Below are 228,800 nucleotides of genomic sequence, written 5' to 3'. Positions count from 1 at the left end.
GGCCCCGTTCGAGGGCCTCGGCGACCGTGTCGCCGTAGGTGACGCGGGCCAGGCCCTCCTCGATGATCTTGTTGGTCGCGGTCATCCGCGGACCCCACACCCAGCCCTCGGGCACCGTGGCGGCCTCGCGGCGGAACAGCGCGTAGATGTCCTGCCCGCCGAAGTAGGAGCGGTCGAACCCCTCGTCGGCCACGCCGATGAGATCCGGGGCGGCCGGGAACATGCTGCTGGTGCCGCTGGACAGGCGTGCCTCGAACGCCTCGGGGTCGGTCACCATCCAGCGCAGGAACTCCATGGCCTCGTCCGGGTGCTCGCTGTCGACGGTGATCCCGAAGACGGAGCCGCCCGTCACGCCGACCGCGGGCCGCGCGGGGTCCCACTGCGGCAGCGGCGCCACCGCCCACTTCCCGGCGCCGCCCGGGTTCGACCGCATCAGCGCCGCCGCGGCCCACGCCCCGTTGACGTAGGTGGCGATCGTCCCGTTGTTGATCCCCGCCTGCCATTGCTGGCTGTTGATCGGGGCCACGTTCACGAGGTCCTCGTCGACCAGTCGCTGCCAGTACTCGGCCACGCGCATCGTGCCGGGGTCGGTGAAGTCGAGGCTCCAGTGGCCGCCGGCTGTGGAGAACCACTGGCCGCCCACCTGCATGGAGAGACCGGCGAGGTGCGCGGCGCTGCTGGTGAAGAACGTCGAGAGCCGCGTGTCGGGAGCCGCGGCCTTGAGGTCGCGCGCGGCCTGCTCGAACTCCGCCCACGTGCGCGGCACCGCGATCCCGTGCTGCTCGAACAGGTCGCGCCGGTAGAACAGGACCTGCGGCTCGATGTCGATCGGCACGGCGTAGACGTGCCCGTCGAACGTGACCTGGTCCCACGCCTGCGGCAGCAGCTTCGCGCGGAACCCGTCGTCGACGCGGTCGGTCAGGTCGAGGAACGCCCCGTCGATCGCGAAGGCGGGGAGCGAGACGTAGTCCGCGGTGGCGACGTCGGGGGCGTTGCCCGCCCGCGTCGCGTTGGTGAGCTTGGCGTTGGTCCCCGCGGCGCCCGACGGCGTCATGTCGAGGTCCACCTGGATGTCGGTGTGGGTGGCGTTGAAGGCGTCGACGACCGCCTGCGTGCCCCGCAGCGACGACCAGAACGTGATCACGGTGGGGCCGCCGCCCGGGTCGTCGGGCGCGGGGCCTGCACACGCGGCGAGCACGGTCGCTGCGGCGACGGCGCAACCGAGCGCTCGGAATCGGTGGGACACGGACGTACTCCTCGTCGTCGAGAGAGCGCTTTCCCGGGCCACCGTGAAGCACGGTTCGATCCTTGTCAAGACCATACGATCTAAATGATCGAACGATCAGTCCCGGGGACAGGTCGATCCTCGGTCCACCAGACCGGGCAGCAGCTCGACGTGCCGCACCGGCCCGCCGCGTTCGACGCGGTCGAGCAGCAGCGCGACCGCCTCGCGGCCGATCTCCCGCTTCGGCGGGGCCACGGTCGTCAGCTCGAGCCCGCCGAGGCCCGCGACCACGTCGTCGTAGGCGACGACGGACACGTCGTCCGGGACGTCCAGGCCGGCCCCGTGCAGCTGCTGCACCAGGTTCAGCGCGTCGACGTCGCTGTGCGCGAGCAGGGCGGTTGCGCCGGTCTCCCGTACCACCGCCGGCACGTGCGGCACCGGAGTGCCCGGGTCCGGATCCGCGCCCGCTGCACTGAGGAGCGGCTCGGTGAGCAGCGGTAGGCCGAGCCCGGGGAGCTGCGCCACGAACGCGGCCCTGATCGTTCGAGCGGTCGGGCTGTCGTTGCGCGCGACGAGCAGGATGCGGGTGTGCCCGCGCTCGCGCAGGTGGCGGAGCGCGAGCAACACGCCGTGCGAGTGATCGGTGCGCACCGCGTCCAGCTCGGCGAGCGCGCTGCCCGCCGGCGCGAACCGCTCCACGAGCACGGCCGGCGAGCCCGGGGCCGGTTCGTCCCCCTCGGCCTCGACCGCGGCGACGGTGCGCCAGCGCGGGAAGACCAACGTGCCGAGCGCGCCGCTCACGGCCGCGCCGCGCCGCACGGCGGAACCGACCATCTCCCGATCGCCGATGTCCTCCACCCGCCAGCGCAGCCCCAGCTCCTCCACGGCCTGCTGCGCACCCTTGACGATCTGGGCCAGGTACGCGCTGCGCGGCGGGGCCATCACCACGACGACGCCGGTCGAACGGTCGGTCCGACGGCTCGACGGCAACCGGACGACGCCGTGCCCCCGCACGACGTGCTCCCTGCGGGCGAGCTCCTCGACGTCGCGGCGCAGCGTGATCGGGGAGACGTCGAACTCGCGGGCCAGCTCGGCCACCCGGGCCGGCCCGCGGGACCGCAGGATCGCGAGGATCCGCTCCTGCCGGGCGGACGGCTTGCTCACGAGCGGGGACGCTACCGCCGCCGCCGGCGGAGGGGGATCAGCCCACGAGCTCCAGGCGGCCGGCCGTGGTGATCACCGCCGGCAGGCGCTCGCCGACGGCGCCCTCGGCGGCGGGGGCGATCAGCCCCGCCCGCACGAGCCGGTGCACGGCGCTCTGGTCGCAGCAGAAGCGACCGTCGATGTAGAGATCGGGCTCCGAGCCCCATACGAGCTCGGCCGGTCCGCGCGCCACCGCGCGCAGAATGGCCCGGTCACGCAGGCTCAGCTCGACCTCGACGACGAGCTCCATCGCGATCCCCCAATTCAGCAGGTGAAACCAGGGTGGGGGCATCGTGGAACGCGCTGCCACAGAATTGAGGAACATCTGAGGTTGACGCTCCGGCGAGTCTCCGGACTTCACCCTCTCGGGTGCGGTGGGGCGAGCAGGAGCGGGACGAGCTGCTCGTCGGGGGTGAGCGAGCCGTGCTGCCCCGGCATCCGCGAGATGAACCGCTCCGCCCGCGACCGGATCACGGCCGTGCCCCCGCGCGCTGCGACCACGACGTCGCCGATGCGGTCGCGGGCGTGCGGTGCAACCGGCAGGCCGAACCAGCCGTCGGCCACCGCCTGCTCGCCGGGCACGACCCACGCCCCGTCGCCCAGCACGTCCGTCCAGGCGGCGAGCACGTCGTCGAGTGCGCCCGGCACGACGTGCACGTGCCGCGCCCGCGGGTCACCGGACACCTGCGCCACGCCGCCGGACAGCACGCGGTCGGTGTCCACGTCGTAGCGGCGGTCGACCGCGACCATGCCGTGGTCGCCGGTGACCGCGAGCACCGCGTCGGGCGGCAGCCGGTCGGCCACGAGCTCGACGAGCCGGTCGACCTGGGCGAGCTGCAGCCGCCACGGCAGCGACCCGGGGCCGTACAGGTGGCCCAGCGCGTCGAGGTCGCGGTGGTAGCCGTAGCAGAGCTGCCGGCCGGGGCTCGTGCTCGCGGCGAGGACGCCCGCCGCCAGGTCGCCCAGCGCGTACGTGCCCTGGAAGCGGCCCCCGCGCAAGGTCGCCCTGGTGAGCCCGGAACCCTCGAACTCGCTCAGCGACACCACGGTGACCGCGACGCCGGCGGCCGCGGCTCTCTCCAGCGCCGTGGGCACCGGCTGGACCTCCTCCGGCACCAGCCGGTCACGCAGGTCGAGGCGGCTGCCCTGGGCCGTCCAGCGCAGGGTGTCGAGGAGCTCGCCTCCGGTGCGCAGCGCGAGCCCGAGCAGGCCGTGCGCACCCGGCGGCACCCCGGTGCCGATCGACGCCAGGCTGATCGACGTGCTGGACGGGAAGCCCGCGGTGAGGGGCCCCAGGTCGGGCAGGTTCGCCAGGAACGGCGCGTCGTCGGCGTACCGGCGCAGCAGCTCGCTGCCCAGGCCGTCCACGAGCAGCAGCACCGCCGCGCGCACCGGCGGAACGGCCAGCGCCGGTGCCGGCCCGGGCACGCCGAGCGCCGCCAGCAGCGCCGGCATGACCTCGGCGAGCGAGCGGCGTCCGTACTCGGGCAGCAGAGGCGCGGTCACCCCACGAGCTTCCCAGCGCGACTCGCGTACACCCAGACCGCGACTCGCGGGGAGGGGCGCCCACCGGGTGATCGCCGCCTACGCTCGGAGCGTGGAGGACGCGCTGCCCGACGGGATGCGGATCGAGCTCGACCGGCACGCGATCGTGGTCGACGACGGCACGGTCCTGTTCGGCGGCGCCCCACCGCGGATGCTCCGCCTCTCGGAGTCCGCGGCGGCCCGGCTGCGCGACGGCGCGCTCGAGGTCTGCGACCCGACGTCGGCGAAGCTCGCACGCACGCTGCTCGACGCCGGCATCGCGCACCCGGTCGCCGAGCCTCCTGCCGCGGTCCCGCCCGCATCGGACGTCACGGTCGTCGTGCCGGTGAAGGACCGGGTCGAAGGGCTGGCCCGGCTGCTCGCGGCACTGCCCGCCGATCTGGGCGCGACGATCGTCGTCGACGACGGTTCCGAGGACCCCGCGAGCATCCGGGGCGTCGCCGAACGGGCGGGCGCGGTGCTCCTGCGTCACCCGGAGGCGAGGGGCCCGGCCGCGGCCCGCAACGCCGGCCTCGCGGCTGCGCCCACCCCGCTCGTCGCGTTCCTCGACTCCGACGTCGTGCCCCGGCCGGGCTGGCTGGACCCGCTGCTCGCCCGCTTCGCCGACCCGGCGGTTGCACTTGCCGCACCGCGCATCGTCGCGCTGGCCGGGCACGGCTGGCTGGGCGGCTACGAGTCGGTGCGCTCGTCGCTCGACCTCGGCGCCGAGCCTGCGCTCGTGGTGCCGAAGAGCCGCGTGGCCTACGTGCCGAGCGCCGCGATGGTGGTGCGCCGGGAGGCCGTCGGCGCCGGTTTCGACGAGCGGATGCACGTGGCGGAGGACGTCGACCTCGTGCTGCGGCTCCACGAGGCGGGCTGGCGCCTGCGCTACGAGCCGGCGTCCCGGGTGGCGCACGACCACCGGACGAGCCTGGGCGCCTGGTGGCTGCGCAAGGCGTACTACGGCACGGGTGCGGCACCGCTGTCGCTGCGCCATCCCGGGTCGGTACCGCCGATGGTGCTCAACACGTGGTCCGCCGCGGTGATGGTGCTGCTGCTGCGAGGACGGCCGTGGTCGGTGCTCGCTGCTCTCGCCGTGGCGGCCGGGGCCGCCGAGCAGCTCGCGCGCAAGCTGCCGGTGCGGCAGCCGCGGCGCGTCGCGGCCGAGCTGATCGGGCTCGGCGCCGTCGGCACGGTCCAGCAGACGGCCGACGCCGTCACCCGTCACTACTGGCCGCTGTCGCTGGTCGCGGCACTGGTGTCCCGCCAGGCCCGCCGCACCGTCGTCGTGGTGGCGGTGGCCGAAGGGGTTCTCGACTGGTGGCGCAAGCGCCACGACCCGGCCCGCCCCGGCCTGCCCGGCTACCTCCTCGCCCGCAGGCTCGACGACCTCGCCTACGGCGGTGGCCTGTGGTGGGGCGCCATCCGCAACCGCACGACCGCCCCCCTCCGCCCGGTCGGAACCGCGGTTGACGGTGGGCGGGAGGGGGAAATCCCGGGTCCCGACCGAGGAGCGTCGACGATGACGGACGAGAAGCGGCAGGACGACGTGGTCAACCCCGCCGGTATGCCGGAGATGCACCCGCCGGAGGGCAGCCCGAACGCCGACCCCGACGCACCGGACCCCGAGGACCTCGTGCCCAACCGCCCGGGCACGCCGCAGGAGACCGTGCAGGTCGACCCGGAGTCCCCCAGCGAGTGATCTTCACCGCCCCGTCGGGATTGGTCCGGACAGGTGATCCTGATCCAGATGGTGTCCCGCGGATGCGGTCCTCCGTCGCGTTCTGGCCCGCTTTTGCGGAGTAGTCGCTGCGCCGTTGTGGTCCGAGCGGGGTCACGCCGCCGAGCGCGGATCGTCACCCTTGCATGCCCGAATGATCGGCGGTCTGATTGTGGGCGCCGCCACAACGTCGTGTGCGGCACCCGGGCGTGGCTCGGCTGCGCCCGGTGCGTCCAGTGCGGCCCGATGGGCGGCACCGCGCTCGTGGTGAGGAGAGGTCTCATGGCACAGGTTCGGGTCACCGTCGACGGCGTGGAGTACGTCGACGACGTCGAACCCCGCATGCTGTTGGTGTATTACCTGAGGGAGCGCCTGGGGAAGACCGGCACGGTCGTCGGCTGCGACACCAGCAACTGCGGTGCCTGCACGGTGCACCTGAACGGGCAGAGCGTGAAGTCGTGTTCGGTGCTCGCGGTGCAGGCCGACGGGGCGGAGATCACGACGATCGAAGGGCTCGCCCGCGACGGCGAGCTGCACCCCGTTCAGAAGGCGTTCAACGAGTGTCACGCGCTGCAGTGCGGGTACTGCACCCCCGGGATGATCATGCAGGCGGTCGACCTGCTCGGCGACAACCCCGACCCGGACGAGCACGCGATCCGCGAGGGCCTCGAGGGCAACCTCTGCCGCTGCACCGGATACCAGAACATCGTCCGGGCCGTGCAGAGCGCCGCGCAGGCTATGAAGCCCAGCGCCACCGCGCCCGTCGACACGCCCACCCCCGTCGGGGGAGGGCAGTGAGATGACGACGACCGCCGAACCCACCACGAACGAGCTGGGCCGCCCCCGCGTCCGCAAGGAGGACGCGCGGCTGATCACCGGGCGCACCCGCTGGACCGACAACATCACCCTCAACGGGATGCTGCACGTCGCGATGGTGCGCAGCCCCGTCGCGCACGGCCGCATCGCGAGCATCGAAACCGAGGCCGCCCGCCGGATGCCCGGCGTCGTGGCCGTCTACACCGGGGCCGACCTGGACGCCGAGCAGTCGGGCATCCCGTGCGCATGGCCGATCAACGCCGATGCCACGCCCCCGCGGCACGTCTCGATCGCCGTCGACACGGTGCGGTTCGCCGGTGAGATCGTCGCCGTCGTCGTGGCGCGCGACGCCGCCTCCGCCCAGGACGCCGTCGACGCCGTCGAGGTCGACATCGACCCGATCGACCCGGTCCTCGACATGGAGACCGCGCTCACCGACGCCGCCCCCGTGATCCACCCGGACCTGGGTGGCAACAAGTGGGTCACCTTCCCCTTCGACTCGGTCGCGGCGGGCACCACCAGCGGTCAGTCCGCCGACGACGCGATCGCCGCCGCCGAGTCAGACCCCGACTCCGTGGTCGTGAAGCGCCGCTGGCGCCAGCAGCGGCTCATCCCGGCCTTCATGGAGCCGCGGTCCGTGGTCGTCGACCCGACCGGTGAGCAGCTCACCATCTGGTCCTCCACCCAGATCCCGCACATCGTGCGCACGATGCTCGGCGTGACGCTGGGGCTGCCCGAGCACAAGATCCGCGTCGTCGCTCCGGACGTCGGCGGTGGGTTCGGCGGCAAGCTGCAGCTGATCCCCGAGGAGATCCTCTCCGTGCTCGTGTCCCGCCGGCTGGCGAAGCCGGTGAAGTGGACCGAGACCCGCTCGGAGTCACTGGTGTCGGGCCACCACGGCCGCGACCAGATCCAGGACGTCACGGTCGCCGCGAAGAAGGACGGCACGCTGACCGCCCTGAAGCTCGAGATCATGGCCGACATGGGCGCCTACTTCGGCCTGTTCACCCCGGCCATCCCGGTGTTCGGCGCGTTCATCGGCCCGGCGGTCTACAAGGTGCCCTCGTACATGTTCGTGGCGACCGACGTCTTCACGAACAAGACCCCGACCGACGCCTACCGCGGCGCGGGACGGCCGGAGGTCACTTTCGCCGTCGAGCGGATCATGGACGAGCTGGCCGTCGAGCTCGGGCGCGACCCCATGGAGCTGCGCGAGCAGAACTGGATCAAGCACGACGAGTTCCCGTACACCAACGCGGGCGGCCTGACCTACGACTCCGGCAACTACGAGGCCGCCACGCAGAAGGCGATGGAGCTGTTCGACTACGCCGGCATGCGCCAGGAGCAGGAGGAGCGGCAGCGCTCGGGCGACCCGGTGCAGCTCGGCATCGGCATCTCGACGTTCACCGAGATGTGCGGGCTCGCGCCGTCGCGGCTGCTCGGCGCGCTCGGCGCGGGCGCGGGCGGCTGGGAGCACGCGGCGATCCGGATGCTCGCCACCGGGAAGGTCGAGGTGGTCACCGGCTCGTCGGCGCACGGCCAGGGGCACGAGACGGCGTGGAGCCAGATCGTCGCCGACCGCCTCGGCGTGCCGTTCGAGGACATCGAGGTGCTGCACGGCGACACCCAGGTCTCGCCCAAGGGCCTGGACACCTACGGCTCCCGGTCCCTCCCGGTGGGCGGCACGGCCGTCGTCAAGTGCGCCGACAGGGTGATCGAGAAGGCCAAGAAGGTGGCGGCGCACCTGCTGGAGGCCGACGAGAGCGACCTCGAGTTCAACCGCGGCCGGTTCGGGGTGCGTGGCACCGAGAAGGGCGTCACGATCCAGGACGTCGCATATGCGACGTTCACCTCGCACAACTTCCCGGAGGGCATAGAGCCGTCGCTCGACTCGGAGTACACGTTCGACCCCGAGAACTTCTCGTTCCCGCACGGCACGCACCTCGCCGCCGTGGAGGTCGACACCGAGACCGGCAGGGTCTCGATCCGCAAGTACGTCTGCGTCGACGACATCGGCGCCGTGGTGAACCCATTGATCGTCGAGGGCCAGGTGCACGGCGGGCTCGCGCAGGGCATCGCCCAGGCCCTGTTCGAGGAGGCCACCTACGACGAGCAGGGCACGCTCGTGAACGGCACCTTCGTGGACTACACGCTGCCGTCCGCCGCCGACCTGCCCAGCTTCATCACCGACCGCACCGAGACCCCGGCCACGAGCAACCCGCTCGGCGTCAAGGGCGTGGGTGAGGCCGGCACGATCGCCTCCACCCCGGCGATCGTGAACGGCGTGATCGACGCGGTGCGCCACCTCGGCGTCACGCAGGTCGAGATGCCGTGCACGGCGCAGCGCGTGTGGCGGGCCATCCAGGAGGCGCAGGGTCGTTCCACGCAGGAGACCCCGGTCGACACCCACTCGCCGGGCGCCGGCCTCGGCTCGATCGACCCGAACAACCCACAGGGAGAGGTCCAGTGATCCCCGCCCAGTTCGACTACGTCAAGCCGTCGTCGGTCGACGAGGCAATCCAGGCGCTGCAGGAGGCAGGCGACGACGCGAAGATCCTCGCGGGCGGGCAGAGCCTGCTCCCGGTGCTGCGGCTGCGGCTCGCCGCACCGACCCTCCTCGTGGACCTCGCCGGCATCTCCGAGCTGCGCGGGATCCGCGACGAGGGCGACCGGGTGGCGATCGGTGCCATGACGTCGTACTACGACGTCATCCGCGACGAGTCGGTGCAGCAGCACGTCGCGCTGCTCGCGCAGGCCACCGAGACCGTGGCCGACAGCCAGGTGCGCCACCGCGGCACGCTCGGCGGCTCGCTCGCCCACGCCGACCCGGCGGGCGACCTCGGTGGCGTCGCGCTCGCGCTCGAGGCCGAGATGACGATCGCCGGACAGTCCGGGCGCCGCACGGTGGCGGCGAGCGATTTCTTCGTCGACTACTTCACCACAGCGCTCGGCGAGGGCGAGATCCTCACCGAGATCCGGTTCCCGAAGTACACCGGGTGGGGCAGCCACTACGAGAAGTTCAACCGCACCGCGCAGGCCTGGTCGATGGTCGCGATCGCGGCCGCCGTCCGCGTTGAGGGCGGTTCGATCGCGGAGGCGAGGGTCGGGCTCACCAACATGGGCAGCACGCCGATCCGCGCAACCGGTGTCGAAGAGGCCCTCGTTGGGCAACCTGCCAATGCCGAGGCGGTGCGCGCGGCAGCCGAACGGGTCACCGAGGGCACCGCCGCACCGAGTGACGCGGATGCCGCTGCCGACTACCGTGAACATCTGGCCAAGGTGCTCACGGGCCGCGCGGTCCTGGCGGCTGCAGGCTGACGCTCGTTCCGCAGGACGCCTGCTCTGGTCATCCGGGGCAGGCGTCCTGCGGCTTTGTGGAGGAGACTGACTCATGCAGTTGGAGAACAAGTTCACGATCGAAGCGCCGATCGACAAGGCGTGGGAGGCGCTGAACACGCCGGAGACCGTGGCTCCCTGCTTCCCGGGCGCAACCCTGCAGGAGTACGAGGGCGACTCGTTCACCGGCACGGTCAAGGTGAAGCTCGGACCGATCTCGCTCACCTACAAGGGCAAGGGCACCTACGTCACGCGCGACGACGCCAACCACAAGGTCGTCATCGAGGCGAGCGGGCGTGACTCCCGCGGCAACGGCACCGCGAACGCCACCGTCACCGGCACGATGGTGGCCGACGGACCGAACCGCACCGCCGTCACGATGGTCACCGACATGACCATCACCGGCCGGCCCGCCCAGTTCGGCCGCGGCGTCATCTCCGACGTCGCCGACAAGATCATCGGCCAGTTCTCGGCCTGCGTGGCCAGCAAGCTCGCGCCGGAGGCCGAGGAGGCAGGCTCCGAGGAGGTGGCACCGCCCGCCCCGGCCTCGCCGTCGCCCACGCCCGTGACGCCGAGCGCCGCGGGCGTGTCGGCACCGGCGCCGACCCCGGGGTCGGTCGCCGCGCCCGCCGCGAGCGGCAACACGAACGGCCACGGCTCGCCCGACGCCGCGGCCGCCGCGAAGGGCCAGTCGCTCTCGTCCGCGCCGAAGGCGGCCGGCCCGCTGCGCAGCGAGGTCGACGCGATCGACCTGCTCGACACCGCGGGCGCCCCGGTGCTCAAGCGCCTCGCCCCGGTGGCGGCGGGCGGACTGCTCCTGCTGGTCATCTTCCTGATCCGCCGCGCGCGCCGCGGCTGACGCTCGCCAGGAGTGTCAGCAAGGCCACCTTCATGTCATCACGTGGCATGAAGGTGGCCTTGCTGTCATTTCGGGGCCCGAGACCCGCAGTGGTCACCTCCGTGTCGTCCTGGTCCGGGCGCGAATCCCCGTTGACCTACGGAAGTGGCGCGGGCGGCGAGATGACGTACGAGAACTTCCGGAATGCGATCGCGACCGGGTTCTGCAACGAGGTCTGCGCGTGCGCTCGAGCTCTCGCCCCTCACACCATTTCGCTGTCCATGTGCGGTCGCCCGTGACCTGTCCGGGCGGCACACCGATTGTTCACCTATCGGTCGCCTGCTCGACGACTGGTTGATCAGCCGCTGTACGTCGCGGCCTCCAACATCATCCGTGCACACCCCAGGTGTCGCCGGTCGCTGACGTTGTCGCGACGGGTGGGCCCGAGCGGGTGGTGCGAACGGGTGCGGCGCAGGGCCGGGCCCCGCGGGTCGCTTGCCTCGAGCGCGACGCGCTGTGGGAGCCCTGTGTCACCGCCCGACGTGATGGTTCGCGGTGGCCGCGAACCGGTTCGGTTCTTCCTTCCTCTGGTCCGCGTGCAGCGGCGAGCCTTCTGGAGCTTCGGTCATGGGTCAGGTGTCAGCATGTGCAGGTGAGGCCGTCGGCCTCGCCCCGCGTGCTGACGTCGTCGTGTTGAAGCTCTCGCTGGCCGACCGCATGTGGCGGGTGGCGCGGTGGGCGATCACGCTCGCAGGCGCGATCGTGGTGCTGTGGTTCGGAGGGGCGTTCCTCGCGGCCGCCCCGGCCGCCGCGGCGGTGACGATTCCCGTGGTTCGGGTCGCGGCCGTCCAGGGTCTGGCGAAGGGAGGTGGCATCAGGCCCGCCGAAGGGGGCGACGGAGACTCCGACTCCGGGGGCTCGAAATCTTCCGGTGGCGGGAAGGAAGAGAAGTCGGACGACAAGAAGGAAGAGAAGTCCGACAAGAAGTCCGAGAAGAAGTCGGGCGAGAAGTCCGAGAAGAAGTCGGGCGGGAAGTCCGAGAAGAAGACGGGCGAGAAGTCCGAGAAGAAGACGGACGAGAAGTCCGAGAAGAAGACGGACGAGAAGTCCGAGAAGAAGACGGACGGGAAGTCCGAGAAGAAGACGGACGAGAAGTCCGAGAAGAAGACGGAGAAGAAGGAGTCCCGGGAACGGGCGAGGGACGAACTCCGTTCCGACGAGCGGGACGAGGACGCCTCCTCGGGCGAGGGACGGTCCGAGCGCCGGCGCGATGAGGAGGACCGCGGTCGGGGCGAGCGATCCCGCGACGACCGCGAGCGGCGGGATCGGGTGAGCGAGGAGGACTCCGGGAACGGCGAAGACCGCGGGCGCGGGTCGGAGCGTGCCCGCGAGAACCGCGACGCGGGCGATGGGCCCGAGGAGCAGGAGCGCAGCCGCTCACGTGATCGCGAGCAGGCGCGGGACTCCGGCTCCGACTACACCGACCGGGACGGCGATGCCGGTGCGGCCGCCCGTCGGGCGGGCGCCGAGGACGGCGATTCGGGTGACCGGTCCGAGGGGCAGGAGCGCGGCCGCAAGGGCGACCGCCGGCAGGCGCGGGACCCCGGCCCCGCCGACGGCGAGGGGACCGGCGGCGCCGGCGAGGAGACCGAGCGCGGCGCCGGACCCGACGAGTTGGAGCGCGGCCGCTCGCGTGAGCGGGAGCAGGCGCCGGACCTCCGTCGCGGGGATCCCGGGCGCGGCAGCCGCGCCGATTCAGCAGACGGGACCGCGGACGCCGAGGACGGCGACGAGCGGGCGCGCACTGCGACCCGTGAGAAGGACGAGCGTCGGACGGAGATCGCTCGGGGGGGCCGCGATCGGGATCGCGGCGCCGACCGCGACTCGGTGGAGGACAGGGCCGAGCGCACGCTGCCGCGTGAGGTGACCGACGGCGAGGAGCGTCACCGAGCCCGGGATCGCCGTGACGACACGAGCGACGCGATGACCAGCGACCCGCGCGGCACCGGGCGGGACGAGGTGCGGCGGTTCGTGAAGCGTGCCGGCGATGTGGCGCGCAAGGTCGCCGACGGGGACGAGGACGTCGCCCGCGCGGTGGACGACCTGGTCGACGAGGCTCTCGACCGCGCCGAGCACGCCGTGGAACGGGCGGGCGAGTCGGCGGAGGACGGCAAGCGCGTCGTCGAGGCGGCCCGGAAGGTCGCACGAGTGTCCGCTGACGACGATCGAGCGGCGGATGAGGCATCGCATCGCGCGCGGCCGGCTTCGGCGCAGGAAGGCGATCCGGTCACGGGTGCCGGCACGTCCGGGAAGGTGCGCTCCGGGCAGCGCTCGACGGCCGATCCGCGCGGCCCGCCGTCGGAACAGGTCACGACGATGGCGCTGCGGGAGTCGCGGAACGACGAGGAGAGCGACGAGGACTGCGCCGACGGGGACTGCGCCGGCGAGGACCGGGACGACGAGGACTCCGAACGGGAGTACGACGACTCGGAGGAACGGACCGAGCGGGTGCTCGAGGGCCGGATCGACGTCGACGAGAGCGAGAAGAAGCTCGAGAAGACCAAGAAGGACGTCGCGTCGGGCAAGGCGACGAAGGCCGAGTACGACAAGCAGGCCGCCGAGCACGAGAAGCTGGAGCAGGAGTACGAGGCGGACCGGTCGGAGCTGTCGCAGGAGCGGGCCGAGCTGGTCGACGAGGTCGTCGACGGCCACCAGGAGCTGTCCGACCGGGAGAAGGAGCTCGAGGCCGAGGAGAAGAAGGTCTCGGACGGCACCGTCAGCAAGAAGGCGCACCAGCGCAACGTCGCGGCGTACGAGGAGCAGCGCGACGAGGTCTACGACGCCACCGACGAGCTGATGGAGGCCACCGGCCGGGACCCGGACGCGGTGTCCGAGGACGACCTGGACGGTGAGGGCGCTGCCGCGGGCTGCGGGTCGGACGGCGCGTTCACGGAATGCGGATCGGTGAGCGAGTCCGCCGACGGGAAGCGGGACTCCGATCGAGAGGTCTGCCTGTCCGGGTTGTCGTCCGGGTGCGGGGCGTCGAGCAGATCGGGCGACAACGAGGCGTCGGCGTCCTGCACGATGAGCGGCGCGGACCGGGGCTGCGGCAGCAGCGCGTCCAGCAGGGGCGACGGCGGGGAGACCACCCGGGCGTCGGCCCGCTGCACGGGCGAGTGCGAGCAGCGCAGCCGGGCGACCCCGCAGGAAGCGTCCGCGGAATGCGAGAGCCGTGGTGGCTCCTGTGAGAGCAACAGCTCCGGGAGCGAGCGTGACGAACCGACGAGCACGACCAGACTGGCCGGCACGACCGACCGCGACGAGCTCGGGACGAGCCGCGGGGCGGGGAGCGGGTCCTCGCGTTGCCAGGGCGGCGACTGCGCGACCTCCAGCTCGGTGGAGCTGGACGAGGCGGGCGAGGTCCGCGCGGAGGCCGAGGTCGACTGCGGAACCGGATGCACCGGCTCGGCGCGCAGCGAGTCCGACGCCGGTCACGATGCCGGTACCGCGGGCACCGTGACGGCCGCGACGAAGGCGCCGGGATCGGCCACGAAGGCGAGTGCGGACTGCGCGGTCGCGGGTGGCGGCTGCCGGGCCGTCGCCGAGTCGGACGCCGACGGCTCGTCCGACGAGATCGAGACGGACAGCGCGGCCACCGTCGAGGTGGACTGCGACGGCGCCCGTTGCTCGGGCAGCGGGAGGACCACGACCAGCGGATCCGCGACCGGGACGGCTACCGGGGCGAGCCGGGACAGCACCGGCACGGCGTCCTGCGAGGTTCGGGGCGGCGGGTGCGAGGCGGGGAGCGGCACCGGGACCGACACCTCGATCGAGGAGTCCGAGACCGGGGCCGGACCGGTCCGGTTCGCGGCTCTGTCGGACGGCGACGCCTCGGCGTCCAGCTCGGCCGGTGCGAGCGTCGACTGCGGTGACGCCGCGGGCTGCACGGGCTCGGCGACCAGCGACACCACCGGGAAGGTGACCGGCACCGCGACGGCGGGCGCGGCAGCCCCGGTACGCACGACGAGCGCGTCCACGCGCTGCACGACAGCGTCGGGCGAGTGCGCCAGCGATGCGACGTCCGAGGTGAGCGACCGCGTGGCCGAGCTCGGGGACACCGCCGCCGCGGCGGTCGGGCCGGCGCGTCGCGAGCTGTCCGCGGCGAGCACCGCCGACGCCGCGGCCGACTGCGGTGTCGTCGGGTGCACCGGGTCCACCTCGGTCCGGACGGCGGGCGGGGCGTCCGGGGACGTCACGGGCGTCCGGGACAGCACCGGCAGCGCGAGCTGCACCGTCCACGGCGACGGCGGCGGCTGCGCGAGCTCGTCGGGAACGGCGGTGTCCGACCGCGACCCGGCCACCGGCGACGCGGTCCCCGGCGTGGCAGCGGTTTCCGGCCCGGTGAGCGTGTCGACCGCCTCGTCGTCGGTGGAATGCTCCGGCGGCACCGGGACCTGTGGCGGCTCCGCCGCGTCGGCGACGAGCGCCCGCGACACCGCGGTGTCACCGCACGCCCGTGGCACGAAGGCGACCGCCGAGTGCACCGTCACCGCGGGTGGCTGCTCTGGCGAGACCAGCTCCTCCGCGTCGTCGGCGCCCGACTTCGTCGCCGTCGACCCGGTGACCGGCAGGCCGCTTCCCGGGCAGCCCACCAGCGGCCCGTCCTCGGTGGCGTCGTCGTCGGGGAGCGTCGCATGTGCCACGGCGGCCTGCTCCGGTTCGGTGCGCACCTCCACCTCCGCGTGGGACGGCGCCGTGGCCGGCGGGACACCGCGCACGTCCACCGGGGAGGCGAGCTGCGCCGGGGGCACCGCCGGGTGCCAGGCCGCATCGACGTCGTACGCCTCCACCGGCTCCGGGGCCGCACTGGCCCTCTCCGGCGGGCAGCCGGTGAACGAGGCGCGGCTGACCGCGGGCCCGTCGGCGGCCTCCGCAGCCGGCGCCGTTGTGGCCTGCTCCGGTGAGGATGTCTGCAACGGGCGGGCGTCGAGCGCGGCGACCGCGACCGACCCGACGGTGTCGGAGGCCCCGCGGGGGTCGCGCAGCACCGGCTCCTGTGAGGGCGTCACCGGTGGCGACTGCCAGGCGGTGACGAACTCCGGCGCCTCGTCCGGCCCCGACGCGAACGTCATCCTGCCGCTGATGCAGGCCGGCTCGACGGCGAACGCCACCGTCTCCGACGAGGAGGTCGGTGCGGCGGGCGACGAGCAGCGGTCGGACGGCTCGGACACCCAGCAGCAGGGCATGCCGCCGGGCTCGACCGCACCCGGTTCGAGTGCGAACTCCGGTGGACCGACCGTGTCCGGCGCGTCCAGCTGGACGATGGCGTCGGCCGTCCTCGACTGCGGCGGCGGCACGGGGTGCGCGGGTACCGCACGGACCTCGGCCACGGGCAACGAAGGTCCGACGGCCCTGACCGGCGCGGGCGAGGCGCGCGGCCCACCGGCCGCGACCGGAACGACCAGCTCCAGCGGCAGCTGCACCACCACGGAGAGCGGCTGCCTCGCACAGACCGACTCTTCCGCGGGTTCCGGCCAGGTCGTGGCCGACATGGTCGCGGAGGACCGCAAGGCCGCTGCCGAGCAGGCGCGCCAGCAGGCCGTCGAGGCCCAGGCCGCAGCTCGTGCCGCAGCGGAGGTCGCCGCCCGGCCGGGCGCGACCGCAGCACAGCGCAAGGCCGCCGCCGACGCCGCGAAGACCGTGGCCGAGGCCCGCAACGCCCACACCGAAGCCGCGAAGCTGGCCGCACGGCCGCTGACCGACGCTCCCGCGACGATGTCACGGTCGAGCGCGGCCGCCCAGTGCGAGGGCCCGGCCTGCCGGGCCGCGACCACCGGCGCCACGAGCGGCACCCCGGGCCGCGCCGAGACCGGCGCCCACTGCCTAGCCGCCGCGAACGGTTGCGCCGTCACCAGCGACGCCATCGCGACCGCCGAGACCGACTCCGGCCTGACCAACGGCGAGGGCGAGAAGGCCGAGCCGATCCCGGGCTCCACCGGCGCCGCCGAGGCCGCCTCGCAGCTGGTGTGCGCAGAGGCCGGATGCACCGGCAGCGCCGGCGGGAAGTCCTCGGCCGTCGCCGGGCCCGCGGGGCAGCGCAGCACCAGCACGGCGACCGGTTCCACCAATTGCGCCGGCACCACGGCGTGCCTGGCGCAGATCACCGCGACCGCGTCGCGCACCACGGTCGACGCCGACGAGCAGCTCGCCCTCACCTCCGCCTCGGTCGAGGCGGTCTGCGACAACGGCACCGCGACCGGCTGCGCGACGCAGACGTCGAGCCGCACCACGGCGGACGGCGCGAAGGGCGTGGGCGGCGCCTCGACCGCGACGTGCGGCGCGTCCGGCGCCTGCTACGCGGCCACCGGCGGGTTCGCCGGCAAGGGGGTCGTCGAGACGACGGCCGAGTGCGCGGGCACCGGCTGCCGGACCCACACCGACGGTGCGGCGAGCGCCGCCCTGCCGGGCGGGACGACCAGGGCGGCGTCGAGCACCGACTGCACCGCCGGGACGTCCGGCGCGTGCGCCGGTACCAGCCGGGTCGGCGCAACGGAAGGTGGTTCCCAGGCGTCTGCGGCCTGCCAGGGCAGCGAGGGGTCGGTCTGCCGGCACAGCTACTCGTCGACCAGCTCCGCGCACAGCCGCACCGGGGGGAACGTCGCCGACGGGCACGCGCGCTGCGGGACGACCGGTGGCGCGGGTAGCGGGTGGTGCGCGACCGGCGCCGGGGCGACGACGACCGGCGACGCCGCGGTCGCGATGGCCGCGTGCCAGGGCAGCAAGGGCTCGGGATGCTCCCACTCCTACCGCGCCCGCAGCTCGGCGGCGGACGCGTCGGGCGGCGCGAGTGCGAGTGCGAACGCGGCCGGCTCGGGGTCGGGGACGTTCGGTGGTGGCTTCGTCGCGACCACCGCGGTGGCCTCGGCCGGGAACGGGGGCGCGCAGGCCGCGGCTTCCTGCACCGGCAGCGACGGCGTGCACTGCAGCCACTCCTACCGGGCGAACGCCTCCGCGTCGGCCGCGTACGGCGGGAACCGGGCGAGCGCCCACGCGGCGGGTTCCGGCGGTGGCGGCATCGGCGGCGGTGGCGTCGCCGTGTCCGCGCAGGCGTCGGCAGGCCCGGGCTTCGCCTCGGCCGGTGCGTCGTGCGGCGGCTCCGCGGGCGTGCGGTGCAGCCACTCCTACAGCGCCAACGCCTCGGCGTCGGCGTCGTACGGCGGCAACTGGGCGCGGGCGTACGCGTCCGGCTCCGGTGGCGGCGGCACCGGCGGCGGTGGCGTCTCCGTGTCGGCGACCGCGTCGGCGGGCCCCGGTTACGCCAACGCGAGCGCGTCCTGCTCCGGCGCGGCCAACTGCCGCTGGGGGTACTCGGGTGAGGCATCGAGCTCGGCGTCCTACGACGACGGCACGCACCGCAGCTGGGCGCACGCCCACGCGTCCGGCTCGGGCGGGGGATCGGGCCCCGGGGGCGGCGGGCTCTCGGTGTTCGCGCAGGCGTCGGCCGGGAAGGGCTGGGCCAACGCGGTCGCAGGGTGCTCGGGCGCGTCGAACTGCACGGCGAGCTACTCCAGCGGTGCCGAGGCGTCCGCGACCGTCGGCGGCCAGCACGCGGAGGCGTGGTCGCGCTGCTCGGGCGGCGGCACCGGCGGGTCCTGCGGCTCCTTCGCCACCGTCAAGGTGGACGCGGAGACCGCGCTGGCACAGGCCGGGTGCTCGGGCACGGGGTCGTGCGACTCGTACTACGCGACGAGCTCGCGGTCGGCGGGCTCGGGTGCGGGCCTGAACGGCGACTCGGGAGCGGACTGCTCGGGCGGCGGCGCGGCAGGCGGGTACTGCGCGACCGGGTCGAAGGTCGCCTACGACCCGAAGACCGGCGAGCTGAAGGCCACCTCGTACTGCGCCACCGAGGGTGGCAACTGCTCGAAGTACGCGAACATCACGATCGACGCCTCGTTCCAGGGCGGGCAGCTGACCGGCGACGGCAACGTGCACTGCGGCGGCGCGGGCCCGGGCGGTTGCTCGGCGGTCGGCGTGGTCAAGTTCCACGAGGCGAGCCTCGACTCCGAGGGCAACCCGATCCCGCCGACGCTGGTCGTCGGCACCGGGTGCGCCGTCGAGGGCGGGACCTGCTCGCAGAGCTCCCGGGCCAACGCCAACATCACCGGCGCGGACGGCAAGATCGGCGCGACCGCCGTCTCGCAGTGCGCGGGCACCACCGGGTGGTGCTCCACGATCGTCGGGGGCGAGTTCAAGCCCGGCACCGGCGAGATCACCGCCTACGCGAACTGCGACAACGGCGGCGCGACCGCCTGCACGAAGTCCGAGGCCCACCTGCACGGCGAGGTGTCCGGGCCCGGCCAGGCGAAGCCGAACGGCGCGACCGAGGGCACGCTGCACGGCAACGGCAACGCGCACTGCGTGAAGACGTCGGGCACGTGCGCGGTGGCCGGACGGTTCGACTACGTGCCGGCCGCCACGGGGGAGGACATCGACGGCGACGGCCGGCCCGACGTCGTCCCGGCACACGTGATCGCGCAGACCAGCTGCTTCCCGGAGGGCCCGCACTGCACCCAGGAGTCGCACTCGTGGGGCACCCTGGACCGGGAGACCGAGCACACGAAGCACGAGGGCACCGCCTACTCCGACTGCTCGGGTTCGTGGGGCTCGTGCTCGACGATCGCGTCCGTCGCCTACGACGAGGCGACCGGCAAGGTCGACGCGTTCGCCCAGTGCACCACCGGGGACACCGGCGGCACGAACTGCACCCGGTCGGCCACCCACACGTTCGCATGGGCCGAGTCGCCGAACGGCGAGGACCTGCACGGCGACGGCGTGTCGAACTGCAACCAGACCGGCGGGTTCTGCTCCTCCTCGTCGCTCGCCAAGTACTTCGCCGACGGCGAGCGCAAGGTCACCGGCGAGAACGGCGAGGAGGTCCCGCTCCCGGCGCACGTGCAGAGCGGCGCGGGCTGCGGCACCGACGGGCCGGAGGAGAACTGCAGCTACCGCTACTCCGCGCACGGCCTCGAGGAGCTCACCGAGGACGGCGGGCTGCTGGCGGGCAACGCGAGGGGTGACTGCGCCGACTCCGGGACGACCGGGTCGGGCTGGTGCTCGGTGGCGGCCGACGTCCGGATCGACCTCGACAAGCGCACCGTCGAAGCGGTGGCCTGGTGCCAGAGCAGCAACGCTCGCGCCTGCTCGTACTCCGCGCACGTCGAGGCCCACCAGGACGCGGACAAGAACAACGCCGACTCGGTGAAGAGCTGCGGCAAGGACGTCGCCGGCAACTGCTCGCTCGCCGCGGCCGCGATCGCGGCGGGCGGGGACCGGGAGAAGCAGGGGCAGGCGTTCGCGTTCGGGTACTGCGCCGACTCCAACGGCAGCTGCACCGGCGAGTTCAGCACCCACGTCGACTCCAACCGCGACACCCTCTCCGACTGCCGGTCCAGCGGCGCCGCCAACGGGACGTGCGTCGGTCTGGCCGTGCCCGAGCACGCGCTGTCGGGCGGCCAGCTCATCGATCCCGAGGGCGACGACACGATCACCCTGAACTCCCAGGCGCCCGGGCGCGACGACGCCGAGAAGGTCTGCTCGGCCACCTCGCGGTGCGACACGCAGCGGATCGACGAGGAGGCCTTCGGGCAGCTCGACGGCGAGTTCTTCGTGCTCGACCTCCACGAGGACAAGTCGCCGGGGCAGTTCGGCAAGAACCTCGTCCGCGACCTCGGCGACGTCGTCGTCTACGCGATCCCGGGCCTGCTGGAGTCGATCGGGACCGAGCTGTGGAACGGCGTCAAGTACGACGTCCTCGGCTCCGACGGGCTGGTCGGTGACCTGACCGGCGGCCACGTCGGCTTCGACAAGCCCGCGCAGCGCGAGGGCGAGTCCGACCTGGAGTACTACGCCCGGCTGTACCCGTTCACCGGCGGGGTCGCCCAGGGCGCTGTGAACTTCTACGACCGGTGGCTGAAGGACGGCGGCAGCTGGGACAAGATCGGCAACGACTACTACTACGCGCCGGTCTCCACGCTGCTGGAGGACGTCGGAACGATCGCGTTGGTCGCGGTGGGCGCCGGGGCGATCATCAAGGGCATCTCCCTGGGTGCGAAGGGCGCCGGTGCCGCGTCGGCCGGCCTGACCACGTCGATGATGTCCGGGCTGGGTACCGGATGGGCCGCGGCGCGGGCAGCGTGGTCGGTGACGCGCGTACCCGGTCTGGACGCGGCCTTCGGCGCGACCATGCGGTTCGCCGGGTGGACCGGGGAACTGGCGCTCGCCCCGCTGAAGGTGAACTTCGCGGCCGGGCGCTTCGCCGCGGGAGCGCTGTCACGCGGGCTGGTCGCACCGGTGGCCGGCCGGGTGCTCGGCGCGGCCGAGGTCGCGGCGGGCCGGGCGGGCGCCGCGTTCGAGCTCGGCCGCTACACCGAGGGGATGGCCTTCCAGGCACAGGCCGCCCGGCTGAACCGGCTCGGGACGTTCCTGGACCGCAGCGCCTACGCCGGGCGGATCATCGGCACGGACGGGCTCTTCGGGCGCCAGACCAGGTACGGCCGGACCCCCGGCCTGGTCGGCACCATGCTCGCCTACAACCGGCTCGGGCTGCGTTTCGGCGTGGCCGCGACCGCCGCCGAGATCGGGGCCGGCCACTCCCGTGCGACGTTCGGGTTGTACGCCGACGCCCACCTGGGCTCGGTCGGCCGGCGCGGGCTGTCCGGCTACCTCACCGACGCGCTGCACGCCTTCCGCCAGCAACGCGTCGATCGCGCGAACGCGGTCGCCATGTACGACCAGGTGATGTTCGGTGGCACCCTCCGCAACCAGAACCGGCTGACCAACCGAGCGCTGGAGGGCAACCCCTTCGTGCGCGCGAGGGACTGGGTGCGCGATCGGGTGCGGGCGACGGATCGGGCCATGGTCCTGTCCCAGATCGCCGAGGGCCGGTTGAGCCCGCGCGAGTACACCGACCTGACGCGCGGCGGGCTCGACCGGCTCGCGGAGACCGTGACGGCGGCCGAGAACGGCGCCGGCCGCGCCGGTGCCCACGGTGACCAGGCGCCGCAGCAGACCGGACACCAGCCGCAGGCCGGTGGGCAGGGCGGCGCGCCGAAGGGCGACCAGCCCGCCCCGGCCCCGAGCCGGCCGCGCCCGGCCGACCCGGTCGACCAGACCCCGACGCCCGCGCCGCGCAGCGGTGACCGGCTCGGCGGCGGGCAGCGGCCGACCAGCGGCGGCGACGGGCCGGACCCGCTGGCCGGCGAGAACCCCGGCGGCGGTGGGCCGCGCCCCCGGCCGGAGGAACCGACACCTGCGAAGCCCGGCGAGGGCTACCAGACGAAGGTCAACGAGCTCGAGAACGACCTGCCCCCGCCGTCGGAGAACGGGAACGCCTCCGGCACCCGCCAGAACGGGGAGCGGCGGGTCAGCAGGTTCGAGGACTTCGAGGCCGAGGTCACGCAGGTCAAGACCTTCTGGGAGGAGTTGAAGACCTTCACCCGCGGGCAGCTGCGGGATCGGTTCGCCGCGATCGCCGATGACGTCCGCAGCGGGCGGAGGACGATCGAAGAGGTCACGGTCGAGTGCACCGCGCTCGCCTGCGAGGCCTCCCGGCGCAACGGCAGGGCGCCCTACGACGAGCAGATCGCGGGAGCGATCGGGCTCGTGCGCGGGGACATCGTCAAGATGCTCACCGGCGAGGGCAAGACGCTCGCCGGGTCGCTCGCCATGACGGTGCGCGCGCTCGACGCCCGGGACGCGGTCGGACGACCGGTCGCGGGCAAGGGCGCGCAGTGGATGGCGCTGAACCCGACGGACCTGCTGTCCGCGGTCCGGACGGTCCGGCCGATCGCCGACCTGCTCGGGGCCCGCGTCGGGGTGGTGCGCCCGGCAACGTCGGTGTGGGGTGCGCTGTCGAAGCGGCGCGCGTACCGGGCCGACATCGCCCTCGGCACGGTCAGCGAGTTCGTGTTCGACGCCCTGCGGGCTCGCAACAGCCGCGGCCACCCGGTGCACGGGGACCGCGGTGGGTTCCGCCTGATCGACGAGGTCGACCAGGTGCTGCTGGACGAGGCGCTGACCCCGCACGTGCTGGCGGCGCCGATCCGGGGCCGCAAGGCGCCGCTGGGTGACCTGGCGTGGTCGGCGGAGCTCGCGACGAAGCTCCGGCCGCGCACCAAGGCCGACCCGGCGGGTCATTACGAGATCGGCCCCCACCGGGTCACGTTGACCGATGACGGCGTCCGCTTCATCGAGGAGCAGACCGGCCGGGATCTGTCCACGGCGAGCTACGCGCCGTTGAAGCGGCACGTCGAGAACGCCCTCACCGCAAAGTGGGTCATCGAGAAGGACTTCCACTACTTCGTCGAGGACGGCCGGGTCGTCCTGGTCGACAAGAGGACCGGGCACCGGCTGGACGAGCGTCGCTACAACGACGGGCTGGCCGAGGCGATCGAGTACGCCGAGCTGGTCGAGGTGCTGGGCCCCACCCGCGTGCTGGACGCGATGACGGTGGTCGACTTCCTCGCCAACCGCGACTTCGCCGGGATGACCGGCACCATCGGCGGCGAGGCGGGTGTAGCCGCGTTCCGCGAGTACTACAACAAGGGCGTCGTCGACATCCGGCCGCACCGCCCGCTCGCGCGGGAGGACTACACGACCACCTACCGGACCGCGGCGGAGAAGTGGGACGGCGTCTTCCAGGACGTCGTCACCACGAGGCAGACCGGCCGGCCGGTGCTGGTGGTGGCCGGGTCGATCCGGGAGGCGGCGCAGTTCTCGCAGCGGCTGCGCGATGCCGGCATCGAGCACAACGTCCTGACCGCCCGGACCAGCCCGGCGGACGAGGCCCGGATCCTCGCCGAGGCCGGCGGGTGGCACCAGGTCACCGTGGCCACCAACAAGGCGGGCCGCGGCATCGATGTCAAGCTGGGCGGGGACTCCACGCCGCTGGCCCGCTCGATCATGGAGCGCGACCACCCCGGCATCAGCCCGAAGGACCCGCGCTACGAGGGCCTGGTGAACGCCGCGCGGGTCGAGGCCGAGGGCCTGCGGCACGACGCGATCAACGAGGCCGGCGGCCTGCACGTGGTGCTGACCGAGTTCCCCGAGTCGCTGCGCGTCGAGTACCAGGCCCGCGGCCGGGCCGGCCGCCAGGGCGAGAACGGCAGCTCGACCCTGCACCGGTCGCTGGAGGACCGGGTCCTGCAGCCGGTCGGCAAGGGCGAGTTCAGCGCGGTCCGTGCCGTGGACGACAGCCCGCTGCCGGTGGACGCCATGGCGGTGGACGCGCTGTTCAGGCTGGCCCGGCGGGAGGCCGACCTGGCCGCCCGCGCCGAGCGCGGTGCGCAGCAGCAGGCCCGGGTGGCCGTCGAGGGCCGGAACTGGAACCCGTTCGGTCGCAATGGCATGCCGGCCCGTGGCGTGCTCGACTCGAAGGGGGTCCCGCAGCCGACGGAGCGCTCGGCGGTCCCGACGAACCCGGCCGGCATCGACCTGCCGCAGCTGGCCGCACTGCGGGCCGGGCAGGACGTCCCCGGGCTGTCGCCGGAGCTGAACCAGCAGCTGCGCGACCTCGCCGAGCGGTTCGAGGTCGAGAACGCCGGCACCGATCCGGAGCTCGCGGCCGCGGCCACGATCGGGCAGCACCTCCCGCAGCGATCGTTCCAGCCCTACCGGTACACCGAGGCGGACCTGGCCGTGGTGACCGACCGGCTGGCGGAGCTGACCCGGCAGGTGAACGCCGTGGGGCGGGCTCTCGAGCTGCAGGACCACCTGGGCATGGACGCCGGCGAGCTCGCCGCGACGGCGGTGGTGGCGGCACAGCTGCTCGCCGAGCGGGAGGAGGCGGAGCGGCTGGGCCGGCCGGTGCCGGCGAACCTGAACAACCCCGCCGAGCGGCTGCGGCTGGCCTCGCTGAGCAACCGGGAGCTGCAGGCGCTGCTGGATTACGTCCGCGGTGTCCCGGAGGGGGTGATCGCCGAGCGGCTCGGAATCGCGGTCGGCGAGCTCGGCTGGTTCCTCCCGGTCCGCGACCCCGAGAACTCCCAGCGGTGGACGAATCCGGGCACAGTGATCGACAAGCTCACGCGGGCAACGCGGAACAACGCGCTGCTCGGCACCCGGGAGCCTGCGGGCCGTCAGGTGCGCACCGAGACGGCGACCCGGGATGCCATCCTGGCCCGCGTCCTCGCGGAGCTGGGCGTCGCCGAGCTGGCCGCGGCCGGGACGGACGGGCTGTGGGAGCGGGTGCGCGACGAGCTGCGCGCGGTGGAGCTCTACGGGCTGCACCCCGTCGAGGCGGCGGCGTTGTGGCAGCGCGCGGACCGGCTCGAGGAGTTCATCGACCGGCTCCCGGCGCGGCACCGCGACCTCGTCTACGCCACCCTCGTGAACGCGGGCGTCACCTCCCTGTCGCAGCTGGCCGGGATGTCGCTCGACGAGCTGGCCGACCTCGGGATGCCGGGCGTCGCGACTCGGGCGGTCCGCAGCGCACTGGCCGAGACCACGGTCCCCGGGCGGCTCGACACGCTCGACCGGCATCGGGCCGCCGACCTCGCGGCGCGCACCAATTGGACGTATGACGACCTGCTGGAGGCACTGCACATCGCCGCGGGGCGGCCGTACGACCCGAGCGTGCCGGTGACCTACGGGCGGCTCACCGAGCTGCGTGCGGAGACCGGGATCGACACGCTCGCCCTGCTCGCGGACCTGCCCCGCTCGGCGCCGCTCGGCGCGGCCGAGTGGGCCGCCTGGCCGGTCGAGGCACTCGAACTGCTGACCCGGGCCCGGGCCGGGATGCTCACCGACGACGAGCTGGCCCAGCTGGTGGCGGCCGGGTCGGGTGCACTGCGGTCGCGGACGCCGGGTATCGGGCTCGGCCAGCAGGTGGCGCTGCTGGTGCTGGAGGCCCAAGTCGGGGCCCGCACCATCCTCCCGGCGAGCGATCCCTCCCCGCCGACGGACCGCCGTCGGTTCCCGGCCCGCGTGGTCGCGGGCGCGGCGACCGTGGTGGGCGCGGCCGGCGGTGGAGCGGCCGCCCTGGCCGGCGCGGCCGGACTCTCGATCGCCGGGTACACCGTGCTCGGCGCCGTGCTCGCCGCCGCCGTCGTGACCGCGATCCACCTGGTGCGCAACCGCGGCCCGCCGGCCACGGCGATACCGACCACTTCACCTACCGCCGCACACGGCATGGCCGCGCGGCGGTGGACGGACCGGCTGGTCATCGGCGCGCCGGTGATGAGCGACCCCATGACGCGTCGCCGGGTGGACCTCGCGCTGCTGGGCGCGAGCGTGCTCGGGGTGGCGCTGATGCCCATCGGTGTTCCGGGGGCGGACGTGCTCGCCATCGCTGCGACGGCCGCGGCGGTCGCGGTGGTCATGGCTCCGCACGTGCGGGCCGGGCTGCAGCGACTGACGGTGCCGATGCCGCGCAGGCTCGGCAGGGTCGTCGCCACGGTGGCCCTGCTCAGCGTCGTGGGCCTGTTCGCCGCGGGCGGCTCCGCGTCCCAGGCGGCGGCACAGGAGCACCGGCCGAGCACGGTCGTCGCGGTGCAGACGGTCCACGCGCAGCACGGTCCGGTTCCGGCCGCGCCGCGCGAGGCGGTCGTGCAGCCGGGCGACACGCTGAGCGGGCTGGCCCTCGCCTTCGGCGTCTCCGAGCAGGCGTGGGTCGATGCCAACCCCGGTCGGTTCCCGACGCCTGCGAGCCGGGACCTGATCGGCATCGGCGAGCGGCTCACCATCCCCGCGAACTGGAACGGTGGGTACCACGTCCGGCCGGGCGACACCTTCGACGAGATCGCCGCGCGCCTCGGCGTCGACCCGGACCGGCTGGCCCGGGCGCAGGGCGACCGGTTCCCGACCGTCGAGAGCCGGGACCACATCCACGTGGACGAGCGGTTCGCCGTTCCCGGGACGCCGGCCGAGAACGGTCAGCCGGGCAACGACGACAAGCCGGACGACAAGCCGGAGGAGAACACCCCACCGACCCCGACTCCCACCCCCACTCCGACACCCACCCCGACCCCGGCACCCACCCCGACGTCCGCCGCGAGCCCGACCCCGGTGCAGCCGCCGGTGGCCGCGCCCGACGGCGGTGTGCCGTGGACGACGGTCGGCATCGGTGCCCTGATCGCCGCGGGCCTGGCCGGTGCCGCCCTCGGCGTGCGCGCCGTGGTGAAGCACTGGAGCACCGTCCGCGGCCGGCCGGCCGGGCTGCGGGACCGGTGGCGGGCGAGCGGTGCCCGCGCCTGGCTGCGGGACGTGCCGGCGAAGCTGGGCGACCTGCGCACGCGCAGCGGTGCACACCTCCGTGGAACGCTGACGCAGGTCCGCGAGCGCGTCCACGGGCAGTGGACGGCCATCGCCGCCGACCGGCGCCGCAGGGCCGCGGACCGCGAGCTGCGATCGGTGCTGGCCGGGCTGGACGAGCCCGTGCTGGCCGGCCTGGCCGACCTGGACGCGGCGCGGACCCGACTGGCTGCGACGGACAGCGAGCTGGCCGGCTGGCAGCGCCGCGCGGTGCGCTGGCTGTACGGCGGCCCGGACGCGTGGTCCGCCGACCCGGGTGTCGACGCGGTGCGCGAAGCCGCGGTCGCCAAGGCGCTGGGTCTGGACCGGGCCGAGGTCCGGCTGTACGCCGCGGACCGCGACGTCCCGGTGAACGCGGCGGGGCTGGGCGAACCGGCCGGGTCGTTCGACGAGCGGCTGGCGCAGGTGACGGCCGAGCTGCCCGCGGTCGAGACGCGGCTGCGGCGCGCGGCCGAGGGCGTCGACGAGTCGAACGGCGCGCTGGTGGCGCGGCAGGCGCGGCGCACCGCGACGCTGGAGGAAGCGATCCGCGCAGCGGCCGCGGGCGGGGTTCCGGTGGCCAGGATCGCCGAGCTCACGAAGCTGCCGGCAGAGCGGGTTCGCGCGATCGTCGGCGAGGCGCCGGGCGGCGGCTCCGGGCCGTCGGCGAGCGGCGGTGGGCCGGTGACCGGCGGTGGCGGGTCCACGCCGAGCGGAACCGGGCCGGAGGGTCCGTCCGCCCCGCCTGCCGGTGCGGGCGCAGGCGCCGAGATGCGGGCGGCCGGACCTCGTACGGGCGGCCCCGAGCCGCGGTCGCGCAGCCCGACCTGGTGGAAGCGCTTCTTCGCGATGCGCTCGGCCATGTCGGTCGTGCTGTTCGCGGGCGGTCTCGTCGCCGCCATCGTCGCGGTCCGGTACGGGGTCGCCGAGCCCGACGCGCTGGCCGCGGCCGGCGTCTGGTGGTGGCCGGGACAGCGCCAGGCCGCGCGGAGGCTGCGCGAGCAGGTCGCGGAGGCACGTGCCCCGCTGCCCGGCTTCGAGGACGCCGAGGCCGGCGCATCGCGCGCCGTGGGCGAGTCGGAGCACGAGCTGCAGGTCCGGCTCGGCTGGGTGCCGGAGCTGGCCGCGCGGCTGCGCGGGACGGGCTACTCCGACGAGCAGATCGTCGCCGGGCTCGCCGATGCCCTCGCGGTGCACCCGGAGCGGGTTCGCGCCCGGCTGGCGGATCCGGAGCTGGCCGGAGCGGCGACGCTGCCCGAGCCGCTGGCCGCTCACGGGCTGGGAGCCGAGCAGCTGCTGGCGATCGCCTGGGCGCTGGTGACGGTCCGCTCGGCAGGACTGGATTCCGCCCTGACGGTGCGGGACGAGGCGAAGCAGGAGCTCGTCGACGCCCGGATCGAGGCGCAGAAGAACGTTCTGCAGGCGGCGGTGGCCGCCCGTGACGCCGGGGTCCGGGTGGGCACGGTGCGTCGGGCGACCGGGCTGTCCCGGGCCGACATCACGAAGCTGCCGGCAACGCCGCCGACCGTCCGGGACGCGGCGCACGAGGTCCGAGCGCGGATCGCGGCCGGGTGGCAGACCGTGTCCGGTCCCGTGCGCCAGTGGGTGGCCGGGCGCTGGCAGGCGATCCGAGCGGGCCTCGGCACGACGCGGCAGTGGGCCGGTGCCCGGATCCGGGCGACCGTCGACGGGTTCCGTCACCGGTGGCAGCGGTTCGTCGACGGCGTCCGGGCCGGCCCCGCGCTGCGGGCGCAGGTACGCACGGTGGCCTGGCTGCGGGCCACGGTCGGCGCGACGGCACGGCTGCTGCACCGCGAGCAGCGGGCGACGGCGCGGGCGGTCACCGTCGAGCAGCTCGGCTGGATCGCCTGGCTGTCGGTGGTCAACTCGGCCCAGCCGCCCGGCGCGCGACTGACCGGGGAGCAGCTCGCCGCACGAATCGCACGGGCGTTGCAGTTGCCGGAGAGCGCGGCGCGCCGGCTGCTCGATCGGGCAGGCCGGCTGGATGCTGCGCAGGTCCGGCCGCCGTCGGGGGTCGCGGACACGGGCGTGGCGTTCGACCAGGCGGTCGCCGTGGTGGCGGCCCGGTTCGCCGAGGCGTTCCCCGCGCTGACCAACGCCGCGGACGCGCGCAAGGCCGCTGGGCGGGCGCTGGCCGCCGGTCGGGTCCGTGCGGTGCAGATCGCGACCGATGCCGGGGTGACGCCGGAGCGGGCCACCCGGCGGATGGACCGGGCCGCCCGCGGCCACGGCCCGGCCGGGATGCGGACGCGGTTCTGGACGAGCCTGGCGCTGGACGTCCCGGTCGCGGACCGGTTGCGGTCACGGCGGGTGCGGATCGCCGCCTTCGGCGTCGGGGTGGGCGTCGGGCTGGCGGCGGGTGGGCTGCTGGGGATCGTCGGGATGGGGGCCGCGGCCGTGCCGGCCGGCGCGATCGTCGCGGGGGCGGGGCTGCTGGCGGCGGCGCGGGCGGTGTGGACGCCGGGGAACCCGCGCGCTCCTCCGCTGCGGGCGATGGCGCGCGGCCTGCGTGCCCAGGCGAAGCGCGTCGGGCTGTGGGTGGCAGGCGGCGTCGGTGCCGCCCTCGCCGCCGAGCCGGTCGTGACCCTGGTCGAGCGCCTGTGGCCGGTGTTCGTGAACCAGCCGGGTCTGTTCGGGGTCAAGGCGCTGCTGGTGCCGGCGATCACCGCCGGGCTGGTGTTCCGGTACGTGCTGCGGCGCCAGTACGCCAACCGCGCCTCCGGCATGCAGACCAGGCCGCGGGCCGCGGCCTGGGCATCGGCCGGTGCCGCCTACGTGGTGACGGCAGCGCTCGGGCTCGCCAGGGCGTTCGGCCTCGTCACCGGTTACGTGGGGCTGTGGCCGATCGGTGTGGCGGTCCTGGCCGGCGTCGCCGGCTCGGTACTGCAGCAGAAGGACATCGCCCGCACGAGGCTGATCAAGGCGGCCGTGTCCGGCACGCTGTCGGCCGCGGTGGCGATCGCGGTCAGCACCCTTGGCAAGGGGTTGGCGCCGGGTGCGTGGAGCGACCTGGTCAACGCGGTGCTGATCGCCACCGTGGTGTACGCGTCACCGACGGTGATCGCCGAGTACGCCAACGTGCTCGTCGGCCGGATCATGGCGCCGTTCGTGAAGCGGAAGGCGCAGGAGGCGCAGCGCAACGCGGCCGAGGCGAAGGGCAGCAGGGAGCGGATCCGACGCCTGCGGGCCGCATGGCTGGACTACAAGAACTTCTCCCCGGTCGACACCCGGCTGCTGTGGCGCAAGGCCCTCGACCCGCTGCTGGCCGGGCTGTCCGCGATCGTGATCAACCTGGCCTGGGTGCAACGGGCCTGGGTGGAGGCGAACGACAACTCGCCGGCCACCGTGCTGATGCGCTTCGCGGTGGTGGCGACGTCGGTGTGGCTGATCGGGAAGCTGTGGCGCGACCCCGACGAGGTCCGCAACGGCTTCTACGGCTTCCGCAGCAGTCGTGCGCTGCGCTCGCCGGAGCGGCCGGCGCGGTGGCGGGTGTGGCGTGGGGACCGGCTGCACCAGCGGATCACCGGCTACCGGCAGGATCTGGATGCGTTGCTGGCGGCGTTCGGGTGGACCGGCGCGACTCCGGCTCGGCTGGACCGCAGCCTGGCCGAGGGGCTGGCGAGGCGGTTGTGGCGGCGGATGTCCGCCGAGATCCACCGCCCGCTCGACGAGTGGGACCCGCTACCCGCGGACCAGAAGATCATCGCGGCGCTGTTGAACGAGCAGGGAGCCGCGCACGAGCGGCGCGCCCACCACGCCGGGACGATCAAGCTGATCGTGCCGATCCTGGCCGCCGACCCGGCTGCCCTGAAGCTGGTCGCCGACCGGTTGCGTCGGGACGGCAGGGTCGACGACGCCGCGGTAGTCGACTTCCAGCGGATGCTCGGCCAGGAACTGTGGGCCAAGTTCGAATCCGCCGCCGCCGCGGCCGGTCCGGTGGCGGCACCCGCGAGCCGGACGTGGCGCGAGGAGCTGGCGAGGCAGGCCAAGAAGCGCAACGAGCTGCGCTCGGCGTACCTGGCCGGTCCGCGCAAGGTGCTGCTCGAACTGATCAAGCATCACTACCTGGACTCCGACCAGGGCGAGCACCCGAACCTGGAGCGGGCGCGGGCCGCGCTGGCCTCGCTGGAGTTCGAGCTGGAGGGCATGAGCAAGCCGCGCCGCGACCCGCTGGAGCTGGTGGCGCAGCTGGCCGACCAGCGGGCGCGCAGCGTCACCGAGGCCGCAGAGACGGAGGAGCGCGGGATCGCCGCGCGCGACCCGGCCGCCGATGGCCGGCGGCTGATCGAGATGCGCCAGCTCGCTGCCGGGATGCGGCTGCTGCACTCGGCCGCGCTGCTGAGCGTCGAGGTCGAGCTGACCTCGACCCAGCGGGAAGAGATCCGGAGGCGGTGGAACGCCGCGATCGCCACCGCCGCCGGCACCCAGCCGAACCCGGCGCCGTCCACCCTGCTGGAGCGGTTGCTGCTGCTCGCCGGTCGCCGTGGCCCGGCCACCCCCGCACAGCTGGAAGCGCGGTACGGCGGCACCGGCTGGGCGCAGGCCCTCGCCGCGCTCGCCGAGATGGGAGCGCTGGAGGGCGACGCCGCGGGTGGCTACCGCGCCACCGGCGAGCTGGTCTCGCTGTGGCGAGCCGCCGGGCCCCGGCTGCGGCACGCCGTGCGGGCCGATGCCCGGCACGCCGGATCGGTCGGTTCGTCGCGGCTGCCCGGCGGTGAGGAGCTGGTCGCGCTCGCCGTCCCGCAGCTCGGAACGGCGGGCGTCACCGATGGCGAGCGGAACGCCGTCGCCGCGCTCCGCGAGGTGCTGCGGAACGGTGACCTGGCGTTCCGCCACTGGCGCGACGGCTGGATCGACGACGCCGGCATCACCCTGCGCCGGCTGACCGGGCTGGGGTACCGGATGCGGCACTCGGCAGGCGCGCACAACTGGCCGCTGCCGCCCGACCACCCCGCCGCTCCCATCCGGTTCGCCCGCGCCGCCCGCGACGTGTTCGTGGCGCGCTGGCGGCATCGGGTGGTGCCCGGCCAGCAGCGCCGCCTCCTGGGGTCGCTGCTGCACCGGACCGACGCCTCGGACCGGCTCCACTACCGGGCACTGCGTGCCGGCGAGCTCCTCGCCGCCCAGCGACCCGACCGATCGTTGCCGCCCGAGGCGGCGGACCTGCTGCACGCGGCCCGCGCCCTCGAGGTGCAGGAGTACGGGCGAGTGGCCGAGGCCCGCCGCCACGCCGCCGCCCGCCTGGAGTCGGTGGGGTCCTACCCGCACCAGGTCGACCGCACGCTGGGCGCCACCGACGCGGCCCTCCGGCACGCCCCCGGCGTGGACCCGTTCCCGCCCACCGCCGAGTACTGGCTGCGGGAGATCAAGAGGGAGCTCGACGCCGCCCGCAAGCAGCTCGACGGCCTGCACCCCGGCCCCGAGCGGGAGGTGGCACTGGCCGAGGCCCGCCTGTCGCTGGAGCGCTACGCCATCGACCGCGACTACGGGTGGGCGTCGCAGCTGCACCGCACCATCGGCGGGGCGAGGGTGATGGAGAAGGCCCGGGCCGCGGCGAAGGAGCTGCGCGCCGCGCATCCGGACCTGTTCCACAAGCCGGCGGCTGCGGCACCAGGGCTGTCGCCGGAGATCCCGCACCCCGACCGGGCCGAGCACCCCTACGGTGACGAGAACCTGACCGGCGTCGGCATGGCGGCCGCGACCCGCCGCGGCCTGGGCAACCGCACCAACCAGGACGCGGCCACCCTCCTGGCGCTCCCGAACGGCGACCGGGTCGCCCTGGTCGTCGACGGCGTGTTCAGCTACCCGGGCTCGCGGCTGGCGGCGATCGAGTTCGCCGCCGCGTTCCGTGCCGAGCTCGCCCGCGCGGACCGGGCCGCCCGCACCCCCGCGCAAGCCCTGCGCGACGCGCACCAAGCCGGCCTGGACGCGCTCACCAGGCGCTACTCCGCCGAGACCGGGCACGGGGCGGTGGCCTACCTGGCCGCCTACCACGGCACCGACGGCACCGTCACGACCATCCACGTCGGCACTGCCCGCGCCTTCTTCCTCCCGCTGTTCCTCGGCGAGTACGGGCTGCAGCTGACCGTCGACGACTCGCGGGGCGGCGACATCACCGACGGCGGGATCATGACCCGCTGGGCCGGCAGCGACTACCACCCCGAGCCGACCGTCACCACGTTCGGCCCGAACCTGCCGGGCCTGGTGGTGCTGGCCACCGACGGGTTGTGGCGCTACCTGCCGGCCGTGAAGGCACTGGCCGGGAAGCTCTCCGCAGGCGCCTACCTCGAGCCCGCAGAGGCCGCCCGGCAGCTCGCCGACGCCGCCCGCGCCGCGGGCGGCCGGGACGACCTCACGGTCGCGGTGATCCGAGCAGGCGTCCCCGCCCTCGGCCGCGCCGCGCCGCGCCCGCTCGGTGGCGGGAGCGGCGGCGGGCCGGTCGCCCTCGATGCGCTGTCCGAGGCCGACCGGCAGGCCGTCCTCGAAGCGCTGCCCGGGCTGGAGTCCCGGATGAGGCCGCTGGAGGCGATGCCGCACCGGATGCCGCGCGGACCGCCGGGCGTCCGGGTGCTGGTAGTGGACGGCGAGCTGCCGGTGCCGGGCGTCATCGCGTTCGGGTGGGCCGAGCGGGGCGTGGTCGTGATCACCCTGCGGATGCTGGACGAGATCGCCGATCACCTGGCAGGCGGCCGGCTGGACGCCGACTGGTGGTACGGCCTGCTCGAGCACGAGCGGGACTTCCACCTACCCGGCGGCGGGCGCCGTCCGGAGCACACCGGTCCGCGGCACGATGCGCACGCCGCCCCGTTCGCCGACGCGCTGCGCGGCGCCCGGGACGTCATGGCGCATCGCCGCACCCGGGTCGGGGAGTGGGATCCGGCGTTCCTCCGGAAGCTGACCGCTGGTACGCCGCAGGATGCGCTGCCCGCGGTGTTGGACGCACAGGGCATGAGCGGCACGCCGACCCCGGTGGACGGCGCGGACTGGCCGGAGTTGCTCGCGGCCGGGCACCGGCCGATGTACCGCGGTGTTCACGGGGAACGCGCCGCGGAGTGGGCCGAGCAGTTCCGTACCGGGGCGCGGCCCTTCGTGGGATTCGCCACGAGCCTGGGGGGTAGCGGGAGCAACTTCATCACCGACCCCGCCACGGCGGGCACATTCGCCCGGAGCGTGTCGCTGCCCAACCCGTTCCGGCCGATGCAACGGGAGCTGCCCGCCCAGGTCGTGCTCACCGGCTACCTGCGGGCCGGCGCGGTGGTGCTGGATGCGCGGCAGGCGTTCGACCGGCGCGCCTCGGACGTGGCCGCCGCCCGCCGGGACGGCCACGACGAGGTGGCGCGCCTGCTCGACGACATCGGCGTGTGGGCGGCCCTGAGCGGCATCGACGCGATCCACCAGGAGTGGGGCACGCTCGACCGGCACTACCTCGTGCTCAACCGTGGCGCGATGCTCATCGAGACCACCGGGCCCGGGGACGATCGGGGCACCTGGTCGGGGGACGGGTGGACCCACTGCGCTTGCGGTGAACAGCACTGGGGGACCTACGGCGCCGCCGGTCTGCTGGTGGTGCACCGCGCCACGGACGGGACGACGTGGCTGCTGATGCAGCACCGGTCGGACGCGAACCAGCACGGCGGGACGTGGGGCCTCTTCGGCGGGGCCCGAGCACGGCGCGAGACCGCGATTCGAGCCGCGATGCGCGAGGCCTGGGAGGAAGGTGGGCTCGACAGGTCGATGTACGTCGTGCGTGGCAGCTACGTCGACGACCACGGCGACTGGTCCTACACCACCGTTCTTGCCGAGGCCGACACCCGGTTCCCCACCTCCCGGCCCAGCAGCGAGACCGCCGGGGTCGCGTGGGTGCGCCTCGCGGATCTGGACACCATTCCGCTGCACCCCGGATTCGCGGCCAGCTGGCCGGCCGTGTCCGCCGCGCTGCTCGGCACCACCCACACCGTGGGCAGCGCTCCCTCCTCCTCGGATCCGCAGGCGCCGACGGATCCGCCTGCGCCGGTGGGCGGCGTCCGCGGGACCGTAGCGGCGATGCGCAGCGCTGCGACCACGCTGCTGCGGCACGTGATCAGGCGGCGTGGCCCGCCGCCCTCGACCTCGGCCGGCGTCGCATCGGTGTTGCCGCTGCCGCTGCTCGGCCAGGACGGCGGCTGGGCGATCGACGCCGTGCAGACCGTCGTGCAGGTCGGGCTGGTCGCCACGGTGGCGTTCCTCGGGACGCGTTGGCTGCTCCGCGCGCTTACAGGTGGTCGCACCACTCGTGCTCCCTCGAGGAACTGGCTGAGGCGGGTCGCGGCGGCCGCGGTCCTCGGCGGGATGCTCGTGCTCGCCGGCGGTGCGGCTACGACCGCGGCAGCGCCGAACCCGACGGCGATCGCTACCAGCGCCCGCGACCTGCCGGCCGTTCCCGCCTCCGCCGCGCAGGCCCCCGACGACGAGCGGGATCGGCTCGAGCGCCGGGCTCGCGAGCTCCTCGCCGCGCTGAACACGCTGGACCGGCGCATCGACTCGCTCGACGACGTGACCCTGGCATCGCGCGCCCGGTCCCTGCAGTGGCGGGTCGAGGACTTCTCGACCGACGCCGAATCCGAACGGATCGTGGCAGCGGCCGAGCGGATCGGGGTCGAGCTCGCAGGGGCGATCCCCGAGCGCCTCTTCCCGTACTACCTGCGCCAGGACGCCGACGCCCTGATCCGCGACGCCGCGGATCCCACTGTCGACCTCGCGTCGCTGCGGCTGGGGGTCACGGATCTGGCATCGGACGTCGGCGAGCTCGACCGGGTACTGAGCTCCCTCGACGCGAAGATCCCCCGCCTGCGCGCGGAGCTGACCGAGCTGGAGCGGCGCCAGGACGATCGGGAGACCATCCGGCTGATCCGCAACTGGTCGATCGCAGGCGGCCTGGTCGTCGCGGTGGGTGGCTTCTGGTGGCTGAGGCACGGGAGCCGGCGACGTGCGGCCGTCCTCGACGCCCTGTGGAGGCCGGGCGACGCCGTGCTCAGGGATCCGGCTCACCCCGGCAACGCGACGGAGCTCGCCAAGGCGTGGTCCCGGTACGACCGGGTGGTCCGCGGCCTCGATCGGCACGCGAAGCTGCGCAAGCTCCTGCCGCGGGACCGGCGGACCGCGAAGCGCGTCGCGAGCGTCGGGCAGCACCTGGCCCTGGCCGAGGCCACCTACCTGCTCCACGGTGCCGAGCAGGTGAGTGCCGACACGGTCGACTGGGCCCGGTTGTGGCAAGTCCTCCCCTCGACGGTCGGGGACGAGGATCAGGTGGACCGGCGGACCAGGATCGCCGCGGCGATCCTGCGGGTCGGGCCACCGTCCGCGGCGGTCGCACCGCGCTTCCTGGACGAACCCGGCCCGCTCGTCGAGCTGCTCGGCGGCCACGGTCCGCCGCCCGCTCGGCTGGAGGGCTGGCCGCGCGCGGGGCGTGCCGAGCGGCTGGCGCTGGTCGCGTTGGCCCTGGCACCCGGTTGGGCCGCACAGCTCGCCCACTTCGACGACCGGGTCGGGGCGCATCTGCTCGACGGCGTCGAGGAGACGCTCGCCATGGCGGTGGACCGGGTGGCGCAGCAGTGGCGTGTGAGCCGGTCGCTCGTCACCGCGCAGCTCGATCTGGCGGAGGCGGGGCTGGACCTGCTGAGCGGTTCCCACGGGATGTGGCCGCAGCAGGTGCTCGATCCGGCGCAGGCCGAGCGCCGGGACCAGGCGCGCGCCACGCTCGCCACGCTGCGTCGCGCGGCTCCGCTGCTGTACGGCCGGCGTACGGACGAGCCGCTGACGGCCGAGGACTGGCGGCAGGTCGGCCCGACCTTCGCGGAGATCTCCCGCACGCCGTGGGCAGAACGCTCGGCGGTGCACCACCCGGTCGTGAAGCGCGTCATGCACATCCTGCTCGACAGCGATCGCGCGACCCCGACCCCTGGCGGGCAGTTGGGCATGATCGTCGCCGGTGCGCTCGAGTGGATCGCGGCCGGCGCCGAGCAGGACGGCCCGCGGTGGGCGGCCGAATACTGGGCCACGGCCACCGAGCGCGATCGCGCGGCGCTGGCTATGGCGGTTCTGGCCGGGGGCGGTCGCGGGGTCCTCGCGGGGCTTCCCGCGAGCCACCGCCGCGCCGACGTCCTGTGGGCGCTGGCCGACTGGTACACCGACGCCGAGCTGGCCCCACTGGTCGACCCGATCGAGGCGCTGCTCGAGCTCGGGCCGGAGGGGGCGGCGCGCCCCGAGTACCTGGGCCACTGGACCGACCTCGTCACCGTGCTGGTGGCGGACGCGCTGGTGCTCACGCACGGCAGTGCCCCCGATGCCCGGTCCGCCGCCATGGCGGACCGCCTGGCCGTCGCGCTTCGGGCTGCGGCGCCGGAACGTCGCGTCCCGATGCTGGCGGCGACCACCGGCGCGTTGCGCCGCGCCGTCGAGGTTCGGCTGGACCCCCCGGCCGGCCGTTACCCGGACGGCGACGCGGCGTGGCAGGCCCGGCTCGACCCGGGTGCGCGCCGCACGAGCGTGGCGCAGTGGGGCCGGGCCCACCTGGCAAGGCTTGCCGCCATGCCCGTCGCGGACGCGTTGCGAGAGGTGTGGGCCGTCCAGGGGATGGACGGCCCACCGGTCGTGGTGGGTGAGGCGGACTGGCGGGCGATCGTGGCCGCCGGGCACATCCCGATGTACCGGGGCATCGCGGGTGCCTACGCCGTCCGCAGGGCGGAACAGTTCCGCACCGGCACGTCCTTCATCGGGTGGGCCGCGAACATGCGGGGCAGCGGAACCAACTTCGCCACCGACCACGAGGTGGCCGGCGAGTACAGCGCCGTCAGCGCGAGCCGGGGCTTCACGGAGCGGCGGCGGTCGGCCCGGTCGTCGACGCTGCTGGGCTACCTGCACCAGGACGCCATCGTGCTGCACGTCGACGAGGCGCGACGCCGGCGCGACGAGGACGCGGCCGCCGCCCGGCGGCGCGGCGGCAAGGCGATCGCCGCGGCGCTCGAACAGGACATCGGGCTGTGGGCGGCGCTGAGCGGGGTCGACGCCATCTGGATCCGACGTGGCCGCTACGACTTCGATCGCCAGTACCTGGTGGGCAACCGAGCGGCGATGCTCGTCGACCAGCCGGCTCCGACCGGCGCCGGAGTCCCCGACTGGTCAGGGGACGGCTGGGTGGACTGCGACTGCGGGCAGCGGCACTGGGGGCGCCACGGCGCGGCGGGTCTGCTGCTGACCCATCGCTCGGCGAACGGCACGCGGTGGGTATTGATGCAGCACCGCTCGGCGGCCAACCAGCATGCCGGGACCTGGGGCTTGCTCGGCGGGGCGCGGGACTACCGGGAGTCCGACGAGCGGGCGGCCATGCGGGAGGGCTGGGAGGAAGCTCGGATCGGCCCCGGTCAGTACCGGGTGACCGGCAAGTACGTCGACGACCACGGCAGCTGGACCTACGCCTGGGTGCTGGCCGAGGCCGACACGCTGCTGACCCCGACCGCGGACCACGAGAGCACCGAGGTGCGGTGGGTCCGGCTCGACGAGCTGCACACCCTGCCACTGCACCCGGGATTCGTCGCCGGCTGGCCCACCGCGCGGGCCGCGCTGCTCGACTGATCGTCATCCGGCCGCTCGGAGCAATGGCCGCATGGACGGCAGAATCGGATCGAGCGGGGTGAGGAGTCGAACCGATGACCGAACCGGGGGTGCGGGTGCCGCGGCACGGGGAGGCCGTCCGAGAGGCCCGCCGCCATGGCTGACCCGCCGGGCGCGGTGCGTCGCTACCTCCACTCGCGGAAGAACATCGCAGGGATGGCGGGCGCGCTGGCCGGCGTCGGGCTGCACCTCGCCGGGGTGGTCGGTGACGTCTGGCCGGTCGTCGCGATCGGGCTCTACGCGGTGGGTGCGCTGGTCGCGCCGCCCGATCCCGTCGAGGAGCCGATTGCGGAGCCGAGCCTGGTCGACGTCCTGCGTACCGAGGTCGAAGCGCAGCTCACGCGGGTCGAACTGCAGCGCGACGAGCTGCCGGTCGGCGCGGAGCCCGCCGTGCGCCGGATCGCGCGGACGGTCCGGCTGGTGCTGGACCGGCTCGACCAGGTGGCCGACCGGGAGACCGACCGGCTCGTGGCGCCCGAGCGGCTGGCCGACGTCGCCGAGATCGTGCGGGTCGACCTGTCGGAGTGCCTCGACGCCTACTTCGGGCGGGCGCCGTCGATGCCGCCGGACACCGCGGCGCGGGAGCTCGCCGCGCAGCTGGAGATGATCGGCGCCCGGGTCGACCGGCTCGAGGCGCAGGTCCCCGACGTCCACGCGCGGCGAGCCGAGGACCTGACTCGCGACATGCGCCGCCGGTACGGCAGCACTCGGCGACCACCGGGCAACGGCAGTTGTGGCGGCAGCCGATGACCAACTCGGCTGACGGCGTTGCTTCGATCAGCCGAGGCCGGAGACGCGGAGTGTGATGTTGAGGCGGCCGTCGACCAGGCCCGTATCGGGTATGTCGAGGGCGGGGAGCAGCTTCGGCACGCCGTGGTAGGCGAGTCGGCTCTCGTCGCCGAAGACGACCAGGTCGCCGGAGTGCAGCTCGACGTCGGTCCACGGCCGGCCGCGGTTCTCCGTGTTGCCCAGCCGGAACACGCACGGCGCCCCGATGCTGAACGACACCACCGGGTCGGGCGAGTGTTCGTCGTTGTCGCGGTGCAGGCCCATCCGGGCTTCGGCCGTGTAGTGGTTGATCAAGGCGATGTCCGGGCGGTACGCGCGGGCCCGGTCGGCGTCGCCGTACGCCTCGGCGAGCGCCTCGCGGCCCAGGTCGCCGAGCCATTCCGGGAACGGGGCCACCGGCGACCCGTCCTGGTCGTCCCGCGTGCGGGAGTACCGGTAGGGGTACCAGTGCCAGCCGAGGCACACGCTGCGCACGGACATCTGCCCACCGTTCGGCAGCACCGCGGCGCGGATCCCCGGGCCCTCGCTCGCCCACTCCCGGCAGGCCAGCACGAGCATGCGCTGCCGGTCGAGGTCCAGCCAGTCCGGCACGTGCACCGCGCCGGGCGCGAGCACGCGCCGTTCGCGCGGGACGAGCCCGAGCGACATGTTCCCTCCTCCGCACTCGCGGAGCCGATCCGTGCTCTGTTACTCCGCCCAGAGCTGACCCTCGGAGATGAAGATCCGCCTCCGCGGGTGCTCCTCCTTGGACATGCTCTCGTACAGGTGCACGAGCATGAGTTTGATACCCGCCTCTGGCTCCGGATCGTCCGGCCAGACCGAGCGAGCGTTGCGCCCTGTGGCTCGGACGGCGTCGTCGAAGTCCTTCTCGGTGAAATCGAGGAGGAGGGGCGGGTCGAACTGGTCGTCGTGGTACTGCACGAGGTGGCGACGACTGCGATCGTCGGGCCCGGTGAACACTGCGTGGTCGCTCACCTCGACTGCTTTCAAGAAGCGGTCCAGATAGGAGTCGCTCATCGTGAGTCCTTGTCGACGTTACAGGGCTGCGACGTGCAGACTCCGCGAGTCTACGCTTTCACGCTGCACATCGTCTCCGGGACCGCTCGTGTCACCCTCGACACTGGGCCCCGGCGGGGAAGGCGGTGATGATGACGCCGTCCTGCCCGCGCAGGACCACGTTGGGGTAGGTGACGTTGACGATCGCGCCGGTCACCTTGTTGACCAGATAGATCTCCCGGGAGTAGCAAAATGTGTTGTTGACTGCCCGAAAGGCGACTGTCTGCGGGTTCTTGAGTGCCTCGGCGATTGCGTAGTCGGCAACCTCTCGCCAGTTCTCGGAGGTCTTGATGCTCTTCTCGTTCCATTCCACGTAGTGTCTGTTGACGATGTGGTAGTAGCCATATGCGTCGTTCCCGCAGACCAGCTGGCTGGTGCCGCCCGGCATGGTTGCCGCGGGAGCTACTCCTGGGCCGCGCTGAAATGTTCTGACGACGCGATGCTCGGCCGCCTCGCGGCCGTTGTTGGGACATGGAACCCACAGCGTGGGCTCCGGCTTCTGTCCTTGGCCGGCGCTGACCAGGATCGGTGCGTACTCGATGACGGCAGGTCCCGCTCCTCCGGCGCTGAGCAGAGCTGCCGCGATCACGATGATCCAGAAAGTGCGGGTTCGGCGGATCTCCTCGTCGCGAGAGGCGCAGGGCATGGCAAGACCTCGTTCGGGCGCGGTTGAGCGGCTCGGCACAGGCCGGGCGAGACCACGTAGATCGGGTCTACGTTGCGCTCAAGCTAGCTCGAACGATCTCGTCGCCGTGGCGGTTTCGAGGAACTCGTCAGCCACGATCATCGCGCGTTGTGGAAGATGATCCCCAGCACGTGCCGGCTCCCGCTGTGCACGGCGCTCACCCCGTGCCGCATCTGCACCCGGTGGAACCCGCGGGATCCGTGCCGCGGCCGGTGGTGCACGGGGAACACCACGGCCTCGCCCTGTCGCGGCCGCAGCACGATCGGCCGGGACTGCTGGCGGGGCCGCTGCTCGACGAACACGCTCTCGCCGCCGGTGAAGTCCTCGTCGGGGCGGCTCAGCATCACGAGGAACTGCAGCGGGAACGTCAGGTCGCCGTAGACGTCCTGGTGCAGGCAGTTGTAGCCGCCGGGTCCGTACCTCAGCACGAGCGGCGTGGGCCGGTGCTGCCCGGCAGCGGCGCACTCGGCCAGCAGCGCGTCCAGCTCGGTCGGGAACGTCCGCTCGCCCAGCCGTTCCGCCCAGGTGTTGGCGATCTCGGCCAGCGGCGGGTAGAGCTGCTCGCGCAGCTCCTGGACCAGCGGCGGGAGCGGGTCGGCGAAGTAGCGGTAGCTGCCCTCCCCGAACGCGTGCCGGGCCATCACCACGGTGCTGCGGAACCGCTCGTCCTCGTCGAACATCGCGATCACGTCCGCGCACTGCTCCGGGGTGAGCAGCGCCTGAGTGCTCGCGACGCCGTCGGTGTCGAGGCGCTCCTGCAGGGCGGGGACGTCCAGTCGGTCCAGCACAGCGGTCATGACTCCACCCTCGCCGAGGTTCCGCGTGTCCGCTGGCGGGAATCGGCCAGAGGGATGATGACCGGATGCGCCCCGGACCGCACAACGCCCTGACCGACGTCCCCGGCCTGCGCGTCGGTCACGCCTCGCTCGACGGGCCCGGTGCGCTGACCGGTACGACGGTCGTGCTGGCGCCCGATGGTGGGGCGGTGGCCGGCGCGGACGTGCGTGGCGCGGCGCCCGGCACCCGCGAGACCGACCTGCTGCACCCGGGCGCCACCGTGCAGCGGGTGCACGCGGTGGTGCTCTCCGGCGGCAGCGCGTACGGGCTGGCCGCCGCGGGCGGGGTGATGGCTCGGCTGGAGGCGGCGGGCATCGGGTTCCCCGTGCCGGGCGGTGTGGTGCCGATCGTGCCCGGCGCCGTCGTGTTCGACCTCGGCCGCGGCGGCGACTTCACCGCCCGTCCCGACGCGGCCACCGGCGCCGCGGCCTACGACGCGGCGAGCGCCGGACCCGTGCTGCAGGGTGTGGTCGGGGCCGGTGCGGGCGCGCTCGCTGGTGGGCTCAAGGGTGGGATCGGCACGGCCAGCGCGGTGCTCGACGGGGGAGCGGTCGTGGCCGCGCTCGTGGTTGCGAACGCGGCGGGCTCGCCCGTCGACCCGAGCACCGGCGAGCTGCTCGGGGCGCGAGCCGGCCTGCCCGGGGAGTTCCCGCGGTTCGAGGTCGGGGCCGCCGCGGCGGCTGAGATGCGCGACGCGCGGCTGGCACCCACCCTCGGCACGGCCACCACGCTCGCCGTCGTGGCCACGGACGTCACGCTCGACAAGGCCGGGTGCGGGCGGCTGGCGACGATGGGCCACGACGGGCTCGCCCGCGCCGTGGCGCCCGCCCACACCGCGACCGACGGGGACGCGGTCTTCGGGCTGTCCACCGCTACCCGCCCCGCTCCGGACCTGCCCGGCCTCGTCGCGCTGCACACCGCGGCCGCCGACGTCGTCAGCCGGGCGATCGCGCACGCGATGCTGGCAGCGGAGACGGCGACGACCCCGGCCGGCACCTGGCGCAGCTACCGCCACATCGTCGAGTCCTGACGGACGGATCGGTCATCAGGTCGAGGTGATCGCGAGCACATCCTCGCGCCGGAGCGCGGATGTCGAAAGCGCCGGCCCGGGTTCGACGTCCCGGTCGAGAACACCCTCCGACCGGAAGAAGGCAGTCGTGAACATCCTCGCCGTCGTCGTGTCCGCCGCCGTCACACTCCTGGTGAGCGGCGCCTACTACGCCGCGCTCGGATCGCGGCTCGCGCAGCTCTCACCCGCCTACGCCGGGCCACGCCGACCCGCACCCGTCACCGCGGTGGTCGAGCTGGTGCGGGGCGGGATCGTGGCGGCCGCGATCGCGTTCCTCGTCGCGGGCCTCGGGATCGGCGGGCTCGGACAGGCGGTGGGGCTCGCGCTCGTGCTCTGGTTCGCGTTCCCGGCCGTCCTGCTGGCCGGGTCGGTGTTCCACGAGCGGGTGCCCGTGGCCCTCGCCACGATCCACGCCGGTGACTGGCTGCTGAAGCTCGTCCTGATCACCGGCATCGTCACGATCTGGTCCTGAGGGTTCAGCCTCCGGCGAAGGGCGGCAGGACGTCGAGCGTGGCGCCCGCCGGCACCACGGCGGAGCGGTCGCGGACGGCGACCTCGTCGAGCAGGAAGCTGCAGCGGTCGAGCACCCGGCCCAGCTCGGCGCCGTGGCGTTCACGGATGGCGCGGATCGCGTCGTCCACCGTGCCGGACACGTCGATCGGCTCGGTCTCCACGCCCGCGGCCGCGCGGGCCGCCGCGAAGTAGCGGACCGTGATGGTGACGGTCGTGGCGGTCGTCATGTCAGCCCCCGATCGCGCTCATCGGGCGGTCGGGCTGCAGGAACCCGGGGTCGTCGATCCCGTGTCCGGCGAGCTTGCCCCACATCGCGTGCCGCCAGGTCTCGGCGATCTCGGCGTCGGACGCGCCGCCCCGCACCATCCCGCGGAGGTCGGTCTCGGTGCGCGCGAACAGGCACGAGCGGACCTGGCCGTCCGCGGTGAGCCGGGTGCGGTCGCAGGCGCCGCAGAACGGGCGCGTGACCGAGGCGATCACGCCGACGGCGGCAGGCCCGCCGTCCACGAGCCAGCGTTCGGCAGGTGCGGCCCCGCGCTCGCCGGTGTCCGGGGTGAGCGTGAAGCTCTCCCGCAGCCGCTCCATCACCTCGCCCGCGGTGATCATCTCTGAGCGCTCCCAGCCGTGCTGGGCGTCGAGCGGCATCTGCTCGATGAAACGCAGCTCGTAGCCGTGCTCGAGCGCGAACCGCAGGAGCGGGACGGCCTCGTCGTCGTTCACGTTGCGCAGGAGCACGCTGTTGATCTTCACGGGACCGAGGCCTGCGGCGCGGGCGGCGGCGAGGCCCTCCAGGACGTCCGAGAGGCGGTCGCGGCGCGTGATCGTGGCGAACCGGTCCGGCCGGAGGGTGTCCATCGAGACGTTGAGCCGGTTGACGCCGGCCGCGGCGAGCGCTTCCGCCCGGCGGGCGAGGCCGATCCCGTTGGTGGTGAGCGAGATGTCCGGCCGCGGCTCCAGCGCGGCCGACGCTGCGATGAGCTGCTCCAGCCCGCGGCGCAGGAGTGGCTCGCCGCCGGTGAACCGCAGCTCGTGCACGCCGAGGTCGCGCACCGCGATCGTGATCAGCCGGATCAGCTCGTCGTCGGTGAGCTGCTCGTCGCGGGGCATCCAGTCGAGCCCCTCGGCCGGCATGCAGTACGAGCACCGCAGGTTGCAGCGGTCGGTGAGGGAGATCCGCAAGTCGGTGGCGACTCTGCCGAACGAGTCGACGAGCCGCGGGTCGGCGGGACGCGCCGGATCGCGGGGGGCCGCCCCCCGCACCGCAGGAAGTCCGAGCTCGGTTGCCGTCACACCACGAGCGTAATAGCCCCAAAACCGTCCCGGAGGCCCTCTCGATCACAGCATCCGCGGCGTTCCGCACCTGCGTCCGATACGGCGGAAAGATCCCGCAGATGCCACTTCACGAGCTGCCCGAAAGATGGGTTGCCCGCCCCTCGGCACCACTCAGCTCGCAACTCGCCTGCACTCAGACCGCGACTCGCGCGCACGGGGACCGCGACTCGCGGGGGGTTCAGTCGTGGCGGCCCAGCTCCTGGCGGGCGACCGTGCGCAGGTGGACCTCGTCGGGCCCGTCGGCGAAGCGCAGGGCGCGGGCCCAGACGTAGAAGGAGGCCAGCGGCACGTCGTCGCTCATGCCCGCGCCGCCGTGCACCTGCATGGCGCGGTCGATCACCCCGCACGCCATGCGGGGGCAGAGGGCCTTGATCGCGGCGATCTCGGTGGCCGCGCCCTTCGAGCCGTACCGGTCGATGAGCCACGCCGTCTTGAGGACGAGCAGCCGGGCCTGCTCGACCTCGATCCGCGAGTGGGCGATCTGCTCGCGCACCACGCCCTGGTCGGCGAGCGGCCTGCCGAACGCCGTGCGGGAGCGGGCGCGGCGCACCATGAGGTCGATCGCGCGCTCGGCCATGCCGATCAGGCGCATGCAGTGGTGGATGCGGCCGGGGCCGAGCCGGGCCTGGGCGATCGCGAAGCCGCCGCCCTCCTCGCCGAGCAGGTTGGATGCCGGCACGCGCACGTCGTGGAACTCCAGCTCGGAGTGCCCGTGCTGGTCCTGGTAGCCGAACGTCGGGAGGTGCCGCTTGATCTCGAGACCGGGGGTGTCGCGCGGCACGAGCACCATCGACTGCTGCCGGTGCTTGGCCGCCTCGGGGTCGGTCTTGCCCATGACGATGAAGATCTTGCAGCGCGGGTCGGCGGAGCCGGAGATCCACCACTTGCGTCCGGTGATCACGTACTCGTCGCCGTCGCGGCGGATGCGGGTCTGGATGTTCGTCGCGTCCGAGGACGCGACGTCGGGCTCCGTCATCGCGAACGCCGAACGGATCTCGCCCTCCAGCAGCGGCTCGAGCCACTGTTCCTTCTGCTCGGGCGTGCCGAACAGGTGCAGCGTCTCCATGTTCCCGGTGTCGGGGGCCTGGCAGTTGATGGCCTCCGGCGCGATCGTCGGGGACCAGCCCGATACCTCCGCGACCGGGGCGTAGTCGAGGTTGGACAGCCCCGAGATGCTCGGCAGGAAGAGGTTCCACAGCCCGCGGCCGCGCGCCTCGGTCTTCAGCTCCTCGACGACGGGCGGCAGGTCCCACTCCTGCGGGGTGCCCCGGCGCTCGGCCCGGAAGGACTCGTACCCGGCCTCGGCCGGCAGGACCTTCTCGTCGAGGAACGCGCGCATCCGCTTCGTGTGGTCGGCAGCGGCGGTGCTGGGTTCGAAGTCCACGACCGCACCCAACCACAGGATGGCCCCGCACTGGCCGTAGTCGCATCTGCGGAACTACTGTTCTGATCGTGCCGCAGTTCAGGATTGCCGACGCCGCCCGGTTGCTCGGAGTCAGCGATGACACCGTGCGACGCTGGGTCGACGCGGGCACCTTGCCCGTGCAGGCCGACGCGTCGAACCGCAAGGTCATCGACGGCGCCGCGCTCGCCGCGTTCGCCCGGGAGCACGCGACCGCGCCGCCGGACCCGTCCGACGTGCAGAGCTCGGCGCGCAACCGGCTGGTCGGCCTCGTCACCTCGGTGGTGACCGACCGGGTGATGGCGCAGGTGGAGATGCAGTGCGGCCCGCACCGGATCGTCTCGCTCATGTCCAGCGAGGCGGTGCGCGAGATGGGCCTCGAGCCCGGCGCGCTCGCCGTGGCCGTGATCAAGTCGACGACGGTGGTCGTCGAGACCCCGGGAGCGACCTCGTGAAGCTCCGGACGGCGGCAGCGGTCGCACTGGCGGTGCTGCTCGCAGGCTGCGCGGGCGGGACGGGCGGCGAGGGGGCGTCCGCGCCGCCCGGACCGGAGCAGCGCGAGCTCACCGTGTTCGCGGCCGCGTCGCTCACCGAGGTGTTCAGCCAACTGGAGCCGCGGTTCGAGCAGGCCCACCCCGGTGTCGACGTGGTGTACAACTTCGGCGCGTCCTCGGACCTGGCGCAGCAGATCGTCAACGGCGGCCCGGCCGACCTGTTCGCCGCGGCCAACACGTCCACGATGAAGACCGTGTCCGACGCCGGGCTCGTCGACGGTGGGTCCACCGTGTTCGCCACCAACGTGCTGGAGATCGTCACGCCGCCCGGCAACCCGGCCGGCATCAGGTCGTTCGCCGACCTCGCCCGGCCCGATCTGAAGGTCGTCGTCTGCGCCCCGCAGGTGCCGTGCGGCTCCGCCACCGAGAAGATCGAGCAGGCCACCGGCGTGACGCTCAGCCCCGTCAGCGAGGAGCCGGACGTCAAGTCGACGCTCGGCAAGGTGACCACCGGGAACGCCGACGCGGGCCTGGTCTACGCCACCGACGTCCGCGCCGCGGGCGACGACGTGCAGGGCATCGAGTTCCCGGAGTCGGCGCAGGCCGTCAACTCCTACCCGATGGCGGTGGTCGCGGAGGCCCCCAACGCGGACCTCGCGCGCGCGTTCGAGGAGCTCGTGACCGGGCCCGACGGGCGGGCGGCGCTGGAGTCGGCCGGATTCGGCGGCCCGTGACGCGGCCGGCGATCCGCCGGTCCGACGATCACGACACGGGCGTCGGACTGCCCCGGCTGCTCTGGGTGCCGGCCGCGCTGGCGTTCGCGCTGATCGCGCTGCCGGTCGCGGGGCTCGCGCTGCGTGCGGACTGGCCGCGGCTCCCCGAGCTGCTCCTCAGCGAGTCGGCCCTCGACGCGCTGCGCCTCTCGTTGCTGACGGCCGCGGTCTCCACCGCCCTGTGCGTCGTGCTCGGCGGCCCGCTCGCCGTGGTGCTGGCCAGGGGTCGCGTGCGCGGCCTGCGGGTGCTGCGGTCGGCGGTGCTGCTGCCGCTGGTGCTACCGCCCGTGGTCGGTGGGCTCGCACTGCTCTTCCTGCTCGGACGCACCGGCCTGGTGGGTCGCGGGCTCGACCTCGCGTTCGGGATCACGGTGCCGTTCACGACGGCGTCGGTGGTGCTGGCGCAGACGTTCGTGGCCCTGCCGTTCCTGGTGGTGAGCCTGGAGGGGGCGCTACGGACCGCGGGCCGCCGCTACGAGGCGGTGGCGGCCACGCTCGGTGCCGCGCCATGGCTCGCGTTCCGGCGGGTCACGGTGCCGCTGGTGCTGCCGGGCCTGGCGTCCGGTGCCGTACTGGCGTTCGCCCGGTGCCTCGGCGAGTTCGGCGCGACGATCGCGTTCGCCGGCAGCCTGCAGGGCACCACGCGCACGCTCCCGCTGCTGGTCTACCTGGAGCGGGAGAGCGACGTGGACGCGGCGGTCGCGCTCTCGCTCCTGCTGGTCGTGGTGGCGGTCGCCGTGATCACGATCGCCCGTCCCAGGACCGTCGAGGGGCTCAGGTGAGCGCCCTCGACGCGCACGTCGTCGTCCGGCGTTCCACGTTCACCCTGGACGTGACGCTGCAGGCCGCCTCCGGCGAGGTCCTCGCGGTGCTCGGCCCGAACGGCGCGGGCAAGTCAACGCTGCTCGGCGTGCTGGCCGGGCTGCTGCGTCCGGACGAGGGGCACGTCCGGCTTGGGGAGACCACCGTGGCCGACCCGGCCGCCGGCGTGCACGTGCCGCCGCACCGGCGGGGGGTCGGCCTGCTCGCGCAGGAAGCGCTGCTGTTCCCGCACCTCACCGCGCTCGGCAACGTCGCGTTCGGGCCGCGGGCCCAGGGCGTCCCGCGCCGAGAGGCCGAGCAGCGGGCGCGGGAGCTGCTCACCGCGGTGGACGCGGGGGAGCTCGCCGACCGCCGTCCCGCACGGATGTCGGGCGGGCAGCAGCAACGGGTGGCGCTGGCCCGCGCGCTCGCACCCCGCCCGGACCTGCTCCTGCTCGACGAGCCCCTCGCCGCCCTGGACGTCGACGCGACACCGGCGATGCGCGCGCTGCTGCGGCGGGTGGTGCGCGCGGCCGGGCAGACGGCCGTGCTGGTCACGCACTCGGCCCTCGACGCGCTCGTGCTGTCCGACCGGGTCGTCGTGCTCACCGGCGGCCGGGTCGTGGAGCACGGTCCCACCCGCGAGGTGCTGGCCCGGCCCCGCAGCCCGTTCACCGCGCGCATCGCCGGTCTCGACCTCGTGCCCGGCCTCGCCTGCCCGGACGGCCTGCGGACGCCCGACGGCACCGTCGTCGCAGGCCGGGACGGCGGCCTCGTCGACGGGGAGCCCGCGGTCGCGGTGTTCCCGCCGTCGGCCGTCGCGGTGTTCGCCGAGCGGCCGCACGGCAGCCCGCGCAACGTGCTGCTCGTGCGGGTGGCGGCGATCGAACCGCACGGCGACGTCGTCCGGCTGCGGGCCGCCGCCGCGCCAGGGGGACCGGCGTGGGTGGACGGCCTCGCGGCCGACGTCACCCCGGCCGCAGTAGCCGAGCTCGGCGCGGAGCCGGGGGCTCTGCTGTGGTTCGCGGTGAAGGCCACGGAGGTGGCGATCCACGCCGCAGGCGCGACCGTCGGGACATGACCGTCGACCGCCCGCAGGCGCTCGCTTTCCGAGTCGTCCGACGCTGTACCCCGCAACGACGTGGCCGGAACGCTGTGTCACCCCATTGACCACATCTGTCACACCAGCACCGATCGTGTCTCTGTTCCCACAAGTGCAAGATCCGTACCGTCGCCGACCGTGACGCGGTTCCTCGTGCGCATCGCCCCCGTGGTGATCGTGCTGCAGCTGGTCGTCGCGATCACCTGGCCCGGGATCGCGGAAGCCCGGGACGACCTCGGTGACGCGATGGCGTACGTCGTGCACGCCCGTACCACCGCCGACGCGACGGCTGCGGCCGCCGACCTCGGCGTGCAGCCCACCGTGACGTTCGGCCAGGCGGTCGCCGGGTTCGCGGCCCGGTTGACCCGCACCCAGGTCGACCGGTTGCGAGCGCGAGCCGGGGTGCTGGGGGTGGAGCAGGACCGCCGGATCGTCCCGCTCGACCCCAACCGCAGGCAGGACCTGAGCGAGGAGGCGCAGCCCGACCCGCCGAACTGGGGCCTCGACCGCATCGACCAGCGCGACCTGCCGCTCGACCACCGCTACACGGCGAAGGCGACCGGCGAGGGCGTCAACGTCTACGTGATGGACACCGGCGTGGACGTCACCCACCCCCAGTTCGAGGGGCGGGCCGAGTGGCTGCTGAACACGGTGGACAGGGACGACCGCGACTGCGACGGGCACGGCACCGTCGTCGCCGGCATCGCCGCCTCCCGGGACTACGGCGTGGCGAAGAAGGCGCGGCTCCGGGCGGTGAAGGTGCTCGACTGCACCGGGGCGGGCACCCTCTCGTCGCTCCTCGCGGGCATCGACTACGTCGCGACCAACGCCCAGGCGCCGGCGGTGGCGGTCATGTCGTGGAGCTACGGCCCGTCGGAGGTGCTGCTCTCGGCGGTGGCGGGGCTCGTCGGCAGAGGGGTGTTCGTGGCCTCGTCGGCCGGCAACTCGGGGGCCGACGACTGCACGGTGGCGCCGCGCGCGTTCCCCGGCGTGCTCGTCGTCGCCAACTCCACGGTCGACGACCAGCGCGCGACCAGCTCGTCCACCGGGCCGTGCGTCGACCTCTACGCGCCCGGCACGAGCATCCGCGCGCCGGTGCCGGGCGGCGGCATCGCGTCCTACACGGGCACGTCGATGGCCGCGCCGCACGCCGTGGGGGTCGCCGCGCTGTACAAGCAGACCTACGGCGACGCCCCCAGCAACGTGATCGAAAAGTGGATCATCGACCACGCGACGCCCGGTGTGGTGCGCGGTGGCGAGACCGGTGGCACGCCGAACCGGCTGCTCAACACCGGCGGGTTGTGACGACCTGATGGCGCGAACCGTGGGGTTCGTGTCGTTGACGCCATAGGCCGCACTGGCCAGCCTGAATGACGTGCGCCGCATCGTCTTCGTGATCTTCGAGGGGTTCCAGCCGCTCGACCTCGTGGGCCCGCACGAGGTGTTCACCCACGCGAGCGAGCTCACCGGCGGCGGCTACGAGTGCCGGGTCGTGGCGCCCACGTCCGGCCCCGTGCGGGCGCACAGCGGGCTGCCCGTCCACGCCGAGCACGCCGCGACGGACCTCGCGCCCGGCGGCATCGACACGCTGGTCGTCGCGGGCGGGTTCGGGGTCGACCAGGCCTGTGACGACCGGGTGCTGGTCGACTGGGTCGCCGCCGCTGCAGCCGGCGCGCGGCGCGTGACATCGGTGTGCAGCGGGGCGTTCCTGCTGGCCGCGGCGGGGGCGCTCGGGGGGCGGCGGGTCACGACCCACTGGAAGCGTGAGGAGCAGCTGCGCCGCCAGCACCCCGAGGTGACCGTCGACTGCGACCCGATCTTCATCCAGGACGGCCGCATCTGGACCTCCGCGGGCGTCACCGCGGGCATGGACCTCGCTCTCGCGCTGGTGGAGGGCGATCACGGGCGCGGCGTGGCGCACGCGGTGGCCCAGGAGCTGGTGATGTTCCTTCGCCGTCCGGGCAGCCAGTCGCAGTTCAGCGTGCCGCTGTGGGCGGCGCGTCCCGCCACCGACCCCATCCGGTCGGCAGTGGCCGCGGTCAACGCCGATCCCGGGGCCCGGCACGGCATCTCCGACCTGGCCGCTCGCGCCGGGCTCAGCCCCCGCCACCTGCAGCGCAGGTTCACCGCCGAGCTGGGCATGCCGCCCGCCACGTACGTGGAACGGGTGCGCATCGAGGCCGCGCGCCGCGTGCTGGCCGAGGCCGACGAGCCGGTCGACGCGATCGCACGGCGCCTCGGGTTCGGCACGGCCGAGACCCTGCGACGGGCGTTCCACCGCCACGTCGGCGTCGCACCGTCCGACTACCGCGAACGATTCCGAGCGATGAGGGAGTACGCATGACCATCTACGGACTGCTGATCTTCGACCGCGCCGAGGAGCTGGACTTCGTCGGCCCGTGGGAGATCTTCACCGCGTCGTCGATGCTGCGCGATGGCGCCGACACCGCCGTGCTGATCGCCGAGACCACCGACCCGGTCCGCTGCAACAAGGGCATGCGGGTGCTGCCCGACCACAGGCTCGACGACCACCCGCCGCTGGACGTGCTGCTGGTGCCCGGGGGCAACGGCGCACGGGAGGTCCAGGTGCACAACCCGGTCGTGAAGGACTGGATCGCCAAGGTCGCCGCCGAGGCCGCCTGGGCCACGAGCGTCTGCACCGGCGCCGCGCTCCTGCACGCGTCGGGCGTCGCCCGCGGGCGCCGGGTGGCCACGCACTTCTCCTACGAGGACCGGCTCGAAGCCGCCGGCGACGTCACGGTCGTCCGCGACGCCCGCTACGTGGTGGACGGGAACGTCGTCACGAGCCAGGGCGTGTCCGCCGGCATCGACATGGCGTTGTGGCTGGTCGGCCGGCTCCACGGCCGGGACCACGCGCGCCAGGTGCGCCGGTACGTCCAGTACGAACCCGCCCCGCCCTACCTGGCCGACGAGCCGGTGGCCTGAACCGAGGCCGGGCTAGCGCGAGATCGCGACTCGCGCGCACTGAGACCGCGACTCGCGCGCACTGAGACCGCGACTCGCGCGCACTGAGACCGCGACTCGCGGGGAAGGGCGTGCCCTGACCTCCGCGAGTCGCGGGCTGGGTGTGGGCGAGTCGCGGTGCGGGCCGGCGGTCAGGCCGGTTCGAGCACCTCGAAGCCCGCGTACGGGACCAGGGCCTCCGGCAGGCGGACCGAGCCGTCGGCCTGCTGGCCCTGCTCCAGCACGGCGACGAGGGTGCGGCCGATCGGCAGCCCCGAGCCGTTGAGGGTGGCGGCGAAGCCGCGCCTGCCGTCCTTGGCCTTCGTGCGGATGCCGGCACGGCGGGCCTGGAACGTGCCGAAGTCCGACACCGAGCTGATCTCGCGGTAGGCGTCCTGCCCGGGCAGCCACACCTCGATGTCGTAGGTGAACTCGGCCGAGAACCCGATGTCGCCCGCAGCGAGCTTCACCACGCGGTAGGCCAGCCCGAGGCCCTGCATCGCGGCCTCGGCGTGCCCGAGCAGCACCTCCAGCTCGTCGCGCGAGCGCTCGGCGTCGACGATGCGCACGAGCTCGACCTTCGAGAACTCGTGCAGCCGGATGAGGCCCCGCGTGTCCTTGCCGTACGAGCCCGCTTCCGAGCGGAAGCAGGGCGTGTGGGCGGTGTAGGCGAGCGGGAGCTGCTCGAGTTCCAGGGTCTCCTTGGCGTGCAGGTTGGTGAGCGGCACCTCGGCGGTCGGGATGAGGTACAGCTCGCGGTCGCCCACGCCCGTCTTGAACAGGTCCTGCTCGAACTTCGGCAGCTGGCCCGTTCCCGTCATAGTGACGCGGTTGACGAGCGTGGGTACCGAGAACTCGGTGTAGCCGTGCCGCTGCGTGTGCAGGTCGAGCAGGTAGCGCGCGATCGCCCGCTCCAGGGCCGCCCCCTTGCCGCGCAGCACGGCGAACCTCGGCCCGGCGAGCTTGGTGGCCCGGGGCAGGTCGAGGATGCCCAGCTTCTCGCCGAGGTCGACGTGGTCGAGCGGGGTGAAGTCGAGCTCCGGCCGCTCGCCCCACGTGCGCACCAGCTCGGCGTCCTCGTCGCTCGCGCCGTCGGGCAGCTCGTCGGCCGGCAGGTTCGGGATGCCGAGCAGGAGGTCCTGCAGCTCCGCCTCGGCGGCGCGGTGCTCCTCCTCGGCCGCCGAGACGACGCCCTTGAGGTCGCGGGCGCGGGTGACCAGCGCCGCGCGCTCCTCGGGAGCGGCGCCCTTGACGGCGGTGGCGACCCGCTTCGACTCGGCACGCGCCTCGTCGCCGCGCTGGATCGCGGAGTTGCGGGTGGCCAGCAGCTTCTCCAGGGACGCGACGTCCAGCGAGAAGCCCCGCCGGGCCAGCTTGCGGACGGCGTCGGTGGCTGGGTCGAGAAGCACCCGCGGATCGTGCATCTTCCGAGGGTATCGGCCGGGCGCGAGCGGGTTTCCTCCCCATCCGGAGGTGGCGACGGGGGATCAGCCGTCGCAGGATGAGCGGCACCCACCGTCGATGACGTCGAAAGGACCCATCGCCGTGTCCGCTGTCGCACCCGCCGTTCCGTCGTACGCCTCCGGGACGTCCGACGTCCCGCTGCTCGGCGACACCATCGGGGACAACTTCGACCGCACCGCCGCCGCCCGGCCCGACGCCGACGCCCTCGTGGACGTGCCGAGCGGCCGCCGCTGGACCTACGGGCAGCTGCGCGAGGACGTCGACGCGCTCGCGCTCGGCCTGCACGCGGCCGGGGTGGTGAAGGGCGACCGGGTCGGCATCTGGGCGCCGAACCTCCCGGAGTGGACGCTGGTGCAGTTCGCGACGGCGAAGCTCGGGGCGATCCTCGTCAACATCAACCCGGCCTACCGGACGCACGAGCTGGAGTACGTGCTCAACCAGGCCGGGATCTCGCTGCTGGTGGCCGCGCCGAGCTTCAAGACGTCCGACTACGAGGCGATGATCAAGGATGTGCGGCCGAACTGCCCCGCGCTGCGGCAGGTGATCCTGATCGGCAGGCCCAACTGGGACGAGCTGATGGCCGACGGCCGCGGCGGCGACCGCGCCGAGCTCGCCCGGCTGCAGGCGGCGCTGAGCCCCGACGACCCGATCAACATCCAGTACACGTCCGGGACGACGGGCTTCCCCAAGGGCGCCACGCTGTCCCACCACAACATCCTGAACAACGGCTACTTCGTGGGACGGCTGTGCGGCTACACGCCGGACGACCGGGTGTGCATCCCCGTGCCCTTCTACCACTGCTTCGGCATGGTGATGGGCAACCTCGGCTGCACGACCAACGGCGCGACGATGGTGATCCCCGGCCCGGGCTTCGACCCGAAGGCCACGCTGAAGGCCGTCGCCCAGGAGCGCTGCACGTCGCTGTACGGCGTGCCCACGATGTTCATCGCGGAGCTGAACGACCCCGACTTCGACTCCTACGACCTGTCGTCGCTGCGCACCGGGATCATGGCCGGCTCGCCGTGCCCGGTGGAGGTGATGAAGCAGGTCGTGGACCGGATGGGCATGACGGAGGTGACGATCTGCTACGGCATGACCGAGACGTCACCGGTCTCCACGCAGACCCGCGCCGACGACTCCCTGGAGCTGCGGGTGTCGACGGTCGGGCGGGTGCACCCGCACGTCGAGGTCAAGATCGTCGACCCCGAGACGGGCCTGACCCTGCCCCGCGGCGAGCCCGGCGAGCTGTGCACCCGCGGCTACTCGGTGATGCTCGGGTACTGGGAGGAGCCGGAGAAGACCGCCGAGGCGATCGACCGGGCCCGCTGGATGCACACCGGTGACCTCGGCGTGATGGACGGCGACGGGTACGTCAACATCACCGGCCGGATCAAGGACATGGTGATCCGGGGTGGGGAGAACATCTACCCGCGGGAGATCGAGGAGTTCCTCTACACGCACCCGGACATCGTCGACGCGCAGGTCGTCGGCGTGCCGGACGAGCGATACGGCGAGGAGCTGTGCGCCTGGGTGACCCTGCGCGAAGGGGCCCCGCAGCTCACGGCCGAGGCCCTGCGCGAGTTCGCAGCCGGCAAGCTCGCGCACTACAAGATCCCCCGGTACGTGCTGGCGGTCGACTCGTTCCCGATGACGGTCACGGGCAAGGTCCGGAAGGTGGAGATGCGGGCGAAGAGCGTGGAGATGCTGGACCTCGGGGAGGCGGCGAAGGTCCGCAACGCCTGAGAACCGTCGGAGGAGCGAAATGGCCATTCGCGCCTGAGGGCCTCGCGATTGTGCCGTTCGCTCCACGGTGTACCCGCTCCCGGCGCAGCGGAAGGGCTGCTCGCACGGCCCGTTGGGCGTCTGTGCGTTCGGCCGGATGCCCCGCCGCCGGGTCGCCGGGAATTGAACGGGTGCGCGCCGCGGGTCGGGCGGACTAGGGTGGTGCCCACGCGTCCCGGTGTCGCTCGATGGGCCGACCAAGTGGCGGCTCGGCATCCAGGGGCGCGTTCGTCATGCGGTCCGCCGTGGCACCGCGTGACGTCGGGTTCGATCGAGGAACGGGTGAGCAGGGTGCCGACCGGCAGGGTCAAGTGGTACGACGCCGACAAGGGCTTCGGGTTCCTCGCTCAGGACGGCGGCGAGGACGTCTACGTCCGCAAGGCTGCGCTGCCGGCCGGGGTGCAGGCGCTCAAGGCCGGTCAGCGCGTCGAGTTCGGGATGGCGGAGGGAAGGCGCGGGCCGCAGGCGCTGTCGGTGCGCCTCGTCGACGCGCCGCCGTCGGTGGTCGAGGCCGCTCGCCGGCCCGCGGAGGACCTGCACAGCCTGATCGAGGACATGATCCGGTTGCTCGAGACGAAGGTGCAGCCCGACCTGCGGCGGGGCCGCTACCCGGACCGCCGTACCTGCAAGCTCGCGTCGGAGGTCGTGCGCGCGGTGGCCCGCGACCTCGACGGGAGCTAGTTCTCCTGACCCGCGTTCAGCACCCAGCTCGCGCGGATCGGGAACTCCATCTCCCCTGTCTGCGGGTTCGGCTGCGGCGGTGGGCCGTACTGCTGCACCTCGGCGGTGAGCAGGCGGTCCTCCGGCGCGCTCAGCTGCAACGTCCAGTCGCTCCGCGCGCCGGGCGCGAACACCGGGCTGCGCTCGTCGGCCTGGGTGCCGGCCGCGTCGGCGTAGCTGAACACGACCTGCCACGGGGTCTGCGCGATCTCCGGCGGCACCGTGACCTGGATCGGGGTGCCCGGCGGCACGGCGAGCTCCACGGGCGCGGCGACGTCGGTGAGGCACTGGGTCAGCTCGACGTCGCAGTACTGCGCGGGGCGGGCGACGATGCTGGCGGCGCCGGCCGTGAACGTCACCTGCGGTGGCGGCGGCGGGTCCGTTGCCCCGCAGCCGGCGAGCACGAGCGCGGCGACGGGGACGGCGAGCAGGCGGCGCGGCACGCGCACCACCGTACGTAGGCGCGGTTCAGGTGCGGCCCTGAACCCGGTGGCCGAGGAACGGCAGCAGGCTGCGGCCACGCGCGACGAGCGCCGACTGGATGCCGGCGAGCGCGATGACCCCGCTGATCACGGCGAAGCCGATCCAGAACGTGTGGTGCGGCAGCAGCACACCGATCGCCCCGCCGAACACCCAGGCGAGCGCGAGCACCGTCTCCGAGCGCCCGAACGCGGACGCCCTCGACTCCTCGGGGAGATCGCGCTGGATGACCGCGTCGAGGCAGACCTTCGCCAGCGCGCTGGCCGCGGCGCCGATCAGTCCGACGAGCGCGGCGGTCGGGATCCCCGGCAGCACCGCGGCCACCGCGCTGACGAGTACGGCGGCCGTGACGCAGGACATGATCACCGCGTCGGAACGGAGGAACTGCCTCCGCGAGCCGGTGGCGTTGCCCGCGAACGAGCCGATGCCGGCCGCGCCACCGATGATGCCGATGAGGAGGAGCTGCCGGCTCGGGTCGGCCTCCGACTGCTCGCGCACCACGAACGCGACGAACAGCGTGAGGAACCCCGTGAGCACCCGGACCGCGCCGTTGCCCCACAGCGCGACCGTGACGTGGCGGCCCATCGGTGTGCGCTTGCCCCGCGCGGTGCTGCGCAGGGTGGCCGCCACCTCGCCGATCGTGGACTCGACCCAGCGCGGGATCCGCAGGCACACGACCGTGCCGGCCACGCCGAGCAGGGCGGTGAAGATCAGCGCGCCCGGTGAGCCCCACAGCGCGGCGATCCCCGCCGCCACCGCACCGCCGACCCCGCCCGCGACGAGCCCCCACGTGGTGAGCCGCGAGTTCGTGGTGACCAGCGTGATGGCGCGCGGCAGCACCCGCGGCGTGACGGCCGCCTTGAGCACGGCGAACGACTTGCTCAGCACCATCGCGCCGAGCGCGGCGGGGTAGAGCAGCCAGTTCTCGTAGTTGAACGCCATCACGACGGCGAGCACCGCCCGTCCGGCGAACGAGACGGCGAGGGCGGCCCGGCGACCGCGTTGCAGCTTGTCGAGCAGCGGCCCGATCACGGGCGCAACCACCGCGAACGGGGCGACGGTGATGACCAGGTAGAGGGCGACGTTCGTCTTGCTCTCCGCCGTGGCGGCGGCGAAGAACAGCGTGTTGGCCAGTGCCACGGCCACGGCGGCGTCGACCGCGTAGCCCACCATCGTGGCGTAGGTGAGCGCGGTGAGACCCGAGCGATCGGCCCCGTCGGCCGTGGTGGCGCGGCGGAACGCGCGGATGCCGCCCTGGGTGAGCTCGCGGCTGCGCAGGGCCGCCACCCTGGTGACGGTGAGCTTGCGCGGCATGCGCCGGGTCGGCGGCGGCTCGGCGGGTGGCGCCTCGGCCGGCTCCTCGGCGGGCTCCTCGCCCTCGTCCTGCGGTGGTGGCGGTGTCCACGGGCGCGGCGGGGGAGTGCGCCGGTGGGCGGCCGGGTCGTAGTCGGGGTCGTCGTGCCACGGGTAGCGCCTGCGCGGCACGTAGCGTTCGGGCTCGTCAGCGCCCGGCGTGCGGCCGTCGTCCACGGTGACCCACGTGCGGCGACCGCGACGGGGCTTGGACGGGTCGGGGCGGGCCACATCCCCATTCTGACCCATCGGCGCGGCGCTGTGGCCCTTCGCGATCACTCAGGCGGGGGTGAAGCGCACCCGGAACGACGCCGGCCAGAGCTTGCCCGTCAGCAGGTACTCGTCGCCGCCCAGCGCGGCGATCCCGTTGAGCACGTCGGCGTCCGCCCGGCGCTCGTCGTCGAGCAGCCCGGCAGCGTCCACGACCGCCGTGACGTGGCCGTCGGCCGGGTCGATCCGCACGATCCGGTCGGTCTGCCAGATGTTCGCCCACACCTGCCCGTCGACGCACTCCAGCTCGTTGATCTCGGTGACCGGCTCGCCGTCGAGCGTGACGGCCACCGACCCGGTCTCGGCGAACGAGCCCGGGTCGTGGAAGCGGAGGCGGTCGGTGCCGTCGCTGCGCACGAGGCGGTCGCCTGCGCGGCACAGGCCCCAGCCCTCGCCGGCGACCGGCACCTGGCGCAGCAGAGTCAGGCTCATCCGATCCCACTCGAGCGCGACGCCGTCCTGCCAGGTGAGCTGCCAGATGCGGTCGCCGACCACCGTGATGCCTTCGCCGAACAGCTCGCCGGGCAGCGGCACCTCCCGCCGGACCGCGCCCGTGGCCGGGTCCAGCTCCCGCAGCCGCGAGTGACCTGCCAGGCCGGTGCCCTCGTACAGCCTGCCGTCCGGAGCGAGCTCGAGTCCCTGGGTGAACGCACCGGTGTCGTGCGGCAGCTCGGCGAGCACCGTGGGACGCAGCCGCTCGACGGCGGGAGCCGGGGCCGGCGCAGCCGCGGCACACCCGGCGATCACCAGTGCGAGCGCCCCGAGCAGTGCACGCCCGAAGGTCATGGCGGAGAGGGTGGCACAATCCCTCCGGTGAACGCCGTACCGACCCTCGACCCGCCCACCCGGCTCGTGGACGCGGTGGAGCAGGCTCGGGCCGCGGCGGTCGAGGAGGCCGCGGCGGACCTGGGCCCGCAGGCAGCCGATGGTGCCGTCGGCGAACACCTCGAGGCCGTCCCGGAGGGCCCCGCCGCCGTCAGCCACCACTTCGCCGCCACGCAGGGCGGCTACCAGGGCTGGCGCTGGTCGGTCACGTTGGCCACCGCGGGCGACGACGCGCCCGTCACGGTCAGCGAGGTCGTCCTCATCCCCGGCCCCGACGCCCTGGTGGCTCCCGACTGGGTGCCGTGGGAGGAGCGCGTGCGACCGGGCGACCTCGGTGTCGGCGATCTGCTGCCCGCCCCGCAGGACGACCCGCGACTCGTGCCCGGCTACATCGCCTCCGACGATCCGGCCGTCGAGGAGGTCGCCCGCGAGGTGGGCCTCGGCCGCCGGCTCGTGCTGTCCCGCTACGGGCGCGAGGAGGCCGCCCGGCGCTGGCACGAGGGCCCGCGCGGCCCGGCCACCGACATGGCCCGCGCCGCCCCAGCACCGTGCGGCACCTGCGGCTTCTTCTTCCCGATCGCCGGTTCGCTGCGCGGCGCGTTCGGGGTGTGCGGCAACGAGTACTCGCCTGCCGACGGCTCGGTGGTCGACGTCGGCTTCGGCTGCGGCGCCCACTCCGACGTGCAACCCGACACGACGTCGCCCGTGACCGTCGCCGAGCTGGTCTACGACGACGGCGTGGACCTGGAGCCGATCCGGTAGTGCCCGACCCCTTCCGGACGGCGGAACTGCGGGCCGCCGTCCTTTCCGCGTGGGCGGGCTCGCCCACCCGTTTCCGCGAGGACGCGAACGCCGAGGAGGACCTCCGGCTCGGCGGGTACGCCGACGCGTGGTTCGTCGAGCTGGCCCAGAACGCCGCCGACGCAGCGCGGGCCGCCGGCGTGCCGGGACGCATCCGGGTGGAGCTGCGCGACGGGGAGCTGGCGGTCGCCAACACCGGTGCGCCCCTCGACGAGGCCGGTGTCGCCGCGCTCGCCTCGTTGCGGGCGTCCGCGAAGCGGGACGACCCGGGCTCGGTCGGCCGCTTCGGCGTCGGATTCGCCGCGGTCCTGCCGGTGTCGGACGCCCCGCGGGTGCTGAGCACGACCGGCGGGGTGGAGTTCTCGGCGAAGCGCACGACCGACGAGGTCGGCGCGATCCCCGCGGCAGCCGCCGAGCTGGCCCGCCGGGACGGCCCGCCGGTGCTCAGGCTCGTCTGGCCGACCGACGAGCGCCCGCCGGCCGGCTACGACACCGAGGTCCGCCTGCCGTTGCGGCCGGGTGCCGACCCGGACGCCCTCCTCGCCGAGGCCCGGGACGGCGCCGCCGACCTGCTGCTCGCGTTGCCCGACCTCGTCGAGATCGCCGTCGGCGGAGAGGTCGTGACCCGGACCGGCGGGCCCGGCCCCGGCGAGGTGACGATCGCCGGGCGGCGCTGGCTCCTCGCGCGCGGCGCCGGTCGCCTCGACGACGTCGCGGCGCAGGCGGAGGCCGCCGAGCAGCGGGGGCGGCGGGACTGGTCCGTGTGCTGGGCGCTGCCGCTCTCGGCCGACGGCGCCCCGGACCCCCTCGGCGCCGACGTGCTGCACGCCCCGACGGCCACCGAGGAACGGCTCTCGCTCCCCGCGCGGGTGATCGCCACCCTGCCGCTCGAGCCGGACCGCCGCCGCGTGCGGCCGGGCCCGGCCGCCGAGGTGGTGCTGGCAGGGGCCGCGGCGGCCTACGTCGACCTCGTCCGCGGGGTCGCGCCCGAGGCCCGCCTCGTGCTCGCGCCCGAACCGGGCTTTCCCCGATCCGAGCTCGACGGGCGGCTGCGCGAGCTGCTCTCCGGCGCCCTCCGCGGTGCGGCGTGGCTGCCGGCCGTCACCGGCGCGGAGCTCGCCCCCGGCCGGGCCGAGTGGCTCGACGTCCCGCCGCTCGACGGACCCGCCGCCGCGCTGCCCGGGCTGCTCGCCGAGGCCGGGTTCGACCGGCTGCTGACCCCGGCTCCGACCGGCACCAACCCCGCGGTGCTGACCGAGCTGGGCGTGCACCGGATGCCGCTCTCCGAGCTGGTGCAGCGGCTGTTCGGGGTGGAGCAACCGCCGTCGTGGTGGCGATCGCTGTACGACGCGCTGGAGCCGCTCGCCGAGACGATGCCGGGAGCGGTGGACGAGCTGCGCGCCCTCCCCGTGCCGCTCGCCGACGGCCGCGCGGCGGCAGGCCCCGCGACCGTGCTGCTGCCTCCCGCGTCCCACGAGGGCGTGGAGCGGGTCGCCGCGCTCGGGTTGCCGGGGCTGCACATCGCACACGCCGGGGCCGTGCACCCGTTGCTTGAGCGGCTCGGGGCGGGCCTCGCGGACGCGGCCGCGTTGCTGGACCACCCCGCTCTCGCCGACGCCGTCGAGCGCTCCGTGGACGACGCCGAGGCCGGGCTGGACGTCCGCCCCCTCGCCGAGGCGGTGCTGGCGCTCGTCGCCGAGACCGGGAGCGCGCCGGAGTCGCTCGCCGCGCTGGCCCTGCCGGACGCCGAGGGCCATCCGGCGCGGGCCGACGAGCTCATGCTCCCGGACGCCGCCGTCCGCCCGCTGCTGGCCCCGGACGTCCCGCTCGACCCGCTCGACCCCGACTTCGCCGCCCGCGTGCCGCGTGCCGCGCTGCTTGCCGTCGGCGTGGTGGACGGATTCACGGTGCTGGTGGACGAGGAGCCGGTGGCGCCCGACCACGACCTCGACGACGAGGAGCAGTGGTGGGACTCCCTCGAAGCCCCACCGGCCCGCCTCGTGGCGGTCCGCGACCTGGACCTCGTGGCCGACGACGCGTGGCCCGCCGCGCTCGCGCTGCTCGCCGGTGAACGGGACACCCGCGCCGCGCTCACCACCCCCGGCTCGTACACGGCGTGGTGGCTCGGCCGGCACGCCCGGCTCGGTGGCCGGCGCCCCGCGCACTGGCGGCTCCCGACCGCCACCGACCTGGCCCCGCTCTACGACCCGCCGCCCGGCGACGGCCTCCCCGACGAGGGGGTGCTCGCCGCGATCGGCGTGCGGGCCGACCTGCGCGTCCCCGACACCTCGACGGCTGCCGACCTGCTGGCGCGGCTCGCCGACCCGGCCCGCACCCCGGACGTCTCGCTCGCCGCCGAGGCCTACGCCGAGCTCGCCGACGCCGTGGCCGACGGGCGGGTCGACCCGGTCGACCTGGAGCTCCCCGAACGGGTCAGGGCGCTCGACGGAACCGTCGCGGACGTCGACGTCGCGATGGTGCTCGACCGCCCGTGGCTCGCCGCGGTCCTGCCGGCGGGCGAGCTGGCCACCGGGGGCGACCCGGCGGCGCTGGCCGACCTGCTCGACCTCCCGCTCGCGTCGGACGTCGTCCGCGCTGCCGTGGACGGCGACGGGAGCACCGTGCGGTGGGCCGAGCTCGCCGACGTCGTCGTGGCGTGCCACACCCTCGAGATGCCGGTTCCCGAGGGCGAGCTCACCGTGCACGACGAGCTGTGGGTGCAGGTGCACCGCCCGGGATCCGGCCGCTTCCGGGTCCCTGCCTGGCGGGATGCCGTGGGACGGTGGCACGCGAGCGACCCCGTGCACGCGCTGCTCGGCCTGCTCGCCGACGGTGCGGGCGGACCGAACTCGTCAGGTTGAGCCGGCCCGCCGCGTGCTACACAGGGTCGTGACCACCGCCCGCACCGGCGAACCGCGGCGACCCGACCGGGTGTGCCTGCTGTCCGTCCACACATCGCCGCTGGAGCAGCCCGGCACGGGCGATGCAGGCGGCATGAACGTCTACATCGTGGAGACCGCCACCCGGATGGCCCGCCACGGCGTCGCAGTCGAGGTCTTCACCCGCGCGACCTCGTCGGACCTGCCGCCGGTCGTCGAGCTGGCCCCCGGTGTGCTGGTGCGGCACGTCGTCGCCGGGCCGTTCGAGGGCCTCGGCAAGCACGACCTGCCGAGCCAGCTCTGCGCCTTCACCGCGGGGGTGCTGCGCACCGAGGCGCGCCACGAGCCCGGCTACTACGACGTCGTGCACTCCCACTACTGGCTTTCCGGTCAGGTCGGCTGGCTGGCCAGGGACCGGTGGGGCGTGCCGCTCGTGCACACCGCCCACACCCTCGCCAAGGTCAAGAACGCGGCGCTCGCCGCGGGCGACGCGCCGGAGCCGGTGGTGCGGGTCATCGGCGAGGAGCAGGTCGTGGCCGAGGCCGACCGGCTGATCAGCAACACCGCGGAGGAGACCCGCCAGCTCGTCGAGCTGTACGGCGCCGACCCGCACCGCACCGTCGCCATCCCGCCCGGCGTCGATCTCGCCCGCTTCACCCCCGGCGACCGTGCCGCCGCGCGCCGCGCGCTCGACGTGCCACCGGACGCCGTCGTGCTGGCGTTCGCCGGACGCATCCAGCCGCTCAAGGCACCGCACGTGTTGCTGCGCGCCGCTGCCGAGCTGCTGCGCCGCGACCCGGCCCTGCGGTCCCGGCTGGTCGTGCTCGTCGCGGGCGGGCCGTCGGGCAGCGGCCTCGCCGAGCCCACCGCCCTGCAGGGGCTCGGTGCCGCCCTCGGCATCACCGACGTGCTGCGCTTCCTCCCGCCCCAGACGCGCGACGGCCTGGTGGACGTCTACCGGGCCGCCGACGTGGTGGCCGTGCCGAGCTACAACGAGTCGTTCGGCCTGGTGGCGCTGGAGGCGCAGGCGTGCGGCACGCCCGTCGTCGCGGCGCGGGTGGGCGGGCTGCCCGTCGCGGTGGCCGACGGGGTGTCCGGCCTGCTCGTCGACGGTCACGGCGACGAGCAGTGGGCCGACGCGCTCGGCTCCGTCGCGCTCGTCCCCGGCCGCCGCGCCGAGCTGGCGGCCCGCACCGTGGAGCACGCGCACCGGTTCTCCTGGGACCGCACCGCCGACGCCCTCCTCGACACCTACGCAGGCGCCGCCGCCGAGTTCGCGGAGCGCCAGCGGCAGGCCATGCGCGCCGGGCTGGCGGCCGGGATGATCGAGGGGTGACCGCAGCAGACGTCGACGCCACGGTCGGGGCTGCACTGGCCGAGCTCGGCGTCGACCACCACCGTCGCGAGCCGGGCCAGTTCCTCGTGACCCTGCCCGGCACCAACCGGCTCCAGACCCATTGCTGGCTCCTCGTGCGCGAGCACGCCCTGTTCGTGCAGGCGTTCGTCTGCCGGCAGCCCGACGAGGCCCACGACGCCGTCTACCGGTTCCTGCTGCAGCGCAACGCCCGGCTCTACGGCGTGCACTACGCGCTCGACCGCGTCGGCGACATCCACCTGATCGGCCGGGTCGGCCTGCACGCCGTCACGGCCGAGGAGCTCGACCGCGTGCTCGGCCAGGTCCTCGAGGCGGCCGACGGCGACTTCAACACCCTGCTCGAGCTGGGCTTCGTCACCTCGATCCGTCGCGAGCACGCCTGGCGCCAGGACCGCGGCGAGAGTCTGGCCAACCTCCGCGCCTTCGAGCACCTGTTCACCTGACGCCGCGAGTCGCGCTCTGGGTGCGGGTGAGTTGTGGCGCCGTGACGGGATCGTGACCGTCGGCGGCCAACCTGCTGCCCCCTGCCTCCCGTCCTCACCACAGGAACAGGGCGAGGAGGGGGTGGGGTCGTGCAGGTCGGGTCGAGGCGCCGGGCGGTGCTGGTCGGGGCGGGTGTGGTGCTCGCGGTGTTGGTGGCCGCGTTCGCGGTCGTGCAGGTCGGAGGTGGGGCCGGAAGCGGCGCGGGCGATGCCATGTCCGTGGCGCCGGCCCGTCCGCTCCCGGCGATCAGCAGGGGATCCGCGGCCCAGGAGAAGGGGTCGGCGGCCCCGGACGTGGACGGGAGCGACGCACAGGCCCCCGGCGTCCCGCTCGGGGGTGTGCAGCGGGAGCTCGTGCGCACGGCACAGCTCACGGTGGAGGTGGGCGACCCCGTGGCGGCGGTTCGCCAGGTCCGCACCGCCGCGGCGGGTGCGGGCGGGTTCGTCACGGAGGAACAGACGGGGGGCACCGGCAGCTGGATGGTGCTGCGGGTGCCGGCCGACGCGCTCGATCGGCTCCTGGACGAGGTCGCCGGGTACGGCCGCGTGACGACCCGCAGCAGCCAGGTGCTCGACGCGACCGAGCAGGTCGTGGACCTCGATGCGCGGGTGGCCACGCAGACCGCGAGCGTGGCGCGCGTGCGCGGCCTGCTCGCCGAGGCGAAGTCCATCGGCGACGTGGTGGCCGTCGAGTCGGAGCTCGCCCGCCGGGAGGCCGAGCTGGACTCGCTCACCCGCAGGCTCGCGGCGCTGCGCGACCAGGTCGCGCTGTCGACGCTCACCGTCGACCTGCGTGGCCCGGGCGCTGTGCCGCCGCCGGACACCGGGCCGGCACCCGGCTTCCTGGACGGCCTCGCCGCCGGCTGGGAGGGGCTGCGCGCCATCGGCTCGGCCACGGCCGCCGTGGTGGGCTTCGTGCTGCCGTTCGTGCCGGTGCTCGCGGTGCTCGTCGGGTTCGGGCTGCTCGCCCGCCGCGTCGTGCGGGCCCGGCGCACGCCGGCACCGGCAGGCGGATCGGGACCCGACGGCGAGTCGTGAGGCCGCCGCAGATCTCCTGAACGGAGAGAATGGGCGGAGCGGCCCGGGATCTGAGGGGGAGTCATGAACTCGGGCCACTCCGCTGGAACCGCCACATCGGCCGCGCGATCGGGGGCACCGCGCGCCGGTGGCATCCGGGTCGGCGAGGGGACGCCGCTCCGGTCCGGCCGGGCGAGTGGGGCTCGCCAGGGCCAGCGCGCTCACCCTGGCAGGCAGTGCGGATCAAGACAACCCTTCTGAGTTAACCCATTCAGGTGAAAGCCGCCGGTCGGGGGCCATATCGGGTCTGTACCACTGCTCCCTACCCGTGGGTAGAGTCCCGCTACTGCCACCCGCAAAGGAGCGCCGCATGCCCGTCCGCAGCCCGTACCCGGACGTCGAGATTCCGGACGTGTCGCTCTTCGACTTCCTCTTCACCGGTTTCGGTGAGCGGGCAGGAGATCCGGCGCTGATCGACGGTTCATCGGGCGCGACGATCACGTTCGGCGAGCTGGAGGGCATGGTCGGCAAGATCGCGGCGGCGCTGGCGGAACGGGGGATCGGCGCGGGCGACGTCGTGGCGTTGTTCGCGCCCAACACGCCGCACTACGTGGCCGTCTTCCACGGCATCCTCCGCGCGAACGCCGTCGTCACGAGCGTGAACTCGCTCTACACGCCAGGCGAGCTTGCCCACCAGCTCGCCGACTCGGGCGCGCAGCTCGTGTTCACCGTGTCGCCGTTCCTCGACCGGGCCATGGCCGCGGCCGCGGAGGTCGGCCTGCCGCCCCAGGCGATCGTCGTCCTCGACGGGGCCGAGGGCCACACCGGCCTGCGCGACCTGCTCGCCACCACCGCGGAACCGCCGGCCCAGACCGTGACGGGGGCCGACACGGCCGTGCTGCCCTACTCGTCGGGCACCACCGGGCGGGCCAAGGGCGTGGTGCTCACCCACCGCAACCTGGTGGCCAACCTCCAGCAGATCTCGGTGATGGGCAAAGTCGCCGGCGACACCAAGATCCTCGCGGTGCTGCCGTTCTTCCACATCTACGGCATGACCGTGATGATGAACCAGGGCCTGCACAAGCGCTCCACGGTCGTCACGATGCCGCGTTTCGACCTGCAGGAGTTCCTCCGGGTGATCTCCGAGTACCGGGTGGGGCGGGTGTACATCGCGCCCCCGGTCGCGGTCGCGCTCGCGAAGCACCCGATCGTCGACCAGTACGACCTCTCCTGCATCGACGTGATCTTCTCCGGCGCCGCACCGCTCGACGCCGAGCTCGGGCACGCCGTCGCCAAGCGCCTCGGCTGCACCGTGCTGCAGGGATACGGGATGACCGAGCTGTCCCCGGTGAGCCACTGCATGCCCGACGACCGCCCCGACCTGGACCTGAACAGCTGCGGGTTCGCCATCCCGAACGTCGTCTCCAAGCTGGTGGACCCGGAGACCGGCGAGGAGGTCGGCCCCGGCGGGCGCGGCGAGCTGTGGGTGAAGGGCCCGAACGTGATGTCGGGCTACCTCAACAACCCGGAGGCCACCGCGATCACGCTCGACGACGAGGGCTACCTGCACACCGGTGACGTCGCCACCGTCACCGAGGAGGGCGTGTTCACGATCGTCGACCGGGTCAAGGAGCTGATCAAGTACAAGGGTTACCAGGTGCCGCCCGCCGAGCTGGAGGCGCTGCTCCTGACCCACGACAAGATCGCCGACGCCGCGGTGATCGGGGTGCACGACGCCGATGGCGAGGAGGTGCCGAAGGCGTTCGTCGTGCGCCAGCAGGACACCGACCTCACCGCCGACGAGGTGATGACGTTCGTCGCCGAGCGGATCGCCCCGCACAAGAAGGTGCGGGTGGTCGAGTTCATCGACCAGATCCCGAAGTCGGCGTCCGGCAAGATCCTGCGCAAGGACCTGCGGGCGCGGGAGAGGGCGTCGAACTGAATCCTCGGGACCGGCCGGGACGGCGTCGTGGCTCGCGGATTCGTGGGGACGGCGCCGTCCGGTCGTCTGTGAGCGTGCGGGGCGGTACCGGGTCGTGCGGCGGTGCCACGGGACAGGTACGGATCGGGCCGGCTACGCCGGCCGTCGCACACACCATCACGGCATCTGCTTCCGACAGCACCACACGTCGCCCGTGAACTCGGCCATGACCGATGACCCCGGAAGCCTGCTCCCGATCTCGTCCATGAGCCATCGCCTCAGCTCCTCGTGGCTCACACGGCCTGCGCCGATCGCACTGGTCGCGTTGCTCTGGCTCATCAGGTACTCCGTCAACCCGGCCGCAGTCATTGGCACGTCGTGCCCCAGCCTCTCGTGCCCGACGAACCCGAGACCTGCTGCCTCGGCGGCCCGCTGATCGAAGTGGCTCCGCCTTGCAGGAGCGGGGAACCGCCCCCGGTAGGTCTCGGCGAGCCACTCCGTGCACGCGGCCGCTCTCCGCAGGTTCCCGCTGAAGAAGTCGGTATAGGTCACGAACGCGCCCCCGGGTTGAAGGACACGCGCGACCTCGGCTAGCACGGCAGCCTGATCGAACCAGTGGAACGCGGCGGCGACCACGACGAGCCCAACAACGTTCCCGCGCACCGGCACCCGCTCGGCCTGTGCCTGGATGTAAGCCACACCTGGCGACGGATCAGCCTGCTCCAGCATCGGACGCGACGCGTCTACCGCGACAACCTGTGCGGCGATCGACTTCACCGCGCGGGTCGACATGCCGGTCCCGCAGCCCAGGTCGAGCGCGAGCCCGACGGGTGCCGACAGACGAAGGAGACGGACCATGGCCGCGACGGCGTCGGGGTGGTAGTCGGGTCGCGCACGGGCGTATGCCTCAGCCGTGCGCGTCCCGAGAAATGGGTTCCAAACCGACACCGCAAGGCCCCCTCAGTAGTCAGACGCCAGGCTGCCTGCGCCTGCTGGCCCCCTCGGCCGAGAATGATCCATGCCTCCACGGTGGCCGCAAGGGCGCCCGCGGCGTCGCTCCGCGATGGCGCAAGCGCCACCCTTGCCCCCACCGCTGCGACGAGCAATGCGGCCAGGACGAGGGGGACAGGGGGAAGTGCGGGTCCGAGCGCGAGACTGCCCAGCCACGGGACCGGTGCGGAACGGCTCTCACGGGCTCTCTCCGTCTCGCTGCTGTTCGCCCTGGTCACGGGCAGATTCGCGCTCGGACGTGGGGATCCTGCGCAAGGACCTGCGTGCCAGGGAAGCGGCGACGAGCTGAGCCGTCGGACCGGCCCTGATGTCCAGCTGACGACGGGACCGGTACGGAACCGGCGGGTGCCGCGAACCAGCGCCCCGAGTTCCGACCGGCCCGTTCAGCGTTAGTGCATGAACTTCAGACCCACGACCCCGGCCACGATCGCAACCAGGCACAGCAGTCGCGCCACGCTCGCAGGCTCGCCGAGCGCGACAATGCCGTATGTGGCCGTGCCGACCGCGCCGATCCCCACCCAGATCGCGTACCCCGTCCCGACCGGGATCGTCCGCAGGGCGATCGCCAGCCCGACCATGCTGAGCACCAGCGCCACCCCGAACACGACCGACGGGACGAGGCGGGTGAAGCCCCGGGACTGGGACAGGGCCGCAGCCCACACCGTCTCCAGAACACCCGACACGATCAGCGCGATCCACGCCATGACGCACCTCCACCGGAGGCGTCGTCTTTGCGAGCCGGGTACGACGCACTCGTCCGGGGAGGCCGCCGTCTTGCGGCTCCGGTATGAACGGTAGCCACCCGAGTGCGGCTTCACGACCTTTGGTGACCGATCTGGCCACTACGCTCCGCGCAATGGAAGCGAGGAGCCGAGCAGGCGGACCGGCCCGTTCCGCGGATTGCTCCGTCGATGCCGATGAGTTCTTGACGTGCGCGGGGTCGTTAGCGGCATGAGCGATGCGGGTACCGGCCCGGGCAAGGTCGTGGTGAACAGGGCGATGTCGCTGGACGGCTTCATCGCAGGCCCCGACAACGCGATGGACTGGATCTTCGAGCACCTGAGGGACGACTTGTTCCCAGAGGTCATGGCGGCTACCGGTGCCATGCTCGTCGGCCGGGGCACCCACGAGGTCGCCAAGCGGATGTCCCCCGAGGACACCGACTACGAGGGGGGACCGGTCTTCGTCCTGACGCACCGGCCGCCGGACGAGCCGGAGCAAGGGGTCACGTTCCTCACCTGCGACCTCGCGGAGGCCGTCGCGACGGCGCGCGCCGCCGCGGGCCGGAAGAACCTGGAGGTCCTCGGTGCCGACCTGGCCAGTCAGTGCCTGCAGCGAGGGCTGGTCGACGAGGTCCTGGTGTACGTCCTGCCGGTGCTGCTCGGCGACGGCGTGCGCTTCTCGACACCGGGTCTGGGTCGGGTCGACCTGGAACCGTTCGGCAACACGCAGGCGGGGCCCGTGACGATGCTCCGCTTCCGCGTCCGGAAGTAGGCCGCGCTGGTTGCCGAGGTCCGGGACGCGACGCCGGCCGACGCCCACGCCATCGCCTGCGTGCTGGTGCGGTCCTGGCGCGCCGCCTACCGCGGGCTGCTGCCCGACGACGTACTGGCCGGCCTGTCCATCCCCGACCGGGAGCGGTTCTGGTCGGACGCCCTCACCGCCCGCGCGCCGCACACCCGCGCGGTCGTCGCGACGATCGCGGGCGATGTGGTCGGCTTCGCCGCGACCGGTCCGCCGCTCGTACCCGCGGACCGGGCCGACCCCACTCTCGGCGACCTCTACGCGCTCTACCTCGACCCGGAGGTCTGGCGCCGCGGCATCGGCGGCCGGCTCCACACCGCGGCCCTCGACCGCCTCGGATCCTGCGGCTTCACCCACGCCGGCCTGTGGGTCCTCGACACGAACGAACGCGCCCTGCGGTTCTACCTGCGCCACGGCTGGACCGACACCGGACGGTCCCAGCTCGACCGCGGACCCGGTGGCACCGAGCTGCACGAACGACGGCTCCACCGCGACCTGAGCGACTGAGCCGATCCCGGTGGTCAGGGCCGGTGCGTCGCGACCGCTTCGGCGCCCGCGGCGTCCCCCACCGCCCGCAGCCCCGCGACCACGCCGTCGACGTCGGCGGCGGGCCGGTTCTGGCTGAGCTTGAACTTCGCGTCGATGCGCTCGATCCGCACCTCGACCCCGACGATCGCGCGCAACTGCCCCCGGTAGAACTTCTCGGGCGCGTCGTCGACACCCCACGGGGCCGGGTTGCCGGCTTCGTGCGCGTCGGTCAGCCGCCGCACGAGCGACTCGACCCAGTCGACGTCGTCGTGGACGGTGACGGGCCCGTGGACGTGCGCTGTCACGTAGTTCCAGGTGGGGACGACGCGTCCGTGCTCGGCCTTCGACGGGTACCAGTTCGGGCTGATGTAGGAGTCCGGGCCGCGGACGATCACCAGGCCACGTTGCCCGTCGGCCCGCTTCCAGTGGTCGTTGTTGCGGGCGAAGTGGCCGAGCAGCGTGCCGTGGTCGCGGTCGTGGAAGAGCGGCAGCATCGTGGCCTCGAGGCCGTCGGGGCCTGCCGTGATCAGGTCCGCTGCGCGGTGGCGGGCGAGCAGGAGCTGCACGTCGTCTTCGTCGGGGGCGAACTGGGTGGGCACGTACACGTCCGCATCCTGCAACGGCGGGTGGACTCCTGCGATGGCCAATCGACGCCGGAACCAAGAGGCCAATCAGTGGGGCCGGTGCTTCTCCATCCACGCGACCGCGAACGCGCACATCTCCGGCGCGTCCACGAGAACGCTCTCGGCCTCGCCGACCACGCCGCGCGCGCCCCGCCCGCTCGCGAGGAAGTCCCGCACGATCTCGGCGAAGTAGTCCTCGGCGAACCCGTCGACGACGGGGTTGCCGGTGTCGAACTCCTCCACCGCGTGCCACTCGACGCCGTGACCGGTGGCGAGCGGCACCTCGTAGCGGATCACCCGCTTGCCCGGCAGGTCGGCGAGGTGTTCCGCGTGGTGCAGCAGCGTCATCGTGTCGAGCGGCGCGCCGATCATGACGACCTTGCCGCCCGCCTCCACCAGCTTCGCCAGCGGCGAACCGGGGCCGTAGCCGTAGTCGAGCGGGTGGTCCTCGGTGAACCAGCCGGCCCGGGCCCCGAGCGCGGCCACGGACGCTCCCGGGTTGCCGCTGCGCAGCGCGCCCGGCATGGTGCGCAGGAACTCGGGAAGCGCGCCGTTGTCGCGGATGGCGCGCGACGCGCGCGCGTCGAACGGTGGGATGTGGGCCCGCCAGCGGTCGGGCACCCGGCCGTCGGGATCGAGCAGCTCGTCGTAGCGAGCGTCCCAGTCGGTGTAGGCGAGGACGGTGCCGCCGGGCGACACCGCGTCGAGCAGTGCTCCGATGACCGCGTCCGGCCCGTTGAGCAGCCGCCCCACCTTGCTGAGGGCGCCGTGCGCGAGAACCGCGTCGCCCGGTCGCAGCCCGAGCCGCTCGAGGTCCGCCCGGAGATCGGCACGAGTGATGAACCTGGACCGCTCGACCACGCGAGCGACCGTACTGAGCCCGGCGCGGCGGCGCGCGCGAATTTCCGCTGCTACGTGACGTTCGGTCGGTCCAGCACCCAGCGCCACGTGCCGTCGGGCTGCCGCCGCGCGACCTCCGCGGTGGCTCCGGCGCCACCGGGCAGGCGGGTGGCGGTGAGCGCCAGCTCCCCGAGGCGCAGTGCCGGATGCTGCGCGCCCGCCGCGAAGCGCGGTGCCGACGCGACCAGATCCGAGTAGAACCGGTGGATCTCGGCCTCGCCGCGCACCTCCCCGCCGTCGGGCGTGGCCAGCACGGCGTCCGGCTCGTACAGCGCCACCAGGCCCGCGACGTCGCCCGCGTTGGCGCGCTCCACGAACAGGCAGCTCAGGTCCTCGGGTTCCCGGGCGACATCCCTGCTTCCGGACACGGGTACGTGCTACCAGCAGGCACCGACAACTCTTCTACGGTGCGGTGATGCGCATCCGCCTCCAGCAGATCGTGATCGACAGCCGGGAGCCGGCCCGCCTGGTCCGCTTCTGGGCCGCGCTGCTGGGTGGCGAGCCCGTGGACCGGGCCGACGGGTGGGCGTACGTCGTCGCGCCCGGCTTCCCGCCGTTGACGTTCCAGCTCGTGCCGGAGGCGAAGGCGGGCAAGAACCGGCTGCACCTCGATCTGGAGGTCGACCCGGGGGAGATCCCCGCGGCCGTCGAGCAGGCGGCCGAGCTCGGGGCGACGCCCGTCGGCGGTCTCGTCGTCGACGAGAGCGGGCGGTTCCACGTGCTCACCGACCCGGAGGGCAACGAGTTCTGCTTCGTCTCGGACTGAGGGTCACCGACCGAGCCGCCACAGCGCGACCGTCTCCCGGCCGCGCAGCCCGGCGAGCGGGTCGTCGTCGGGCCGGGCCCGGGTCGCGGGGCGGGCCGTGAGGCGGTCCAGTACGACCAGGCCGGCCGCCGAGACGAGTGCCGGCACCGTCGCGGGGTCGCGCAGCCCGAGCAGCTCCGGCAGGTCCGACACGACGAGCCACGCCTCGCCCCGCTGCGTCAGGTGGTCGGGCAGCCCGCGGACGAACGCCGAGAGCATCGCGCCGCGCCGGTCGTAGATGCCCGCCTCCAGCGCCGACGCCGGGGGGCCCGGCATCCAGGGCGGGTTGCACACCACCAGGTCGGCGCGCCCCGGGGGGAACAGGCTGCGCTGCAGCACCGTCGATCGCTCGGCGAACCCCATGCGGTCCAGGTTCTCCCGCGCGCAGGCGACGGCGCGGGCCTCGATGTCGGTGGCCACGACCGTCGGCACCCCTCTGTGCAGCAGGAGCGCGGCCAGCACACCGGTCCCGGTGCCGATGTCGAACGCCCGCCGTGCCGGCGGGAGCGGAGCCTGCGCGACCAGGTCGACGTAGTCGGTGCGGGTCGGTGCGAAGACCCCGTGGTGGGGGTGGATCCGCGCACCGAGCGCCGGGACCGGGATGCCCGTCCGGCGCCACTCGTGGGCGCTCTGCACGCCGATCAGCTCGCGCAGCGCGAGCACCGCCGACGTATCGGACGGTCCGTAGACCTCCCGGCACGCGGCGGCCACGTCCGGGGCCCGGGGCAGGTCGAGCAGGTGGCCGGCGCCCAGCTCGACCAGTACGGCGCCCAGCAGGTGGGCGCGGCGGGCACGGTGCTGCCGCTGCCGGTGGAACTCCGCGGCGGGTGGCAGCTGCCGGCGCCGGTCGGCGGCGCGGTCGATGCGGCGGGCCATCGCGTCGAGCAGCGTGCGTGCGTTGTGGTGGTCGCCCCACCAGAGCAGACCGGCACCGTCGGCGGCGAGCCTGCACGCGCGGTCGGCGGACAGGTCGTCGCCGACGACGTGGACGGGGGCGGGCGGTCGGCGGCCGTCGGCGGTGAGCCAGCGTGCTCGCCGTAGGACGCCGCCTTCCCGCCAGGAGACGGAAGGTGGATGCACTGGAGGGATCCCGGGATTCCGGGAGCGGCCTCCGGCCGGGCGACCGGCACGGTACGCCGAGCAACCGTCCGGAGACGGCTCCGCTGGTAGGTGGGCAGGGCCGTCAGACGGACGGTCCGCGCCACCTCACTCTTCCGGCGATCATCGGCCCACCCTACCGCTTGTGCCGGTGTGTGACCCGGCGCATAGTGAAGCATGGCCCGGTTCGATGTGGCGTCCCGCGCGTCGTTCCGGTCGGAGCGGGTGTTCGTGTCGGCGCGCATCTCGATCTCGGTGACGGTGCGCTCGCTCGGCCGGGCGTGGACGGGGCGGGACCACCGCCTCGTGGCCGAGCTGAGCGAGTACTCGACCCACGCCGACCTGCTCGACATCCGAGCCACGCTCGACCGGTACGCCGACGAGGACACCGCGCCGATCCGCGAGATCCTGGCCGGTCGGGTCCGCCGCCCGGTGCGGGCGATCGGCGGGATCGGGTAGCCCGTCGGGGTCAGCCGCCCGGCTGGACGCAGAACTCACCCCCTTCGGGGTCGGCGAGCACCACCCAGTCCTCGACCTCGGCGAGCACGCGCGCGCCCAGCCCGACGAGCCGCGCCACCTCGGCCTCGACCTCGGGGGCGCGCAGGTCCAGGTGCACCCGGTTCTTGACGGTCTTCGGCTCCGGTACCCGCGTGAACCACAACCGCGGCCCGCCGCCCGCCACCGGCTCGACCAGCACCGACGGGTCGTCCTCCGGGCCGTCGACGCCCATCGCCCGCAGCCGCGCGAGCTCCGCGTCGTCGTAGGGGGCCACCCGGTACCCGTCGAGCGCGGACGCCCAGAACCGCGCGAGCGATGCCGGATGCCGGCAGTCGAAGACCACGTCGCCGAGAGCGCCCACGTCGGCAGCATCGCCCCTCGCTGCCGCGGGTGCACCGGAATTCAGCGGCGGGTGCCCGCCCGCAGTGCCACGGCCGCCCCGGCGACGACCAGTAGCCGGACCCGGTTCACCGCGTGCCAGTGGCGGACCAGCCGCTGCCGTTCGGCCCGGTCCTCCTCGCCGCCGTCGAGCAACGGGAGGTTGACCGCGCGCACCAGGTGAGCGGTCATCGCAGCCCCCGCGGTCGCGAGCAGGCCGGCGGCCGCGAGGGCCGGCCGGTCGCGCCGCCGTCCCCAGCCGGTGGCGACGCACGCGAACGTCGCGGCCAGGGTGAGCGGCGCGGCGGGCAGGTAGTAGCGGACCGGGCTGCCCGGCGCGAACGGGCCGCCCGCCGGGGGATGCTCGGCGATGCGGGCCGGCATCCCGGTCACCTCCTCGTACAGGTTCCCGAAGAACCAGTGCGCGAGGCCCACCTCGGCCGCGGTTCGCAGGGGGACGCGCAGGCGTGGCCGCATCCGGCAATCGTGCCCTGCCGCTCGCTCCCAACCCGCGATGGGAGGCTGACCGGATGGACGTCGAAGCCGTCGTCGCCCCGGTCACCGCGGCAGGCTGGGCCGACCTCGAGGCGGTGTTCGGCATGCGGGGCGATCCCGCGCGCTGCTGGTGCCAGTGGTTCTACGCGGGCGCCGAGGTCGGAGGCGGCGCCGTCGGGGAGAGGAACCGCGAGGCGCTGCGCACCCAGGTGCGGCAGGGGCCTGCCCCCGGCGTGCTCGCCCACCGCGATGGCGAACCGGTGGGGTGGTGCGCGGTGGCGCCGCGACCCACCTACACGCGGCTGCAGCGCTCCGAGGTGCTGCGGGGGACGCCCGCGGCGGAGCTGGCCGACCCGACGGTCTGGTCGGTCACCTGTTTCGTCGTCCGGGTGGGTCACCGGCGCGGCGGGCTGTCGCGGGTCCTGCTCGACGGCGCTGTGCGGCTGGCGCGGGAGGGCGGGGCGCGCGTCGTCGAGGGCTACCCGGTCGACGTGACGGCGAAGGCCCGCACGTCGTCGGCCGAGCTGTACCACGGCCCGCTGTCGACGTTCCTCGCCGCGGGGTTCCGGGAGGTCGCGAGGCCGCGCCCGGCGCGCCCGGTCGTGCGGCTGGAACCGACCCCGTGACGGGCGAAGTGGCGTGATGCACCACACCTGGTTGCCCCCGGCATGCCGCTCTGGTGCACTGGCGGCATGGTCACGGCGCTCGTCCCGCAACGGCGGGCATTCTGCGTCTGCCTGATCGGGGCCGACCAGCTCTCCGTCGACGACCGCCGGTGTCGTCCGCAGCCGGCCTGCTGACGCGCACCCGCTCCTCCTGCGGCCCGCGGCAGGCCACACGCGCCGACCGTCGCACCGCAGAAGATCGGGAGCCCCGACCGATGACCGCCGCCACCCTCGACCGCCTCGCCGTCGAGCCGCTATGGGCACAGCTGCTCGCCGACCTGCGCCGACGGCTCGACCAGGACGAGTTCGCCGCCAGCTTCCCGGGCGAGCTCGCCCTCGTCGCCGAGTACGGGGTGAGCCGCCACACGGTGCGCGAGGCCGTGCGCAGGCTCCGTGAGGAGGGCCTCGTCATCGCCGGCCGCGGACGCACCCCGCGTCGCGCTGAGCAGGCCGAGATCGAGCAGCCGCTCGGGGAGATCTTCAGCCTGTTCTCCGCCGTGGAGGCGGCCGGGCGGGTCCAGCGCAGCGTCGTGCGCACCCTCGACGTGCGCGCCGACGGCGTGGTGGCCGCACGGCTCGGCCTCGAGGAGTCCACACCGCTGGTGCACCTTGAGCGGCTGCGCCTCGCCGACTCGGAGCCGCTCGCCGTCGACCGCGTGTGGCTGCCCGAGCGGCTGGCCGCCCCCCTGCTCGACGTCGACTTCGGGCGCACTGCGCTCTACACCGTCTACGCGTCGCGGTGCGGGGTGCACGTGACCGGCGGGAGCGAGCGCGTACGCGCCGTCATACCCGGCTCGGGCGAGCGGGAGCTCCTCGCGATCCCCGACGGCGTCGCCGCGTTCGCGATCGACCGGCTGGGCTGCGCGGGCGAGCGGCCCGTCGAGTGGCGCCAGACGCTCGTGCGTGCCGACCGCTTCAGCGTCACCGCCCGGTTCTCGGCCCGCGAGGGCTACCGGATGGACATCTCCGCCTAGACGGAGACCCCGACGCCGCCACGGGTCTGGGCGCCGTACTCGGCGATGGCCGCGTCGAGGTCGAGCGGGACGGTCTGCATGCCGACGTCGGGCCCGAGCCGGTCGGCCGGCACCAGCCAGGACACCTCGAACTCGAGGCCGTCGGGGTCGTGGGCGTAGAGCGCCTTCGTGGTGCCGTGGTCGGAAGCGCCCACGAGTGCACCGTTCTCCTTGAGCACGCCCGCGAGCCTGCGCAGCTCGGCGAGCGTGTCGACCTCCCACGCCAGGTGGTAGAGCCCCACCGTGGAGCGGCCCGCCGCGGAAGCACCCGCCGCGGCGCCGATGGCGAACAGGCCGAGGTCGTGGTCGTTCGTGGAGCCCTCCGCCTGCAGGAACGCGGCGCGCTCCGGGATCTCGTTGACGACGCGGAACCCGAGCGCCTCGGCGTAGAACGTGACGCTGCGGGCGAGGTCGCGCACGTAGAGGACGGCGTGGTTGAGCCGCTGGACCGGCATGGCCCCTCCAATGATTGAGACTTCAACTGCATCCTAGCCAAAAACGTATGAATGTTCAACTTTCAGGGGTTATCCTGGGTCCGTGAGCGGTGACGAGACCCGGTGGCTGGAGCCGGATGAGCTGGAGACGTGGCTCTCCTACGTGGCGGCGACAACCCTTCTGGAGGGTGCGCTGGACCGCCAGCTCCAGCGCGACGCGGGGATGCCGCACGCCTACTACCAGATCCTGGCCATGCTGTCGGAGGTCCCGGACCGCAGCTTGCGCATGAGCGAGCTCGCCGCCATCACCCAGAGCTCGCAGAGCCGCCTCTCCCACGCCATCGCGCGGCTGGAGCGCAAGGGGTGGGTGCGGCGCAAGCCGTGCCCGGCCGACCGGCGCAGCACGTTCGCGCAGCTCACCGAGGAGGGCTTCGCGGCACTCGCCGCCGCGGCACCGGGCCATGTACGCACGGTGCGTCGGCACCTGTTCGACCGACTGACCCCCGAGCAGGTCGATCAGCTCCACGAGATCACCCGAGCGGTGCTCGAGGGGCTGGGTGTCGCCGACGGCGACGCGCAGGCCGTCCTACCGCGCTGACCGTGTTCCAGACGTCACTGCGCAGCCCGACGGTGGCCACCTGACCGGTGCCGGGCGCCTGGCAGAGTGGCGCGCATGGGAACACTGGTGCTGCTGCGGCACGGGCAGAGCGTGTGGAACGCGGAGAACCTGTTCACCGGGTGGGTGGACGTGCCGCTGTCCGAGACCGGGGAGCGGGAGGCCCGTCGCGGCGGCGAGCTGATGCGCGACGCCGGCCTGCTGCCCGACGTCGTGCACACGTCGCTGCTCCGGCGCGCGATCTCCACCGCGAACATCGCCCTGGACGCGTGCGACCGCCACTGGATCCCCGTGCGGCGGGACTGGCGGCTCAACGAACGCCACTACGGCGCGCTGCAGGGCAAGGACAAGAAGCAGACGCTGGAGCAGTTCGGCGAGGCGCAGTTCATGGAGTGGCGTCGCTCGTACGACGTGCCCCCGCCGCCCATCGACCCGGGATCCGAGTTCGACCAGGAGGGTGACCCCCGGTACGCGGCCGGTGAGGTGCCGCGCACCGAGTGCCTCGCCGACGTCGTCGAGCGGTTCCTGCCGTACTGGGAGTCCGCGGTCGTGCCCGACCTGCGCGCCGGGAAGGTCGTGCTGCTCGCCGCGCACGGCAACTCCCTGCGGGCGCTGGTGAAGCACCTGGACAAGATCTCCGACGAGGAGATCGTCGGGCTGAACATCCCCACCGGCATCCCGCTGCGCTACGAGCTCGACGACGAGCTGCGCCCGACCGTCCCGCGGGGCGAGTACCTCGACCCGGACGCCGCGGTCGCCGCCGCGGCCGCAGTGGCGGCGCAGGGTAGGTGACACCCGCCTGGGTGAACTGAGCGTGAACGGCGGGGGAATTTAGCCGTTCCGCGACGTCAGGCACGTCACGACGGGCCTTCCGAGCTGGCCTGATGGGTGGTCGGCCTGCCTACCATGCGCTCGTGGACGCGCTGCTCTGCGTGGCGATCGCGGCCGGTGCGCTCGTGCTCGGCATCATGCTCGGGCTCCGTTGGGGGCACCGGCGCGAAGAGCCCATCCCGGCGCAGGCCGCGCCGGCGCCCGAACCGCCGGTGGCCGACCTGCTGGAGCGGGTGTTCCGATCCACCGACGAGGGCCTCGCCGTGCTCGACAGCGGCGGCGACGTCGTGCTGCACAACCCGCGCGCCGCCGAGCTCGGCGTGGTGCGCGGCGGCCTGCCCGACGCGCGCGCCGCCACCGCGAGCCAGCGGGTCCTCAGCGCGGGGATGACCGTGGACGTCGACCTCTCGCCGCTCGACCACCGCGGCCGTCAGCCCGCGGCCGTGCTGGCCCACGTGCGCCCGCTCGGCGACGGCTACAGCATGGTCGAGGCGGCCGACACGTCCGAGGCGGTGCGGCTCGAGGCCACCCGGCGCGACTTCGTGGCGAACGTCAGCCACGAGCTGAAGACCCCGGTGGGCGCCATGGGGCTGCTCGCCGAAGCCGTGCTCGACGCGGCCGACGACCCGACCGAGGTGCGCCGGTTCAGCACGAAGATCCTCAACGAGGCCAACCGCCTGGGCAACCTCGTCACCGAGCTGATCGCCCTCTCCCGGCTCACCGGCGCGGAACGACTGCCCGAGCTGCAGGTCGTGGACGTCGACGAGGTCGTGCAGGAGGCGCTCGCCCGGTCGCGGCTGTCGGCCGAGTCGGCCGGCATCGAGATCATCGTCGACCGGCCGACCGGGCTCGAGGTCGACGGCGACCTGACGCTGCTGGTCACCGCCCTGTCGAACCTCGTCGAGAACGCCATCGCGTACTCGCCGGCCGACTCCGCGGTATCCGTGTCGCGCAGGCGCTGCGGGAGGTGGGTCGAGATCGCCGTCACCGACCGCGGTATCGGCATCGCACCCGAGCACCAGAAGCGCGTGTTCGAACGCTTCTTCCGCGTCGACCCCGCCCGCTCCCGCGCCACCGGCGGCACCGGCCTAGGCCTGGCGATCGTCAAGCACGTGCTCGCCAACCACGGCGGCGAGGTGCGGCTGTGGAGCAGTCCGGGCACCGGTTCGACGTTCACGATGCGCCTGCCCGCGCACGTCGAGCCGGGCACGGAGCCCGCGCTGCCGGCGCAGGGCGCGCTGTCCGACCACGGACCGGTCGACCCCACGAACCGGCCCGTCGATGTGCCCGACCGCGTCGGGTGAGGTGAGGAGATCCATGACAAGGGTGCTCATCGTCGAGGACGAGGAGTCCTTCGCCGACCCGCTCGCGTTCCTGCTCCGCAAGGAAGGGTTCACGACGGCCGTCGCCAACACCGGCCAGGATGCGCTCGAGGAGTTCGACCGCAACGGTGCCGACATCGTGCTGCTCGACCTCATGCTCCCCGGCATGAGCGGCACCGACGTCTGCAAGGCCCTGCGCACCCGCTCCGCCGTCCCCGTGATCATGGTGACGGCCCGCGACAGCGAGATCGACAAGGTCGTCGGCCTCGAGCTGGGCGCCGACGACTACGTGACCAAGCCGTACTCGGCCCGCGAGCTGATCGCGCGCGTCCGCGCGGTACTGCGCCGCGGCGGCGAGGCGGGCGGCGACACCGACGGCCCGGCCGGCGTGCTCGAGGCCGGCCCCGTCCGGATGGACGTCGAGCGGCACGTCGTGTCGGTCAACGGCTCGGACGTGGCCCTGCCGCTCAAGGAGTTCGACCTCCTCGAGTACCTCCTGCGCAACGTCGGGCGCGTGCTCACCCGCGGGCAACTGATCGACCGCGTGTGGGGCGCCGACTACGTGGGCGACACGAAGACCCTCGACGTCCACGTCAAGCGGCTGCGCTCGAAGGTCGAGGCCGACCCCTCCGCCCCGCGCCACCTGGTGACGGTGCGCGGGCTGGGGTACAAGTTCGAGGCCTAGACGCGCCAGCCGGGTGGGCGTGCACATCGTGCGGCGTCGGTGCACATGTCCGGCGGTGTGCGTCGTGGCGGGATGGTGTGCACGGCGGCCGTGGAGACGTGATTGCGTTCCGCGGAACGTTCGTCGTTGTGCCGGTGTGGTGTCGTCCTGGTGGCGAAGCACTCCGGTGGGCGAGCCCTCCCCGGCTCGGGACGCCCTGCCTCACCTATCTACCCCGGCTGCTGGTGTCGTTGATCCGGTTCGCGTTCCCCGCACCTACCGCGGCGGCTGGCTTGGGTTCACCACCGAATTCTGCGGTTGCTCTGCCGGCCGTCCCCGACGCGGGGGCACGGCGGTCCCCGACAAGCGCCCGGCCTGGGTGCGGCGCAACCTGCGGTGGTCCCGTTCCCACCCCCGACGACCCCAGCAGCGATCCGGGCATGATCAGCGGAATCGGGACGTGAGCCGCACCCATGCAGCTCGTATCCCATCCCTGCTGATCATGAACCTCAGTACGGACGCCTCGTCCCTGGGCTGGTCCGGCCTGACCGTGCGGGAATGGGCCGGGGCCGGGTCGGCACGGCCGCGCCCGGATGACCATGATCCGAACTGGCGGTTGCCCATGGCTGTCCCTACGACCGTGGACGCCCGATACACCGGATCATGAACACCAAGATCGCGCGTATCGGTTGTCCATGGCTGTCGGCACAGCCATCAAGAACCGATGCTCCGGATCATGCCGCGACCACTGCTGGACGGGCTACAGCCGAAGATCGCGATCATGTCGCCGTTCCGCGGCCGAAGGTCCCTCCGCGCCATCAGGACCCGTCGGAGCCCGTGCCGATGGCGGTGACGCACCTCGTGCCCGCCGGCGCGAGCGGTGTGCAGCCACGCGACCCGTCGACCGGGCGCGTCGCCGTACCCGACGTGCGCGGGCGGCTCATGGCGTCACCAGCGACGCCGGCCGCGGGAGCGCAGGTGGCCGGGGCCGGGGGTGTCGATGGTGTGCCGCCGGCTGCGTGCGTTCCAGCTCCACCGTCCGAGCTGCAGTCCCCATGAGCTGAACCCGCGCTCGGTGAGGTGGACGCGGACCGGGCCGAGCCGCAACGTCTTGCGGAGGTGGAAGCGCATGCCTCCAGAGTGCCCGCGATTCGTCCGGATCGCCCGTCCGCTCGGCCGGGACCACCAGACCCTGTGGACAACCATGTGAGGATGTGGACAACTTCCGTATCGATGCAGGTCGGAGCCCCTTCGACGGGAGTCACAACCGGCTTGGTCACGGGAGCGTCACGTCCGCGCAGTAGCCTGGGTCCGTGCGCCTCGGTGTGCTCGACGTCGGTTCCAACACCGTCCACCTCCTCGTGGTGGACGCGCATCGGGGTGCCCACCCCACGCCGATGACGTCGGACAAGACCGGGCTGCGCCTCGCCGAGCACCTCGACGCCACCGGCGCGCTCACGGTTGCCGGGTCCGACGCGCTCGTCCGGGCCGTCGAACGAGGGGGTGCGGCCGCGGCGTCCGCCGGGTGCGACGACCTGATCGCGTTCGCCACGTCGGCGTTGCGCGATGCCACCAACTCGGCAGCGGTGCTGGAGCGCGTGCGGAAGCAGACCGGCGTCGGGCTGGAGGTGCTCCCCGGCGAGGACGAGGCGCGCTACACGTTCCTGGCGGTGCGGCGCTGGTTCGGCTGGTCGGCCGGGCAGCTGCTCGTCCTCGACATCGGCGGCGGCTCCCTCGAGCTGGCCGCCGGCATCGACGAGCAGCCGGCCGTCGCGGCGTCGCTGCCGCTCGGAGCGGCACGGCTCACCCGCGAGTTCTTCCGCACCGACCCGCCGGGTCGCGAGGAGATCGACGCGCTGCGCGAGCACCTCGACGCGCAGCTGGCCCCGGTGGCCAAGGAGTTCCGGCGGGCGAGCTCGCCGGACCTCGTCGTGGGCACCTCGAAGACGTTCCGCTCCCTCGCCCGCCTCACGGGTGCGGCACCGTCCGGTGCCGGGCTGCGCGTGCGGCGCACGCTCACCGACGTCGGGCTCCGGCAGCTGGCCGCGTTCATCACCCGCATGTCGTCCGACGACCTGGCCGAGCTGGAAGGGGTCAGCGCGAGCCGGGCCCACCAACTCGCCGCGGGCGCGCTCGTAGCAGAGGCCGCGATGCGGGCCCTGCGGGTTCAGCAGCTCGAGATCTGCCCGTGGGCGTTGCGCGAAGGGGTGATCCTCAGGAGGCTCGACACGCTCGATGGGACGGCCCAGATCGACCGTTCGGCGCAGGACGCGCCCGAACGGCTTGGACGCTTGACGACGTACGAGGCACGGTGTACTGGATGAGCTCCGAGACCGACCACCCACGCCAGCGCACAGTCGCCGAGCTGCTCGCCGCGCACGGCGACGGCTCGGTGTCCGGCGGTCGGCGGCGGCGCCGCCGGGATGCCGACGAACCGGAGGAGGACGGCTACGCCGCCCCCGCGGCCGACCCGGCGGACTGGCAGTCAGCGCCGCCCCGGGAGCCGCGCCGGGCCGTACCGGAGCCCCCGCCCCCACCCCCGCCGCCCCCGCCCGTATCGCGGGAGCCCGGCGGCAGGCGCCGAGCCGGTGGCGACGCCGACTGGGCGGCCGACGAGCGGGCGCCCGAGCCGAGGGCCCCGGAGCGGCGGGCGCCGGAGCAGCGGCCCACCGCCCAACGGCCTGCCGACCCGTGGGGCGCCGACGAGCCGGGTTCCGACGACTGGGCGTCCGAACGTTGGGACGGCGGGCAGTGGGAAGGCCAGGACCGGTGGGACGGCGGCCGTCGAGAGGCACCGAACTGGGACGCGCGCCCGGCGCAGGACCAGTGGGACGCGGCGCCGGTGCGCGAGCCCCGCTACGCCGACCCGGAGCCCCCGGAAGCGCCACCGCGACGTGCGCGCCGCGTGCCCGAGGAGCGGGAGGCGCCGGCGTGGGAGGCCCGGGAGGCCGCCCCGGCGTGGGACACCCGGGACGAGCCGCCGCGCCGCTCGCGTGAGCGCGAGGCACCCCCGTGGGAGCCACGCGCCGCCGAGCCGGAGATCGACGGCCGCGAACCCCGTGATCCCCGTGGCCGGGATCCCCGTTCCCGCGCGCCGCGGTCGTGGGACGCCCCGGAGCCCGAGGTCGCCCCTGTCCGGGCGGTCGAGGAGCAGCAGCCCACGGAGCAGATGCCGCAGGTGCGCAGGCCCGCCGATCCGGCGGCCACCAGCCGTATCCAGCAGCCGCGAAGGCGACCCGACCCGGAGCCGGACGATCTCGACGACGACGCGGGCCCGTCCACGATGGTCGGTGCGCCACCGGCCGGCGCCGAGGCGTGGCACCGCAACCGCACCCAGGGCAGGCGCATGCCGCCGGCGCCGGACGACGAGCTGGATCCGGACGACGGCCCGGCCACGATGGTCGGTGCGCCGCCCGCGGGTGCGGAGGCGTGGCACCGCAACCGCACCGACGGCAGGCGCCGCGACGACGACGGCGGCCCGCCCACCCAGGCCGCGCCGCCGGTCCCGTTCGACGACGATGACGACGAGGACGACTACTACCGGGCCGACTACCCGGCGGGGCTCGACCGCAATGGCGTGGGCGAGGAGCCCACCGGCTTCTTCGCGGGCGACGACGCGGATGAGGACGAGGCGCCGGCCCGGCGCCGGTCCGCCCAGACGCAGGAGAAGGAGCAGGCGGCTGCCGGGGGTCCGGCGTGGGCCGCCGTGATCGCGCAGTGGATCGCGGGTGCCATCGGTGGCGCCGCGTTGTGGGTCGGGTTCCGCTTCCTGTGGCGCGACCTCCCGGTGGTCGCGATGGCAGCGGCGGTGCTCGTCACCGTCGGCCTCGTCGTGGTCGTCCGGGCGCTGCTGCGCAGCAGCGACCTGCGCACCACGTTGTTCGCCGTGCTCGTCGGCCTGCTCCTCACCGTCTCCCCGGCCATACTCGTCCTGGTCGGGAAATGACCTCGACGCCGCTCGGGTTGCCACCGGCACCGCCGGTGGTGCTCTCCACCGCCTCGGTCTACCCCGAGTCGGCCCGGGTGGCGTTCGAGCTCGCGGCGGAGCTGGGGTACGACGGCGTCGAGCTGATGGTGTGGACCGACCCGGTCAGCCAGGACGTCGCCGAGGTCGCCCGGCTCGCCGAGCGCACCGGGGTGCCCGTGCTGGCCGTCCACGCGCCCTGCCTGGCCGTCACGCAGCGGGTGTGGAGCGCCGACCCGATCGGCCGGATCAGGCGCTCCGTGGCGGCCGCGACCACCCTCGGCTGCCGCACCGTCGTGCTGCACCCACCGTTCCGCTGGCAGCGCCGGTACGTCGCGCAGTTCTCCGACGAGGTCGCGCGGGCGGGCGAGCACGCCGGGGTGGCGCTCGCCGTGGAGAACATGTTCCCGATCACGCGGTCCGGGGTGCGCACCGTGCCCTACAGCCCGGGGTTCGACCCCACAGAGGTCGGCTACGCCCACTACACGCTCGACCTCTCGCACACCGCGGCCGCCGCCGTCGACGCGCTCGCGCTGCTCGACCGGATGGGATCGGGCCTCACGCACGTCCACCTCGCCGACGGCAGCGGCGCCCCACGCGACGAGCACCTCGTGCCGGGACGCGGCGGCCAGCCGTGCGCGGAGGTCTGCGAGCGCCTCGCCGCCTCCGGGTTCGACGGTGTGGTCGTCATCGAGGTCAGCACGCGGCGCTGCCGCACCCGCCCGGAACGCGCGGCGCTGCTCGCCGAGTCGCTGCTGTTCGCCCGCCTGCACCTGCAGCCGACGGCCCGCCCGGCTCCGGTCCCCGCGCAGTAGACGCCGATCACATCGACGCGCGCGTCGGCGTGCAGCAGTGATACGCACTGTTCCGTGCAGCCACCCGCCGCGATCACCGACGCCGACCGGCCGTTCCGGGACGCGATCGGACTCACAGCGCTCGGCGACGACCGCTTCGCCGCCGAGCTGGGCACCCGCTTCACCGTCGGCACGAAGGCGCACGGGGGCCTGCTGATGGTGCTGCTGGCCAAGGCCGGGCTGGCCCGCGTCGACGCGGAGGCGCCGGGCACGGCCCCGGATCCGCTCGTGGTCTCCGCCGACTACCTCCGTGCGCCCGACCCGGGACCGGTGGAGCTGCACACCGAGCTGCTCAAGCTCGGGCGCACCGCGTCGGTCGTGGCGGTCCGGATGCGCCAGGACGGCCGGCTGATGCTCGCCGCGACCGTCACCGCGGGCCGGCTGCCCGACGACGGCGTGCGGTGGAGCGACCTGTCCGGGATGCCCGCCGAGCCGACCCCGGACGCGATGGATCCGCGTGAGTCGGGCGTGGCGCTCGGTGTCGCGAGCGCCTGCGAGCTGCGCTACGACACCCCGACGTTCGCCTTCGCCCGGGGTGAGCAGGGCCCACCGCTGCTGCGCGGCTGGGCCCGGCCGCGGGGCGAGCCGACCGACGTCCTGTTCGCGCTGCTCGCCGGCGACATACTGGCGCCGACGGTGTTCAACCTCGGCGGTGGTGTCGGCTGGGCCCCCACCGTGCAGCTCACGGCGCTGCTGCGGGAACGTCCGGTGCCGGGCTGGCTGCGGATCGAGGCGCGGACGACCGCCGTGACAGGCAGCTGGTTCGACGAGGACGTCACGGTCGTCGACGCGGCGGGCCGGCTGGTGTGCCAGGCCCGTCAGCTGGCCCTGTCTCCCCTGACGAGCTAGGAGCGCGCAGCGACTACCGTTTCCGGCCATGACACGGATCGCTGTGCTCGGGGCGGGGAAGATCGGTGAGGCGCTGCTGGCGGGGCTGCTCGCCGGCGGCCGGTCCGCCGACGAGCTCGTGTTCACCGAGCGGCACCCGGAACGGGCCGCCGAGCTGACCTCCCGGCTCGGGGTCGAGGCGGTCGACGTCGCGACCGCGGCCCAGCGCTCGGACATGGTGGTGGTCGCGGTCAAGCCGCAGGACATCACGCCGGTCCTCACCGAGCTCGCGCCGGTGCTGCGTCCCGGCACCCTCGTGGTGACGCTCTGCGCGGGGCTACCGACCGCGCTGTTCGAGGGCGCCCTCCCGGCCGGCACCCCGGTCGTCCGGGTGATGCCGAACACCCCGATGCTCGTGGGGGAGGCGATGAGCGCCATCTCACCCGGCACCCACGCCACGGACGAGCAGCTCACGGCCGTGGAGAAGATGCTCGCCTCGGTCGGGCGGGTGGTGCGGGTGCCCGAGTCGCAGCAGGACGCCGTGACGGCGCTGTCCGGTTCCGGGCCCGCCTACTTCTTCTTCCTCGTCGAGGCGATGATCGACGCGGGGATACTGCTCGGCCTGCCGCGCGCCGTCGCGGCCGACCTCATCGTGCAGTCGGCGTTCGGTGCGGCCCGGATGCTGCGCGAGTCCACGGACCACCCGGTGATCCTGCGCGAGGCCGTCACCTCGCCCGCCGGCACGACCATCGCGGCCATCCGGGAGCTCGAGCGGCACGGCGTCCGGGCGGCCCTGATCGCGGCGATCGAAGCCGCCCGCGATCGGTCCGTGGAGCTCGGAAGAGGAGAGCGCTGAGCAGAGGCGGTCTCGATGCGGACCGGCGCCGGAGGGCCGGCCCCCTGCTCGCCGACCGCCTGCCCCGAAGGGGCCAGCAGAATCACCCGGACGCGCCGCGCTCGGCCACCCTCCTGCGCAGCACTCCCCTCGGTGACGCCACATCAGCACCGCTAAGCTCATTCGGAACACCGGCGCCGTCCCGGTCACGGGAGACCGGGCGGCCGGTGCGACCATGAAAGCGGTGATCGGATGCCGTCCGAGCCTTCGGAGATACACCTGTCGCAGGTGCAGTTCCTGACGGTCGCCGAGGTCGCGGCCATGATGCGGGTGTCGAAGATGACGGTGTACCGGCTCGTGCACGGCGGGGAGCTGCCCGCCGCGCGCGTCGGACGCTCGTTCCGCGTACCGAAGAACGCGGTGGAGGAGTACCTGCGCAGCGCCTACTTCGACGCGGGGTGAGAGCGGGGCCATGACCCCGGGGGCGCTCCCGGCCCGAGAACCCCCGGTAGAGTAGGCCCCCGGTCATCGCCCGGCCGTGCACGCGCTCGCGCTGCGTCCGGCCGGCCGCACCTCCACCGCACGACCAGTGGCCCAGTCCCGGGCCGCGTCCCGACAGGAAGGGCCGCCACGTATGGGCTCCGTCATCAAGAAGCGCCGCAAGCGGATGTCGAAGAAGAAGCACCGCAAGCTCCTCCGCAGGACCCGCGTGCAGCGGCGCAAGCTCGGCAAGTAACACCCTCGTTTCCGCCTCCCGGGCGCGGTGTGACGCCGCGCCCGGGATTGCGTTTACCTGCGGTGCGTCCGCTCACTCCCGCCAAGTCGTGGCCGCGCTACCGCCGCGGGCGGTCTACCATCGGTCACTCGCCGCATCCGTTTGCGTTCCTGGGGTAGGGCCGTGCCGCCATCCGTCGTGCTCGTCACCGGGGTCAGTCGGTTCCTCGGTGGTCATCTCGCCGCTCGACTCGCGCAGAATCCGGACATCGACCGGGTGCTCGGGGTGGACACCGTGCCGCCACCGCGCGATCTGCTCCGGCGGATGGGGCGCGCGGAGTTCGTCCGCGCCGACATCCGCAACCCGCTGATCTCGAAGGTCATCTCCACCGCGTCCGTCGACACCGTCGTCCACGCATCGCTCTCCGCCAACCCCGGCTCGTCGGGTGGCCGGGTGGCGATGAAGGAGATGAACGTCATCGGCACGATGCAGCTGCTCGCGGCGTGCCAGAAGGCCCCGTCGGTGCGGCGCATGGTGCTCAAGTCCACCACCGCCGTGTACGGGTCCAGCCCGCGCGACCCCGCGCTGTTCGACGAGACGATGACGCCGAAGGACCTGCCGTCCGGCGGGTACGCCAAGGACGCGGTCGAGATCGAGGGCTACCTGCGCGGGTTCGCCCGCAGGCGCCCCGACGTGTCGGTCACCACGCTGCGGTTCTCGAACTTCATCGGCCCCCGCATCGACACGGTGTTCACCCGGTACTTCGCGCTCCCGGCCGTGCCGATCGTGCTCGGCTACGACGCGCGCGTGCAGCTGCTGCACGAGGAGGACGGGCTCGCGGTGCTCGAACGCGCGGCGAGCGAGGACATCCCGGGCGTCTTCAACGTCGCCGCCGACGGCGTGCTGCTGCTCTCGCAGGCCATCCGCCGGGCCGGCCGGGTGCCGATCCCCGTGCCCAGCCCGATGGTCGGCCCGGTGAGCAGGCTGTTCCGCAGCGCCCGGCTCGTCGACTTCTCACCGGAGCAGATGCGCCTGCTCAACTTCGGCCGCGTGGTGGACAACAGGCGCCTGCGGCGCCAGTTCGGCTTCACGCCGCGCTGGACCACCGTGCAGGCCTTCGACGACTACGTTCGCGGCCGCGGACTTCGCCCCGTGGTGGATCCGGAGCGGTTCGCCGAGGTGGAACGGGGCGTGCTCGCCGCCGCGCGCGCCCTCCGTTGACGACCCGCGATGACCCCGCCCGCGCAGCGACGACCGAGCCCGCGCAGCGATGACCGAGCCGCTACGAGGAAACCAGTGATGAGGATGCTGCGATGACGCCCCGCCGCCGCGCCGTGCACAGGCCCGCCGACCCCCGGGCCGACGAGGAGCGAGCCGGCACGACCGAAGCCCGGGTGATCCCGCTGCGCGTCGAGGACCGCCGGACGGCGTGGAGTGACGCCGACGAGGTGCCGCCGGGCACCGAGCCGGAGGACGGCGTGCCGGGCCCGTGGGAGGAGGCGCTGGCGGACGTGCTGGCCTTCCTGCGCAGGCGGATGGAGGGCGACTACGCCGTCGACGAGTTCGGCTTCGACGCCGACCTCACCGAGAACGTCATCCTGCCCGCGCTCCGGCCGCTGTACCGCAGCTGGTTCAGGGTGGAGACGATCGGCATGGACAACGTGCCCGACGTCGGCGGCGCGCTGGTCGTCGCGAACCACTCGGGCACGCTCCCACTCGACTCCCTGATGGCGATGGTGGCCCTGCACGACGACCATCCCGCGCAGCGGCACCTGCGCATGCTCGGGGCCGATCTGATGTTCCAGCTGCCCGTGGTCGGCGCGCTGGCCCGCAAGCAGGGCAGCACGCTGGCGTGCATGCCGGATGCGGAGCGGCTGATGTCGTCCGGCGAGCTCGTCGGCGTGTGGCCGGAGGGCTTCAAGGGCATCGGCAAGCCGTTCCGCGACCGGTACAAGCTGCAGCGGTTCGGCCGCGGCGGGTTCGTGGCGGCCGCGTTGCGCACCGGGGTGCCGATCATCCCGTGCGCGATCGTCGGCGCGGAGGAGATCTATCCGAAGATCGGCGACATCAAGCCGCTCGCCCGCCTCCTCGGGGCACCGTACTTCCCGATCACGCCGCTGTTCCCGCTGTTCGGGCCGCTCGGGCTCGTGCCGCTGCCGTCGAAGTGGTACATCGAGTTCGGCGAGCCGATCCGCACCGACGAGATCGACCGGGCCGACGCGGACGACCCGATGACGGTGTTCAACCTGACCGACCAGGTGCGCGAGACGATCCAGCACACCCTCTACCGGCTGCTCAGCCAGCGCAGGAGCGCCTTCTTCGGCTGAGCACCCGCCCGGTCAGCGGCGGCGGGCGGCCAGGCCCGCTGCGACGACGCCGGCGATCGCGCCTGCGCCGAGCACCGAGTGCATGCCGATCTTGGCCGCCTTGCGGCCGGTGCGGAAGTCGCGGACCTGCCAGCCCCGCTCCTTCGCGATGTCGCGCAGCTCCGAGTCGGGGTTGACGGCCACCGCGGTGCCGACGGCCGAGAGCATCGGGACGTCGTTGACGGAGTCGGAGTAGGCCGTGCACCGGCGCAGGTCCAGCCCCTCGGTGACGGCGAGGGCCCGGACGGCGTGGGCCTTCGCGGGCCCGTGCAGGATCTCGCCGACAAGCCGGCCGGTGTAGAGCCCGTCGACGCTCTCGGCCACGGTGCCCAGCGCCCCGGTGAGCCCCAGCCTGCGGGCGATGATGAGGGCCAGCTCCACGGGGGTGGCGGTGACGAGCCAGACGCGCTGGCCGGCGTCCAGGTGCATCTGGGCGAGCGCCCGGGTGCCCGCCCAGATCCGGTCGGCCATCAGCTCGTCGTAGATCTCCTCACCGAGCGCGGTGATCTCCGCGACCGGCCGGCCCGCGACGAAGGAGAGCGCTGTGTCGCGGCCGGTGGTGGTGGAGTACGTGGTTTCCCGGCCACCGATGCGGAACTTGAACTGCTGCCACGCGAAGCCGACGAGGTCGGCCGTGGTGAAGAACTTCCGCGCCGCGAGCCCGCGGGCGAAGTGGAAGATCGAGGCGCCGACCATCATCGTGTTGTCGACGTCGAAGAACGCGGCGGCGGTGAGGTCGGTGAGCGGGACGTCGGCCGGGCCGCTGTCGCCCGCCGCCACGGCCGCCGCGGCGGCGGCCTCTCCGGCGCGGACCGCAGGGTCGGTGGAAGTGGCGGAAGCGACCACCCCCGGTGTCTCGGTGGCGCCGCTCAACTCCCCGGAGCCGGTGGGGGACAGCGGTTCGCGAGGTTCTTGTTCAGCCACCTACGGGCCTCCGTGGGTCACGAGACCTCAGCCTACTGTTGTCGGGCGAATGGACGAGGCCGGTCCGCTCCCGGCGCTCGATGGGCGATCCGGGCGTCCCGTACGACGTGAAGGCCGCCGCGGAACGTGTCCCGCGACGGCCTTCACGACGATGCGGCTCAGCCGATGGTGATCCCGGGCATGCCCGGAAGCAGCGGCGGAAGCGTGACGGGGGGCAGCAGCGGCAGCGGCACCGACACGTTGCCGTCGCCGCCTTCATCCGAGTCCGACTCGGACGTCGACCCGCTGTCCTCGTCCTCGCTCGCGGAACCGGTCGACTTCTCGTCCTCGTCCCGGTTCGTGTTCGGGGAGAGGTCGGGAAGAAGCCGCGGGTTCTCGCGCTCGGTGCTCTTCTCCGAGCTGCGCGACGGCTCGTCGGTCTCGTTCGCGTCCGACGAGTCCTTCTTGTCCTTCGTGGTGGTGGGGTCCTCCGTGGCGTCCTCGGAGCCCGACCCGCCATCGCTCTCGTCGGCGGTGCGACGGGAGGCGTCGCTGTCGGTCTCGAGCCCGCCGGTCTGGCCGAGCAGCCGCTGGAGCAGCTGCTTCGACGTGCCGGCATCAGCCGACGGCGGCAGCTCCGGCTCGAGCTCGGCGAGCCGGTTCGACTGCTCGGTGGCCCACTTGTGCAGGTCCTCGGCCGCCGTGCCCCCGTTGTCGGTCGCGGCGGTGGAGAGCAGCAGCTGGGAGCCCTCGTTGGTGGCGCTGTCGAAGTCGTCCATCGCCTCGGTGAACACCTCGGGCGCGGGCGCCGCCTGCGAGTCGTGGGCGAGCTGCTCCACCTCGGAGAGCCGGGTCGCGGCGATCTCCAGGTGCCGGCGCGCCCGGTCGGCCTCGTCGAAGGTGAGGGCGAGGCCTGCAGACTCGGCGACCCGCTTGACCGGGTAGAGGGTGTCGCCCGGCAGCGCGTTGCTGCTGGCGAGGACCCCGCCGCTGGCGATCGCGAGCAGCGCGGCGGCAGCCGCCGCACCGACGAACACCACCCGGCCGCGCAGCCCGGCGAGGACCGGACGCCTCGAGCGGCCGCCGAGGCTGTGGCGGGCTCCGCGGCCGGCCCGCTTGCCGCCGTGGAGCGGGATCGGCTCGGCCAGCGTGCCCGCGTCGTCCGTCTCGGAGTCGGGCGCGAGGTCCGCGCGGATCGGCTCGATCAGCGCCGTCTCGGCTGCGGGGTCCACGTCCGTGCGCTCGGCCAGCCGGCCGAGCGGCGCGGTGAGCTCGGCCTCGGCCTGTGCCGGTACGGCCCGGGGGGCCTGCCGCGGGCCGCCCTGCTCGGCGGCGAGCACTGCCATGAGGCGTTGCTTGGCCCGGGCCTTCGTGTCGGCGTCCGGCGCGAAAGCCGCACCCCGTGACCGCAGCATGGCCACGATCTCGAGTTCCCGGGCGAGATCGGCGTCGTCCGCGGCGGCGAGGGGTGACCTCGACTCCACGGCGGCGGCGAACCGCTCCTCTGCGTCCTTGCCCTGTCCGGCGGGCATGTTGGCCGTCCTCACTGCATCCCTGCGCTGTCAGTACCCGTGCCGCGAGCGTGCGCGGCGCGGCCTTCAGCCCTACAACGAGCGGGTCGGCGAGGGGTTACGGCATCAAGACCGTTCACCGCATTGAGTCGTTCATTCGCCGCACCTGTAACACGGCGGGCGGTGGATGCGATATCGCTGCGGATCATCGGAGACCCTCCGGGAGCAGCTGGGCGAGCCGTCGGACCGCTCGATGTTGCAGGGCCTTGACGGCACCCTCGTTGCGGTCCATGATCTCGGCCGTTTCGGCCACGGACAGGCCCTGCAGGAAGCGGAGCTGGATGCATTCCTGCTGGTCGGGGTTCAGTTTCCGGACACAGCGGAGCAGCTCGTCGTTGGTGGCGCCGTCCAGCACCTGCTGCTCGGGGCCACCCGTGCTCGGCGAGAGCTCGACGATCTCGCTCGTGGTCTGCTCCAGCCGGTACCGGCTGGACTTCACGTGGTCGAAGATCAGGTTCCGGGCGATGGTGACGAACCACGCACCGATGTCGCGGCCCTGGTAGCTGACCGACGAGATGCGGCGCAGGGCGCGGACGAACGTCTCCTGGGTGAGGTCCTCGGCCAGGGTGCGGTCGCCGGTGCGGAAGAGCACGTAGCGGAAGACGACGTCGTAGTAGCGGTCGAACAGATCGCCGAAGGCGACCATGTCGCCCTCCTGCGCCGCCTTCACGAGGGCCCAGGCGCCGCCGGTCTCCTCGTGGGGCGCCGGGTCCGCGTCGTGCGGGCGGGGCGCCGGGTCGTCCGCGGCGGCCGTGGACTCGCCAGGGCTGTGCCGTCGGGGGAGCGGGAGCGGAGGACGCGTCACGCCCGCTTGGGGCGGTGGACCGGCGGGACCTACGCGGGGAGCTGTGGTCGGGGGCATCTGTACCTCTTCACCCGCCCGGGGGCGGGTGGTCTCGGTGGGGAGCAGCCGAGGCTGTCGCGCGGGACGGGTCATGGCTCCCGGCAGGCCCTGGGTCCGGATCGGTCGGTAGGCCGATGGTCGGGACGCCGTGCAGAGCGTCTGCGCAACGCACAGGCGTCCGTCGGGTCGGCCCGCGGTGCGCCGGCGGCGACAGACTGCATGCCACTCCCTCGGGTGAGCTTCGCGACGATCTCGTGGGTCGGCCGTTGAGTTGGCTGTAGCGGCGGAGCATACGGGCGGGCAGGTGTGGCGAAACACGCACCACCGTTCGCCGCGCCCGTGTTCCGGTGAGCGGGCGACTACGCGCGGTCAGCGTCATCGTTTCCCGCGTGTCGTCGGCGTGAAGCCGGCGTGCAGGAGCGCCGACCGTCGAAGTGCACCGCCGCCGGGCCACCCGGTTCGTGCCAGACTCGCGGTCGAGGCCATCCGGCGCAGCGCCGACCCTTGGGAGAACCGTGGACAGCCCTACCGGCAGCCCGCAGGACGGGACCCCGCACCACCTGGCGGAGCTGGTCGCGCGGGCGGCGCGCAGCACGCCCGACCTGCCTGCGGTCGTCGACGTGACCAGCGGCGTCACGCTGACGTGGGCGAAGTTCGACGCGGCGGTGAACGCGGAGGCCGGCCGGCTGCGGGAGGCCGGCGCCGGGGCGGGCGAGCGCGTGCTCGTGCGGCTCGGCAACAGTGCCGCGTTCTGCGTGTCGGTGCTCGGTGCGCTACGGGCGGGCGCCGTGTCCGTCCCGTTCGGGCCGGTCGCGGTCGCGCGCGAGCTCGAGATCGTGCTCGACGACTGCCGGCCGGCTGTCGTCGTGGCTGCGGAGGGTGACGACGCCGCGCATCGCTGCGGCCCCCCGCGCGGGGCCGCTCTGCTCCCACCACCCGATCTTCGTCCCGACCCGGCGACGCCGGCCGTGGATGCGGTCGGCGGCGGCGAGGACCTCGCGCTGCTGATCTACACGTCCGGCACGACGGGGAGCCCCCGCGGGGTCCAGCTCACGCACCGCGCCGTGCTCGCCAACCGCGAGCAGACAGCGGCGCTGCGGCCCGCGCCCGTGCTGCCGGTGGACCGGGTGCTGCTGTCCATCCCCCTCTTCCACGTCTTCGGCCTCGCCGCGGGGCTCCTGCAGGCCTGCTGGGCGGGCGCCACCACCGTGCTCACCGAGCGCTTCGACCCGGCCCACGTCGCCGACGTGCTCGTGCGGGAGCGGGTGAGCGGGATGGCAGGCGTGCCCTCAATGTTCCGGGCGCTGCTCGAGCTCCCGCCCGAGGAGCTGCGCGCCGCCACCGCGGGCGTGCGGCTGTGCACCTCCGGTGGTGCGCCGCTGCCCGCGCAGTGGCTCGACGAGTTCCGCACGGTCACCGGGCTGCCGATCTACGAGGGCTACGGCCTCACCGAGGCAGGCCCCGTGCTCACGATGAACGAGATCGGCGGTCCGCCGAAGCCCGGGTCGGTCGGCCGTCCCCTGCCCGGGGTCGAGCTGCGGCTGGTCGACCGCGAGGGTCGCCCGATCGAGGTCCAGCACGAACCGGACCCGGAGGACATCGACGAGGACATCTCCGACCCGGCGCACGACACCGGGCTGGTGGCCGTGCGCGGGCCCAACCTCTTCTCCGGCTACTGGCCCGACGGAGAGGGCGGCCCGGACGCGGACGGCTGGTTCCGCACCGCCGACGTCGGTTTCCTGGACCACGACGGCGATCTGCACCTCGTCGACCGCTCGTCGGACCTGGTGATCGTCAACGGCTTCAACGTGTACCCGCGCGAGGTGGAGAACGTGCTCGCGGAGCTGTCCGCGGTGGCCGAGGCCGCCGTGGTCGGCGTCCCCGACGAGAACACCGGCGAGGCGGTCAAGGCCGTGCTGGTGCGGGCCGAGGGCGCGGAGCTGACGAAGGACGACGTGCGTGCCCACTGCACGGAGCGGCTGGCCAGGTTCAAGGTGCCCTCGGTGATCGAGTTCACCGACGCGCTCCCGCGCACCCCCACCGGCAAGGTGGCGCGCCGGCAGCTGGCGGGGCGGTCGTGACCGCGCCCCGGGTCACCGTCTACACCCGGTCCGACTGCGGCCTGTGCGAGAAGGCGGAGGCCGAGGTCGCGCGGATCTGCGCCGACGTCGGTGCGGGCTGGACCACCGTCGACATCGACGCCGATCCCGAGCTGCGCGCCGAGTACGGCGACCGCGTGCCCGTGATCGAGGTCGACGGGCGCGAGCACGGCTTCTGGCGGGTCGAGGAGGGCCGGCTCCGCGCGGCACTGGCCTGAACCTCGGGAGCCCGAGCGGAGGCGTCCTCATTTCGTCACCTCCGTCGAGCTCGACCGGGGCGAGACTTGTCCTGTGAGCACCACCGAGGTACCGCACCGGGCCGGGGAGCCGGCCGCACACCGGATCGGACGGGGGTGGGCCGCGCTCGTCGGGGTGCTGGCGGTCGCGGCGGCCGTTGCGGCCGGGCAGCTCGTGGCGGGTCTCGTCGCGCCTGCGTCGTCGCCGTACCTGGCCGTCGGCGACGCGGTGGTGCGCCTGTCGCCGCACTGGCTGACGGAGTTCGCGAAGGCCGCCTTCGGCACGGCCGACAAGGCTGTGCTGCTGGCCGGGATGGCCGTGGTGATCGTCGTCGTGGCGGCGCTCGCGGGTGTCGCGTCGCGCCGGCATCCCGGGCCCGCGGTCGTGGTGGTGGTCGTGCTGGGCGTGCTCGGGCTGGGCGCGGTGATGTTCGAGCCCGCCTTCTCGCCGCTCGACATGGTCGCGCCGACGGCCTCGCTGGTGGTGGGCGTCGTGGTGGTCCGGTGGCTGCACGGGCTCGGGGTGGCCGCGGCGGACCGTCCCGACGGGGCCGGCGGCCTCACCCGTCGCGCGCTCCTGGTGCGGTCGGCGACTGCCGTGGGCGTGGCGTCGCTCGCGGGAGGCGCCGCGGGTGCGTGGTTCGGGCGCGGCGCCGGCGACCTGCGCGGACCGGTGACGGCGCGGATCGCCGCGGCCCGGCTCACCGAGCGCGCCCCCGCGATCCCGGCGTCGGCCGCGTACCCGGAGCTGGGCACCCCCACCTTCCTGACGCCGAACGCCGACTTCTACCGCATCGACACGGCGCTGCGGGTGCCCGTGCTGGACCCGCGGGAGTGGTCGCTGCGCATCCACGGGATGGTCGACGCGGAATGGACGCTGACCTTCGACGACCTGCTCTTCCGGCCGCTCGTGGAACGCGCGGTCACCCTCGCCTGCGTGTCCAACCCGGTGGGCGGTGACCTGATCTCCACCGCGACGTTCACGGGCGTCGACCTGCGCGACCTCCTCCTGGAGGTGGGTGTGCGGCCGGGCGCGGACCAGGCCTTCTCCACGAGCGTGGACGGCTGGTACACCGGCACCCCGGTCGACGTGCTGATGGAGCCGGACCGGGGCGCGATGCTCGCCGTCGGCATGAACGGCGAGGCGCTGCCGCTCGAGCACGGGTTCCCGGTGCGCATGGTCGTCCCCGGCCTGTACGGGTACGTGTCGGCGACCAAGTGGGTCACCGACATCGAACTCACGACGTTCGACGCGAAGGCCGGCTACTGGCTGAAGCGGGGGTGGGCGCAGGAGGCGCCGATCAAGACCCAGTCGCGCATCGACAGCCCCCGCGGCTTCGCGGAGGTGCCGGCGGGCCGGGTCACGGTGGCCGGCATCGCGTGGTCGCAGCCGACCGGGATCGGCCGGGTCGAGGTGAGCATGGACGGCGGGCCGTGGCGGGACGCCGAGCTGGCCACCGACGTGAGCGGCGACACCTGGCGGATGTGGCGAGCGGAGTTCGACCTCGCGCCCGGTGGCCACTCCGTGCGGAGCCGGGCCACCGCGGCCGACGGCGTGACGCAGACCGAGGCGACCGCCGACCCCGTCCCGGACGGGGCCACCGGGTGGCCCGGCGTGTCGTTCTCCGTCTTCTAGTGCCCCCACCGGGGGCTCTCGGCCGCTCGACGGTCCGGAACGGCCGATCGTCGATCGATCACCGGACCGCGCTCACGATCACCGGCCGGCCTGCGACGCCGTCGCGGCGGGACGGTGTATCGAGCCCCGCCGCACGGCCGGTGACCTCGCATCCCGCTGCGGTCGAAACGGCGTGACCGAGATCTCCGAGCTCTCGGCCATGGTGCACATGGCGGCAGCTGCCCCGGCCGGGCTCCCGATCCACCGACGCGACGAGCGGCAGTCGTGGGGCGACCATCGGTCGAGCGCGATGTGCGGGCCGCGCGAGCACGTCGCGGTTCAAGATCGCAACTTTGTGCGTGCCTTCACAAGCGACTACCGTGTAATGCAGTCGCCGTCAACACCCGGACCCGGGGTATTCGGCTCGAATCCATCTGGCGAGGCGGTGCACTGCCACCGCCTGCCCAACCGGGCACAGCATCATCGAGGAGACGTGAGCGTGACGAAGCCGCCGCATGCCGGCTCCGAGGATCCGCCCGCCCGGCTGCGGTCGATCCCCGAGGCCAGCGTCGCCCGGCTCGCCGTCTACCTCCGCAAGCTCGGCGAGCTCGCGGAGGAGGGCGCCGACACGGTGTCCAGCGACGAGCTCGCCGCGGCCACCGGTGTCAACCCGGCGAAGCTGCGCAAGGACCTGTCCTACATCGGGTCGTACGGCATCCGCGGCGTCGGGTACGAGGTCTCGGCGCTCGTCCACCAGCTGGAGCGCACCCTCGGGCTCAACCACCGGCAGGCCGTCGCGCTCGTCGGCATCGGCAACCTCGGCCACGCCCTCGCCGGCTACGGCGGCTTCGGCGGACGCGGCTTCCCGGTCACCGCGCTGTTCGACGTCGACCCCGACCTCGTCGGCATCCACATCAACGGCATCCTCGTCGAGCACGTCCGGGCCATCCCGGAGGTCTGCGCCCAGCGCGGCGTCACCATCGGGATGATCGCCACCCCCGCCCAGGGCGCGCAGAGCGTGTGCGACCTCTTCGTCGAGGCGGGCGTGCGCTGCATCCTCAACTTCGCCCCCGTCGTGCTGCAGGTGCCGGAAGAGGTCGAGGTGCGCAAGGTCGACCTCGCCGTGGAGCTGCAGATCCTCGCGTTCCACGTGGCGCGCAAGCACGTCGCGGCGGTGGGGCAGGCCACCGCGGTCAACGGGCACCCCGTCAACGGGGCGGGGAAGGTGCTGTCATGACCGTGCTCGTCGTGGGCCTCTCGCACCGCAGCGCACCCGTGCAGGTGCTCGAACGCGCCGCCGTCGGGGCCACCGAGGTCCCGAAGCTCCTCGAGGAGCTGCTGCGCGGGCAGCACGTGTCGGAGGCCGTGCTGCTCTCCACGTGCAACCGCATCGAGGTCATCGCGGTCGTCGACGCCTTCCACGGCGGCCTCGCCGACGTCTCCGCCGTGCTCGCGCGGCACGCCGGGATGACGCTCACCGAGCTCACCGAGCACGTCTTCGTGCACTACGCGGGCTCGGCCGTGCAGCACCTGTTCGCGGTGGCCGCCGGCCTCGACTCGATGGTGGTCGGCGAGGCCCAGATCCTCGGGCAGCTGCGCAGCGCGTACGCCACGGCCGACGAGGCGGGCACGGTCGGGCGCACCCTCCACGAGCTCGCGCAGCAGGCGCTGCGCGTCGGCAAGCTGGTGCACGCGCGCACCGGGATCGACACCGCAGGCGCATCCGTCGTCTCCGAGGCGCTCACCGACGCCGCCGCCGAGCTGGACGGGCTCGCGGGTCGGCGGGCCGTCGTCGTCGGGGCGGGCGCGATGGGCGCGCTCGCGGCCGCCCACCTGCGGCGGGCAGGCGTCGCGGAGATCGTCGTGCTGAACCGGTCGGCCGAGCGGGCCGAGCGGCTCGCCGAGAACACGCGTGCGCAGGGCACCCCCGCCCGCCCAGCCACCCTGGACGCGCTGGCCACCGAGCTGGCCGCCGCAGACCTGATGGTGGCCAGCACCGGTGCCGTCGGCACCGTCGTCGAGCTCGACACGGTGGCCGGGGCGGTCGCCGAGCGGGCCGGACGACCGCTCGTGGTCGTCGACCTCGGCCTTCCCCGCGACGTCGACGCCCGCGTGGCCGAGCTGCCGGGTGTCACCGTGGTCGACCTGGCCGCCCTGCAGCGCAGGCTGGCATCGGGGGAGCGCGGCGTCGCCGTCGCCGCTGCCCAGCAGCTGGTGGCGGACGAGGCGCAGGCCTACCTCGCCGCGCAGCGCTCGGCCGAGGTCACGCCCACCGTCACCGCGCTGCGCAGGCGCGCCTCCGATGTGATCGACGCCGAGCTGCTGCGGCTCGACTCGCGGCTGCCCGACCTCGAGCCCAAGGTGCGCGAGGAGTTCGGCCGCAGCGTCCGCCGCGTCGTCGACAAGCTCCTGCACACCCCCACCGTGCAGGTGAAGCGGCTGGCCGAGGGTCCGGACGGCGACAGCTACGCCGCCGCGCTGCGGGCGCTGTTCGAGCTCGACCCGCAGACCCCGAACGCCGTGGCCATCCAACGCAGCGGCGACGTGCTCGCCGCGCTGGAGGCCCGCACCGACACCCACGAGGGGCAGGACGCATGAGGTTGCGTATCGGCACCCGGCCGAGCGCGCTCGCCATGGCTCAGGCCGGGATCACCGCAGACCGGCTGCGCGCGGCGGGTCACGAGTGCGAGCTGGTGGAGATCAGCACGTCCGGCGACCGCTCGTCGGCGCCGGTCGCCGAGCTGGGCGTCGGCGTGTTCGTGTCGGCCCTGCGGGACGCGCTGGCGCGCGGCGAGGTCGACGTCGCCGTGCACTCCTACAAGGACCTGCCGACCGCTCCCGACGCGCGGCTGCTGCTCGCGGCCGTGCCCGCGCGGGAGGACCCCCGCGACGCACTGGTGGCGCGCGACGGCATGGTGCTCGGTGAGCTCCCGCCCGGCGCGCGGATCGGCACCGGCGCTGCGCGGCGCATCGCGCAGCTCGACGCGCTCGGCCTCGGACTAGAGGTGGTCGCGATCCGCGGCAACGTCGACACCCGGGTCGGCAAGGTGCAGTCGGGCGAGCTCGACGGCGTGGTCGTCGCGGCCGCCGGGTTGTCCCGGCTGGGCCGGCTCGGCGAGGCCACAGAGCTGCTCGACCCGCTGCAGATGCTGCCGGCGCCCGCACAGGGCGCGCTGGCGGTGGAGTGCCGGGCGCAGGACCTCGAGCTGGGCAAGGCCCTCGCCGCGGCCCTCGACGACGAGCCCACCCGGGCCGCGGTCGCCGCCGAGCGCGCAGTACTGGCCACCCTCGAGGCGGGCTGCAGCGCGCCCGTCGGGGCGCTGGCCGACGTCGTCTCCGACCTGGACGACGACGGGAAGGTAGTCGACCGCCTCTCACTACGGGCGGTCGTCGGCACGATCGACGGTGCGCTGCTGCGCGCATCCGTCACCGGAGACATGGACGACGCCGAGAAGCTCGGCGCGGCCCTGGCCGCGGAGCTGCTCGACATGGGGGGCCTGGACGCCCTTCCGAGAAACGCTGGATCGGGAGTTCCGAGATGACACCTTCGCCCAACCCGGGACGGGTCGCTTTCGTGGGCAGTGGCCCCGGCGACCCCGGCCTGCTGACCGTCCGCGCACGGGAGGCCCTCGCGAGCGCGCCGCTCGTCATCACGGACTCCGACGTCCCGGACCAGGTACTGGCGCTCGTCGCCGACGGCGCGGAGGTACGCCCCGCCGTCGGGCAGCCCAACGACGTCGCGAAGGACCTCATCACCGAGGTGCAGTCCGGTCGCAGCGTCACCCGCCTCGTCAGCGGCGACCCGTTCACCGTCGACTCGGTCGTGCAGGAGGCCATCGCGGTCGCCGCGGCGGCCGTGCCGTTCGACGTCGTCCCGGGCGTGCCCGCGGGCACCGCGGTCCCGGCCTACGCCGGGGTGCCGCTGGGCTCGGCGCACCTGGAGTTCGACGTGCGGGCCGGCGTCGACTGGCCGCGGCTCGCGGCGGCGCCCGGCACGTTCGTGCTGCACGCCACCGCGTCGCACCTGCCGGAGGTCGCGTCGTCGCTCACCGAGCACGGCGTCCCCGCGCAGACGCCCGTCGCGGTCACCGCCAACGGCACGCACACCACGCAGAAGACGGTGCAGAGCACCCTCGCGACGATGGCCGCCGAGGCCTCCGACCTGGACGGCCCGCTCGTGGTCACCGTCGGCGCCGAGGTGGGGCTGCGCGCCGAGCTGTCGTGGTGGGAGTCGCGGGCGCTGTACGGCTGGCGCGTGCTCGTGCCGCGCACGAAGGACCAGGCGGGCGCCATGAGCGAGCGGCTCGCCGTGCACGGCGCCTCCGCCGAGGAGGTGCCCACCATCGCCGTCGAGCCGCCGCGCTCGCCCACGCAGATGGAGCGTGCGGTGAAGGGCCTCGTCGACGGGCGCTACCAGTGGGTGGTGTTCACCTCCACCAACGCGGTCCGCGCCGTGTGGGAGAAGTTCGCCGAGTTCGGCCTCGACGCACGCGCGTTCTCGGGCGTCAAGATCGCCTGTGTCGGCGCGGCAACCGCCGAGAAGGTGCGCGCCTTCGGCATCAACCCGGAGCTCGTGCCGTCCATCGACGAGGGTCAGGACTCCTCGTCCGAGGGCCTGCTCGGCATCTTCCCGCCCTACGACGACGTGCTCGACCCGGTCGACCGCGTGCTGCTCCCGCGCGCCGACATCGCCACCGAGACCCTCGCAGCAGGCCTGCGCGAGCGCGGCTGGGAGATCGACGACGTCACCGCGTACCGCACGGTGCGCGCCGCGCCGCCGCCCGCTCCGATCCGCGAGGCCATCAAGACCGGCGGGTTCGACGCGGTGTGCTTCACCTCGTCGTCCACGGTGCGCAACCTCGTCGGCATCGCCGGCAAGCCGCACGCCCGCACGATCGTGGCCTGCATCGGCCCGCAGACGGCCGAGACGGCCCGCGAGTTCGGCCTGCGGGTCGACGTGCAGCCGACCGAGGCGCGCGTGCCCGCGCTGGTCGACGCCCTGGCTGCCCACGCCGCGAAGCTGCGCGCCGAGGGTGCCCTCCCGCCGCCGCGGAAGGTGAAGGCCCGCCGCCGCTGACCGCTCCCACCCGTGAGTGGATACGAGTCCTGTGGCACTCGTATCCACTCACGGGTCCGGTCGTAGGCTGGGCCGCATGGCGTTCCCGACCCACCGGCCCCGGCGGTTGCGCACCACCCCGGCCATGCGCCGGCTCGTCGCCGAGACGGACCTGCGGCCCCGGCACCTGGTGCTGCCGATGTTCGTCAAGGAGGGCGCCGCGGAGCCGGTGCCGATCCCGTCGATGCCCGGCGTCGTGCAGCACACGCGCGACTCGCTGCGCAAGGCCGCTGTCGAGGCGGTCCAGGCGGGGGTCGGCGGGCTGATGCTGTTCGGCGTGCCCGCCGCCCACGACGCCACCGGCTCGGCGGGCGTCGACCCGGACGGCGTGCTGAACGTCGCGCTGCGCGACGTGCGCTCGGAGGTGGGCGACGCGACGGTCGTGATGGCCGACACCTGCCTCGACGAGTTCACCGACCACGGCCACTGCGGCGTGCTCGACGCGGACGGCCGGGTCGACAACGACGCCACCCTCGCCGTCTACGCCGACATGGCGGTGGCGCAGGCCGAGGCGGGCGCCCACCTGCTCGGGCCCAGCGGGATGATGGACGGCCAGGTGGGCGTGATCCGAGAGGCGCTCGACGCCGCCGGGCACACCGACGTCGGCATCCTCGCCTACACGGCGAAGTACACGTCCGCGTTCTACGGGCCGTTCCGGCAGGCCGTCGAGTCGCAGCTCACCGGCGACCGCAAGACCTACCAGCAGGACGGCGCCAACGTCCGCGAGGCGCTGCGCGAGCTCGCCCTCGACCTGGAGGAGGGCGCCGACCTCGTCATGGTCAAGCCGGCCATGGCCTACCTCGACGTCCTGCGCGCCGTGGCCGAGACGGCCGACGTCCCGGTGGCCGCGTACCAGGTCTCCGGCGAGTACGCGATGATCGAGGCGGCCGCTGCCAACGGCTGGATCGAACGCGATCGCGCTGTGCTGGAGACGCTCACCGGTATCCGCCGGGCGGGTGCCGACATCGTTCTGACGTACTGGGCCACGGAGGTCGCGACGCGCCTGTGACCGGTTCGCAACCGGGTGTTCCTCGGGGCCACCGGTTCGGTACCGATGCGCGGGTTAAGATCACGGCCCTTGATCAGGTGGAGGAACTGCGATGAGCAACGACCCTGGTGCTCCCGGCGAGTACCAGCCCGGCCAGCAGGGTTGGCAGGGCGGGCAGCAGCCGCCGGCCTACCCGGGCGGTTTCGGGCAGCAGCAACAACAACCTCCGCCGGCGTGGGGCGGCTACCCGCAGCCGGGGCAGCCGGGGCAGCCGGGCTCGTTCGGCCCGCCGCCCGGGCCGCCAGTCGGTGGCCCGCAGGGGCAGGCGAACAGCCCGTTCGCGGCGCTCTTCGACTTCGAGTTCAACACCTTCGCCACCCCGGCCGTGACGAAGATCCTCTACATCGTCGGGATGGTCCTGCTCGGGCTGTTCTACATCGGAGCCTTGATCTCCGGGTTCAGCCAGGGCGTCGGTCTGGGCCTGGTCGTCCTGATCGGCGGCGGCATCGCCGTGTTGTTCTACCTGATCCTCTTCCGGGTCACGCTCGAGTTCTTCTACGCGGTGGTGCGGATGTCCGAGGACATCCACAAGCGCAAGGACGTGTAGCTCCCGTGGACAGTCGCGGACCGGCAGACCTACGGTGACGCCGTGAGCACACCCTCCGACCCGCACAGCGGGGCACACCGGCCCGATGACCAGCCGGGCGCCGCTGCGCCGAGCGAGGGGTCGGGGCAGGCCGGTTCACCGGGCCAGCAGGAGCAGTACGGCCAGCAGCCGTACCCCCAGCCGGGCCAGTACGGGCAGCAGCCCTACGGGCCGCCGGGGCAGTACGGCCAGCCCGGTCAGTACGGGCAGCAGCCACCGCCCGGGTACGGCCAGGCGCCTCCGTACAACCCGTACCCCCAGCAGCAGCCGCAGTACGGGCAGCCGGGCCAGTACGGCCAGTACGGCGGGCAGCCCGGTCAGTACGGCCAGCCGCAGGCGTACAACCCGTACGGCCAGCCCGGCCAGTACGCCGGCACCCCGTTCGGCGGCGACGCAGCAGGCCTCGGTCCGGACGACGGCGCCCGGGTCTCGCGGCCGGGGCTCATGGTCCTGTCGCTGGTGCTGCTGATCCTCAGCGCGCTCCCGTTCCTCGCGGCCGGGGTGCTGCTGGTCGCCGCACCGCTGAACGCCGACACGATCCCACCCGGGTACGAGGAGCAGCTGGCGCAGGCCGGGCTCACCCCGGAGATGGCCGTCTCGGCCCTGCGCGGGGGTGCGGCCGTCATCCTGGTGGTGGCGCTGCTCTACGTCCTGTTCGCCGTGCTGACGTTCATGGGGCGCAACTGGGCGCGCATCGTCCTGACGATCATGACGGGCGGGTTCACCCTGCTGATGTTGCTCGGCATGTTCGGCGGGGCCGGAGGCGACGCGGGCAGCATGGTGTTCATCCTGCTCGTCGTGGTTGCTTCGGTCGGCGGCACGATCATCACGTTCCTGCCGGAGCCGAGCCGCTGGTTCCGGAGCGCGCACTAGACAGCAGGTCCCGGGCCACACCGCCCGGGGCTCGGATGTGAGACTGGCGTTCGTGGCTAGCTCGCCGATCCCGTCCGGCCCGGAGGCCGCCGCTCGCACCGAGGCCTCGCGCCGCCTGTTCGAAAGGGCGTCCGCCGCGATCCCCGGCGGGGTGAACTCCCCGGTCCGGGCGTTCTCCGCGGTCGGCGGCACACCGCGGTTCATCGTGTCCGCGTCGGGCCCGTGGCTCACCGACGCCGACGGCAACCGCTACGTCGACCTCGTCAGCTCGTGGGGTCCGATGATCCTCGGGCACGCGCACCCCGCTGTGGTCGACGCGGTGCGCTCGGCCGCCGGGCAGGGTCTGTCGTTCGGGGCGCCGACGCCCGCCGAGGTGGAGCTGGCCGAGGAGATCATCGGCCGGGTCGAACCGGTGGAGCAGGTGCGGCTGGTCAACTCCGGCACCGAGGCCACGATGAGCGCGATCCGGCTGGCGCGCGGGATCACCGGCCGCCGCGGCATCGTCAAGTTCGCGGGCTGCTACCACGGGCACGTCGACGCGCTCCTCGCCCAGGCCGGCTCCGGGGTGGCCACGCTCGGCCTGCCCACCAGCCCCGGCGTCACCGGCGCGCAGGCCGCCGACACGATCGTGCTCCCGTACAACGACCTCGACGCGGTGCGGGCGGTCTTCGCCGAGCGCGGCGCCGAGATCGCGTGCGTCATCACCGAGGCCGCCGCGGGCAACATGGGCGCGATCGCCCCGCGCCCCGGCTTCAACGCGGGGCTGCGCGACATCTGCCACGAGGCCGGTGCGCTGCTGGTGGTCGACGAGGTGATGACCGGGTTCCGCGTGTCCGCCTCCGGGTGGTTCGGCCTGGACGGCGTCGCGGGCGACCTCTACACGTTCGGCAAGGTCATGTCCGGCGGCCTGCCCGCCGCGGCGTTCGGCGGCCCCGCGGCGTACATGAGCTACCTCGCCCCGGCGGGCCCCGTCTACCAGGCCGGCACGCTCTCCGGGAACCCCGTCGCCGTCGCCGCCGGTCTCGCGACCCTGCGCCTGGCCGACGCGGAGGTCTACGCGGCGCTCGACGCGAATTCGGCGCGGTTGGGCGGCCTGATCGGCGACGCGCTGAAGGCCGAGGGCGTACCGCACCGGGTCCAGTTCGCGGGCAACCTGGTCTCGGTGTTCTTCACCGACGACGAGGTGCACGACTACGCGGGCGCCCAGGCCGCCGCCACCTGGCGGTTCCCCGGCTTCTTCCACGCGCTGCTCGACCGCGGCGTGTACGCGCCGCCGAGCGCGTTCGAGGCGTGGTTCGTCTCCGCTGCGCTCGACGACGACACCTGGCAGGTCATCGCCGACGCGCTCCCGGCTGCGGCGAAGGCCGCGGCCACGGCGACCCCACCCACCGAGGCCGCGCAATGACCGGCGAGCGCACGGTCGTCCACCTGCTGCGCCACGGCGAGGTCCACAACCCCACCGCGATCCTGTACGGCCGGCTGCCCGGCTTCCACCTGTCCGAGAACGGTCGCAACCAGGCCGAGATCGTCGCGAAGGCGCTCGCCGACGCCGACGTGACGACCGTGCTGGCCTCCCCGCTCGAGCGCGCGCAGGAGACGGCCGCCCCGATCGCGGCGCTCCACGGCCTCGAGGTGCTGACGGAGGACGGGCTGCTGGAGGCCGACAACCGGTTCGAGGGCAAGACCGTGTCGGTCGGGGGCGGCGCCCTGCGCAGCCCACGCCACTGGCCGCTGCTTCGCGACCCGTTCACCCCCTCGTGGGGGGAGCCGTACCTGCAGATCGCGCACCGCATGCTCGCCGCCGTCCACCGGGCGCGGGCGCTCGCCGAGGGGCACGAGGCGGTGTGCGTGTCGCACCAGCTGCCGATCTGGACGCTGCGGCGGTTCGTCTCCGGGCAGCGGCTATGGCACGACCCGCGGCGCAGGCAGTGCGCGCTGGCGTCGCTCACCTCGCTCGTGTTCACCGGCACCGAGCTCACGCAGCTGCAGTACACCGAGCCCGCTGGGGCAAGCGACCCGAGGCGAACGGGCGCATGATCCGCCTCCTCGCGGTCGCACTCGCCGCGTTGTTCCTCGCAGGCTGCTCCTCCACGAAGGAGGCGGTCGCCACCGGCGGTGACTTCCAGTTCGTCGCGCCGGGCGGGCAGACGACGATCCTCTACGACCCGCCGGAGAGCCGCGGCACCGTCGGCGGCATCTCGGGCGACAGCCTCCTGCACGACGGCGCCACCGTCGGCCTCGACGACCACGCCGGCAAGGTCGTGGTCGTCAACATCTGGGGCTCGTGGTGCGGCCCGTGCCGGGAGGAGATGCCGGGGCTGCAGTTCGTGCAGGAGCAGACCGGCGCCGCGGTGCTCGGCATCGACGTCCGGGACGAGCGTCAGGCGGCCGCCGACTTCATCCGCGACCGGGGCGTCACGTTCGACTCGATCTTCGATCCGCCCGGTCGGGCACTGGCCCGCCTCAGCGGCTACCCGCGCAACACCGTGCCGTCCACGCTGGTGCTCGACCGGCAGCACCGGGTGGCTGCGGTGTTCCTGACGGTGGTCCGCGTGCCGGAGCTGATGCCGCTCGTCGAGCGCCTGCAGGCAGAGCCCGCCCCGGCCCCCTGACCCGAGCTCCCCACATCCGCGAGTCGCGCTGCGGATGCACGCGAGTCGCGGTCCGGGTGCATCCACTACATCTTGTAGAACCCGGTGCGGGCGCGCACTAGCACGCGGCCTACCCTCTTGGGTGATGGACCCCTCGACGACGCTCGCGGTCTCCGGACCGCTGCTGCTCGCCGCCGCCGTGGCCGTTCTGGCCGGCGCGGTGAGCTTCGCGTCGCCCTGCGTGGTCCCGCTCGTCCCGGGCTACCTGGCCTACCTCGCCGGGCTCGTCGGCGCCGACGCCCCGCCGGCCACGCCCGCCGAGGCCGAGGAGCGGCGGTCCGGCCGGTTCCGGGTCGCCGGGGCGGCCGCGCTCTTCGTCGCGGGCTTCACGGTCGTCTTCGGCGCGATCCTCACCGGCGTCGTCTGGCTCGCCGACGCGCTCGTGGCCAACGAGGCCCTGCTGCAGCGGGCGGGCGGCGTCGTGATGATCGTGATGGGGCTCGCGTTCGTCGGGCTCGTGCCCGTGCTCCAGCGGGAGAAGCGGGTGCACTGGGTGCCGCGGGCCGGGGTCTGGGGCGCGCCGCTGCTGGGTGCGGTCTTCGGTCTCGGGTGGGTGCCGTGCATCGGGCCGACGCTCGCGGGCGTCGTCGCGGTTGCGGCGGGCACCGGCGGTGGCTCGCTGCGCGGCGTCGTGCTCACGGTCGCCTACTGCGCGGGCCTCGGGCTGCCGTTCGTGCTCATCGCGCTGGGTGCCTCCCGGGCCGTGCGGGCGCTCGGCTGGCTGCGCCGCCACACCCGCGCGATCCAGCTCGCGGGCGGGACGTTGATGGTGGCGGTCGGGGTCCTCCTGGTCACCGGGCTGTGGGGCGACCTGCTGGCCCGGCTGCAGGTGTCCATCGCCGGCTTCGTCCCGGTGCTGTAGATGGCCGCGCCCACCGACAGCCCGACTCGCGCGCGCCCGGAGCGCGACTCGCGTGCACCGGCACCGCGACTCGCGGGGGTGTGGGCGGTGCTGCGCAACACGTGGCGCGGGCTCACCTCGATGCGTACCGCGCTGGTGCTGCTCTTCCTGCTGGCGCTCGCCGCCCTGCCGGGTGCCCTGCTGCCGCAGCGGTCGCTCAACCAGCGGCTCGTCGACCAGTACTTCGCCGACTACCCGTGGCTCGCGCCCACGCTCGACCGGCTCGGGTTCTTCGACCTGTTCGCCGCGCCGTGGTTCGCCGCGATCTACCTGCTGCTGATGATCTCGCTGATCGGCTGCGTGCTGCCGCGCACCCTCGAGCACGTCGGGGCGATGCGGGCCGAACCGGTGGTCACCCCGCGCAACCTGGCGCGGATGCCGCACCACGCGAGCGCCACCCTCGACGTCGGCATCGACGAGGCCGCCGAGCGCGTCCGCTCCCGGTTGCGCGGCTGGCGGCGCGTCGAGCGGCCGGACGGGGAGGGACGCACGGTCTCCGCGGAGAAGGGCTACCTGCGCGAGGCCGGCAACCTGCTGTTCCACCTGAGCCTGATCGGCCTGCTCATCGGCTTCGCGGCCGGCAAGCTCTTCGGCTACGAGGGCCAGGTCATCGTCATGTCGGGCGGCGGCCAGTTCTGCAACACCGGCATCCTCGGCTACGACACTTTCCGCGCAGGCCTGCGCGTCGACGGCACCGACCTCACCCCGTTCTGCGTGCGGCTCGACGACTTCCAGGCGGACTTCCTGCCGAACGGGCAGGCCGACAGCTTCCGCGGCTCGCTGTCCTACCAGAGCGCTGAGGACGTCGAAGCGGGCGTCGACCAGTGGCGCACCCACGAGCTGGAGGTCAACGACCCCCTGCGGGTCGACGGCAACCGCGTCTACCTGCTCGGCCACGGGTACGCGCCGCGCTTCACCGTGACGTGGCCGGACGGGCAGCAGCGCACGGGCGAGATCCAGTGGCGGCCGGTGGACCAGGCGACCCTGCTGTCGGAGGGCGCCACGAAGTTCGAGCCGCCGGGCGTCACCGACGACGAGAAGCGGCGCACCTCCCAGCTCGCCGTCACTGGCCTGTTCGCCCCCACGTCGTCCGGCGGGGACGTCGTCACCTCCGTGTTCCCGGCCCTGCTGGCCCCCGAGGTCGCGGTCGACGTGCTGCGCGGTGACCTCGGGCTCGACGACGGCCGCGGGCAGTCGATCTTCCAGGTGGACCAGCGCATGGTCGACTCGGGTGCTCTCACCCGGGTGGCGCGGGCCAACCTGGTGCCCGGCGGGTCGCTCACCCTCGACGACGGCACCGTCGTCCGCTTCGACGGCGTGCAGAACTGGGCGTACCTGCAGATCAGCTACGACCCGGGCCAGGAGGCCGTGCTCGTGTTCGCCGTGCTCCTGCTCGGCGGCCTCGGCCTCTCGCTGACGATCCGCAGGCGCCGGTTCTGGGCTCGGCTCACGCCGGCCGAGGACGGCGCCCGCACCGTCGTCGAGCTCGGCGGGCTGGCCCGCACCGACCGCGCGGGCTACGGCGAGGAGTTCGACCGCTTGCGCGCGGACCTGCTGAAATCACCGGAGGACTGATGCTCGTCGAACTCGCGACCTTCAGCGACCGCCTCTTCGTGGCGGCCGCGGGGATCTACGCGCTGGCGATGATCTTCCACGCCGTCGAGTTCGCGGCGGGTCGGGCGAAAGTGCCCGTGCTGGTCGGCGCAGCCGAAGCGGACGATGCGCCCGCGGGTGAGCCCGTGCGCAACCGCCCCGAGCGGTTCGGCCGGATGGCCGTCGCGCTGACCGTGCTCGGTGCGGCGCTGCAGCTCGCGTCGATCGCCACCCGCGGGATCGCGGCCGAGCGGTGGCCGATGGGCAACATGTACGAGTTCATCGCGGCGATCTGCCTCGCGGCGGTCGTCACGTGGCTGGTCGTGCTGCGCCGCTCGCCCGTGGTGCGGCCTGCGGGACCGTTCGTGCTGTTCCCGGTGCTCGTGCTGATGGCACTGGCCGGGTCGGTGCTCTACGCGCCCGCGGGGCCCGTGGTGCCGCCGCTGCGTTCGTACTGGATGAGCATCCACGTCAGCACGATCAGCATCTCGTCCGGACTGCTGATCTTCTCGGGTGTTGCCAGCCTGCTGTTCCTGCTGCGCCGTTCGGGTTGGCTCGACCCGGTCGCCGAGAAGCTGCCGGCCGCCGATGCGCTCGACCGCCTCGCCTACCGCGTCACGATCGTCGCGTTCCCGCTGTTCACGTTCGCGATCATCACCGGGGCGATCTGGGCGGAGGCGGCCTGGGGCCGGTTCTGGGGCTGGGACCCGAAGGAGACGGTTGCGTTCGTCTCCTGGGTGATCTACGCGGCTTACCTGCACGCGCGGGCGACAGCGGGCTGGCGCACCGGTCGGGCGGCGTGGGTGAACGTCGCCGGCTTCGCTACGATCATCTTCAACCTCTTCTTCATCAACATGGTCGTCGCCGGTCTGCACTCGTACGCCGGGGTGGGCTGACGCCGAGTGACACGCCGCCACCCGGCCGCGCCTCGACCCCGGGCATTCGGCCGACTACCGTCGGCGTCCGTGTGGGGGTTCGGCGGTCGACTCGATGCGCTCGGTGGGATGTACTGATGACAGAGCGTCAAACCAGTGACGATCGGGACTTCCCCGACGGCTCCGTGGGCCGGTACGTCCGCGAGCGCTGGGGCGCCACCACCCCTTCTGCCTCCCGAGCCGCGCCGACGCCGGTCGCGCCTGAGCCGCCCGCACCGCGCTCCGACCCCGACCTCGACCCGCCCGGCTCGGACGAGCCCGGTGTGGGCGACCGGACCATGCCCAACGACCTCCTGCGGGTCGACGGCCGCGTGGCGGACCCGCCCGCAGAGGTGCCACCCGCGGGGCCCCGCACCCCGCCCCGCGGCACCGCACGCTGGGTCGACCCCGGCGCCGTGGCCGCCCAGGAGGCGCAGCGCGCCCGCAGCGGTCGCGCTGCCAGCCCGGACCTGGCCACCGCGCGGGTGCTGACGCCCACGCGCAGGCCCCCGCAGTCCGGCTGGCGGCGGGCCGTCTACCTCCTGTCCGGGCGCCTGATCAACCCCGGCGAGAGCCCGGCCGACATCCGCAAGCGGGAGCTGACGGCGCGGGTCAACCGCCCCCTGCTCGGCTGCTACAAGATCGCGGTCCTCAGCCTCAAGGGCGGCGTCGGCAAGACCACGGTCACCGCCACGCTCGGCGCCACGTTCGCCTCGCTGCGCGGCGACCGGGTGGTGGCGGTCGACGCCAACCCCGACCGCGGCACGCTCAGCCAGAAGATCCCGCTCGAGACCAGTGCCACCGTGCGCAACCTGCTGCGCGACGCGCAGCGGGTGCGGCGCTACAGCGACGTGCGCGCGTACACCTCACAGGGTCCCTCGCGCCTCGAGGTGCTGGCGAGCGAGCAGGACCCCGCGGTGTCGGAGGCGTTCAGCGAGGACGACTACCGCCGCACCGTCACCCTGCTGGAGCACTTCTACAACATCGTGCTCACCGACTGCGGCACCGGACTCATGCACTCGGCGATGTACGGCGTGCTCGGGCTCGCCGATCAGCTGATCATCGTGTCGTCCGGTTCGATCGACGGGGCGCGCAGCGCGTCGGCCACGATGGACTGGCTGGACGCGCACGGCCACGGCGACCTGGTGAAGAACTCCGTCGCAGTGATCAACTGCGTGCACCGCTCGGCGGGCGGGGTGGATCTCGGGAAGGTGGCAGAGCACTTCGCGGCGCGCTGCCGCACCGTGACCCGGGTCCCGTTCGACGCCCACCTCGAGGAGGGCGCCGAGGTGGACCTCGATCGGCTGGAGCCGGCCACCCGCCTCGCGCTGCTGGAGGTCGCGGCCGCGGTGGCCGACGCCTTCGAGGGGCCCCCGGCCTGACCACGATGGCCGGGCGGGCCTCCTCGGTATCCCGGTATCAGGCCCCGGGCGGCTCGTCGCGCCTGCGGACCTTCTCGTCGAGCTGACGCAGGAACTCGGGATCGTCGTCCGGGCCGCTCACGCGCGGTGCGCGACCCGGTCCGGTGACCGGGCCACGGCGTGGGGGCTGCGGGAGTTCTACGGCGCCGGAGTTCATCGCCTTCCACAGCACCAGAGCGATGATCGCGGCGCCGACGAATGCGATGAGGAACAACATTGTCGAACCACCTCCGCACCCGAGGTTAGCCGAGGACGCGCGGGGGCGGGGTGAAGTGCTGCGAACGGGGCGCGTTCAGGGGCGGGCGGGCGGCAGGGTGGCCTCGCTCGTGAGGTCGGCCAGCATGCTGCGCACCTCGGACTCGCGGAAGCGCCGGTGGCCGCCGGGCGTGCGGATCGAGCCGATCCGGCCGGCCGAGGCCCAGCGGGTGACCGTCTTGGGGTCGACCCGGAAGAGAGCGGCCACCTCGCCGGGGGTGAGCAGGCGCTCGTTGCTGCCGGTGTGCGCCGTGATCGACATCAAAGACCTCCCAGAACGTGGTGCTTCCGGGCCATCGTGACACCTCGGACCCCAGGTACTCGAACGGTTGTCTGCAGGTAAAGGGCTCTTAAAGGACGAACCGGACAGGTCGCCCCGGCTACCCGGAGCGGTTCCCCGCCCCGGTCGTACGCTCGGTGCATGTCGTCGCCGACCCCCACGGAGCGGCAGCCGGGCCTGGCCGCCACCGTGGCGCTCTACACGGCCGCGCGTCTCGCGCTGGTCGCCCTCGTCACCGCGGTGCTGGTCGTGACCGGCGTGCCGTTCGTCCTCGCGCTGCTGATCGCGCTGATCGTGGCGTTGCCGCTGTCGATGGTCCTCTTCCGCGGGCTGCGGGCCCGGCTGGACAGCGCGGTGAACACGGCCCGGGAGCGCCGGGGCCGGGAGCGGGAGGCCCTGCGGGCGAAGCTGCGTGGCGACGCGCCTGCTGCGGAGCCGCCCGCCGGGTCAGACGAACCGGCCGACCGCGAGGCCGATCGCGGTCAGCAGTGACCAGGCCAGCAGCAGCACCCCGGTCTGGGCCAGCACCCGGATGAGCTTCTTGCCCTCCGCGCCACGCAGGACGTCCCGGATCGGGAGCACCGCGAACGGCAGCGCGAGCAGGGCGAGCAACATCGGCCAGCTGCGCAGCCCGGCACCGGCGGAGACCAGGAACGGCAGCAGCGTCAGCGCCGCGTAGAGGCGGCGGGTGTCGCGGTCGCCCATCCGAACTGCCAGGGTGCGCTTGCCGACGGCGGCGTCGGTGGGGATGTCGCGCAGGTTGTTGGCCACCAGCACCGCGCTCGTGAGCATGCCCACGCCGATCGCGGTGACCACGGCGAGCGGCCCGGGCGGGCCGCTCTGCGTGAGCACGGTGCCGAGCACGCCCACGAGCCCGTAGAAGACGAAGACCGCGATCTCCCCGAACCCCAGGTAGCCGTAGGGGCGTGAGCCGCCCGTGTAGAACCAGGCGGCCACGATGCAGATCGCGCCCACGGCGATCAGCCACCACTCCTGGCTCAGTGAGATCAGCGTCAAGCCCGCCAGCCCGGCCACCCCGAACGCGAAGAACGCCGCGGTCCGCACGGTCGACGGGGCGGCGAGGTGCGACCCGACCAGCCGCAGCGGCCCGACGCGGTCGTCGTCGGTGCCGCGGATGCCGTCGGAGTAGTCGTTCGCGTAGTTGACGCCGATCATGAGCGAGACCGCGACCACCAGCGCGAGCAGCGCCCGCCCCGGTGCGACGACCCCGTGCCCGATCGCTGCTCCGGTACCGGCGATGACGGGGGAGAGGGCGGTCGGCAGGGTGCGTGGTCGAGCACCCTCCACCCACTGCGCGATCGTGGCCACATGCGCACGTTATCCCGCGTCCGGAGGCCAACCCCCGCCGCCTGCGCACCCCGACTCGCGTGCACCGCGACCGCGACTCGCGCACAGGGGGGTGCTGGATCCCGCGAGTCGCGCTCTCGGTGTGCGTGAGTCGCGCTCCGGGTGCGCGAGTCAGGGCGTGGGGGTCGGGGGGCAGGGGCCGGCCGCCGGCGGGTGCGGGACGGCGGAGGCCTCCACGTACATGTTCCGGCCGATCCGCAGCCACTGGTCCTGCACGCACTGCACGGGGACGGAGGCGCGGCCCGCCGCCAGCCCGACGACGTGGGCCGCGGCGTCGGGGGCGGCGCGTACGTCGGTGTCGGCCTCGACCGTCGCCAGGCTCTCCTTGCCGGTCCACAGGTACTCGACGTCGACCCAGGAGTTGTTCCTGAGGCCGAGCGCGTCCCAGAAGACGCCGTCGCCCAGGTCGATGCCGGCGGGGTTGGCGACCCTGCGGTCGTACTGGTCCTTCCCGCCGTTGTAGCCGGTCTGGTGGGCGGCCTGGGCCTGCGGCAGTCCCTGTGGCAGATCGCCCCACTGCTGCCGGTGGCGGCCCGGGTTCCAGTAGTCGTCGCGCGTGTTCCACGGCCCGACGTCCCAGACGGGCGCGAACGCGCAGCGGCCGGTCGGTGCGCACACCTTCACCGAGTAGTCGCTCCTGCCGCGCGGCGACAGCGACCGGCGGGACGGCAGTGCCACGAAGTGGTCGCGGTCGCCGATCACGTGCCCGTTCGCCGTCTTGCGGCCGACGAGCCCCTCGCGCGTCGCGAAGACCCGGTAGGAGAGCGCGTGCGCTCGTCCGTCGGACTCGGCCCGGCCGGGCGGCGCAGGACGGGCGGTCAGGGTGACGTCGCGGACGGTCGGCCCGGCCGCCGGGTCGCCGGAGAGGACGAGCCTGGCCTGCACCTCAGCCGAGGCGGTCGGGAGCAGGACGACCGGACCGTCGCGTTCGGGGGTGGCCGGGATCCACTCCGTCCACCCGCCGGTGCCGCGGCGCCCCCGTACGTCGACGGTGGCGGTCGCGTCCGCCGGTACCTCGCCCGTCACCGCGACCGCGACGTGGTCGGTCGCCACCGCGAGCCGCCGGGCGGGAAACGTCAGCAGGCCCGTCGGTTGGGCCGGGGCGCCCGCGGGCGCGCCTTCCGCGACGGCGACGAACGCGGAGCTCGGGTCGATGCGGGCAACGCCATCGGCGAGCACGATGCCCGAGGCCTCCCCCTGCCGGAGGTCCGCGGTCCAGGACACGGGCGGCGGGCCCGCCGCTGCCGGCGTCGTGGGGCCGAGCGCGACGGTGCTCGCGATGCCGAGCAGCGCGGTCGCGGTTCCCCACCTCATGCGGTCGTCCTCGGTGCTCTTGTGACAGGTGCTTCTCAAGAGGCAGGAGACCTAAACGCTGCGTCTTCGTCAATCAACGCAGAGTGACAGGACCGAAGGGGTGTAGCGCGAGGTCAGCCGGTTCGGGGGTGTGAAGCGGTGCTGTTCGGGGCAGGGGCGTCCTCGGCGGTGATCAACCGGGCCGTCGCCGCCCGATCGGGCTTGCCGATGCCGCGCAGCGGGATCCGGGGCACGGCCCTGAGGACCCTGGGCACCGCGGCCCGCCCCAGCTCGGCGCGGACCGCGCCCCGCAGCCGCTCGGCGAACGCAGGGTCGAGAGCGCCGTCGAGCACCACCGCCGCCGCCACCACCTGCCCCCACTCGGCGTCGGGCACCCCCACGACACAGGCGGCGGTCACGCCGTCCTGGGCGGTGAGCACCCTCTCCACCGCCGCAGGCGCGACGTTCTCCCCACCCGTGATGATCATGTCGTCGGCCCGCCCGAGCACCTCCAGCCGCCCGTCCCGCCAGCGGCCGAGGTCGCCGGTGCGGAACCACCCGTCGGCGAACGCGGCCGCCGTGAGCCGGGGGTCGCCGAGGTAGCCGTCGGCGAGGGTGGGGCCGCCGAGCCGGATCCGCCCGCCGTCCTCCAGGTCGACGCGCACCCCGGCGAGCGGGACGCCGTCGTAGACGCAGCCGCCAGCGGTCTCGCTCATCCCGTAGGTCGTGACGACGGCGACGCCATCGGCCACGGCCCGCTCGTGCAGCTGCGCCGGGAGGGCCGCCCCGCCGACGAGCACCGCGGCATAGCTGTGCAGCGCGTCCAGAGCGGCGCCACCCGCGTCGAGCAGCCTGCCCAGCTGGGTGGGCACCAGGCTCGTGCAGCGCCGGGCAGTGCCGAGCGCGTGCGTGGCAGCGGCGAACGCGTCGGTGCGGAAGCCGGTGCGCAGGTCCTGCACCACCGGCGGGGCGCCTGCGAGCAGGGAACGGACGACGACCTGGACGCCCGCGACGTGCTGGGCGGGCAGCGCGAGCAGCCACCGGGCGGGACCGCCGATGCGTTCGGCCGTGGCGTGCGCCGAGGCCTGCAACGCGGCGGCCGAGAGCACCACGTGCTTCGCGGTGCCCGTCGACCCGGAGGTGGCGATCACGACAGCGGCCCCCTCTCCCGGATCACCCGCGACCCCGGTCTCACCGGGGCCGACCGGCAGCACCGCGGGGCCGCCCGCGATGGCGTCGCGCAGTGCGGTGACGAGCCCGCCGACGGTTTCGGGGGAGCCGTCGACGGGCACCGTCCTCAGTAGTGCCACGGGTACGGGGCCCAGTCCGGCTCGCGCTTCTGCAGGAACGCGTCGCGGCCCTCGACCGCCTCGTCCGTCATGTACGCGAGCCGCGTGGCCTCCCCGGCGAACAGCTGCTGGCCGACCAGCCCGTCGTCGATGAGGTTGAAGGCGTACTTGAGCATTCGCTGGGCCGTCGGCGACTTGCGGTTGACCTCGCGCGCCCATTCGAGCGCCACCTTCTCCAGGTCGGCGTGCGGCACGACGGCGTTGACCATGCCCATCCGGTGGGCCTCCTCCGCCGTGTACTCGCGCCCGAGGAAGAAGATCTCGCGGGCGAACTTCTGGCCCACCTGCCGGGCCAGGTACGCCGAGCCGTAGCCGCCGTCGAACGACCCGACGTCGGCGTCGGTCTGCTTGAACCGGGCGTGCTCGGCGCTGGCGAGCGTCATGTCGCACGTGACGTGCAGCGAGTGGCCGCCACCCGCGGCCCAGCCGGGCACGACCGCGATCACGATCTTCGGCATGAAGCGGATGAGCCGCTGGCACTCCAGGATGTGCAGGCGGCCGGCCCGGGCGGGGTCGACCGTCTCCGCGGTGTCACCGGAGGCGTACTGGTATCCGGTGCGCCCGCGGATGCGCTGGTCGCCTCCCGAGCAGAACGCCCACCCGCCGTCCTTGGGCGAGGGCCCGTTGCCGGTGAGGAGCACGCAGCCGACGTCGGGGGTCTGCCGGGCGTGGTCGAGGGCGCGGTAGAGCTCGTCCACCGTGCCGGGCCGGAACGCGTTGCGGACCTCGGGACGGTGGAACGCGATCCGCACCGCGCCCGTGTCGACGGCCCGGTGGTAGGTGATGTCGGCGAAGTCGAAGCCGTCGACCGGGCGCCACGCGCCCGGGTCGAACAGCTCGGACGGCGAGTCAGGATCCACGTCCCGACCCTATTCCGCCCCCGTCCTCGTCCCTCGTGCTCGTCGCGACGCCGAGGGTGGGTGCGGTGCCGGGTCCGGCAGCAGAAGAGCGGCCGCCCGGCCGGACCACTCGACGAGCACGAGCGTGGCATCGTCCTGCAGCTCGATACCGCGGTGCCGGCGCACGGCGTGGGTGAGCCTGCGCAGCGTCTCCGGCGCGGGCAGGCCGTCGGCGGCCGCGCGCTCGGCCAGCTCGACCAGCCGGTCGATGCCGAACTCAGCGCCATCGGCGTCCCGCGCCTCCACCACGCCGTCGCTGTGCAGGAGCAACCGGTCGCCCGGCTCGAGGAGCTCCTCGGCAGGCTCAGCGGTCTGCGGGGCGATCGACGCGATCCGTCCGAACGGCATCCGGCGGGCGCCGTCCAGGCTGCGCACGGCGCGGCCGCTGCGCAGCAGCACCGGGGCGGGGTGCCCGGCGACGAGGTAGCGCAGCCGCCCGGTGACGAGGTCGAGCCGGGCCAGCACCCCCGTGACGAACCGGAAGTCGGGGAACTCCCCGACGAGCGCCCTGTCGATGCGGTCGGCGACGCCGAGCAGATCCATGCCTTCGCGGCGGGCGGTCCGTGCCGCGGCGAGCGCGACGGAGGTGGTGAGACCGGCGCTCAGGTCGTGCCCCGACGAGTCGAAGATCGAGAACTGGGCCTCGTCGGAGGCGACGGCGTAGTCGAAGGCGTCCCCTCCCACGTCGTACGCGGGCTCGAGGAGGGCCGCGATGGCCAGCGACTCGGTGCCGACGGTCAGCGGCGGCAGCAGCCGCCACAGCAGCTCACCCGCCACCGACATCGGCTGGGCGCGCTGAACGGTCGCCAGGTGGTCGCTGTGCTGGAGCTTGGACGCGAGGACGTGGGCGAGCGTGCTGCCGATGACCGTGCACCGCGCCGCGAACTGCGGGTCCAGGGCCACGGGTGCGCCGGCCGGCACCTGCAGGCGGAACACGCCGAGACGCTCGACACCGTCGACAAGCGGGACCCAGATGACGTGGTCGTCGCCCTCGGCTCCCTCGACCACCGTTCCCAGCTGGTACGCCCGGCCGGCGAGGGTGCCGTCGGCGCGGACCGCCGGGACGTCCGGCCGCAGTGGCCGCAGCTCGACCTGCTCGTGGTCGACGAGGTAGACCTCGGCGTGCAGGCGGAGCGGCGCGAGGGCCTCGTCGAGCGCGGACGCGATCGCGTCCCCCGTGAGGAGGTGCGATCGCTCGATCAGGTCGAGCAGCGTCTGCTGCCAGCATGCGTCGAGATCGATCACGGCCGTCTCCAACCACGGATCGGGTTCGCAAGCCTAAGGCCATCCTCCCCGGCTGCGCGCGAACGATCCGCCTGTCCCCTCGGGGCCACGTCGCGCGCGAATCGGTTTCGGGACGGGGACCGGGGTGACCCGGGCGACGTCCAGTCGACACGAAGAGGAGCGGGGATGTTCTTCCATCGCCAGGAGCTGCAGTTCAAAGCCACCCCTGACCAGCCGGACGCCGTGTACGCGCGCAAGCTACAGGAGGTTCTGGGCGGCCAGTACGGGGAGATCACCGTTGCGATGCAGTACATGTTCCAGGGCTGGAACATGCATCTGCCCGGCAAGTACCGGGACCTGGTCTTCGGGATCGGCGCCGAGGAGTTCGGGCACGTCGAGATGCTCGCGACGATGATCGCGCAGCTGCTGGAGAAGGCTCCCCTCGGCGTCACCGAGGATGCCGTGCAGGACGACCCGACCGTGGCCGCCGTCGTCGGTGGGATGGACATCCAGCACGCGATCGTGGCCGGCGCGGGCGCGCGTCCCGTGGACAGCCAGGGCAACCCGTGGCAGGGCTCGTACATCACGGGGAGCGGCAACCTGCTGGCCGACTTCACCGCCAACGCGAACGCCGAGATGCAGGGCCGCATCCAGGTTGCCCGGCTCTACCACATGACCGACGACTCCGGCGTGCGCGACCTGCTGTCGTTCCTCCTCGCCCGCGACACCATGCACCAGAACATGTGGGCCGCCGCTGCGAAGGAGCTGCAGGAGGAGGGGTACGAGCAGATGCCGACGCCGAGCAACTTCCCGCAGTCGAACGAGTACCGCGAGGTCTCCTACCAGTACCTGAACTTCAGCGACGGTGAGGCGGCGTCGAAGGGCAGCTGGGCGTCCGGGCCGACGCCGGACGGCAAGGGCGAGTTCAGCTACCACGACGGCCCGACCACCACCGCTCCGATGCCCCCGCCCACCCGGCCCGACGCCCGCATGTACGGCACCAGCGACGTGCCCAACCCCGTCGAGAAGGCGGCGGGCACCGTGCAGGACAAGCTCAACAAGGAGTAGGGGGGACTCCCGGGCTGCGGCCACGACGGGCCGGTTCGTCGTGGTCGCAGCCGCCCGGCCTACCTGCCCCATCGATCAGTGACGCCGATTGACGGCTCGCTGCCGGGGTGCGACGGTCGAGCGATCAGTCCCTCGGCGTCGAGAGGATCATGATGGCGACCGCGAACAAGGTGAGCGTGATCCACTGCGGTGCGATGACCGCCGACCTGACCTGGCTGTTGCTCAAGCCCGGCCGATCGATCACGGACCGCAGCCACAAGGACGGGCCGGCCCCGTGGGTCGACGTCCCCTCGCACTGCGTGCTCGTCGAGACCGACGAGGGCAAGCTGCTGTGGGACACCAGCTGCCCGCGTGACTGGGAGGAGCGGTGGGGGCCGACCGGCCTCCAGGAGTTCTTCCCCTACGACCACGTGAGCGAGGAGGAGTACCTCGACTCGCGGCTGAACCAGATGGGCGTCGGCCTCGACGAGATCGACTACGTCGTCCTCTCGCACCTGCACTTCGACCACGCCGGAAACGCCCAGATGTTCAAGAACACCGGCGCGAAGCTCGTGTGCAACCAGCGGGAGAAGGACTTCGCGTTCGGCTTCGAGGGGCTCTTCACCGGCGCGCACCTCAAGACCGACTACGAGGGCCTCGAGTTCGAGACCGTCTCCGGGGACACCGAGCTACTCCCCGGCGTGACGTTGATCGAGACCCCGGGCCACACCGTCGGGTGCATGTCGATGCAGGTGGACCTGCCCGACAGCGGAACGATGATCTTCACGTCCGATGCCGTGTACATGGGTGAGAGCTACGGGCCGCCCGCGACACCCGCCGCGATCGTCAACAACCTGGAGCAGTTCTACGCGTCCGTCGAGAAGCTGCGGGGAATCCAGCAACGGACAGGCGCGCAGATGGTGTTCGGCCACGACGCCGAGCAGATCCACCAGCTGCGCACGGCACCGGAGGGGTCGTACACATGACCGGAGTGGACCTGTCCGAAGAGACGATCTTCACGTGGGGTGCGCCGCCGCTGAAGTTCGGCGCGGGCGCGTCCGACGAGGTCGGCTTCGAGATGTCGGGCTACGGGGTGCGGCGGGTCCTGATCATCACCGACGCGGGCATCCACGCGCTGGGCATCCCGGAGCGGATCGCCGACAACCTGCGCCGCTACGACATCGAGTCGGAGATCTTCGACGGCGTGCACGTCGAGCCGACCGACGACTCGATGGTCAAGGCCACCGAGTACGCCCGCGCGCAGGGGCCGTGGGACGGGTTCGTCGCCGTCGGCGGCGGGTCGGCGATCGACACCGCCAAGGCGATCAACCTGCTCACCAGCCATCCCGGCGAGCTGATGGACTACATCAACAAGCCGATCGGTGCGGCGAAGACGCCGCCGGGGCAGCTCAAGCCCCTCGTCGCGATCCCGACGACCGCGGGCACCGGCTCGGAGTCCACCGCCATGTGCGTGCTGGACATCCTGTCGATGAAGGTCAAGACCGGGATCAGCCACTGGCGGCTGCGCCCCACGCTGGCCGTGATCGACCCGCTGCTGACGATGAGCCTCCCGCCCGAGGTCACGGCCGCGTCCGGAATGGACATCGTCTGCCACGCCCTCGAGTCGTACACCGCGCGCTGGTACACCACCTTCGACCGGAAGAAGCCCGAGGAGCGGGTGACGTACTGCGGTTCGAACCCGGTGTCCGACCTGTGGTGCGAGAAGTCACTCGGCCTGCTCGCCCAGTCGTTCCGCACGGCGGTGCACCGCGGCGCGGACGACGTCGAGGCGCGCTCGAACATGATGATGGCCGCCACGTTCGCCGGCATGGGCTTCGGCAACTCGGGCGTGCACATCCCGCACGCCAACGCCTACCCGATCGCCGGGATGGTGAAGGACTACCGGCCTGCGGGCTACCCGCAGGAGGAGCCGATGGTGCCGCACGGCCAGTCCGTGTCGCTGACGGCGCCGGAGGCCTTCCGGTTCTCCTTCGACAGCGCCCCGGAACGGCACCTGCGCGCCGCCGAGCTGCTCGACCCGCGGGCGGACAAGGCGAACGACCAGCGCGAGCAGCTCCCCACCGTGCTGATCTCGCTGATGCGCGACATCGGGATCCCGAACGGCATCGGCGGGGTCGGCTACACCGAGGCGGACGTGCCCGACCTCGTGCCCGGCACGATGAAGCAGCAGCGGCTGCTCGCCACCTGCCCCAAGACGCCCACCGAGGACGACATCGCGGACATCCTCACCAAGTCCGTCGAGAACTGGTAGCCGTGCCCATCTACGTCTACCGGTGCGACTGCGGCGAACGCTTCGAGCGGCTCGTCGGCATCGGCGCGCCCGCGCCGGACTGCCCGGCCTGCGGGGGCGCCCCGAAGAAGATCCCGGCCGGCCCGAGCCTCCTGGGCCAGGCCGGGGCCGGGCTCGCCAAGGAGCAGATGCCGCAGACCTGGCGCGGCACCTACAACGGCGACCGCGAGTACGTCACGAAGCTGCGGCACCAGTGGGACCAGCGGCAGCGGCTCGAGGCGAAGCACCCGGAGCTCGCGGGTGACCAGCGGCCGATCATCGCGCACGAGGGCCGGTTCCACGGCGCGCCGCTGCGGGCGGGGGACCCGGTGCCGGGGCCCGGTCAGGCTCACGGGCACGGGCACGGCCACACGCCGGATAAACCCTCGGACGGAGGCGCAGGCGGGGTGTCAGCAAAGCCACCTTCCTGACGCTGGAGGACAGCAAGGTGGCTTTGCTGACACCACGGCCGACTTGCGGGCCCGGCCGGGGGCTGCCGCCTGGTGAGCGGCCCGCGCGCCCGGGGCTCACGTCGGCGGGTTGTCCAGGTACTGGGCCTCACCGTTGCCGAACGACCAGTCGCCGAGCCCGTTCTCGACGAGGGCGACGAACAGGTTGCGCGGCTCGACCCCGGCGTCCGCCGCGTGCTTCGCGAGCGCGCGGTAGAACGCGCGCTTCTGCTCGTCGGTGCGTCCGCGCCGCAGGAAGACCTGTACGAACACCACGCCGTCGTCGCGCTGGACCCCGAGGTAGCCGGGGTCGTACACGACCTGGTCGGTGCCGGCGCCGCGCAGCACCTGGAACCGGTCGTCGGACGGGATGCCGAACGCGTCGACGAGCGCCGCGTGCAGGGCGTCGCCGATCGCGGTGAGCTGCTGCGGGTCCGCCGCGACGGCGTCGACTCGGACGAGGGGCATGTCGGTGTCTCCGATCAGTGGGTTGGGGTCGTGAGCAGGGAGAGGAGTCCGTGGCAGGCGCGTTCGAGCGTGTCGGCGTCATCGCTGAGCCGGGACGTGACGTAGCCGCCCTGCACGACGGCGCAGATCGCCTCGACGACGCCGTCGACGTCGTCGGTTCCGGTCGCGCGCACGGCAGGCCGGAGCAGGCTGCGCAGGTGGGCGAAGTAGGCGCTGATGGGTGCTCGGAGCGCGTCGTTCGCCCGTACCTCCGGGTCGAACGCGAGCCGGCCGAGGCGGCAGCCGTCGAGCGCGGTCCGCGGCTTGGTCAGGTATGCCCGCAGCTGATCGGCGCCGGTCTCGTGCGCGGAGAACAGCTCGTCGGTCTCCTCGGTGAGGTCCGCGGCGAGGCCCGCGATCGCCGCCTCGGCCCACTCGGCCTTCGACCCGAAGTGGTGGTAGAGGCTGCCCTGCCCGACGCCGCTGCGGGCGAGCAGCATGTTCGGGCTGGTGGCCTCCACGCCGCGGTCCCACACGAGCTGTTTCGCGGCGTCGAGCAGTTTGGTCCGTGCACTCACGGCTACATACCTACTAGTAGGTATGGTCGTCCGTCAACTAGGGTTCGGGGAATGAGTCGGGCGCTCGTACTCGGAGGCGGTGGGATCACCGGGGTCGCCTGGGAGCTCGGGATGCTGTGCGGGCTCCGGGACCACGGCCTCGACCTCGCAGACACGGACCTGATCGTGGGCACGTCCGCGGGGGCGATCGTCGGGACGCAGCTCGCGACCGGCGTCGACCCGGAGGAGCGCTACGCCGCCCAGCTCGTGCCGCCGGACGGGGAGGCGGCCGCCGCGCTCGGTACGGGCGCGATGCTGCGGCTCGGCCTCGCCGCGATCGCCGGCGGCCGCGACCCCCAGCGCATGCGCGCCCGGATCGGCGGATTCGCGCTCCGCGCGCGCACCGGTCCTGCATCCGATCGGATCGCCGTGATCGGGCGGCGGCTCCCCGTGCACGAGTGGCCGCTGCGGGCCCTGCGGGTCACCGCGGTGGACGCCGAAACCGGTGAGTTCGTCGTGCTCGACCGCGACTCCGGTGTGCCCCTCGTGGAGGCGGTGGCGGCGAGCTGTGCCGTCCCCGGCGTCTGGGCGCCGGTGAGCACGGGCGGGCGCCACCTCGTCGACGGCGGGCTGCGCTCGCCGGCCAACGCCGACCTCGCCGCCGGGTACGACCAGGTGGTGGTCCTGGCCCCGATCGTGCGCGCGATCGGCCCGATGATCGGCGTCGGCGCGCAGGTCGCCGAGCTGCGCGCGCAAGGGGCGCGGGTGGCGCTCGTCAACCCCGACGCCGAGGCGCTGGCCGCGATCGGGCGCAACGTGCTGGACCCGGCACAGCGGGCCGCGGCGGCCCGCGCCGGGCGCAGGCAGGCGGCGGGCGTGACGGCCCAGGTCGCGGAGGCATGGAGACGTGTGGGTGACAAGGATCGCCGGTAGTGCCCCTGGCGCGCGGGGTAGACAGAACCCATGTCGCAGGTACCGAACATCCGCCTGAACAACGGCGTGCAGATCCCGCAGTTCGGGTTCGGCGTCTTCCAGATCGAACCGGCGAGGACGGCGGAGGTCGTGCGAACGGCCCTCGAGGCCGGCTACCGGCACATCGACACCGCTCAGGGCTATGGCAACGAGGAGGGCGTCGGGCAGGCGCTCCGGGAGTCCGGGCTGGCGCGCGACGAGGTCTTCGTCACCACCAAGCTCATCAACGACCGGCACGGCCACGACGAGGCCATCTCCGCGCTCGACGAGAGCCTGCAGAAGCTGGGCCTCGACCACGTCGACCTCTACCTGATCCACTGGCCGCGCCCGCGCGCAGACCGCTACGTCGAGACGTGGCGCGCGTTCGAGAAGATCCTCTCGGACGGCAAGGCCCGCTCCATCGGCGTGTCGAACTTCCAGGTGCCGCACCTGGAGCGGCTGGCGGCCGAGACCGGCACCGTGCCCGCCGTCAACCAGATCGAGCTGCACCCGTGGCTCGCGCAGCGCGAGCTGCAGGCCTACCACCGCGAGCACGGCATCGCGACGGAGGCGTGGAGCCCGATCGGCAAGGGCGGTGACCTGCTGGCGGACGAGCGGGTCGTCGCGCTCGCCGAGAAGTACGGCAGGAGCCCGGCGCAGATCGTGCTGCGCTGGCACATCCAGCAGGACAACATCGTCTTCCCGAAGTCGGTCACGCCTTCCCGGATCCGGGAGAACATCGACGTGTTCGACTTCGAGCTCAGCGCCGACGACATCGCCACGATCGACGAGCTCGACTCCGGCACCCGCCTCGGCCCGGACCCCGACACGTTCGGCTGACCGCGTCCCGGTCTGCGAGCCCGGCCGATCGCGCCTAGTGTGGCGCGGCATGTTGGCAATCACCAATACTGCGGCCGAAGCCATCAGGACCCTGACCACTGATGCGGAGCTGCCCGACGGGGGCGGCCTGCGCATCTCGGCCCCCGATCCAGAGCAGGGCCTCGAGCTGTCGCTGGCCGGCCGGCCGGACAACGAGGACGTCGTGCTGTCCGGGGACGGCGTGAGCGTCTTCCTCGAGCCGGTGGTCGCCCAGGTGCTCGACGACAAGGTGCTGGACGTGCAGCCCGTTGCCGGCCCCGACGGTGGGCAGGAGCTGCGCTTCGCGATCGGCGTGCAGGATCGACCAGAGGCCTGACCGATACCGACCCAACCCGTGGGCGGCCCCGCGAGAGCGGGGTCGCCCACGGTCGTGTTCGGAGCCCGTGGACAGGTGAACCGGTAAAGTTCGCCGGGTGACGCTCGAGGTCGCCGCCCCGCTCCGACAGGTCCCGCTCACGAGCGAGGCCGGTATCGCCTGGTCCGTGCAGGGAGGAGCCGGATCCCACCCGGCCACCGTCCCGGGCGAGGTGCACACCGACCTGATGGCCGCATGCGTGATCCCCGACGTCCTCGACGGCGACAACGAGGGCGCCTGCGCCTGGATCGGGCGCACCGACTGGACCTACCGCGCCCGGTTCACCTGGGAGCCCGACGGCGGCGCCCGGCAGGAGCTGGTGGCCGAGGGCCTGGACACGCTCGCCACCGTCATCCTCAACGGCATCGAGCTGGGCCGCACCGCCAACCAGCACCGCACGTACCGCTTCGACATCACCCCGGTGCTCGCGGCCGGGGAGAACGAGCTCGTCGTCGCGTTCGCCGCGCCCGTCGACGGCGCCGAGCGGCTCTCGGCCGAGCTCGGCCCGCGCCCCCACGTCAACCACCACCCGTACAACGCCATCCGCAAGATGGCGAGCAACTACGGCTGGGACTGGGGACCCGACGTCGCGACCGTCGGCATCTGGCGCCCGATCCGCATCGAGTCCTGGAGCGACGTGCGGATCGCCTCCGTGCGCCCGCTCGCCACCGTCGACGGCGATCGGGGCGTTCTGGAGGCGCACGTCGAGCTGGCGTGGGCCGGTGCGTCGGCCGACGCCACGGTCGCGGTTCGGGTAGGTGACGCGAGAGCCGGTGCAACCGTCGCGATCGGGGAGACGTCGGTGCTGGTCACAGCCGTGGTCGAGGACGTGGACCTGTGGTGGCCGCGTGGGCACGGCGACCAGCCGCTCTACCCCGTCACGGTGGAGGTGAGCACCGCGGGCGGCGTGGTGCACGCGTGGCACGGGCGGGTCGGCTTCCGCACCGTGACGCTCGACGTCGCGCCCGACGAGCACGGGGAACCGTTCACCATCGCCGTGAACGGCGAGCCGGTGTACCTCCGGGGAGCCAACTGGATCCCGGACGACGCGTTCGTCACCCGCCTCACCCCGCAGACGTACCGGCGCAGCATCGGCGACGCCGTCGACGCCGGCATGAACCTGCTGCGGGTGTGGGGCGGCGGGATCTACGAGAGCGAGCACTTCTACCGCACCTGCGACGAGCTCGGCGTGCTCGTCTGGCAGGACTTCCTGTTCGCGTGCGCCGCGTACGCGGAGGAGGAACCGCTGCGGGGTGAGGTCGAGGCGGAGGCGCGCGAGGCCGTCACGCGGCTGTCGCAGCACGCGAGCCTCGCGCTCTGGAACGGCTGCAACGAGAACATCTGGGGGTTCGTCGAGTGGGGCTGGCGGCGCCCGCTCGCCGGCCGCACCTGGGGTGCGGGCTACTACCTCGAGCTGCTGCCGTCGATCGTCGCGGAGCTGGACCCGCGCACGCCGTACTCGCCCGGGAGCCCGTACTCGTTCAGCCCGTTCATCCATCCCAACGACGCGCGCAGCGGCACCATGCACCTCTGGGACGTGTGGAACCAGGTCGACTACGCGACCTACCGCGACCACGCGCCCCGGTTCGCGGCCGAGTTCGGCTTCCAGGGCCCGCCCGCCTGGTCCACGTTGACGTCCGTGGTCCACGACGAGCCCATCGACCCGTACGGCCCGCAGATGCTCGTGCACCAGAAGGCCGCCGACGGCAACCTCAAGCTGGAACGCGGCCTCGGCGACCACCTGCCGCGGTGGCGCGACATCGACGAGTGGCACTGGATCACCCAGCTCAACCAGGCCCGGGCCGTCGGGTACGGGATCGAGCACTTCCGCAGCCTGTTCCCGCGCAACACCGGGGCCGTCGTCTGGCAGCTGAACGACAATTGGCCGGTGATCTCCTGGGCCGCCGTCGACGGCCACGGCATCCGCAAGCCGCTCTGGTACGTGCTGCGGCGGGTGTACGCCGACACGCTCGTCACCGTGCAGCCGCGGGACGGGGTGCCCGTGCTGGTGGTGCACAACGACTCGCCGCGGGAGTGGTCGCAGCGGCTCACCGTTGCCAGGCGGCGCACCGGTGGCGGGTGCGCGGTGCTCGCGAGCGAGACCGTGCCCGTCAGGGTCGGCGCCCGCGGCGCGGTCACCGTCGACCTGCCTGCGGCGTTGGTCACGCCGGACGAGCCGGAGGCGGAGTTCCTGCAGGTCGGCACCGACGCGTACTGGTACTTCACGGAGGACACCGCCCTCCGGCTGGTGCTCACGGCCGATGCGGTCTCCGTGTCGACCGAGCGCACGCCGGCCGGGTACACCGTGCGCGTCACGGCGGACGCCCTGGTCAAGGACCTGTGCCTGTTCCCCGACCGGCTGGAGTCCGCCGCGCGCGTCGACTCCGGCATGGTCACGCTCGCTGCGGGGCAGAGCCACACGTTCGTCGTGATGAGTGGCGAGCTGGACACGGCAGCCCTCGGCACGGCCCCGGTGCTGCGCGCCGCCAACGACCTGACCCGTCCACTCATCTGACAAGTGCCGCCCGGCGGGACTACTGTTCGGGCGTGGAACACCGCTACCTCGGCCGATCCGGCCTGAAGATCTCCGAGATCACCTACGGCAACTGGATCACCCACGGCTCGCAGGTGGAGAACGACGCCGCCATCGCGTGCGTGCGCGCCGCCCTCGACGCCGGGATCACCACCTTCGACACCGCCGACGCCTACGCGAACGGCGCAGCCGAGACCGTGCTCGGCGAGGCGCTGAAGGGCGAGCGGCGCGCCTCGCTGGAGATCCTCACCAAGGTCTACTGGCCGACCGGCCCGAAGGGCCCGAACGACTCCGGCCTCTCGCGCAAGCACATCAAGGAGTCGATCGACGGGAGCCTGCGCCGGTTGCAGACCGACTACGTCGACCTCTACCAGGCCCACCGCTACGACGTCGAGACGCCGCTCGAGGAGACGATGCAGGCGTTCGCCGACGTCGTCCGCTCGGGCAAGGCGCTCTACATCGGCGTGAGCGAGTGGACCGCGGAGCAGCTGCGCGACGGCCAGGCCCTCGCGAAGGAGCTCGGCTTCTCGCTCGTGTCCAACCAGCCGCAGTACTCGATGCTGTGGCGGGTGATCGAGAGCGAGGTCGTGCCTGCCTCAGAGGAGCTGGGCATCAGCCAGATCGTCTTCTCCCCGATCGCGCAGGGCGTGCTCACCGGGAAGTACCAGCCCGGCGCCGCGCCCCCGCCCGGCTCGCGGGCCACCGACGAGAAGGGCGGCGCCCAGTTCATCCAGCGATGGATGGACGACGACACCCTCACCCGCGTGCAGGCGCTGGCGCCGATCGCGTCCGACCTCGGCCTCAGCATGGCCCAGCTCGCCGTGGCGTGGGTGCTGCAGAACGACAACGTCGCCGCCGCGATCATCGGCGCTAGCCGTCCCGAGCAGGTCACCGACAACGTCCGTGCCAGCGGCGTGCGCCTGGAGCCCGACGTCCTGAAGCGGATCGACGAGGCGCTGGGCGACAAGGTGGAGCGGGACCCGGCGAAGACGCAGTCGCCGGCGAGCCGTCCCAGCTGAGGCCGTTCCGAATGACAGCAAGGTGGCTTTACTGACGCCGGACGTCAGCAAAGCCACCTTGCTGACATCAGGCCTCCTTCAGGCGGCCTGACTCCACCTGCCACCTGCGCGTGGTGCGGACCGTGTCCAGCATCCGGCGGTCGTGGGTGACCAGCAGGACCGTACCCGGGAACGAGTCGAGGGCCTGTTCCAGCTGCTCGATCGCCGGCAGGTCGAGGTGGTTGGTCGGCTCGTCGAGCACGAGCAGGTTCACCTCGCGGGCCTGCAGCAGGGCCAGCGCGGCGCGGGTGCGCTCACCGGGCGAGAGTGACGCGGCCGGGCGCGGCACGTGCTCGGACGTCAGCCCGAACTTCGCCAGCAGCGTGCGGACGTCCGACTCGGCCCAGTCGGGTACCGCGTTGCCGAACGCGCGTACCAGCGGTTCGGGGCCGAGGAACAGGCCGCGCGCCTGGTCGATCTCGCCGACCCGCACCCCCGAGCCGAGGCCCGCGCTGCCCTCGTCCACGGGGATGCGCCCGAGCAGCGCGCCCAGCAGCGTGGACTTGCCGGAGCCGTTGGCACCGGTGATCACGATGCGGTCGGCCCAGTCGACCTGCGCGTCGATCGGGCCCAGCACGAACGACCCACGCCGGACGACGGCGCCCGACATCGAGGCCACCACCGTGCCGGAGCGCGGGGCGGCCGCGATCGTCATGCGCAGCTCCCACTCCTTGCGGGGCTCCTCGACCGCGTCGAGCCGCTCGATCATCCGCTGCGTCTGCCGTGCCTTCGAGGCCTGCTTCTCACTGGCCTCGGCGCGCGTCTTTCGGCCGATCTTGTCGTTGTCCGTCGACTTGCGGCGAGCGTTGCGCACGCCCTGGGCCATCCAGTTGCGCTGCATCTGCGCGCGGTCCTTGAGCCCGGAGAGCTTGTCGTCGTACACCTCGTACGCCTCCCGGGCGTGCCGGCGCGCCACCTCGCGCTCGACGAGGTAGCTGTCGTAGCCGCCGTCGTACACGCCGACCTGCTGCTGCGCGAGGTCCAGCTCGACGACCCTGGTCACGGTGCGGGCGAGGAACTCGCGGTCGTGGCTGACGATCACGGCGGGCGAGCGCAGCCCCCGCACGAACCGTTCGAGGCGCTCCAGGCCGTCGAGGTCGAGGTCGTTGGTCGGCTCGTCGAGCAGCAGCACGTCGTAGCGCGACAGGAGCAGCGCGGCGAGCCCGGCGCGAGCGGCCTGTCCGCCCGACAGCGCGGTCATCTCCGCGTCGAGATCCACGCCTAGCCCGACCTCGGCCGCGACCTCCCCGGCGCGCTCGTCGAGGTCGGCGCCACCGAGGGCGAGCCAGCGGTCCAGCGCGGCGGCGTAGGTGTCGTCGGCGCCCGGGGCGCCGGTGCCGAGCGCCTCGGCGGCCGCGTCCATGGCGGCCTGCGCCGCGGCGACGCCCGTGCGCCGTGCGACGAAGGCGGCCACCGTCTCGCCCGGTCGCCGCTCCGGCTCCTGGGGCAGGTGCCCGACCGTCGCGTCGGGCGGGCTGATGACGATCTTGCCGTCCTCCGGGTCCTGTTCCCCCGCGAGCAGCCGCAGGAGCGTGGACTTGCCCGCGCCGTTGGCGCCGACGAGCCCGACGACGTCACCGGGGGCGACGATCAGGTCGAGACCGGAGAACAGGACGCGGGCACCGTGCCCGGTGGCGAGCCCGGTGGCTTGGATCGTGGCGCTCATGTCGATGGAGACGCTACTGCCCGCCGCGAGCGCCTTTCGGCGGCGGTGGGAGCGACGTGACGTCGGGGGCATGATCGCTCGGCCGAGTGCTGCGGCGCGCGAGGAGGGCGGCGCCACTCCGCACATCGGGTGTGGACTTCACACAGGGCGGGCCGTGTGCGAAGTCCCGACGAGTTGTGCGAAGTCATCTGGCCCGGCCGCTCCCGCTGATCGTCTCAGCGTTCCTGCCTGCTCCGGCGTCGGGCGTGGCGGCTCAGAACGCGTACCGCACCCGCAGCCACGGCGCGTGGGTGGCGATGAGGTCCTGCAGCACCTGCACGCCCTCGCGCTTGCGGTCGTTGCGGTAGCGCACGTTCCACATCCCGCTCTGAGAGCGCTTGGCCTGCTGCAGCTCGGGGCGCCAGAGCACGTCCTCGGCCTTGGGGTGCCACCCGAGGTTGACCTCGTGCAGGTCGCGGTTGTGCGTCAGCATGATGATCTCGGTCGCCGCCTGCTGCTTGAACGCGTCGCCCAGCTCGTCGTCGAGACGGGTGAGCAGCTGTGCCCAGTCCCGCTCCCAGCCGTCGCGCAGCACGACCGGGGAGAAGTTGAGGTGCACCTCGTAGCCCGCCTCGACGAAGTCGTCGATGGCCGCGATGCGCTCGCCGATGCTGCTGGTGCGGATGTCGAGCAGCTTGGAGTCGTTCTCCGGCATCAGCGAGAAGCGGATGCGGGTGCGGCCCTGCGGGTCGTAGCCGAGCAGGTCGCGGTTGACGAACTTCGTGGCGAAGCTCGCCTTGGCCGCGGGCAGCTCGCGGAAGGTGGCCACGAGGTCGGCCACGTTGTCGCTGACCAGGGCGTCCACGGAGCAGTCGCTGTTCTCCCCGATGTCGTAGACCCATGCGTGGGGGTCCACCTGGTCGGGCTCCGGCTTCACGCCCTGCCGCGACACGTGGCCGCGCAGGTACTTGGTGATCTTGTCGATGTTGGTGAACACCGTGATCGGGTTGGCGTAGCCCTTGCGGCGCGGCACGTAGCAGTAGGCGCAGGCCATGGCGCAGCCGTTGGACGTCGACGGCGCGATGAAGTCGCTGGACCGCCCGTTGGGCCGCGCCGAGAGCGACTTCTTGACGCCCAGCACGAGCGTCTCGGTCTTGACCCGGACCCACCGGTCGACGTTCCCGGCGTTGCCGTGGAGCTCGGGGATCTGCCAGTGCGACGGCACCTCGACGATCTCGGCGTCGGGGAAGCGCGCGAGCACCTGTCGGCCCCGCTCGGAGTCGAGTGCCGCGGGTTCGGCGTAGATGGAGCGGACCTGGAGGAGGCGGGCGGTGGCGGTGGTGGACGGCAGCGTCACAACCGCTTCAACGGTTGTTCACAGCCGAAGATTCCGCCGTCAGCTCGGCGTACCCGTCAGTGGTCGGGGCGCCGGGGCCGGGGTGGTCGCCGTCGCGAGCAGGTCCAGCGTCAGCGCCGCCGACCAGCTGAAGTCCGCGACCCCCCGCCCGGCGCCGGTGCCCGGGTCGAAGTACTCGCGGAAGCCCTCCTGCCGCACCGCGTTCAGCATCGCCGTCCGCAGTGTGGCCGCCTCGGCGTGCCGGCTGTGGCGCTCCAGGCCGCGCAGGACGAGCCAGCTGGTGTTGATCCACGCCGGGCCGCGCCAGTAGCGGGTGGTGTCGAACGCGGGACCGGTGAGGTCGTAGCTGGGTAGCGGGACGCGGTCGTTCAGTGCGAACCGCGGGCCCGTCATCCCGGCCACCAGCGCGTCGACGACCTCGGCGGGCAGGTCGAGCACCAGCGGCACCAGGCCACCGACGCAGTGCTCCTCGACGCGCACGCCGTGGCGATCGAGCGCGAAGAAGTGCCCGGCGGCGGGGTCGTAGCAGTGGTCGAGGAGGGCGTCGCGAATGGCGGCCGCGCGCTCGCGGTGCCGCTGCGACGGCTTGCCGATGATGCGGGCGATCTCGGCGAGCGCTTCCTCCGACCACGCCAGCAGGGCGTTGAACAGCGGGTCGACCGCGACGAAGAGGTGCGCGTCCGGCTCGTCGCGGTAGCCGTGTTCGCGGTACGCGTCGACGATCGCGATGTAGCGGGCGTAGTCCGCGGCGGTGGGCCGCTCGGTGGCGTCGACGTGGTCGAGGTCGCGGCGCTGGTGCCCGGCCAGCACCTCGACGCCCGCGGTGACGCGGGCCAGCTCGGCGTCCCAGGCCGGCGAGTTGTCCTGCCCGGACTCCCAGGGGTGGACGATCGTCACGAGCCCACCGCGCGAGCCGTCGGAACGCTCGCGCAGCAGGTAGTCGTGCTGGGCGACGAGGCCGGGGTACACGTGCCGCAGGAATCGCCTGCCGAGGGTCGGCGAGGCGCGGTGGACCTTGAGCGCGGCCACCGCGTGCACCGGCGGCTGCACGATGCCGGACGTCTCGACGGCCGGGGCGCCGGGGACGTCGCGCGAGCGCCAGAAGTCGGGGCCGGGGAAGTAGGCGTCGCGCGCGACCGCGGGGTTGAACACGATCTGCGGCACCCGCCCGTCGGCCCACTGCGCGGCCAGCAGCGACTCCAGCTCGCGGCGTCCGCGCCCGGGCGAGGCGTGCGCCCAGCCGATCGCGATGAACGCGGAGTCCCAGCTCCACTGGTGCGGGTAGAGCCGGCGCGACGGCACGGTGTGCCTGCCCTCCCAGTTCCCGCGCAGTACGGCCATCGCCGCGCGGCGCAGGTCCCCGTCACGCACCGCCGGCCCCTGCGGCGCGCAGGGTGGCCGCGGCCTTGGGCAGCGCCTGCTCGGCGGGTCCGGACAGCCGGCACTCGGCGGCCAGGTCGCCGGTGTAGCCGGCGTTCGCGAGCGCGGCGAGGAACGCCGTCCAGTCCAGGTGCCCGGCGCCCGGCTCGAGGCGGTTGGAGTCCGACACCTGCACGTGGTGCAGGCGGTGTGCGGCCGCCACCAGCGCGCCCTGGACGTCGGCCTCCTCGATGTTCATGTGGTACGAGTCGGCGACCACGCCCACGCTGTCGAAACCCGTCGCCTCGGCGAGCTCGACGGCCTGCTCGAGGCGGTTGACCATGTGGTCCTCGTAGCGGTTGAGCGGTTCGAGGAGGATCCGCACCCCCTCGCGCTGCGCGTGCTCGCCGAGGGCGCCGAGGGCGTCGAGCAGCACGGCCCGGTCGCCCGCCTCGTCGCGAGGGGGCTCGAACGGGGGCAGCCGCCGCGAGAACATCCCGTACGCCGCGGGCGTCATCGCCGCGGTGCCGCCGAGCTCGGCGATCACCGACAGCATCGTGCGCATGTTCTCGCGCGCGTCCTGCCTGCGCTCGGCGTCGAAGTCGCCGATGAAGTGGAGCATCTCAACGCAGACCGTCGGCATCACGACGCCGTCGCGGCGGGCGCGGTGCAGCTCGGGAAGTCGCTCGCGGATCCGGTGCCCGCCCTGGCCGCGCAGCTCGATGCCGTCGTAGCCGAACGCCTGGGCGGCGTCCCACTTCTCCTGCAACGTGTCGCCGGGCAGCAGCTGCTCCTGGCAGGTCAGCCTCATGAGGCGCTCCGGAGGTCGATTGCGGGTTCGGGGCGGAAGTCGAGGACGACCTGCAGCGCCGCCGCGGGGTCGGTGTCGAGCAGGGCGTACGCGTTGGCGGCGAGCGGGGCCGGCACGACGTGGCTGACCAGCGGCAGCACGTCGAGGCGGCCCGCGGCGACCAGCTCGATGACGGTGCGGTGCAGCCGTTCGGGGCTCCAGCGCTCGGCCATCCCCGCCGGTGCCGAGGAGATCTGGGAGGAGACGATCTGCACGCGGTTGTGGTGGAACTCCTCGCCGAGGCGCAGCCCGACCCCGTCGCCCTGGTAGAAGCCGGCGGCGACGACCCGGCCACCGGCCGCGCAGCCGCGCACGGCCTCGTGCAGGGCGCGGTAGGAGCCGCTGATCTCGATGCAGACGTCCGCGCCCCGGCCGCCGGTGAGCTCCTTGATCCGCCCGCCGACGTCCTCGGTCACCGGGTCGAGCACGTGCGCGGCACCGAACGCGGCGGCCTGCTTCCGGCGGCCGTCGATCCCGTCCACGGCGACGACCTCGGCGCCGCTGGCCACGGTGAGCTGGGTGGCGAGCAGGCCCAGCACGCCCTGGCCGAACACGGCGACGGTCTCGCCGATGTGCACGTCGGCGGCGAGCACCGCGTTGAGCGCGACGGCGCCGACCCGGGCGAACGTGCCGCCGAGCGGGTCGAGCCCTGCGGGGAGCACGCGGCCCTCGACCTTCTCGACCGGCAGCACGACCTCGCCGGTGTGGCTCCACAGGCCCCACACGGCGACGCCGAGCAGGGCGTCGTCGACGCCTGCCCCCAGCTCGACCACCTCGCCGACCTCGCTGTAGCCCCACGCCGTGTTCGGGTAGGCGCTCGCGGCGGCCTCGTCCACGAACAGCCTGCGGGCGGGATCCCACCGCCGGTCCAGGTGCGGGTTGGTGCCCCGGTAGAGCGTGAGCTCGGTGCCTGCGGAGATCCCGGAGTAGAGGGTGCGGATGCGCACGTGGCCGGGTGGCACGGGGGCTCGTGGCGCGCGCAGCACCTCCACCCGCTGGGGCCCGGTGAGCGTCACCACGAGCGGGTCTCCGTCAGCGGGCTCCTCTTCGGCGACATCCATGCAGGTGACCTCGGTTCTACGCGTCATGCTCGACGTTTATGACGCTAGCAGCACGCGTATTAAGACTGAGTCTCAGGCAAAAAAAGACACGGCCAGCGGTTGTGGATCACGCGGTCGAGCGAGTTCACTGGCGGCGCGCTGGAAGCGCAACGTCGCGCCGATGGGGGAGCAGGACATGAGAACCGTGATCCGTCGTGTCGGGATCGCCGTCGGGCTCGTCGCCGCCATGGCGATCTCCGCCTGCGGGGGCGGAGGAGGTGAGGGGGGCGGTGCTGCCGACGAGATCACCGTCTGGACCGCCGACACGCTGCCCGACCGCGTGGCCGCCACCCAGGCGATCATCGACCGGTTCACCCAGCAGACCGGGATTCGCGTCAAGCTGGTCGGGGTCGAGGAGGACCAGTTCAACCAGACCCTCACGGCCTCGGCCGCGGCCGGTGACCTGCCCGACGTGGTCGGCTCGGTCCCGCTGTCGGCGGTGAACACGCTCGCGGCGAACGACCTGACGAACAGCGACGCCAACCAGGCGGTGATCGACGCCCTCGGCGCGAACACGTGGAACCAGTCGGCGCTGACGCTGACGCGCGAGGGTGACCGGCAGCTGTCGGTGCCGAGCGAGGCGTGGTCGCAGCTGCTGTACTACCGGCGGGACCTGTTCCAGGCGGCCGGCCTGCCCGCCCCGACGACCTACGACGCCATCCTGAACGCAGCGCGGACCCTCGACACCCCGGAGCGCGCCGGCTTCGTCGGCGCCACGGCTCCGGGCGACGCGTTCACGGAGCAGACGTTCGAGCACATCGCACTGGCCAACGGCTGCGAGATGGTGAACGAGGCGGGCGAGATCACGATCGACAGCCCGCAGTGCGTCGGGGCGTTCGAGTTCTACCGCCAGCTGATCATGGACTACTCGGTGCCGGGCACGCAGGACGTCGACACGGTGCGGGCCGGCTACTTCGCAGGCCAGGCCGCGATGGCGGTCTGGTCGACGTTCCTGCTCGACGAGCTCGCCGGGCTGCGCGACGACGCCATGCCCAGCTGCCCGGAGTGCACGGCAGACCCCCGGTTCCTGGCCGAGAACACGGGGATCGTGGCCGCGCTGCAGGGGCCGGCAGGTACCCAGCCCGCCCAGTTCGGCGAGGTGATCTCCTGGGCGATCACGTCGGAGGCCACCGCCGAGCCCTCCCAGCGGTTCGTCCAGTTCATGATGAGCGACGGCTACGTCGACTGGCTGGCGTTCGCGCCGGAGGGCAAGTTCCCCGCGCGGTCGGGTAGCTCGCCCGGCGCCACCGACTTCGTCGACAGGTGGGAGTCGCTCCCGATCGGTGTGGACCGCAAGGCGCCGATGACCGAGATCTACCCGCAGGACGTGCTCGCCGCGCTGCAGACCGGTCCCGACAAGTTCTCCCGGTGGGCCTACCCGCAGGGGCAGGGCGAGCTGATGGGTGCCTCGCTCGGTGAGCAGCCCGTTCCCGCAGCCGTGGCCGCGGTGACGAGCGGCGGCACGGACGCCCAGGGCGCCGCGAAGCAGGCGGCCGACACCCTGCGCACGATCCAGGACGGCCTCCGATGACGGGCCTCGCGCCGTGAGCACCGATACCGGGGTACGCCCGCCGGGAACCGCCCAGCCGAAGGAGCGAAGCGCTCGCCGCACGCTTGCCGCCGCCGACGCGCGCGCGGGCATCGCGCTGATCTCCCCGACGCTGGTGATCGTCCTCGCGATGGTGGTCGTCCCGATCGTCTGGACGGTGCTGCTGGCGTTCCAGCGGCTGCGCCTGCTGAACCTGCGCAGCTCCGGCCTGTTCGGCCAGTTCACGCTGAACAACTTCGACAACGTGTTCACCGCGCCCACGTTCTGGAGTGCGCTGGCCACCACCCTCACGTACTCCGTGCTGGGTACGGCGGGAGCGATCGGGCTCGGTCTCGTGGCCGCGCTCGCGCTGCGGCGGCCCTTCCGCGGCCGCGGGCTCGTGCGCGCGGTGATGCTGCTGCCGTACGTGGCGCCGATCGTGGCGGCGACGTTCGCCTGGTCCACGATGCTCAACCCGCAGTTCGGCGTCGTGAACCACTGGGGAACGCGGCTACTGGGCTGGGACGAGCCGATCGCGTTCCTCTCGCAGCGCAGCAGTGACGTCTCGCTCTTCGGGCTGACGATCGGGGTGCCGACGGCGCTGCTCACGGTGATCGCCTTCGAGGCGTGGCGGTCGTTCCCGTTCGCGTTCCTGTTCCTGACGGCGCGGTTGCAGGCGGTGCCGGGCACGCTGGAGGAGGCAGCCACCGTCGACGGCGCGACCCTCACCCAGCGCTTCCGCTACGTCGTGCTCCCGCAGCTGCTGCCCACGATCGCCGTGCTCGCCGTGCTGCGGTTCATCTGGACGTTCAACAGCTTCGACGACATCTACCTGCTCACCGGCGGCGGCGCCGGCACCGAGGTGGTGGCGGTCTCGGTGTTCAACGCCCTCACCGCCCGCGGGGACATCGGCGGGGCGGCGGCGCAGGCGCTCGTGCTCGCCGCGATCCTCGCCGCCCTCATCGGCCTCTACATGTGGCGGCTGGCGCCGCGCGAGGAGCGCTCGTGATGGCGACCATGAACCGCGACACCGTCGAGACCCGCGTCTTCGGGGTCCTGCGGATCGTGACGATCGCCCTGCTGCTGATCATCACGATCTTCCCGTTCTACTACATGGGCCTGCTGTCGCTGCGGCCGCTGGACCGGGTGCTGCAGGACCCGGGGGCGCTGTGGCTGCCGCCGTCGGAGGTGAACCTCGACAGCTTCGGCAGCGTGGTCGCCCCGCCGAGCGCGGGTGGGCAGGGCTTCCTGAACTTCATGGCCAACAGCGCGCTCGTCGCCTTCGGCACCGTGGCGCTCACCCTGCTGGTCGCGCTGCCCGGGGCCTACGCCGTGAGCCGCCTGCAGTTCTTCGGTCGCCGGCAGGTCAGCGTGCTGTTCCTGGCCGTGTACCTGTTCCCGCCGATCCTGCTCGCCGTCCCGCTCTTCGTGTTCTTCACCCGGATCGGGCTGCGGGGCACGCTCGTCGGGCTGCTGATCGTGTACGTCTCGCAGGTCGTCGCGGTGTCGATCTACATGCTGCGCAACTACTTCGACACCGTTCCCGTGAGCCTCGAGGAGGCGGCCGCGATCGACGGGTGCTCGCGGCTCGGCGTCATGCGGCGGATCAGCCTGCCGCTCGCCATGCCGGCGATCATCGCGAACGCCCTGTTCATCTTCATGATCGCATGGAACGAGTTCCTGTTCGCGCTGCTCTTCCTCATCGAGCAGCGCGACCGCTGGACGGTGTCGCTCGGCCTGTCGCAACTCGCCGGCAGCATCGAGATCCCGACCACCGTCCTGATGGCGGGATCGGTCATCGTGACCATCCCGATCATCGTCGTGTTCTTCGCGAGCGAGAGACTGCTCACCGAAGGCCTCACAGCGGGGGCCGAGAAGGGCTGAGGCACGTGTCGGTGATCGACCACGAGCGGGTCGCTGCCGGCAACCCGGTGTCGGCGGGGCGGCTGCTGCTGCTCGTCCGGCGGGGGATCGCGGCCACCCGCCGGGACCTGATCCGGGTCACCGGGCTGTCCCGGTCCACCGTCACGCAGCGGGTGGACGCCCTGCTCGGCGCGGGCCTGCTGCGCGAGTCGGCCGGTGAGGCCGAGGGCCGCGGCCGCCCGGCCGGGGCACTCTCGTTCGACGAGGGCTTCGGCCACGTCCTCGTCGCAGGGGTGCACCGCGACCGGGTCGAGCTCACCGCGGTCGACCTCGGCGGGCGGGAGCTGTACCGGCGCTCGTTCGACATGCCCGTCGCGGCCGGCCCCGACCCCGTGCTCGGCGCGGTCGAGACCGAGCTGGGCCGCCTCGTCGCCGACTCGGGGATCGACCCGGCCCGCACCGTGGCGCTCGGGGTCGGCGTGCCCGGCCCCGTCGACGTCGCCGTCGGGCGGGTCATGCAGCCGCCCGTGATGCCCGGCTGGCACGACTACCCGGTGCGCGACCGGCTCGCCGCGCGACTCGGCGTGCCGGTGTTCGTCGAGAACGACGCCAACCTCATGGCACTCGGCGAGCAGCGCGCGAACTGGCCGGGCGTGCCGTCGCTGCTCCTGGTGACCGTCGGCAGCGGCATCGGCGCCGGGATCGTCATCGACGGGCGGCTCTACCGCGGCATCGACGGCGGGGCTGGCGACATCGGGCACATCCGCATGTACGGCCACGACGAGCGGTGCGCGTGCGGCGCGGTCGGCTGCCTGGCCGCCGTGGCGTCCGGCGACGCGCTCGCCCGCAGGCTCGCCGCGCTCGGCAAGGACGTCACCAGCGCCGTCGACGTCCGGCGGCTCGTGCAGGAGGGCGACCCGGACGCCATCGCCGCCGTCCGCACGGCCGGGCAGCTCGCCGGCGAGGTGATGACCACCGTCGTCTCGGTGCTCAACCCGGAGGTCCTCGTGCTGGCGGGCGAGATGGCCCAGACCAACGAGTACTTCGTCACGGGCATGCGGGAGCTGATCTACCAGCGCTCCCTGCCCCGGGCCACCCGCCGCCTCCGCGTGGTGAGCACGACGCTCGGCGACCGCGCCTCGGTGGTGGGGATGACCGAGCTTGCGGTCGACGAGGTCTTCGCCCCGGACGCCGTCGACGCCCGCCTGGGCAACCACCGCTGACCCCGACTCGCCCGCACCCACACCGCGACTCGCGGGACGTGGGCTCCGCCCCGTCCGCGAGTCGCGGTTTCCGTGTACGCGAGTCGCGGTCTGAGTGCAGGGCTACTGCGGGGTCGCCCAGGCGGGGACGACGCCGGCGTCCAGGTAGGACACCACCGCGACCGCGCCTGCCGCGGCCCAGGCCTGCGGGCGGCAGGCCGTGGGGTAGCTGACCGCCTCGCCGTCGATCTCGGCGTAGAGCTCGGGGAGCCGGTCGGCGAAGTCACCTGCGGCGGCGACCAGGCCCTCGCCCAGTGAGCGGGCGACGTCGTGCCGGCCGATCCCGGCGAGGCCGAGCACGGCGATGGCCGTGTCGTGGGGCCAGACGGAGCCGCGGTGGTAGGTCAGGGGGTCGTAGGCGCCGTTGGTGCTCGACAGGGTGCGCAGGCCGCAGCCGCCGTCGAGGTCGGGTCGGGCGAGCCGGTCGGCGACGAGCTGGGCCTCGTCCGGGTCGAGGATCCCGGTGGTCAGCAGGTGGGCCATGTTGGACGCCGGTCCGGTGACCGCGCGGCCGTGCCCGTCGAGCGCGATCGCGGGGTAGCGGCCGTCCGGGTCGTCGATCCAGTAGGTCGCGCGGAACAGGGCGGCGAGGCGGTCGGCCCACTGCTGCCACTCGTCCGCTCCTGGACGGTCGAACGCCGCGAGCAGCGCGGCCCCTCCGCGGGCTGCCGCGTACGCGTAGCCCTGCACCTCGCACAGCGCGAGCGGCTGGGCGGCGATCGTCCCGTCGGCCCAGCGGACGGCGCCGGGCGAGTCCTTCCACCCCTGGTTGGCCAGCCCGCTGCCGGACGAGCGGCGGTAGCTGAGGAACCCGTAGTCGCCCGCGGTGCGCTTGATCCAGCCGAGCGCGGCCTCCAGGTGCGGGACGAGCGCGGCCACCTCGTCGTCCGGCAGGCCTGCGCGCCACGCGTCGTGCAGCAGGCAGCACCACAGCGGGGTGGCGTCGACCGTGCCGTAGTAGCTCGGCGGCAGGTCGAGCCCGCCGGCCTTCAGCCCGTTCGGCCGGAACTCGTGGATGATCTTGCCGGGCTCCTCCTCGCCGCGCGGGTTGCTCACCCGGCCCTGGCGCCGCGCCAGCACGCGCAGGGTTCCGGCGGCGAGGTCGGTGGACAGCGGCAGCACCATCCGCGCCGTCCACAGCGAGTCGCGCCCGAAGAGGGTGCAGAACCAGGGGCTGCCGGCCGCGGCGAACCGGTCGTCCGGGTCGATCGGGTCGGCGAGCAGCAGGCCCCCGAGGTCGGCGAGGCTCTGGCGCAGCAGGCCGGCGCGAGGTCCGGCCGCCGCACGCTCGTCCGGCCGCCATTCGAGCGGGGCGGCCGGGCGGAAGTCCTCCGGCCCGGCGGGCGACGGCGCGAGGACGACGTGCAGGGTCCAGCGTGCGCCCGGCACGAGACGCAGCGGCCAGCCCAGTACGGCGTCGGGGCCGTCGGCGCCGATCTCGTCCGGGGCGGGTGTCGTGGCGAGCGAGGCGGCCACGTCGCCCCGGGACCAGCGGATCTCGCCGCCGTGAACCGTGGGCGGCACCTCGGCGAGCGGTACGCCGGACTTGACCACCGGGGTGGCCGACAGGTCGCTGCGGGCGCGCAGGACGAGCCGCAGGTCGACGGGGCTGCTCCCGGAGTTGTGCAGGGTGATCTCCTCGACCGCGGTGCGGTCGGCGATCCGGCGCTCTCGGCGCACCCGCACGCCGGGCAGCTCGCCCTCGAACCACGCGCGGCAGGCCCCGTCGAGGCCGGCCGCTGCGAACCGCAGGTCGACGCCGTCGACGTCGATCTCCAGGCGGCTGCAGTAGCGCGTGTCGCCCACGTAGAAGCCCTGTGCGCCCTCCGGACGGACCTGGCCGTCTGGATCGGAGAGCAGCTCCGCGGGTGCGGCGAGCACCGTGAGGAGGTGGTCGAGGGTGGTCTCGCCGGGCCGGTCGGTGGCCGGGCGTGTGGCGGTCATGTGATGGAACTCCTGGTCCGGGCACGCGTCGTGCCCCCCTCAGCTGGGTCGACGCTACGCCCCGGCCCCGCTGACGCATCCGGGAGGGCAGGATCGCCCCATGTCCGATCATTTCCAGCCCTTCCCGGAGGAGTTCGAGCGCGGACTCGCCGTCGTGGCCCATCCGGACGACCTCGAATACGGCGGTGCGGCCGCCATCGCACGCTGGACGGCGCAGGGCCGCCACATCGCCTACCTGCTCGTCACCCGCGGAGAGGCCGGGATCGACACGCTCCCGCCCGCGGAGTGCGGGCCGCTGCGGGAGGCCGAGCAGCGGGCGGCCGCCGCGGAGGTCGGCGTCGACGTCGTGGAGTTCCTGGATCACCCGGACGGGTTGGTCACCTACGACGTGCCGCTGCGCCGCGACATCGCGGCAGCGATCCGCCGGCACCGCCCGGACGTCGTGATCACGGTCAACCACCACGACACGTTCCCGGGCGGGCACTTCAACATGGCCGACCACCGCACGGTCGGCCTGGCCACCCTCGACGCCGTGCGCGACGCGGCCAACCGCTGGCTCTTCCCCGAGGTCGGCGAGCCGTGGAGCGGCGTGCGCCAGGCGCTGGTGCTGGCCTCGCCGCTCGCCGGGCACGCCGTCGACGTCGAGGAGCACTTCGAGCGTGGGGTGGCGTCGCTGCGGGCGCACAAGGCCTACCTCGAGGCGCTCGGCGGGCCGATGGCCGACCCGGAGCAGTTCCTGCGCGAGGCCGCAGAGGACGCCGCCGCCCGGTTCCCCGGTTCCCGCCTCGCCACGGCCTTCCAGGTCATCCCGACATAGGCTCTCCTCCCGTGAACCCGTCGACGACCCACGCGCGGCTGGTCGTCGACGAGCTGGTCCGGTGCGGCGTCACCGACGCGGTGCTGTGCCCCGGATCGCGCAACGCGCCCCTGTCGTTCGCTCTGCACGCCGCGGACGCCGCCGGCCGGTTGCGGCTGCACGTCCGGATCGACGAGCGCACGGCAGGCTTCCTCGCGCTCGGGCTCGCGCTGCGGTCGGGGCGTCCGGTGCCGGTCTGCACGACGTCCGGCACGGCCGTGGCGAACCTGCACCCAGCGGTGCTGGAGGCCTCGTACGCGGGCGTTCCGCTGCTGGTGCTGAGCTCCGACCGGCCGCCTGACGTGATCGGCACCGGCGCCAGCCAGACGATCGAGCAGGCCGGACTGTTCGGTGGCACGGTGCGGCTGGCCGTCAACGCCGGGATCGGCGGCGATCCCGCGCGCAGCCGCTCGTTCGTCGACCGGCTCGTCGCAGCCGCGACGGGTGCCTCCGGTGGGCCGCCCGGCCCCGCGCACCTGAACCTGCCCTTCGCCGAGCCGCTGGTGCCCGACGAGCCGGGGGAGGCCCCGGCGGGCCGTCCCGACGGTGAGCCGCGCACGCGGGTGGTTCCCGCCGCCCGGCAGGTCGGGCCGTTGCCGCTGGACCCGGCGGCCCCCACGCTCGTCATCGCCGGTCACGGCGCCCCGGAGGACCTGCTCGACCTGCCGGTGCCGGTGGTGGCCGAACCCGCGTCCGCGGCCTGGCCCGCCGGGGTGCGCACCGGACCGTGGCTCCTCGGGGCCTCGCCTGCGTTGCGGCCCGCCCAGGTGGTGGTGGCGGGCCGGCCCACGCTGCACCGCTCGGTCCAGCGGCTACTGGCCGACCCGGACGTCACCGTCCACGCGCTCGCCGACCCACGAGGCATGCCGTGGACGGACGTCGCAGGCAGCGTCCGCGCCATCGGGAGCCTGCCGCGGCTGCACCCCGGCCGCTCGTGGACGGACCGGTGGCGCGCCGCGGACGCCGCCGCGGCGGAGGCCCTCGACAAGGCCCTCGACGACCCCGCCGCCCCCGGGGGCCTGCGCCTCGCCCGTGAGCTGGTGGCCGCGCTGCCGTCCGGCGCGCAGCTGGTGCTCGGCTCGTCCAACCCGGTGCGCGACGTCGCGCTGGCCGCGGCGCCGCGTCCGGACCTCACGGTGCTCGCGAACCGAGGCGTCGCGGGCATCGACGGGACCGTGTCCACGGCGATCGGCGCCGCGCTCGCCCACGAGGGCCCGGCCTACGCGCTGATCGGCGACCTCACGCTCCTGCACGACACCACCGGCCTCGTCCTCGGTCCCGACGAGCCGCGCCCCGACCTCACGATCGTCGTCCTCAACGACGGAGGCGGCGGGATCTTCGGGCTCCTCGAACAGGGCGACCCGGCGCACGCCGCCGCGTTCGAGCGGGTCTTCGGCACGCCGCACGACGTCGACCTGGCCGCCCTGTGCGCGGCCACCGGCACCGGCCACGTACCGGCCGACCTACCGGACCTCGCAGGCGCGCTCGTCCCGGCGCCCGGGCTACGGGTCGTCGAGGTGCGCGCCGATCGCCGCGAGCTGCGGGAAGGGCACGCGAAGCTCCGCGCGGCCGTCGACGCGGTCCTGGCGGAGGTCTTCTGAGCCTGCCGGGTGGCTCGGTCGCAGGTTCAGGAGGTCGTCGCCAGGAGCAGGTCCACCTCTTCGCGGGTGGGTGCGGTGGCGGGCCCGGGACGCGTCACGGCGAGGGCGGCCGCCGCGTTCGCGCGGGTCGCGGCGCCGACGAGGTCCGCCCCGCGCAACAGCTCGGCGGCGAGCACACCGCAGTGCGCGTCGCCCGCCCCCGTGGTGTCGACGACCTCGACCGGGATGCCGGGGACGTGCGTCCTGGTGCCGTCGCGGGTGACGAGGCACCCCGCCGCGCCGTCGCGCACGATCACGGCCGCCGACGGGGGAAGGCGCCTGGCGAGCTTCGCCGAGGCCGCCCAGCCGTCGGTCTCGCCGGTGAGGATGCGTGCCTCGCGGGCGTTCGCGGAGAGGATCGACGTGCGTTCCAGCAGGCGGGTCCATGCGGTGGGGTCGATCTCCCCGACGAGCGGCCCTGGGTCGACCAGCACCGTCGGGTCGTCGAGGGTGGTGAGCCGGTCGAGCAGGACGGCCGCCTTGTCCGGGACGAGCAGGCTGTAGCCGCTCACGTACACCACGTCGGCGGCGGTGACCGGTACGGCCGCGAGCGCCGCGGCGTCGACGGTCGACTCGGCCCCGCTGCCCGTCACGAACGTGCGCTCGCCGGTGCCGTCCACGAGCACGACGCAGATCCCGGTGTCCGATCCCGGGGTGGGCGGGAGCGCTGCCGTGATGCCCTCGGCGGCCATGGCGGCGCGCGCGAGGTCGCCGAACCGGCCGCCGCCGTGCCCGCCCGCGTACACGACCTCGGCCCCGGCCCGCGCGGCCGCGGCCATGACGTTGAACCCGCCGCCGGGCTGCAGGTCGGTGTGCGAGGCGAACACGTCCCCGCCGACCGGCGGCAGCCCCTTCACCCGCATCACCAGGTCGAGGATCACCTGCCCGGTGTGGATCAGCCGACCGGTCATCGCCGGGCCCCGCCCAGCCCGCCGTAGATCCCTGCTGCCACGACGAAGGTGACCACCCAGCCGAGCCCGTTCTCCCCGAACCAGCTCCCGGCGAGCGGTCCGCTGAACCACGGCGCGTCCGACGGGCCCGCGGTGACGAAGAGGTAGCCGGCCACGATCGCGGCGGCCCATGCCGTGACGGCCCGCCACTCGACACCGCCGCGGTACCAGTACGCGCTGGTCCGGCGCACGTCCATCAGCGCGACCGGGTCGTAGTGCTCGCGGCGGAGCATGTCGGTGGCGAACACGCCGACCCAGGCCGTGATCGGTACGGCGAGGAGGCTGATGAACGCGATGAAGGGGCCGTAGAAGTCGTCGGCGACGAGGATGAAGTAGATCGCCCCGACGAACGTCACCACCACGTCGACGACCACGGCGTACACGCGCGGCATCCGCAGGCCGAGCGTCAGGGTGGTGAGCCCTGCGGAGTAGACGGACAGGTGGTTGGACAGCAGCAGCCCGCCGAACGCCGCCACCAGGTACGGCACCGCCATCCAGGTCGGCAGCATGGCGCGGATGGCGGCCACCGGGTCGCCCGCGTCGGCCAGCGACGGGTCGCCCGCGGCGAGCATGCTTCCCAGCGAGATGAGGAGCACCAGCGGGATGCCCGCCCCCGCGGCCGCCGAGAGCACCAGGGAGCCCGCCTTCACGCCGGGTGCCTGGTAGCGCGAGACGTCGGCCGACGCGTTCGCCCACCCGATGCCGGTGCCGGCCGCGATGATGCCGACGCCCGCGATCATCGTGCCGACGGGCGCGGGGGTGGCCGCGCCGACGGCCGCCCAGTCGACGGTGGCGACGAGGAACGCGCCGACCACGATGTTGAGCGCGCCGAACACCCAGGTCGCCCAGCGCTGCACGGACACCAGCACGGCGTGCCCCAGCCCGGACACGACCACCGTGAGCAGCACGAACACCGTGATGCACGCGACGGTCAGCCAGGGGTGGTCGGTGGCGGCCGGGCTGGCGCCGAACAGGATCGTGCACAGCGAGAGCAGCGCGAACGCCGCCGTCGTCGTGTTGACCGTCTCCCAGCCCAGCCGGGAGATCAGCGAGACGGCGGTGGGGCCGATGTTGCCGCGCGCCCCGAACACGGCCCGCGACAGCGTGAGGCCGGGGGCGCCGCCGCGGCGGCCTGCGATCGACACCGCCCCGACGATCGCGAACGAGCCGACCGAGCCGATGGCCGCGACGACCACCGCTTGCCACACGGTGAGCCCCAGCGCGACGAGGGTGGCGCCCAGCGGCAGGCCGAGGATCGAGATGTTGGCGGCGAACCACACCCAGAACAACTGGGCCGGGCGCCCGTGACGCTCGTCGGCAGGCACCGGCTCGATGCCGCGCGTCTCGAGCGCGGCTTCGACCTTCCCGGTGCTGGGACCTTCGCTGGTGGTGGTCATGTCGAGCTCCCGTGCCGGAGTCGGAGCAGCCCGTCGGCGACGGGTGCCGGATCGAGGCCGTTGACCCGCAGGACCGTGTCGAGCAGGTCCGCGGGCAGCCCGCCCACGCCGTGGTGCGCGCCGAGCACGGCGCCGCAGATCGCGGCGACCGTGTCGGTGTCGCCGCCGATCTCGGCCGCGAGGGTGAGCGCTTCGAGGGGGGCGTCGCCGAGCGCCTCGGCGAGCGCGAACGCGGCCACCACCGACTCCTGCGCCGCCACGGACGTGCCGATCACGTCCGCGACGGCGTCGGCGAGGTCGGCGCGGTCCCGGCCGCGTACGAAGCCGCGGGCCCACCGGATGCGGGCGGCGATGTCGCCGCCCGCGGCCCAGTGGCCGCGCCGGGCGCCTGCGGCCGCGGCGTGCTCGGCGGCGTCGAGCGCGCTGCTCAGGCTCTCGCCCGCGACGCCTGCGGAGACGGCCGCGGCCACCGCGGCGGCCGCGGCGATCCCGATGGAGGAGTTGTGGGTCACCCGGCTGGCCTGCACGACGGCGTCGAGCAGCGCGTCCTGGTCCGTCACCGGCACGGCGACCCCCACGGGCGCCACCCGCATCGCGGCCCCGTTGGTGGTGCCGTCGCGACCGGCCTCGTCCGGTGCCTCGCCCGCCCGCAGGCGCTGGATCGCGCGTTTGGTCGAGGGGCCGAGCAGGTCCGCCGAGCCACGGCGGACCATGTCGGCCTCCCACCGCTCCAGCGCGTCCGCGAACGCGGTCGCGTCGACGCGGCCGGCCCCGTCGATCAGCAGCCCGGCGAGCAGCAGCGCCTGCTCCGTGTCGTCGGTGACCGAGCCCGCCGGCATCCCCGGCGCGATCGGCTGGTCGGGGGCGGCGTCGAGCAGCGTGGTCACGCGCCCGTACCGCGAGGTGATCCACTCCCGCGACATCGACTGCGTGGGCATGCCCAGCGCGTCGCCGAGGGCGAGTCCGGCGAGCGCGCCGATCGCCCGGTCCCGCTCGCTCATCGATCCCCGAACGTCAGGTGGAACCGGAACCGCGCCGGGTCCAGCAGGCTCTCGACGTGCTCGACGAGGGTTCCGTCGCTGGTCAGCGTGGTGCGGGTCGAGTGGAGGAACAGCTCACCGGTGCCGCGTTCGAGCAGGGCGGCGGCCTCCTCGTCGAGGGGGACGGTCGAGATCCACTGCTCGCCGTTCGTGCCGCTCAGCCCGGCCGCCCGCAGCGTCGCCGTGATCGAGCCGTCGACGAGGCCGCGCACGGGCAGGTCGGCGAGCGCGCCGGTGGCCGGAACCGCGGACGTCTCCAGGGAGACCGGGCCGGCCGCCGTCCGGCGCAGCCGCCGGATGGTGACGAGCGGGCCGTGGCGGTCGACGAGATCCGCGGCCCCGCCCCGCTCGATGCCGAGCAGCTCCACGGTGACGTCCGACCCGGCGTCGGCGAGGGCGCGGGCCCAGCCGACGCTCTGGTCGAGAGCCACGCCGTCGAACGTGACGAACGAGCCGACGCCGGTCTCGGTGGCGATCAGGTTGCGGCGCTGCAGCTCGGACAGTGCGCTGCGGACGGTGCCGCGGCTGACCTGGTAGCTCGCCGCCAGCTGGTTCTCACCAGGCAGCCGCTCGCCGCGGGCCAGCCGGCCGGAGCGGATCCGCTCGGTCAGGTCCTCGACCAACCGGGACCGCTTGCTGAACCCCACCTGTCCAGTCATGTACATACATGTAGGCCATGAGGGGCGGGTTTGTCCAGCGGTCAGTCCTGGCCGGAGTCCTCCAGCGCGTCGCGGACCGCGACCATCTTCGCCGCGGCCTCCCGCACCTCGGTGTCCGGATCGGAGTCGGCGACGATCCCGCAGCCCGCGAAGAGGCGGGCGATCGGCCCGTCCAGCTGGGCGCAGCGCAGTGCGATGCCCAGCTCGCCGTCGCCGTTGCCGTCCATCCAGCCGACGGGGCCCGCGTAGCGGCCCCGGTCCATGCCCTCCAGCTCCGCGATGAGGGCGAGTGCGGCGTCGCGCGGGGTGCCGCCGACCGCGGCCGTGGGGTGCACGGCGGCTGCGAGCTGGAGCAGGGAGGCGGGCGCCTGCCGGTGGAGCGTGCCGTGGACGTCGCTGGCCAGGTGCGAGACGTTCCGCAGAGCGATCACCGACGGCGTGTCCGGGACCGACAGCGAGGCGCACAGCGGGCGGAGCGAGTCGGCGAGCGAGTCGACGGCGAGCGCGTGCTCGTGCCGGTCCTTGACCGAGCCGAGCAGCTGCCCGGGCAGGTCGTCGCACTCGCCCGGCCAGATGGTGCCGGCGAGCACGCGCGACGAGACCGTGCCCTCGGCGCGGCGCACCAGCAGCTCGGGGGTGGCGCCGACGAGCCCGTCGACCGAGTAGGACCAGCACGTGGGGTAGCGGCGGGCCAGGCCGGCGAGCAGGAACCGCGGGTCGAGCGGGGCGTCGCTCACCGCAACGAGGTCGTGGGCGAGCGCGGCCTTGTCCAGCTCGCCCGCCCGCATCCGGCGGACGGCCTCCGCCACCGCCTTCCGGTAGCCGGCCACGGGCAGCAGCCCGTCGGCGAACCGCAGGTTGCCCGTCGGCCGGACGGGGGTGACGGCCCGCATGGCGGACGGGCCGTCGGCGTGGGAGAACTCGGTGATCCACGCCACGCCGTCCCGCCGTCCCACGAGCACGCGCGGGACGACCAGCACGGAGCCGGGCGAGGAGTCGGCGAACGTGAAGCTGGCGAACGCGACTGGGCCGGTGCCCGGCTGGTCGACCTCGTCGCTCACGTGCAGGCCCGCGGCGAAGGAGCGCCACCACGAGTCGGCCTCCGCGAACCGGTTCTCACCGGTGACGGTGAGCCGGGCGACCTCGCCCCAGCCGACGAGCCCGTCGGATCCGCGCACCCATGACAGCGGGTTGCGGTCGTCGGGAAGCAGCTCGAGTAGGCCGCCCGGGTCGCCGACGAGCCTGGTTCGCACGCCCAACCCGGTCGGTAGTGGGGCGATCGTCACGAATCCGAGAGTAGGAGGCCGTTCGCGTTCGTGTGCGCGCGACCCGGGAGGCCCCGGCCACACCGGTGCTCCCACCAGGCCTCATACGATGGGGGACGTGACGAGTGGCACCCGGACGACGGGCACGGGGCGCACCAGCGCGTTCGATGAGCTGGCGTCGCTGGTGCGCCCGCTCGCGCGCTTCCTGACGACCCGGGCTCCCGAGGTCGTCACCGGGATCGCGGTGCTCGCCACCGTGCTCGGCCTGCTCGCGCTGGCCGGCGCCGCCGCGAACGACCGCTCCATCTCGGCCAACCCGGGCTACGCGCAGGCCGAGGTGCTCGACGGGTCGACGTTCGCCCGCACGGTCGTCCGCTTCACGGTGGCCAGTGGGGAGACCGTGGCGCCGGAGCACGGGGTCTTCTACCCGTCGGGGCTCGAGGTGGGCGGGTCGGTGGCCGTCGAGTACGACCTGGCCGACCCGGAGCTCGTCCGGGTGGCCGGGCGCAGCGCGCTCGACCAGGCGGTCCCGCTCCTGCTCGGCGTCGCGTTGGTCTGGGCGCTGCTCGGCCCGATCGCGCTGTGGCTGAGGCGCAGGCGGGCCGCTAGGGGCGGTACCGGCGGCTGAGCTCCGGCGGGGCGCACGACCGCCAGCCGTCGAGGATCGCCTCCCGCAGCGCGGCCTCGTCGACCTTCTCCAGCTGGACCAGCACCGCCGCGTACCCGTCGAAGTGCGGGATCGTGAAGAACGCGTCGGGGTTGTCGGCGAGCACGGCCTCCTTCTCGTGGAGGTCGGCGACGCGGATCGCGAGGATCGGGCCGTCCGGCGGGGCCTCGGCGCCGTACCGGCGGATGTCCGCCTTGCTGAACGGCCGTTCCCAGGCGAAGACCTTGGCCCCGCCGCTCGCGGTGACACCGCACACCGCCCACGCCCGGTTGCCGTGCCGGTCGACCTCGGCGACCTCGGGCAGGTCGGTCGCCATGCGGGCCACATCGTCGAGGCTCACCATCCGGTCGACGCTACGTGCGCCGCGTGGCCAACACCACTCCGAGCACGGTCAGCACCATCCCGCCGATCGCCACCAACCCGAGCGACTCCCCGAACATGGCGAACGCCATCAGGGCCGTGAGCCCGGGCACGAGGTAGAAGTAGCTGGTGACCTGCGCCGCTGCGCCGCGGCGCAGCATGAGGAACAGCAGCGAGATCCCGCCGCCGGTCAGCGCCAGCACCGACCAGGCCAGCGCGCCCGCGAGCTGCGGCGTCCAGTCGAACCGGAACGACTCGAACGCGAGCGCGAACGGCAGCGTCACCGCCACGGACGCGACGAACTGCACGACCTGCCCGGTACGCAGGTCGAACTGCGGGCAGAACCGCTTCTGGTAGAGCGTGCCGATCGTGATCGCGAGCAGGGCCATGACGGTGAGGCCGAGCGTCAGGAGTGACAGGCCTTCGGTGGTGAGCCGGTTCGAGACCACGAGCGCGACACCGGCGAAACCGAGCAACAGGCCGGCCACCTGCCGTCCGCCCAGCCGCTCGCCGAGCAGGCCGGCGAACGCCGCGGTGAGCACCGGCTGCAGGTTCACCACGAGCGCCGCGACGCCTGCCGGCATCCCGGCTGCCACCGCCGCCCACACCCCGCCCAGGTACCCGGCCTGGATCCCGACGCCTGCCACCGCGATGTGCAGCACCTGCCGCCCCCGTGGCCACGGGGCGCGTGCCGCCACGGCGAGGGCGAGCATCAACACGACCACTGCCGAGTAACGCAGCACCAGGAAGCTCAGCGGCTCCGCGTACGGGGCGGCGTACTTCGCGACCACGAAACCGGACGCCCAGATGACGACGAAAGCGAACGGCGTGGCGCGGACGGCCAGGCTCGTGCGGGATGCGGTGGTACTGATGCCCGACCCTAACCCGCACCCAGAGCGCGACTCGCGCGCATTCACAGCGCGACTCGCGCAGGTGGGGTCAGGCCTCGCTCGCGCGCCACCAGCCGAGCACGGCGTCCAGCGCGCCCGGCACCGCGACGATCATCTCGCCCTCCGGAAGGGCGTCGGGCCGCCCGTTCCCGTCGACGATCACGGCGCCGGCCTCGGCCGCGAGGCAGGCGGCACCCGCGACGTCCCACTCCTGGTAGCCCTCGAGCACGGCGGCGACGGCGTGGCCGAGCGCCACCTGCGTGACCGCGAGCGCCGACGAGCCGAGCGAGCGGATACCGGCGTGGGCCGCGGTGGCGTGCCGGGTGAACGAGGCGGTGCGGTCGGGCCCGAGTTCGGCGCAGATCAGGCCGCCTGCCGGCGCCCGGGGTACGACCCGGACCGGGACGCCGTTCGCCCGCACCCCTCGTCCGCGGGCGGCGGCGTAGATCTGGGCCCGGCTCGGGTCGGCGATCACCCCCACGACCGGTCCGGAGGCGTCCACCAGCGCCAGACTGTATGCGCACCACGGGAATCCCGCGACGTAATTCGCGGTGCCGTCCACCGGGTCGACAACCCACCGGTAGGGGCTGGTGCGGGCGTCCGGGTCGGCCCAATGCATGTCTGAGGGCTGCGCGCGCCGCGGAGCAAGCGCGCGGCCCTCAGTGAGAGCGCCGTACTCCTCGCCGACCACGGGCACGCCGGGGAACTCCGCGGCGAGGACGCGGCGGGTGTGGCGTTCGAGGGTCCGGTCGGTGTCGGTGACCCAGTCGAAGGGGTTGGACTTGTGCGCGGCCCCGCTCTGGTGCTCCCGGCCCGCGGTGGCCGTGATCACTTCGGCCGCGTCGTTGGCGAGCCGCCCGGCCACCTCGAGGGCACGGGACATCAGCCCGGTCTCCACCGGGAGCGGCGCCGGGGGTGCGCTCGGATCCTGCTGGACGGTCATGTGGCCCGAGCGTCACCGGCTCCGGTGTCGCACCGGCGTCCCGCAGGTGACGTGCCGACGATCACACGGCCAACTGTGTGACCGACACGGGGAGTTGGCTCGCCGTTGGGTGGCTCGCCACCGGCGCGCTCCCCGGCCGGGGAACGGTGCCACCGTGCGCGTCGCCATCGTGTCGGAATGCTTCCTCCCCGTGGTCAACGGTGTCACCAACTCGGTGCTCCGGGTCGTCGAGCACCTCACCGAGGCCGGGCACGAGGTGTTGGTGGTGGCGCCCGGCATGGACGGTCCCACCGAGTACGCGGGCGCCCCGGTCGTGCGGATCAGGGAGCTGAACCTGCCGGTGGTCTCGTCGATGCCGGTCGGTGTGCCGAGCAGGCGCGTGCTGACGGCGCTGCGGGAGTTCGCGCCGGACGTCGTGCACCTCGCGGCGCCGTTCGTCGTCGGGTACCGGGGCCTCGCGGCGGCGCGCAGGCTGGGCATCCCGACCGTCGCGGTCTACCAGACCGACGTGGCCGGCTTCGCCGCGTCCTACGGGCTCGGCCTCACCGCCCGCGCGGCCTGGCGCTGGACCTGCCGGCTGCACGGGCAGGCCGACCGCACGCTCGCGCCGTCGAGCTGGGCCACCGCCGCGCTGCGGGCGCGCGGGGTGCCGCGCGTGCACCAGTGGGCCCGCGGCGTCGACACCCGGCGGTTCACCCCGTCGAAGCGCGACGAGGGGCTGCGCGCCGAGCTGGCCCCCGCCGGCGAGCTGCTGGTCGGGTACGTGGGGCGGCTCGCCCCCGAGAAGCAGGTCCAGCGGCTCGCGGCGCTGGAAGGGCTGCCGGGCACCCGGCTCGTCGTGGTGGGCAGCGGGCCCGGCGAGGAGCGCCTGCGCGCGACCCTGCCGGGTGCCGCGTTCCTCGGCTTCCGCGAGGGCGACGAGCTCGCCCGGATCTACGCCTCCCTCGACGTGTTCGTGCACACGGGGCCGTCCGAGACGTTCTGCCAGGCAGTGCAGGAGGCCCTCGCGTCCGGGCTGCCCGTGGTGGCCCCGGACGCGGGCGGCCCGCGCGACCTGGTGCTGCCCGGGCGTACCGGCTTCCTGGTGCCGCCGCACCCGGAGGGCGCCCTGCCGGACGACCCGGCCGCGGTGGCCGCGGACGCCGAGCTGCGCGGTGCGGTCGAGGCCCTCGCCGACCCGCAGCTGCGTCGCCGGTTCGGCGCGGCCGCCCGGCGCTCGGTGCTGCGCCGCACCTGGTCGGCTGTGTGCGACGAGCTGGTCGCCCACTACGCCGAGGTCATCGGCGGGCACACCGCAGCGGCAGCCTGAGTTGAGGATCATCCAGCTGGCGAACTTCTACGGTCCGCGCTCCGGCGGCCTGCGCACCGCGCTGCACCACCTCGGCGCGGGTTACGGGGCGAGGGGCCACGAGGTCGTGCTCGTCGTGCCGGGCCCGCGGTCGGCCGACGAGCTGCTGCCGACCGGGATCCGGCGCGTCACGATCGCAGCGCCCCGGCTGCCCGGCACCGGTGGCTACCGGGCAGTCGACCCCTGGCGGGTGCAGCGCCTGCTGGAGCGGTTGCGGCCCGACGCGATCGAGGTGTCCGACCGCCTCACGCTGCGCGGGCTCGGCGCGTGGGCGTCCCGGCACGGCGTGCCGAGCGTGGTGATCTCCCACGAACGGCTCGACCGCCTGCTCGCGCAGTTCCTGCTCCCGGGCGCCGCGGCCCGGCGCGTCGCCGACCGGGCGAACGCGCGGATGGCCGCGGCCTACGACACCGTCGTCTGCACGACGTCCTTCGCGCGGGCCGAGTTCGACCGCATCGGGGTGCGCAACGTCGCCCAGGTGCCGCTCGGCGTCGACCTGACGACGTTCTCGCCCCGCCACCACGACCCGGACCTGCGCGCCGGCCTCGCCTCCGGCGCGGAGACCCTCCTCGTGCACTGCGGGCGGCTCTCGCCGGAGAAGCACCCCGAGCGCAGCATCGACACCGTCGCCGCGCTGGGCGCGGCCGGGCACCGCGTGCGGCTGGTGATTGCCGGGGACGGCCCCCGCCGGCCCGCGCTGGAACGGCGCGCCGCCGGGCTGCCGGTGACGTTCCTCGGCTTCGTCCGCGACCGCGGGCAGCTCGCCCGGCTGCTGGCGTCGGCCGACGTCTCGCTCGCGCCCGGCCCGCACGAGACGTTCGGGCTGTCAGCCCTCGAGGCGCTGGCCAGCGGCACCCCGGTGGTGGTGTCGGCGTCCTCGGCGCTTCCGGAGATCGTCGGCCCGTCCGGGGCGGCCGCGCTCGACCGGCCCGATGCCTTCGCGGCGGGGGTCACCACGCTGCTCGCCGCCGACGAGGCGGTCCGGCGGGCGGCGGCGCGGGCGCGGGCCGAGCAGTTCGGCTGGCCCGCGTCGGTGGCGGGGATGCTGGGGATGCTCGCCGCGTCCTGACCGTTCCCGCCCGCGGGCGATCATCGCCCGCCGGCGAGCCTGCCGAGCCAGTGCAGCAGCAGCGCCGTCTCGGGTTCGCCGAGCTCCGTCGGGTGGTCGCGCAGGATGGCGGCGAGCTGCAGCGCCGCGACGACCAAGGACCCGTCCCGGTCGGCCTGGCGGCCCCCGGCGTCCGGGACGAGCACCGCGGCGTGGACGGCGTCGCGCACCCGCCGGGAGAGTTCCGGGTCGGGGTAGTTCTCGGGCTGGGTGACGAGGTTGAGCGCGACCCCGATGTTCGCCGACATGATCATCTGGGCGGCCACCCCGGACTCGACGCGCAGCCTGCCTGCCGCAGCACACCGTTCGAGGACTTGGTGCAGCAGGCGCATCGCCTCCTGCGCCGCGGACGGCACGGTGGCGAAGCTCGGCGAGAACATCAGGCGGTAGACGGCCGGGTGAGACCGGGCGAACTCGACGTGGGTGTCCCATCCGTTGCGCAGGTCCACCACCGGGTCGGCGGACGGCTCGGCGGCCCGTTTCGTGGCGAGGTAGCGGTCGAAGCCGTAGTCCACCAGCGCGCTGAGCAGGCCGTTCTTGTCCCCGAACAGCCGGTAGAGCACCGGCGCACCGACGCCGACCGCCTCGCACACCGCACGTGTCGCGATGTCGCGGTCCGGTGAGGCGTTCAGCAGCTCCTCCGCCGCGTCGAGCATCCGCGTTCGCATGTCCACGCTCTGATCGTAGCGCTAATAACAGCTGGGCCGTACGAGTGTTACGCAGGTCATAACGCTGATTCGTCAGTGAGGTAGCAACGCTACGAACGAGGTGTTAGCGTCTGTCTCGTTCAAGCGAAACAACGTTACGAAGGAGCGGGACCATGACCGAGAGCACTCAGCGCATCGCGATCGTGACCGGTGGCTCCGGGGGCATCGGGCGAGCAGTCGCCGAGCGCCTCGCCGCCGACGGGATGAGCGTGCTGGTGCACTACGCCGGCAACCCGCGGCGGGCCGAGGAGACGGTCGACGCGATCGTCGCGGCGGGCGGCACGGCCACCGCGTTCCGGGCCGACGTCGCGGACGAGAACGAGGTGGCCGCCCTCTTCGACGAGGCGGAGCGGCGTTACGGCGGCGTCGACGTGGTCGTGCACACGGCCGGGATCATGCTGCTCGCCCCGCTCGCCGAGCTGGACCTCGACGACCTCGACCGGATGCACCGCACCAACATCCGCGGGACGTTCGTGGTCGACCAGCAGGCCGCCCGCCGGGTGCGCAGCGGTGGCGCGATCATCAACTTCTCGACCTCGGTCACGAAGATCGCGCTGCCCGGCTACACCGCATACGCCGCCAGCAAGGGCGCCGTCGACGCGATGACCTTGATCCTGGCCAGGGAGCTGCGCGGTCGCGACATCACGGTCAACGCGGTCGCGCCCGGCCCGACCGCCACGCCGCTGTTCCTCGAGGGCAAGGAGCAGTCGGTGGTGGACCACATGGCGTCGATGGCCCCGCTGGAGCGCCTCGGCTTCCCGGCCGACATCGCCGAGGCCGTCGCCTTCCTCGCGGGCCCGGCCCGCTGGGTCAACGGGCAGGTCCTCTACGCCAACGGCGGAATCATCTGAGAAGGGAAGAAGGATCATGGGGAAGAACATCGTCGTCACCGGGGCGTCCAGCGGGTTCGGGGCGCTCACCGTCCGAGCGCTCGCCGACGCGGGCCACACCGTCTACGCGGGCATGCGCGAGACCGCGGGCCGCAACGCGCCCGCCGTCGCCGAGCTGGTCGGCTACGCGCGCGAGCACGGGGTCGACCTGGGCGCCGTCGAGATGGACGTGGGCGACCAGGCCTCCGTGGACGCGGCGGTCGAGCGCATCGTCGCCGAGGCCGGCCGCCTCGACGTGGTCGTGCACAACGCGGGGCACATGGTGCTCGGGCCCGCCGAGGCGTTCACACCCGAGCAGCTGGCGGCCGTCTACGACACCAACGTGCTGTCCACGCAACGCGTCAACCGCGCGGCGCTCCCGCACCTGCGCGCCCAGGGTGACGGGCTCGTGGTGTGGGTCGGGTCCAGCAGCAGCCGCGGCGGCACCCCGCCCTACCTCGCCCCGTACTTCGCCGCGAAGGCCGCCGAGGACGCGCTCGCCGTGAGCTACGCGGCCGAGCTCGCCCGCTTCGGCATCGACACGACGATCGTGGTGCCCGGCGCCTTCACGAGCGGGACGAACCACTTCGCCCACGCCGGGCAGCCGGAGAACCCGGAGATCGTGGCGGCCTACGAGGAGCGCTACGCCAACCTGCTCGACCAGGTGTCCGAGCGGCTCGCCCGGCTCGTCCCGGCCGACGCCGACCCGGCCGAGGTGGCCCGACAGATCGCGCGGGTGGTGGACCTCCCCAAGGGTGAGCGGCCGTTCCGCGTGCACGTCGACCCGGCCCACGACGGCGCCGAGGAGGTCTTCGACCACGGCGATCGCATCCGCGCCGACTTCTACCGGCGCATCGGGCTGGAGGACCTGCTGCGCCCCGCGTAGGACCCACGCCCTCGGCTACGCGCCCCGTGTCCCGGGGCGCGTAGCGTTCCCGCCGTGAGCAGGGCCGACCTCGACAAGGACCCGCAGGACGTCGCCGCGATGTTCGACGGTGTCGCACGCCGCTACGACCTGACCAACACCGTGCTCAGCGCGGGACAGGACCGGCGGTGGCGACGGCTCACCCGGGAGGCCCTCGGGCTCCGGCCCGGGGAGCGGGTGCTCGACCTCGCCGCGGGCACGGCCGTCTCCACGGTCGAGCTGGGGCGGTCGGGCGCCTGGTGCATCGCGGCCGACTTCTCGCTCGGGATGCTGCGTGCCGGCGCCCAGCGGCCCGTGCCGAAGGTCGCGGCCGACGCGTTGCACCTGCCGTTCCGCGACGGCGCCTTCGACGCGGTCACGATCTCGTTCGGCCTGCGCAACGTCGCCGACCCCGACACCGCGCTGGCCGAGCTCGCGCGCGTCACGCGGCCGGGCGGACGCCTCGTCGTGTGCGAGTTCGGCCGGCCGACGGTCGCGCCGTTCCGGATGGCCTACTACGCGGGCCTGGAGCACGTGCTGCCGGCGATCGCCCGGAAGGTCTCCAGCAACCCGGAGGCCTACATCTACCTCGGCGAGTCGATCCGCGACTGGCCCGCCCAGCCCGAGCTGGCCCGGCGCATCGCGAAGGCCGGCTGGACGGACGTCGCCTGGCGCAACCTGGCCCTCGGCGCGGTGACTTTGCACCGCGCCACCCGGCCGGTGGTCTGAGCCGCGCGCCGTCCGGCCCCTTCCCCACCAGGCCTCTAGCGGTGGCACATCTCGCACAGGCCCACCTCTCACCGGGCCTTCGGTGGCGCCGCGCATCGTGCGGGGCCGCCCCTCACGCCTCAAGGGCGCTCCGCGTCGCTTCGCGATCGCTACGCGACCCTTGACTCGCGAGCCTCCGCGACCCCTGAGGGCCCGCTTCGCGGGCAGCCCGGGCCTGCCCCTTCCTGCGCGCGGCGCCACCGAAGGCCGGTCTCACCACCATGATCACGGCTTCGGCGCGAAACCCGACGCCCTGCGTCGGGAAACGCACCCAACTGGTGATCTTCGCAGCTCACGCACCCCTTCTCGGCTGATGCACCCCGTCGACCGGTCGCGTGGACCGAAACGCGGCGCGTGCGCGGAAACCGGGTGCGAAGGACAAGGGGATGCCCGACACCGGCCTCCTGGCGGCGCCGCGCACCAAGAGGGCAGGCCCTTGGGCCTGCCCGCACTGCTTGCCCTCAAGGGGCCGCAGAGGCTCGCAGGTCAAGGGGCGCGCCAGCGATCGCGAAGCGACGCGCAGCGCCCTTGAGCTGTGAGGGGCGGCCCCGCACAATGCGCGGCGACGCCAGGAGGCCCTGGAGAAGGGCAACCTTGAGCCAGGAGGCCTTGACGCAGGAGGCCTCGCGCTTCCTGATCCACCGATCACCGTCCGGTCGCCAACCTGAGCGGGCGTCCCTCGACCAGGGTGCTTAGACTCAGGGACGACTTCGTGAATCCGTTCACAAGGAGCCGCATGGCCGCGCCCGAACCCACCACATCGGACGCCGACGTCATCGTCGTCGGCGCGGGTCCCGCGGGATCCACCGCCGCCGCATACCTCGCCAGAGCAGGACTGGACGTCCTGCTGCTGGAGAAGTCGACGTTCCCGCGACCGAAGGTGTGCGGCGACGGCTTCACGCCGCGCGGCATGAAGCAGCTCATCGACCTCGGGATCGACTGTTCAGAGGCGAACGGCTGGCTGCACAACAAGGGCCTGCGGGTCGTGGGTGGCGGGGTCACCCTCGAGCTGGCGTGGCCCACGCTCGCGAGCTTCCCGAACTTCGGCGCGGTGCGGCCGCGCCAGGACTTCGACGAGCTGCTCGTGCGCCACGCCGAGAAGCTCGGGGCCCGCCTGCACGAGGACACCACGGTCACCGACGCGATCACCGACGAGCGCACGGGGCGGGTCGTCGGCGTCAGCGGCACCACCGGCAAGGGCAAGGAGAAGCGGCCGGTCTCCTTCCGCGCGCCGATCACCCTGGCCTGCGACGGGGTGAGCGCCCGGCTGGCGCTCTCGCTCGGGATGGTCAAGCGCGAGGACCGCCCGATGGGCGTGGCGGTGCGCCGCTACTACAACTCCCCTCGCACCCACGACGACCACCTCGAGAGCCACCTCGAGCTGTGGGACCGCTCCGACCCGAAGGACCCGAAGCTGCTGCCCGGCTACGGCTGGATCTTCGGCATGGGCGACGGCACCTCGAACGTGGGGCTCGGGATCCTGTCCACGTCGAAGGCCTACGGCAACACCGACTACCGCGCGCTGCTCAAGTCGTGGCTGGACGGCACGCCGGAGGAGTGGGGCTACCGCGACGAGAACGCGGTCGGCACCGTCGGCGGCGCGGCGCTGCCGATGGGCTTCAACCGCACCCCGCACTACCGGCCGGGTCTGCTGCTGGTCGGTGACGCGGGCGGCATGGTCAACCCGTTCAACGGGGAGGGCATCGCCTACGCGATGGAGTCGGCCGCGATCGCGGCGCGCTGCGCCGTGCAGGCCCACGCGCGCTCCGGCTCGTCGGCCGAGGCGGCGCTCGCCGGTTATCCGGCCGCGATGAGCCAGGCGCTGGGCAGCTACTACCGCATCGGCAACCTGTTCTCCAAGCTCATCGGCAACCCGACGATCATGGGCATGGCCACGAAGTACGGCCTCCCGCGCACCACGCTCATGCGCTTCATCCTGAAGCTGCTCGCCAACCTGTACGACCCGAGGGACGGCGCGGTCGGCGACCGCGTGATCACGGCGATGACCAGGCTCACACCGAGCTTGTAGTAAGGCTTGCCTGGGTCCGGTCGGGCGTTTCGCCCGACCTAGGGTCCCGGGCGGAATCAATAAAGCGATTTCGACGACGACGACGAGGGCAGAACGGATGCTCGATCCCTACCTCCCGCTGGTGCTGTTGTTCGCCCTGGCAGGTGCGTTCGCCCTGTTCTCGGTGACGGCGGCACCGTACGTCGGCCCCCGCCGCTACAACCGGGCGAAGCTCGACGCCTACGAGTGCGGCATCGAGCCTTCGCCCCAGCCGGTGGTGGGCGGCGGCCGGATGCCGGTCGCCTACTACCTCACGGCGATGCTGTTCATCCTGTTCGACATCGAGATGGTCTTCCTCTACCCGTTCGCGGTGAGCGCCGACGCGCTCGGCCTGTTCGGGCTGGTGGAGATCGTGCTGTTCATCGTCACGGTCGGCTTCGCGTACGTCTACGTGTGGCGGCGCGGCGGGCTGGATTGGAACTGAGATGGGTCTCGAAGAGCACCTGCCCAGCGGCGTACTGCTGACCAGCGTCGAGAAGCTGGTCAACTGGACGCGCAAGTCGTCGCTGTGGCCCGCCACGTTCGGGCTCGCCTGTTGCGCCATCGAGATGATGACGACCGGTGCGCCCCGCTACGACCTCGCCCGCTTCGGCATGGAGGTCTTCCGCGCCTCGCCGCGGCAGGCCGACCTGATGATCGTCGCCGGCCGGGTGAGCAACAAGATGGCCCCGGTCCTGCGCCAGATCTACGACCAGATGCCCGAGCCCCGCTGGGTGCTCGCGATGGGCGTCTGCGCCTCGTCCGGCGGCATGTTCAACAACTACGCGATCGTGCAGGGCGTCGACCACGTCGTGCCCGTCGACATGTACCTGCCCGGCTGCCCGCCGCGGCCGGAGATGCTGATGGACGCGATCCTCAAGATCCACGCCAAGATCATGGACGAGCCGCTCGGGACGCGGCGGGCCGCCGAGCTGGCCGCGAGCGGCCACAAGACCGAGCTGGTGCCGTCGTCGATCAAGTTCGCCCCCAAGAAGAAGCTGGCGGAGAAGTGATGCGCCATGGCTGACGAGAACACCGGCAGCTCCAAGGACGACGCCGAGCGCACCGGCGCCCCGCAGTCGTCGGCGCAGCAGAGCGGCGCCGACGCCGCCGAGCAGCGGGCGCGCGGCGCGGAGGACGCCAAGGGCGGCGAGGTCGAGCAGACCTCCGCCCCGATCGACGCGCCGTCCGGCACCGAGGTCGACGAGCAGACCACCCCGGAGGGCGGCACCCGCATCGGGCCCACCCGCGAGCGGCACGGCATGTTCGGCGTGTCCGGCTCCGGTGACACGTCCGGGTTCGGCGGCCTCCGGCTGCCCGCGCACGTGCCCGCCCCGGCCGAGCGCCCCTTCGGTGGCTGGTTCGACGACTTCGCCGACGAGTTCGGCGAGGCCCTCGACGAGCGCGGCATCCCGCGCGGCGCCGTGCAGCAGATCACGATCGACCGCGGCGAGATCACCTTCTACGTGCGGCGCGAGTCGATCGTCGACATCTGCCGCGCGCTGCGCGACGAGGACGCACTGCGCTTCGAGCTGTGCTCCTCGGTCTCCGGTGTCGACTACGGCGCGGACGTGCCGCAGCGCCTGCACGTCGTCTACCACCTGACGTCGATGACCTACCGCCGCCGCATCCGCCTCGAGGTGTCGGTGGACGTCGACGACCCGCACGTGCCGAGCGTCGTGGACGTCTACCCGACGGCCGACTGGCACGAGCGCGAGACGTGGGACATGTTCGGCATCGTCTTCGACGGCCACCCCGCCCTCACCCGGATCCTCATGCCGGACGACTGGGACGGCCACCCGCAGCGCAAGGACTACCCGCTCGGCGGGATCCCGGTGGAGTACAAGGGCGCGGAGATCCCGCCGCCGGACCAGCGGAGGTCGTACACATGAGGGCGCGGAGATCCCGGCTCTGCTGCGACCAGGGGAGGTCGTACACATGACGGCGCGGAGATCCCGGCTCTGCTGCGACCAGGGGAGGTCGTACACATGACGGCGCGGAGATCCCGGCCCTGTCGCGACCAGGGGAGGTCGTACACATGAGCAGCGACACCTTCGACGCCTACGCCCCGGAGCGGGAGACCACCGAGGGCAAGGTCTACACGGTCACCGGCGGCGACTGGGACACGCTCCTCGACGAGGAGCACGACGACCGCATCGTCATCAACATGGGTCCGCAGCACCCGTCCACCCACGGCGTGCTGCGGCTGGTGCTGGAGCTCGAGGGCGAGACGGTGCAGCAGGCCCGGTCGGTGATCGGCTACCTGCACACCGGCATCGAGAAGAACTGCGAGTACCGCACCTGGACCCAGGGCGTCACGTTCGTGACGCGCATGGACTACCTCGCGCCGCTGTTCAACGAGACCGCCTACTGCCTCGGCGTGGAGAAGCTGCTCGGGGTGGAGGCGCCGCGGCGGGCGCAGGTGGCCCGCGTGCTGCTGATGGAGCTCACCCGCATCGGCTCGCACCTGGTGTGCCTCGCCACCGGCGGCATGGAGCTCGGCGCGCTCACCGGCATGACGGCCGGCTTCCGCGAGCGCGAAGAGGTCCTGCACCTCATGGAGTTCCTCACGGGGCTCCGCATGAACAACGCCTTCGTCCGCCCCGGCGGGCTCGCGCAGGACTTCCCCGATGGCTGGGAGGAGCGGGTCGCCGACTTCGTCAAGATCATGAAGAAGCGGCTGCCGGACTACGACAAGCTGCTCACCGGCCAGCCGATCTGGCGCCAGCGCCTGGAGGGCGTCGGCTACCTGCCCGTGGACGGCTGCCTCGCGCTCGGCGCCACCGGACCGATCCTGCGCTCGGCCGGCCTGCCGTGGGACCTGCGCAAGATCGAGCCGTACTGCGGCTACGAGGAGTACGACTTCGAGGTCCCGGTGGCCACCGAGGCCGACTGCTACGCGCGCTACCGGCTGCGGCTGGCCGAGATCCACGAGTCGCTCAAGATCATCGAGCAGGCGGCGAAGAAGATGGAGCCGGGCCCGGTGATGGTCGCGGACCGCAAGGTCGCGTGGCCCGCGCAGCTGTCCATCGGCTCCGACGGCATGGGCAACAGCCTCGAGCACGTCCGCAAGATCATGGGTCAGTCGATGGAGTCGCTGATCCACCACTTCAAGCTGGTCACCGAGGGCTTCTCCGTGCCCGCCGGCCAGGTGTACTCGGTCGTCGAGTCGCCGCGCGGCGAGCTGGGCTACCACCTGGTGTCCGACGGCGGCACGCGGCCCGTGCGCGTCCACGTGCGGGACCCCAGCTTCGTGAACCTGCAGACGATGCCGGCGATGAGCGAAGGCGGCATGGTCGCGGACGTCATCGCGGCCGTCGCGTCGATCGACCCCGTCATGGGAGGTGTGGACCGGTGACTCTCCCCGAGGGAACGCCGGAGTCCTTCGGCCCGATCACCGGCCCGGAGGAAGTGGTCTTCGAGCCGGTCGTCGAGGACGCCGGGCCCGTCGTCGAGCGGTTCGACGAGCTCACGCGCCAGCGCACCAAGGAGATCATCGCGAAGTACCCGCAGTCGCGGTCGGCGCTGCTCCCGCTGCTGCACCTGGTGCAGTCGGTGGAGGGGCACGTCAGCCAGGACGGCATCCGGTACTGCGCGGAGGCACTGGAGCTGTCCACGGCCGAGGTCTCGGCGGTGGCCACCTTCTACACGATGTACAAGCGCACCCCGTGCGGGCAGCACCTGGTGAGCGTGTGCACCAACACCCTGTGCGCGGCGCTGGGCGGCGACGACATCTACAAGCGGCTGTCGGAGAAGCTCGGGGTGGGCCACGAGGGCACCGCGGGCGAGCCGGGCGCGACCGGCTCGATCACGCTGGAGCACGCCGAGTGCCTCGCGGCCTGCGACCTCGCGCCGGTGCTGCAGGTCAACTACGAGTACTTCGACAACCAGACGCCGGAGTCGGCGGAGGAGCTGGTGGAGGCGCTGCAGCGGGGCGAGAAGCCGCACCCGACCCGCGGCGCCCCGCTCACCGACTTCCGCACCGTGGAGCTGGAGCTCGCCGGGATCTTCCCCGACCTCGAGACCAGCGTGGAGGGCGCGTCGGCGGCACCGGAGTCGCTGCGCGGCGCGCGGCTCGCCTCCGAGCGCGGCTGGACGGCCCCCGCGATGCCCGACTCCCCGCCCGCGTTCCCTGCTCTGCCGGAGAAGAACTGATGGTGGACCAACTCACGCCGGTGCTCACGCGGCGCTGGCAGTCGCCGCGCTCGTGGTCGATCGACACCTACGAGCAGCTCGAGGGCTACCAGGCCCTGCGGCACGCGCTCACGGCCCACCCCGACCAGATCATCCAGCTGGTGAAGGACTCGGGCCTGCGCGGCCGCGGCGGTGCGGGCTTCCCCACCGGCCTGAAGTGGAGCTTCATCCCGCAGGGACCCACCGGTCCGGGGGCCAAGCCCAAGTACCTGGTGGTGAACGCCGACGAGGGCGAGCCGGGTACCTGCAAGGACATCCCGACGATGATGGCCGACCCGCACTCGCTCATCGAGGGCTGCATCATCACGTGCTTCGCGATCCGCGCGAACTTCTGCGCGATCTACGTGCGGGGCGAGGCGCTGCACTGCATCCGCCGGGTGCGGCGGGCGGTCGAGGAGGCCCGCGCGAAGGGTTACCTCGGCAACGACATCCTCGGTTCCGGCTTCGACCTCGAGATCGTGGTGCACGCCGGTGCGGGCGCCTACATCTGCGGTGAGGAGACGGCGCTCCTCGACTCCCTCGAAGGTCGTCGCGGCCAACCTCGCCTCAAGCCTCCCTTCCCGGCCACGTCGGGGCTCTACGCCTCGCCGACAGTCGTGAACAACGTCGAGACGATCGCCTCGGTTCCCGCCATCGTGATGGGCGGCAGCGACTGGTTCCGGGCCATGGGTTCGGAGAAGAGCCCCGGCCCGAAGATCTACTCGGTGTCCGGCCACGTCGAGCGGCCCGGCCAGTACGAGGCCCCGCTCGGCATCACGCTGCGCCAGCTCCTGGAGCTGGCCGGCGGCATGAAGGACGGCATCCCGCTCAAGTTCTGGACGCCGGGCGGCTCGTCCACGCCGATCTTCACGGCAGAGCACCTGGACGTCCCGCTCGACTTCGAGGGCGCCGCTGCGGCGGGCTCGATGCTGGGCACAACTGCCGTGCAGGTCTTCAACGAGACCGTGTCGGTGCCGTGGGCCGTGATGAAGTGGACCGAGTTCTACAAGCACGAGTCGTGCGGCAAGTGCACCCCGTGCCGCGAGGGCACGTTCTGGCTGGTGCAGATCCTGGAGCGGATGGTGCACGGCGAGGGCACCGAGGCCGACGTCGAGACGATGCTCGACATCTGCGACAACATCCTCGGCCGCTCGTTCTGCGCCCTCGGTGACGGCGCGACCAGCCCGATCACGAGCGCCATCAAGTACTTCCGCCAGGAGTTCCTGGACCTCATCGCCGAGCAGCCCGCGGTGCAGCGTCCGGAGCAGCTGGACGATCTGGTTGGAGCCCAGGCATGACGATCGCCCCCGAGGAGAAGAAGGAGGCGCGGCCCGTCCCGGAGGGTCACGTCCGCCTCACGATCGACGGGATCGAGGTGGACGCCCCCAAGGGCGAGATCCTGATCCGCACCTGTGAGCGGCTCGGGATCATCGTGCCGCGGTTCTGCGACCACCCGCTGCTCGACCCGGCCGGCGCCTGCCGCCAGTGCCTGGTCGAGGTGGAGATGGGCGGCCGGCCGATGCCCAAGCCGCAGGCCAGCTGCACCATGACGGTCGCCGACGGCATGGTCGTCAAGACCCAGCACTCCTCTCCGGTGGCCAAGAAGGCCCAGGAGGGGGTGATGGAGCTGCTGCTCATCAACCACCCGCTCGACTGCCCGGTCTGCGACAAGGGCGGCGAGTGCCCCCTGCAGAACCAGGCGATGAGCACCGGGCGCACCGACTCCCGCTTCGTCGACACCAAGCGCACGTTCCCCAAGCCGCTCCCGATCTCCACGCAGGTGCTGCTGGACCGCGAGCGCTGCGTGCTGTGCCAGCGCTGCACCCGGTTCTCCGAGGAGATCGCCGGCGACCCGTTCATCGACCTGCTGGAACGCGGTGCCAACCAGCAGATCGGCGTGGCGCAGGACAAGCCGTTCCAGAGCTACTTCTCCGGCAACACCATCCAGATCTGCCCGGTCGGGGCGCTGACCAGCGCCGCGTACCGGTTCCGCTCCCGCCCGTTCGACCTCGTGTCGACGATGGGCGTCGACGAGCACACCTCCAGCGGCGGCGCGATCCGCATCGACACCCGCCGCGGCACGGTGATGCGCCGGCTCTCGGGCAACGACCCCGAGGTCAACGAGGAGTGGATCGACGACAGGACGCGGTTCGGGTTCCGGTACCTGACGTCGAAGGGCCGGATCACCCGCCCGCTGGTCCGCGGCGCGGACGGGCAGCTGGCGGAGACCTCGTGGACCGAGGCGCTGCGCGTCGCGGCCGACGGCCTGCTGGCGGCCCGCGAGCGGGGGATCGGCGTGCTTGCCGGTGGCCGGCTCACCGTCGAGGACGCCTACGCGTACGCCAAGTTCGCGCGCGTCGCCGCGGGCACCAACGACGTCGACTTCCGGGCGCGGGTGAACTCGGCCGAGGAGCTGGAGTTCCTCGCCTCGCACGTGGTGGGGAAGGGCCCCGAGCACCTCAGCTACACGCGCCTCGAGGCCGCGCCCGCCGTGCTCTGCGTCGCGCTCGAGCCGGAGGAGGAGGCGCCGGCCGTCTACCTGCGGCTGCGCAAGGCCGCGCGCAAGCACGGCCAGCGCGTGTTCCACCTCGGCCAGTGGACCACCCCCGCGGTCGAGCGCACCTCGCTCGAGACCGGTGCCGCCGCTCCCGCCGCCAAGGACAACCTGATCCCGGCCGTGCCGGGAGCCGAGGCCGCGGTGCTGGCCGAGCTGCCCGAGGACATCGTCGAGGCGCTGCGCGGCGGCGGGGTCGTCCTCGTCGGCGAGCGCGCCGCCGAGGTGCCCGGCCTGTACTCCGCGGTTGCCGCGCTCGGTCAGCGCACCGGCGCGGCCATCGGCTGGGTGCCGCGCCGCGCGGGTGACCGGGGTGCCCTGGACGCGGGTGCGGTGCCCACGCTGCTGCCGGGCGGGCGCCCGGTGGCCGACGAGGCCGCCCGCGCCGAGGTCGAGGCGGCATGGGGGCTCGCCCCCGGCACGCTGCCGACGACGCCGGGCCGCGACACCGACGAGATCCTCACGGCCGCCGCGACCGGCGAGCTGGGGGCGCTCGTCGTCGGGGGCGTCGACCCGTACGACCTCGCCGACCCGGCCGCGGCACTGGCCGCCCTGCGCGACGTCGGGTTCCTCGTGAGCCTCGAGCTGCACGCCTCGGCCGTCACCGAGCTGGCCGACGTGGTGCTGCCGGTCGCCCCGGACGCCCAGCGCGCGGGCAGCTACCTCAACTGGGAGGGGCGCAGGCGCGAGTTCGGCCCGGCCCTCGACGCGAGCGGCGTGCTCCCGGACTGCCGGGTGCTCGACACGCTCGCCGTCGAGATGGACGTCGACCTGTTCACGCAGACCCCGGCGGCCGTCGCGGGCGAGCTGTCCCGGCTCGGCAGCTGGGCGGGGGTGTCCCCGGCGGCGCCCGCGGTCCCGGCCGGTCAGCCGCTGCGGCCCGAGTACGGGCAGGCCGTGCTCGCCAGCTGGCGCCAGCTGATCGACGGCTCGACCCTGACGATGGACGAGCCCGCGCTGGCGGGCACCGCCCGTCCGGCGTACGTGCGGCTCAACGCCGCCACGGCCGAGCGGCTCGGCGTGACGGAGGGCGGGCCGGCCACGGTCCGCACCGACCGCGGCGAGATCACCCTCCCGGTGGCGCTCGCCGACCTGCCCGACGGCGTGGTGTGGCTGCCGGGCAACTCGGGTGACTCCCGGGTCCGCGCCCTCCTCGGTGCCGGGCACGGCGACCTGGTGGGGGTGACGGCGTGAACCTCGCGCAGGGAATGACTCGCACGCAGCAGCTGCTGGCGGACGACCCGCTGTGGCTGATCCTGCTGAAGGTCGTGGCGCTCTTCGCGATCGGCGTGGTGCTGACGCTCTTCATGATCAACCTGGAGCGCAAGGTGGTGGGCCGGATGCAGCAGCGTCCCGGCCCGAACCGGGTGGGTCCGGGCGGCTGGCTGCAGTCCTTGGCTGACGGGCTCAAGCTCGCCTTCAAGGAAGACATCATGCCGTTGATGGCCGACAAGCGGGTGTTCTTCATCGCCCCGGTCATCTCGACGATCCCGGCGTTCGTGGCGTTCTCGGTGCTCCCGTTCGGCGGCGAGGTGTCGATCTTCGGCGAGCCGACGGTGCTGCAGCTGGTGGACCTGCCGGTCGGGGTGCTGGTGGTGCTGGCCTGCTCCTCCATCGGGGTGTACGGGATCGTGCTGGGCGGCTGGGCCTCCGGTTCGCCCTACCCGCTGCTGGCAGCGCTGCGCAGCGCGGCGCAGGTGATCTCCTACGAGATCGCGCTGGGGTTGTCGATCGTCGGCGTGATCCTCTACGCCGGGTCGCTGTCAACGGCGGACATCGTGGCCTCGCAGGCCTCCGGCTGGTACCTGCTGCTGCTGGCGCCGAGTTTCGTGGTGTTCGTGATCTCGATGGTGGGGGAGACCAACCGGGCCCCGTTCGACCTGCCGGAGGCGGAGTCGGAGCTGGTCGGTGGGTTCCACACCGAGTACTCGTCGCTGAAGTTCGCGCTGTTCTTCCTCGCCGAGTACGTGAACATGGTGACGGTGTCGGCGATGGCCACCACCCTGTTCCTGGGCGGTGGGATGTGGCCGTGGCCGCTGTCGTTCCTCAACTCCAGCGGCTGGTTGCAGTTCCTCGCGTTCCTGATCAAGACGTTCGTGTTCCTGTTCGTGTTCATCTGGTTGCGGGGCACGCTGCCGCGGCTGCGCTACGACCAGTTCATGCGCCTGGGCTGGAAGGTGCTGGTGCCGGGCAGCCTGCTGTGGATCCTGGCGATCTTCGCGATCCGCACGTGGCGGACCAGTGGCGGCCAGGTGTCGGCGCTGCTGATCGGGCTGGGCATCGCGCTGGCGGTGGTGCTGCTGGTGGCGTTCCTGGTGCCGGACCGCAAGGTGGAGGGTCCGGCGATGGTGGAGCCCGCCTCGGACTACCCGGTGCCGCCGCTGGACCTGGTGGTCCCGAGCCCGCCCCGGCACAAGCTGCGCCCTCGGCGGGTGGAGACCACTGCGGCCGCCGAGCCCACGCCCGCTCTCAGCGGGAAGGAGACCGAGTAGATGTTCGAGTTCTTCAAGGGCTTCGGGGTCACCTTCGGGACGATGTTCAAGAAGGTCGTCACCGAGGAGTACCCGGAGGACTTCCCGCCCGCCGCGCCGCGCTACCACGGCCGGCACCAGCTCAACCGGCATCCGGACGGGCTGGAGAAGTGCGTGGGCTGCGAGCTGTGCGCATGGGCCTGTCCCGCCGACGCGATCTACGTCGAGGGCGGCGACAACACCGAGGAAGCGCGGTACTCGCCGGGTGAGCGCTACGGCGCGATCTACCAGATCAACTACCTGCGCTGCATCGGCTGCGGCCTGTGCATCGAGGCCTGCCCCACCCGGTCGCTCACGATGACCAACTTCTACGAGCTGGCCGACGACAACCGGCAGGACCTGATCTACACCAAGGAGCAGCTGCTCGCGCCGCTGCTGCCCGGCATGGAGCAGCCGCCGCACCCCATGCGCCTCGGCGACGACGAGCAGGCCTACTACGTGCAGGGCCCGGTCCTGGCGCGCAAGGGAGCCGACAACGACCCGGTGGGGGAGCAGGTCAAGTGACTCTCGATCTCCTCGCGCAGGCAGCGCCGGACCCGGGGACCGTCAGCACGGGTGAGGCGGTCGTCTTCTGGATCCTCGGCCCGCTCGCCCTGCTCGGCGCGCTCGGCATGGTGTTCGCCCGCAACGCCGTGCACTCCGCCCTCGGGCTGATCGGCACGATGTTCAGCCTGGCGATCCTCTACATCGTGCAGCAGGCGCCGTTCCTGGGCTTCGTGCAGATCATCGTCTACACCGGCGCCGTGATGATGCTGTTCCTGTTCGTCCTGATGCTGGTCGGACGGGACAGCTCGGACTCGGTCGTCGAGGTGCTGCGCGGTCAGCGGCTCGCGGCGCTCGCACTGGGCGTCGGCCTGGCGGTGCTGCTGGTGGCCGCCGTCGGGCGCTCGCTCACCGCCGTCACCCCGAGAGGACTAGCCGCGGACGGGCCGGGCTACTCCGGCAACGTCACCGGGCTCGGCGCGATGATCTTCACCGACTACCTGTTCGCCTTCGAGCTCACCTCGGCGCTGCTCATCACGGCGGCGCTCGGTGCGATGGTGCTCGGGTACGCGCAGGGCCGTAGCCACGTGAAGCGCGGCCAGCGCGCCACCGTCGAGGCGCGGCTGCGCGGCGAGCACGACCGGATCTCCCCGTTGCCCGGCCCCGGCGTCTACGCCACCGGCAACTCCGTGGCCGTCCCGGCCGTGCTGCCCGACGGCTCGATCGCGCCGGAGTCGATCTCGGCGGTCATCGACGCCACCCCCGTGCGCGAGGTCGAGGACGAGCCCGGCACCGACGCACGCGCCCTCACCGGTGGGCGGCACGACGACACCGCTGAGGAGTCCAGGTGACCCCCACGTACTACCTGCTGCTCTCCGCGCTGCTGTTCTCGATCGGCGCGGTGGGCGTGCTGGTGCGGCGCAACGCGATCGTCGTGTTCATGTGCATCGAGCTGATGCTGAACGCCGTCAACCTCTCGCTCGTCACGTTCGCCCGCATCCACGGCGAGCTGGACGGCCAGGTCATGGCGTTCTTCGTGATGGTGGTGGCCGCGGCCGAGGTCGTCGTCGGCCTCGCGATCATCATGTCGATCTTCCGCACCCGCCGGACCGCGTCGGTCGACGACGCGAACCTGCTCAAGTACTAGCCCTACCCGCCCCGGGCCTCCTCCGTCGGCCCTTCCGTCCCCCAGCACAAGGAGTGCTCCCCGTGCTCAGCCCACGCCACCGCAGGCGGTCCGAGGTGAACCGGTGACTCCGACATCGGTCATCGGCGTCCTCGCCGCCGAGCTGCCGCACGTCGGCGCCGCCGCCGGCACGGCCTCGCTCGCCTGGCTGCTGTTCGCGCTGCCCGCGGCGGGGGCGCTCGTGCTGTTCGTCCTCGGCAGGCGCGCGGACGCGTGGGGCCACTGGCTGGGCGTGCTCACCGTGGTCGCGTCGTTCGTGATCGGCCTCCTGATCTTCCTGGAGACCGCTGGCCTCGCGCCCGAGGAGCGCACCCGGGAGCTCTCGCTCTTCGAGTGGATCGCCGTCGGCGACCTGTCCGTCGACTTCGGGCTGCGCCTCGACCCGCTCTCGCTTACGTTCGTGCTGCTCATCACCGGGGTCGGTGGCTTGATCCACCTCTACTCGGTCGGCTACATGGCTCCGCACCACGACGGCGGCGAGGACAGCGACCCGTCGGCGCGCAGGCGGTTCTTCGCGCAGCTGAACCTGTTCGTCGCGGCGATGCTGCTGCTGGTGCTCGGCAACAACTTCGTGATGCTCTACCTCGGCTGGGAGGGCGTCGGCCTGGCGTCCTACCTGCTGATCGGCTTCTACCAGGACCGCCCGTCCGCGGCCACCGCGGCGAAGAAGGCGTTCCTGATGAACCGCGTCGGTGACGTCGGGCTCGCGATCGCGATCTTCCTGCTCTGGGCGAACCTGGGCACGCTGCAGTACTCGGAGGTCTTCGAGCGGATCGGTGAGCTGAACGCCGGCACGATCGTCGCGATCACGGTGCTGCTGCTGCTCGGCGCGTGCGGCAAGTCCGGCCAGTTCCCGCTGCAGGCGTGGCTCCCGGACGCGATGGAGGGCCCCACGCCGGTCTCGGCCCTGATCCACGCGGCCACGATGGTCACCGCGGGCGTCTACCTCATCGCGCGGACGCACCCGATCTACGACCTCACCGAGACCGGGCGGCTCGTCGTCGCGCTGGTCGGTGTGGTCACCCTGCTGATCGGGGCGATCATCGGCTGCGCCTACGACGACATCAAGAAGGTGCTCGCCTACTCCACGGTGAGCCAGATCGGCTACATGATCCTCGCCGTCGGGCTCGGCCCGGCCGGCTACGCGCTGGGCATCTTCCACCTGCTCACCCACGGCTTCTTCAAGGCGGGGCTCTTCCTCGGCGCCGGCTCGGTGATGCACGCCATGCACGACGACGTCGACATGCGCCGCTACGGCGGGCTGTACCGCTTCATGCCGATCACGTTCGTGACGTTCGGGCTCGGCTACCTCGCGCTGATCGGCTTCCCGTTCCTGTCCGGGTACTTCTCGAAGGACGAGATCATCGGTGCCGCCTTCGGCCAGCCCGGCTGGCAGGGCTGGGTGTTCGGCGGCGCGGCCACGCTCGCGGCCGGGCTCACCGCGTTCTACATGACGCGGCTGATGTTCATGACGTTCTTCGGCGAGAAGCGCTGGGAGAAGCTGAAGAGCGCCGACGGCCACGACTACCACCCGCACGAGTCGCCCGCCGTCATGACGCTCCCGATGATCGTGCTGGCGTTCGGCTCGGTCGGTGCGGGCTTCCTGCTCAACTACAACCACGTCCTGGTCGACTGGCTCGCCCCGTCGCTGGGTGAGCTGGAGGAGCCGCACGACGGCGTGCTCGCGCACGACTACGTGCCGTTCCTGGTGGTCGGGTTCTCGGCGCTCGGCGTGCTGATCGCGTGGCTCACCGTCGGCCGCAGGCGCACCCCGGTGGAGCGTCCCGAGCCGGTGTCGCTACCCGTACGCGCCGCCCGGAAGGACCTGTACGCCAACGCGATCAACGAGGCGCTCATCGCGCGGCCGGGCACCTGGCTCGCACGGGCGCTGGTCTACCTGGACAACCGCGGCGTCGACGGCGTGGTCAACGGCACCGCCGCCCTGCTCGGGGGCAGCTCTGGCCGGCTGCGCAGGCTGCAGACCGGCTTCGTCCGCTCCTACGCGCTCTCCATGCTCGGCGGCGGGGTGCTCGTCGTCGCGGCGCTGTTGGCGGTGCGGTTCGCATGAACGACGGAGGAAGCGTGCTTCTCCTGATCCTGCTGGTGCTGCCGCTCGTCGGCGCGCTGGTCGTGGCGCCGATGACGGGCAACCCGCGCGGCGCCAAGGTCACCGCGATGGGCTTCGCGCTGGCCTCGCTGGTGCTCACCGTGATCACCTGGCTCGCGTACTCGCCGACGGCCGTCGACCACCTCTCGCGGTTCCAGCTCGAGCTCTCGGTGCCCTGGATCCCGGCGTTCGGCACGAGCTTCGCCCTCGGTGTCGACGGCATCGCGCTGGTGATGCTCGCGCTGATCGCCGTGCTCATGCCGATCGTCATGGGCTTCTCCTGGAACCAGGAGATCCCCGAGGGGCGCACCGAGTCCGGGTTCTTCGCGCTGCTGCTGGCCACCCAGGGGATGCTCGTCGGGGTGTTCGCCGCCACCGACGTGTTCCTGTTCTACGTGTTCTTCGAGGCCATGCTGATCCCGATGTACTTCCTCATCGGGCGCTTCGGCGGACCGCGCAGGCAGTACGCGGCGGTGAAGTTCTTCCTGTACTCGCTGCTCGGCGGGCTGATCATGCTGGCATCGGTGATCGGGCTGTACGTCGTGAGCGGCGAAGCGCTGGGGGAGGCCACCTTCTCCTGGGTGGAGCTCCAGTCGATCGCCGCCACCCTGCCGGAGTCCACGCAGATCTGGCTCTTCCTCGGCTTCTTCGTCGCGTTCGCGATCAAGGCGCCGCTCGTGCCGTTCCACACCTGGCTGCCCGACGCCGGTGCGGAGGCCCCGGTCGGGGCGGGCGTGCTGCTCGTCGGCGTGCTGGACAAGGTCGGCACGTTCGGGTTCCTGCGCTACTGCCTGCCGCTGTTCCCGCTCGCGTCGCAGCGCCTCGCCCCCCTCGTGCTCACGCTCGCGGTGGTCGGGGTCCTGTACGCGGCGCTGCTCGCCGTGGCGCAGACCGACCTGAAGCGGTTCGTGTCCTACACCTCGATCGCCCACTTCGGCTTCATCGCGCTCGGCATCTTCGCGTTCTCCAGCCAGTCGCTCGCCGGGGCCACGCTCTACATGGTCAACCACGGGATCACCACCGGGATGCTGTTCATCGGGATCGGCTTCCTGATCGCCCGCGGCGGCTCCCGCCTGATCGGCGACTACGGCGGCGTGCACAAGCTCGCGCCGCTGCTCGCGGGCACGTTCCTGCTCGCGGGGCTCGCGTCCCTGGCGCTGCCCGGCACCAACTCGTTCGTCAGCGAGTTCCTGGTGCTGGTCGGGTCGTACCCGCGGGAGCCGGTCTACACGATCCTGGCCACCGTCGGGATCATCTTCGCGGCGCTGTACGTGCTGTGGGTCTACCAGCAGACCATGCAGGGCCCGGTGCGCGGCGCCGCCGTGCTCGGCGCTCTCGAGCGGGCAGGTGGGCCGGGCACCATGATCGCGCCCGAGGCCGCGGCGAAGAAGCGCGCCTTCCCGGACCTGTCCGGCCGTGAGGTCGCCGTGCTCACGCCGCTGATCGTGCTGATCATCGGGCTCGGCTTCTTCCCCGGGCCGGTGCTCGACGTCATCAACCCGTCGGTGGTGGCCACCATGAACGAGGTGGGCCTCTCCGACCCGGTGGGAGGAATCCGGTGACCCCGCTCGCCCAGGGCTCGCTCAGCGTGCCCCCCATCGACTACGCCGCGATCGCGCCACTGCTGATCGTGCTCGGCGCGGCATGCGTCGCGGTGCTCGTGGAGGCGTTCCTGCCCCGCCACCAGCGCTGGCCCGCGCAGGTGGCGCTCTCGATCGTCGCGCTCGGCGGTGCCGGGCTCGCACTCGGCCTGTACGCCGGCAGCGGCCCCGACGGCATCACCACGATCGCCGACGCGCTCGCCGTCGACCGGCCCACGCTGTTCCTGTGGGGCGCGCTGCTGGCGCTCGGCCTGGCCGGCGTGCTGCTGATCGCCGACCGCTCGGTGGAACCGGGCGGGGCCATCCTCGCGTCGGCGGCCTCACGGGCGTCGGTCGGCGGCGGCACGAGCGGGCTCACCGAGCCGCCGCACGACCGTTCCTACGGCACGCCGGGGCTCGCGCCCACCATGCAGACCGAGGTCTTCCCGTTCACGCTCTTCGCGCTCGGCGGGATGATGACGTTCGTCGCGGCGAACGACCTCCTCACGATGTTCGTGGCGCTCGAGGTGCTGTCGCTGCCGCTCTACCTGATGTGCGGGCTCGCCAGGCGGCGCAGGCTGCTCTCGCAGGAGGCGGCCGTCAAGTACTTCCTGCTGGGCGCGTTCGCGTCGGCGTTCTTCCTCTACGGGCTCGCGCTGATCTACGGGTACGCCGGGTCGGTGCGGTTCAGCGAGATCGCAGAGGCCGCCGTCGGCTCGGCCGCGTCCGACGCGCTGCTGCTCGGCGGGCTCGCGCTGCTCGTGGTCGGGCTGCTGTTCAAGGGCTCGGTCGGGCCCTTCCACACCTGGACCCCGGACGTCTACCAGGGCGCTCCCACACCGGTCACCGCGTTCATGGCGGCCTGCACCAAGATCGCCGCCTTCGGCGCGATCCTGCGCGTGCTGCACGTCGCGTTCGGCGACATGCGCTGGGAGTGGCGCGGCGTCCTGTGGGCCGTCGCGATCGCCTCGATGGCCATCGGTGCGGTGCTCGGTCTCACGCAGACCGACGTCAAGCGCATGGTCGCCTACTCGTCCGTGGCGCACGCGGGCTTCCTGCTGCTCGGTGCCATGGCGGTCACGGACGCAGGTGTCTCGAGCACGCTGTTCTACCTGGTCGCCTACGGCTTCACCACCATCGCCGTGTTCGGGGTGATCAGCCTGGTCCGCGACGCCGACGGTGAGGCCACCCACCTCTCGCAGTGGGCGGGCCTGGCGAAGCGCTCGCCGGTCGTCGGAGGGGTGATGACGTTCCTGCTGCTCGCGCTCGCGGGCATCCCGCTCACGAGCGGTTTCACCGCCAAGTTCGCGGTGTTCGCCGCGGCGCTCGGCGACGGGATGGCGCCGCTCGTGGTGATCGCGCTGGTGGCGAGCGCCGTGGCCGCGTTCTTCTACATCCGCGTGATCGTCCTGATGTACTTCAGCGAGCCGGTCGCGGACGGTCCGACCGTCACCGTGCCGGGCGCGTTCACCACCGCAGCGATCACGCTCGGCGTGATCGTCACGCTACTGCTCGGGATCGCCCCGACGCTGGCGCTGAACTGGGCCGCGGGTGGCGGCTTCGTGGGCTGAAGAGCGTGAAAAGCTTGGGGACGTGAACGCGAACGCGATTGCGGGCATCGAGCTCGCAGACCCGGGGCTCGCCGCTGCCACGGCGGAGGGCCTCTCCCGCGTGGAGGAGCTCCTGCACCGGGAGGTGCACAGCGACTACCAGTTCGTCACCGAGACGTCGCTGCACCTCATCGACGCCGGTGGCAAGCGGTTCCGCCCGCTCTTCACGCTGCTCGCCGCGCAGATCGGGCCCCGGTCCGACGACGACGAGGTGTTCACGGCCGCCGCCGTGGTGGAGCTGATCCACCTCGCCACGCTGTACCACGACGACGTCATGGACTCGGCCACCATGCGGCGCGGGGCGGAGAGCGCCAACTCCCGGTGGGACAACACCGTGGCCATCCTCACCGGCGACTTCCTCTTCGCCCACGCCTCGCGGCTCGTGGCCGACCTCGGCCCCGAGGCCGTGCGGATCATCGCCGAGACCTTCGCCGAGCTCGTCACCGGGCAGATGCGCGAGACCCGCGGCCCGCGACCCGGCGAGGACCCCGTGGAGCACTACCTCGCGGTCATCGCGGAGAAGACCGGGTCGCTGATCGCCACGTCGGGGCGATACGGCGGCATGTTCTCCGGGTGCGCGCCGGAGCACGTGGAGGCCCTGCGCCGGTTCGGCGCCACCATCGGCACCGCCTTCCAGATCTCCGACGACGTCATCGACATCGCCTCGCCGTCCGACAGCTCCGGCAAGACCCCCGGCACGGACCTGCGCGAGGGCATCCACACCCTCCCGATGCTCTACGCCCTGCAGGACAGCGGGCCGGACGCCGACCGCCTCGCGGTGCTGCTCGCCCAGCCCATCAGCGACGACGCCGAGGTGGACGAGGCGCTGGAACTGCTGCGCACCGGCCGTGGCCTCGCCCGCGCCCGCGACGTGCTGGCCGACCAGGCCGCGGCCGCCCGCGCGGAGCTGGGCAAGCTCCCGTCCTGCGCGGCCACCGAGGCACTGGCGTCCCTCACGACCTACGTGGTGGACCGCACGGCCTGATCCGCGCGCCGGAAAGTTCAGGAAAGCCACGTTCAGGGCCTTCAAGGCCTGGAACGTGGCTTTCCTGAACCTGCTGGGCGGTGCCGTCCCCGAGCCACACGCCCACGACACGCCCGGCCCGACTGGCCTGGCGTTGCGCCTCATGCCACCGTAAGGGGACAATCGCGCAGCGTCAGGGGGTGACCGTGCCGGGTGCCCGGTTGTTGTGGTTGCTGGCACTGTTCACGTTGCCCGCCGTGCTCGCCGGACTCGCGCTCCTGTGGGTCGGCCCGCCCGCGCCTGCGGCACCAGCCGCACCAGCGCCCGGTGCGCCTCCCGCCACGGCCGCCGCACCGCCCAGTGCGCCTCCGGCCACGGCCGCACCCGTCGTCGCGACGGATCCTCCGCCCGCGCAGCCACCGGATCCGGTGCGCGCCGAGCTGACCCGGGTGCTGGCCGCCGAGCCGATCCGCTTCTCGCCGGACTCGGCCGTGCTCGTGGGGCCGCCCGCGGAGACGGTGCAGCGGGTCGCGCAGCTCCTCTTGCAGGGCCCGGCGGAGCAGGTGCTGGTGGAAGGGCACGTGGCCGACACCCCCGGCGGCCCGGACGTCGCCCAGCGGCTCGCCGACAAGCGGGCCGCGGTGGTGGCGGAGGCGCTGGTGGCGGCCGGGGTGCCGGCCGAGCGGATCACCACGAGAGGTGTCGGGGCCACGCGGCCCCTCGCCACCCCGGAGGAGAGCCGGCGGGTGGAGATCACGATCGGCTAGGAGGAGGCGAGATGGTCGGGACGTTCGCGCAAGTCTGGTTCCTCTGTGCGATCGCGTTCCTCGCGGGTTCCGCGATGACGTGGCTGCTGTTCGTCCGCGGGCGCCCGCGGCACCCGGCGCACCCGTTGTACCGAGCCGCGCCGCGGCCGGCCCAGCACCGGGCGGCCACGTCGCCCCGACCCGACCCCGTGGCACCGCCCGAGGCGCCGCCGCCGGCGGAACCGGCACTCGCCAACCTCGACACGCACCGGAGCGACCACACGAAGCGGCGCCCCGGTTCGAGCGCCGCCGGAGCCCTGGATCGCCTCGGGGTGGCCGGAGGAGCGCACCTCCCGGCGCCGCCGCCGACGGTCGAGGTCCCGGCCCAGAACGGCCCCGTCGACGGGACGACGCCCGGCGACAGGAGGTGATCACCGCGCCCGGCCGGGTGGTCGGGCCGCGCAAGTCCCCGTAAGGCTCGTCGGATCGTGGTATCCACCGGTCCGGCCGCTTCAGAAAGGGATGCGTCGTGGGTCAGAGCTGGTGGTGGGTGGTACTGGCCGTCGTGATCATCGCGCTGCTCGTCGCGGTGGCGCTGCAGCGCTCCCGGAACCGCCGGGGCGACGCGACGGCGGCTGCGAACATCGAGATCGCGGCAGCGGCGGCGGGAGGCACCGCAGGCGCTGTGGGGGCCGCCGCGGTGGCAGCGGTGCGGGCAGAGCGGGACGTGACGGAACCGGTCGACGAGAGCGCTCCCGGCGAGCCGCAGGCCGCCGCGTCGGCCGACACCGCTCATGCGGGTGCTGCGGATGTGCACGCCGCTGAACCGGGCGCCGCCGAGCCGGGCGCCGCCGAGCCGGGCGCCGCCGAGCCGGGCGCCGCCGAGCCGGGCGCCGCCGAGCCCGATGCCGCCGCTGCCGACGCGGGCACGGGATCGTCAGCTCCCGTCGACGCCGTCGACCAGGAGTCCGAGGAGGGCTCCGGTGAGCGGGCGGAGCCGAGCATCCCGGCTCCTCGGGACGCCGGCTCCGTCGACCGCAAGCCGCCCGAGCCGGCGGGTTCGGCGCTCGCGGCGCTCGACACGGCGCTCGTCGGGCCGGCGAGCCCAGTGGCGGAGGCCGCGGCGGCGGTGTCGGCCGCCACCGCGCAACCGGGGCCCTACCCCGGATCGCTGCTCCCCGCCGAGGGCGGCACGAGCCCTTCCCCGGTCCACGTGGTCAAGGCCAACGAGGGGTCGCGGCGCTATCACACCCCGGACTCGCCGTACTACCTGCGCACGCGCGGGGACGCCTGGTTCCGCACCGCGGAGGAGGCGCGCGCCGCGGGCTTCACGGCCTGGAACGATCGCGGGTAGATCGCAACGAGAACGACGAAAGATCCTCTTCAGTTACGGATCACCACTCGATCGGGTGGCCCGAGTGTCACGATCGGTGAGATCCCCCTAGCGTCACCGGCGGCTCCCCGCCCCCGATCGAGTGACAACCGCAAATCGTGAACTTCGTGTTCGCGATGGTGAGGAAATGATGCTGAAGAAGGCTCTGACTGTTGGTGCGACTGCGATTCTCGCGATTCTGGCTTCTGCCGGTGTCGCCTCGGCCTCCGAGGTGAACGCCGCGCAGATCCTTCCGCTCCCCCCGATCGCGTCGCCCGCCGAGCCCGAGTCCACCACCCTGCCCGAGCCGGACGAGGACGACGCGGAGTCCAAGGACACCGACTCCAAGGAAACCGAGTCCACGGACACCGGGTCGAAGGACACCGAGTCGAAGGACACCGAGTCGGACTCGGACAACCCCGACGAGAACAAGACCGACGACTCCGACGGCAAGACGGACGAGTCGGGCGGCGACACCGAGCCCGAGGAGGAGCTGGAGCAGGTCGAGCTCCCGGCTCCCGCCGAGGAGGAGCCGGCTGCCGGCCCGCTCGGTCTGATCCAGTCGCTGGTGACGTCGCTGTTCGGCTGATCGACGTCGAGTACGGAACGGGCCCCGCCGGTGATGCCGGCGGGGCCCGTTCCTGTGTGCGCTCTCGATGTCAGCCGGCGATGGTCCAGGTGTCGCGGCCGTTGAGCAGTGCCTGCAGGTCGGCGGTGCCCTTGGCCTTCGCCGCTGCCACCTGGGCGCGCACGGCGTCGTCGTACGTGACGCGGTCGGTGTTGCGGAAGATCCCGGTGACGGTGTGGTTGAGGTCCTGGTCGGACAGCCGGGACAGGGCGAACGCGAGGTTGACGTCCCCCGCGTCGTGCACGACGACCTGGTCGGCGTCGACCTCGTTCATCTTCGCGACGGTGAGCCCGAAGCCCTCGCGCACGACCGCGTAGCTGCCCAGCCCGTCGTCGGCCGCCGGGCCGAAGCGGATCGGCTCGCCGTGGCGCACCGGGATCACGCGCTCCTCGGCCTCTTCGCCCTTGCGCAGCACGTCGAAGCTGCCGTCGTTGAAGATCGGGCAGTCCTGGAAGATCTCGACGAGCGCGCTGCCGCGGTGGGCGGCCGCCGCGCCGAGCACCTCGGTGAGGCCCTTGCGGTCGGAGTCGAGGGCGCGCCCGATGAAGGTGGCCTCGGCGCCGAGCGCCAGCGAGATCGGGTTGAACGGGTGGTCGACCGAGCCCATCGGCGTGGACTTGGTGACCTTGCCCTCCTCGCTGGTGGGCGAGTACTGGCCCTTCGTCAGGCCGTAGATCCGGTTGTTGAACAGCAGGATCTTGAGGTTGACGTTGCGCCGCAGCGCGTGGATCAGGTGGTTGCCGCCGATGGACAGCGCGTCGCCGTCGCCGGTGACGACCCACACCGACAGGTCGGGCCGGGACGTCGCCAGACCGGTGGCGATGGCCGGGGCGCGCCCGTGGATCGAGTGCATCCCGTAGGTGTTGAGGTAGTACGGGAACCGGGAGCTGCAGCCGATGCCGGACACGAAGACCGTGTTCTCACGCCTGATGCCCAGCGTCGGCAGGAACTGGCGCACGGCGGCAAGCACGGCGTAGTCGCCGCAGCCGGGGCACCAGCGCACCTCCTGGTCGGAGGTGAAGTCCTTGGCGGTCTGCTTCTCGTCGGTGGTCGGGACGCCGTCGAGTCCACCCAGAGAAGGCAGCCCGAGGTCGATGGCAGTCATTAACGCACCCCGTTGAGGTAGTCCAGGAACAGGTCCTGCAGCTCTTCGGCCTTGAACGGCAGACCGGAGACCTTGGTGTAGCTCTTGACGTCGACGAGGTACCGCGCGCGCAGCACCGTGGCGAGCTGTCCGAGGTTCATCTCGGGCACCACGACGGTGCGGTAGCGGGCGAGCACGTCGCCGAGGTTGGCAGGGAGCGGGTTGAGGTGTCGCAGGTGTGCCTGCGCGACCTTGTGCCCGAGCGCGCGGACGCGCCTGGCGCCCGCACCGATGGGACCGTAGGTGGAGCCCCAGCCCAGCACGAGCAGCTCGGCGTCGCCGTCGGGGTCGTCGACCTCGAGGTCGGGCACCGGGATGCCGTCGATCTTGGCGGCACGCAGCCGGACCATCCGGTCGTGGTTGTCCGGGTCGTAGGAGATGGCGCCGCGGCCGTCGGCCTTCTCCAGGCCGCCGATGCGGTGCTCGAGCCCGGGGGTGCCGGGCACGGCCCACGGGCGGGCGAGGGTGTCGGCGTCGCGCAGGTAGGGCCAGAACTCGCCGGAACCGTCGGGCGCGTTGGGTCCGGTGGCGAAGCCGGGGTCGAACGTGGGGAGGGACGACGCGGCGGGCACCTTCCACGGTTCCGACCCGTTGGCCAGCGAGCCGTCCGAAAGGAGGATCACCGGCGTGCGGTAGGTGACGGCCATCCGCACGGCCTCGAGCACGGCGTCGAAGCAGTCGCCCGGCGAGCGCGGCGCGATGACCGGGAGCGGTGCCTCGCCGTTGCGCCCGTGCAGTGCCTGCAGCAGGTCGGCCTGCTCGGTCTTGGTGGGCAGGCCCGTGGAGGGCCCACCGCGCTGCACGTCCACGACCAGCAGCGGCAGCTCGAGCGCCACCGCCAGACCAATCGTCTCGGACTTCAGCGAGATGCCCGGCCCTGAGGTGGTGGTGACCCCGAGCGCACCGCCGAACGCCGCGCCGAGGGCGGCGCCGACGCCTGCGATCTCGTCCTCGGCCTGGAACGTGGTGACGCCGAACGACTTGTGCTTGGAAAGCTCGTGCAGGATGTCCGACGCCGGGGTGATCGGGTACGACCCGAGGAACACCGGGAGCCCGGCCAGCTGCCCGGCCGTGACGATGCCGTAGGCGAGCGCCGTGTTGCCGGTGATCTGGCGGTAGGTGCCGACCTCGAGCTTCGCGGGCGCCACCTCGTAGGTGACGGCGAAGGCCTCGGTGGTCTCGCCGTAGGCGTGGCCCGCCCGGAAGGCGAGGATGTTGGCCTCGGCGAGATCGGGGCGGCGGGCGAACTTCTCCCGCAGGAACCGCTCCGTGCTCTCGTGCGGGCGGTGGTACATCCAGGACAGCAGGCCGAGGGCGAACATGTTCTTCGCCCGCTCCGCGTCCTTCTTGGACAGACCGGTGTCCTCCAGCGCGCCGCGGGTGAGCGTGGCCATCGCGACCTCGTGCACCGCGTACTGCTCGAGCGAGCCGTCCTCGAGCGGGTTGGACTCGTAGCCGACCTTCGTGAGGTTCCGCTTGGTGAACTCGTCGGTGTTGACGATGAGGATGCCGCCGGCCGGCAGGTCGGCGATGTTGGCCTTGAGCGCTGCCGGGTTCATCGCGACGAGCACGTCGGGGCGGTCGCCGGGGGTGAGGATGTCGTAGTTGGCGAAGTGCAGCTGGAACGACGACACGCCGGGCAGGGTGCCGGCGGGGGCCCGGATCTCGGCGGGGAAGTTCGGGAGCGTGGAGAGGTCGTTGCCGAACGCCGCGGTCTCGGAGGTGAAGCGGTCGCCGGTGAGCTGCATGCCGTCACCGGAGTCGCCGGCGAAACGGATGACGACGCGGTCGCGCTCCACTACCTCGCGTCCGCCGCCGGACGGTGCGGGAACCTGGTCGACGGCGGTGTCAGAAGTCATTCGAGGTCGGTCCTCGGGTCGACGGGGCGTGCTTTGTGCTGTATTCCGAGGTTAGCTCGCCCTGCGTCAGGGTGTCGTCGCCACCCGGTCCACGTCACACCCTGTGTTCGTACCCCCGCAAGGAGAGCGTTACCCGCCCTGGTCACCGTCCCGACCTGCTGATCGTCGACTGCAGCGCGGCAAGACGGCTGCTGAACTCGGGTGAACGCACCGACTCCGCCTGAGCCCGCACCTCCACCTCCACGGCTTCGGCCTGGCTGGTCATCCCGGCGGTGAGCCGCATGGTCGCCCTCGTGGTGCGGACGAGGTCGCGCGGGGCGGCAGCGGCGCGGGCGCCGAGCTCGACCGCGGCGGCGACCACGTCGTCGGCGACCCGGTGCACGAGGCCGATCCGCGCGGCCTCCGCGGCGTCGACGACCTCGCCGAAAAGCGTGAGCGCCGCCGCGCCCTGCGTCCCGAGCACGCGCTGCGCCATCCACGTGTACCCGCCGCCGGGGTGCAGGCCGAGCTGTAGGAACCGGGACTCGAAGCGCGCCCGCGGCCCGGCCAGCCGCAGGTCGCAGGCGAGTGCGAGGTTCAGCCCTGCGCCGACGGCTGCCCCGTTGACGGCGGCGATCGTCGGCAGTGCGCACTCGGCGACGGCGAGGAAGCCCGCGTAGACGGTGTGCAGCGTGGCGGGGTCGGCGGTGGCGAGCTCGCTCAGGTCGCCGCCCGCGCAGAACGCGGGGTCCTCGCCGGTCACGACGATCGCGCCGACCTCGTCGTCCGCGGCCGCCGCGCGCACGGCGTCGGCCAGCTTCGCGGACAGCTCGATGTTGAGCGCGTTGCGCCGCTCGGGGTTGGACAGCGTGAGGACGGCGACGCCGTCGGTCGTCGTGGTTCGGACGTCGGTGGCCATTGCCGCATCCTGCCCCGATCGGCCCAGCCGCGCGCCGAGGCGTCGCTCACTGTCACCCGGTGCCCGGACCAGCGGAACACGGCCTGGTCGTTGCTCGTTGAAGAACTCGGGGGAGGAAGGACACCCGAGAACGTGCACAAGTCGATGAACGGGCTGAAGACAGCGGTCCTGCTGGGCGGTCTCTCCGCTCTCGTGCTGCTCGTCGGTTCGCTTCTCGGCGGCCGAACCGGGCTCGTGATCGCCCTGTTCGTGGCGCTGGGCGTCAACGGCTACGCGTACTTCAACTCGGACAAGATCGCGCTGCGAGCCATGCACGCCCGACCGATCACCGAGCCGGAGCACCCGGTCATGTACCGGATCGTGCGGGAGCTGTCGCGGGCGGCGCGCCAGCCGATGCCGCGGCTCTACGTGAGCCCCACGGCCGCGCCCAACGCGTTCGCCACCGGGCGCAGCCCCCGCCACGCCGCGGTGTGCGCCACCACCGGCCTGCTCCAGATGCTCGACGAGCGCGAGCTGCGCGCCGTGCTCGGCCACGAGCTGTCCCACGTCTACAACCGCGACATCCTCATCTCGTCGGTGGCGGGCGCGCTCGCCTCGATGGTGAGCTTCCTGGCCAACATCGCGATGTTCGCCGGCCTGTTCGGAGGCGGCGACGACGACCGCCCCAACCCGTTCGCCCTGCTGCTGATCTCGCTGCTGGGGCCGATCGCGGCCGGGGTCGTGCAGATGGCGGTGAGCCGGTCGCGGGAGTTCCAGGCCGACGCGAGCGGCGCACAGCTCACCGGCGACCCGCTCGCGCTCGCGTCCGCGCTGCGCAAGCTGGAGCGCGGCACCCAGCTCGCGCCGCTGCCGCCCGACCCGCAGCTCGTGTCGCAGTCCCACCTGATGATCGCCAACCCGTTCCGGCCGGGGGAGCAGCTCTCGCGCCTGTTCTCCACCCACCCGCCGCTGCAGGAGCGCATCCGGCGGCTGGAGGAGATGCACCTCCGCAGGCGGTGAATGTCGGGCCTTCCGGGCATCCTTGGTCCTGTGCCTGATCGACCGGTCGCCACCACGAGCGAGTACGGCGTGCTTGGGGTGCGCGTGGGGTTCGAGGCAGACCCCGCGGACGACCGCTACTCACTCGACCGCTTCCCTGCCGCCGACGACCTGGCCGACCTCGTGGAGCGCCACTGGATCGTGTCGTGGGACCTGCCGCCGGGGAGGGAGGGCTCGGTCACGCTGCTTCCGCACCCCTGCGTCAACCTCTGGCTCGACGGGGGCAGGCTCGCGGTGTCCGGCGTCGGGCGAGACCGCTTCACCTACGTCTACCGCGGCACCGGCCGGGTCTTCGGGGTCAAGTTCCGGCCCGGCGGGTTCCTCCCATTTCTCGGCCGGCCGTTGTCCGACATCACCGGGGCCGTGCTGCCCGCCGAGCAGCTGTGGGGCCCAGCCGCCACGGCGCTCGCCGAGCGGATGGCGGCGGCGCGCGGCATCGACCGGCTCGTCGCCCTCGTCGAGGAGTTCCTGCGTGAGCGCTGGCCCCCGCCCGACCCCCAGGTGGAGTTCGTCCAGCGCATCGTCGCGGCGCTGCTGCACGACCGCACGATCGCGCGCGTCGACGACGTCACCGAGATGTTCAACATCAACCCCCGCACGTTGCAGCGGCTGTTCCAGCGCTACGTGGGGGTCAGCCCGAAGTGGGTGTTGCGCCGCTACCGCCTCCACGAGGCCGCCGCCGTGCTCGCCCGCGAGCAGCACCGGCCGTGGGCGGAGGTGGCGGCCGAGCTCGGCTACTTCGACCAGAGCCACTTCATCCGCGACTTCACCGCGGCCATCGGGATGACCCCCGTCGCCTACGCGCAGGCCTGCCGGCGGATGGAGGCTCCGGTCAGTGCGTGATCTCCGGGTTCTGTCGGGCGGCAGGGGTGCGCCCACCGTGCTGTTGCTGCACGGCCTGGGTGCCACGGCCGAGGTGTGGGAGGGGCTCGCCCCGCTGCTGCCCGGCGCGTGGGTGGCGCCCGACCTGCCGGGCCACGGTGGCTCCGCCCCGCTGCCGGCCTACACCTTCGCCGCCGTGGCCGATGCCGTCGCCGATCTGGTCGACCCCGCGGGCACGGTGATCCTCGGCCACTCCTTCGGCGGGGTGGTCGGGCTGCACCTGGCCGCACGACCCGGCGTCCGGGCGGTGATCGGGCTCGGCATCAAGGTCGCCTGGACCCAGGACGACCTCGCCCGCGCGGCCGCTCTCGCCGCACGTGACCAGGCCCGGTTCGCCGCCCGGGAGCAGGCCGTGGCCCGGCACCTACGCCTCTCCGGGCTCGACGGCCTGGTCGCGCCCACTTCGCCGGTTGCGCTGGCGGGTGTGGTGGAGCAGGACGGGCAGTGGCGCCCCGCGCTCGACCCCCGCGCGTTCGGCGTGGGCGACCCGCAGATCGCCACCCTGCTGGCGGCGGCACCCGTCCCGGTCGTCCTCGCCAGGGGTGAGCACGACGCCATGGTCGGCGCCGAGCAGCTACGCGCGCTCGTCCCGGACCCGGTCGACCTGCCGGGCCTCGGCCACAACGCGCACGTGGAGTCCCCGGCCGCGGTGGCGGAGCTCGTGCTCACGCACCGGGCGTGACCGGCGCAACGGGGAGCCGGCAGGACACCACCGTTCCCGCTCCCGGCGGGCTCACCACGATGAACGCGCCGCCCAGTGCCTCGGTCCGGTCCCTGAGCCCGATCAACCCCGAACCCAGCGTCGGGTCGGCGCCCCCGACACCGTCGTCCCGCACTTCCACGAGGAGCGCGTCGCCGGAGTCCTTCGCGTTCAACTCCACACCGGAGGCCCGGCCGTGCTCCGCGGCGTTGGCGAGCGCTTCCGCCGCGACGTGGTAGGCCGCCACCTCGATCGGTTCGGGAAGGCGGCGGTGCACCCGCACGTCCACGACGGCGGGCACGGTCGATCGCCGGGCCAGTGCGCGCAGCGCCGGGTACAGCCCGCCGACGGACAGGATCGCCGGGTGGACAGCGCGGGCGAGCTCTCGCACGCCGTAGAACACGGCGAGGAGCTCGGCCGCGATGTCCTCGACCTCGGCGCGGATCTCCGGGAGCAGCGAGGGGATCTCGGCCACTCCGCGCAGCCGCAGCACGAGCGTGATGACGAACTGCTGCGCACCCTCGTGCAGGTCGCGCTCGATCCGCTGCCTGATCTTGTCCGACGCGGCGACGAGCCGGGTGCGCGATGCCGCGAGCTCGGCCCAGCGCCGCTCATCGGCGACCGTCGCCGCCACGAGCTCCGCCAGTTCCGTCAGCCTCCGCTCGACGTCCGTCGGCAGCATTCGTCCCGACCCGACGGCGACGAGCCCCCACATCAGGTCGTCGACGTACACGGGCATCGCGGCGGTGAAGCGGCTCCCCACGGATGCCGACACGAACCGCCTCGTGTGCAGCACGGCGGCCGTCAGCCCGACGGCGGGCAGGCGGCCGCCCCAGCCGGCCGCGGGCGGACCTTCCGTGCTCTCGGCGACGAGGGTCGTCCGGCCGTCCCGCTCGTACCTGATCACGCCGGCGGTGGCGGGCTCGAACTGCCGCGCCGCCTCTTCGGTCACGGCGTGCAGCACAGCCGCGGACGGCTGGTGCTTCGCGATCATCATGGCCAGGCGGCGGAGTGCGGCCTGCACCTCGGCCTCGTCCTGCGCGGTGCCGACGACCGGCGCCGAGACCTCCATGACCGTCCTCCATCCCGACCAGGTGCCGGGCGGGACGTCCTGCCGCTTGCGTGCGACGTCGTTCGGGCTCGCCTCCGTGCGGGGATGGCGTGACGGTCAGGCTCGGCGCGGCCCCAACGATACCTAGCCATTCGGCTACTCAAAGCGACCATTCGGTCGCAAGCTGTCGCCGCCGCCTGGGCGAGTCCGCCGGCCAGTGGTGGTTGGTGAATCGCGTCGGCCCCCAAGGCGGATGATCCTGCGGCCGCTCTTGGTTCAGCCAGACTCTCGACTGGCGGCCCCGCGCGATTCGTCGTCGCAGTCGTCACCGATCCTGTCGCCGACGGGCGGACGACGGCTTGCGGATGATCAAGCCCTTGAGCTGCGGGTACGCAAGGTGGACGATGTCGCCGATGTGCTCGCGCGGCTACCACTGGTGAGGCCGAATCTTGCGACGTCACCGGGCGTCTCGCAAAGCGATGCCGAGCAACGGACAACGATCGGGGCGGCCGTGGAGCTGGTCGATGTCGGCGGACGGACGATGGCATACCACCGGGCAGGCAACGGGCCGCCGCTGGTTCTGCTGCACGGCGGGTGGAGCGACGGCCGCGCGTGGCGACCGCAGCTGGCGGGCCTGGCGCACAGCTTCGATGTGATCGCCTGGGATGCGCCCGGCTGTGGTGGTTCGGAGGACCCTCTTGACGGGACGACGCTCGCCGACTACGCCGATGCGCTCGCCGAACTGCTCGCCGTGCTGGGCGTCGACCGGGCGCATCTGGGCGGCTTGTCGTGGGGCGGCGGGCTGGCGATCGCGGTGTACCAGCACCATCCGAAGCTGGTTCGGTCGCTCGTCCTCGTGGGCGCATACGCCGGCTGGAAGGGATCCTTGCCGCCCGAGGAGGTCGAGGTTCGGCTGCGGCGTGTGCGGGCCGAGGCCGAGCGGCCGCCGGCGGAATGGATGGGCGGCTACCTGCCCAGCTTCTTCTCCGGGCCGGGGCCACCTGAGGCGATCGAGCTCATTCGGATGATGATGCCGGACATCCGCGCTTCCGGGCTGCTGCCGATGTTGACCGCGTTCGCCGATGCGGACCTACGCGAGGTGTTGCCGACCATCGCCGTGCCGACGTTGCTGCTCTGGGGTGGGGCCGACGCACGTGCCCCGATCCGACCCGTCGCGGAGGCGCTGCTCAGCAGCATTCGCGGTTCGGAGCTCGTTGTCCTGCCCGGGGCGGGTCACTACCTCAACCTCGCGGCTCCCGATGCGTTCAACGCCGAGGTCCGGCGCTTCCTCGGCGCCGTTCCGTAGCCGTCGGTGGACCGCTTCCTGCGCCGCACCGATTGGGTATGCCTGTGGACGCCATGCTTCACCGATTGGCGGCCAGCACTGCCGCGAGGCCTTCTCGCAGGTCCTCGACGAAGTACTCGGGAACCTCCAGCGACGGGAAATGTCCCCCGCTTTCGGGCGACCTCCATCGGACGATCTGCCGGTACCGCTGCTGCGCCCAGGGGCGCGGACACTTCTCGATGTCGCGGGGATACATGCTGATCGCCGACGGGACATCCACCCGGAGTTCGGGGTCCAGCGAGTTGTGGCTCTCGTAGTAGATGCGGGCCGCCGATGCGCCGGTCCGCGTCAGCCAGTACAGGGTGACGTCGTCGAGAACCCGGTCTCTGGAAATCGTCTCGAACGGGCTGTCTTCGGTGTCCGACCACTCCGCGAACTTGTCGAGGATCCAGGCCAGAAGCCCGACCGGTGAGTCGACGAGCGAGTAGCCGATGGTCTGCGGTCGGGTCGCCTGCTGCTTCGCGTACGCCGCGCGGTGGCGCCAGAAATCGCGAGTCTCCTCGGTCCACTCGCGCTCGGTCGCCGTCAGCCCGTCCGTTGTCAACCCGGGCGGTGCCTGCGCGAGCGTTGTGTGGATGCCGAGAACGTGCGCCGGGAACCTGCCGCCGAGGACTGTGGTGATCACACCTCCCCAGTCGCCGCCGTGGGCTGCGAACTTGCTGTAGCCGAGCCTTCCCATGAGTTCCACCCAGGCGGCCGCGATCTTTTCGGTTCCCCACCCGGTGGTGGCCGGCTTGTCGCTGTAACCGAAGCCCGGTAGCGATGGAACCACGACGTGGAACGCCGGCGCGTCTGCATCTTGCGGATCCGCCAGCTCGTCCACCACGTCGATGAACTCGACGATGCTGCCCGGCCAGCCGTGCGTCACGATCAGCGGAGTGGCATCCGCGCGCGCGGATCGGCGGTGCAGGAAGTGGATTCCCAGATCATCAATGGTCGTGCGGAACTGGCCGACACGGTTGAGGCGCTCTTCGAACGATCGCCAGTTGTACCCGGTGCGCCAGTAGTCCACGACATCGCCGAGGTCGGCGAGAGGAACGCCCTGTTCCCATCGGCGAGGGTCGGGCGCGGCGCGATGGACCGTCTCGGCCTCCGGTAGCCGCGCCGCGGCCAACCGCGCGCGCAGATCGTCGAGGTCGGCGTCAGTTGCGTGGGCTTCGAACGCTTGCACGTCGCTGGCTGGACGGGGCATGAGACCTCCTGGCCATCGCGGAACCGGCTACGTTCGTGCGAACCGGCTAAGGCGGTTCTAACATCTCATCATGCAGCGTGCAACCGCGAACCTCGGCCTCTGACCGGACCCCCTCGGTGCGCTGGTGGACGTCGCGACGATCGCGGCTGCCCGACCGGGCCGGCAGCGATCTGGGTGAGCCTCGACCAGGTGGGGCCGATCGCGAGCTCCCGGGACGGGAACCGGCCCAGCCCCGAGTCTTCGGCGTGCCCGATGCGGTCCTCGAACGGATGATCGAGGCTAAGGTGGTTCCATGCGTGCTGGGTTTCCTGACTTTCGCCTCGGCAACGTGCTGGCGACCAGCTTCACGGGGACTATGTCGGAGCGTCACGGCAACGCTGTGGAGCGCATTCCCACGCCGCAGCGACTCGTCGATTGGCTGGCGGTGAACGGCCTGGCCGTGGACTCCTGCACCACCGACCAGCTCGAACTCGCCCGGGAACTGAGGGAGTCGATTCACGCCGCCGCGACAGCGGCCGCGATCCAGGACGCTCTTCCGGCGTCGGCCATCCAGATCATCAACGACTGCAGCATCCAGGGTCGGGCCGCGGCTGTCCTGACACCCGAGGGCAATCGTCGATGGCGGCTCGGCTCGGCTTCCCGCGTAGAAGATGCCTTGAGCGTGATCGCCGCCGACGCGATCAGCATCATTGCAGGAGAACGAGACGGAAAATTGGCGTTGTGCGCATCGCCGACCTGCCGGGCTGCCTTCTTCGACACCAGTCAAAGTCGCACCCGCAAGTGGTGTGACATGAACACGTGCGGGAATCGTCAGAAGAAGGCACGCTTCAATGCCAACCACCGCAAGAACGGGACTACTGCACGGACGGGTGTCGTCTGATCTGGCTTACCCGGGAGGGCACGTCACCCGCCAGGCTGCGCCAACACCAACACCAACACCAACCCCAACCCCAACCCGCACCCGCGGTCTCGGTGCCCTGAACTGGCGGGCCGGTCGAGTTCGACGGAGTGGTCCCGCCGAGCGGGAACGTCGGCGTAGCGGGCGGGCAGTTCTGGCCTACCCGTCCGGCGAGGACGGCCTCTGGCTCGTCGCGGGGGATGCTTGGCGGCCGTTGAGATCGAATACAGGCTCGTCGCGGGCGAGGCCCTCCCCGGTCTGCTCGTTCAAGCGCCCCCGGCGCTTCGCGACCGACCCGTTGACTGTGGCCGACCGGCTCTTGCGGCGGACCGGCGGGCTACTCCGACTCCACAGGGGTAGCGCTCAGATCCGGAGCGTGTTCGACTGCTACCACACAAGCCCGGGTGAGCTCGGACCGTCCGCAGCTATCCGCGACGCTGGGTGTTCCGGACGGTCTTGTGCTTCGCTGCTCACGGCAGCATTGAGGGGGCCCTGATGGGCCTGCCCGGAGATACTCCAGAGGCAACCAGCCTGCTCACCGCGATGGTCGGGGTCGTCGACACCCTCGTCGACGATTTCGACATCGTCGAGGCAGCCACCCGGCTCACCGAGAGCTGCGTGTCCGTGTTGGCGGTGGATGCGGCCGGACTGATCCTGGCCAACGGAAGCGGCGGCCTACAGGTGATGGCCTCGACGACCGAAGACACCCACCGTCTCGAGATCTACCAGATTCTCGTAGGCGAAGGCCCCTGCTTGGATGCCTTCCACTCCGGCAGGCCGATCGCCGAGCCCCAGCTGGCCGACAGCGACCGGTGGCCGCGGTTCATCTCGGCGGCCCTCGATCTCGGCTACCGGGCGGTGTACGCCCTGCCGCTGGAGCTGCGCGGGTACGTCATCGGGGCCATGAACCTCTTCGCGACCACGCCCGGGTCGCTCTCGGATCACGACCAGCAGGCCGCCCAAGTCCTGACACACATGACCACCGTCGCGGTGCTGCAGTCCCGCACCCTGCACGAGGCCCGGCAGCTCAACGATCGGCTCCAGCAGGCGCTGGCCAGTCGAATCATCGTCGAACAGGCCAAGAGCCGCCTCGCCGAACGTGGCCGCCTCGACACAGTGGACGATGCCTTCGCACTGCTGCGCGCCTACGCCCGCCGCACGAACCAGCGCCTCTCCGAGATCGCTGGAGCGATCATGAACAACACCTTCGACCTCGCACTCATACTGACTCCCACTCCACCGCCCCAGACGGACCCGCGGTCGTAGTCGCCGACATCGGGCAGCGGCCCGACTGCACGGCTGTGGTCCAGCAGCTCCTCAGCGGAGCCCCGGCCCCCGGCGAAGGTCGGCCTGGCCGGAAGCTCCTGACCGAAGCCTGCGCCGTCCGACCGTCCGCCCTCGCCACCTGATCTTCGGTGGAGCGAACGTGAAGTCGGTGCAGCTCGCCATGGGGCACACCGCGCCGACGATCACGCTCAACACCTACCTTGGTCGGACCCGACGCCATCGACCAGACGCGAACGCCCGTAGACGCCACGCTTGGTCGTACCGGTGATGTACCGGCAGGCGTCGCGTGAGGTGTTTGCGCCGGTAAGGAGCGGCGCGCTAGCGGTAGTTGGTGAACTGCAGCGCGATCCCGAAGTCCTTGCTCTTGAGCAGCGCGATCACGGCCTGCAGGTCGTCCTTCTTCTTGCCGGAGACCCGCAGCTGGTCGCCCTGGATCTGCGCCTGCACGCCCTTGAGCTTCTCGTCCCGGATGGTCTTGCTGATCTCCTTGGCCTTCTCGGCCGCGATGCCCTGGAGGATCTTGCCGCTGACCTTGTAGGTCCTCCCCGACACGGCCGGCTCGCCGACCTCCAGGGCCTTCAGCGAGATGTTGCGCTTGATCAGCTTCTCCTTGAAGACCTCGACGGCTGCCTTGGCGCGCTCCTCGGTCTCGGACTCGATGGTCACCGCCTCCTCACCCGCCCAGGAGATCGAGGTGCCCGTGCCACGGAAGTCGAACCGCTGCGAGAGCTCCTTCGCGGCCTGGTTGAGGGCGTTGTCGACCTCCTGCCGGTCGACCTTGCTCACCACGTCGAACGACGGGTCTGCCACCGCACGCCTCCTCGTCGACCGGGCCCCTGCAGAACCCGGTTGGTCGCTGTCGTATCCTCGTGTCCGCGCCTCGGCGCACCCCGGCAGGTTGCCCGAGTGGCCAAAGGGAGCGGACTGTAAATCCGTCGGCTTAGCCTACGAAGGTTCGAATCCTTCACCTGCCACACCCGGCAGAACGGCCCTCGACCAGCGGAAACGCGGGTCGGGGGCCGTTCCCTTCTGTCCGGTGGTGTCCGGCTCACAGCGGCCGTGTCCGACTGTCCGTGGGCCATCCGTGGGCCAAGCCCACAGGCGAGGATGCGCACGCTCGGCGCGACGTGTCGGCGCTCGGCCCCACCCTCCCCGCCGCCGTGCACGCGCTGGTACCCACTACCGTCCGCCGCAGCGCTCGGCCTCGCTCCGCAGCCGAGTGGTGATCTTCTGCGTGTCGATGGCTAGCCAACGTTGCTCGTCATAGTGGACGGCTCAGCCCAGCGGGTCGAAGACGGAACCCTGAAGCCACCGGAGGGACGGGCATGTCTGACAGTCTCACAAGCCACCTCGCGCAGCTGGAACAGCAGCGAGTCGATGCGCTACTCACCGTCGATACGGCCAGATTCGACGCGCTGCACGACCCCGCCTACGAGCTGTGCAACCCGACGGGAACAGTCTGGGGCAAGGCCGCGTACCTGCGGCGTCTGACCACCGGCCAGCTGGCCTACAGCCAGCTCGACACGACCTCCGAGATCGATGTCCTGGCCTCCGAGACCCTCGCCGTGCTGCGTTACCGCTGCCTGATCGCCCTACGCGTCGACGGCACCGACATCCCCACCCACGAGTGCCAGCACATCGACATCTACATCCGCGCCGCCGACGGGCAGTGGCGGTGTCGATGCTCACAGGCCACCGGGATCATGGGCGCCACCATCCCTGCGGCGGCCCAATAGAGGATGGATTCGCGGCGCGCTGACCGAGGGGCGTCAGCAGGTGGGACGAGCGCGGGTGGCGCTCGCTCGTCTGGAAGGCGATCGCGGTGCGGCCTCGACGCCGGACCGCGGACTACGGCTGTTCAGCGTGCAGACGCCGGTCGTAGCTCTGCTGGCAGTTCCGGATCTCGTCGGCGTGGTCGACGGTCCAGCCGTAGAGATGACCGAACGGCTCCCGCAGCGATTCGCCGAGCGGGGTGAGGGAGTACTCGACCCCGACCGGTGAGGTCGGCAGTACCCGCCGCTCGATCATCCCATTGCGTTCCAGGCGGCGCAGGGTCTGGGTCAGGACCCGCTGCGTGACGCCCTCGAGGCGGCGCTTGATGTCGTTGAACCGGCGGGGCCTGTCGAGGACGGCCATCACCATCATCGACCACTTGTCGGCGATCTGGTCGAGGATCGGGCGGCTGGGGCAGTCGGACCGGTAGACGATGCCCGTGTCGATGCCGATTTCCGTGCCAGGAGTGGCCATGTCGGTATCCCCCGTGATCCTTGCGATGCCGAAAGTGCGTTCTTGACGTCGGTCCCGCGCCACCAGAGCCTAGGTATACATCAGGAACTTAGATGCCTGCCAGGTACGGGATCGGAGATATTCATGCACGACGACGCCTACGCGACCCTGCGCGTGAGCCGGGAGGCCGGCATCGTCCGGGTCACGCTCGACAACCCGCCCGTCAACGTCCTGGACGTCGCCCTCATGGCCGACCTCCGGCACCTGCTGACAGGGTTGCGGGACGACGACTCGGTCCGGGTGATCGTGTTCGACAGCGCCGACCCGGACTTCTTCATCGCCCACGTCGACATGTCCCTCGTCGACGCACCGGACGCCTTCGACGAACTCGCGGCCGACGTACCCGAAGGCGCCAACGTCTTCCAAGCCCTCGGGGAGCTGTTGCGACACCAGCCCCAGGTGACCATCGTCAAGCTCGCCGGCCTGGCGCGCGGCGGAGGGGCGGAGTTCGTCACGGCCGCGGACATGGCGTTCGCAGCGATCGGCCGCGCCGGGGTCGGCCAGATCGAGGCCCTCATGGGCATCGTCCCCGGCGGCGGAGGCACCCAGTACCTCGCCGGCCGGATCGGCCGCAACCGCGCTCTGGAAGCGGTGCTCGGCGCCGACCTGCACGACGCGGAGACCGCCGAACGCTACGGATGGGTCAACCGGGCCGTCCCCGCCGACGAGCTCGACGACGTCGTCGACCGCCTCGCCCGCAACATCGCCGCGCTGCCCGAGGGCGTGGTCGCGGCGGCCAAACGCGCCATCCTCCCCGACGACCTGTCCGATGGCTTCCGGCGAGAACACGACGCCTGGGCGAGCCAGGTCGTTCGACCCGCGGCCGAACGGTTGATCCGTGGCGGACTGGCCCACGGCGCCCAGACCCGCGACGGTGAGCGCGATCTGGAGGGCTTGCTCCGCGACCTGGCCGGCCGATAGCCGCCGTCGCCGCGATGCGTCGGATCCGTGACGACCGGCGTCCCGGAAGTTTCTTCGAGAAAGTTCGGGATGCGGTGTCGGATCGGGGCGGTGGTGTTCGTAGCAGCGGTGAGGCCGCCCGCAAGGGGCGGCACCGAGGCTAGGAACCGCGATCATGAAGCTGACGACCATGACCCAGGTCACCCTCGATGGAGTGATGCAGGGCAACGGCGGCGCGTCGGAAGACCGCAGCAACGGGTTCGAGCGCGGCGGATGGGCCCGGGGGAAGGGCGACGACGAGACCAGGACGTTCATCACGGAGACCTGCCAGCGCGCAGAGGCGTTCCTGTTCGGCCGGCGCACCTACGAGCTGTTCGCCGGCTCCTGGGGGTCGGTCCACCAGATGCGCGTACATCCCATCGGCGTCGCCTTCGACGAGGCCCCGAAGTACGTCGCCTCGACCACGCTCACCGCGCCGCGTTGGAAGGACACGACCGTTCTCCCCGGTGACCTCGCGGCGGCCGTCGGTGAGCTGAAGGCCAAGCCCGGGGGCGAGCTGCAGGTGCACGGCAGTGGGGCCCTGACCCGGTGGCTGCTGGAGAACGGTCTGGTCGACGAGATGACCCTGATCGTGATCCCGGTGATCCTCGGCCAGGGCGCGAGACTGTTCCCGGAGACCGGCCCGGACCTCGCGCTCGACCTGGTCGAGTCGCGGGTCGACTCGAAGGGCGTGTCGATCCAGGTCTACCGGCCGGCCGGGCGCCCGCAGTACGCAACGGCCTGACGTCCCCGACCACGACCGCACCACGTCGTCTCGACTCCACAGGAGCTGATCTTCAGATGCGATACCTGGTTTCCGTGATCGATGACAAGAGCAACCCCGGCAGCACGGACAGGGAGCCTGCCATCAGCGCGTTCAACGAACGGCTGATCGCCGACGGCTACTGGGTCTTCGCGGGTGGACTCGCCGACACCGACGCGGCCACGGTCGTCGACAACCGGGGCGAGCAGCCGGTGTTCAGCGACGGGCCTTTCGTGGAGTCGAAGGAGTACCTCGCCGGCGTCTGGGTGTGGGAGGCCCCCGATCTGGATGTGGCGCTCGAGCTCGCCGCTGAGGCGTCGAAGGTCTGCGATCGGAAGATCGAGGTGCGGCCGTTCCGGTGAGCGACGTCGAAGAGGTGATCACCCGGGCCCACCACGAGGAGTGGGCCAGGGTGGTGGCCTCCCTGACCAGGCGCTTCGGTGACCTCGACATCGCCGAGGAGGCGGCGGCCGAGGCGTTCGCGACCGCCGTCGAGCGGTGGCCGGCCGACGGCCCACCTCCCAACCCCGGTGCCTGGCTGACCACCACCGCGAACCGCAAGGCGATCGACCGGATCCGGCGCGAGAGCAAGCGCGACGACAAGCAGAAGGAGGCTCGGATGGTGTACGACGACGACCCGCCCGAGCCCCTCGGCGCCATCGACGACGACCGGCTCCGGCTGATCTTCACCTGCTGCCACCCGGCGCTGGCGATGGAGACCCGCGTGGCGCTGACGCTGCGCATGGTCGGCGGTCTGACCGTGCCCGAGATCGCCCGTGCCTTCCTGGTGCAGGAGGCCGCCACGGGGCGGCGGATCACCCGCGCGAAGGCCAAGATCAAGGCGGCGCGCATCCCGTACCGGGTGCCGTCCGCGGAGGAGCTCCCGGCCCGCGTCTCCGGCGTACTGGCCGTCCTGTTCCTCGTCTTCAACGAGGGCTACCTGGCGACCGGCCCTGACACCGATCCGGTCCGTCAGGACCTGACCGCCGAGGCCATCCGGCTCACCCGACTGATCCGAGTCCTCCTGCCGGACGACGGTGAGGTGGCCGGGCTACTGGCGCTGATGCTCCTCATCGAGGCCCGCCGCACTGCGCGGATCTCGGCCGGGGGCGAACTGGTCGCCCTCGACGAGCAGGACCGTGGGGCATGGGACGCGGCGATGATCGCCGAGGGTCACTGGCTGGTGCGCGAGCGCCTCGCCGCTGCCGCCGCCGGCGTGGCTCCGGGTCGCTACCAGATCCTCGCAGCGATCAACGCCGTGCACACCTCCGCCCGCGACATGCGCGACACCGACTGGTCCCAGATCCTCGCCCTCTACGACCAGCTCGTGCGCCTCGACCCATCCCCGATCATCGCCCTCAACCGGGCCATCGCGGTCGCCGAGCTCGACGGCCCGGAGGTGGCACTGGCGGCCGTCAACCGTCTCCAGGACACGTTGGCCGGCTATCACGCCTACCACGCCACCCGCGCCGACCTGCTGCGCCGGCTGGGCCGCAGTCAGGAGTCGCGCGCGGCCTACGACAGAGCGATCGAGCTGGCGGGCAACACCGCCGAGACCGCCTACCTGAGCCGCCGCCGCGACCAGCTGCGGTAGCGGCCGCGGATCCCGATCGAAACCCCGCGTGCAGACCCGGGGGGTTGTCCTGCCGACGCATGACGAGCCGAGGAGTTCAGGCATGACGAGACCATTCCGGTTCGGGGTCGTCGCCCCGCTCACAACCGACCTGCCGACGTGGCTGGCCCGCGTGCGCCGCATCGCCGACAGCGGCTACTCGACGCTGCTGATGCCGGACGTCCCGCAATGGCAACCGGCGCCCGGCCCCACGCTGGCCACCGCCGCGGCCCTCACCGACCTGCGCGTGGGCACCTGGGTGTACGCCTCCCCGCTCCGCCCGGCGTGGATGACGGCGTGGGAGGCGCACTCGTTGTCGGTGCTCACCGACGGTCGCTTCGAGATGGGTATCGCCACCGGCAGGCCGGGGATCGAGGACGAGCTCCGCAGACTGGGACTGCCGGCGGTGCCACCGAGCGAGCGGCTGGCCCAGGTGCGTGAGACCGTCACGGCACTGCGGGATCTCGACGGCCCCGACCGTCACACGCCTGTGGCGATGGCCGTGAGCGGTCCGAAGGCCAGGGCGCTGGCGGTTGACGTCGCAGACACGGTCACCTTCGCCTTGCACGATGTGCCTCGGGCCGAGGTCGCACGACTGGCCCGCGACTCCCGCGCCGTCCGGGATCTCGAGCTCGCGCTCCACGTGCCGGTTGTCGGCGACACCGTCGCGCCGTTCATGGCGCATCCCGCCACCGACCCTGCTGCGCTCCACGCGATGGACTCGCTGGCGGTACTGCCGGACGACCCGGCGGCCGCCGCCGAAGAGATCCAGCGGCGACGGGAGGAGATCGGCTTCTCCTACTTCGTCTTCGGCGCCGACGTCGCCGACGCGTTCGCGCCGGTCGTGGCCGAGCTCGCCGGACATTAGTGGCCCTGCAGCGACGGCCCGTTCGGAGTGACTGGGGGAGGTTGGCCGGGCTGTTGCTCGGCTTTAGCTTGCAGCGGATCGTGACACCGCCCGTGGAGGTGAGACCATGAACACCGACCGGTGCAATCAGGCGTACACGCGGACACACCCCGGGCCCGGCTGCTCAGCGGTCGCGATGAGGGCGTCGAGCCGGTCGCGCACCGTGACGAGCTCGGTGACCTGCTCGTCGATGCGGGTCCGCTCCTCGCCGAGGCGTCGCAGCACGTCGGTGGTGACCACACCGGACTCCACGCAAGGCAGCAGCTCGCGGATGGTGCGGGTGGGCAGTCCGGCGCCGAGCAGGAGCTGGATCCAGCGGACCCGCTGGACCGCGCCGTCGGCGTAGCGCCGCTGCCCGCCCGACGTGCGCTGCGGCGCCAGCAGCTGCTGCTCCTCGTAGTAGCGCAGGGCGCGCACGCTCACCCCGGCTCGCTCCGCAACCTCGCCGATACGCACCTGATTCCCCCGATCGGGCTAGTGATTCGCCTTGAACCTGACGCGGACGTCAGCTTCTAGCGTAGGTGATGACGACCTCGGGAGATGGAGCACGGACATGGACATCGCTGGATCGACGGCCCTCGTCACGGGGGCCAACCGCGGCATCGGACGCCACTTCGCGCAGCAGCTCGTCCAGCGGGGCGCGGCGAAGGTCTACGCGACGGCGCGCCGGCCGCACCTCGTCGACGTGCCGGGGGTCGAGGTGCTGGCCCTCGACATCACCGACCCCGACTCCGTCGCTGCTGCGGCGGCCGTCGCCGACGACGTGACGCTGCTGGTCAACAACGCGGGGAGCATCACGTTCTCGAACCTGGTCACCGGCGACCTCGCGGCCGTGCGGCTGGACGTGGAGACGCACTTCTTCGGGACGTTGCACATGGTGCGCGCGTTCGCGCCGGTGCTGGCGGCGGGCGGAGGTGGCGCGATCGTCAACGTGCTGTCGGCGCTCTCGTGGTTCGCCTACGACGGCGTGAACGCGTACGCCGCCGCGAAAGCCGCGGAGTGGAGCCTCACCAACGGCGTCCGTCTCGAGCTTGCAGGCCAGGGCACGCTGGTCACCGGCGTGCACCTGGGATCGGCCGACACCGACATGGTCGCGGCCTTCGACATCGACAAGATCGACCCGGCGGACGTGGCGCGCGCCGCGCTCGACGGGGTGGAGGCGGGTGCGATCGAGGTGCTCGTCGACGACGCCGCCCGCGAGGTCAAGGCGTCCCTCGCCGGTGACCCGGCTGCGTTCTACGGGCTGGGTGTGCCGGCTGCCTGACCGCCGAAGGCCGGACCGAGATCAGCCGCTGTGCGAGACGGCCCGTTCCAGGAGGTCGTGCAAGAGGCCCTGCTCCTGTCGGGTCAGGCCCGCGAGTGGTGACTCCGCTGTGAGGAGCTCGAGGAGCCGTTCCCGGAGCTCGGTGCCTTCGGACGTGAGGAACAGCTGCTTCGCCCGGCGGTCGGAGGGGTGGGGGCGGCGTTCGAGCAGCCCCTGGCTCTCCAGCTTGTCGACCACGACGGTGGCGTTCGACGGTTCACAGCTCATCCGCTCGGCCAGCTCGCTCATCGTCATCGGCCCGGTGAGCTCCCGGAGGGCGGTGGCCTGTGCCGCGGTGAGGCCGAGCTTCCCGGCGCGTTCGCGGACGTGGGCGCCGATCCGGGTGGCCAGCCCGTTCACCAGCCCGCACAGCTCCCGCTCGGCGACGGCCTGCTGGTCCGACGTTGTCACGACCCCAGGGTAGCTCGACCCCTTCAAGTCATGATAGTTATGACCTGAACCTTTAGAGTCATAACTAGATTGGAGATCGACGTGGAGGAGCGGCTCCGGCGCGCGGCGGGCATCAGGTCGCTGACGATCGGCGACACCACGGTGAGCTACGTGCCCGACGGTGCGGTCCAGCTCGCTCCACGGGCCTGGCTGCCGGACACCACGGACGAGACCTGGGGCGAGCACCCCGAGTACCTCGACGACTCCGGCAACCTCGTGGCCAGCATCGGAGGTCTGCTGGTGGAACGCGGCGACCGAGCACTGCTGATCGACGCCGGGTTCGGCCCGCAGGCGGTACCGGCGCAGCCGGGCAACCCGCACGGCGCGATCCACGGCGGCGCCCTGCTGGACAACCTCGCCGCGCTCGGGCGCCGCCCCGCCGACATCGAGGCGGTCGCGATCAGCCACCTGCACATCGACCACCTCGGCTGGGCGTGGCATCCCGCCCCCGGTAGCGACGAGCCCGCGTTCACCGGCGCCCACTACCCGATCTCGGAGCCCGAGTGGAACCAGCGCCACCTCGCCGAAGCGCAGGGCACCTCCCGCGAGATCCTCGAGGTGCTGCGACCGCGCGTGCGGACGGTGACCGACGGGGAGGAGATCTTCCCCGGCGTCCGGGCCATGCTCACCCCTGGCCACACCGCCGGGCACGCGGCCTACGTGATCACCGCGGGGGAGCGCCGGGTGATCGCCTTCGGGGACGCGTTCCACTCCCCGGTCCAGATGGAGCACCCGGAGTGGTGGGCCGCACCAGATCACGACCGGGGCCGGTCCACGAGCTTCCGCCGCGCTCTGGTCGACGAACTGACCACGCCGCGCACGATCGGGTTCGGCATCCATTTCGCCGACGTGCAGTTCGGCCACGTCCGATCGGACGGCGGCCGGCCGGCATGGCGCCCGGTCGACGACTGAGCCGGCCGGGCGCGAGGCGCTGTCCGCTCGAAGGGTCGCCCTGGTGGTCGATCAGTACTCACGGCTGCCGCGTCGGCACTGTTGTGCTGCTCGCGGTGATCAACACTTCCGAACGCCGTGAGGCGTCTCAGGCGTTCGGCAGCAGCGCGAGGAGCTGCTTCGCGTGGCCGGGCAGCTCCGCCTCCGCGAGGCCCAGGACGAGGTCCCGCACCGGCACCGGCTGGTCGACCAGCGCGTTTCCGCCGGACAGGAGCAGGGTGGGCACGGACGTGTCGAGCTCGGTCGCGCCGAGCGCCTGCCCGAGACTGCACAGTGCCTCGCCCTGCACCCGGATGCGCTCCCGCAGCCCCTCGTTGCCGCCGGCGAGGGCGATGATGCGCTCGATGGTCCAGGCGTCCTGCGAGGTGCGGTTGTCGTACGTCGCGTTCTCCCCGGCCGCGACGCGGGAGACCGCCGTGATCGTGCCTGCCGTGACGATCGCGACGTGCGCCAGGATCTGGTCGGCGTTCCACTCGCCGGGCGGCGGGGACTTCACCTCGCCCGCATCGGCGACGGTGGCGGCGGCCTCCAGCAGCGCGCCGTAGGCGTCCCGGAGCGGGCCGGTGTCAATCGGCACCTTCGGGTCAGACATGGGCCGGAGCCATGTCCCACGGGGCCTGCGGGAGGACGTCGCCGGTCTCTAGCAGCGACTTGAGGTTGGCCAGCACGGCCGGCCAGCCGGACGAGATCCCGTTCAGCATCTCGCGGTTCGGGAGGTTCTCGTGCGTCACAGTGAGCCGGACGATGTCCTGGTGCGGTTCGACGAGGAAGGTGACCACCGAGGGGTCGCGTGACTCGTCGAGGCTGTCCTCGAAGGTGATCACCAGGCGCGTCGGGGGCTCGGTGTCGACCACCTTCCCGATGGCGTCGAGCTGGCCCGACCCGTCGACGCGCCGGTGCTCCCACGTGGAGCCCGGCTGCCAGTCCGAGACGTTGGCGTGGCCCCAGTAGCGCGTGGTGACGTCGGCGTCCGTCAACGCCTGCCACACCTGCTCGGCGCTCGCGCGGATGTAGGTGACGTAGACGTAGCCGGGCACGGTTTCCTCGGTCATGGCGTACTCCTCTGCCTGGATCTTGATCTCGCTGATCAACCGCATGCGGGCCTTGTCGAACCCGGAGATCCAGCGCTCCTCGATCTCGTGGATCGGTACCGGGTTGAGGTAGTGCAGCCGCTCCCGACCGCGCCGAACCACGGTGACGAGGTTGGCCTGCGCGAGGACGTCGAGGTGCTGCGTGGCCGACTGGCGGGCCATGTCCAGACGTTCGCACAGCTCGCGCAGCGTCTGACCGTTCTGCTCGCGCAGCCGGTCCAGCAGCGACCGCCTCGTGGGGTCGGCCAGCGCCTTGAAGACCTCGTCCATCCCGCCATTATGCAGGTATTTACCTGCCTATTGTCAAGCGCGGGACGATCCCGGCCCGCGCGCCGCTGGATACGGCGCGCGAGGCCGGACGCTGACGCTCCCGGCTCAGTGCGATCTGGCCGACGAGGTCGCGAACTCCGGCTGGAGTGCTATTCGTCCCCGCGCTGGCGGAGGTCGCGGAGCTGCTGCTTGACCTTCTCGATGTCCCAGCGCCCGTGACCGCCCCTGGTCTCGAACTCCGGCGTGATCACGCCGTCGGCGCGGTACCTCTGGATCGTGCGGACGTGCAATCCCAGTGCACGCGCTAGCTCACCCGTAGTGACCAGGCGTGGTGTCGGCATTACCGCACCATATGCGCTGGTAGTGGCCCTTGTGCGTGTCTAGACAGCTGGGCTGACTTATGCCGAGTCGTGCCTACTGACAGTGACTTAAACTGACCTATGTCGTGTTTCGCCGCTCTTTCGGCTACCGTCCGCCCGCATGGGGACAGACGAGGGCGGCGCGTTCTTCGCGGCGCAGCTGCCCGACGGTTCATCCGTGGTGGGCACGGCGCGGGACGAGGCGCACGCGCGGCGGGTCATCGCGTCGATGCAGGACGGCCGGGGTTACCCGTGCGACCACTGTGCCGCTGTGGTCGGGTTCGACCACGCGCTGCGCCACTGGACGCACCGGTGCGGCGGCGACGTCCGCTGCTACCCGCCCGAGCCGCGGCCGACCGCATGGCCTGCGCCGCCGAGCACGCGGGACCGGCCGTTCCGCCGTGGCCTGTGGGGCGTGGACAGCGTGAGCCGGTCAGACCGCGAACACGACGCTGGTGAGGGCCACGTGGACGGCGGTGCCGCCTGCGATGGAGAGCACGACGTTGCGCCGCCAGAGGTGCAGCGCCACGGTGGCGCAGAGCGCGATCCCGGCGGCGGCGCCGTGGGGCGGCACGGCGAGCGGGGTTTGCCGCAGGGAGTGGACGACCAGGATGGCCATCACGCCGACGGGCATGGTCGTGGCGAGGTAGGGCACCACGTCGCTGCGGCGCAGCGGGGCGAGCAGGGCGAAGGGGAGCGAGCGGAGCGTCCAGGTCACGGCGGCCGCCACGGCCACGACCGAGGCCAGGTACGCGGCGTCAGGCACGGCGGACCGCGTACCTGGCGAGCAGGAACAGGGTGAACATCGCCATCGCGGCCACGAGCATCTGCTCGCCGAACACGACGTGCGCGACCAGCGCGCAGGCGACCGCGATGACGGCGCCCGGGACGTCGCGGCGGGCGCGGAAGGCGTCGATCCCGAGCACGAGGAAGAGTGCGGTGACCGCGAAGTCGAGGCCCTTCACGTCCGGGGGGATCAGCGCGCCACCGAGCGCCCCGAGCGTCACGCTCCCGGCCCAGAAGGCGTGCACGAACGCCTGCAACCCCAGGATCCGCGCCCTGCTCCAGGTCTGTGCCTCCGGCCGGGCCGTCAGGGCGTAGGCCTCGTCGGTGAGGGCGAAGGTGCTGTAGGCCTTCGCCGCGACGCCCGGCACGCGGTGCAGCGGGAAGGACATCGCGTAGAACACGTGCCGGAAGTTGACCAGGAAGGCGGCGGCCGCGACCTGGCCGAGCGGCGCGAGCGCCGTCACCAGGCCCAGCAGGAGGAACTCCAGCGAGCCCGCGAAGATCACCGAGGCGAAGATGGTGGCCCACCACCACTCCAGGCCGGACCGCGTCACCAGCACCCCGAACGCCAGGCCCATGGCGGCGACCGCGAAACCGACCGGGAGCAGCTCGCTCCATGCCGGCCGGGCGCTCATGCTGGAACGATATGTCGATCTGCGCGCAAGTTGGTTTCCACTTGTGCCGATATCCTGCGCCGGTGCGCAAGCCGTACCGCCTCGATGCCGTCGATCGTGAAATATTGTTCCAACTCCAGCGGGACGGCCGCTTGAGCAACGTCGAGCTGGCGCGCCGCGTGGGCCTGACGCCACCTCCGTGCCTGCGGCGCGTCAAACGGCTGGAGGAGGCCGGGGTGATCAGCGGCTACCGGGCGACCGTCGACCCCGTGGCCACCGGGCAGAGCTTCGAGGTGATCGTCTCCGTGGAGATCACGCTCACCGACCTCGGAACGCTGCGCGACTTCGAGGCGGCCGTGGCCGGGTTCGACGAGGTGGTCGAGTTCCGCCGGATGTTCGGGCGCCCCGACTACTTCCTGCGCGTCCTCGTGGCCGACCAGACCGAGTACGAGGAGCACCACATGAAGCTGCTCGGGCTGCCCGCGGTGTCGCGGGTCGTGTCGCACCAGACGATGAAGCGGATCAAGACCCGGGACTGACCAGCCGGAACCCGACGTCGTCCAGCCGGAGCGTTGGATGGCTGCGCCTGCGCACGGACGCCCGGCAGCTCCAGTGCTCGTCGAACCAGCCGCCGCCGCGGAGCACCCGGTAGGTGCCGTAGACCACGGGGTCGTAGCGGTCCCAGCACCATTCCCAGACGTTGCCGAGCATGTCGTGGAGCCCCCACGCGTTGGGCTGCTTGCCGCCGACCTCGTGGATCTCCTCGCCGGAGTTGCCGCGGTACCAGGCGATATCGTCGAGCGGACCGTAGCGGGGACCGGTCGTGCCGGCCCGGCAGGCGTGCTCCCACTCCGCCTCGGTGGGGAGGCGGTAGCCATCGGCCGTGTCGTCCCACTCGACGTCCTCGCCGTCGATCGAGTAGGCGGGGCGGCGGTCGGCCCGTTCGGACAACGTGTTGCAGAACGCCACCGCGTCCCACCAGGACACGCTCTCGGCGGGCAGCCGTCCCCGGTCGCCCCCGTACTCCGCGGACGTCACCGGGTGGACGGCCATGTCGAACCCGGCTACGTCGACGTCCCAGCTGCTGCTGGTCCGGCGGTCGGTGAGGGTGACCCGGCCCGGCGGGACGGTGACGGTCTCCATGATCTCCAGCGAGCAGGTGCGGTCGGGCGCGGCTTCCGGAGAGGATCGCACGATGGAGGATCTCGCGACGCTCGGCGACGCCGTCACGCTCCGGCGGGCGGCAACCACCGACCTGCCCGAGGTCGTGGCGTTGCTCGCCGCCGACCAGCTGGGTGTCCACCGCGAGGTGGCGGACGACCTGGAGCCGTACCGGGCCGCCTTCGACGCGATCTCGGCCGATCCGGCGCACCTGCTCCTCGTCGCCGACGACGGCACCCGGGTCGTCGGCACGATGCAGCTCAGCTTCATCCCCGGACTCGCCCGCCGGGGCGCGTGGCGCGCGCAGATCGAGGCCGTCCGGGTGCACGAGGACGTCCGCGGGCGCGGGCTGGGCGCGCAGATGATCCGGTGGGCGGTCGAAGAGGCGCGGCGCCGCGGCTGCGCGCTCGTCCAGCTCACCACCGACAAGCGGCGCACCGACGCCCACCGGTTCTACGAGCGCCTCGGGTTCGTGGCGTCGCACGAGGGCATGAAGCTCGCGCTCTAGCCGAGCCAGTCCTCCCACGCCGGCAGCACGAGCTCGGTGAGCAGGGCGTAGCCCTCCGCGCCGGGGTGCGCGCCGTCGCCGAGGGCGACCGCGCGCATCCAGTCGCGCTCGATCGCGAGCGCGCCGAACACGCTCACGTACGGGAACACGGTCTTCTCGAAGGCGGTGTCGAGCGCCTCGATCCGGTCGTTCTGCTCGGCGTCGGCCACCGGCGGCGGACCGATCACGAGCAGCGGGACGCCATCGGCCGCCATGTCGTCCGCGATGCCGTGCAGGTTGGCGACGCTCCGTTCGGGCGCGACGCGGACGGCGCCGTCGACCTCGGTGGTGTCGTTCACCCCGACCGACAGAACCAGTCGGTTGTCGCAGCCCTCGACCCAGCGAGCCGCCGTCTCCGCGGGCAGCCGCCGCCGCACGTCCTCGCTCGTGTCGCGGCGGACGCCCAGGTTGTAGGCGGTGACGGGCCGGCCGTCCCGGTGCGACTCGGCCACGACCCGCCCGACCCATCCGCGGTGCTCGGGATCCCCGACACCCGCGACGAACGAGTCGCCGACGAAGCAGACCCGTCGGTCCACGCTGATCGTCATCCGGGGAGTCTCGCAGCGACCCGCAGCGACGGTGCGAGTAGGAGCACCACGAGCGCCGCCGCCCCGGCCACCGCGACCGCGCCGGCAAGGCCGATCGCGGACGCGAGGGCACCGACGAGGACCGGACCGACGAGGAACCCCAGGTAACCGCACGTCGCGACCGCGGCGATCGCGCGCCCGGGCGCGTGCGGCTCCTTCTGCGCTGCCACGCTCCACGCCACCGGCACGATCGCCGCGACGCCGAGACCGACCACCGCGAACCCGGCGATGCCCACCGCCGGCACCGGGGCGAGGACCACGACGGCGAAGCCCACGACCGTGACAGCGGCCGCCAACCGTGTGACGGCCACGGCACCTGCGCGCGCGACGAACCGGTCCGCCCCCAGCCGGACGCCGATCATCGCGATGGAGAACGCGAAGTAGCCGAGCGACGCGACCGACTCCGCCGCACCCGAGCCCGTGGTGAGGAGCACCGCGCTCCAGTCGTTCACCGTTCCCTCCGCGAGGAACCCGCAGAACGCGATCGCGCCGAGCGGCACGAGCGCGCGACTCGGGAGGGAGAAGGCGGGCCCGTCCGCGCCCGGATCGGTGCCGGGAAGGAATGCGGTCGTCGCCCCCAACGCCACGCCGAGCAGGACCGCGGCGGCGATCGGGAAGTGCACGCCGATGGGCACCTCGGCGGCGGCCAGGCCCGCGGCGAGACCGGAACCCGCGAGGCCCCCGACGTTCCAGAACGCGTGGAACCCGGCGAAGATCGGGCGGCCGTACGCGTCCTCGACGCGGGCGGCGTGGGCGTTCATGGCCACGTCGAGCAGGCTGTTGCCGGCCCCCAGCACGGCGAGGGCGGCGACGAACAGCACCAGGTCCGGCGCGGCCGCCACGGCGGGCAGACCCGCGCACAGCACCGTGGCGCCGACGATGCTGGTCCGCCTGCTGCCGATCAAGGTGACCAGCGCACCGGCGCCGACCAGCGCGACCACCGACCCCGCGGCGAGCCCGAAGAGGCCGAGGGCCAGCTCGCCCTCGTTCAGGCCGAGCCGCTCCTGCGCGGCGGGCACGCGGGCGGCCCAGGTGGCGAAGGCGGCCCCGCAGACCAGGAAGACGACCGAGACACCGATCCGTGCGCGCCGGGGAGCCACCCGCCCGACAGTAGGTGATCTCCCTGTCGAGGCCGCCCCGCTTGTGCCACCCTCGGCGCATGGCAGCCGTCCGGACCGAGCGCGCCACCCCCGGCGCGCCCGTGGCCACCCTGCTGCCGGGACGCGGATACGGTCCGCAGGCACCGCTGCTCTACTACGCGCGCCTGCTGCTGCGCAGCCGCGGGTGGGCGGTGCGGACCGTCGACTGGGAGAAGGTGCCGGGGCTCGACCCCGCCGACCACCCGGCGGTCGCCGCCTTCGCCGCCGAGGTGCTCGCCACCGCCGACCCGGCGCGGGACCTCGTCATCGGCAAGTCGCTCGGCACGCTCGCGCTGCCGGCCGCCGCCGCACGGGGCGTGCCGGGCATCTGGCTCACCCCGCTGCTCGGCGTCGAGGACGTGCGCCGGGCTGCGGCGCGGGCCGCGGCGTCCACGCTGCTGATCGGCGGCACCGCCGACCCCTTCTGGGACGGCGCCGCGGCAGCGGCCACCGGCGCCGCCGTCCTCGAGGTGCCCGGAGCCGACCACTCCCTGGAACGCCCAGGCGACCTGACCGGCACCCTGGAGGTCCTGTCGACGGTCCTGTCGCGCCTGGAAAGCCGCATGTCCGAACTAGCTCGATAGCCGTCACTTCACAGACCCAGCCCCGACTTCACACCGGGCCCGCCCTGTGTGAAGTCGGCACGCGGTTTGTGAAGTGCTGCCGAACTGAGCTCGGGCGGGCAACATCGGTCAGGTGCCGTGGGCGGGGTTCGAGGACAGCCGGGTCCGTGTGGGCGAGGCCGAGTACGCCGTCACCTGCGGTGGCCAGGGGCCGCCGCTCCTGCTGCTCCACGGTTTCCCGCAGACGCACGCCTGCTGGTCACGGGTCGCGCCCGCGCTGGCCCGGCAGCACACCGTCGTGGCCCCTGACCTGCGCGGCTACGGCGCGTCCCGCGCGCCGGCCGGTGGGCCGCAGGGCGAGGGCTACACCAAGCGCGAGATGGCGCGGGAGCTCGTCGAGCTGATGGGGCGGCTGGGCCACCGGCGGTTCGCCGTGGTCGGGCACGACCGCGGCGCGCGCGTCGCCTACCGGATGGGCCTCGACCACCCCGAGCAGGTCGAGCGGGTGGCCGTGCTCAACGTCGTGCCGACGCTCGACCAGTTCGCCCGCATGGGCGGCGGGCCGTCGCTGGGGTACTGGCCGTGGTTCCTGCTCGCGCAGCCCGAGCCGTTCCCGGAACGGCTGGTCGGCGCCGATCCCGCCGCGCTGCTGGACCACGCGTTCGACACCTGGACCAGCCGCCCCGACGCGATCGACCCGCAGCACCGGGCCGAGTACCTCGCCGCCGCCACACCGGACACCATCGCCGCGATGTGCGGCGACTACCGCGCCAGCTTCCACCTCGACCGCGCGCACGACGCCGCCGACGGCGAGGCCGGGCGCAAGATCGTGGCCCCGCTCCTGGTCGTCACCGGGGCGGACGAGACGCAGCTCGCGGACGCACCGGACGTCTGGGCGGCATGGGCCGACGACCTCACCACCGCCAGCGTGCCCGGCGGCCACTTCGTCCCGGAGGAGGCGCCGGAGGAGCTGTTGGCAGTGCTCGAGCCGTTCCTCGGCCCGTTGTGATACCCGGGCCGCCCCAGAAGTTCAGGAAAGCCACTTTCCTGAACCTGGAGTACAGGAAAGTGCTTTCCTGAACTCGTGGCCCGGTCAGGCGCGCACCGCCTCGGTCTCCGCCGCAGCCGCCGGCTCCTCCGCCTGCGCGACCTCCTTGCCGTCCAGCACGTCCCGCATGCGCTGCCGGTCGAGCTGGCCCTCCCAGCTGGCCACCACGAACGTCGCGACGCAGTTGCCGAGCAGGTTCACCGAGACCCGCATGGAGTCCATGATCCTGTCGGCGCCGAGCAGCAGCGCGACCGCGGCCACCGGAATCGCGCCGTGGCCGATCGCCGCCACGGTCGCCGACAGCGCGAGGAACGACGAGCCCGGCACGCCGGCCATGCCCTTCGACGTGAGCATCAGCACGAGCAGCGCGGTGATCTGCTCGCCGAGAGTCAGGTCCACCCCGAGTGCCTGGGCGAGGAACAGCACGCAGATCGCGAGGTAGAGCGTGGCGCCGTCCAGGTTGAACGAGTAGCCGGTGGGGATCACGAGCCCGGTCGTCGCCCGGGAAGCACCGGCGTGGGTCAGCTTGGCCATGATCCTGGGCAGCACGACCTCGGTGGACGCCGTACCGAGTGCGAGGAACAGCTCGTCCTTGATGTAGCGGACGAACTTCCACAGGTTGACCCCCGCGAAGAGCCACGACGCGGCGGCCAGCACCCCGATGAACAGCACCGCGGCCAGGTAGCAGCAGGCGATGAGCAGGGCGTAGTTGCCGAGGGATGCGATGCCGTACTGGCCGATGATGTAGCCCATCGCGCCGAACGCGGCCAGCGGGGCCAGCCGCATGATCCAGCCGACGATCGTGAAGAAGACGTCGCCGACCTGCTCGACGAACCCGAACACGATCGGCGGGGCCTTCTCCCCGACCTTCGCGAGCGCGAGCCCGAACAGCACCGCGAAGAACAGCACCTGCAGCAGGTGGTTCTCGGCGAAGGCCGACACGACCGACGACGGGATGATCCCGAGCAGGAACTCCACGGTGTGCGGCAGTTCGCCGTCGCCGGTCCTCCGGGCGACGGTCTCGGCGCCGGTGGCGAGGGTCTGCGGGTCGACGTCGAAACCCGCGCCCGGCCGGACGAGGTTGCCGACGACCAGGCCGAACAGCAGCGCGAACGTCGTGACGGCCTCGAACCAGATCAGCGCCTTGATCCCGATGCGGCCGACCGACCCCATGTCGCCGACGTGCGCGATGCCGATCACGACCGTGCAGAACACGATCGGCGCGATGACCATCTTGATCAGCGTGACGAAGCCGTCGGCGAGCGGCTTGAGTCCGGCCCCGAGGCCGGGCGCGGACCAGCCGACGACGATGCCGGCGACGATCGCGACGGCCAGCTGGAAGAACAGCGAGCGGTAGATGGGCGCGCGCCGCGCGACCGGGGTGGTCTGATCCGCCATGCGGCGGAGTCTGGGAAGCCGCGATTACCGCCCACTCACCGGTCCGTGACGCCGCGGTTAACCCGACTGTGCTGCTCGCCACCCTGTGGAGCGACGCCGGTAGGGTCGTCGCCGATGATCGGAGACCTGGCAGGGCGGAAGGTGCGGCTTCGCGAGATCGATCCCGCCGATCACAACCGCCTGGTCAGGTTCGACCGGGACGCGGCCCGCGTCCCGAGGGGCGGCAGGTACCAGCACTGGGCGGCGCATCGCGCCAACGCAGGCCAGATCGACGACAACGCCCAGTTCGCGATCGAGACGCTGCACAGCCGGATGCTCGTCGGGTCGATGTGGACCGTCCAGACCGACCCGCACGCAGGCCGGTTCAGCTACGGCATCGGGATCGGGCCGCAGCACCGCCGCTGCGGCTACGCCAGCGATGCGATCACCGCCCTGCTCGCGCACATGTTCGAGGAGCGCCGCTACCGGACGTGCGAGGTCGGCATCCACGGCAGCAACGTCGCGTCCCGCACGCTGCACGGCCGGCTCGGCTTCCGCGAGGACGGCCGCCAGCACGACTTCGTGCGGATGAGCATCTCCGCGCACCGGTTCGCCGCGCTCCACCCGACGCTCGCCACGGCCCGGCCGGGGAGAGGACGGCACTGGCGCGCACGAGCGGGGCAACATCGGCAGAACCGGCAGCCCCAGCACTCGCGCTGAGCCGCCCGGCCGCCGCCTCCCGTTCCGACGAACGGCGCGTTCGTCGGATAGGTACCGACGAACGCGCCGTTCGTCGGAAGGGCTGCTGCCTTCAGAGGCCGAGCGCGACCGCCCGGCCCGCCTGCCGGCCGGAGAACAGGCAGCCGCCGAGGAACGTGCCCTCCAGGGACGCATAGCCGTGTACGCCCCCGCCGCCGAACCCGGCCACCTCGCCGGCGGCGTACAGGCCCGGGAACGGGGTCGTGTCGGCGCGCAGCACCCGGCCGGACAGGTCGGTCTGCAGACCGCCGAGTGTCTTGCGCGTGAGCACGTGCAGCTGCACGGCGATCAGCGGACCGTTCTCCGGGTCGAGGATCTTGTGCGGGGCCGCGGTGCGGACGAGCCGGTCGCCGCGGTACCGCCTGGCCCCGTGCACGGCGGTGAGCTGCAGGTCCTTGGTGAACGGGTTCTCGATCTCCCGGTCGCGGGCGACGATCTGGCCCTCCAGCTCGGCGAGGTCGATCAGCGGCTCGTCGGTGAGCTTGTTCATGCCCGCCACGAGCTCGGGGAGGGTGTCGGCCACGACGAAGTCGGCGCCGTGCTCCTTGAACGCCTCGACGGGCGCGGGGGCGGTGCGCTGCCGGACCCGCGCGAGCAGCTGGCGCAGGTCCTTGTTCGTCAGATCCGGGTTCTGCTCCGACCCGGAGAGCGCGAACTCCTTCTCGATGATCTTCTGGGTGAGCACGAACCAGGAGTGGTCGTGACCGCTCGCCGTGATCGCCTTCAGCGTGGCGAGGGTGTCGAAGCCGGGGAAGCACGGCGCGGGGAAGCGGCGGCCCTTCGCGTCGAACCACATCGACGACGGCCCGGCCAGGATCCGGATGCCGTGCCGCGCCCAGATCGGGTTCCAGTTGCGGACGCCCTCGGTGTAGTGCCACATGCGGTCGCGGTTGACCACTCGCCCGCCGGCCTCCTCGGCGATGCCCAGCATCCGGCCGTCGACGTGCTCGGGTACCCCCGAGATCATCTTCTTCGGCGCGGTACCCAGCCGGGACGGCCAGCTCGCGCGCACGAGGTCGTGGTTGCCGCCGATCCCGCCGGACGTGACGACCACGGCCTGCGCCCGCAGCGCGAACTCGCCGACCTCAGTGCGCGAGCTCGCCGTGCCGCGCGCGGCCGAGCTGGGCTCGAGCACCGCGCCGTGCACGCCGTCCACCACACCGTCCGTGATCGACAGCCCGTCGACGCGGTGCCGGAACCGCAGCTCGACGAGCCCGCGTGCGGCGGCCTCGCGCACCTGCCGCACGAACGGGGCCAGCAGGCCGGGCCCGGTGCCCCAGACGATGTGGAAGCGCGGCACCGAGTTGCCGTGGCCGTCGGCGAGGCCGCCGCCCCGCTCGGCCCAGCCGACCACGGGGAACCAGCGGACGCCCAGGCCGTGCAGCCATGCGCGCTTCTCGGAGTGGGCGAAGTCGACGTACGCGGTGGCCCACTGGCGGGCCCAGAAGTCCTCGCCCGCCGGGTCGTCGACGGCGCGGTCGAAGGCGGCCGTGCCGAGCCAGTCCTGCAGCGCGAGGTCGACGGAGTCGCGCACACCCATCCGGCGCTGCTCCGGACTGTTGACCAGGAACAGCCCGCCGAACGACCAGAACGCCTGCCCGCCGAGGCCCGTCTCGGGCTCCTGGTCGAGCAGCAGCACCTTCTTCCCGGCGCCGGCCAGCTCCGCGGTGGCGACCAGGCCGGCGAGACCGGCACCTACGACGATGACGTCGGCGTCCATCCGATCACCCTAGGCAGCATCGCGCACCCGGGCGAGCGCGGCGACGACCGCGGCGTAGCCCGCCTGCGCAGCCCGTTCGACGCGGGGTGCGTCGGTGGTGAGGCCGCGGATGCCCTCGTCGCGCTCGGGGAGCAGCGCCAGCAGGTGGACGCCGTCGCGGGACGGGTGCGCCGCGTCGCCGAGAACGGCGAGCACGGGGGCGTGCCTGCGGGCCTCCTGCGCCATGTGGCCGAGGCCGGGCGCGAGCCGGTCGAGGGCGCGCGCCCAGCCGGCAGGCGCACCGGGGTCGCCGATCCGCAGCTCCGATGCCGCCCGCGTGAACAGCGCGAGCACGTGCGTCGCGCCGTCGGCGAGCGCCCGTAGCACCGGCAGCGGCTCGCCGACCGACCCGTCGATCCAGCGCCGCCCGTGCAGCTCGACGGCCGGGCCCGCGAGCAGCGGGATCGATGCGGTGGCCCGCAGGGTGAGCTTCCACTCCTCGGGGGTGCCGGGTTCCAGTACGTGCGGCGACAGGTCGTCGAGCGCGGTTGCGACCACGCGCAGCGGCACCGGGGAGCCGTGCAGCCGGTCCCAGTCGAGGGGTTTCGAGTGGACGAGGACGTCGTCGAGCAGGTGGTCCAGCGACACCAGTGGGCGGCGCGGGAACCGGCGCGGGTCGATGAACTCCCGGCACGCCATGTCCTCGTAGAAGATCGCCGCCGACCCGCGGCCGCTGCCCAGCAGCAGCCCGGCGCCGACGAACGCCCCCGCGGAGCTGCCGTAGACCACGTCGAAGAAAGGGGCGAGCCCGGCGTCGCTGAGGGCGTGCACCATCCCGCCCGCGTACGCGCCGCGCATCCCGCCGCCGCTCACGGCCAGCGCGATCCGGTCCCCGTCGGCCCGGCCACCGGCGGCCTGCCGCCGCAGCAGGGCCCGGAGCACCTCGTCGTCGCCCGCCAACCCCCCGGCGGGTCCGACGTCCTGACGCGGCGAGTCGCGCGTTCCGACCCGCCGTGTCACACCCACGCACCGATCATCCCCCGCCGAGCGGGAGCTCGGCCACCGTCGACCACGACCCCGACGCGCGAGAGCCGGTCAGGAGCACGGCGGACCGGACGGCCGCCCGCACCGGCGGCCCGGCCGCCACCTCGGCCTCCGCGGCGCGCAGCCGTTCCACCGGCGCGCCGTGCCCGATCGTCAGGTGGGGGACGACGACCTCACCGTGCCCACCCTCGTACGGCTCCATGCCGAACCGGGCCGACACCGCGCGGGTGAGCGCAACGAACGGCTCCGCGGGATCCGGCGCCCACCACACGACGTCGGCGAACCAACCGATCTTCGAGAACTCGACCTCGAACGCGGGCGCGGCGGCGAAGACCTCGCGGAGCGCGGCCAGCACGCCGTCGTCGATGTCGGCGGGCGGGACGAACGGGAACATGATCGTGACGTGCGCCGGCACGCCGAGCGCGGCGGACGGGTCCAACACGGCGCGCAGCGCGCCGACCCGCGGCTCGGCTTCGGGAACGGGCACGACGACGGCGCTCAGGGTGTGCTCCACGGCCCCACCCTGCCTGACCGGTATGTCAGCAAAGCCACCTTGCTGACACCGGGCGTCAGCAAGGTGGCTTTGCTGACGCCCGCCCGGCGCGATCACCCGGCGGTACTGTCGGTTCCGTGGCGGAGCTCAAGGTGGACGCGGAACCCGAGGAGCTCGGGTTCGACGGGCAGCGGCTGGAGCGGATCGTGCCGCACTTCCGGCGGTACGTCGACGAGGGCAAGCTCCCGGGCTGGACCGTGGTGGTGGCCCGCCGCGGCCGGGTGGCGTTCCACGCCCACCACGGGCTCGCCGACATGGAGGCCGGGCGACCGGTCGCCGACGACACGATCTGGCGCATCTACTCGATGACCAAGCCGATCACGTCGGTCGCTGCGCTGATGCTCTACGAGCGCGGCCTGCTCGAGCTGACCGACCCCGTGGCCCGCTACATCCCGTCCTTCGGCGACCTGCGGGTGTACCGGGCGGGTTCCGCGGTGAACCCCGGCACCGTGCCCGCGTCCGAGCCGATGCGCATCTGGCACCTGCTCACCCACACCGCGGGGCTGACCTACGGCTGGCACCACGCCCACGCCGTCGACGAGATGTACCGCGCGAAGGGCTTCGAGTTCGGCTGTCCGCCCGGGATGGACCTCGCCGGGGCGTGCGACGTGTGGGCGTCCCTCCCGCTGCTGTTCGAGCCGGGCGCCGAGTGGAACTACTCGGTGGCCACCGACGTGCTCGGCCGGGTCGTCGAGGTGGCGTCGGGGCAGCGGCTCGACGCGTTCTTCGCCGAGGAGGTGTTCGCCCCGCTCGGCATGGACGAGACGGCGTTCTCCGTCGCGCCCGACGAGGTCGACCGGCTCGCCGCTCTCTACACGCCGAACCCGGCGGGCGGGCTGCTGCGCAACACGGCCATGGGTGACAAGGCCACCCGCGAGCCGGCGGTCCTGTCGGGCGGGGGCGGGCTGGTATCCACCGCGGCCGACTACCACCGCTTCACCCAGCTGCTCGCCCGCGGCGGCGAGCTCGACGGCGTCCGGTTGCTGAGCCCGCACACCGTCGCCTACATGACCCGCAACCACCTGCCCGGCGGCGCCGACCTCGCCGATATCGGCAGGCCGATCTCGGCCGACCGGACGTACCAGGGGATCGGGTTCGGTCTCGGCGTGGCAGTGGTCGTCGACGCAGCGGCAGCGAAGACTCTCACGCACGAGGGCGAGTACGCCTGGAGCGGGCTCGCCGGCACCGCGTTCTACGTCGACCCGGCCGCGGAGGTCACCGCGATGTTCTTCACCCAGGCGCTCCCGTCGCCGCGCACCGCTCCGATCCAGCCGCAGCTGCGCACGCTGGTCAACCAGGCGCTGGTGGACTGATCCCGATGTCCAACGCGCTCGCACTCGTCATCCGGGTGATCGTGGTCGCGGTCAGCCTGTGGGTGGCCACGCTGATCGTTCCCGGCATCGACAACACGGCCGGCACGACGAGCAGCCGGATCGGCACGCTCGTCGGTGTTGCATTGATCTTCGGTCTCGTCAACGCGGTTCTGAAGCCGTTGATCAAGGTGGTCGGCTGCCCGTTCTACGTCCTGACGCTCGGCCTCATCGGGCTCGTGGTCAACGCGCTGCTCTTCATGCTTGCCGGCGCGATCGCGGGCGGGCTCGGCCTGCCGTTCCAGGTCGGCGGGTTCGGGGCGGCGTTCCTCGGGGCGATCGTGGTGGGCGTGGTGAGCTTCCTGCTCCACATCCTGATCCCCGACCGGCTCGACCAGCGCTAGACGGGCCAGGTCTCCCTGCGGTACCCGGCGTCCCAGAACATCCACTCGTACGTCGCCGTCCGGTGGAAGTGCTGGCGCATCAGCGCGCGCTCCGAGTCGGAGATCGTCTCGCCCACGCGGTCGGTGAGCTCGAGCACGGAGTCGACGACCGCCTGGAACGCGTCGCCGCCGTACGTCGCGATCCAGCGGGCGTAGAGCGGGTCGGGCGAGCTGCGCGCGAGCAGCTCGTCGCCGACGCGCGCGTAGATCCAGTAGCACGGCAGCACCGCGCCGAGCGCCTCGGCGAACGAGCCGCCGTACGCGGTGGCGAGCAGGTAGCTGACGTAGGCCTGGGTCGTGGGCGCCACCGGCTCCAGCGCGGCCTCCTCCGGCGAGGAACCGAGCTCGGCCATCAGCGCGGCGTGCATGTCGCGCTCGGCCGCGATCGCCTGTGCCGCGTGCTCGGCGAACATCACCGTGCTGCCCTCGTCCGGCGCCTTGGCTGCACAAAGGGCGAGGGCCCGCGCATAGCCGCGCAGGTAGTGGGCATCCTGCACGATGAAGTGCCGGAAGGACGCCCGCGGCAGCGTGCCGTCGGCCAGCCCGGTGAGGAACGGGTGGGCGAGGATCGCGCCGTACACGTCCTCGACGTCCGCCCACAGGACGTCGCGCGTGCGCAGGGTGGAGCGGGCCGGAGTCGCCATGGGCCGACGTTACGACGGCCCCACGCGCCGGGGAACCCACCGATTCCACAACGCAATTGCACCAGAGGTTTGCTCAGGCAATTGCAGGGAACGCCCTGGTCAGGTGGCTCGGCGGAGGTGACCAGAAAATGAGATATCGGTCACCCTTCCGTATGCTTTCCTCTTGCGTCCCGACGCCGGTAGTTCACCATGGAACCACCTACGGGCGGCGACTCAACGCCGAGCGCGTCGGACCGCATTCGTACTGCGGAGGTGAGTCGAATGGATCCCGCTCCAATGGACCATCACGAGAAGATGCGGCTCCGTGCCGCCGCGTTCCGGGCCACCAGGCTGTACCCGGGGCCGGTCGGTGAGCTGGTCTCCCGCGAGCTGCTCACGTGGGAGGAGTTCGGGTACCGCCTCGGTGGCGAGCAGCTCGTGATGCGGCTCGTCGACCACGTGCTGAAGACACCGATCCCGCAGCCGGCCGCGGAAGTCGACGCCGCGTAGCTCGCTCCACGCGGGTCGTCTTCGCCGCGGGTCGAGCTGTTCGGCCGCCCCTAGCGCTCGTACGTCGCGGTCACGGTTGCGTCGCCCGCCGGCATCCCGTCGGCGAGCGCGCCCGCGGTGGCGGCCAGCACGAGCATCGCCGCGAGCGTGACGAAGCTGCCCGCGTAGCCGATCACCTCGATCCCGGCGCGCACCCGCGCGGCGCGTCGGCGACGGGTGGCGCGGGAGGTGCGGAACGCGGCAGGTGCAGCCATGCCCGTGCTATCGCACTCCGTTCGCCGGTCGTTAACCCAAGCGGTCGCGGAGGGCGCGTTTGAGGACCTTGCCCGCGGCCGAGACCGGGATCTCGTCCACCAGGTGCACCTCGCGCAGCCGTTTGTACGGCAGCACCTGGGCGTTGACCGCCTCCATGAGCGAGGTCGCCTCCGGTGCGCCGAGGCCCGGTGCCACGACGAACGCCACCGGCAGCTCGCCCGCCGCCGGGTCCGGCCGGCCCACGACCGCCGCCCCGACCACTCCCGGCCGGGCGTGCAGCAGCTCCTCCAGCTCGCGCGGGTACACGTTGTAGCCCTTGTAGAGCAGCATGTCCTTCTTGCGGTCGACGATCGACAGATAGCCGTCGTCGTCGAGGGTGCCGATGTCGCCCGTGCGCAACCAGCCGTCCGCGAGCACGGCGGCCGTCTCCTCGGGACGGTCCTTGTAGCCGATCATCACCTGAGGACCGCGGACGCACACCTCTCCCGGCTCGCCCGTCGGCAGCGGCGTCGGATCGGACGATGCCGGGTCGACGATGCGAACCTCGGTGTCGTACACCGGCGGACCGACCGTGCCGGGCTTGCGCACGGCAGAGCGCGCCAGCGGGGCCTGCGTGGCCACCATCGTGACCTCCGTGAGGCCGTACCCCTCGGCGATCACGACCTCCGGCCCGAACCGCGCGCGCAGCGCCTCGATCATCTCCAGGGGCATCGGGGCGGCCCCGGAGGTGATCGAATGGACCGACGACAGATCCCGGGTGGCGAGGTCGGGATGGCGCAGCAGGGCGCCGAACAGCGGAGGGGCGCCGCCGAGCGTCGTGACGCGGAACCGCTCGGCGTCGGCGAGGTAGGCGCCCGGGTCGAACCGGTCGTGCAGCACGAGGGTGTCGCCCCGCAGGACCGGCACGTTCATCCCGCCGATCGTCCCCATCGCGTGGAACCACGGGGTGACGGTGACGGCGCAGCCGGTGCCGAGCCGCACCGGCCGTTCCTCCGGCGGCTCCACCTGGTCGAGCACCAGGCCGCCGTGCGCGTCGAGAGCGGGTAGGGCTCCGGAGCCCCAGCACGCGGACTGCAGCGTGTTCACCACGACGTTGCGGTGCGGGAGCAGCACGCCCTTCGAGCGTCCGGTGGTGCCCCCGGTGTAGGCGAGGTGGGCGAGGTCGGCGTGCACGTCGAGCTCGACATCGGGCGCGACCGTGGGAGCGTCGGCGTGGAACGCCTCGAAGTCCTGCGCTCCCGGCACGGCGACCGGCGTGCCGGGGTCGAGCGCCTGTGCTCGGTCCGTCGCCAGCACGAGCCGGATGCTGGTGTGCGGTAGCGCGGCCGCGAGGGCAGGCGCCGCCGGTGCCCAGGTGACGGCGGCGACGGCCCCGCAGTCGACGAGCTGCGCGGTGAGGTCGGCCGGCGGGAGCAGCGGGTTGGCCGGGGAGAACGTGGCGCCTGCCATCAGCGTGCCGTAGTACGCGATCGGGTACTGCGGGCAGTTCGGCAGGTGCAGCGCGACGACGTCCCCGCGCCCGATGCCGGCCGCGCGCAGGGCCTGCGCGAACGCCGATGCCCGCGCGTGCAGCTGTGCGAACGTGAGATCCCGGCCGTAGTAGTGAACGGCGGTGCGCGGCCCGAAGCGACGGGCCGAGCCCGCGAGGATCGCGCCGACGGGCACCTCCGGGTAGTCCATCACCGTGCCCCGCCGGGCGTGAACGCCACCGGCAGCCGCTTGATCCCGTTGATGAACATCGACTTCAGCCGCTGTGGTGGTGCCGTGGCGGCGATGTCCGGCACGCGGGTGAGCAGCTCGCGGAACATCACGGTCATCTCCCGCCGCGCCAGGTGTGCACCCAGGCAGAAATGCGGTCCCGCGCCGCCGAAGCCGACGTGCGGGTTGGGCGAGCGGCGGACGTCGAACCCGCCGGCGTCGGGGAAGTGCGCCGGGTCGCGGTTGGCGGCCCAGTAGAAGAGCGCCACCTTGTCGCCCTCGCGCATCTGCTGTCCGCCCAACACGGCGTCGACGGCGAGCGTGCGCCGCATGTAGATCACCGGAGAGGCCCACCGGACGATCTCCTCCACCGCGGTCGGCGTGACGCCGTCGATGTCGGCCAACCACGCCGCCCGCTGCTCGGGGTGCTCGGTGAGCAGGTGCAGGCCCCAGCTGATCGCGTTGCGGGTGGTCTCGTTGCCGGCCACGACGAGCAGGATGAAGAAGCTCGCCAGCTCGTCGGGGGTGAGCCGCTCGCCGTCGACCTCGGCGTTGACCAGCGCCGACGTGACGTCGTCGGCCGGGTGCTCGACGCGGTGCCTGCCCAGTTCGCGCATCAGCTCGGCCAGGTCGTGGCCCGCCTGCAGCAGGGCGGTGACGAAGTTGCCGGCATCCGCTACGTACTCGGGGTCGTTCGGCCCGAGGATGATGTTGGAGCGGTCGAACACGAACGCGTGCTGGCTCTCGGGTACGCCCATCATGTCGCACACGATCTTCAGCGGCAGGCGGGCCGAGATCGCGGTGACCGCGTCGCACCCGCCCTGGTCGATCACGTCGTCGACGATGGCGCGGGCCGTGCGCTGGACCTCGTCGGTGAGATCGGCCAGCCGCCGCGGGGTGAAACCGCGGGAGACGATGCGGCGCATCCGGGCGTGGCGCGGGTCGTCCATGTTGATCATCGAGCCGTAGAACTCGCGGAACTCCGGCGGCTGGTCCACGACGCTGGTCGCACCCTTGCCCGAGGCGAACACCGCGGCGTTGCGGCTGGCCTCGACGACGTCGTCCAGCCTGGTGAGGGCCCAGAAGCCGGGCCCGCGAGGGAGCCCGATGTCCGGTTCGGGGAAGAACGGCACCGGTTCGTGCTCCCGGAGGGCGGCGAAGGCGGCGGCCCGCTCGGCGATCGGCAACGTCCAGAACCCGATGTCGGACAGGTCGGGGCGGCCGACCCAAGCGCTCGTGCCCGTCGACGTCATCGCCGAACCTCCTCGGTGTGGACCCGATCACATCCACAGTAGTTACCGAGGGGTATCAATCAAGGCGTCGGCCGGGCCAGCTCCCGGTCTGCGGGTGCCAGCAGCCCCCGCGCATACGCGACGCTCACCGCCTCCGTGCGGCTGCTCGCCCCGAGCTTCCCCATCACGCGTGACAGGTGCACGCTCACCGTCTTCTCGCTGATGAACAGCTCGGCGCCCACCTGCCGGTTGGTGCGACCCTCCGCCACGAGCGCGAGCACCGAACGCTCCCGAGGGGTGAGGGGATCCGGCCCGGCCGGTTCGGCGCTCGGCGCCGCGGGCTCCAGCTGCACTCCCGCCCGCCGGGCCAGCTCCCGCAGCGCATCGGCGAGCGGTGCGGCCCCGAATGCGTTGGCGGTGGCGTACGCCGTGCGCAGGTCGGGCTCGACCTGCGCGTGGGCCCCGCCGCCCGCCAGCACGGCCTCGGCGTGCCGCATCAGGGCGTACGCCTGGCGGTAGCCGACGCGCGCGGTGTCGGAACACGTGATGCCACCGCTCTCGTAGCCGAACGCGTCGGCGACCGCCCGCCACGCGAGCGGGTCGGGGCCGGTGAGCCGGGTGAGCTCGGCCCGCGCGCGCCGCAACCACGCGGTGCCCTCCGGTCCGAGCGTGCCGGCGCGGGGGAGGCCGTGCTCGGCGGCGTCCTCGGCGATCCGCACCATCTCGCGCGCCGCGGCGGTGGCCGCCTCGACCGGCTGCATGCCCACCGCCGCCATCTCGGCGTGGGCGGCCGCGCCGAGCGCTGCGAGCAGGATGCGGCCGAGGTGCGGCGCGAGCTGGGTGTAGGAGCCGACCTCGAGACCGGCGATGGCCTCCCGGACCCAGCGCGCCGCCTCGTCGGGCCGGCCCTGCCAGAGCGCGGCCTCCGCGCCCGCCTCGCCCATGAGCAGGATCACCTGCTCGTCGACGGGCGCGGAATCGCGCAGCTCGGCGAGCCGCCGCTCGGCAGGGCCGAACCGGCCGCGCCCCACGGCGGTGAGCAGACCGGCCGCGGCGAGCCGGGTGGCGACGACGGCCGACACCGACTCACCCGCGATCTCGGCGGCCGCCTCCGCCGCGTCCCACTCACCGCGCATGAACCGGGTGATCACGTGGGCGACGCGCAGGTTGAGCCCGTACCCGCTCCAGGTGGTGCCGGTGGCGGCGGCCCGCTCCTCGCCCGCGGCGAACTCCGCACCCGCCTCTGCGAGTCGGCCCTCGTCGAGCAGCGAGATGCCGAGCGAGTAGTAGGCGCGCAGCTCGACGGCCAGCTCGCCGGACCGCCGGGCCACCGGCTTCGCCTCGCCGAGGAGCTGCCGCGCGCGTTCGGGGTCGCCGCCGTACTCCGCGCACACGGCGAGCGTGACCAACGCATCGGCCTTGGCGGCGTCGAGGTCGGGGTCGGGCTCGGGGGCGGCCGGCAGGTGCTGGGCAACGGCCAGCGCGGTCTCGGCCTCGGCCACGGCCTCCGCGAAGCGGTCGATCCGCGTGAGCACGCGGGCGAGCACGGCGTGCGACCAGGCGAGCTCGGGCGAAGGAGCCTCCCGCTCGAGCAGCTCCAGTGCGCGCCGGGCCGCGGCGAGCGCCTCCTCCTCCCGGCCCGCGAGATCCAGCAACCGCAACGCGTACCGCTGCCCGATCCGGGCGCTGAGCGCCGAGTCGCCGCTCCCCTCGGCGAGCTCGAGCGCCCGCTTGCCGAGCGCGATCCCGCGGTCGGGGTCGCCGGTGCTACTGGCGCCCCACGCCGCCCACCGGGTGACGGTGCCCTCGTCGACGCCGGCCACCGCCTCCGCATCGGGAACCGCCTGCCACAGCTCGATGGCGCGCTCGGCGTGCAGCAGCACCTCGGCAGGCGCCTCGCGGTCGTCGGCCTCCAGCGCGGCCTGCACCGACGCGGCCAACGCGAGGCGCAGGTCGTGGCCTGCCATCGCATGGTGGGCCAGCTCCGCGGCGCGGCCCGGCTCGGCGACCCCGCGCGGGCCCGAACCGCCCGGCACCGCGAGCAGCTCGGCGTACCGGGCGTGCACCCGGCTGCGCTCGCCCGGCAGCAGCTCGTGGTAGATCGCCTCGCGCAGCAGGGCGTGCCGGAACTGGTAGCCGTCGTCGGCGCCGAACGCGCCCGGCTCGGTGTCGGCCGGGAGCAGGATGTGGTGGGCGACCGCCTCGCGAAGCGCCTGCTCCAGGTCGTCGTCGGACAGGCCGGACACCGCGGCGAGCCTGCGGTGGCTCACCATGCGCCCGGCGACGGAGGCGATCCGCAGCACCCGCTGGGTGGTGGGGGAGAGCCCCTCGATGCGGGCCACCAGCACCTCGACGAGCCCGTGCGGCAGACCGTCGGAGGAGGCGGACACCAGCTCCTCCGCGAAGAACGCGTTGCCCTCGCTGCGCCGGGCGATCCGCCGCAGCTTCGGTTCGGGGAGGCTGCCGTCGGCGAGCATGCGCACGAGCTCTAGCGACTCGCGCGCGGCGAGCGGCCCGAGGTCGACCCGCTCGACCTGCGGCAGCCGCACCAGCTCCGAGAGCAGCGGCCGCAGCGGGTGGCGCCGGTGCAGGTCGTCGCTGCGGTAGGTGGCCAGCACGACGAGCCGCTGCCCGGTGAGCCTGGAGAGCAGGAAGAACAGCAGGTCGCGGCTGGAGCGGTCGGACCAGTGGATGTCCTCGACCACCAGCAGCGCGGGCGTGATGGCCGTGAGGTGGTCGAGCGCCGACAGGACGGCGTCGAACACCTGCAGCTGGCCCAGGTCGCGCTGCTCCCCGGTGGCCGCCGCCCGCGCCGTGCCGCCGCCCGGCAGCAGGTGCCGCAGCGCGACGTGCTCGGCGACCAGCTCGGGACGGGTGACCGCCAGCGCGCCGACGATCTCGGTGAACGGCAGGTACGGCAGCGCGGACTCCGCCGTGTCGAGGCACCGGCCCACCAGCACGGTGAAGCCGGCAGCGGCCGCCCGCTCGACCGCCTCCGCCACGAGCCGGGACTTCCCCACCCCGGCGTCGCCGGACATCAGCAGACCGGTGGGCCTGCCGGTGGCGGCGCGATCGAGGGCACCGGTGAGCGCGGACACCTCGTGCCGGCGCCCCACCAGCTCGATACCGACCCCCAGCCGCGCCACATCGGTCATCGTGACACGGCGTACCGACGTTCTGCGTGGTCATTGCGCGGTGCAGGACCAGGCTGCGGCGGATCGCTCTGCGGCATCTCGCGCCGCCTGCTGCGGGTCGCCTTGCGGACGAGCCGGGCGAGCCGGAAGTTCTCGGCGTCGGCGAGGAGCTCGGCGCGGTGGTGCTCGGACCGGGTGGACATGTCTGCGAAGTCGGCGAACATGAGACCAGGTTCGGCCTGAGGGTCCTGTCCTCACATCGGGCGATCACGTCGTGCTCGGGGTGCTGATCGCACGACGCGGGTAAGGGGCCTGCCAGGAGCCCTTACCCCGCGGTGAGCTGGGGCGACTGATAGCCGGTGGGCCTGAGGCCATCGGTCGGCGCTCGTGGTTCGGCAGGAGTACGGCCTTCGGCGGCGCCAGGCATCGTGCGGGGCCGCTTCGCGGGCAGGCATGGGCCTGCCCCTTCGGCGCGCGGCGCCACCGAAGGCGGTCTCACATCCATGATCGGGGCTTCGGTGCGAGAACGGCCGAAACCAGCCGGGAACGCGCCGAACTGCTGATCAAGCTCCCCGGGTGCCGCCCACGCGCCCCGTGTCGGCCCACGTGGCGCATCGGCGGGGCGCGTCACCGGACACCGCGTGCGCCGGCAGAGATGGCGCGCGCCGTGTGGGCTCACTCCGGGGTCAGCAGCCCCCGCTCGTAGGCGCGCACCAGGCGGCGGGGGACCAGGTGGCGGCGGCCGGCGATCGTGATCGGCACCAGGTCCGGCGGGGTCGCCTTCCACTGCGCCCGGCGCTTGCGGGTGTTCGACCGGGACGTGCGGCGCTTGGGGACGGCCATCAGTGCTCCTCGTGCTCGGTGTCGGGGTTGCCGGCGGCGGTGACGCCTGCGGGCGGGTCGCAGGGGTCGGTGTGCCACCAGCCGAAGGGGTCGGGGAAGGTGCGCCACGCTGCCTCGCCCGCGGCCAGCTCGGCGTCGGTGAGCAGCGCTGCGGCGAGGGCGGCCTGGATGCCGGCCGGGTCGGCGTCGTGGGAGAGCACGACGACGTCCTGGGAGCGGTCGCCGAAGCGCGGGTGCCAGCCGAGCGAGGCGAGCGCGCGCCGTTCGTGGTCGGCGGCGGCCCATGCGGCGGCGTCCCCGGCCGCGAGCCACTCGCCCGCCTCCCCGATCCGCAGCCCGCCACCCGCCGACTCCAGCCAGAGCACGGCCGCCGGTCGCGTCGCGAGCCAGATCCGCCCCCGGGTGCGCACCACGCCGTCGAGCAGCGCGTCGATCGCCTCGTGCAGGCGCTCCGGGTGGAACGGCCGCCGCGCGGAGAACACCGAGAGCTGCACGCCGCAGTCGCGGTCGAGCGGCGGCTGCCCGCGCAGCAGCGGGCCGTGCACGTCGTCCGGGCGGCCGCGGCGGGCACCCGGGGGGAGGTCGGCGAGCAGCACACCGGCGTCGAGCCCGGACAGGAACGTCCGCGTCGCGGAGGGCGCGAGCCGCTCCAGCACGGCGTCGGTGCGGGCGAGCTGCCACGCGTCCGCGGTGCCGGTGTGCACGAGCACGTCGGCGAACTCGGCCTGCCCGACCGCGACCTGCGCCACGGTCCGCTCGTCGTCCGGCAGCTCGGCCAGGCCCCGTTCGCCGACCGTCAGGTCGCCGGTGGCGTCGTCGAGCCAGCTGCCGGCGTCGATGCAGGTGATCACGCCGCGCAGGTCGACGCGGTCGGTGATCGGGGCGTCGTCGACGAGCACGTGCAGGAGCGACCAGCAGACCTGCTCCGGTTCGAGGGCGGGGTCGAGGTGCAGCACGATCCGCCGCGGACCCCCCGGCTCGCTCAGCCGGTGCAGCTGCGGGAGCAGGTCCTCGCGCAGCGTGCAGGACAGGCAGCCGTGCGCGAGCTCCAACACCGTCCACGCGTCGTGGTCGCCGTGGCGCAGTCGCCGGTGCACGCGCCCGGACCCGATGTCGCGCAGGTCGTGGTGCAGCACGGCGACGTCCGGGTCGAGTGCCCGGATCCGGGTGATCACCGCCTCGGTGCCCGGCGCGTGCAGCCCGCAGAGCACCAGCAGCTCGGGTCGGCTCACGGAATCCCTCCTAGGTCGGGTACGTTGAGCTTAGATGAAAATGAATGTCGTTTACGAGGAGGGTGGAGGATGGCGCGCAACGAGGTACGTCCGATCGTGAAGCTGCGGTCGACCGCGGGCACCGGCACCACGTACGTGACCCGCAAGAACCGCCGCAACGACCCGGACCGGATGGTGCTGCGCAAGTACGACCCGGCGATCCGGCGGCACGTCGAGTTCCGCGAGGAGCGCTGATGCGACCCGCCGTACGCCGACCGCTCAAGCGGAAGGCCAACCCGCTGCACGTGAGGGGCATCACCGATGTCGACTGGAAGGACGTCACCTTGCTGCGGACGTTCATCTCCGACCGCGGGAAGATCCGGGCCCGCCGGGTGACCGGGCTGACGCCGCAGCAGCAGCGCCGGGTGGCCGTCGCGATCCGCAACGCCCGCGAGATGGCGCTCCTGCCCTACCCGCACGCCGGGAGGGGCTGACCGTGTCCCGACGTTGCCAGCTCACGGGTCGTGAGCCCGGCTTCGGCAAGTCCGTATCGCACTCCCACCGCCGCACGAGCCGGCGGTGGGACCCGAACATCCAGTCCAAGCGCTACTGGTACGCGGCGGAGGGCCGCTACGTGCGGCTGCGCCTGTCCACGGACGCGATCAGGACGATCGACCGGATCGGCGTCGACGCAGCCGTGCGGCTGATCAGGGCCCGAGGGGGGAAGGTCTGATGGCGACGAAGGCGAAGATCGCCCGCAACGAGCACCGCAAGGCCGTGGTGGCCCGCCACGCGGCCCGGC

209 protein-coding genes, 1 tRNA gene, 2 pseudogenes and 1 riboswitch (2 of these 213 cut by a window edge) are annotated in these 228,800 nt (G+C 73.0%); of the genes and pseudogenes, 130 read left to right on the top strand and 82 right to left on the bottom strand.

The genetic code is table 11. The annotated features are described in order from the left end of the window. From FB388_RS34350 to FB388_RS34335, 4 genes are all read right to left on the bottom strand, one after another. On the bottom strand, positions 1-1,246 hold the 5' portion of the coding sequence (locus FB388_RS34350; protein WP_246122684.1) for an ABC transporter substrate-binding protein. The gene continues 56 nt to the left of window position 1, outside the view; 1,246 of the gene's 1,302 nt are visible here — the first part of the coding sequence; it begins with the start codon at positions 1,244-1,246; the stop codon falls past the left edge of the window. 96 nt (positions 1,247-1,342) lie between these two features. After that, positions 1,343-2,389: a substrate-binding domain-containing protein gene (locus tag FB388_RS34345; RefSeq protein WP_142106843.1), complete on the bottom strand. Its 1,047-nt coding sequence runs from the start codon at positions 2,387-2,389 to the stop codon at positions 1,343-1,345. A gap of 37 nt (positions 2,390-2,426) precedes the next feature. Further along, on the bottom strand, positions 2,427-2,678 hold the full coding sequence (locus FB388_RS34340; RefSeq protein ID WP_142106842.1) for a hypothetical protein: 252 nt from the start codon (positions 2,676-2,678) through the stop codon (positions 2,427-2,429). Positions 2,679-2,785: 107 nt separating this feature from the next. Continuing rightward, positions 2,786-3,883 (bottom strand): alkaline phosphatase family protein, encoded by a 1,098-nt coding sequence (locus FB388_RS34335; protein WP_142107706.1) that lies wholly within the window; start codon positions 3,881-3,883, stop codon positions 2,786-2,788. Between the two features lie 142 nt (positions 3,884-4,025). Here FB388_RS34335 and mftF point away from each other — a divergent pair, with 142 nt between their 5' ends. The 7 genes from mftF to FB388_RS34300 all read left to right on the top strand — a co-directional run bounded on the left by mftF (position 4,026) and on the right by FB388_RS34300 (position 39,369). Continuing rightward, positions 4,026-5,654, top strand: coding sequence for a mycofactocin biosynthesis glycosyltransferase MftF (gene mftF / locus FB388_RS34330; protein WP_246122683.1), 1,629 nt, complete (start codon positions 4,026-4,028; stop codon positions 5,652-5,654). A 300-nt stretch (positions 5,655-5,954) separates the two neighbouring features. Next, a complete protein-coding gene (locus FB388_RS34325; RefSeq protein ID WP_142106840.1) occupies positions 5,955-6,470 on the top strand; it encodes a (2Fe-2S)-binding protein in 516 nt (171 codons plus the stop codon). A gap of 1 nt (position 6,471) precedes the next feature. Beyond that, positions 6,472-8,958, top strand: a complete 2,487-nt coding sequence (locus FB388_RS34320; RefSeq protein WP_142106839.1) for a xanthine dehydrogenase family protein molybdopterin-binding subunit — start codon at positions 6,472-6,474, stop codon at positions 8,956-8,958. Next, a complete protein-coding gene (locus FB388_RS34315) occupies positions 8,955-9,806 on the top strand; it encodes an FAD binding domain-containing protein (RefSeq protein ID WP_142106838.1) in 852 nt (283 codons plus the stop codon). The genes FB388_RS34320 and FB388_RS34315 overlap by 4 nt, the downstream gene beginning before the upstream one ends. A 73-nt stretch (positions 9,807-9,879) precedes the next feature. After that, on the top strand, positions 9,880-10,683 hold the full coding sequence (locus FB388_RS34310; RefSeq protein ID WP_142106837.1) for an SRPBCC family protein: 804 nt from the start codon (positions 9,880-9,882) through the stop codon (positions 10,681-10,683). Between the two features lie 606 nt (positions 10,684-11,289). After that, positions 11,290-38,580: a preprotein translocase subunit SecA gene (locus FB388_RS34305; protein ID WP_142106836.1), complete on the top strand. Its 27,291-nt coding sequence runs from the start codon at positions 11,290-11,292 to the stop codon at positions 38,578-38,580. A gap of 135 nt (positions 38,581-38,715) precedes the next feature. Then, positions 38,716-39,369, top strand: coding sequence for an AAA family ATPase (locus FB388_RS34300; protein ID WP_142106835.1), 654 nt, complete (start codon positions 38,716-38,718; stop codon positions 39,367-39,369). Between the two features lie 27 nt (positions 39,370-39,396). Here the strand turns inward: FB388_RS34300 and FB388_RS34295 are convergent, their stop codons facing one another. The 4 genes from FB388_RS34295 to FB388_RS34280 all read right to left on the bottom strand — a co-directional run bounded on the left by FB388_RS34295 (position 39,397) and on the right by FB388_RS34280 (position 41,946). After that, a complete protein-coding gene (locus tag FB388_RS34295) occupies positions 39,397-40,056 on the bottom strand; it encodes an alpha-ketoglutarate-dependent dioxygenase AlkB family protein (protein WP_142106834.1) in 660 nt (219 codons plus the stop codon). A gap of 39 nt (positions 40,057-40,095) precedes the next feature. Beyond that, positions 40,096-40,383: a hypothetical protein gene (locus tag FB388_RS34290; RefSeq protein ID WP_142106833.1), complete on the bottom strand. Its 288-nt coding sequence runs from the start codon at positions 40,381-40,383 to the stop codon at positions 40,096-40,098. A 133-nt stretch (positions 40,384-40,516) separates the two neighbouring features. After that, entirely contained in the window at positions 40,517-41,110 is a 594-nt protein-coding gene (locus tag FB388_RS34285; protein ID WP_142106832.1) for a hypothetical protein, read from the bottom strand. Between the two features lie 137 nt (positions 41,111-41,247). Continuing rightward, positions 41,248-41,946: a 2OG-Fe(II) oxygenase gene (locus FB388_RS34280; RefSeq protein ID WP_142106831.1), complete on the bottom strand. Its 699-nt coding sequence runs from the start codon at positions 41,944-41,946 to the stop codon at positions 41,248-41,250. Between the two features lie 65 nt (positions 41,947-42,011). Here FB388_RS34280 and FB388_RS34275 point away from each other — a divergent pair, with 65 nt between their 5' ends. Beyond that, entirely contained in the window at positions 42,012-43,016 is a 1,005-nt protein-coding gene (locus FB388_RS34275; RefSeq protein WP_142106830.1) for a P1 family peptidase, read from the top strand. A gap of 127 nt (positions 43,017-43,143) precedes the next feature. Further along, positions 43,144-43,527 carry a DUF1761 domain-containing protein gene (locus FB388_RS34270; protein ID WP_170225968.1) on the top strand — a complete coding sequence of 128 codons (384 nt, stop codon included), beginning with the start codon at positions 43,144-43,146 and terminating at the stop codon, positions 43,525-43,527. 4 nt (positions 43,528-43,531) lie between these two features. Here FB388_RS34270 and FB388_RS34265 read toward each other — a convergent pair whose 3' ends face one another. The 3 genes from FB388_RS34265 to FB388_RS34255 form a co-directional block, all read right to left on the bottom strand. Continuing rightward, positions 43,532-43,795 carry a MoaD/ThiS family protein gene (locus FB388_RS34265; RefSeq protein ID WP_142106829.1) on the bottom strand — a complete coding sequence of 88 codons (264 nt, stop codon included), beginning with the start codon at positions 43,793-43,795 and terminating at the stop codon, positions 43,532-43,534. A gap of 1 nt (position 43,796) precedes the next feature. After that, the gene (moaA, locus tag FB388_RS34260; RefSeq protein ID WP_142106828.1) at positions 43,797-44,858 is read right to left on the bottom strand and encodes a GTP 3',8-cyclase MoaA; all 1,062 of its coding nucleotides are present in this window, start codon (positions 44,856-44,858) and stop codon (positions 43,797-43,799) included. Positions 44,859-45,078: 220 nt separating this feature from the next. Next, entirely contained in the window at positions 45,079-46,284 is a 1,206-nt protein-coding gene (locus tag FB388_RS34255; RefSeq protein WP_142106827.1) for an acyl-CoA dehydrogenase family protein, read from the bottom strand. Between the two features lie 68 nt (positions 46,285-46,352). On the opposite strand from FB388_RS34255, the gene FB388_RS34250 reads away from it, so the two are divergent. The 8 genes and pseudogenes from FB388_RS34250 to FB388_RS34220 all read left to right on the top strand — a co-directional run bounded on the left by FB388_RS34250 (position 46,353) and on the right by FB388_RS34220 (position 52,418). Then, on the top strand, positions 46,353-46,757 hold the full coding sequence (locus tag FB388_RS34250) for a TOBE domain-containing protein (RefSeq protein WP_142106826.1): 405 nt from the start codon (positions 46,353-46,355) through the stop codon (positions 46,755-46,757). After that, entirely contained in the window at positions 46,754-47,530 is a 777-nt protein-coding gene (modA, locus tag FB388_RS34245; RefSeq protein WP_142106825.1) for a molybdate ABC transporter substrate-binding protein, read from the top strand. The genes FB388_RS34250 and modA overlap by 4 nt, the downstream gene beginning before the upstream one ends. After that, positions 47,527-48,351 carry an ABC transporter permease gene (locus FB388_RS34240; RefSeq protein ID WP_425468600.1) on the top strand — a complete coding sequence of 275 codons (825 nt, stop codon included), beginning with the start codon at positions 47,527-47,529 and terminating at the stop codon, positions 48,349-48,351. The genes modA and FB388_RS34240 overlap by 4 nt, the downstream gene beginning before the upstream one ends. Next, positions 48,348-48,830, top strand: a pseudogene (locus FB388_RS41280) (ATP-binding cassette domain-containing protein); the annotation flags it as partial. The gene FB388_RS34240 and the pseudogene FB388_RS41280, both read left to right, overlap by 4 nt. Before the next feature lie 39 nt (positions 48,831-48,869). Continuing rightward, positions 48,870-49,451 (top strand): TOBE domain-containing protein, encoded by a 582-nt coding sequence (locus tag FB388_RS41275; RefSeq protein ID WP_425468617.1) that lies wholly within the window; start codon positions 48,870-48,872, stop codon positions 49,449-49,451. Positions 49,452-49,610: 159 nt separating this feature from the next. Beyond that, positions 49,611-50,777, top strand: a complete 1,167-nt coding sequence (locus tag FB388_RS34230) for a S8 family peptidase (protein ID WP_246122682.1) — start codon at positions 49,611-49,613, stop codon at positions 50,775-50,777. Between the two features lie 70 nt (positions 50,778-50,847). Continuing rightward, complete coding sequence (locus FB388_RS34225; RefSeq protein WP_246122681.1) at positions 50,848-51,816, top strand: GlxA family transcriptional regulator; 969 nt, start codon at positions 50,848-50,850, stop codon at positions 51,814-51,816. Continuing rightward, positions 51,813-52,418 carry a DJ-1/PfpI family protein gene (locus tag FB388_RS34220; protein ID WP_142106822.1) on the top strand — a complete coding sequence of 202 codons (606 nt, stop codon included), beginning with the start codon at positions 51,813-51,815 and terminating at the stop codon, positions 52,416-52,418. Before FB388_RS34225 ends, FB388_RS34220 begins: the two co-directional genes overlap by 4 nt. A gap of 170 nt (positions 52,419-52,588) precedes the next feature. Here the strand turns inward: FB388_RS34220 and serS are convergent, their stop codons facing one another. Beyond that, positions 52,589-53,860, bottom strand: a complete 1,272-nt coding sequence (gene serS / locus FB388_RS34215) for a serine--tRNA ligase (RefSeq protein ID WP_142106821.1) — start codon at positions 53,858-53,860, stop codon at positions 52,589-52,591. A gap of 121 nt (positions 53,861-53,981) precedes the next feature. On the opposite strand from serS, the gene FB388_RS34210 reads away from it, so the two are divergent. Then, entirely contained in the window at positions 53,982-55,643 is a 1,662-nt protein-coding gene (locus FB388_RS34210; RefSeq protein WP_211362420.1) for an AMP-binding protein, read from the top strand. A 330-nt stretch (positions 55,644-55,973) separates the two neighbouring features. Next, on the top strand, positions 55,974-56,363 hold the full coding sequence (locus tag FB388_RS34205; RefSeq protein WP_211362501.1) for a cold-shock protein: 390 nt from the start codon (positions 55,974-55,976) through the stop codon (positions 56,361-56,363). Here the strand turns inward: FB388_RS34205 and FB388_RS34200 are convergent. Genes FB388_RS34200 through FB388_RS34190 form a run of 3 tightly spaced genes read right to left on the bottom strand, consistent with a single transcriptional unit; the run spans position 56,360 to position 59,291 of the window. Next, on the bottom strand, positions 56,360-56,845 hold the full coding sequence (locus FB388_RS34200) for a DUF2771 family protein (protein WP_170225967.1): 486 nt from the start codon (positions 56,843-56,845) through the stop codon (positions 56,360-56,362). The genes FB388_RS34205 and FB388_RS34200 overlap by 4 nt on opposite strands. A gap of 25 nt (positions 56,846-56,870) precedes the next feature. Continuing rightward, positions 56,871-58,484, bottom strand: coding sequence for an MFS transporter (locus tag FB388_RS34195; protein WP_142106817.1), 1,614 nt, complete (start codon positions 58,482-58,484; stop codon positions 56,871-56,873). A 30-nt stretch (positions 58,485-58,514) separates the two neighbouring features. Next, positions 58,515-59,291 carry a glutaminyl-peptide cyclotransferase gene (locus FB388_RS34190; RefSeq protein WP_142106816.1) on the bottom strand — a complete coding sequence of 259 codons (777 nt, stop codon included), beginning with the start codon at positions 59,289-59,291 and terminating at the stop codon, positions 58,515-58,517. A gap of 27 nt (positions 59,292-59,318) precedes the next feature. Here FB388_RS34190 and FB388_RS34185 point away from each other — a divergent pair, with 27 nt between their 5' ends. From FB388_RS34185 to FB388_RS34160, 6 genes are all read left to right on the top strand, one after another. Further along, positions 59,319-60,092, top strand: coding sequence for a DUF3027 domain-containing protein (locus tag FB388_RS34185; protein WP_425468599.1), 774 nt, complete (start codon positions 59,319-59,321; stop codon positions 60,090-60,092). Next, positions 60,092-62,992: a sacsin N-terminal ATP-binding-like domain-containing protein gene (locus tag FB388_RS34180; RefSeq protein WP_142106815.1), complete on the top strand. Its 2,901-nt coding sequence runs from the start codon at positions 60,092-60,094 to the stop codon at positions 62,990-62,992. The genes FB388_RS34185 and FB388_RS34180 overlap by 1 nt, the downstream gene beginning before the upstream one ends. 28 nt (positions 62,993-63,020) lie before the next feature. After that, the gene (gene mshA, locus FB388_RS34175) at positions 63,021-64,346 is read left to right on the top strand and encodes a D-inositol-3-phosphate glycosyltransferase (protein ID WP_246122679.1); all 1,326 of its coding nucleotides are present in this window, start codon (positions 63,021-63,023) and stop codon (positions 64,344-64,346) included. Beyond that, complete coding sequence (locus FB388_RS34170; protein WP_142106813.1) at positions 64,343-64,828, top strand: type III secretion system chaperone family protein; 486 nt, start codon at positions 64,343-64,345, stop codon at positions 64,826-64,828. Before mshA ends, FB388_RS34170 begins: the two co-directional genes overlap by 4 nt. 129 nt (positions 64,829-64,957) lie before the next feature. Next, entirely contained in the window at positions 64,958-65,905 is a 948-nt protein-coding gene (locus FB388_RS34165) for a DUF4349 domain-containing protein (protein WP_142106812.1), read from the top strand. A gap of 349 nt (positions 65,906-66,254) precedes the next feature. Continuing rightward, on the top strand, positions 66,255-67,826 hold the full coding sequence (locus tag FB388_RS34160; RefSeq protein ID WP_142106811.1) for an AMP-binding protein: 1,572 nt from the start codon (positions 66,255-66,257) through the stop codon (positions 67,824-67,826). 156 nt (positions 67,827-67,982) lie between these two features. Here the strand turns inward: FB388_RS34160 and FB388_RS34155 are convergent, their stop codons facing one another. Next, positions 67,983-68,663: a class I SAM-dependent methyltransferase gene (locus FB388_RS34155; protein WP_170225966.1), complete on the bottom strand. Its 681-nt coding sequence runs from the start codon at positions 68,661-68,663 to the stop codon at positions 67,983-67,985. A gap of 542 nt (positions 68,664-69,205) precedes the next feature. Further along, positions 69,206-69,520, bottom strand: a complete 315-nt coding sequence (locus tag FB388_RS34150) for a DMT family transporter (RefSeq protein ID WP_142106809.1) — start codon at positions 69,518-69,520, stop codon at positions 69,206-69,208. A 15-nt stretch (positions 69,521-69,535) separates the two neighbouring features. After that, a riboswitch (guanidine-III (ykkC-III) riboswitch) is annotated at positions 69,536-69,602 on the bottom strand. 165 nt (positions 69,603-69,767) lie between these two features. Here FB388_RS34150 and FB388_RS34145 point away from each other — a divergent pair. Next, positions 69,768-70,310, top strand: coding sequence for a dihydrofolate reductase family protein (locus tag FB388_RS34145; RefSeq protein WP_142106808.1), 543 nt, complete (start codon positions 69,768-69,770; stop codon positions 70,308-70,310). 60 nt (positions 70,311-70,370) lie between these two features. Next, complete coding sequence (locus tag FB388_RS34140) at positions 70,371-70,847, top strand: GNAT family N-acetyltransferase (protein WP_246122678.1); 477 nt, start codon at positions 70,371-70,373, stop codon at positions 70,845-70,847. 14 nt (positions 70,848-70,861) lie between these two features. Here FB388_RS34140 and FB388_RS34135 read toward each other — a convergent pair whose 3' ends face one another. From FB388_RS34135 to FB388_RS34125, 3 genes are all read right to left on the bottom strand, one after another. After that, positions 70,862-71,473 (bottom strand): FMN-binding negative transcriptional regulator, encoded by a 612-nt coding sequence (locus FB388_RS34135; protein ID WP_142106806.1) that lies wholly within the window; start codon positions 71,471-71,473, stop codon positions 70,862-70,864. A gap of 66 nt (positions 71,474-71,539) precedes the next feature. After that, positions 71,540-72,352: an aminoglycoside 3-N-acetyltransferase gene (aac(3), locus tag FB388_RS34130; protein WP_142106805.1), complete on the bottom strand. Its 813-nt coding sequence runs from the start codon at positions 72,350-72,352 to the stop codon at positions 71,540-71,542. Between the two features lie 50 nt (positions 72,353-72,402). After that, the gene (locus tag FB388_RS34125) at positions 72,403-72,759 is read right to left on the bottom strand and encodes a YybH family protein (RefSeq protein ID WP_142106804.1); all 357 of its coding nucleotides are present in this window, start codon (positions 72,757-72,759) and stop codon (positions 72,403-72,405) included. Between the two features lie 47 nt (positions 72,760-72,806). Between FB388_RS34125 and FB388_RS34120 the strand changes: the two genes are divergently transcribed. Then, positions 72,807-73,157, top strand: a complete 351-nt coding sequence (locus FB388_RS34120; RefSeq protein ID WP_142106803.1) for a VOC family protein — start codon at positions 72,807-72,809, stop codon at positions 73,155-73,157. A 3-nt stretch (positions 73,158-73,160) separates the two neighbouring features. Here FB388_RS34120 and FB388_RS34115 read toward each other — a convergent pair whose 3' ends face one another. Then, positions 73,161-74,276: a methyltransferase gene (locus FB388_RS34115; protein ID WP_142106802.1), complete on the bottom strand. Its 1,116-nt coding sequence runs from the start codon at positions 74,274-74,276 to the stop codon at positions 73,161-73,163. A 195-nt stretch (positions 74,277-74,471) separates the two neighbouring features. Between FB388_RS34115 and FB388_RS34110 the strand changes: the two genes are divergently transcribed. Then, positions 74,472-74,753, top strand: coding sequence for a hypothetical protein (locus FB388_RS34110; protein WP_142106801.1), 282 nt, complete (start codon positions 74,472-74,474; stop codon positions 74,751-74,753). A gap of 10 nt (positions 74,754-74,763) precedes the next feature. Here the strand turns inward: FB388_RS34110 and FB388_RS34105 are convergent, their stop codons facing one another. Next, entirely contained in the window at positions 74,764-75,153 is a 390-nt protein-coding gene (locus FB388_RS34105; RefSeq protein ID WP_142106800.1) for a VOC family protein, read from the bottom strand. Between the two features lie 41 nt (positions 75,154-75,194). Beyond that, positions 75,195-75,647, bottom strand: a complete 453-nt coding sequence (locus FB388_RS34100; protein WP_142106799.1) for an anthrone oxygenase family protein — start codon at positions 75,645-75,647, stop codon at positions 75,195-75,197. 53 nt (positions 75,648-75,700) lie between these two features. On the opposite strand from FB388_RS34100, the gene FB388_RS34095 reads away from it, so the two are divergent. Further along, positions 75,701-76,291, top strand: a complete 591-nt coding sequence (locus FB388_RS34095; RefSeq protein ID WP_142106798.1) for a GNAT family N-acetyltransferase — start codon at positions 75,701-75,703, stop codon at positions 76,289-76,291. Between the two features lie 254 nt (positions 76,292-76,545). Next, positions 76,546-77,304 carry a GntR family transcriptional regulator gene (locus FB388_RS34090; RefSeq protein WP_142106797.1) on the top strand — a complete coding sequence of 253 codons (759 nt, stop codon included), beginning with the start codon at positions 76,546-76,548 and terminating at the stop codon, positions 77,302-77,304. On the opposite strand, the gene FB388_RS34085 is transcribed toward FB388_RS34090, so the two are convergent. Next, positions 77,301-77,798, bottom strand: a complete 498-nt coding sequence (locus tag FB388_RS34085) for a VOC family protein (protein WP_142106796.1) — start codon at positions 77,796-77,798, stop codon at positions 77,301-77,303. The genes FB388_RS34090 and FB388_RS34085 overlap by 4 nt on opposite strands. Before the next feature lie 82 nt (positions 77,799-77,880). Here FB388_RS34085 and FB388_RS34080 point away from each other — a divergent pair, with 82 nt between their 5' ends. The 4 genes from FB388_RS34080 to FB388_RS34065 all read left to right on the top strand — a co-directional run bounded on the left by FB388_RS34080 (position 77,881) and on the right by FB388_RS34065 (position 81,231). Further along, entirely contained in the window at positions 77,881-78,375 is a 495-nt protein-coding gene (locus FB388_RS34080) for a MarR family winged helix-turn-helix transcriptional regulator (RefSeq protein WP_142106795.1), read from the top strand. Positions 78,376-78,441: 66 nt separating this feature from the next. Next, positions 78,442-79,185 (top strand): phosphoglyceromutase, encoded by a 744-nt coding sequence (locus FB388_RS34075; RefSeq protein WP_142106794.1) that lies wholly within the window; start codon positions 78,442-78,444, stop codon positions 79,183-79,185. 122 nt (positions 79,186-79,307) lie between these two features. Continuing rightward, a complete protein-coding gene (locus FB388_RS34070) occupies positions 79,308-80,528 on the top strand; it encodes a sensor histidine kinase (RefSeq protein ID WP_281290520.1) in 1,221 nt (406 codons plus the stop codon). 13 nt (positions 80,529-80,541) lie between these two features. Next, on the top strand, positions 80,542-81,231 hold the full coding sequence (locus FB388_RS34065; protein ID WP_142106793.1) for a response regulator transcription factor: 690 nt from the start codon (positions 80,542-80,544) through the stop codon (positions 81,229-81,231). A gap of 927 nt (positions 81,232-82,158) precedes the next feature. On the opposite strand, the gene FB388_RS34060 is transcribed toward FB388_RS34065, so the two are convergent. Beyond that, a complete protein-coding gene (locus FB388_RS34060) occupies positions 82,159-82,341 on the bottom strand; it encodes a DUF4236 domain-containing protein (RefSeq protein ID WP_142106792.1) in 183 nt (60 codons plus the stop codon). Between the two features lie 182 nt (positions 82,342-82,523). On the opposite strand from FB388_RS34060, the gene FB388_RS34055 reads away from it, so the two are divergent. The 9 genes from FB388_RS34055 (at position 82,524) to FB388_RS34015 (ending at position 90,733) form a co-directional block, all read left to right on the top strand. After that, positions 82,524-83,534 carry a Ppx/GppA family phosphatase gene (locus tag FB388_RS34055; protein ID WP_142106791.1) on the top strand — a complete coding sequence of 337 codons (1,011 nt, stop codon included), beginning with the start codon at positions 82,524-82,526 and terminating at the stop codon, positions 83,532-83,534. Then, positions 83,531-85,156 carry a hypothetical protein gene (locus tag FB388_RS34050; RefSeq protein WP_142106790.1) on the top strand — a complete coding sequence of 542 codons (1,626 nt, stop codon included), beginning with the start codon at positions 83,531-83,533 and terminating at the stop codon, positions 85,154-85,156. The genes FB388_RS34055 and FB388_RS34050 overlap by 4 nt, the downstream gene beginning before the upstream one ends. After that, a complete protein-coding gene (locus tag FB388_RS34045; RefSeq protein ID WP_142106789.1) occupies positions 85,153-85,989 on the top strand; it encodes a sugar phosphate isomerase/epimerase family protein in 837 nt (278 codons plus the stop codon). Before FB388_RS34050 ends, FB388_RS34045 begins: the two co-directional genes overlap by 4 nt. Positions 85,990-86,043: 54 nt before the next feature. Further along, a complete protein-coding gene (locus FB388_RS34040) occupies positions 86,044-86,877 on the top strand; it encodes a thioesterase family protein (protein WP_246122677.1) in 834 nt (277 codons plus the stop codon). 28 nt (positions 86,878-86,905) lie between these two features. Further along, entirely contained in the window at positions 86,906-87,712 is an 807-nt protein-coding gene (gene proC, locus FB388_RS34035) for a pyrroline-5-carboxylate reductase (RefSeq protein ID WP_142106788.1), read from the top strand. Positions 87,713-87,943: 231 nt separating this feature from the next. Beyond that, on the top strand, positions 87,944-88,153 hold the full coding sequence (locus FB388_RS34030; RefSeq protein ID WP_142106787.1) for a helix-turn-helix domain-containing protein: 210 nt from the start codon (positions 87,944-87,946) through the stop codon (positions 88,151-88,153). 172 nt (positions 88,154-88,325) lie between these two features. Further along, on the top strand, positions 88,326-88,427 hold the full coding sequence (locus FB388_RS34025; RefSeq protein WP_003402602.1) for a 30S ribosomal protein bS22: 102 nt from the start codon (positions 88,326-88,328) through the stop codon (positions 88,425-88,427). A 162-nt stretch (positions 88,428-88,589) separates the two neighbouring features. Then, the gene (locus FB388_RS34020; protein WP_142106786.1) at positions 88,590-89,627 is read left to right on the top strand and encodes an NAD-dependent epimerase/dehydratase family protein; all 1,038 of its coding nucleotides are present in this window, start codon (positions 88,590-88,592) and stop codon (positions 89,625-89,627) included. A 92-nt stretch (positions 89,628-89,719) separates the two neighbouring features. Further along, complete coding sequence (locus tag FB388_RS34015) at positions 89,720-90,733, top strand: lysophospholipid acyltransferase family protein (protein ID WP_142106785.1); 1,014 nt, start codon at positions 89,720-89,722, stop codon at positions 90,731-90,733. A 12-nt stretch (positions 90,734-90,745) separates the two neighbouring features. Here the strand turns inward: FB388_RS34015 and FB388_RS34010 are convergent, their stop codons facing one another. The 3 genes from FB388_RS34010 to FB388_RS34000 form a co-directional block, all read right to left on the bottom strand. Then, the gene (locus tag FB388_RS34010; protein WP_246122859.1) at positions 90,746-91,618 is read right to left on the bottom strand and encodes an HAD family hydrolase; all 873 of its coding nucleotides are present in this window, start codon (positions 91,616-91,618) and stop codon (positions 90,746-90,748) included. A 236-nt stretch (positions 91,619-91,854) separates the two neighbouring features. Further along, positions 91,855-93,207: a DUF5667 domain-containing protein gene (locus FB388_RS34005; RefSeq protein WP_142106784.1), complete on the bottom strand. Its 1,353-nt coding sequence runs from the start codon at positions 93,205-93,207 to the stop codon at positions 91,855-91,857. Positions 93,208-93,391: 184 nt separating this feature from the next. After that, a complete protein-coding gene (locus FB388_RS34000) occupies positions 93,392-94,108 on the bottom strand; it encodes a sigma-70 family RNA polymerase sigma factor (RefSeq protein ID WP_142106783.1) in 717 nt (238 codons plus the stop codon). 497 nt (positions 94,109-94,605) lie between these two features. Between FB388_RS34000 and FB388_RS33995 the strand changes: the two genes are divergently transcribed. From FB388_RS33995 to FB388_RS33915, 17 genes are all read left to right on the top strand, one after another. Then, positions 94,606-96,171: an AMP-binding protein gene (locus tag FB388_RS33995; protein ID WP_142106782.1), complete on the top strand. Its 1,566-nt coding sequence runs from the start codon at positions 94,606-94,608 to the stop codon at positions 96,169-96,171. Continuing rightward, a complete protein-coding gene (locus FB388_RS33990) occupies positions 96,168-96,407 on the top strand; it encodes a glutaredoxin family protein (RefSeq protein ID WP_142106781.1) in 240 nt (79 codons plus the stop codon). The genes FB388_RS33995 and FB388_RS33990 overlap by 4 nt, the downstream gene beginning before the upstream one ends. Before the next feature lie 73 nt (positions 96,408-96,480). After that, positions 96,481-98,061: a molybdopterin-dependent oxidoreductase gene (locus FB388_RS33985; protein WP_425468598.1), complete on the top strand. Its 1,581-nt coding sequence runs from the start codon at positions 96,481-96,483 to the stop codon at positions 98,059-98,061. A 478-nt stretch (positions 98,062-98,539) separates the two neighbouring features. Then, positions 98,540-99,277: a redox-sensing transcriptional repressor Rex gene (locus tag FB388_RS33980; protein WP_246122675.1), complete on the top strand. Its 738-nt coding sequence runs from the start codon at positions 98,540-98,542 to the stop codon at positions 99,275-99,277. Next, positions 99,274-100,638, top strand: coding sequence for a glutamyl-tRNA reductase (locus FB388_RS33975; protein WP_142106779.1), 1,365 nt, complete (start codon positions 99,274-99,276; stop codon positions 100,636-100,638). Before FB388_RS33980 ends, FB388_RS33975 begins: the two co-directional genes overlap by 4 nt. Next, on the top strand, positions 100,635-101,582 hold the full coding sequence (hemC, locus tag FB388_RS33970) for a hydroxymethylbilane synthase (RefSeq protein WP_142106778.1): 948 nt from the start codon (positions 100,635-100,637) through the stop codon (positions 101,580-101,582). Before FB388_RS33975 ends, hemC begins: the two co-directional genes overlap by 4 nt. Next, positions 101,579-103,117 (top strand): bifunctional uroporphyrinogen-III C-methyltransferase/uroporphyrinogen-III synthase, encoded by a 1,539-nt coding sequence (locus tag FB388_RS33965; RefSeq protein ID WP_142106777.1) that lies wholly within the window; start codon positions 101,579-101,581, stop codon positions 103,115-103,117. Before hemC ends, FB388_RS33965 begins: the two co-directional genes overlap by 4 nt. 76 nt (positions 103,118-103,193) lie before the next feature. Then, the gene (hemB, locus tag FB388_RS33960; RefSeq protein ID WP_142106776.1) at positions 103,194-104,165 is read left to right on the top strand and encodes a porphobilinogen synthase; all 972 of its coding nucleotides are present in this window, start codon (positions 103,194-103,196) and stop codon (positions 104,163-104,165) included. A 91-nt stretch (positions 104,166-104,256) separates the two neighbouring features. Next, positions 104,257-104,751, top strand: a complete 495-nt coding sequence (locus FB388_RS33955) for a DUF4282 domain-containing protein (protein ID WP_142106775.1) — start codon at positions 104,257-104,259, stop codon at positions 104,749-104,751. A 42-nt stretch (positions 104,752-104,793) separates the two neighbouring features. Then, a complete protein-coding gene (locus FB388_RS40090; protein ID WP_211362417.1) occupies positions 104,794-105,663 on the top strand; it encodes a hypothetical protein in 870 nt (289 codons plus the stop codon). A gap of 67 nt (positions 105,664-105,730) precedes the next feature. Next, positions 105,731-107,068, top strand: coding sequence for a glutamate-1-semialdehyde 2,1-aminomutase (gene hemL / locus FB388_RS33945; protein ID WP_142107697.1), 1,338 nt, complete (start codon positions 105,731-105,733; stop codon positions 107,066-107,068). After that, complete coding sequence (locus FB388_RS33940) at positions 107,065-107,700, top strand: histidine phosphatase family protein (RefSeq protein WP_142106774.1); 636 nt, start codon at positions 107,065-107,067, stop codon at positions 107,698-107,700. Before hemL ends, FB388_RS33940 begins: the two co-directional genes overlap by 4 nt. Next, on the top strand, positions 107,697-108,275 hold the full coding sequence (locus tag FB388_RS33935; RefSeq protein ID WP_142106773.1) for a TlpA family protein disulfide reductase: 579 nt from the start codon (positions 107,697-107,699) through the stop codon (positions 108,273-108,275). Before FB388_RS33940 ends, FB388_RS33935 begins: the two co-directional genes overlap by 4 nt. Positions 108,276-108,399: 124 nt before the next feature. Then, positions 108,400-109,176 (top strand): cytochrome c biogenesis CcdA family protein, encoded by a 777-nt coding sequence (locus FB388_RS33930; protein WP_142106772.1) that lies wholly within the window; start codon positions 108,400-108,402, stop codon positions 109,174-109,176. Continuing rightward, positions 109,177-110,790: a cytochrome c biogenesis protein ResB gene (gene resB / locus FB388_RS33925; RefSeq protein WP_142106771.1), complete on the top strand. Its 1,614-nt coding sequence runs from the start codon at positions 109,177-109,179 to the stop codon at positions 110,788-110,790. It begins immediately after the preceding gene. Next, positions 110,790-111,704, top strand: coding sequence for a c-type cytochrome biogenesis protein CcsB (ccsB, locus tag FB388_RS33920; protein WP_142106770.1), 915 nt, complete (start codon positions 110,790-110,792; stop codon positions 111,702-111,704). The genes resB and ccsB overlap by 1 nt, the downstream gene beginning before the upstream one ends. Before the next feature lie 116 nt (positions 111,705-111,820). Further along, on the top strand, positions 111,821-113,104 hold the full coding sequence (locus FB388_RS33915) for a MinD/ParA family ATP-binding protein (protein WP_142106769.1): 1,284 nt from the start codon (positions 111,821-111,823) through the stop codon (positions 113,102-113,104). 37 nt (positions 113,105-113,141) lie between these two features. On the opposite strand, the gene FB388_RS33910 is transcribed toward FB388_RS33915, so the two are convergent. Both FB388_RS33910 and FB388_RS33905 read right to left on the bottom strand, forming a co-directional pair. After that, positions 113,142-113,360, bottom strand: coding sequence for a hypothetical protein (locus FB388_RS33910; protein ID WP_142106768.1), 219 nt, complete (start codon positions 113,358-113,360; stop codon positions 113,142-113,144). A 75-nt stretch (positions 113,361-113,435) separates the two neighbouring features. Continuing rightward, positions 113,436-113,654, bottom strand: a complete 219-nt coding sequence (locus tag FB388_RS33905) for a BldC family transcriptional regulator (protein ID WP_142107696.1) — start codon at positions 113,652-113,654, stop codon at positions 113,436-113,438. Positions 113,655-113,819: 165 nt separating this feature from the next. Here FB388_RS33905 and FB388_RS33900 point away from each other — a divergent pair, with 165 nt between their 5' ends. Beyond that, the gene (locus tag FB388_RS33900) at positions 113,820-114,170 is read left to right on the top strand and encodes a DUF4229 domain-containing protein (RefSeq protein WP_142106767.1); all 351 of its coding nucleotides are present in this window, start codon (positions 113,820-113,822) and stop codon (positions 114,168-114,170) included. Here FB388_RS33900 and FB388_RS33895 read toward each other — a convergent pair. From FB388_RS33895 to FB388_RS33870, 5 genes are all read right to left on the bottom strand, one after another. Beyond that, positions 114,126-115,007 (bottom strand): 1,4-dihydroxy-2-naphthoate polyprenyltransferase, encoded by an 882-nt coding sequence (locus tag FB388_RS33895; protein WP_142106766.1) that lies wholly within the window; start codon positions 115,005-115,007, stop codon positions 114,126-114,128. The genes FB388_RS33900 and FB388_RS33895 overlap by 45 nt on opposite strands. Before the next feature lie 150 nt (positions 115,008-115,157). Then, on the bottom strand, positions 115,158-116,360 hold the full coding sequence (locus FB388_RS39735; RefSeq protein ID WP_170225965.1) for a hypothetical protein: 1,203 nt from the start codon (positions 116,358-116,360) through the stop codon (positions 115,158-115,160). Between the two features lie 113 nt (positions 116,361-116,473). Then, the gene (gene menE, locus FB388_RS33880) at positions 116,474-117,640 is read right to left on the bottom strand and encodes an o-succinylbenzoate--CoA ligase (RefSeq protein ID WP_142107695.1); all 1,167 of its coding nucleotides are present in this window, start codon (positions 117,638-117,640) and stop codon (positions 116,474-116,476) included. Then, the gene (locus FB388_RS33875) at positions 117,637-118,548 is read right to left on the bottom strand and encodes a 1,4-dihydroxy-2-naphthoyl-CoA synthase (protein ID WP_142106763.1); all 912 of its coding nucleotides are present in this window, start codon (positions 118,546-118,548) and stop codon (positions 117,637-117,639) included. Before FB388_RS33875 ends, menE begins: the two co-directional genes overlap by 4 nt. Positions 118,549-118,557: 9 nt before the next feature. Continuing rightward, positions 118,558-119,832, bottom strand: a complete 1,275-nt coding sequence (locus FB388_RS33870) for a PP2C family protein-serine/threonine phosphatase (protein ID WP_142106762.1) — start codon at positions 119,830-119,832, stop codon at positions 118,558-118,560. A 165-nt stretch (positions 119,833-119,997) separates the two neighbouring features. Here FB388_RS33870 and FB388_RS33865 point away from each other — a divergent pair, with 165 nt between their 5' ends. The 4 genes from FB388_RS33865 to FB388_RS33850 all read left to right on the top strand — a co-directional run bounded on the left by FB388_RS33865 (position 119,998) and on the right by FB388_RS33850 (position 123,579). Next, complete coding sequence (locus FB388_RS33865; RefSeq protein ID WP_142106761.1) at positions 119,998-120,879, top strand: manganese catalase; 882 nt, start codon at positions 119,998-120,000, stop codon at positions 120,877-120,879. A 152-nt stretch (positions 120,880-121,031) separates the two neighbouring features. Further along, complete coding sequence (locus FB388_RS33860; protein WP_142107694.1) at positions 121,032-121,844, top strand: N-acyl homoserine lactonase family protein; 813 nt, start codon at positions 121,032-121,034, stop codon at positions 121,842-121,844. Then, positions 121,841-123,130 (top strand): hydroxyacid-oxoacid transhydrogenase, encoded by a 1,290-nt coding sequence (locus FB388_RS33855; RefSeq protein ID WP_142106760.1) that lies wholly within the window; start codon positions 121,841-121,843, stop codon positions 123,128-123,130. The genes FB388_RS33860 and FB388_RS33855 overlap by 4 nt, the downstream gene beginning before the upstream one ends. A 2-nt stretch (positions 123,131-123,132) precedes the next feature. Next, positions 123,133-123,579, top strand: coding sequence for an FmdB family zinc ribbon protein (locus FB388_RS33850; RefSeq protein ID WP_211362416.1), 447 nt, complete (start codon positions 123,133-123,135; stop codon positions 123,577-123,579). A 96-nt stretch (positions 123,580-123,675) separates the two neighbouring features. Here the strand turns inward: FB388_RS33850 and FB388_RS33845 are convergent, their stop codons facing one another. Together FB388_RS33845 and FB388_RS33840 are read right to left on the bottom strand one after the other, a co-directional pair. Then, a complete protein-coding gene (locus tag FB388_RS33845; protein ID WP_142106759.1) occupies positions 123,676-124,065 on the bottom strand; it encodes a tautomerase family protein in 390 nt (129 codons plus the stop codon). Positions 124,066-124,079: 14 nt separating this feature from the next. Further along, complete coding sequence (locus FB388_RS33840; protein ID WP_170225964.1) at positions 124,080-124,622, bottom strand: TetR/AcrR family transcriptional regulator; 543 nt, start codon at positions 124,620-124,622, stop codon at positions 124,080-124,082. Positions 124,623-124,673: 51 nt separating this feature from the next. On the opposite strand from FB388_RS33840, the gene FB388_RS33835 reads away from it, so the two are divergent. The 5 genes from FB388_RS33835 to FB388_RS33815 all read left to right on the top strand — a co-directional run bounded on the left by FB388_RS33835 (position 124,674) and on the right by FB388_RS33815 (position 130,338). After that, positions 124,674-125,534, top strand: a complete 861-nt coding sequence (locus tag FB388_RS33835) for a patatin-like phospholipase family protein (RefSeq protein WP_142106757.1) — start codon at positions 124,674-124,676, stop codon at positions 125,532-125,534. A gap of 30 nt (positions 125,535-125,564) precedes the next feature. After that, a complete protein-coding gene (locus tag FB388_RS33830) occupies positions 125,565-126,392 on the top strand; it encodes an aldo/keto reductase (protein ID WP_142106756.1) in 828 nt (275 codons plus the stop codon). Between the two features lie 49 nt (positions 126,393-126,441). Continuing rightward, on the top strand, positions 126,442-126,747 hold the full coding sequence (locus FB388_RS33825; protein WP_142106755.1) for an adhesin: 306 nt from the start codon (positions 126,442-126,444) through the stop codon (positions 126,745-126,747). A gap of 97 nt (positions 126,748-126,844) precedes the next feature. Next, the gene (locus tag FB388_RS33820) at positions 126,845-129,301 is read left to right on the top strand and encodes a glycoside hydrolase family 2 protein (protein WP_142106754.1); all 2,457 of its coding nucleotides are present in this window, start codon (positions 126,845-126,847) and stop codon (positions 129,299-129,301) included. Between the two features lie 32 nt (positions 129,302-129,333). Continuing rightward, positions 129,334-130,338 carry an aldo/keto reductase family protein gene (locus FB388_RS33815; RefSeq protein WP_142106753.1) on the top strand — a complete coding sequence of 335 codons (1,005 nt, stop codon included), beginning with the start codon at positions 129,334-129,336 and terminating at the stop codon, positions 130,336-130,338. A 67-nt stretch (positions 130,339-130,405) separates the two neighbouring features. Here FB388_RS33815 and FB388_RS33810 read toward each other — a convergent pair whose 3' ends face one another. The 5 genes from FB388_RS33810 to FB388_RS33790 form a co-directional block, all read right to left on the bottom strand. Beyond that, positions 130,406-132,043, bottom strand: coding sequence for an ABC-F family ATP-binding cassette domain-containing protein (locus FB388_RS33810; protein ID WP_142106752.1), 1,638 nt, complete (start codon positions 132,041-132,043; stop codon positions 130,406-130,408). 253 nt (positions 132,044-132,296) lie between these two features. Next, on the bottom strand, positions 132,297-133,379 hold the full coding sequence (locus tag FB388_RS33805; protein WP_142106751.1) for a spore photoproduct lyase family protein: 1,083 nt from the start codon (positions 133,377-133,379) through the stop codon (positions 132,297-132,299). Between the two features lie 39 nt (positions 133,380-133,418). After that, positions 133,419-134,750, bottom strand: coding sequence for an MGH1-like glycoside hydrolase domain-containing protein (locus FB388_RS33800; protein WP_142106750.1), 1,332 nt, complete (start codon positions 134,748-134,750; stop codon positions 133,419-133,421). Then, positions 134,743-135,549 (bottom strand): sugar phosphate isomerase/epimerase family protein, encoded by an 807-nt coding sequence (locus FB388_RS33795; RefSeq protein WP_142106749.1) that lies wholly within the window; start codon positions 135,547-135,549, stop codon positions 134,743-134,745. The genes FB388_RS33800 and FB388_RS33795 overlap by 8 nt, the downstream gene beginning before the upstream one ends. Continuing rightward, positions 135,546-136,649, bottom strand: coding sequence for a zinc-dependent alcohol dehydrogenase (locus tag FB388_RS33790; protein WP_142107693.1), 1,104 nt, complete (start codon positions 136,647-136,649; stop codon positions 135,546-135,548). The genes FB388_RS33795 and FB388_RS33790 overlap by 4 nt, the downstream gene beginning before the upstream one ends. Before the next feature lie 175 nt (positions 136,650-136,824). Between FB388_RS33790 and FB388_RS33785 the strand changes: the two genes are divergently transcribed. From FB388_RS33785 to FB388_RS33770, 4 genes are read left to right on the top strand one after another with little or no spacing between them, the layout of a single operon-like run. Next, positions 136,825-138,219 (top strand): ABC transporter substrate-binding protein, encoded by a 1,395-nt coding sequence (locus FB388_RS33785; RefSeq protein WP_142106748.1) that lies wholly within the window; start codon positions 136,825-136,827, stop codon positions 138,217-138,219. A 13-nt stretch (positions 138,220-138,232) separates the two neighbouring features. After that, entirely contained in the window at positions 138,233-139,225 is a 993-nt protein-coding gene (locus tag FB388_RS33780; RefSeq protein WP_211362415.1) for a carbohydrate ABC transporter permease, read from the top strand. Continuing rightward, positions 139,225-140,100: a carbohydrate ABC transporter permease gene (locus tag FB388_RS33775; protein ID WP_211362414.1), complete on the top strand. Its 876-nt coding sequence runs from the start codon at positions 139,225-139,227 to the stop codon at positions 140,098-140,100. The genes FB388_RS33780 and FB388_RS33775 overlap by 1 nt, the downstream gene beginning before the upstream one ends. A gap of 5 nt (positions 140,101-140,105) precedes the next feature. Beyond that, positions 140,106-141,302 (top strand): ROK family transcriptional regulator, encoded by a 1,197-nt coding sequence (locus FB388_RS33770; protein WP_246122673.1) that lies wholly within the window; start codon positions 140,106-140,108, stop codon positions 141,300-141,302. Between the two features lie 102 nt (positions 141,303-141,404). Here the strand turns inward: FB388_RS33770 and FB388_RS33765 are convergent, their stop codons facing one another. Continuing rightward, a complete protein-coding gene (locus FB388_RS33765) occupies positions 141,405-143,285 on the bottom strand; it encodes a glycogen debranching N-terminal domain-containing protein (RefSeq protein WP_142106747.1) in 1,881 nt (626 codons plus the stop codon). Positions 143,286-143,385: 100 nt separating this feature from the next. On the opposite strand from FB388_RS33765, the gene FB388_RS33760 reads away from it, so the two are divergent. Next, positions 143,386-144,102 (top strand): PIG-L deacetylase family protein, encoded by a 717-nt coding sequence (locus FB388_RS33760; RefSeq protein ID WP_142106746.1) that lies wholly within the window; start codon positions 143,386-143,388, stop codon positions 144,100-144,102. A gap of 11 nt (positions 144,103-144,113) precedes the next feature. Continuing rightward, positions 144,114-145,742, top strand: a complete 1,629-nt coding sequence (menD, locus tag FB388_RS33755) for a 2-succinyl-5-enolpyruvyl-6-hydroxy-3-cyclohexene-1-carboxylic-acid synthase (protein ID WP_142106745.1) — start codon at positions 144,114-144,116, stop codon at positions 145,740-145,742. 26 nt (positions 145,743-145,768) lie between these two features. On the opposite strand, the gene FB388_RS33750 is transcribed toward menD, so the two are convergent. The 5 genes from FB388_RS33750 to FB388_RS33730 are packed head-to-tail and all read right to left on the bottom strand — an operon-like array spanning position 145,769 to position 151,113. After that, on the bottom strand, positions 145,769-146,692 hold the full coding sequence (locus tag FB388_RS33750) for a PfkB family carbohydrate kinase (protein WP_142106744.1): 924 nt from the start codon (positions 146,690-146,692) through the stop codon (positions 145,769-145,771). After that, positions 146,689-148,128, bottom strand: a complete 1,440-nt coding sequence (locus tag FB388_RS33745; RefSeq protein WP_142106743.1) for a purine-cytosine permease family protein — start codon at positions 148,126-148,128, stop codon at positions 146,689-146,691. Before FB388_RS33745 ends, FB388_RS33750 begins: the two co-directional genes overlap by 4 nt. After that, positions 148,125-149,129, bottom strand: a complete 1,005-nt coding sequence (locus FB388_RS33740; RefSeq protein WP_142106742.1) for an ADP-ribosylglycohydrolase family protein — start codon at positions 149,127-149,129, stop codon at positions 148,125-148,127. The genes FB388_RS33745 and FB388_RS33740 overlap by 4 nt, the downstream gene beginning before the upstream one ends. Next, positions 149,126-149,833: a GntR family transcriptional regulator gene (locus tag FB388_RS33735; protein WP_142106741.1), complete on the bottom strand. Its 708-nt coding sequence runs from the start codon at positions 149,831-149,833 to the stop codon at positions 149,126-149,128. Before FB388_RS33735 ends, FB388_RS33740 begins: the two co-directional genes overlap by 4 nt. A 35-nt stretch (positions 149,834-149,868) precedes the next feature. Then, positions 149,869-151,113, bottom strand: a complete 1,245-nt coding sequence (locus tag FB388_RS33730) for an isochorismate synthase (RefSeq protein WP_246122672.1) — start codon at positions 151,111-151,113, stop codon at positions 149,869-149,871. A 97-nt stretch (positions 151,114-151,210) separates the two neighbouring features. On the opposite strand from FB388_RS33730, the gene FB388_RS33725 reads away from it, so the two are divergent. Then, on the top strand, positions 151,211-151,720 hold the full coding sequence (locus FB388_RS33725) for a DUF3592 domain-containing protein (RefSeq protein ID WP_142106740.1): 510 nt from the start codon (positions 151,211-151,213) through the stop codon (positions 151,718-151,720). On the opposite strand, the gene FB388_RS33720 is transcribed toward FB388_RS33725, so the two are convergent. From FB388_RS33720 to FB388_RS33710, 3 genes are read right to left on the bottom strand one after another with little or no spacing between them, the layout of a single operon-like run. Further along, the gene (locus FB388_RS33720; protein WP_142106739.1) at positions 151,698-152,102 is read right to left on the bottom strand and encodes an MmcQ/YjbR family DNA-binding protein; all 405 of its coding nucleotides are present in this window, start codon (positions 152,100-152,102) and stop codon (positions 151,698-151,700) included. The two genes, FB388_RS33725 and FB388_RS33720, sit on opposite strands and share 23 nt — an antisense overlap. Positions 152,103-152,112: 10 nt before the next feature. Next, positions 152,113-153,036, bottom strand: a complete 924-nt coding sequence (locus FB388_RS33715; protein ID WP_281290519.1) for a DMT family transporter — start codon at positions 153,034-153,036, stop codon at positions 152,113-152,115. Between the two features lie 22 nt (positions 153,037-153,058). Continuing rightward, positions 153,059-153,952, bottom strand: a complete 894-nt coding sequence (locus FB388_RS33710; protein ID WP_142106738.1) for an inositol monophosphatase family protein — start codon at positions 153,950-153,952, stop codon at positions 153,059-153,061. 154 nt (positions 153,953-154,106) lie between these two features. Between FB388_RS33710 and FB388_RS33705 the strand changes: the two genes are divergently transcribed. Together FB388_RS33705 and FB388_RS33700 are read left to right on the top strand one after the other, a co-directional pair. Then, entirely contained in the window at positions 154,107-155,261 is a 1,155-nt protein-coding gene (locus FB388_RS33705) for a glycosyltransferase family 4 protein (protein WP_211362412.1), read from the top strand. Position 155,262: 1 nt separating this feature from the next. Next, positions 155,263-156,369, top strand: a complete 1,107-nt coding sequence (locus FB388_RS33700; protein WP_142106736.1) for a glycosyltransferase — start codon at positions 155,263-155,265, stop codon at positions 156,367-156,369. 20 nt (positions 156,370-156,389) lie between these two features. Here FB388_RS33700 and FB388_RS33695 read toward each other — a convergent pair whose 3' ends face one another. Continuing rightward, positions 156,390-157,076, bottom strand: coding sequence for a TetR/AcrR family transcriptional regulator (locus tag FB388_RS33695; RefSeq protein ID WP_142107687.1), 687 nt, complete (start codon positions 157,074-157,076; stop codon positions 156,390-156,392). Positions 157,077-157,228: 152 nt separating this feature from the next. Between FB388_RS33695 and FB388_RS33690 the strand changes: the two genes are divergently transcribed. The 21 genes from FB388_RS33690 (at position 157,229) to FB388_RS40680 (ending at position 180,068) form a co-directional block, all read left to right on the top strand. Then, the gene (locus tag FB388_RS33690) at positions 157,229-157,966 is read left to right on the top strand and encodes an SDR family oxidoreductase (protein ID WP_142106735.1); all 738 of its coding nucleotides are present in this window, start codon (positions 157,229-157,231) and stop codon (positions 157,964-157,966) included. A 16-nt stretch (positions 157,967-157,982) separates the two neighbouring features. Continuing rightward, positions 157,983-158,870 (top strand): SDR family oxidoreductase, encoded by an 888-nt coding sequence (locus tag FB388_RS33685; protein WP_142106734.1) that lies wholly within the window; start codon positions 157,983-157,985, stop codon positions 158,868-158,870. A gap of 54 nt (positions 158,871-158,924) precedes the next feature. After that, complete coding sequence (locus tag FB388_RS33680; protein WP_170225963.1) at positions 158,925-159,617, top strand: demethylmenaquinone methyltransferase; 693 nt, start codon at positions 158,925-158,927, stop codon at positions 159,615-159,617. 775 nt (positions 159,618-160,392) lie between these two features. Beyond that, positions 160,393-161,685 (top strand): geranylgeranyl reductase family protein, encoded by a 1,293-nt coding sequence (locus FB388_RS33675; protein ID WP_142106733.1) that lies wholly within the window; start codon positions 160,393-160,395, stop codon positions 161,683-161,685. A gap of 97 nt (positions 161,686-161,782) precedes the next feature. After that, positions 161,783-162,148: an NADH-quinone oxidoreductase subunit A gene (locus FB388_RS33670; RefSeq protein WP_142106732.1), complete on the top strand. Its 366-nt coding sequence runs from the start codon at positions 161,783-161,785 to the stop codon at positions 162,146-162,148. 1 nt (position 162,149) lies between these two features. Next, positions 162,150-162,716: a NuoB/complex I 20 kDa subunit family protein gene (locus tag FB388_RS33665; RefSeq protein WP_142106731.1), complete on the top strand. Its 567-nt coding sequence runs from the start codon at positions 162,150-162,152 to the stop codon at positions 162,714-162,716. Between the two features lie 6 nt (positions 162,717-162,722). Next, entirely contained in the window at positions 162,723-163,595 is an 873-nt protein-coding gene (locus FB388_RS33660; protein ID WP_246122671.1) for an NADH-quinone oxidoreductase subunit C, read from the top strand. Positions 163,596-163,741: 146 nt separating this feature from the next. Further along, positions 163,742-165,061: an NADH-quinone oxidoreductase subunit D gene (locus tag FB388_RS33655; RefSeq protein ID WP_142106730.1), complete on the top strand. Its 1,320-nt coding sequence runs from the start codon at positions 163,742-163,744 to the stop codon at positions 165,059-165,061. After that, positions 165,058-165,858, top strand: coding sequence for an NADH-quinone oxidoreductase subunit NuoE (gene nuoE / locus FB388_RS33650; RefSeq protein WP_142106729.1), 801 nt, complete (start codon positions 165,058-165,060; stop codon positions 165,856-165,858). The genes FB388_RS33655 and nuoE overlap by 4 nt, the downstream gene beginning before the upstream one ends. After that, entirely contained in the window at positions 165,858-167,174 is a 1,317-nt protein-coding gene (gene nuoF / locus FB388_RS33645; RefSeq protein ID WP_142106728.1) for an NADH-quinone oxidoreductase subunit NuoF, read from the top strand. Before nuoE ends, nuoF begins: the two co-directional genes overlap by 1 nt. After that, on the top strand, positions 167,171-169,624 hold the full coding sequence (locus FB388_RS33640) for an NADH-quinone oxidoreductase subunit G (protein WP_142106727.1): 2,454 nt from the start codon (positions 167,171-167,173) through the stop codon (positions 169,622-169,624). The genes nuoF and FB388_RS33640 overlap by 4 nt, the downstream gene beginning before the upstream one ends. A 14-nt stretch (positions 169,625-169,638) precedes the next feature. Continuing rightward, entirely contained in the window at positions 169,639-170,922 is a 1,284-nt protein-coding gene (gene nuoH, locus FB388_RS33635; protein ID WP_142106726.1) for an NADH-quinone oxidoreductase subunit NuoH, read from the top strand. After that, a complete protein-coding gene (gene nuoI / locus FB388_RS33630) occupies positions 170,923-171,465 on the top strand; it encodes an NADH-quinone oxidoreductase subunit NuoI (RefSeq protein ID WP_142106725.1) in 543 nt (180 codons plus the stop codon). Beyond that, entirely contained in the window at positions 171,462-172,295 is an 834-nt protein-coding gene (locus FB388_RS33625; RefSeq protein WP_142106724.1) for an NADH-quinone oxidoreductase subunit J, read from the top strand. The genes nuoI and FB388_RS33625 overlap by 4 nt, the downstream gene beginning before the upstream one ends. Further along, positions 172,292-172,591 (top strand): NADH-quinone oxidoreductase subunit NuoK, encoded by a 300-nt coding sequence (gene nuoK, locus FB388_RS33620; RefSeq protein WP_142106723.1) that lies wholly within the window; start codon positions 172,292-172,294, stop codon positions 172,589-172,591. The genes FB388_RS33625 and nuoK overlap by 4 nt, the downstream gene beginning before the upstream one ends. A gap of 121 nt (positions 172,592-172,712) precedes the next feature. Then, on the top strand, positions 172,713-174,698 hold the full coding sequence (gene nuoL, locus FB388_RS33615) for an NADH-quinone oxidoreductase subunit L (protein ID WP_425468616.1): 1,986 nt from the start codon (positions 172,713-172,715) through the stop codon (positions 174,696-174,698). Then, on the top strand, positions 174,695-176,299 hold the full coding sequence (locus FB388_RS33610; protein ID WP_142106722.1) for an NADH-quinone oxidoreductase subunit M: 1,605 nt from the start codon (positions 174,695-174,697) through the stop codon (positions 176,297-176,299). The genes nuoL and FB388_RS33610 overlap by 4 nt, the downstream gene beginning before the upstream one ends. After that, positions 176,296-177,888 (top strand): NADH-quinone oxidoreductase subunit NuoN, encoded by a 1,593-nt coding sequence (gene nuoN / locus FB388_RS33605; RefSeq protein ID WP_142106721.1) that lies wholly within the window; start codon positions 176,296-176,298, stop codon positions 177,886-177,888. The genes FB388_RS33610 and nuoN overlap by 4 nt, the downstream gene beginning before the upstream one ends. 22 nt (positions 177,889-177,910) lie before the next feature. Continuing rightward, positions 177,911-178,912 (top strand): polyprenyl synthetase family protein, encoded by a 1,002-nt coding sequence (locus FB388_RS33600; RefSeq protein WP_142106720.1) that lies wholly within the window; start codon positions 177,911-177,913, stop codon positions 178,910-178,912. A gap of 179 nt (positions 178,913-179,091) precedes the next feature. Further along, the gene (locus tag FB388_RS33595; protein ID WP_142106719.1) at positions 179,092-179,658 is read left to right on the top strand and encodes an OmpA family protein; all 567 of its coding nucleotides are present in this window, start codon (positions 179,092-179,094) and stop codon (positions 179,656-179,658) included. Positions 179,659-179,669: 11 nt separating this feature from the next. Next, positions 179,670-180,068, top strand: a complete 399-nt coding sequence (locus FB388_RS40680) for a hypothetical protein (RefSeq protein WP_142106718.1) — start codon at positions 179,670-179,672, stop codon at positions 180,066-180,068. 404 nt (positions 180,069-180,472) lie between these two features. On the opposite strand, the pseudogene FB388_RS41270 reads toward FB388_RS40680, so the two are convergent. After that, positions 180,473-180,544, bottom strand: a pseudogene (locus FB388_RS41270) (hypothetical protein); the annotation flags it as partial. A 201-nt stretch (positions 180,545-180,745) separates the two neighbouring features. Here FB388_RS41270 and FB388_RS41300 point away from each other — a divergent pair. Together FB388_RS41300 and FB388_RS33580 are read left to right on the top strand one after the other, a co-directional pair. After that, positions 180,746-180,991 carry a sunset domain-containing protein gene (locus tag FB388_RS41300; RefSeq protein ID WP_484291829.1) on the top strand — a complete coding sequence of 82 codons (246 nt, stop codon included), beginning with the start codon at positions 180,746-180,748 and terminating at the stop codon, positions 180,989-180,991. Positions 180,992-181,241: 250 nt separating this feature from the next. Further along, on the top strand, positions 181,242-181,598 hold the full coding sequence (locus FB388_RS33580; protein ID WP_142106717.1) for a hypothetical protein: 357 nt from the start codon (positions 181,242-181,244) through the stop codon (positions 181,596-181,598). A gap of 70 nt (positions 181,599-181,668) precedes the next feature. Here FB388_RS33580 and FB388_RS33575 read toward each other — a convergent pair whose 3' ends face one another. The 3 genes from FB388_RS33575 to FB388_RS33565 form a co-directional block, all read right to left on the bottom strand. Continuing rightward, positions 181,669-182,742: a 2-oxoacid:ferredoxin oxidoreductase subunit beta gene (locus FB388_RS33575; RefSeq protein ID WP_142106716.1), complete on the bottom strand. Its 1,074-nt coding sequence runs from the start codon at positions 182,740-182,742 to the stop codon at positions 181,669-181,671. After that, positions 182,742-184,640, bottom strand: coding sequence for a 2-oxoacid:acceptor oxidoreductase subunit alpha (locus FB388_RS33570; RefSeq protein WP_142106715.1), 1,899 nt, complete (start codon positions 184,638-184,640; stop codon positions 182,742-182,744). Before FB388_RS33570 ends, FB388_RS33575 begins: the two co-directional genes overlap by 1 nt. 142 nt (positions 184,641-184,782) lie before the next feature. After that, complete coding sequence (locus FB388_RS33565; protein WP_142106714.1) at positions 184,783-185,538, bottom strand: enoyl-CoA hydratase; 756 nt, start codon at positions 185,536-185,538, stop codon at positions 184,783-184,785. Positions 185,539-185,670: 132 nt separating this feature from the next. Here FB388_RS33565 and htpX point away from each other — a divergent pair, with 132 nt between their 5' ends. The 3 genes from htpX to FB388_RS33550 are packed head-to-tail and all read left to right on the top strand — an operon-like array spanning position 185,671 to position 188,140. Next, a complete protein-coding gene (gene htpX, locus FB388_RS33560; protein ID WP_142106713.1) occupies positions 185,671-186,537 on the top strand; it encodes a zinc metalloprotease HtpX in 867 nt (288 codons plus the stop codon). Positions 186,538-186,567: 30 nt separating this feature from the next. Further along, positions 186,568-187,419 (top strand): helix-turn-helix domain-containing protein, encoded by an 852-nt coding sequence (locus tag FB388_RS33555; protein ID WP_142106712.1) that lies wholly within the window; start codon positions 186,568-186,570, stop codon positions 187,417-187,419. Next, positions 187,412-188,140: an alpha/beta fold hydrolase gene (locus FB388_RS33550; RefSeq protein WP_142106711.1), complete on the top strand. Its 729-nt coding sequence runs from the start codon at positions 187,412-187,414 to the stop codon at positions 188,138-188,140. Before FB388_RS33555 ends, FB388_RS33550 begins: the two co-directional genes overlap by 8 nt. On the opposite strand, the gene FB388_RS33545 is transcribed toward FB388_RS33550, so the two are convergent. Next, the gene (locus FB388_RS33545; protein WP_142106710.1) at positions 188,124-189,230 is read right to left on the bottom strand and encodes a sensor histidine kinase; all 1,107 of its coding nucleotides are present in this window, start codon (positions 189,228-189,230) and stop codon (positions 188,124-188,126) included. The genes FB388_RS33550 and FB388_RS33545 overlap by 17 nt on opposite strands. Before the next feature lie 232 nt (positions 189,231-189,462). Between FB388_RS33545 and FB388_RS33540 the strand changes: the two genes are divergently transcribed. Further along, complete coding sequence (locus FB388_RS33540) at positions 189,463-190,515, top strand: alpha/beta fold hydrolase (RefSeq protein WP_211362410.1); 1,053 nt, start codon at positions 189,463-189,465, stop codon at positions 190,513-190,515. Between the two features lie 58 nt (positions 190,516-190,573). On the opposite strand, the gene FB388_RS33535 is transcribed toward FB388_RS33540, so the two are convergent. After that, positions 190,574-191,746: an epoxide hydrolase family protein gene (locus FB388_RS33535; RefSeq protein ID WP_142106709.1), complete on the bottom strand. Its 1,173-nt coding sequence runs from the start codon at positions 191,744-191,746 to the stop codon at positions 190,574-190,576. A gap of 292 nt (positions 191,747-192,038) precedes the next feature. Between FB388_RS33535 and FB388_RS33530 the strand changes: the two genes are divergently transcribed. Both FB388_RS33530 and FB388_RS33525 read left to right on the top strand, forming a co-directional pair. Then, positions 192,039-192,626 carry a CGNR zinc finger domain-containing protein gene (locus FB388_RS33530; RefSeq protein ID WP_142106708.1) on the top strand — a complete coding sequence of 196 codons (588 nt, stop codon included), beginning with the start codon at positions 192,039-192,041 and terminating at the stop codon, positions 192,624-192,626. 513 nt (positions 192,627-193,139) lie between these two features. Then, on the top strand, positions 193,140-193,910 hold the full coding sequence (locus tag FB388_RS33525) for a GAF and ANTAR domain-containing protein (protein WP_142106707.1): 771 nt from the start codon (positions 193,140-193,142) through the stop codon (positions 193,908-193,910). Positions 193,911-194,249: 339 nt separating this feature from the next. Here the strand turns inward: FB388_RS33525 and FB388_RS33515 are convergent, their stop codons facing one another. Beyond that, the gene (locus FB388_RS33515) at positions 194,250-194,741 is read right to left on the bottom strand and encodes a YajQ family cyclic di-GMP-binding protein (protein WP_170225962.1); all 492 of its coding nucleotides are present in this window, start codon (positions 194,739-194,741) and stop codon (positions 194,250-194,252) included. Positions 194,742-194,823: 82 nt separating this feature from the next. Here FB388_RS33515 and FB388_RS33510 point away from each other — a divergent pair. Both FB388_RS33510 and FB388_RS33505 read left to right on the top strand, forming a co-directional pair. Further along, a tRNA-Tyr gene (locus FB388_RS33510) sits at positions 194,824-194,905 on the top strand. A gap of 351 nt (positions 194,906-195,256) precedes the next feature. Continuing rightward, entirely contained in the window at positions 195,257-195,667 is a 411-nt protein-coding gene (locus FB388_RS33505) for a nuclear transport factor 2 family protein (protein ID WP_142106705.1), read from the top strand. Positions 195,668-195,779: 112 nt separating this feature from the next. Here the strand turns inward: FB388_RS33505 and FB388_RS33500 are convergent, their stop codons facing one another. Beyond that, positions 195,780-196,178 carry a winged helix-turn-helix transcriptional regulator gene (locus FB388_RS33500; RefSeq protein WP_142106704.1) on the bottom strand — a complete coding sequence of 133 codons (399 nt, stop codon included), beginning with the start codon at positions 196,176-196,178 and terminating at the stop codon, positions 195,780-195,782. 123 nt (positions 196,179-196,301) lie between these two features. Between FB388_RS33500 and FB388_RS33495 the strand changes: the two genes are divergently transcribed. The 5 genes from FB388_RS33495 (at position 196,302) to FB388_RS33475 (ending at position 200,399) form a co-directional block, all read left to right on the top strand. Further along, positions 196,302-197,138 carry an enoyl-CoA hydratase/isomerase family protein gene (locus FB388_RS33495; protein WP_142106703.1) on the top strand — a complete coding sequence of 279 codons (837 nt, stop codon included), beginning with the start codon at positions 196,302-196,304 and terminating at the stop codon, positions 197,136-197,138. A 154-nt stretch (positions 197,139-197,292) separates the two neighbouring features. Beyond that, the gene (locus FB388_RS33490) at positions 197,293-197,901 is read left to right on the top strand and encodes a dihydrofolate reductase family protein (protein ID WP_142106702.1); all 609 of its coding nucleotides are present in this window, start codon (positions 197,293-197,295) and stop codon (positions 197,899-197,901) included. Between the two features lie 56 nt (positions 197,902-197,957). After that, positions 197,958-198,281, top strand: coding sequence for a YciI family protein (locus tag FB388_RS33485; RefSeq protein WP_142106701.1), 324 nt, complete (start codon positions 197,958-197,960; stop codon positions 198,279-198,281). After that, positions 198,278-199,513: an RNA polymerase sigma factor gene (locus FB388_RS33480; protein ID WP_142106700.1), complete on the top strand. Its 1,236-nt coding sequence runs from the start codon at positions 198,278-198,280 to the stop codon at positions 199,511-199,513. The genes FB388_RS33485 and FB388_RS33480 overlap by 4 nt, the downstream gene beginning before the upstream one ends. Positions 199,514-199,595: 82 nt before the next feature. Next, a complete protein-coding gene (locus tag FB388_RS33475; protein ID WP_142106699.1) occupies positions 199,596-200,399 on the top strand; it encodes an LLM class flavin-dependent oxidoreductase in 804 nt (267 codons plus the stop codon). Positions 200,400-200,525: 126 nt separating this feature from the next. Here the strand turns inward: FB388_RS33475 and FB388_RS33470 are convergent, their stop codons facing one another. Beyond that, entirely contained in the window at positions 200,526-200,894 is a 369-nt protein-coding gene (locus FB388_RS33470) for a MerR family transcriptional regulator (protein WP_142106698.1), read from the bottom strand. A 97-nt stretch (positions 200,895-200,991) separates the two neighbouring features. Between FB388_RS33470 and FB388_RS33465 the strand changes: the two genes are divergently transcribed. Then, positions 200,992-201,702, top strand: a complete 711-nt coding sequence (locus FB388_RS33465) for an SDR family oxidoreductase (RefSeq protein WP_142106697.1) — start codon at positions 200,992-200,994, stop codon at positions 201,700-201,702. 21 nt (positions 201,703-201,723) lie between these two features. On the opposite strand, the gene FB388_RS33460 is transcribed toward FB388_RS33465, so the two are convergent. Beyond that, on the bottom strand, positions 201,724-202,152 hold the full coding sequence (locus FB388_RS33460) for a MarR family winged helix-turn-helix transcriptional regulator (protein ID WP_211362409.1): 429 nt from the start codon (positions 202,150-202,152) through the stop codon (positions 201,724-201,726). An 81-nt stretch (positions 202,153-202,233) separates the two neighbouring features. On the opposite strand from FB388_RS33460, the gene FB388_RS33455 reads away from it, so the two are divergent. After that, positions 202,234-203,103: an MBL fold metallo-hydrolase gene (locus FB388_RS33455; protein ID WP_246122669.1), complete on the top strand. Its 870-nt coding sequence runs from the start codon at positions 202,234-202,236 to the stop codon at positions 203,101-203,103. Positions 203,104-203,230: 127 nt separating this feature from the next. On the opposite strand, the gene FB388_RS33450 is transcribed toward FB388_RS33455, so the two are convergent. The 5 genes from FB388_RS33450 to FB388_RS33430 form a co-directional block, all read right to left on the bottom strand. Then, positions 203,231-203,734 (bottom strand): DinB family protein, encoded by a 504-nt coding sequence (locus FB388_RS33450; protein WP_142106695.1) that lies wholly within the window; start codon positions 203,732-203,734, stop codon positions 203,231-203,233. Beyond that, positions 203,727-204,503, bottom strand: a complete 777-nt coding sequence (locus FB388_RS33445; protein WP_142106694.1) for an ArsR/SmtB family transcription factor — start codon at positions 204,501-204,503, stop codon at positions 203,727-203,729. The genes FB388_RS33450 and FB388_RS33445 overlap by 8 nt, the downstream gene beginning before the upstream one ends. A gap of 149 nt (positions 204,504-204,652) precedes the next feature. After that, the gene (locus FB388_RS33440) at positions 204,653-204,844 is read right to left on the bottom strand and encodes a MerR family DNA-binding transcriptional regulator (protein ID WP_142106693.1); all 192 of its coding nucleotides are present in this window, start codon (positions 204,842-204,844) and stop codon (positions 204,653-204,655) included. Between the two features lie 451 nt (positions 204,845-205,295). Next, positions 205,296-205,628 carry a branched-chain amino acid transporter permease gene (locus tag FB388_RS33435; protein WP_142106692.1) on the bottom strand — a complete coding sequence of 111 codons (333 nt, stop codon included), beginning with the start codon at positions 205,626-205,628 and terminating at the stop codon, positions 205,296-205,298. After that, positions 205,621-206,283 (bottom strand): AzlC family ABC transporter permease, encoded by a 663-nt coding sequence (locus FB388_RS33430; protein ID WP_142106691.1) that lies wholly within the window; start codon positions 206,281-206,283, stop codon positions 205,621-205,623. Before FB388_RS33430 ends, FB388_RS33435 begins: the two co-directional genes overlap by 8 nt. Positions 206,284-206,345: 62 nt before the next feature. Here FB388_RS33430 and FB388_RS33425 point away from each other — a divergent pair, with 62 nt between their 5' ends. Next, positions 206,346-206,801 carry an Lrp/AsnC family transcriptional regulator gene (locus tag FB388_RS33425; RefSeq protein WP_246122668.1) on the top strand — a complete coding sequence of 152 codons (456 nt, stop codon included), beginning with the start codon at positions 206,346-206,348 and terminating at the stop codon, positions 206,799-206,801. Here FB388_RS33425 and FB388_RS33420 read toward each other — a convergent pair. Next, positions 206,785-207,405, bottom strand: coding sequence for a formylglycine-generating enzyme family protein (locus FB388_RS33420; protein WP_142106690.1), 621 nt, complete (start codon positions 207,403-207,405; stop codon positions 206,785-206,787). The two genes, FB388_RS33425 and FB388_RS33420, sit on opposite strands and share 17 nt — an antisense overlap. Before the next feature lie 52 nt (positions 207,406-207,457). Here FB388_RS33420 and FB388_RS33415 point away from each other — a divergent pair, with 52 nt between their 5' ends. Next, entirely contained in the window at positions 207,458-207,931 is a 474-nt protein-coding gene (locus FB388_RS33415) for a GNAT family N-acetyltransferase (protein ID WP_211362407.1), read from the top strand. Here the strand turns inward: FB388_RS33415 and FB388_RS33410 are convergent. Together FB388_RS33410 and FB388_RS33405 are read right to left on the bottom strand one after the other, a co-directional pair. Beyond that, complete coding sequence (locus FB388_RS33410) at positions 207,928-208,518, bottom strand: GDSL-type esterase/lipase family protein (protein WP_211362406.1); 591 nt, start codon at positions 208,516-208,518, stop codon at positions 207,928-207,930. The two genes, FB388_RS33415 and FB388_RS33410, sit on opposite strands and share 4 nt — an antisense overlap. After that, entirely contained in the window at positions 208,515-209,657 is a 1,143-nt protein-coding gene (locus tag FB388_RS33405; RefSeq protein ID WP_142106688.1) for an MFS transporter, read from the bottom strand. The genes FB388_RS33410 and FB388_RS33405 overlap by 4 nt, the downstream gene beginning before the upstream one ends. Before the next feature lie 59 nt (positions 209,658-209,716). Between FB388_RS33405 and FB388_RS33400 the strand changes: the two genes are divergently transcribed. Continuing rightward, positions 209,717-210,280 (top strand): alpha/beta hydrolase, encoded by a 564-nt coding sequence (locus FB388_RS33400; RefSeq protein WP_142106687.1) that lies wholly within the window; start codon positions 209,717-209,719, stop codon positions 210,278-210,280. 112 nt (positions 210,281-210,392) lie between these two features. After that, a complete protein-coding gene (locus tag FB388_RS33395) occupies positions 210,393-211,268 on the top strand; it encodes an alpha/beta fold hydrolase (protein ID WP_170225961.1) in 876 nt (291 codons plus the stop codon). 84 nt (positions 211,269-211,352) lie between these two features. On the opposite strand, the gene dctA is transcribed toward FB388_RS33395, so the two are convergent. Beyond that, positions 211,353-212,705 carry a C4-dicarboxylate transporter DctA gene (dctA, locus tag FB388_RS33390; protein WP_142106685.1) on the bottom strand — a complete coding sequence of 451 codons (1,353 nt, stop codon included), beginning with the start codon at positions 212,703-212,705 and terminating at the stop codon, positions 211,353-211,355. 114 nt (positions 212,706-212,819) lie between these two features. Between dctA and FB388_RS33385 the strand changes: the two genes are divergently transcribed. Beyond that, positions 212,820-213,404 (top strand): GNAT family N-acetyltransferase, encoded by a 585-nt coding sequence (locus tag FB388_RS33385; protein WP_246122667.1) that lies wholly within the window; start codon positions 212,820-212,822, stop codon positions 213,402-213,404. A gap of 91 nt (positions 213,405-213,495) precedes the next feature. Here the strand turns inward: FB388_RS33385 and FB388_RS33380 are convergent, their stop codons facing one another. Genes FB388_RS33380 through FB388_RS33370 form a run of 3 tightly spaced genes read right to left on the bottom strand, consistent with a single transcriptional unit; the run spans position 213,496 to position 216,700 of the window. Then, positions 213,496-215,163 (bottom strand): FAD-binding dehydrogenase, encoded by a 1,668-nt coding sequence (locus tag FB388_RS33380; protein WP_142106684.1) that lies wholly within the window; start codon positions 215,161-215,163, stop codon positions 213,496-213,498. Between the two features lie 9 nt (positions 215,164-215,172). After that, positions 215,173-216,168, bottom strand: coding sequence for a patatin-like phospholipase family protein (locus tag FB388_RS33375; RefSeq protein WP_142106683.1), 996 nt, complete (start codon positions 216,166-216,168; stop codon positions 215,173-215,175). Between the two features lie 7 nt (positions 216,169-216,175). Further along, entirely contained in the window at positions 216,176-216,700 is a 525-nt protein-coding gene (locus FB388_RS33370; protein ID WP_142106682.1) for a 2'-5' RNA ligase family protein, read from the bottom strand. Positions 216,701-216,816: 116 nt separating this feature from the next. On the opposite strand from FB388_RS33370, the gene FB388_RS33365 reads away from it, so the two are divergent. Together FB388_RS33365 and FB388_RS33360 are read left to right on the top strand one after the other, a co-directional pair. Then, entirely contained in the window at positions 216,817-218,052 is a 1,236-nt protein-coding gene (locus tag FB388_RS33365) for a serine hydrolase domain-containing protein (protein WP_142106681.1), read from the top strand. A gap of 5 nt (positions 218,053-218,057) precedes the next feature. Then, positions 218,058-218,453, top strand: coding sequence for a phage holin family protein (locus FB388_RS33360; RefSeq protein WP_142106680.1), 396 nt, complete (start codon positions 218,058-218,060; stop codon positions 218,451-218,453). On the opposite strand, the gene tenA is transcribed toward FB388_RS33360, so the two are convergent. Next, a complete protein-coding gene (gene tenA, locus FB388_RS33355; RefSeq protein ID WP_142106679.1) occupies positions 218,450-219,136 on the bottom strand; it encodes a thiaminase II in 687 nt (228 codons plus the stop codon). The two genes, FB388_RS33360 and tenA, sit on opposite strands and share 4 nt — an antisense overlap. A gap of 261 nt (positions 219,137-219,397) precedes the next feature. Between tenA and FB388_RS33350 the strand changes: the two genes are divergently transcribed. Continuing rightward, on the top strand, positions 219,398-219,625 hold the full coding sequence (locus FB388_RS33350; protein ID WP_246122666.1) for a hypothetical protein: 228 nt from the start codon (positions 219,398-219,400) through the stop codon (positions 219,623-219,625). Between the two features lie 50 nt (positions 219,626-219,675). Here the strand turns inward: FB388_RS33350 and FB388_RS33345 are convergent, their stop codons facing one another. The 7 genes from FB388_RS33345 to mrf all read right to left on the bottom strand — a co-directional run bounded on the left by FB388_RS33345 (position 219,676) and on the right by mrf (position 228,019). Then, complete coding sequence (locus tag FB388_RS33345) at positions 219,676-219,879, bottom strand: hypothetical protein (RefSeq protein ID WP_142106678.1); 204 nt, start codon at positions 219,877-219,879, stop codon at positions 219,676-219,678. A 31-nt stretch (positions 219,880-219,910) separates the two neighbouring features. Beyond that, complete coding sequence (locus tag FB388_RS33340) at positions 219,911-221,560, bottom strand: class I adenylate-forming enzyme family protein (RefSeq protein ID WP_142106677.1); 1,650 nt, start codon at positions 221,558-221,560, stop codon at positions 219,911-219,913. Then, positions 221,560-222,831 carry a cytochrome P450 gene (locus FB388_RS33335; protein ID WP_142106676.1) on the bottom strand — a complete coding sequence of 424 codons (1,272 nt, stop codon included), beginning with the start codon at positions 222,829-222,831 and terminating at the stop codon, positions 221,560-221,562. The genes FB388_RS33340 and FB388_RS33335 overlap by 1 nt, the downstream gene beginning before the upstream one ends. Before the next feature lie 59 nt (positions 222,832-222,890). Then, positions 222,891-225,965 carry a helix-turn-helix transcriptional regulator gene (locus FB388_RS40980; RefSeq protein WP_142106675.1) on the bottom strand — a complete coding sequence of 1,025 codons (3,075 nt, stop codon included), beginning with the start codon at positions 225,963-225,965 and terminating at the stop codon, positions 222,891-222,893. Further along, complete coding sequence (locus FB388_RS33325; protein ID WP_142106674.1) at positions 225,962-226,168, bottom strand: hypothetical protein; 207 nt, start codon at positions 226,166-226,168, stop codon at positions 225,962-225,964. The genes FB388_RS40980 and FB388_RS33325 overlap by 4 nt, the downstream gene beginning before the upstream one ends. A gap of 451 nt (positions 226,169-226,619) precedes the next feature. Further along, positions 226,620-226,787 carry a 50S ribosomal protein L32 gene (gene rpmF, locus FB388_RS33320; protein WP_075952063.1) on the bottom strand — a complete coding sequence of 56 codons (168 nt, stop codon included), beginning with the start codon at positions 226,785-226,787 and terminating at the stop codon, positions 226,620-226,622. Further along, positions 226,787-228,019 (bottom strand): ribosome hibernation factor-recruiting GTPase MRF, encoded by a 1,233-nt coding sequence (gene mrf, locus FB388_RS33315; RefSeq protein WP_142106673.1) that lies wholly within the window; start codon positions 228,017-228,019, stop codon positions 226,787-226,789. Before mrf ends, rpmF begins: the two co-directional genes overlap by 1 nt. 69 nt (positions 228,020-228,088) lie before the next feature. On the opposite strand from mrf, the gene rpmG reads away from it, so the two are divergent. The 4 genes in view from rpmG to rpsN are tightly spaced (at most 2 nt apart) and all read left to right on the top strand, a layout consistent with a single transcriptional unit that may run on beyond the window. After that, the gene (gene rpmG, locus FB388_RS33310) at positions 228,089-228,253 is read left to right on the top strand and encodes a 50S ribosomal protein L33 (RefSeq protein WP_142106672.1); all 165 of its coding nucleotides are present in this window, start codon (positions 228,089-228,091) and stop codon (positions 228,251-228,253) included. Further along, the gene (rpsR, locus tag FB388_RS33305; protein WP_142106671.1) at positions 228,253-228,492 is read left to right on the top strand and encodes a 30S ribosomal protein S18; all 240 of its coding nucleotides are present in this window, start codon (positions 228,253-228,255) and stop codon (positions 228,490-228,492) included. Before rpmG ends, rpsR begins: the two co-directional genes overlap by 1 nt. Positions 228,493-228,494: 2 nt before the next feature. Then, positions 228,495-228,731 (top strand): 50S ribosomal protein L28, encoded by a 237-nt coding sequence (rpmB, locus tag FB388_RS33300; RefSeq protein ID WP_142106670.1) that lies wholly within the window; start codon positions 228,495-228,497, stop codon positions 228,729-228,731. After that, positions 228,731-228,800: the beginning of a 30S ribosomal protein S14 gene (rpsN, locus tag FB388_RS33295; RefSeq protein WP_142106669.1), read on the top strand. Its footprint extends 236 nt past the window's final position; the window shows 70 of its 306 coding nt (coding positions 1-70); it begins with the start codon at positions 228,731-228,733; its stop codon lies beyond the right edge, outside the window. The genes rpmB and rpsN overlap by 1 nt, the downstream gene beginning before the upstream one ends.

Origin of the sequence: Pseudonocardia cypriaca (assembly GCF_006717045.1) — a bacterium.
GTDB classification, from domain to species: domain Bacteria; phylum Actinomycetota; class Actinomycetes; order Mycobacteriales; family Pseudonocardiaceae; genus Pseudonocardia; species Pseudonocardia cypriaca.
The sequence above is the reverse complement of the archived record's forward strand: the minus strand, read 5'-3'. Positions and strand labels throughout refer to the sequence as shown.

What these genes read in the sequence shown, in the direction of transcription:
- FB388_RS34340 (WP_142106842.1), bottom strand. Translation starts at nt 2,678, where the DNA reads ATGGAGCTCGTCGTCGAGGTCGAGCTGAGCCTGCGTGACCGGGCCATT.
- FB388_RS34335 (WP_142107706.1), bottom strand. Translation starts at nt 3,883, where the DNA reads ATGCCGGCGCTGCTGGCGGCGCTCGGCGTGCCCGGGCCGGCACCGGCG.
- FB388_RS34325 (WP_142106840.1), top strand. Translation starts at nt 5,955, where the DNA reads ATGGCACAGGTTCGGGTCACCGTCGACGGCGTGGAGTACGTCGACGAC.
- FB388_RS34320 (WP_142106839.1), top strand. Translation starts at nt 6,472, where the DNA reads ATGACGACGACCGCCGAACCCACCACGAACGAGCTGGGCCGCCCCCGC.
- FB388_RS34310 (WP_142106837.1), top strand. Translation starts at nt 9,880, where the DNA reads ATGCAGTTGGAGAACAAGTTCACGATCGAAGCGCCGATCGACAAGGCG.
- FB388_RS34305 (WP_142106836.1), top strand. Translation starts at nt 11,290, where the DNA reads ATGGGTCAGGTGTCAGCATGTGCAGGTGAGGCCGTCGGCCTCGCCCCG.
- FB388_RS34300 (WP_142106835.1), top strand. Translation starts at nt 38,716, where the DNA reads ATGGCTGACCCGCCGGGCGCGGTGCGTCGCTACCTCCACTCGCGGAAG.
- FB388_RS34295 (WP_142106834.1), bottom strand. Translation starts at nt 40,056, where the DNA reads ATGTCGCTCGGGCTCGTCCCGCGCGAACGGCGCGTGCTCGCGCCCGGC.
- FB388_RS34285 (WP_142106832.1), bottom strand. Translation starts at nt 41,110, where the DNA reads ATGCCCTGCGCCTCTCGCGACGAGGAGATCCGCCGAACCCGCACTTTC.
- FB388_RS34280 (WP_142106831.1), bottom strand. Translation starts at nt 41,946, where the DNA reads ATGACCGCTGTGCTGGACCGACTGGACGTCCCCGCCCTGCAGGAGCGC.
- FB388_RS34275 (WP_142106830.1), top strand. Translation starts at nt 42,012, where the DNA reads ATGCGCCCCGGACCGCACAACGCCCTGACCGACGTCCCCGGCCTGCGC.
- FB388_RS34265 (WP_142106829.1), bottom strand. Translation starts at nt 43,795, where the DNA reads ATGACGACCGCCACGACCGTCACCATCACGGTCCGCTACTTCGCGGCG.
- FB388_RS41275 (WP_425468617.1), top strand. Translation starts at nt 48,870, where the DNA reads ATGCGCGCGCTGCTGCGGCGGGTGGTGCGCGCGGCCGGGCAGACGGCC.
- FB388_RS34220 (WP_142106822.1), top strand. Translation starts at nt 51,813, where the DNA reads ATGACCATCTACGGACTGCTGATCTTCGACCGCGCCGAGGAGCTGGAC.
- serS (WP_142106821.1), bottom strand. Translation starts at nt 53,860, where the DNA reads ATGCACGATCCGCGGGTGCTTCTCGACCCAGCCACCGACGCCGTCCGC.
- FB388_RS34195 (WP_142106817.1), bottom strand. Translation starts at nt 58,484, where the DNA reads ATGGGTCAGAATGGGGATGTGGCCCGCCCCGACCCGTCCAAGCCCCGT.
- FB388_RS34190 (WP_142106816.1), bottom strand. Translation starts at nt 59,291, where the DNA reads ATGACCTTCGGGCGTGCACTGCTCGGGGCGCTCGCACTGGTGATCGCC.
- FB388_RS34160 (WP_142106811.1), top strand. Translation starts at nt 66,255, where the DNA reads ATGCCCGTCCGCAGCCCGTACCCGGACGTCGAGATTCCGGACGTGTCG.
- FB388_RS34155 (WP_170225966.1), bottom strand. Translation starts at nt 68,663, where the DNA reads ATGGTCCGTCTCCTTCGTCTGTCGGCACCCGTCGGGCTCGCGCTCGAC.
- FB388_RS34150 (WP_142106809.1), bottom strand. Translation starts at nt 69,520, where the DNA reads ATGGCGTGGATCGCGCTGATCGTGTCGGGTGTTCTGGAGACGGTGTGG.
- FB388_RS34145 (WP_142106808.1), top strand. Translation starts at nt 69,768, where the DNA reads ATGAGCGATGCGGGTACCGGCCCGGGCAAGGTCGTGGTGAACAGGGCG.
- FB388_RS34120 (WP_142106803.1), top strand. Translation starts at nt 72,807, where the DNA reads ATGCGCATCCGCCTCCAGCAGATCGTGATCGACAGCCGGGAGCCGGCC.
- FB388_RS34110 (WP_142106801.1), top strand. Translation starts at nt 74,472, where the DNA reads ATGGCCCGGTTCGATGTGGCGTCCCGCGCGTCGTTCCGGTCGGAGCGG.
- FB388_RS34100 (WP_142106799.1), bottom strand. Translation starts at nt 75,647, where the DNA reads ATGCGGCCACGCCTGCGCGTCCCCCTGCGAACCGCGGCCGAGGTGGGC.
- FB388_RS34095 (WP_142106798.1), top strand. Translation starts at nt 75,701, where the DNA reads ATGGACGTCGAAGCCGTCGTCGCCCCGGTCACCGCGGCAGGCTGGGCC.
- FB388_RS34090 (WP_142106797.1), top strand. Translation starts at nt 76,546, where the DNA reads ATGACCGCCGCCACCCTCGACCGCCTCGCCGTCGAGCCGCTATGGGCA.
- FB388_RS34085 (WP_142106796.1), bottom strand. Translation starts at nt 77,798, where the DNA reads ATGCCGGTCCAGCGGCTCAACCACGCCGTCCTCTACGTGCGCGACCTC.
- FB388_RS34065 (WP_142106793.1), top strand. Translation starts at nt 80,542, where the DNA reads ATGACAAGGGTGCTCATCGTCGAGGACGAGGAGTCCTTCGCCGACCCG.
- FB388_RS34060 (WP_142106792.1), bottom strand. Translation starts at nt 82,341, where the DNA reads ATGCGCTTCCACCTCCGCAAGACGTTGCGGCTCGGCCCGGTCCGCGTC.
- FB388_RS34050 (WP_142106790.1), top strand. Translation starts at nt 83,531, where the DNA reads ATGAGCTCCGAGACCGACCACCCACGCCAGCGCACAGTCGCCGAGCTG.
- FB388_RS34045 (WP_142106789.1), top strand. Translation starts at nt 85,153, where the DNA reads ATGACCTCGACGCCGCTCGGGTTGCCACCGGCACCGCCGGTGGTGCTC.
- proC (WP_142106788.1), top strand. Translation starts at nt 86,906, where the DNA reads ATGACACGGATCGCTGTGCTCGGGGCGGGGAAGATCGGTGAGGCGCTG.
- FB388_RS34030 (WP_142106787.1), top strand. Translation starts at nt 87,944, where the DNA reads ATGCCGTCCGAGCCTTCGGAGATACACCTGTCGCAGGTGCAGTTCCTG.
- FB388_RS34025 (WP_003402602.1), top strand. Translation starts at nt 88,326, where the DNA reads ATGGGCTCCGTCATCAAGAAGCGCCGCAAGCGGATGTCGAAGAAGAAG.
- FB388_RS34015 (WP_142106785.1), top strand. Translation starts at nt 89,720, where the DNA reads ATGACGCCCCGCCGCCGCGCCGTGCACAGGCCCGCCGACCCCCGGGCC.
- FB388_RS34005 (WP_142106784.1), bottom strand. Translation starts at nt 93,207, where the DNA reads ATGCCCGCCGGACAGGGCAAGGACGCAGAGGAGCGGTTCGCCGCCGCC.
- FB388_RS34000 (WP_142106783.1), bottom strand. Translation starts at nt 94,108, where the DNA reads ATGCCCCCGACCACAGCTCCCCGCGTAGGTCCCGCCGGTCCACCGCCC.
- FB388_RS33975 (WP_142106779.1), top strand. Translation starts at nt 99,274, where the DNA reads ATGACCGTGCTCGTCGTGGGCCTCTCGCACCGCAGCGCACCCGTGCAG.
- hemC (WP_142106778.1), top strand. Translation starts at nt 100,635, where the DNA reads ATGAGGTTGCGTATCGGCACCCGGCCGAGCGCGCTCGCCATGGCTCAG.
- FB388_RS33965 (WP_142106777.1), top strand. Translation starts at nt 101,579, where the DNA reads ATGACACCTTCGCCCAACCCGGGACGGGTCGCTTTCGTGGGCAGTGGC.
- hemB (WP_142106776.1), top strand. Translation starts at nt 103,194, where the DNA reads ATGGCGTTCCCGACCCACCGGCCCCGGCGGTTGCGCACCACCCCGGCC.
- FB388_RS33955 (WP_142106775.1), top strand. Translation starts at nt 104,257, where the DNA reads ATGAGCAACGACCCTGGTGCTCCCGGCGAGTACCAGCCCGGCCAGCAG.
- FB388_RS33940 (WP_142106774.1), top strand. Translation starts at nt 107,065, where the DNA reads ATGACCGGCGAGCGCACGGTCGTCCACCTGCTGCGCCACGGCGAGGTC.
- FB388_RS33935 (WP_142106773.1), top strand. Translation starts at nt 107,697, where the DNA reads ATGATCCGCCTCCTCGCGGTCGCACTCGCCGCGTTGTTCCTCGCAGGC.
- FB388_RS33930 (WP_142106772.1), top strand. Translation starts at nt 108,400, where the DNA reads ATGGACCCCTCGACGACGCTCGCGGTCTCCGGACCGCTGCTGCTCGCC.
- resB (WP_142106771.1), top strand. Translation starts at nt 109,177, where the DNA reads ATGGCCGCGCCCACCGACAGCCCGACTCGCGCGCGCCCGGAGCGCGAC.
- ccsB (WP_142106770.1), top strand. Translation starts at nt 110,790, where the DNA reads ATGCTCGTCGAACTCGCGACCTTCAGCGACCGCCTCTTCGTGGCGGCC.
- FB388_RS33915 (WP_142106769.1), top strand. Translation starts at nt 111,821, where the DNA reads ATGACAGAGCGTCAAACCAGTGACGATCGGGACTTCCCCGACGGCTCC.
- FB388_RS33910 (WP_142106768.1), bottom strand. Translation starts at nt 113,360, where the DNA reads ATGTTGTTCCTCATCGCATTCGTCGGCGCCGCGATCATCGCTCTGGTG.
- FB388_RS33900 (WP_142106767.1), top strand. Translation starts at nt 113,820, where the DNA reads ATGTCGTCGCCGACCCCCACGGAGCGGCAGCCGGGCCTGGCCGCCACC.
- FB388_RS39735 (WP_170225965.1), bottom strand. Translation starts at nt 116,360, where the DNA reads ATGAGGTGGGGAACCGCGACCGCGCTGCTCGGCATCGCGAGCACCGTC.
- FB388_RS33865 (WP_142106761.1), top strand. Translation starts at nt 119,998, where the DNA reads ATGTTCTTCCATCGCCAGGAGCTGCAGTTCAAAGCCACCCCTGACCAG.
- FB388_RS33860 (WP_142107694.1), top strand. Translation starts at nt 121,032, where the DNA reads ATGGCGACCGCGAACAAGGTGAGCGTGATCCACTGCGGTGCGATGACC.
- FB388_RS33855 (WP_142106760.1), top strand. Translation starts at nt 121,841, where the DNA reads ATGACCGGAGTGGACCTGTCCGAAGAGACGATCTTCACGTGGGGTGCG.
- FB388_RS33845 (WP_142106759.1), bottom strand. Translation starts at nt 124,065, where the DNA reads ATGCCCCTCGTCCGAGTCGACGCCGTCGCGGCGGACCCGCAGCAGCTC.
- FB388_RS33835 (WP_142106757.1), top strand. Translation starts at nt 124,674, where the DNA reads ATGAGTCGGGCGCTCGTACTCGGAGGCGGTGGGATCACCGGGGTCGCC.
- FB388_RS33830 (WP_142106756.1), top strand. Translation starts at nt 125,565, where the DNA reads ATGTCGCAGGTACCGAACATCCGCCTGAACAACGGCGTGCAGATCCCG.
- FB388_RS33825 (WP_142106755.1), top strand. Translation starts at nt 126,442, where the DNA reads ATGTTGGCAATCACCAATACTGCGGCCGAAGCCATCAGGACCCTGACC.
- FB388_RS33810 (WP_142106752.1), bottom strand. Translation starts at nt 132,043, where the DNA reads ATGAGCGCCACGATCCAAGCCACCGGGCTCGCCACCGGGCACGGTGCC.
- FB388_RS33795 (WP_142106749.1), bottom strand. Translation starts at nt 135,549, where the DNA reads ATGAGGCTGACCTGCCAGGAGCAGCTGCTGCCCGGCGACACGTTGCAG.
- FB388_RS33790 (WP_142107693.1), bottom strand. Translation starts at nt 136,649, where the DNA reads ATGGATGTCGCCGAAGAGGAGCCCGCTGACGGAGACCCGCTCGTGGTG.
- FB388_RS33785 (WP_142106748.1), top strand. Translation starts at nt 136,825, where the DNA reads ATGAGAACCGTGATCCGTCGTGTCGGGATCGCCGTCGGGCTCGTCGCC.
- FB388_RS33775 (WP_211362414.1), top strand. Translation starts at nt 139,225, where the DNA reads ATGGCGACCATGAACCGCGACACCGTCGAGACCCGCGTCTTCGGGGTC.
- FB388_RS33765 (WP_142106747.1), bottom strand. Translation starts at nt 143,285, where the DNA reads ATGACCGCCACACGCCCGGCCACCGACCGGCCCGGCGAGACCACCCTC.
- FB388_RS33760 (WP_142106746.1), top strand. Translation starts at nt 143,386, where the DNA reads ATGTCCGATCATTTCCAGCCCTTCCCGGAGGAGTTCGAGCGCGGACTC.
- FB388_RS33750 (WP_142106744.1), bottom strand. Translation starts at nt 146,692, where the DNA reads ATGACCGGTCGGCTGATCCACACCGGGCAGGTGATCCTCGACCTGGTG.
- FB388_RS33745 (WP_142106743.1), bottom strand. Translation starts at nt 148,128, where the DNA reads ATGACCACCACCAGCGAAGGTCCCAGCACCGGGAAGGTCGAAGCCGCG.
- FB388_RS33740 (WP_142106742.1), bottom strand. Translation starts at nt 149,129, where the DNA reads ATGAGCGAGCGGGACCGGGCGATCGGCGCGCTCGCCGGACTCGCCCTC.
- FB388_RS33735 (WP_142106741.1), bottom strand. Translation starts at nt 149,833, where the DNA reads ATGTACATGACTGGACAGGTGGGGTTCAGCAAGCGGTCCCGGTTGGTC.
- FB388_RS33720 (WP_142106739.1), bottom strand. Translation starts at nt 152,102, where the DNA reads ATGGTGAGCCTCGACGATGTGGCCCGCATGGCGACCGACCTGCCCGAG.
- FB388_RS33710 (WP_142106738.1), bottom strand. Translation starts at nt 153,952, where the DNA reads ATGACCGTCCAGCAGGATCCGAGCGCACCCCCGGCGCCGCTCCCGGTG.
- FB388_RS33695 (WP_142107687.1), bottom strand. Translation starts at nt 157,076, where the DNA reads ATGCGAACGCGGATGCTCGACGCGGCGGAGGAGCTGCTGAACGCCTCA.
- FB388_RS33690 (WP_142106735.1), top strand. Translation starts at nt 157,229, where the DNA reads ATGACCGAGAGCACTCAGCGCATCGCGATCGTGACCGGTGGCTCCGGG.
- FB388_RS33685 (WP_142106734.1), top strand. Translation starts at nt 157,983, where the DNA reads ATGGGGAAGAACATCGTCGTCACCGGGGCGTCCAGCGGGTTCGGGGCG.
- FB388_RS33675 (WP_142106733.1), top strand. Translation starts at nt 160,393, where the DNA reads ATGGCCGCGCCCGAACCCACCACATCGGACGCCGACGTCATCGTCGTC.
- FB388_RS33670 (WP_142106732.1), top strand. Translation starts at nt 161,783, where the DNA reads ATGCTCGATCCCTACCTCCCGCTGGTGCTGTTGTTCGCCCTGGCAGGT.
- FB388_RS33665 (WP_142106731.1), top strand. Translation starts at nt 162,150, where the DNA reads ATGGGTCTCGAAGAGCACCTGCCCAGCGGCGTACTGCTGACCAGCGTC.
- FB388_RS33660 (WP_246122671.1), top strand. Translation starts at nt 162,723, where the DNA reads ATGGCTGACGAGAACACCGGCAGCTCCAAGGACGACGCCGAGCGCACC.
- FB388_RS33655 (WP_142106730.1), top strand. Translation starts at nt 163,742, where the DNA reads ATGAGCAGCGACACCTTCGACGCCTACGCCCCGGAGCGGGAGACCACC.
- nuoF (WP_142106728.1), top strand. Translation starts at nt 165,858, where the DNA reads ATGGTGGACCAACTCACGCCGGTGCTCACGCGGCGCTGGCAGTCGCCG.
- FB388_RS33640 (WP_142106727.1), top strand. Translation starts at nt 167,171, where the DNA reads ATGACGATCGCCCCCGAGGAGAAGAAGGAGGCGCGGCCCGTCCCGGAG.
- nuoH (WP_142106726.1), top strand. Translation starts at nt 169,639, where the DNA reads ATGACTCGCACGCAGCAGCTGCTGGCGGACGACCCGCTGTGGCTGATC.
- nuoI (WP_142106725.1), top strand. Translation starts at nt 170,923, where the DNA reads ATGTTCGAGTTCTTCAAGGGCTTCGGGGTCACCTTCGGGACGATGTTC.
- FB388_RS33610 (WP_142106722.1), top strand. Translation starts at nt 174,695, where the DNA reads ATGAACGACGGAGGAAGCGTGCTTCTCCTGATCCTGCTGGTGCTGCCG.
- FB388_RS40680 (WP_142106718.1), top strand. Translation starts at nt 179,670, where the DNA reads ATGGTCGGGACGTTCGCGCAAGTCTGGTTCCTCTGTGCGATCGCGTTC.
- FB388_RS33575 (WP_142106716.1), bottom strand. Translation starts at nt 182,742, where the DNA reads ATGACTGCCATCGACCTCGGGCTGCCTTCTCTGGGTGGACTCGACGGC.
- FB388_RS33570 (WP_142106715.1), bottom strand. Translation starts at nt 184,640, where the DNA reads ATGACTTCTGACACCGCCGTCGACCAGGTTCCCGCACCGTCCGGCGGC.
- FB388_RS33565 (WP_142106714.1), bottom strand. Translation starts at nt 185,538, where the DNA reads ATGGCCACCGACGTCCGAACCACGACGACCGACGGCGTCGCCGTCCTC.
- FB388_RS33545 (WP_142106710.1), bottom strand. Translation starts at nt 189,230, where the DNA reads ATGGAGGTCTCGGCGCCGGTCGTCGGCACCGCGCAGGACGAGGCCGAG.
- FB388_RS33540 (WP_211362410.1), top strand. Translation starts at nt 189,463, where the DNA reads ATGATCCTGCGGCCGCTCTTGGTTCAGCCAGACTCTCGACTGGCGGCC.
- FB388_RS33535 (WP_142106709.1), bottom strand. Translation starts at nt 191,746, where the DNA reads ATGCCCCGTCCAGCCAGCGACGTGCAAGCGTTCGAAGCCCACGCAACT.
- FB388_RS33530 (WP_142106708.1), top strand. Translation starts at nt 192,039, where the DNA reads ATGCGTGCTGGGTTTCCTGACTTTCGCCTCGGCAACGTGCTGGCGACC.
- FB388_RS33525 (WP_142106707.1), top strand. Translation starts at nt 193,140, where the DNA reads ATGGGCCTGCCCGGAGATACTCCAGAGGCAACCAGCCTGCTCACCGCG.
- FB388_RS33505 (WP_142106705.1), top strand. Translation starts at nt 195,257, where the DNA reads ATGTCTGACAGTCTCACAAGCCACCTCGCGCAGCTGGAACAGCAGCGA.
- FB388_RS33500 (WP_142106704.1), bottom strand. Translation starts at nt 196,178, where the DNA reads ATGGCCACTCCTGGCACGGAAATCGGCATCGACACGGGCATCGTCTAC.
- FB388_RS33495 (WP_142106703.1), top strand. Translation starts at nt 196,302, where the DNA reads ATGCACGACGACGCCTACGCGACCCTGCGCGTGAGCCGGGAGGCCGGC.
- FB388_RS33490 (WP_142106702.1), top strand. Translation starts at nt 197,293, where the DNA reads ATGAAGCTGACGACCATGACCCAGGTCACCCTCGATGGAGTGATGCAG.
- FB388_RS33485 (WP_142106701.1), top strand. Translation starts at nt 197,958, where the DNA reads ATGCGATACCTGGTTTCCGTGATCGATGACAAGAGCAACCCCGGCAGC.
- FB388_RS33475 (WP_142106699.1), top strand. Translation starts at nt 199,596, where the DNA reads ATGACGAGACCATTCCGGTTCGGGGTCGTCGCCCCGCTCACAACCGAC.
- FB388_RS33465 (WP_142106697.1), top strand. Translation starts at nt 200,992, where the DNA reads ATGGACATCGCTGGATCGACGGCCCTCGTCACGGGGGCCAACCGCGGC.
- FB388_RS33450 (WP_142106695.1), bottom strand. Translation starts at nt 203,734, where the DNA reads ATGTCTGACCCGAAGGTGCCGATTGACACCGGCCCGCTCCGGGACGCC.
- FB388_RS33445 (WP_142106694.1), bottom strand. Translation starts at nt 204,503, where the DNA reads ATGGACGAGGTCTTCAAGGCGCTGGCCGACCCCACGAGGCGGTCGCTG.
- FB388_RS33440 (WP_142106693.1), bottom strand. Translation starts at nt 204,844, where the DNA reads ATGCCGACACCACGCCTGGTCACTACGGGTGAGCTAGCGCGTGCACTG.
- FB388_RS33430 (WP_142106691.1), bottom strand. Translation starts at nt 206,283, where the DNA reads ATGAGCGCCCGGCCGGCATGGAGCGAGCTGCTCCCGGTCGGTTTCGCG.
- FB388_RS33420 (WP_142106690.1), bottom strand. Translation starts at nt 207,405, where the DNA reads ATGGAGACCGTCACCGTCCCGCCGGGCCGGGTCACCCTCACCGACCGC.
- FB388_RS33415 (WP_211362407.1), top strand. Translation starts at nt 207,458, where the DNA reads ATGGAGGATCTCGCGACGCTCGGCGACGCCGTCACGCTCCGGCGGGCG.
- FB388_RS33410 (WP_211362406.1), bottom strand. Translation starts at nt 208,518, where the DNA reads ATGACGATCAGCGTGGACCGACGGGTCTGCTTCGTCGGCGACTCGTTC.
- FB388_RS33400 (WP_142106687.1), top strand. Translation starts at nt 209,717, where the DNA reads ATGGCAGCCGTCCGGACCGAGCGCGCCACCCCCGGCGCGCCCGTGGCC.
- dctA (WP_142106685.1), bottom strand. Translation starts at nt 212,705, where the DNA reads ATGGCGGATCAGACCACCCCGGTCGCGCGGCGCGCGCCCATCTACCGC.
- FB388_RS33385 (WP_246122667.1), top strand. Translation starts at nt 212,820, where the DNA reads ATGATCGGAGACCTGGCAGGGCGGAAGGTGCGGCTTCGCGAGATCGAT.
- FB388_RS33380 (WP_142106684.1), bottom strand. Translation starts at nt 215,163, where the DNA reads ATGGACGCCGACGTCATCGTCGTAGGTGCCGGTCTCGCCGGCCTGGTC.
- FB388_RS33360 (WP_142106680.1), top strand. Translation starts at nt 218,058, where the DNA reads ATGTCCAACGCGCTCGCACTCGTCATCCGGGTGATCGTGGTCGCGGTC.
- tenA (WP_142106679.1), bottom strand. Translation starts at nt 219,136, where the DNA reads ATGGCGACTCCGGCCCGCTCCACCCTGCGCACGCGCGACGTCCTGTGG.
- FB388_RS33350 (WP_246122666.1), top strand. Translation starts at nt 219,398, where the DNA reads ATGGATCCCGCTCCAATGGACCATCACGAGAAGATGCGGCTCCGTGCC.
- FB388_RS33345 (WP_142106678.1), bottom strand. Translation starts at nt 219,879, where the DNA reads ATGGCTGCACCTGCCGCGTTCCGCACCTCCCGCGCCACCCGTCGCCGA.
- FB388_RS33340 (WP_142106677.1), bottom strand. Translation starts at nt 221,560, where the DNA reads ATGGACTACCCGGAGGTGCCCGTCGGCGCGATCCTCGCGGGCTCGGCC.
- FB388_RS33335 (WP_142106676.1), bottom strand. Translation starts at nt 222,831, where the DNA reads ATGACGTCGACGGGCACGAGCGCTTGGGTCGGCCGCCCCGACCTGTCC.
- FB388_RS40980 (WP_142106675.1), bottom strand. Translation starts at nt 225,965, where the DNA reads ATGACCGATGTGGCGCGGCTGGGGGTCGGTATCGAGCTGGTGGGGCGC.
- FB388_RS33325 (WP_142106674.1), bottom strand. Translation starts at nt 226,168, where the DNA reads ATGTTCGCCGACTTCGCAGACATGTCCACCCGGTCCGAGCACCACCGC.
- rpmF (WP_075952063.1), bottom strand. Translation starts at nt 226,787, where the DNA reads ATGGCCGTCCCCAAGCGCCGCACGTCCCGGTCGAACACCCGCAAGCGC.
- rpmG (WP_142106672.1), top strand. Translation starts at nt 228,089, where the DNA reads ATGGCGCGCAACGAGGTACGTCCGATCGTGAAGCTGCGGTCGACCGCG.
- rpsR (WP_142106671.1), top strand. Translation starts at nt 228,253, where the DNA reads ATGCGACCCGCCGTACGCCGACCGCTCAAGCGGAAGGCCAACCCGCTG.